The 230,686-nt window shown below is 33.4% G+C and carries 191 protein-coding genes, 1 pseudogene and 1 riboswitch (1 of these 193 cut by a window edge); of the genes and pseudogenes, 59 read left to right on the forward strand and 133 right to left on the reverse strand.

What is annotated here, in order from left to right; genetic code table 11:
• The 16 genes from EMN46_RS06050 to EMN46_RS06125 form a co-directional block, all read right to left on the reverse strand.
• Nucleotides 1-661 (reverse strand): SDR family NAD(P)-dependent oxidoreductase (locus tag EMN46_RS06050; RefSeq protein ID WP_154199796.1); only part of this gene is annotated, 661 nt, incomplete at its 3' end.
• A gap of 43 nt (nucleotides 662-704) precedes the next feature.
• On the reverse strand, nucleotides 705-2,168 hold the full coding sequence (locus EMN46_RS06055; RefSeq protein ID WP_154199798.1) for an MFS transporter: 1,464 nt from the start codon (nucleotides 2,166-2,168) through the stop codon (nucleotides 705-707).
• Between the two features lie 33 nt (nucleotides 2,169-2,201).
• Nucleotides 2,202-2,576: a cupin domain-containing protein gene (locus EMN46_RS06060; protein ID WP_154199799.1), complete on the reverse strand. Its 375-nt coding sequence runs from the start codon at nucleotides 2,574-2,576 to the stop codon at nucleotides 2,202-2,204.
• 93 nt (nucleotides 2,577-2,669) lie between these two features.
• Nucleotides 2,670-4,982, reverse strand: coding sequence for a chondroitinase-B domain-containing protein (locus EMN46_RS06065; RefSeq protein WP_195715195.1), 2,313 nt, complete (start codon nucleotides 4,980-4,982; stop codon nucleotides 2,670-2,672).
• A gap of 55 nt (nucleotides 4,983-5,037) precedes the next feature.
• The gene (locus tag EMN46_RS06070; protein WP_154199803.1) at nucleotides 5,038-7,290 is read right to left on the reverse strand and encodes an alginate lyase family protein; all 2,253 of its coding nucleotides are present in this window, start codon (nucleotides 7,288-7,290) and stop codon (nucleotides 5,038-5,040) included.
• A 21-nt stretch (nucleotides 7,291-7,311) separates the two neighbouring features.
• The gene (locus EMN46_RS06075) at nucleotides 7,312-9,585 is read right to left on the reverse strand and encodes a heparinase II/III family protein (RefSeq protein ID WP_154199805.1); all 2,274 of its coding nucleotides are present in this window, start codon (nucleotides 9,583-9,585) and stop codon (nucleotides 7,312-7,314) included.
• A gap of 196 nt (nucleotides 9,586-9,781) precedes the next feature.
• A complete protein-coding gene (locus EMN46_RS06080; RefSeq protein WP_154199807.1) occupies nucleotides 9,782-10,687 on the reverse strand; it encodes a polysaccharide lyase family 7 protein in 906 nt (301 codons plus the stop codon).
• Between the two features lie 6 nt (nucleotides 10,688-10,693).
• Entirely contained in the window at nucleotides 10,694-11,578 is an 885-nt protein-coding gene (locus EMN46_RS06085; RefSeq protein ID WP_154199809.1) for a PKD domain-containing protein, read from the reverse strand.
• Between the two features lie 29 nt (nucleotides 11,579-11,607).
• On the reverse strand, nucleotides 11,608-13,032 hold the full coding sequence (locus EMN46_RS06090) for a RagB/SusD family nutrient uptake outer membrane protein (protein WP_229130286.1): 1,425 nt from the start codon (nucleotides 13,030-13,032) through the stop codon (nucleotides 11,608-11,610).
• 22 nt (nucleotides 13,033-13,054) lie between these two features.
• Nucleotides 13,055-16,099, reverse strand: coding sequence for a TonB-dependent receptor (locus EMN46_RS06095; protein WP_154199813.1), 3,045 nt, complete (start codon nucleotides 16,097-16,099; stop codon nucleotides 13,055-13,057).
• Between the two features lie 185 nt (nucleotides 16,100-16,284).
• Nucleotides 16,285-16,998, reverse strand: coding sequence for a FadR/GntR family transcriptional regulator (locus EMN46_RS06100; protein WP_154199815.1), 714 nt, complete (start codon nucleotides 16,996-16,998; stop codon nucleotides 16,285-16,287).
• Between the two features lie 801 nt (nucleotides 16,999-17,799).
• A complete protein-coding gene (locus EMN46_RS06105) occupies nucleotides 17,800-19,146 on the reverse strand; it encodes an FAD-dependent oxidoreductase (RefSeq protein ID WP_154199817.1) in 1,347 nt (448 codons plus the stop codon).
• 25 nt (nucleotides 19,147-19,171) lie between these two features.
• Complete coding sequence (locus EMN46_RS06110) at nucleotides 19,172-19,534, reverse strand: CoA-binding protein (protein ID WP_154199819.1); 363 nt, start codon at nucleotides 19,532-19,534, stop codon at nucleotides 19,172-19,174.
• Nucleotides 19,535-19,546: 12 nt separating this feature from the next.
• Nucleotides 19,547-20,767, reverse strand: coding sequence for an MFS transporter (locus EMN46_RS06115; protein WP_154199821.1), 1,221 nt, complete (start codon nucleotides 20,765-20,767; stop codon nucleotides 19,547-19,549).
• A gap of 6 nt (nucleotides 20,768-20,773) precedes the next feature.
• A complete protein-coding gene (locus EMN46_RS06120) occupies nucleotides 20,774-21,217 on the reverse strand; it encodes a NifB/NifX family molybdenum-iron cluster-binding protein (RefSeq protein ID WP_195715196.1) in 444 nt (147 codons plus the stop codon).
• Nucleotides 21,210-21,560: a hypothetical protein gene (locus tag EMN46_RS06125; protein ID WP_154199825.1), complete on the reverse strand. Its 351-nt coding sequence runs from the start codon at nucleotides 21,558-21,560 to the stop codon at nucleotides 21,210-21,212. Before EMN46_RS06125 ends, EMN46_RS06120 begins: the two co-directional genes overlap by 8 nt.
• A gap of 232 nt (nucleotides 21,561-21,792) precedes the next feature.
• Here EMN46_RS06125 and EMN46_RS06130 point away from each other — a divergent pair, with 232 nt between their 5' ends.
• The 9 genes from EMN46_RS06130 (at nucleotide 21,793) to EMN46_RS06170 (ending at nucleotide 32,195) form a co-directional block, all read left to right on the forward strand.
• Nucleotides 21,793-22,467, forward strand: a complete 675-nt coding sequence (locus EMN46_RS06130; RefSeq protein WP_154199827.1) for a Crp/Fnr family transcriptional regulator — start codon at nucleotides 21,793-21,795, stop codon at nucleotides 22,465-22,467.
• A 677-nt stretch (nucleotides 22,468-23,144) separates the two neighbouring features.
• Nucleotides 23,145-23,702 carry a class I SAM-dependent methyltransferase gene (locus EMN46_RS06135; protein ID WP_154199829.1) on the forward strand — a complete coding sequence of 186 codons (558 nt, stop codon included), beginning with the start codon at nucleotides 23,145-23,147 and terminating at the stop codon, nucleotides 23,700-23,702.
• 84 nt (nucleotides 23,703-23,786) lie between these two features.
• Nucleotides 23,787-24,371 (forward strand): uracil-DNA glycosylase, encoded by a 585-nt coding sequence (locus EMN46_RS06140; protein WP_154199831.1) that lies wholly within the window; start codon nucleotides 23,787-23,789, stop codon nucleotides 24,369-24,371.
• A 54-nt stretch (nucleotides 24,372-24,425) separates the two neighbouring features.
• On the forward strand, nucleotides 24,426-25,517 hold the full coding sequence (locus EMN46_RS06145) for an ATP-NAD kinase family protein (protein WP_154199833.1): 1,092 nt from the start codon (nucleotides 24,426-24,428) through the stop codon (nucleotides 25,515-25,517).
• Entirely contained in the window at nucleotides 25,514-26,491 is a 978-nt protein-coding gene (locus EMN46_RS06150) for a histidinol-phosphate transaminase (protein ID WP_154199835.1), read from the forward strand. The genes EMN46_RS06145 and EMN46_RS06150 overlap by 4 nt, the downstream gene beginning before the upstream one ends.
• Nucleotides 26,492-27,730: 1,239 nt before the next feature.
• Complete coding sequence (locus EMN46_RS06155; RefSeq protein ID WP_154199837.1) at nucleotides 27,731-28,726, forward strand: aldo/keto reductase; 996 nt, start codon at nucleotides 27,731-27,733, stop codon at nucleotides 28,724-28,726.
• A 742-nt stretch (nucleotides 28,727-29,468) separates the two neighbouring features.
• Nucleotides 29,469-30,215, forward strand: coding sequence for a 2,3-diphosphoglycerate-dependent phosphoglycerate mutase (gpmA, locus tag EMN46_RS06160; RefSeq protein ID WP_154199839.1), 747 nt, complete (start codon nucleotides 29,469-29,471; stop codon nucleotides 30,213-30,215).
• A gap of 431 nt (nucleotides 30,216-30,646) precedes the next feature.
• The gene (locus EMN46_RS06165; protein ID WP_154199841.1) at nucleotides 30,647-31,240 is read left to right on the forward strand and encodes a uracil-DNA glycosylase; all 594 of its coding nucleotides are present in this window, start codon (nucleotides 30,647-30,649) and stop codon (nucleotides 31,238-31,240) included.
• 100 nt (nucleotides 31,241-31,340) lie between these two features.
• The gene (locus EMN46_RS06170) at nucleotides 31,341-32,195 is read left to right on the forward strand and encodes a DUF89 domain-containing protein (RefSeq protein WP_154199843.1); all 855 of its coding nucleotides are present in this window, start codon (nucleotides 31,341-31,343) and stop codon (nucleotides 32,193-32,195) included.
• Between the two features lie 196 nt (nucleotides 32,196-32,391).
• On the opposite strand, the gene EMN46_RS06175 is transcribed toward EMN46_RS06170, so the two are convergent.
• Nucleotides 32,392-33,285 carry a phosphatidylserine decarboxylase gene (locus tag EMN46_RS06175; protein ID WP_154199845.1) on the reverse strand — a complete coding sequence of 298 codons (894 nt, stop codon included), beginning with the start codon at nucleotides 33,283-33,285 and terminating at the stop codon, nucleotides 32,392-32,394.
• Between the two features lie 225 nt (nucleotides 33,286-33,510).
• On the opposite strand from EMN46_RS06175, the gene EMN46_RS06180 reads away from it, so the two are divergent.
• The 3 genes from EMN46_RS06180 (at nucleotide 33,511) to EMN46_RS06190 (ending at nucleotide 35,510) form a co-directional block, all read left to right on the forward strand.
• Nucleotides 33,511-33,735, forward strand: coding sequence for a YwbE family protein (locus EMN46_RS06180; protein WP_368667500.1), 225 nt, complete (start codon nucleotides 33,511-33,513; stop codon nucleotides 33,733-33,735).
• 130 nt (nucleotides 33,736-33,865) lie between these two features.
• Nucleotides 33,866-34,492, forward strand: a complete 627-nt coding sequence (locus EMN46_RS06185; protein WP_368667501.1) for a carbonic anhydrase — start codon at nucleotides 33,866-33,868, stop codon at nucleotides 34,490-34,492.
• Between the two features lie 37 nt (nucleotides 34,493-34,529).
• Nucleotides 34,530-35,510, forward strand: coding sequence for an isoaspartyl peptidase/L-asparaginase family protein (locus EMN46_RS06190; protein WP_154199847.1), 981 nt, complete (start codon nucleotides 34,530-34,532; stop codon nucleotides 35,508-35,510).
• 182 nt (nucleotides 35,511-35,692) lie between these two features.
• On the opposite strand, the gene EMN46_RS06195 is transcribed toward EMN46_RS06190, so the two are convergent.
• On the reverse strand, nucleotides 35,693-36,808 hold the full coding sequence (locus EMN46_RS06195; protein ID WP_154199849.1) for an NADH:flavin oxidoreductase: 1,116 nt from the start codon (nucleotides 36,806-36,808) through the stop codon (nucleotides 35,693-35,695).
• Nucleotides 36,809-37,169: 361 nt separating this feature from the next.
• Between EMN46_RS06195 and EMN46_RS06200 the strand changes: the two genes are divergently transcribed.
• From EMN46_RS06200 to EMN46_RS06235, 8 genes are all read left to right on the forward strand, one after another.
• Nucleotides 37,170-37,778, forward strand: coding sequence for a TetR/AcrR family transcriptional regulator (locus EMN46_RS06200; RefSeq protein ID WP_154199851.1), 609 nt, complete (start codon nucleotides 37,170-37,172; stop codon nucleotides 37,776-37,778).
• A 9-nt stretch (nucleotides 37,779-37,787) separates the two neighbouring features.
• Nucleotides 37,788-39,074: a TolC family protein gene (locus EMN46_RS06205; protein ID WP_154199853.1), complete on the forward strand. Its 1,287-nt coding sequence runs from the start codon at nucleotides 37,788-37,790 to the stop codon at nucleotides 39,072-39,074.
• A 21-nt stretch (nucleotides 39,075-39,095) separates the two neighbouring features.
• Nucleotides 39,096-39,983, forward strand: coding sequence for an HlyD family secretion protein (locus tag EMN46_RS06210; RefSeq protein WP_154199855.1), 888 nt, complete (start codon nucleotides 39,096-39,098; stop codon nucleotides 39,981-39,983).
• Nucleotides 39,984-39,989: 6 nt separating this feature from the next.
• On the forward strand, nucleotides 39,990-40,916 hold the full coding sequence (locus EMN46_RS06215) for an ABC transporter ATP-binding protein (protein WP_154199857.1): 927 nt from the start codon (nucleotides 39,990-39,992) through the stop codon (nucleotides 40,914-40,916).
• On the forward strand, nucleotides 40,909-41,655 hold the full coding sequence (locus EMN46_RS06220; protein ID WP_154199859.1) for an ABC transporter ATP-binding protein: 747 nt from the start codon (nucleotides 40,909-40,911) through the stop codon (nucleotides 41,653-41,655). Before EMN46_RS06215 ends, EMN46_RS06220 begins: the two co-directional genes overlap by 8 nt.
• A 17-nt stretch (nucleotides 41,656-41,672) precedes the next feature.
• Nucleotides 41,673-42,779 carry an ABC transporter permease gene (locus EMN46_RS06225; protein WP_154199861.1) on the forward strand — a complete coding sequence of 369 codons (1,107 nt, stop codon included), beginning with the start codon at nucleotides 41,673-41,675 and terminating at the stop codon, nucleotides 42,777-42,779.
• Nucleotides 42,780-42,796: 17 nt separating this feature from the next.
• Complete coding sequence (locus EMN46_RS06230; protein ID WP_154199863.1) at nucleotides 42,797-43,915, forward strand: ABC transporter permease; 1,119 nt, start codon at nucleotides 42,797-42,799, stop codon at nucleotides 43,913-43,915.
• A gap of 115 nt (nucleotides 43,916-44,030) precedes the next feature.
• Nucleotides 44,031-44,546: an NlpC/P60 family protein gene (locus tag EMN46_RS06235; RefSeq protein ID WP_154199865.1), complete on the forward strand. Its 516-nt coding sequence runs from the start codon at nucleotides 44,031-44,033 to the stop codon at nucleotides 44,544-44,546.
• 202 nt (nucleotides 44,547-44,748) lie between these two features.
• Here the strand turns inward: EMN46_RS06235 and EMN46_RS06240 are convergent, their stop codons facing one another.
• Both EMN46_RS06240 and EMN46_RS06245 read right to left on the reverse strand, forming a co-directional pair.
• Complete coding sequence (locus EMN46_RS06240) at nucleotides 44,749-46,767, reverse strand: cache domain-containing protein (protein ID WP_154199867.1); 2,019 nt, start codon at nucleotides 46,765-46,767, stop codon at nucleotides 44,749-44,751.
• 20 nt (nucleotides 46,768-46,787) lie between these two features.
• Nucleotides 46,788-47,348, reverse strand: a complete 561-nt coding sequence (locus EMN46_RS06245; protein WP_154199869.1) for a hypothetical protein — start codon at nucleotides 47,346-47,348, stop codon at nucleotides 46,788-46,790.
• A 197-nt stretch (nucleotides 47,349-47,545) separates the two neighbouring features.
• On the opposite strand from EMN46_RS06245, the gene EMN46_RS06250 reads away from it, so the two are divergent.
• Nucleotides 47,546-50,614 (forward strand): sensor histidine kinase, encoded by a 3,069-nt coding sequence (locus tag EMN46_RS06250; RefSeq protein WP_195715197.1) that lies wholly within the window; start codon nucleotides 47,546-47,548, stop codon nucleotides 50,612-50,614.
• On the opposite strand, the gene EMN46_RS06255 is transcribed toward EMN46_RS06250, so the two are convergent.
• The 9 genes from EMN46_RS06255 to EMN46_RS06295 form a co-directional block, all read right to left on the reverse strand.
• On the reverse strand, nucleotides 50,611-51,429 hold the full coding sequence (locus tag EMN46_RS06255; RefSeq protein ID WP_154199873.1) for an aminotransferase class IV: 819 nt from the start codon (nucleotides 51,427-51,429) through the stop codon (nucleotides 50,611-50,613). The two genes, EMN46_RS06250 and EMN46_RS06255, sit on opposite strands and share 4 nt — an antisense overlap.
• Before the next feature lie 259 nt (nucleotides 51,430-51,688).
• Entirely contained in the window at nucleotides 51,689-53,068 is a 1,380-nt protein-coding gene (locus tag EMN46_RS06260) for a TlpA disulfide reductase family protein (protein ID WP_195715198.1), read from the reverse strand.
• A 78-nt stretch (nucleotides 53,069-53,146) separates the two neighbouring features.
• Nucleotides 53,147-54,583, reverse strand: a complete 1,437-nt coding sequence (locus EMN46_RS06265) for a RagB/SusD family nutrient uptake outer membrane protein (protein WP_195715199.1) — start codon at nucleotides 54,581-54,583, stop codon at nucleotides 53,147-53,149.
• A 12-nt stretch (nucleotides 54,584-54,595) separates the two neighbouring features.
• Nucleotides 54,596-57,784 carry a SusC/RagA family TonB-linked outer membrane protein gene (locus tag EMN46_RS06270; protein WP_195715200.1) on the reverse strand — a complete coding sequence of 1,063 codons (3,189 nt, stop codon included), beginning with the start codon at nucleotides 57,782-57,784 and terminating at the stop codon, nucleotides 54,596-54,598.
• Entirely contained in the window at nucleotides 57,717-58,202 is a 486-nt protein-coding gene (locus EMN46_RS06275) for an STN domain-containing protein (protein ID WP_154199881.1), read from the reverse strand. Before EMN46_RS06275 ends, EMN46_RS06270 begins: the two co-directional genes overlap by 68 nt.
• Nucleotides 58,203-58,324: 122 nt before the next feature.
• Nucleotides 58,325-59,515: a FecR family protein gene (locus tag EMN46_RS06280; protein WP_154199883.1), complete on the reverse strand. Its 1,191-nt coding sequence runs from the start codon at nucleotides 59,513-59,515 to the stop codon at nucleotides 58,325-58,327.
• Nucleotides 59,516-59,941: 426 nt separating this feature from the next.
• Complete coding sequence (locus EMN46_RS06285) at nucleotides 59,942-60,493, reverse strand: RNA polymerase sigma factor (protein ID WP_154199885.1); 552 nt, start codon at nucleotides 60,491-60,493, stop codon at nucleotides 59,942-59,944.
• Nucleotides 60,494-60,721: 228 nt separating this feature from the next.
• Nucleotides 60,722-61,744, reverse strand: coding sequence for an L-threonine 3-dehydrogenase (gene tdh, locus EMN46_RS06290; RefSeq protein WP_154200085.1), 1,023 nt, complete (start codon nucleotides 61,742-61,744; stop codon nucleotides 60,722-60,724).
• Nucleotides 61,745-62,078: 334 nt separating this feature from the next.
• Nucleotides 62,079-62,537 carry a DUF523 domain-containing protein gene (locus tag EMN46_RS06295; protein WP_154199887.1) on the reverse strand — a complete coding sequence of 153 codons (459 nt, stop codon included), beginning with the start codon at nucleotides 62,535-62,537 and terminating at the stop codon, nucleotides 62,079-62,081.
• A 216-nt stretch (nucleotides 62,538-62,753) separates the two neighbouring features.
• Here EMN46_RS06295 and EMN46_RS06300 point away from each other — a divergent pair, with 216 nt between their 5' ends.
• On the forward strand, nucleotides 62,754-63,404 hold the full coding sequence (locus tag EMN46_RS06300; protein ID WP_154199889.1) for an HAD family hydrolase: 651 nt from the start codon (nucleotides 62,754-62,756) through the stop codon (nucleotides 63,402-63,404).
• A 46-nt stretch (nucleotides 63,405-63,450) separates the two neighbouring features.
• On the opposite strand, the gene EMN46_RS20285 is transcribed toward EMN46_RS06300, so the two are convergent.
• The 3 genes from EMN46_RS20285 to EMN46_RS06315 form a co-directional block, all read right to left on the reverse strand.
• Nucleotides 63,451-65,523, reverse strand: a complete 2,073-nt coding sequence (locus EMN46_RS20285) for a PKD domain-containing protein (RefSeq protein ID WP_154199891.1) — start codon at nucleotides 65,521-65,523, stop codon at nucleotides 63,451-63,453.
• A 117-nt stretch (nucleotides 65,524-65,640) separates the two neighbouring features.
• Complete coding sequence (locus EMN46_RS06310; RefSeq protein ID WP_154199893.1) at nucleotides 65,641-66,111, reverse strand: ferritin family protein; 471 nt, start codon at nucleotides 66,109-66,111, stop codon at nucleotides 65,641-65,643.
• Nucleotides 66,112-66,151: 40 nt separating this feature from the next.
• A complete protein-coding gene (locus tag EMN46_RS06315; RefSeq protein ID WP_154199895.1) occupies nucleotides 66,152-66,607 on the reverse strand; it encodes a ferritin family protein in 456 nt (151 codons plus the stop codon).
• A gap of 211 nt (nucleotides 66,608-66,818) precedes the next feature.
• On the opposite strand from EMN46_RS06315, the gene EMN46_RS06320 reads away from it, so the two are divergent.
• From EMN46_RS06320 to EMN46_RS06335, 4 genes are all read left to right on the forward strand, one after another.
• On the forward strand, nucleotides 66,819-67,721 hold the full coding sequence (locus tag EMN46_RS06320) for a 1,4-dihydroxy-2-naphthoate polyprenyltransferase (protein ID WP_154199897.1): 903 nt from the start codon (nucleotides 66,819-66,821) through the stop codon (nucleotides 67,719-67,721).
• Nucleotides 67,722-67,740: 19 nt separating this feature from the next.
• A complete protein-coding gene (locus EMN46_RS06325; protein WP_154199899.1) occupies nucleotides 67,741-68,799 on the forward strand; it encodes an o-succinylbenzoate synthase in 1,059 nt (352 codons plus the stop codon).
• Nucleotides 68,780-69,853 (forward strand): AMP-binding protein, encoded by a 1,074-nt coding sequence (locus tag EMN46_RS06330; protein WP_154199901.1) that lies wholly within the window; start codon nucleotides 68,780-68,782, stop codon nucleotides 69,851-69,853. Before EMN46_RS06325 ends, EMN46_RS06330 begins: the two co-directional genes overlap by 20 nt.
• A 240-nt stretch (nucleotides 69,854-70,093) precedes the next feature.
• Nucleotides 70,094-71,356: an OmpP1/FadL family transporter gene (locus tag EMN46_RS06335; RefSeq protein WP_154199903.1), complete on the forward strand. Its 1,263-nt coding sequence runs from the start codon at nucleotides 70,094-70,096 to the stop codon at nucleotides 71,354-71,356.
• A gap of 87 nt (nucleotides 71,357-71,443) precedes the next feature.
• On the opposite strand, the gene EMN46_RS06340 is transcribed toward EMN46_RS06335, so the two are convergent.
• On the reverse strand, nucleotides 71,444-72,037 hold the full coding sequence (locus EMN46_RS06340) for a YceI family protein (protein ID WP_154199905.1): 594 nt from the start codon (nucleotides 72,035-72,037) through the stop codon (nucleotides 71,444-71,446).
• A gap of 258 nt (nucleotides 72,038-72,295) precedes the next feature.
• Here EMN46_RS06340 and EMN46_RS06345 point away from each other — a divergent pair, with 258 nt between their 5' ends.
• Nucleotides 72,296-73,336 (forward strand): FAD-binding oxidoreductase, encoded by a 1,041-nt coding sequence (locus EMN46_RS06345; RefSeq protein ID WP_154199907.1) that lies wholly within the window; start codon nucleotides 72,296-72,298, stop codon nucleotides 73,334-73,336.
• A gap of 86 nt (nucleotides 73,337-73,422) precedes the next feature.
• Here EMN46_RS06345 and EMN46_RS06350 read toward each other — a convergent pair whose 3' ends face one another.
• From EMN46_RS06350 to EMN46_RS06375, 6 genes are all read right to left on the reverse strand, one after another.
• A complete protein-coding gene (locus EMN46_RS06350) occupies nucleotides 73,423-76,677 on the reverse strand; it encodes a S41 family peptidase (protein WP_229130288.1) in 3,255 nt (1,084 codons plus the stop codon).
• Nucleotides 76,678-77,181: 504 nt separating this feature from the next.
• On the reverse strand, nucleotides 77,182-78,141 hold the full coding sequence (locus EMN46_RS06355) for a GDP-mannose 4,6-dehydratase (RefSeq protein WP_154199909.1): 960 nt from the start codon (nucleotides 78,139-78,141) through the stop codon (nucleotides 77,182-77,184).
• A 57-nt stretch (nucleotides 78,142-78,198) separates the two neighbouring features.
• Nucleotides 78,199-79,836 carry a glycosyltransferase family 39 protein gene (locus EMN46_RS06360; protein ID WP_154199911.1) on the reverse strand — a complete coding sequence of 546 codons (1,638 nt, stop codon included), beginning with the start codon at nucleotides 79,834-79,836 and terminating at the stop codon, nucleotides 78,199-78,201.
• A 72-nt stretch (nucleotides 79,837-79,908) separates the two neighbouring features.
• Complete coding sequence (locus tag EMN46_RS06365; RefSeq protein ID WP_154199913.1) at nucleotides 79,909-80,559, reverse strand: lipid-A-disaccharide synthase N-terminal domain-containing protein; 651 nt, start codon at nucleotides 80,557-80,559, stop codon at nucleotides 79,909-79,911.
• Nucleotides 80,559-81,275 carry a glycosyltransferase gene (locus EMN46_RS06370; protein WP_154199915.1) on the reverse strand — a complete coding sequence of 239 codons (717 nt, stop codon included), beginning with the start codon at nucleotides 81,273-81,275 and terminating at the stop codon, nucleotides 80,559-80,561. The genes EMN46_RS06365 and EMN46_RS06370 overlap by 1 nt, the downstream gene beginning before the upstream one ends.
• A gap of 277 nt (nucleotides 81,276-81,552) precedes the next feature.
• The gene (locus tag EMN46_RS06375; protein ID WP_154199917.1) at nucleotides 81,553-82,116 is read right to left on the reverse strand and encodes an NAD(P)H-dependent oxidoreductase; all 564 of its coding nucleotides are present in this window, start codon (nucleotides 82,114-82,116) and stop codon (nucleotides 81,553-81,555) included.
• Between the two features lie 1,413 nt (nucleotides 82,117-83,529).
• Here EMN46_RS06375 and EMN46_RS06380 point away from each other — a divergent pair.
• Nucleotides 83,530-85,188, forward strand: a complete 1,659-nt coding sequence (locus EMN46_RS06380; RefSeq protein ID WP_229130289.1) for an AMP-binding protein — start codon at nucleotides 83,530-83,532, stop codon at nucleotides 85,186-85,188.
• 84 nt (nucleotides 85,189-85,272) lie between these two features.
• Here the strand turns inward: EMN46_RS06380 and EMN46_RS06385 are convergent, their stop codons facing one another.
• The 14 genes from EMN46_RS06385 to EMN46_RS06450 all read right to left on the reverse strand — a co-directional run bounded on the left by EMN46_RS06385 (nucleotide 85,273) and on the right by EMN46_RS06450 (nucleotide 102,318).
• On the reverse strand, nucleotides 85,273-87,102 hold the full coding sequence (locus EMN46_RS06385; protein ID WP_229130290.1) for a S9 family peptidase: 1,830 nt from the start codon (nucleotides 87,100-87,102) through the stop codon (nucleotides 85,273-85,275).
• A 236-nt stretch (nucleotides 87,103-87,338) separates the two neighbouring features.
• Nucleotides 87,339-87,791, reverse strand: coding sequence for a DsrE family protein (locus EMN46_RS06390; protein WP_229130291.1), 453 nt, complete (start codon nucleotides 87,789-87,791; stop codon nucleotides 87,339-87,341).
• Between the two features lie 36 nt (nucleotides 87,792-87,827).
• Nucleotides 87,828-89,270: an NAD(P)(+) transhydrogenase (Re/Si-specific) subunit beta gene (locus tag EMN46_RS06395; protein ID WP_154199921.1), complete on the reverse strand. Its 1,443-nt coding sequence runs from the start codon at nucleotides 89,268-89,270 to the stop codon at nucleotides 87,828-87,830.
• Nucleotides 89,271-89,276: 6 nt separating this feature from the next.
• Nucleotides 89,277-89,591, reverse strand: coding sequence for an NAD(P) transhydrogenase subunit alpha (locus EMN46_RS06400; protein ID WP_154199923.1), 315 nt, complete (start codon nucleotides 89,589-89,591; stop codon nucleotides 89,277-89,279).
• An 11-nt stretch (nucleotides 89,592-89,602) separates the two neighbouring features.
• Nucleotides 89,603-90,730, reverse strand: coding sequence for a Re/Si-specific NAD(P)(+) transhydrogenase subunit alpha (locus EMN46_RS06405; RefSeq protein ID WP_154199925.1), 1,128 nt, complete (start codon nucleotides 90,728-90,730; stop codon nucleotides 89,603-89,605).
• 402 nt (nucleotides 90,731-91,132) lie between these two features.
• Complete coding sequence (locus tag EMN46_RS06410; RefSeq protein ID WP_154199927.1) at nucleotides 91,133-92,770, reverse strand: dipeptidase; 1,638 nt, start codon at nucleotides 92,768-92,770, stop codon at nucleotides 91,133-91,135.
• Between the two features lie 254 nt (nucleotides 92,771-93,024).
• On the reverse strand, nucleotides 93,025-94,098 hold the full coding sequence (locus EMN46_RS06415; protein ID WP_154199929.1) for a hypothetical protein: 1,074 nt from the start codon (nucleotides 94,096-94,098) through the stop codon (nucleotides 93,025-93,027).
• An 11-nt stretch (nucleotides 94,099-94,109) separates the two neighbouring features.
• Nucleotides 94,110-96,095 (reverse strand): TonB-dependent receptor, encoded by a 1,986-nt coding sequence (locus EMN46_RS06420; RefSeq protein WP_195715201.1) that lies wholly within the window; start codon nucleotides 96,093-96,095, stop codon nucleotides 94,110-94,112.
• 91 nt (nucleotides 96,096-96,186) lie between these two features.
• Nucleotides 96,187-96,392, reverse strand: a riboswitch (cobalamin riboswitch).
• A gap of 197 nt (nucleotides 96,393-96,589) precedes the next feature.
• Nucleotides 96,590-97,204, reverse strand: a complete 615-nt coding sequence (locus EMN46_RS06425; protein ID WP_154199933.1) for a hypothetical protein — start codon at nucleotides 97,202-97,204, stop codon at nucleotides 96,590-96,592.
• Between the two features lie 42 nt (nucleotides 97,205-97,246).
• Nucleotides 97,247-97,462, reverse strand: a complete 216-nt coding sequence (locus EMN46_RS06430) for a hypothetical protein (protein ID WP_154199935.1) — start codon at nucleotides 97,460-97,462, stop codon at nucleotides 97,247-97,249.
• 180 nt (nucleotides 97,463-97,642) lie between these two features.
• Complete coding sequence (gene galE, locus EMN46_RS06435) at nucleotides 97,643-98,665, reverse strand: UDP-glucose 4-epimerase GalE (protein ID WP_154199937.1); 1,023 nt, start codon at nucleotides 98,663-98,665, stop codon at nucleotides 97,643-97,645.
• Nucleotides 98,666-98,830: 165 nt separating this feature from the next.
• On the reverse strand, nucleotides 98,831-100,405 hold the full coding sequence (locus EMN46_RS06440) for a beta-N-acetylhexosaminidase (protein ID WP_154199939.1): 1,575 nt from the start codon (nucleotides 100,403-100,405) through the stop codon (nucleotides 98,831-98,833).
• Between the two features lie 184 nt (nucleotides 100,406-100,589).
• Nucleotides 100,590-100,757, reverse strand: a complete 168-nt coding sequence (locus EMN46_RS06445) for a hypothetical protein (protein ID WP_154199941.1) — start codon at nucleotides 100,755-100,757, stop codon at nucleotides 100,590-100,592.
• A 97-nt stretch (nucleotides 100,758-100,854) separates the two neighbouring features.
• Nucleotides 100,855-102,318, reverse strand: coding sequence for a hypothetical protein (locus tag EMN46_RS06450; RefSeq protein ID WP_154199943.1), 1,464 nt, complete (start codon nucleotides 102,316-102,318; stop codon nucleotides 100,855-100,857).
• A 493-nt stretch (nucleotides 102,319-102,811) separates the two neighbouring features.
• Here EMN46_RS06450 and EMN46_RS06455 point away from each other — a divergent pair, with 493 nt between their 5' ends.
• Nucleotides 102,812-103,255, forward strand: coding sequence for an Hsp20/alpha crystallin family protein (locus tag EMN46_RS06455; RefSeq protein ID WP_154199944.1), 444 nt, complete (start codon nucleotides 102,812-102,814; stop codon nucleotides 103,253-103,255).
• Between the two features lie 840 nt (nucleotides 103,256-104,095).
• On the opposite strand, the gene EMN46_RS06460 is transcribed toward EMN46_RS06455, so the two are convergent.
• The 3 genes from EMN46_RS06460 to EMN46_RS06470 are packed head-to-tail and all read right to left on the reverse strand — an operon-like array spanning nucleotide 104,096 to nucleotide 105,610.
• Complete coding sequence (locus EMN46_RS06460; protein WP_154199946.1) at nucleotides 104,096-104,872, reverse strand: sulfite exporter TauE/SafE family protein; 777 nt, start codon at nucleotides 104,870-104,872, stop codon at nucleotides 104,096-104,098.
• Nucleotides 104,873-104,875: 3 nt separating this feature from the next.
• A complete protein-coding gene (locus EMN46_RS06465) occupies nucleotides 104,876-105,265 on the reverse strand; it encodes a rhodanese-like domain-containing protein (protein ID WP_154199949.1) in 390 nt (129 codons plus the stop codon).
• Between the two features lie 51 nt (nucleotides 105,266-105,316).
• Complete coding sequence (locus EMN46_RS06470; protein ID WP_154199951.1) at nucleotides 105,317-105,610, reverse strand: metalloregulator ArsR/SmtB family transcription factor; 294 nt, start codon at nucleotides 105,608-105,610, stop codon at nucleotides 105,317-105,319.
• Nucleotides 105,611-106,221: 611 nt separating this feature from the next.
• On the opposite strand from EMN46_RS06470, the gene EMN46_RS06475 reads away from it, so the two are divergent.
• On the forward strand, nucleotides 106,222-106,518 hold the full coding sequence (locus EMN46_RS06475) for a hypothetical protein (protein ID WP_154199953.1): 297 nt from the start codon (nucleotides 106,222-106,224) through the stop codon (nucleotides 106,516-106,518).
• A 194-nt stretch (nucleotides 106,519-106,712) separates the two neighbouring features.
• Nucleotides 106,713-108,050 (forward strand): sigma-54 dependent transcriptional regulator, encoded by a 1,338-nt coding sequence (locus EMN46_RS06480; RefSeq protein ID WP_154199955.1) that lies wholly within the window; start codon nucleotides 106,713-106,715, stop codon nucleotides 108,048-108,050.
• Nucleotides 108,051-108,333: 283 nt separating this feature from the next.
• Here the strand turns inward: EMN46_RS06480 and EMN46_RS06485 are convergent, their stop codons facing one another.
• The 8 genes from EMN46_RS06485 to EMN46_RS06520 form a co-directional block, all read right to left on the reverse strand.
• Nucleotides 108,334-108,633: a helix-turn-helix domain-containing protein gene (locus tag EMN46_RS06485; RefSeq protein ID WP_154199958.1), complete on the reverse strand. Its 300-nt coding sequence runs from the start codon at nucleotides 108,631-108,633 to the stop codon at nucleotides 108,334-108,336.
• A complete protein-coding gene (locus tag EMN46_RS06490) occupies nucleotides 108,620-108,970 on the reverse strand; it encodes a type II toxin-antitoxin system RelE/ParE family toxin (protein WP_154199959.1) in 351 nt (116 codons plus the stop codon). Before EMN46_RS06490 ends, EMN46_RS06485 begins: the two co-directional genes overlap by 14 nt.
• Before the next feature lie 148 nt (nucleotides 108,971-109,118).
• Nucleotides 109,119-109,802, reverse strand: coding sequence for a hypothetical protein (locus EMN46_RS06495; RefSeq protein WP_154199960.1), 684 nt, complete (start codon nucleotides 109,800-109,802; stop codon nucleotides 109,119-109,121).
• A gap of 188 nt (nucleotides 109,803-109,990) precedes the next feature.
• A complete protein-coding gene (locus EMN46_RS06500) occupies nucleotides 109,991-110,932 on the reverse strand; it encodes a PD-(D/E)XK nuclease family protein (protein ID WP_154199961.1) in 942 nt (313 codons plus the stop codon).
• Nucleotides 110,933-111,207: 275 nt separating this feature from the next.
• Nucleotides 111,208-112,986: an AAA family ATPase gene (locus tag EMN46_RS06505; RefSeq protein WP_154199962.1), complete on the reverse strand. Its 1,779-nt coding sequence runs from the start codon at nucleotides 112,984-112,986 to the stop codon at nucleotides 111,208-111,210.
• 230 nt (nucleotides 112,987-113,216) lie between these two features.
• Nucleotides 113,217-113,789, reverse strand: coding sequence for a hypothetical protein (locus EMN46_RS19620; protein ID WP_195715202.1), 573 nt, complete (start codon nucleotides 113,787-113,789; stop codon nucleotides 113,217-113,219).
• Between the two features lie 216 nt (nucleotides 113,790-114,005).
• Nucleotides 114,006-114,659, reverse strand: a complete 654-nt coding sequence (locus EMN46_RS06515; RefSeq protein ID WP_154199963.1) for a hypothetical protein — start codon at nucleotides 114,657-114,659, stop codon at nucleotides 114,006-114,008.
• Nucleotides 114,660-115,192: 533 nt separating this feature from the next.
• Nucleotides 115,193-117,193: a fructose-1,6-bisphosphatase gene (locus EMN46_RS06520; protein WP_154199964.1), complete on the reverse strand. Its 2,001-nt coding sequence runs from the start codon at nucleotides 117,191-117,193 to the stop codon at nucleotides 115,193-115,195.
• Nucleotides 117,194-117,510: 317 nt separating this feature from the next.
• Here EMN46_RS06520 and EMN46_RS06525 point away from each other — a divergent pair, with 317 nt between their 5' ends.
• The 4 genes from EMN46_RS06525 to EMN46_RS06540 all read left to right on the forward strand — a co-directional run bounded on the left by EMN46_RS06525 (nucleotide 117,511) and on the right by EMN46_RS06540 (nucleotide 120,831).
• Nucleotides 117,511-117,981, forward strand: a complete 471-nt coding sequence (locus tag EMN46_RS06525; RefSeq protein ID WP_154199965.1) for a PPC domain-containing DNA-binding protein — start codon at nucleotides 117,511-117,513, stop codon at nucleotides 117,979-117,981.
• Nucleotides 117,982-118,073: 92 nt separating this feature from the next.
• Complete coding sequence (locus EMN46_RS06530) at nucleotides 118,074-118,934, forward strand: AraC family transcriptional regulator (protein ID WP_154199967.1); 861 nt, start codon at nucleotides 118,074-118,076, stop codon at nucleotides 118,932-118,934.
• A 108-nt stretch (nucleotides 118,935-119,042) separates the two neighbouring features.
• Nucleotides 119,043-119,888 carry an SDR family oxidoreductase gene (locus EMN46_RS06535; protein ID WP_154199969.1) on the forward strand — a complete coding sequence of 282 codons (846 nt, stop codon included), beginning with the start codon at nucleotides 119,043-119,045 and terminating at the stop codon, nucleotides 119,886-119,888.
• A gap of 91 nt (nucleotides 119,889-119,979) precedes the next feature.
• Complete coding sequence (locus tag EMN46_RS06540; protein ID WP_154199971.1) at nucleotides 119,980-120,831, forward strand: MBL fold metallo-hydrolase; 852 nt, start codon at nucleotides 119,980-119,982, stop codon at nucleotides 120,829-120,831.
• 351 nt (nucleotides 120,832-121,182) lie between these two features.
• On the opposite strand, the gene ldhH is transcribed toward EMN46_RS06540, so the two are convergent.
• The 13 genes from ldhH to EMN46_RS06605 all read right to left on the reverse strand — a co-directional run bounded on the left by ldhH (nucleotide 121,183) and on the right by EMN46_RS06605 (nucleotide 136,815).
• Nucleotides 121,183-123,327 carry an L-lactate dehydrogenase (quinone) large subunit LdhH gene (gene ldhH, locus EMN46_RS06545; RefSeq protein WP_154199974.1) on the reverse strand — a complete coding sequence of 715 codons (2,145 nt, stop codon included), beginning with the start codon at nucleotides 123,325-123,327 and terminating at the stop codon, nucleotides 121,183-121,185.
• Nucleotides 123,328-123,336: 9 nt separating this feature from the next.
• On the reverse strand, nucleotides 123,337-123,810 hold the full coding sequence (locus tag EMN46_RS06550) for a lactate utilization protein (RefSeq protein ID WP_154199976.1): 474 nt from the start codon (nucleotides 123,808-123,810) through the stop codon (nucleotides 123,337-123,339).
• An 833-nt stretch (nucleotides 123,811-124,643) separates the two neighbouring features.
• Nucleotides 124,644-125,549 carry a transporter gene (locus tag EMN46_RS06555; RefSeq protein ID WP_154199978.1) on the reverse strand — a complete coding sequence of 302 codons (906 nt, stop codon included), beginning with the start codon at nucleotides 125,547-125,549 and terminating at the stop codon, nucleotides 124,644-124,646.
• Nucleotides 125,550-125,692: 143 nt separating this feature from the next.
• Nucleotides 125,693-126,877, reverse strand: a complete 1,185-nt coding sequence (locus EMN46_RS06560) for an FMN-binding protein (protein WP_154199980.1) — start codon at nucleotides 126,875-126,877, stop codon at nucleotides 125,693-125,695.
• Nucleotides 126,878-126,958: 81 nt separating this feature from the next.
• Entirely contained in the window at nucleotides 126,959-127,432 is a 474-nt protein-coding gene (locus tag EMN46_RS06565; protein WP_154199982.1) for a hypothetical protein, read from the reverse strand.
• Nucleotides 127,433-127,641: 209 nt separating this feature from the next.
• Nucleotides 127,642-128,331, reverse strand: coding sequence for an FAD-dependent oxidoreductase (locus EMN46_RS06570; protein ID WP_154199983.1), 690 nt, complete (start codon nucleotides 128,329-128,331; stop codon nucleotides 127,642-127,644).
• A 118-nt stretch (nucleotides 128,332-128,449) separates the two neighbouring features.
• Nucleotides 128,450-128,761: a hypothetical protein gene (locus EMN46_RS06575; protein ID WP_154199984.1), complete on the reverse strand. Its 312-nt coding sequence runs from the start codon at nucleotides 128,759-128,761 to the stop codon at nucleotides 128,450-128,452.
• Between the two features lie 17 nt (nucleotides 128,762-128,778).
• Nucleotides 128,779-130,218: a reductive dehalogenase gene (locus EMN46_RS06580; protein WP_154199985.1), complete on the reverse strand. Its 1,440-nt coding sequence runs from the start codon at nucleotides 130,216-130,218 to the stop codon at nucleotides 128,779-128,781.
• Between the two features lie 241 nt (nucleotides 130,219-130,459).
• Nucleotides 130,460-131,803 (reverse strand): FAD-dependent oxidoreductase, encoded by a 1,344-nt coding sequence (locus tag EMN46_RS06585; RefSeq protein ID WP_154199986.1) that lies wholly within the window; start codon nucleotides 131,801-131,803, stop codon nucleotides 130,460-130,462.
• A gap of 106 nt (nucleotides 131,804-131,909) precedes the next feature.
• Nucleotides 131,910-133,277: an OsmC family protein gene (locus tag EMN46_RS06590; protein WP_154199988.1), complete on the reverse strand. Its 1,368-nt coding sequence runs from the start codon at nucleotides 133,275-133,277 to the stop codon at nucleotides 131,910-131,912.
• Nucleotides 133,278-133,408: 131 nt separating this feature from the next.
• Complete coding sequence (locus EMN46_RS06595; RefSeq protein ID WP_154199989.1) at nucleotides 133,409-133,801, reverse strand: hypothetical protein; 393 nt, start codon at nucleotides 133,799-133,801, stop codon at nucleotides 133,409-133,411.
• A 219-nt stretch (nucleotides 133,802-134,020) separates the two neighbouring features.
• Nucleotides 134,021-135,289: an OsmC family protein gene (locus EMN46_RS06600; protein ID WP_154199991.1), complete on the reverse strand. Its 1,269-nt coding sequence runs from the start codon at nucleotides 135,287-135,289 to the stop codon at nucleotides 134,021-134,023.
• Nucleotides 135,290-135,546: 257 nt separating this feature from the next.
• Entirely contained in the window at nucleotides 135,547-136,815 is a 1,269-nt protein-coding gene (locus EMN46_RS06605) for an OsmC family protein (protein WP_154199994.1), read from the reverse strand.
• Nucleotides 136,816-137,214: 399 nt separating this feature from the next.
• On the opposite strand from EMN46_RS06605, the gene EMN46_RS06610 reads away from it, so the two are divergent.
• On the forward strand, nucleotides 137,215-137,664 hold the full coding sequence (locus EMN46_RS06610; RefSeq protein ID WP_154199996.1) for a transposase: 450 nt from the start codon (nucleotides 137,215-137,217) through the stop codon (nucleotides 137,662-137,664).
• 267 nt (nucleotides 137,665-137,931) lie between these two features.
• On the opposite strand, the gene EMN46_RS06615 is transcribed toward EMN46_RS06610, so the two are convergent.
• The 6 genes from EMN46_RS06615 to EMN46_RS06640 all read right to left on the reverse strand — a co-directional run bounded on the left by EMN46_RS06615 (nucleotide 137,932) and on the right by EMN46_RS06640 (nucleotide 144,543).
• Nucleotides 137,932-138,195, reverse strand: coding sequence for a DUF3861 domain-containing protein (locus EMN46_RS06615; protein WP_154199998.1), 264 nt, complete (start codon nucleotides 138,193-138,195; stop codon nucleotides 137,932-137,934).
• Between the two features lie 39 nt (nucleotides 138,196-138,234).
• Nucleotides 138,235-140,151, reverse strand: a complete 1,917-nt coding sequence (locus EMN46_RS06620) for an OsmC family protein (RefSeq protein ID WP_195715203.1) — start codon at nucleotides 140,149-140,151, stop codon at nucleotides 138,235-138,237.
• A gap of 130 nt (nucleotides 140,152-140,281) precedes the next feature.
• Nucleotides 140,282-140,920, reverse strand: a complete 639-nt coding sequence (locus EMN46_RS06625; protein ID WP_154200002.1) for an NAD(P)H-binding protein — start codon at nucleotides 140,918-140,920, stop codon at nucleotides 140,282-140,284.
• Between the two features lie 218 nt (nucleotides 140,921-141,138).
• Nucleotides 141,139-142,008 (reverse strand): helix-turn-helix transcriptional regulator, encoded by an 870-nt coding sequence (locus EMN46_RS06630; protein ID WP_154200004.1) that lies wholly within the window; start codon nucleotides 142,006-142,008, stop codon nucleotides 141,139-141,141.
• 26 nt (nucleotides 142,009-142,034) lie between these two features.
• On the reverse strand, nucleotides 142,035-142,970 hold the full coding sequence (locus tag EMN46_RS06635; RefSeq protein WP_154200006.1) for a helix-turn-helix domain-containing protein: 936 nt from the start codon (nucleotides 142,968-142,970) through the stop codon (nucleotides 142,035-142,037).
• 451 nt (nucleotides 142,971-143,421) lie between these two features.
• Nucleotides 143,422-144,543, reverse strand: a complete 1,122-nt coding sequence (locus tag EMN46_RS06640) for a hypothetical protein (RefSeq protein WP_154200008.1) — start codon at nucleotides 144,541-144,543, stop codon at nucleotides 143,422-143,424.
• 459 nt (nucleotides 144,544-145,002) lie between these two features.
• Here EMN46_RS06640 and EMN46_RS06645 point away from each other — a divergent pair, with 459 nt between their 5' ends.
• Nucleotides 145,003-145,365, forward strand: a complete 363-nt coding sequence (locus EMN46_RS06645) for a hypothetical protein (RefSeq protein WP_154200010.1) — start codon at nucleotides 145,003-145,005, stop codon at nucleotides 145,363-145,365.
• A 104-nt stretch (nucleotides 145,366-145,469) separates the two neighbouring features.
• Here the strand turns inward: EMN46_RS06645 and EMN46_RS06650 are convergent, their stop codons facing one another.
• The 3 genes from EMN46_RS06650 to EMN46_RS06660 all read right to left on the reverse strand — a co-directional run bounded on the left by EMN46_RS06650 (nucleotide 145,470) and on the right by EMN46_RS06660 (nucleotide 148,346).
• A complete protein-coding gene (locus EMN46_RS06650) occupies nucleotides 145,470-145,928 on the reverse strand; it encodes a ferritin family protein (protein WP_154200012.1) in 459 nt (152 codons plus the stop codon).
• A gap of 67 nt (nucleotides 145,929-145,995) precedes the next feature.
• Entirely contained in the window at nucleotides 145,996-147,486 is a 1,491-nt protein-coding gene (gene gltA / locus EMN46_RS06655) for an NADPH-dependent glutamate synthase (protein WP_154200014.1), read from the reverse strand.
• A gap of 41 nt (nucleotides 147,487-147,527) precedes the next feature.
• Nucleotides 147,528-148,346 carry a sulfide/dihydroorotate dehydrogenase-like FAD/NAD-binding protein gene (locus tag EMN46_RS06660; RefSeq protein WP_154200016.1) on the reverse strand — a complete coding sequence of 273 codons (819 nt, stop codon included), beginning with the start codon at nucleotides 148,344-148,346 and terminating at the stop codon, nucleotides 147,528-147,530.
• A 271-nt stretch (nucleotides 148,347-148,617) separates the two neighbouring features.
• Here EMN46_RS06660 and EMN46_RS06665 point away from each other — a divergent pair, with 271 nt between their 5' ends.
• From EMN46_RS06665 to EMN46_RS06675, 3 genes are all read left to right on the forward strand, one after another.
• Nucleotides 148,618-148,956: a TraR/DksA C4-type zinc finger protein gene (locus tag EMN46_RS06665; protein ID WP_229130292.1), complete on the forward strand. Its 339-nt coding sequence runs from the start codon at nucleotides 148,618-148,620 to the stop codon at nucleotides 148,954-148,956.
• Between the two features lie 40 nt (nucleotides 148,957-148,996).
• Nucleotides 148,997-149,335: a translation initiation factor gene (locus EMN46_RS06670; protein WP_154200018.1), complete on the forward strand. Its 339-nt coding sequence runs from the start codon at nucleotides 148,997-148,999 to the stop codon at nucleotides 149,333-149,335.
• Nucleotides 149,336-149,690: 355 nt separating this feature from the next.
• Nucleotides 149,691-150,704, forward strand: coding sequence for an MraY family glycosyltransferase (locus EMN46_RS06675; RefSeq protein WP_195715204.1), 1,014 nt, complete (start codon nucleotides 149,691-149,693; stop codon nucleotides 150,702-150,704).
• Nucleotides 150,705-150,897: 193 nt separating this feature from the next.
• Here EMN46_RS06675 and EMN46_RS06680 read toward each other — a convergent pair whose 3' ends face one another.
• The gene (locus EMN46_RS06680) at nucleotides 150,898-151,482 is read right to left on the reverse strand and encodes an indolepyruvate oxidoreductase subunit beta (protein ID WP_154200021.1); all 585 of its coding nucleotides are present in this window, start codon (nucleotides 151,480-151,482) and stop codon (nucleotides 150,898-150,900) included.
• A gap of 83 nt (nucleotides 151,483-151,565) precedes the next feature.
• The gene (locus EMN46_RS06685; RefSeq protein ID WP_154200022.1) at nucleotides 151,566-153,191 is read right to left on the reverse strand and encodes a thiamine pyrophosphate-dependent enzyme; all 1,626 of its coding nucleotides are present in this window, start codon (nucleotides 153,189-153,191) and stop codon (nucleotides 151,566-151,568) included.
• A 600-nt stretch (nucleotides 153,192-153,791) separates the two neighbouring features.
• Here EMN46_RS06685 and prmA point away from each other — a divergent pair.
• The 4 genes from prmA to EMN46_RS06705 all read left to right on the forward strand — a co-directional run bounded on the left by prmA (nucleotide 153,792) and on the right by EMN46_RS06705 (nucleotide 161,873).
• Entirely contained in the window at nucleotides 153,792-154,634 is an 843-nt protein-coding gene (prmA, locus tag EMN46_RS06690) for a 50S ribosomal protein L11 methyltransferase (protein WP_154200023.1), read from the forward strand.
• A 42-nt stretch (nucleotides 154,635-154,676) separates the two neighbouring features.
• Nucleotides 154,677-159,149, forward strand: coding sequence for a hypothetical protein (locus EMN46_RS06695; protein WP_154200024.1), 4,473 nt, complete (start codon nucleotides 154,677-154,679; stop codon nucleotides 159,147-159,149).
• A gap of 121 nt (nucleotides 159,150-159,270) precedes the next feature.
• Nucleotides 159,271-161,352 (forward strand): polyphosphate kinase 1, encoded by a 2,082-nt coding sequence (ppk1, locus tag EMN46_RS06700; RefSeq protein ID WP_154200025.1) that lies wholly within the window; start codon nucleotides 159,271-159,273, stop codon nucleotides 161,350-161,352.
• Between the two features lie 11 nt (nucleotides 161,353-161,363).
• Nucleotides 161,364-161,873 (forward strand): histidine phosphatase family protein, encoded by a 510-nt coding sequence (locus EMN46_RS06705; protein WP_154200026.1) that lies wholly within the window; start codon nucleotides 161,364-161,366, stop codon nucleotides 161,871-161,873.
• A gap of 32 nt (nucleotides 161,874-161,905) precedes the next feature.
• Here the strand turns inward: EMN46_RS06705 and EMN46_RS06710 are convergent, their stop codons facing one another.
• Both EMN46_RS06710 and EMN46_RS06715 read right to left on the reverse strand, forming a co-directional pair.
• Nucleotides 161,906-164,260 carry a type IA DNA topoisomerase gene (locus EMN46_RS06710; protein ID WP_154200027.1) on the reverse strand — a complete coding sequence of 785 codons (2,355 nt, stop codon included), beginning with the start codon at nucleotides 164,258-164,260 and terminating at the stop codon, nucleotides 161,906-161,908.
• A gap of 50 nt (nucleotides 164,261-164,310) precedes the next feature.
• Entirely contained in the window at nucleotides 164,311-164,745 is a 435-nt protein-coding gene (locus EMN46_RS06715) for a response regulator (RefSeq protein WP_154200028.1), read from the reverse strand.
• A 736-nt stretch (nucleotides 164,746-165,481) separates the two neighbouring features.
• On the opposite strand from EMN46_RS06715, the gene EMN46_RS06720 reads away from it, so the two are divergent.
• From EMN46_RS06720 to EMN46_RS06740, 5 genes are all read left to right on the forward strand, one after another.
• Complete coding sequence (locus EMN46_RS06720) at nucleotides 165,482-166,183, forward strand: 16S rRNA (uracil(1498)-N(3))-methyltransferase (RefSeq protein WP_154200029.1); 702 nt, start codon at nucleotides 165,482-165,484, stop codon at nucleotides 166,181-166,183.
• Nucleotides 166,184-166,215: 32 nt separating this feature from the next.
• The gene (locus tag EMN46_RS06725; RefSeq protein WP_154200030.1) at nucleotides 166,216-166,872 is read left to right on the forward strand and encodes a DUF4159 domain-containing protein; all 657 of its coding nucleotides are present in this window, start codon (nucleotides 166,216-166,218) and stop codon (nucleotides 166,870-166,872) included.
• A 109-nt stretch (nucleotides 166,873-166,981) separates the two neighbouring features.
• A complete protein-coding gene (locus EMN46_RS06730) occupies nucleotides 166,982-169,399 on the forward strand; it encodes a DUF5686 family protein (protein WP_154200031.1) in 2,418 nt (805 codons plus the stop codon).
• A gap of 89 nt (nucleotides 169,400-169,488) precedes the next feature.
• Nucleotides 169,489-170,691 carry a 6-phosphofructokinase gene (locus tag EMN46_RS06735; RefSeq protein ID WP_154200032.1) on the forward strand — a complete coding sequence of 401 codons (1,203 nt, stop codon included), beginning with the start codon at nucleotides 169,489-169,491 and terminating at the stop codon, nucleotides 170,689-170,691.
• Between the two features lie 236 nt (nucleotides 170,692-170,927).
• Entirely contained in the window at nucleotides 170,928-171,560 is a 633-nt protein-coding gene (locus EMN46_RS06740; protein ID WP_154200033.1) for a YgjV family protein, read from the forward strand.
• A 185-nt stretch (nucleotides 171,561-171,745) separates the two neighbouring features.
• Here EMN46_RS06740 and EMN46_RS06745 read toward each other — a convergent pair whose 3' ends face one another.
• The 28 genes and pseudogenes from EMN46_RS06745 to EMN46_RS06875 all read right to left on the reverse strand — a co-directional run bounded on the left by EMN46_RS06745 (nucleotide 171,746) and on the right by EMN46_RS06875 (nucleotide 199,289).
• A complete protein-coding gene (locus tag EMN46_RS06745; protein WP_154200034.1) occupies nucleotides 171,746-172,381 on the reverse strand; it encodes a flavodoxin family protein in 636 nt (211 codons plus the stop codon).
• Between the two features lie 167 nt (nucleotides 172,382-172,548).
• Nucleotides 172,549-172,944, reverse strand: a complete 396-nt coding sequence (locus tag EMN46_RS06750; protein WP_154200035.1) for a pyridoxamine 5'-phosphate oxidase family protein — start codon at nucleotides 172,942-172,944, stop codon at nucleotides 172,549-172,551.
• Between the two features lie 72 nt (nucleotides 172,945-173,016).
• Nucleotides 173,017-173,580 carry a TetR/AcrR family transcriptional regulator gene (locus tag EMN46_RS06755; protein WP_154200036.1) on the reverse strand — a complete coding sequence of 188 codons (564 nt, stop codon included), beginning with the start codon at nucleotides 173,578-173,580 and terminating at the stop codon, nucleotides 173,017-173,019.
• Nucleotides 173,581-173,726: 146 nt separating this feature from the next.
• Entirely contained in the window at nucleotides 173,727-176,651 is a 2,925-nt protein-coding gene (locus tag EMN46_RS06760) for a type I restriction endonuclease subunit R (protein ID WP_154200037.1), read from the reverse strand.
• Between the two features lie 3 nt (nucleotides 176,652-176,654).
• Entirely contained in the window at nucleotides 176,655-176,945 is a 291-nt protein-coding gene (locus EMN46_RS06765) for a GIY-YIG nuclease family protein (protein WP_154200038.1), read from the reverse strand.
• A 377-nt stretch (nucleotides 176,946-177,322) separates the two neighbouring features.
• Entirely contained in the window at nucleotides 177,323-178,855 is a 1,533-nt protein-coding gene (locus EMN46_RS06770; RefSeq protein WP_154200039.1) for a Fic family protein, read from the reverse strand.
• Between the two features lie 912 nt (nucleotides 178,856-179,767).
• Entirely contained in the window at nucleotides 179,768-181,108 is a 1,341-nt protein-coding gene (locus tag EMN46_RS06775) for a restriction endonuclease subunit S (RefSeq protein WP_154200040.1), read from the reverse strand.
• Between the two features lies 1 nt (nucleotide 181,109).
• Complete coding sequence (locus EMN46_RS06780; RefSeq protein ID WP_154200041.1) at nucleotides 181,110-182,699, reverse strand: type I restriction-modification system subunit M; 1,590 nt, start codon at nucleotides 182,697-182,699, stop codon at nucleotides 181,110-181,112.
• 394 nt (nucleotides 182,700-183,093) lie between these two features.
• Nucleotides 183,094-184,020, reverse strand: coding sequence for a ketopantoate reductase family protein (locus EMN46_RS06785; RefSeq protein ID WP_154200090.1), 927 nt, complete (start codon nucleotides 184,018-184,020; stop codon nucleotides 183,094-183,096).
• A 492-nt stretch (nucleotides 184,021-184,512) separates the two neighbouring features.
• Entirely contained in the window at nucleotides 184,513-184,947 is a 435-nt protein-coding gene (locus EMN46_RS06790; RefSeq protein ID WP_154200042.1) for a hypothetical protein, read from the reverse strand.
• A gap of 455 nt (nucleotides 184,948-185,402) precedes the next feature.
• Nucleotides 185,403-186,338 carry a mechanosensitive ion channel family protein gene (locus EMN46_RS06795; RefSeq protein ID WP_154200043.1) on the reverse strand — a complete coding sequence of 312 codons (936 nt, stop codon included), beginning with the start codon at nucleotides 186,336-186,338 and terminating at the stop codon, nucleotides 185,403-185,405.
• Between the two features lie 677 nt (nucleotides 186,339-187,015).
• A complete protein-coding gene (locus tag EMN46_RS06800) occupies nucleotides 187,016-187,351 on the reverse strand; it encodes a DsrE family protein (protein WP_154200044.1) in 336 nt (111 codons plus the stop codon).
• 81 nt (nucleotides 187,352-187,432) lie between these two features.
• On the reverse strand, nucleotides 187,433-187,648 hold the full coding sequence (nrtS, locus tag EMN46_RS06805) for a nitrate/nitrite transporter NrtS (protein ID WP_154200045.1): 216 nt from the start codon (nucleotides 187,646-187,648) through the stop codon (nucleotides 187,433-187,435).
• An 88-nt stretch (nucleotides 187,649-187,736) separates the two neighbouring features.
• Nucleotides 187,737-188,399 (reverse strand): peroxiredoxin-like family protein, encoded by a 663-nt coding sequence (locus EMN46_RS06810; RefSeq protein WP_154200046.1) that lies wholly within the window; start codon nucleotides 188,397-188,399, stop codon nucleotides 187,737-187,739.
• Nucleotides 188,400-188,610: 211 nt separating this feature from the next.
• Nucleotides 188,611-189,282, reverse strand: a complete 672-nt coding sequence (locus tag EMN46_RS06815) for a haloacid dehalogenase type II (protein ID WP_154200047.1) — start codon at nucleotides 189,280-189,282, stop codon at nucleotides 188,611-188,613.
• Between the two features lie 172 nt (nucleotides 189,283-189,454).
• Nucleotides 189,455-189,727: a DsrE family protein gene (locus EMN46_RS06820; protein ID WP_229130293.1), complete on the reverse strand. Its 273-nt coding sequence runs from the start codon at nucleotides 189,725-189,727 to the stop codon at nucleotides 189,455-189,457.
• A gap of 135 nt (nucleotides 189,728-189,862) precedes the next feature.
• Nucleotides 189,863-190,642, reverse strand: coding sequence for a peroxiredoxin-like family protein (locus EMN46_RS06825; protein ID WP_229130294.1), 780 nt, complete (start codon nucleotides 190,640-190,642; stop codon nucleotides 189,863-189,865).
• A 15-nt stretch (nucleotides 190,643-190,657) separates the two neighbouring features.
• Nucleotides 190,658-191,698, reverse strand: coding sequence for an SMP-30/gluconolactonase/LRE family protein (locus EMN46_RS06830; protein WP_154200049.1), 1,041 nt, complete (start codon nucleotides 191,696-191,698; stop codon nucleotides 190,658-190,660).
• A gap of 105 nt (nucleotides 191,699-191,803) precedes the next feature.
• On the reverse strand, nucleotides 191,804-192,217 hold the full coding sequence (locus EMN46_RS20395; protein ID WP_368667504.1) for an NAD(P)-dependent oxidoreductase: 414 nt from the start codon (nucleotides 192,215-192,217) through the stop codon (nucleotides 191,804-191,806).
• Nucleotides 192,209-192,676 (reverse strand): annotated as a pseudogene (locus tag EMN46_RS20400) (NAD(P)-dependent oxidoreductase); the annotation flags it as partial. The gene EMN46_RS20395 and the pseudogene EMN46_RS20400, both read right to left, overlap by 9 nt.
• A gap of 52 nt (nucleotides 192,677-192,728) precedes the next feature.
• Nucleotides 192,729-193,382, reverse strand: coding sequence for a DsbA family oxidoreductase (locus tag EMN46_RS06840; RefSeq protein ID WP_154200051.1), 654 nt, complete (start codon nucleotides 193,380-193,382; stop codon nucleotides 192,729-192,731).
• A gap of 65 nt (nucleotides 193,383-193,447) precedes the next feature.
• Complete coding sequence (locus EMN46_RS06845; protein WP_229130295.1) at nucleotides 193,448-194,386, reverse strand: haloacid dehalogenase type II; 939 nt, start codon at nucleotides 194,384-194,386, stop codon at nucleotides 193,448-193,450.
• 68 nt (nucleotides 194,387-194,454) lie between these two features.
• Nucleotides 194,455-195,006: a carboxymuconolactone decarboxylase family protein gene (locus tag EMN46_RS06850; RefSeq protein WP_154200052.1), complete on the reverse strand. Its 552-nt coding sequence runs from the start codon at nucleotides 195,004-195,006 to the stop codon at nucleotides 194,455-194,457.
• A gap of 148 nt (nucleotides 195,007-195,154) precedes the next feature.
• Complete coding sequence (locus EMN46_RS06855; protein ID WP_154200053.1) at nucleotides 195,155-195,718, reverse strand: TetR/AcrR family transcriptional regulator; 564 nt, start codon at nucleotides 195,716-195,718, stop codon at nucleotides 195,155-195,157.
• Between the two features lie 148 nt (nucleotides 195,719-195,866).
• Nucleotides 195,867-196,127: a cysteine-rich small domain-containing protein gene (locus EMN46_RS20405; RefSeq protein WP_154200054.1), complete on the reverse strand. Its 261-nt coding sequence runs from the start codon at nucleotides 196,125-196,127 to the stop codon at nucleotides 195,867-195,869.
• A gap of 193 nt (nucleotides 196,128-196,320) precedes the next feature.
• A complete protein-coding gene (locus EMN46_RS06865) occupies nucleotides 196,321-197,109 on the reverse strand; it encodes a hypothetical protein (protein WP_154200055.1) in 789 nt (262 codons plus the stop codon).
• A gap of 266 nt (nucleotides 197,110-197,375) precedes the next feature.
• Nucleotides 197,376-198,113: a hypothetical protein gene (locus EMN46_RS06870; RefSeq protein WP_154200056.1), complete on the reverse strand. Its 738-nt coding sequence runs from the start codon at nucleotides 198,111-198,113 to the stop codon at nucleotides 197,376-197,378.
• Between the two features lie 162 nt (nucleotides 198,114-198,275).
• Nucleotides 198,276-199,289, reverse strand: a complete 1,014-nt coding sequence (locus EMN46_RS06875) for a sugar phosphate isomerase (RefSeq protein WP_154200057.1) — start codon at nucleotides 199,287-199,289, stop codon at nucleotides 198,276-198,278.
• A gap of 227 nt (nucleotides 199,290-199,516) precedes the next feature.
• Here EMN46_RS06875 and EMN46_RS06880 point away from each other — a divergent pair, with 227 nt between their 5' ends.
• The 6 genes from EMN46_RS06880 (at nucleotide 199,517) to murB (ending at nucleotide 206,799) form a co-directional block, all read left to right on the forward strand.
• A complete protein-coding gene (locus tag EMN46_RS06880) occupies nucleotides 199,517-200,398 on the forward strand; it encodes a S1 RNA-binding domain-containing protein (protein ID WP_154200058.1) in 882 nt (293 codons plus the stop codon).
• Nucleotides 200,399-200,481: 83 nt separating this feature from the next.
• A complete protein-coding gene (locus EMN46_RS06885) occupies nucleotides 200,482-202,071 on the forward strand; it encodes a dipeptidase (RefSeq protein ID WP_154200059.1) in 1,590 nt (529 codons plus the stop codon).
• A 337-nt stretch (nucleotides 202,072-202,408) separates the two neighbouring features.
• On the forward strand, nucleotides 202,409-203,320 hold the full coding sequence (locus EMN46_RS06890; RefSeq protein WP_154200060.1) for an alpha/beta hydrolase: 912 nt from the start codon (nucleotides 202,409-202,411) through the stop codon (nucleotides 203,318-203,320).
• A gap of 482 nt (nucleotides 203,321-203,802) precedes the next feature.
• Nucleotides 203,803-204,549: a transporter gene (locus EMN46_RS06895; RefSeq protein WP_195715205.1), complete on the forward strand. Its 747-nt coding sequence runs from the start codon at nucleotides 203,803-203,805 to the stop codon at nucleotides 204,547-204,549.
• 173 nt (nucleotides 204,550-204,722) lie between these two features.
• Nucleotides 204,723-205,751: a low specificity L-threonine aldolase gene (locus tag EMN46_RS06900; RefSeq protein ID WP_154200062.1), complete on the forward strand. Its 1,029-nt coding sequence runs from the start codon at nucleotides 204,723-204,725 to the stop codon at nucleotides 205,749-205,751.
• A gap of 34 nt (nucleotides 205,752-205,785) precedes the next feature.
• Complete coding sequence (gene murB, locus EMN46_RS06905) at nucleotides 205,786-206,799, forward strand: UDP-N-acetylmuramate dehydrogenase (RefSeq protein WP_154200063.1); 1,014 nt, start codon at nucleotides 205,786-205,788, stop codon at nucleotides 206,797-206,799.
• A 243-nt stretch (nucleotides 206,800-207,042) separates the two neighbouring features.
• On the opposite strand, the gene mltG is transcribed toward murB, so the two are convergent.
• Nucleotides 207,043-208,113, reverse strand: a complete 1,071-nt coding sequence (gene mltG / locus EMN46_RS06910; RefSeq protein ID WP_154200064.1) for an endolytic transglycosylase MltG — start codon at nucleotides 208,111-208,113, stop codon at nucleotides 207,043-207,045.
• A 184-nt stretch (nucleotides 208,114-208,297) separates the two neighbouring features.
• On the opposite strand from mltG, the gene EMN46_RS06915 reads away from it, so the two are divergent.
• Nucleotides 208,298-209,425: a M14-type cytosolic carboxypeptidase gene (locus tag EMN46_RS06915; RefSeq protein ID WP_154200065.1), complete on the forward strand. Its 1,128-nt coding sequence runs from the start codon at nucleotides 208,298-208,300 to the stop codon at nucleotides 209,423-209,425.
• 244 nt (nucleotides 209,426-209,669) lie between these two features.
• Here EMN46_RS06915 and EMN46_RS06920 read toward each other — a convergent pair whose 3' ends face one another.
• Nucleotides 209,670-210,347 (reverse strand): hypothetical protein, encoded by a 678-nt coding sequence (locus EMN46_RS06920; protein WP_154200066.1) that lies wholly within the window; start codon nucleotides 210,345-210,347, stop codon nucleotides 209,670-209,672.
• A 290-nt stretch (nucleotides 210,348-210,637) separates the two neighbouring features.
• Between EMN46_RS06920 and EMN46_RS06925 the strand changes: the two genes are divergently transcribed.
• Nucleotides 210,638-211,720 carry a 3-oxoacyl-ACP synthase III family protein gene (locus EMN46_RS06925; RefSeq protein WP_154200067.1) on the forward strand — a complete coding sequence of 361 codons (1,083 nt, stop codon included), beginning with the start codon at nucleotides 210,638-210,640 and terminating at the stop codon, nucleotides 211,718-211,720.
• A 111-nt stretch (nucleotides 211,721-211,831) separates the two neighbouring features.
• Here EMN46_RS06925 and EMN46_RS06930 read toward each other — a convergent pair whose 3' ends face one another.
• The 4 genes from EMN46_RS06930 to EMN46_RS06945 form a co-directional block, all read right to left on the reverse strand.
• Nucleotides 211,832-212,878, reverse strand: a complete 1,047-nt coding sequence (locus EMN46_RS06930) for a nucleoid-associated protein (RefSeq protein ID WP_154200068.1) — start codon at nucleotides 212,876-212,878, stop codon at nucleotides 211,832-211,834.
• 132 nt (nucleotides 212,879-213,010) lie between these two features.
• Entirely contained in the window at nucleotides 213,011-213,805 is a 795-nt protein-coding gene (locus EMN46_RS06935; RefSeq protein WP_154200069.1) for a toxin-antitoxin system YwqK family antitoxin, read from the reverse strand.
• Nucleotides 213,806-213,820: 15 nt separating this feature from the next.
• Entirely contained in the window at nucleotides 213,821-217,090 is a 3,270-nt protein-coding gene (locus EMN46_RS06940) for an exodeoxyribonuclease V subunit beta (protein WP_154200070.1), read from the reverse strand.
• Between the two features lie 196 nt (nucleotides 217,091-217,286).
• Entirely contained in the window at nucleotides 217,287-218,168 is an 882-nt protein-coding gene (locus EMN46_RS06945; RefSeq protein ID WP_154200071.1) for a DUF3078 domain-containing protein, read from the reverse strand.
• A gap of 157 nt (nucleotides 218,169-218,325) precedes the next feature.
• Between EMN46_RS06945 and mnmA the strand changes: the two genes are divergently transcribed.
• Nucleotides 218,326-219,504 (forward strand): tRNA 2-thiouridine(34) synthase MnmA, encoded by a 1,179-nt coding sequence (gene mnmA / locus EMN46_RS06950; RefSeq protein ID WP_154200072.1) that lies wholly within the window; start codon nucleotides 218,326-218,328, stop codon nucleotides 219,502-219,504.
• A 79-nt stretch (nucleotides 219,505-219,583) separates the two neighbouring features.
• On the opposite strand, the gene EMN46_RS06955 is transcribed toward mnmA, so the two are convergent.
• The 9 genes from EMN46_RS06955 to rpsA all read right to left on the reverse strand — a co-directional run bounded on the left by EMN46_RS06955 (nucleotide 219,584) and on the right by rpsA (nucleotide 230,001).
• Nucleotides 219,584-219,967: a DUF1987 domain-containing protein gene (locus EMN46_RS06955; RefSeq protein WP_154200073.1), complete on the reverse strand. Its 384-nt coding sequence runs from the start codon at nucleotides 219,965-219,967 to the stop codon at nucleotides 219,584-219,586.
• A gap of 23 nt (nucleotides 219,968-219,990) precedes the next feature.
• Nucleotides 219,991-220,527, reverse strand: a complete 537-nt coding sequence (locus EMN46_RS06960) for a SiaB family protein kinase (RefSeq protein ID WP_154200074.1) — start codon at nucleotides 220,525-220,527, stop codon at nucleotides 219,991-219,993.
• A gap of 81 nt (nucleotides 220,528-220,608) precedes the next feature.
• Nucleotides 220,609-221,778: a class I SAM-dependent RNA methyltransferase gene (locus tag EMN46_RS06965; RefSeq protein ID WP_229130296.1), complete on the reverse strand. Its 1,170-nt coding sequence runs from the start codon at nucleotides 221,776-221,778 to the stop codon at nucleotides 220,609-220,611.
• Nucleotides 221,779-221,961: 183 nt separating this feature from the next.
• Complete coding sequence (locus EMN46_RS06970; RefSeq protein ID WP_229130297.1) at nucleotides 221,962-223,569, reverse strand: S41 family peptidase; 1,608 nt, start codon at nucleotides 223,567-223,569, stop codon at nucleotides 221,962-221,964.
• Between the two features lie 173 nt (nucleotides 223,570-223,742).
• A complete protein-coding gene (guaA, locus tag EMN46_RS06975) occupies nucleotides 223,743-225,275 on the reverse strand; it encodes a glutamine-hydrolyzing GMP synthase (protein ID WP_154200075.1) in 1,533 nt (510 codons plus the stop codon).
• Between the two features lie 192 nt (nucleotides 225,276-225,467).
• On the reverse strand, nucleotides 225,468-226,715 hold the full coding sequence (locus tag EMN46_RS06980) for a C1 family peptidase (RefSeq protein WP_154200076.1): 1,248 nt from the start codon (nucleotides 226,713-226,715) through the stop codon (nucleotides 225,468-225,470).
• Nucleotides 226,716-226,884: 169 nt separating this feature from the next.
• A complete protein-coding gene (locus EMN46_RS06985) occupies nucleotides 226,885-227,817 on the reverse strand; it encodes a ribonuclease Z (protein ID WP_368667502.1) in 933 nt (310 codons plus the stop codon).
• Between the two features lie 12 nt (nucleotides 227,818-227,829).
• Entirely contained in the window at nucleotides 227,830-228,183 is a 354-nt protein-coding gene (locus EMN46_RS06990; RefSeq protein WP_154200077.1) for an STAS domain-containing protein, read from the reverse strand.
• A 30-nt stretch (nucleotides 228,184-228,213) separates the two neighbouring features.
• Nucleotides 228,214-230,001 (reverse strand): 30S ribosomal protein S1, encoded by a 1,788-nt coding sequence (gene rpsA / locus EMN46_RS06995; RefSeq protein ID WP_154200078.1) that lies wholly within the window; start codon nucleotides 229,999-230,001, stop codon nucleotides 228,214-228,216.
• A gap of 372 nt (nucleotides 230,002-230,373) precedes the next feature.
• Here rpsA and EMN46_RS07000 point away from each other — a divergent pair, with 372 nt between their 5' ends.
• On the forward strand, nucleotides 230,374-230,686 hold the 5' end (the start) of the coding sequence (locus EMN46_RS07000; RefSeq protein ID WP_154200079.1) for a phospho-sugar mutase. Its footprint extends 1,430 nt past the window's final position; the window shows 313 of its 1,743 coding nt (coding positions 1-313); it begins with the start codon at nucleotides 230,374-230,376; its stop codon lies beyond the right edge, outside the window.

Here is a 230,686-nt window from a genome sequence, read left to right on the forward strand (position 1 = left end):
GAAGCAAATACCTCAGGTTTAGTTGCTTTAATTTGAGCGAAGCAAATACCTCAGGTTTAGTTGCTTTAATTTGAGCATGAAATGGTGTATCAATTGTACCAGGAGATACAGCATTTACTCTAATTCCATATTCAGCTAAATCTTTTGCTAATGATCTTGTAAGTGATTGAACGGCTCCCTTAGATGCGCCATAAACTCCRGCACCWGGTCCTCCGCCATTCCAAGCTGCATTAGAAGTRAAATTTATGATTGATGCATTTGTKCCTTTTTTAAGAAAAGGAATAGCTGCTCTTGATGTGAAAAATGCTGAATCAAGATTTAAAGCCATAACAAATCTGAAAAATTCAGTGGTCATTCCTTCAAATCTGGATCTTCCACCTAATCCACCTGCACAATTTACAAGAAGATCAATTTTACCTTCTTTTGCTCCAATTTTATTTATGGTAGAAGTTACACCATCTTCTTTTGTAAGGTCAACGCTAAAATATTCTGCTTTAATTCCTTCTGCAGCAAGCTCTTTTACTTTTTCAGCTCCCTTTGCGTCATCTGCGATATCCATTAAAAATACAGAATAACCATCTTGACCTAATTTTTTTGTCACTTGAAAACCAATTCCACCGCTTCCACCTGTAATGATGGCTACTTTTCCTTCTGCTTTCATAATATTTTGTTTAAATGTTATATTAATTTTATAATTAATAGCTTTATTTTATTTGTTCAATCTTACCTACAGTTAGGAAAATTGAAGCCAATGACAATGGAACTAATGCTCCAAGTAATCCGAATAATAACGGCCAACTTGTGATATAACCAGCAAATGTAATTGCTAATATAACTCCCAATACAGCAGAAGCACCACCTAAACCAGCTAATGAACCTACTGATTTACCACCATGTAAATCACTTGGTAAAGTTTGGATATTTGTCATCATAAATTGAAATCCACCTAGTACAAAGGCCATTAAAATAACAGCTAGTACTGCATTTGGAACCAAAACCGAAGCAATTACTGATGGGATAATAATTGCCCCACCTAAAACCATTGCCGTTTTTCTTGCTTTATCCACTGTTGCTCCTTTACGAATTAGGTATCCAGAATACCAACCACCAGCGATAGATCCAACCATTGCACCTACATAAGGTATCCAAGCTGAGAATGCTAATTCTTTAATGTTTAAGCCAAATTCTTCAACTAAATACATTGGTAAGAAAGTAACAAACATCCACCAAATAGGATCAAGGAAAAAACGACCTAAAATCACAGAGTAGTTTTTCTTATTAGACAATAACTGTCCCCAAGTTTTACCTACTTCATTTGTAACTTTCCCCTCTGGCTGACCACTCAAAATATATTCTTTTTCTTCGTCAGAAATCCATGGATGCTCTTTTGGCCCTTTTTTGTTAATAATTAACCAAGGAATTAACCAAAGTAAACCCAAACCGCCGACTACTACGAAAGTCATTTTCCAACCAATAGATATATAAAGCATTAGAATAATAATAGGAGCTAGAATAGAACCTATAGATGCTGCTGCACCGAAAAGTCCTTGTGCGAATGCTCTCTCCTTTTGCGGAAACCATTCGGCATTACTCTTGGTAGCTCCTGGCCAAGGTCCAGCTTCACCCAAACCAAGCATCATTCTAAACCCAGTTAAGGATACTTTACCTTGAGATAATGATGTAAGCGCATCGGCAATTCCCCATACGAACACAGAAGCTACAAAACCACGACGAGTTCCTATTCTATCATATAATTTGCCTGAAAACATTTGGCTAAGACCATAGGCTATCATAAAAAAGATAGTTATTATACCTAGTTGATTTTTAGCTTGTTTTGATGCCTCTTCAGGTGTTGCACCTTCTTCAACTATTCCTAGTTCATAAGCCATACCCTGACGGTTGACAACAATTTGCCCATCTTTTTTAAAACTAACATAGTCAGCTCTCTGAACAATTTTATCACCTCTTTTAGTTACCAAAAGATAAGTGTTATCTTGCTCATTAAATTGAGCTTGATTCTCTCTTAATTCACCATCAATTTGGTCAACAAGATCATATTCAATATTAGCAACCCACATATAATTTAAGGTTCCTCTATCTAAATAATTAATTATTGTGATAAGCATTATCAAACCGATAATCCACCATCTTAATCCTTTTACTTTCATAGGAAATTTATTTAATTTAGTTGAGATTCTAGTTTACTTTCCAAAATAAGCAACTGCACTTCCATCCAAAAAATCCTCGCGAACTGGACTAAACACATCAATTAAAATACCTTCTTCCAAACAAACCACTCCGTGTGGAACATTTGGTTTAAGATAAACACCATCTCCTGCTTCAACAATTTTCTTTTCATCACCAATAAGAAATTCAAATTTCCCTTTTGAACAATAGGTCGATTGTGTATGAAAATGATCATGAAGTGATCCAACAGCTCCTTTATCAAACTTTACCTTTACCATCATAATCTGATTGTCGTAACCTAAAAACTGGCGTTGAACTCCACCTCCAAGATCTTCCCATTTCATTTCTTTCGATGTAAAAAATTTCTGTCTTTCGTTTTGATTTCCCATGATTAGCTATTTTTTAGTAAATATTTTATTTTTCGAGAGGCTTTACCTCTCTCCCAATCTTATTTTTAAAACTATATTATTGTGACTCAAGTTTTAATACAATAGTTTTTGAGTCAAAAATTCATCTGTTACTATTTTAGATTTTCCTTTAATCGTATTTCCACTTTCTACATTGTTTTTCTCACCCCACAACCTAGCTATGAATCCTGATTTAATAGAACTAAAGTTGTTATTCAAAATCTCAACATTTACAATTCCTTGAGTTTTCAATAAAATTTCCTTAGAACCACTTTTACCAGCTGACTCAACCGAATTATTATTGAATACAAAGTTTCCTCCAATGGTAGATTCATCATAACCACCTCTATAGAAGTTAACAAATACATTTTCAACCTTACTAATCTGATTGTTTTCTAATATCAAGAACTCTGCGTTATAGTCTCCTTTATCATCATTTTCAGAATCTAAAATAAACCCATTAACCAAATTCTTCATTACTGAGTTAACCACTTTTAATGTATCAGAGAACGAACCTTTTTTAGATCGGTAAATTGAATGAAATCCACTTAAAGTACAGTCATCAACAAAAACATTTGATGCAATTGACATATCAGCCTGATTAGGTTCAAAACAATTTAATGTTTTTGAGCCTTCAATAATTAGGTGTTTTAAGTTAATATTTACACCTGATCCCAATTCGAAAGCAGGCACTTGATCTGCCGATGTAAATAGCAATCTTACTTCCTTATCAATATTACTAGAAGTAATAACTACGCTTTTATTTACCTTAATTGTTTTATTTAGCTTCAATATGTCAGAGTCAATAACAATTGTATCTCCTTCATTTAATTTTTCAAATGCAGTATAAAGTTCCTCAGTCGATTTGACAGTAACACGCTTTGCACTGGCATTACTTTTAGAAACCTCAAACCAAGATGGTCCATACTTATCTACATCAATAACCTTATAATTTACATCCTTAACGGCACAAATAGCACCTGGCTGATTTTCTTCACGACTGTTAGAGAACATATCGTTCTTTATTTTAGAAAAATCAAATCCATCAAACAGCTTGACATTACGATCGGCTAATTCAACAAAAGGAACAGTCGATTGATCATTAACGACAGTCATTTCTGAATTGCTGAAACCTTCAAAACCATCAACGCCTTCAACACCACTTACATAGTTACATTCAAAATCAATATCACCTGGCGTGTCATAATACTTTACAATATCATTACTTACCGTTTTGCTGTTATAAATAAGATTATTAGCAACTGTTGTTCTAATAGGAAGTGCCGATCTAATCTCAGACTTTGGTAAAACATCACTCTTATTTACATTAGAACCTACACTAAATTGCAGTGGACTAATACAATCAACCCAACTGTTATGAGCGATTACAACATCTGTAACCTGATTGTATCTATTTAATGGCGATTTTGGAATACCATTCATCACAGCAATAGCACTGCGAAATTCGTTTCCTTTTAAGTTATAAAAATAATTATTTGTGATCCAATGACCTGTATTAATTACTCTCACACCTCCTATGTTATCAGAATCATCATCTCCAATAAACCAGTTGGAATCAATAGTCGCATAATTACCATGTCTTAACACAAGTGATCCTTCGCACTTATAAAAAACATTATTGATAAATTTATTGTAATTAGATTTGCTAGAGATTACCTCTACCTCACCATTACATCGGTCTAAAAAATTATTTCGTACTTCAAAAAAAGCAGGAACCATTGATGTATAACTATCACCAAGTTGCATTGTTTCACCTCTTGGACCACCTCTTCGTGGACGTGGACCAAAATAATTATCCGCAATTATGTGGTGACCATTAGCATGTTGGTTTCCTTTTAATTGACCTCTAACCGTTGGTCCATCATTAGACTTACCAGCTATATAACAAGAAATCAGTTCGTTTCGTTGTCCCCAAAATTCAACCCAATGATCTTTTCTCTTTCTATCTAATTGAGTGAAATTTTCAATAACACAACTTACCACCTTACAATCGTAAGCAGCATTCTCTTTATCACTTTTAAACTGAATAACACTGTTGATAGGCGTATAACCATTTCGAAAATATAAATCATGAACTTCTAGAAAATGACCAGCAATTTTTAAAAATGATTGTCCTTCAATAAAAACTTTCCCAGGGGTTTCTGCTTTTAAAATAATAGGTTTATCAACTAAGCCATTGGCCTTAAAATCAATTCCAACATCAGTCCATATACCATTCGACATGACGATAACATCACCAGGTTGTGCATTTTTGACAGCCTCTTCTAACTCAGTCATATTATTCACCATACTTCTAGGCGTATCCTCACAAGACGTAAGCATAAAGACTGCTAATAGTAATACTGTAAGAGATTTAAACAATTTCATGTTTTGTTCTTTTTTTATATTTGAATTCTTCCTAACTATCAATTTAGATTTTATTCTATTGGGCTGAAATAAAATGATATGCACCAGTCCATTCATAATTTAACCCGTTAACTTTCAGCTGATGCTTATTTTCCTTCCTAGCATCTTTGTTCGCAAGAATCAACATCCATTTGTTCTCTTTTATATCCTGAAAAGAAACGGCTGTATATTCATCTGTATTAACTAAAAGATTCACTTTTGAAATACTACTGAAAGCATTATTTGCAAATTCAGTTACTCTATCATAATTTCCATGAGCTTCGACTACCGATACAAAAACCGCATTTTTTTGCTTGTTTTTTTGGATAACAAAAGCAGGTTCTCTACGCAAATTATAATTAGGATCGGTTGCACCAGAACGAACGAATAATAATTCATCTTCTGGATTCACATAAGTGGTAAGAGAATAAAATCGATCGTTCACAAACCATGATAATTTTGCGTTGTTACTTTTTGATTGTCCTTTCGCTTCCAATCGCAAATGCTGATAGCCATTTGACTCTCCCATTTTTGTTAGCGTTTCTAAAACATCATATTTATAATTAGTAGATAAAACTTGCCCAAGAAAATGATATGGTAATTCATATTGATTCTCAACTTCCGAATTCACCCTAAAAACATCCAAAACAAGTGGTTTCTCAAATCGTTTATCTGTAATCAATGCTAATGTTCTATGCATTTCAACTCCTGGGTACGCATTGTTCTCTTTAGCACTAATAATTTGAATATTTTCGTGACTTGCATCAAAAAAGTAAGGATCAGAATGAAATTCATTACCCGTATCAGTGCTTCCTCCAAAATGAGATATTCTATCAACTACAAGCGTATTGTGAGCTACTGTTTGCTTTGCCCAAGTATTATTTTCGTGAAGATATCCACCTCCAAATTTTTGTTCGATATTTACATATCGAGCACAACCATAATCTGGCAATACCTCACCCATATCGTCGTATAAAGAGAAAGATAATTTATCAAAATGACCATGTCCCATTCCTTGCGAAGTATTTTTCATCACCAAACAAACCTCTTTGTCTCCTTCACCAGCTCGAAGAATTCCTAAAGCACCTTCAGTTCCAGAAGCGCCATCTTTATAATTGGCCGATTTTTTTTGATAGGCCGTTTGTTTTCCTTCTTTAATTGCCATTGCTACCGACAAGCCCGTATCATCTAACATCACTTGTCCTTGCTTTTCAGCAACAGATAATAAACCTGAATCCTGACCACCAAAATGATAAATAATATCTACCGACGAAACCAATTCTCTAGACAAATATGACATCCCTTTTTGAGCATCGTTAATAGGAAAGAACAAACCATTTACATCGGTTAGATTCAACAAAGTTTTAACAGCTTTAATTAAAAGACCATCGCGATATTCAAAAATCTTTACTTCTGGCTTACAATTCTCAATTGCCTCAGCAAACATTACAAAAGGATACATCGCATAACGCTGATAATATGGTCCTTCGGTATAGTATCCATCAGGAGAAAACAAATGGTCTAATTGAGCAAAGAAACCAGCTTTACCGTCACCTTGCATCTTAATTAAACCACCATCATTATCCTTTTGGTCTGCTTTTATATTATCTGATTTTAACCCGTAAAATGCACGATCAATTAATTCTTGGTCATTCATCACGAAACCAATCATACCTACCGCAGCATTTCCCCAAGTGCTATGATTATGCACTCTATTATAGAATTGAGGAGAATCAACCGACAAATGATCAGCGAAAGGACGGAAAAGGTTTTTCTCTAATTTTTTTCTCTCTTTTGAAGACAACCAATCGTAAACACAATCATAAGCCTGACTTGTATAAACCAACCAGTTTGCATCGTTTAAATTCTGCCAAAATATTTTACCTGGCGCATATGATCTGTTCGCAGGATGTAAGCCTAATGTAGGATACATCTTAGCATATTCCATTAGCATATCACGGACATAAACTGCATATTTCTCTTCTTGTGTAATCTGAAACAAAACACCTGCCTTCTGCATCAGCAAATAGTTTTTCTTATGGCGATTATGAGTGTATCCACCTGCCATATCCTTAGGTACAGGCACATCAATTCCCTTTTCCATTTCGGCATCTACAAAATCGATTGATTTTTGAAGAGAACTTTGAAGCATTGGTAATTCACTTAAATGTGCTCTAATTTCTGTTACTCCCTTTTGTGTCAAAATCAACTTAGGATGCGATTGTGAAAAAACACAACTACTTGTTGCAAGCAATAATCCCAAAAGAATATATGTTTTTAATTTACTCATAATCTAGTCAAGTATATTTTGTTATAATTCTATATTAACAGATTTTCCCGGCTTCAAATCAACATAATGATTTGAAATAGTTAATCTAACTTCAGAAATTCCGCAATTGGTTATATACCAAGCTCCGTTTTCTCTTTTTAAAATCAAATCAGATTTTCTATCAAGACTAATCTCCTCTCCCGATTTAAATTCGATACTTTGTACATCAAAAAGAATATGAATCTTCTTTTTTGATAAAACAAGACTAGCATTCGACTCTATATCTGCATTATTAATAACTTCATTAGAATTTATAATCGTCCAATCATTCAGCTTTAACTTTTCATATTTCTCTGCCGACTGAATTCTCTCTTCGAAACCTTTAAAAGGATACAACAAAGTACTATAAGTTGCTTCTAGTGCACTTTTTGTTTCCAACACAACTCGTCCTTTTCCTCGTGCTGATCCTTTCTTTATTGAATTAGGAATTTCGCCCAATTGAATAATATCTAATCCTGCTCCGTTGGGAAATACTGATCGCACATGAGCTTTATTTTCCGCACTGTAATGTCCTTGCCAAACTTGTTGGTATTTGTGTTTTCCATTTTTAGATATAAAATGATCGCGAACCAACCAAAAGCCATCTTTCAAAAAGAAAACCTGACGGTACGTCTCAACCGATAAATCTTGATATCCATCATGTGTTCCGATAAAAAAGTCTACTTCTTTATCTTTGTTCCATGCAATAACCTTAGGAACTGGTAATTTTCCCCATTTTCCGAATCCACTACCACCTTTATTTCCGTTCCATTCTCTACCTTGAGGTATGGAATCAACCAAACCAACGTTTTTAGTCCATGAATTCTTAAACTCCTCTAAATCGGTTAGATAATATCTCACCTGATAATTAGGAAGAATCATATTACCATAAGCATAAGCTTGTAATCCTAACATGTCGCCGTGCTGATGATCTGGTTTTTCTTTCGTTAATCCAGCACTAATAATCATGAATAAATCATCACGATTCCAACCATCGCGCATAATGTAATACCCAGTTTCTTCTAATTCTGTACTAGAAACCTTAGGTTTAAGTTTTTTAATATTTTTAAACTCTTCAACTTGAGTCCCATTTAACAACCAGTAATATTTTGAAGGTAATTTTTTAGAAGCAAAATATTTACACTCTTTACTGGCAAAAAGAGCTACTCCTAAAGACATAATGTCATCAATTTCGTTGTATTCAGCCCAAGGAGAATCAGTATCATCCTGAAGAACTGGAGCATTTTTAGTAGGCATGGCTATTTTCACCAAAACATCAAACATCGCTTTCAAACGTTGATCCCAAATTGGATTTAACTTAACACCATTTAATTTAGCCAATTGATATGGATAGAAGTAATTATCTATGTCATCAATATGGTAATGAACAGATCTTTCGAATTGAAATCCATCGGCATACACTTCTTTCTCTAAATGCTCTTCCAATCGATCGGTAGCTCGGGTCCACCACGCATCTGCGCCTTTAATTTCTTTAAAAAGAATTGCCAACATTCCCAAAGCACTCATACCTCTAGTTTGATGGTTTCCCTCGTTATATTTTGGATTGTGATGATACAATTTTGCGCCAGTGTGCAAAAATGTTTTAATCATGACCAATTGCTCCTGCCAAGTATATTGATCTGAAGCCAATAAACATTGGTGAACAAATAACCAATTATACATTCTATTCCCTGCTCGATAAGCTTCATAGGCACCATTACCATCTTCTATGGTCTCAAATTCATTTTTATCGAAAGCCTCATTTAATGATTTTGCTTGCGATGGTATGTAATGCAAATAATCTGTATTACCTGTATAATAGAAAAGCAAAGCAATATCTCCTGCTTTGTGCTGTCTTGTTAAATGTCTATAAGGATAAGAACTCACCTCTTCACCTTTTAAATTGGTGAAAGGAATTTTCCAACTGGTATAAGCTGGATACAAATCAAGATGTTGCTCTGCTTTCTTTTGGTGATAAGCTAATCGTCCTGAATACATTTTATTGTACTCTTCGAAACGTTGGCTAAAATTTTTGCTACTGAAAAAATAACGATCCGACAATTTGTTTTTGAAATATTCAGTAAGCATTTTCAGTGCTTTATCTTCTTTCCCTGCGTGGTATGCAGTTTGTATCTTTTTCAAAGCTCCATCTGCATCAACATCTAATAATTCCACGAACTCACCATTCGTTAAAATATGATCGTAAGGAACAATTGGTTCTTGGGCAGAAAGTGTAAATGGAAATAATAAAATGAAAAAACAAAGTGACTTAAGCATCTAGTTTTTATTAGTATTAAACTTCTTATTCGATTATTACTTAGTTACTGTATTGGAGTCTACAACATAATTGTAGACTCCTTTTTTACAGCAAACTTAAACAAACAACTAACCTAACAATCTATTTTTTTAGATCAACAGAGCATGACTCACATTGATCTCTATATGATATTGGGATCGAAACAAAAAATATTATTTAATCATGATTCACCTCTAATTCAAAATATTTCACTTTTGAAAAAGCATCAGAATCTTTTGTAACTAAATAATTCCCTGCCTTAAAATAGTTTTCGAATACACCCCATTTTTCAATATTAATATCATCATATACAACTGACTCTTTCTCATTCAGGATTACCTCCATTCTTCCATCGGAAACCTTCACTTCTAAAGTGAATTTTTCAAAACCGACAGTTTCTGAAAAAGTATATCCGTTATCATCTCCCCATGCATCTGTTTCAAGTAACTCTTCATAAGTAGCATTTAGATCTTTTAGGACTTTTGTTTTTACTCTAACAGCTCCATCGGTCCAATATACTTTTAACATTGGAGGGGCATTATTATCATCTTCGCCTATTAAATCTCTCTGCTCATTAGTTAACCTACCATGAATTTGCATGATAATAGCTCTGTGATATTCACCTTCGTCATCCTTAGAGATATCTGACATAGCCAAAGTTCCTTTCATATATCCACCCTGAGCAAATGTCCAATTCGTTTCTCCCCCATCTTCAGGGTTCATTAACTCTCTTAATTCTGTTCTTGAATAAGACGTATTATTGGTCGTTGCACCAGGATATGTATAAAATACTAAAGCTCCTTCTATAGAGTCATTATACATAAAAGGTTTTAGCGTTTCATTTGTTGCATAATCTAAAATCTCTGGAGGTAATACTTCCGATGGGTTTCCAATCGGAAGAGTTACTTTCCAGTTGCTTAAATCAATATCTGGTAACTTATAATCATCCTGTTCTTTAGGAACAATTACTTCAGGAATAATTACATCAGAATCATCATCAGATGACCCCTTACAACTAACAATTGTTATTGCTAAACACAAAGCAAGTGTTAATAAAATTGTACTTTTTACTGATTTAAGCATATCTCATTAATTTTCTGGTGCTACCTCAATTTCAAATGTATCTACTCTACATTCAACATCTTCATTAGTAACCATAATAGCAACAGTTTCGTTAACTCCAGTATTAAAAGGAATTGAAACTTTTACATATGTACTTGAATCAGAAATATCAGTACCAACGTACTCACCTAATTTAGCTGCATCAGCTTCAGACAAATCAGTTATGGTTCCGCCTAAAACCTTTACGGTTAAACTACCAGGAGTACCCTCCTTCATTGTGTAGTAATAGGTAAGAATATAATCGGTATTTGGAGTAACAGCAATTCCATCTTGATAAGCTACTCTATCACCAGCAGAAGGAAATTTTGCTGCTTGTGATCCATCTTGAACAGGATCGTTTGTAATTTGAATTACGCCTCCAAAATCATTTCTCCAGGAATCTCTACCATCACCATTACCATCAGGTAAACTCAAATCTTCAAAACTTGCTTCTAAAATAACAGGTACAATAGCTAGAGGTTCTTCTGGCTCAATAATTTCTATCGTTTCAGAATAAGAACTCGTTACGCCAAGTTTATCAGAAGAGGTTAAGGTTACCGTAAAGCTTCCTTCACCCGCATAGGTATTTTTACCATCTTTCTCTGTTGATGTATTACCATCTCCAAAATCCCATACATAATCAGTAGCACTATTGGATAAATTTGAGAATGTATAATCTTTCCATTCTTCAGCACTACCTTGACCTTGAGCATATGTAAACAAAGCACTTGGAGGTGTTCCATCTGCCTTTGAATCTGCATCAGGTAAATCGTATTCAAAATCACAAGCTGTAAAGGAAACGGCTAATACTAAAATTAACATCTTCCAAACAGAACTTTGATTTAGTTTTAAATTTAATATGTTATTTTTCATTTTAAATCAAATTAATTGTTAAACAAATCTTAGTATCCAGGATTTTGTGTCAGCAAACCATTACTTAAGTTAATTTCTCTCTGAGGTATTGGCAACAATAAATCAGTTGATGAAAAACTTCCACCTGTTTCTGTTGAAAATGCTGAAAGCACTTCTTCTGCCATTCCTAAACGAACTAAATCAAAGAATCTCTGATTTTCGAATGCGAATTCTACTCTACGCTCATTTAATAGATCAACCTTTGTAATCGTAGTCACATTATCTGTGATTCCAGCTCTATCTCTTACTTCCATAAAAGAACTAATAGCTGCAGAATTTGATGTTTCACTAGCTCCAGCCATAATAGCTTCAACATGCATCAACAAAACATCTGCATAACGTAATACGATCCAATCGTTCCCAGCTTTTGTAGGATCACTAGAAGTAGGTAAAATGCCTAAACTCTCATCTCCATTTGGAAGATACTTAACAACTTGATATTGTTCAGTCTGTGTTGCATCTTGACGATAAGAATACATCGTTCTATTCCCTCCCATTGCGTCTAATGCTTCACGAACATCAGCAGTAACATAGTTAACACCACTAGTTCTACCAACAGAATTTAACCATTCAGATGAGAAATTCTGACTATCATCTACTACATCTCCAATGTACTCAATCGCAAAAATAATTTCGTTATTTAGCTCATTATAGAATATATCTTTGAAATTACCTTCCAATGAATAGCCGCTACTCATCACATCTTCACATAAACCCTGCGCTAATACATAATTTTCACCTTGAGTTAAGTAAACTTTAGCTAATAATGCCTGAGCTGCAGCTTTTGAAGCTCTACCCTTATAACTATTATCAAGATTAGCAATTGCAGTTTGTAAATCTGATTCAATTAAGTCATAAATTGTTGCAGTAGCCACACGTGTATATGATATTTCTCCATCTGATACGCTAATTTCTTTGTCTACCAAAGGAACATCACCAAACAATCTTACCAAATTGAAATACGTATAAGCTCTTACAAACTTTGCTTCACCTTCAAACGCTCCTCTAGCACCTTCACTAGCTGCATCTAATTTATCTAGAACTAAATTTGCTCTATAAATGACGTTATAACAACTAGCATAATAATCAGCTAGCCTACCATTTGTAGCTTCAACAGTAAAAGTATCAAACTGCGCGTCTTCACCTTCACTACCTTTAGTACGAGTGTTGTCGCTTCTCATTTCAGTTACATAAAATTCATACATTACGCCATGATTATCGTCTGTATCTGTAGAATTTATTCCCTGAATACCATCATACATATTTATTAATCCTGCTTCTAATTCTGAATCATCAGAAAAGAAGCTTTCAGAAGTTATCGCTCCCGTAGGATCTGGACTCAAAAAGGAGTCTTCACAAGCAGTGAATACTACTAAGATTAGAAGCACTGCTATTTTGCTTATATATTTGATCATGTCTATCATATTTTTTTTTAGATTAAAAATCTAAGTTAACACCTACACTTATTGTTCTATAAATCGGAGATCCCGCTCTCTGATAACCGTAAGTAGTTGGAGAAGTAGAATCTACAGACTCAGGATTATAACCTGTATAATTATCCGCTGTAAAATACAGTAAGTTTTGTGCAGACACATAAACTCTTGCTTTTTCAATAAAAGTTCTTCCCAATAATTCGTTTCCAAATGAGTATCCAATATTCACATTTCTTAATGCTATATATGATGCATCCTGAACAATATCATCTGTAAATATTTTTTGCTTAATAAATTCTTGATTTGGTGTAATTGTTGGATCAAAATCTTGTGAACTATTAAATTGATTAAACATATATTGATCTCCCATATTTCTTACCTCAGCTCCATGTGATCCTTGGAACATAAAACTAAAGTCAAAGTTTTTATATTTGAAATCACTAGAAAAACTCCAAATTAATTCTGGATAAGGGTTACCTAGAATTGCTTTATCTTCATCATCAATGATACCATCACCATTTAAATCTTTTACATAAACATCTTGAGCTTCTGCTCCAACTGGATGGTAAGGATTATTTATATATTCTAAGGGAATATCTTTATCAACTACCCAACCGTAGAATGATGAAATTGGCTTACCTTCCTGATTAATCCATTCAGCAGCTCTTTTTGAGTCAACACTTTGAATTTGACCATTAGATTCAGCAAAATCTGTTAACTTGTTTTTATTCTTAGAAGCTATGAAAGTACCAGTCCAAGTTAAATCATTAGTTATTTTAACTCTAGACCTCAATTCAAGCTCAATACCACTATTTTCTACCTCACCTCTATTGATTAGAGCAGCATCAAAACCAGTAGTCCATGAAACAGGATTTGATAAAATTAGGTCTTCACTCGTTCTCTTATAATAATCTACCGAACCTGAAAGTAAACCTCCAAGAAGGGTGAAATCAAGACCAGGATTAAATTCTACAGATTTTTCCCATCCTAAATCTGGATTTGAAATATTAATTGCATTAAAACCAGTAGCAGCTGAACCATTTACAATCGCTGAAGAAGTTTCTAACAATGCTAAATAAGGATAATTTTCTTCGTAAACTGAGGATGCATCAATTGCATTATTACCCGTTACACCATAACTAAATCGAAGTTTTAAATTATCTATAACATCATTATCTACTAAGAAATCTTCTTGTGTAAGTCTCCAACCCACTGAAAATGCAGTAAAGTCACCATATTTAGTATCCGCTCCAAAACGTGAACTACCATCACGTCTGTAACTAACTGATGCCAAATACTTATCTTTGAACGCATAGTTAACCCTACCTGTGAACGATAATAAACGATCTTCGTATTCACCAGATTCAGCTGAACTGATTGTACCTGCTGCGCTCATATTTTTAATGTAATCAAATGCATAATCTGTTCCATTAGCCGAAGAGAACTCAGTTTCCCAAGTTTCTACTGACACACCTAAAATAGCACTAATGTCGTGATCACCCATTCTTTTACTGTAGCTAAAGAAGTTATCATTCACCAAGTGAATACTATTTGTATTTGATTCAAACAACTGAGTATTACTAGCACCGTTTCTGTGTGCTAAAGGTCCTTGCCATCTTCTAACATCCGTATTCTGGAAAGAACCACCAATTGTAGTCTTAAAGTTTAATCCCTTCATTATTTTATACTTTGCATAAACGCTACCATACAATTTGAGTTTCTTGTAAGTATAATCTCTTTCCTTAATTTTAGCATATGGATTTACATTTGAAGTATTACTAATATCTACTTCTTCACCATTCAACATATAATTATCAAAATGACGCTGTTTTGCATAATCACCGACTTTTACATCAGGATAAGTAGATTTATCAACATATTGAATATTATCATCAGTAATATATGTTGGTAACCAAACCGTTTGACGTAAGATATCATGTGTTGAACCATCAAATCTTCTTCTATCAGAATATGTAGGTGATAAATTGACTCCCAATGAGAATTTATCAGAAATCTTCGTATCTAATTTTAATTTTAGACCATACTTTTTATAATCATCAGTTAATAATACGCCTTCATCATGTAAATAATTTAAAGCAGTACTAAATTTTGTGTTCTCGTTTCCACCTCTTGCACTAATTGAATGATTTTGAATAGTACCACCATCAAAAATAACATCCGTCCAAGGTCTATCAACACCTATCATCTGCTTATATTGTGTTTTAGCTGAAAGTACACCATTAGCAGCTAATTCAGCAGCAGCAGTTTCAGCAAGTGAAAAATCGTAAGCATCACTTATACGAGCTTCTTTAAACCCGATATAAGAATTGTAGTTAAACTTAGTTTTTCCTGCTTTACCTTCCTTTGATGTAATCATGATTACACCATTTGCACCTCTTGAACCATAAATTGCAGCCGAAGCAGCATCTTTTAAAACTTCAAATGAAGCGACATCATTCATATCTAAGTTACCAAGGTAATCAGCATCAACAACGATACCATCAACAACAATTAATGGACTAGAACTACCACTTATAGATCCTGTTCCTCTAATTCTAATCGTTGGCGCTGTACCTGCTCCTCCATCGGTAGCTTGTATATTAACACCTGATATTCTACCAACCAAGGCGTCATCAACACGAGCTACAGCTACCTGCTCCATATTCTCATTAACAACTTTTGAAATAGCTCCAGTAAGATGTGATTTCTTTTGAGTACCATAACCAACAACAACAACTTCCTCAAGATTTTCGGTATCGGATTTCATAACAACATTAAGACTAGTTAATGTTCCAACTAGTTTCTCAATGCTTACGTACCCAATAAACGAGAAGACAATCGTGCTTTCTTCCCCAGAAACACTTAATGAGTAATTTCCATCAAAGTCTGTAACTGTACCATTCGTAGTACCTTTTTCATATACACTCACTCCTATTATAGGTGAGTTATCCGCCTTATCAACAACATTCCCCGTAATCGTTTGCTGAGCAAACAAAAAGGAAGAAAATCCAGTTAATAAAACCACTAGCATTAGGATTTTTCTTTTCATTTCACTTGTTTTAGTAAAATTGGTTAGATTAAAAATTTACACGTCATACTTATCTGATGTTAAATAAGGTCTGGGGCCCATCTTGACAGTCCTTAACACAAAAAGTATACGCAATTATTAAAACTGCTTTTTATTATTCCACTTGCTTCATACTGAAACTTATAAATAATCAGTAAGATTCAAATTTAGAGATTACGTTTTTTTCTACTGAATTCTAAAACATCGCTTAAATGTTCCTTCATATATTTAGCTGCTAAATTGGGATCACCTTCTTTAATAGCATTAAATATATTTCTATGCTCGACAAAAGATTTCTTAACTCCAACGTTTGCACATACATGTTCACGTCTATAAATTTCAAGAATATCAGGAAGCACAATTAACAATAAAGTTTTACTAACTGAATTGTGACTTGCTTCTGCTATTTTTAAATGGAATAAAAAATCTTCATTCTCAGGAGGTAGATTTTGGTGGACCTTATCTTCATAAGCCTTACAAGCTTCTTCCAAACTCTTCAAATCTTCATCGTTTCTTCTTAAGGCTGCATTTTCAACTGAAGAAATCTCTAGAAAACATCTTGTCTCAACTAAAGAGTAAAAATCTGGATCTTCTATCTTCATAACATTAGTAATTAAACCTTTCATGGCTGCTATATCAGCACCTTTAACAAATACCCCACTTTGTGGATTCGTTGTTACAATGCCATAAAATTCTAATTTTCTAATTGCATTTCTGATATGCGTTCTACCAACACTAAACTTTTCTGAAAGCTTTCTCTCCGATGGTAATTTATCTCCAGGATTTAAATACCCAGCAATAATCAAATCTCTAATCTGACGGATAATCTTATCCACTGGACTTTCAACCTCTATTGCTTTAAAATTATCTAATATCTCCATAATCTTATTTTGCCTACTAGCATCTGCTAGCCCTGTAACTGGTACACCAAAGTTACAAAACTTTTTTATCTATCAAAATATATTCTATAGCCTTCAATCTATAACGCACAAATAAAATCGCCACAAACCCCCATACTAAAGGTATGCAAAGGTTTGTTTTTTTTTCAATTTTTTAGATTAACAATGTTAAAAGTTGTAATTATTATCAAATATTCACTAAATATCCGCCCAATACAATTGGTCGACCAATTGTATTTGATGATAAATATCAAATAAAAGAGAAGACTATTCAAAAAAAATAAGTAAGATACATATCTGCACATATATGTCTATTTTAGCTAGTAGATAAGATTAAAGCACCTATATTATAGCATTTAAAATTAGACCAGAAAATGATTATAAGTAATCAATACACGCAAGTGTGAGGTGGATTTGAGAGGGGATTTTTCATTCAACATGGGCAAAAGTGAATCGCAATTAGTTAGACACAACTTATAGCGTTCCTTTGCTCTTCAGATCAAAGAACTTTTCATTAAAGCCTGTTATAGATTGAAAATTAGATTTAATCAGCGTCTAACATTAGCTTGGGTCTTCTTTTTGGATAAATTAAACGTCGCTCATTGTATATTATTTCTTAGGCGCAAAAAAAGCAGTAAGGTCATGCCTCACTGCTTCTTCATATTTTTTTTATAATTCTGTCTTTATATTAAGACCTTACTAGCAAATCTATAAAAGACGTAATAGATCAGCATAAAACTAGTATTCATTATATTGATTATTACGAATACCAATTAGTTTATTTTATTTATTCATTTTTTGCATAGCACTCATTGCAGCCATTACAATAGGGTAATTACCTGGACCTGCTGTAAGTGTAGGTTGTGTCCCGTATTGCATAATTGCCAACTCAGAAGCTGTCATATTCTTCTGAATAGCTAAACCTAGTATATTTATCATTTCGCCCGTTGAATGTCCTCCAATAATTTGAGCACCTAGAATAATACCACTTCCTTTTGAGAAAATTAATTTAACGATCTGTTTCGATGTGTTTGGTAATAGAGCTGGATGATGATTGACTCCCACATTTTGACCTATAATAATATGAAAACTTTCAGCATTAGCTTGCATTTCGGTTAATCCTGCTGCTCCCATCGATATATCACCTAATGAAGTTGAAAAAATAGCGATACTACCTTTTGTTTGTCTAATGACATTAAGATTATATAAATTCATTCCGGCAATGCGCGCTTCCGAAGCTCCTGTTGAAGCAAGCATTAACCTCGATTGTTTTTGAGTAAAGAAATCTTTATGCTCAACACAATCCCCCACTGCAGATATATCTTTTATGCTAGTTCTTAGGTATTCATCAGTAACAATTCCTCCATAAATCCCAATATTCAAACCACAATCTTTAGCCAAAGCTATATTGGGTCTATAACCAATAGCAAGAATCACCCTATCGGCTTTAATGACTTCGCCACTTTTTAATTTCACACCTGAGACATTACCATTTTCACCTAATATTTTATCGACCATTGTGTTGGTGTGAATATCAACGCCATGATTTGTCAACACTTCAGAAACAGGAGTAATCATATCTTTATCAAAAGCCAAAGGTAAAATTGAATCCATTGCTTCGATTAATGTTACTTTCCCATCCAGTTTTGATAGTTCATCACCCATCTCAACACCAATAAAACCAGCTCCGATAATAACAATATCTTTCCCTTTTTCTAATATTGGCTGAATTGATTTAATGTATTCCAATTCTTTTCGAATTGTTACTACACCATCTAAGTCAGCACCTTCAATAGTTGGAACAAATGGCGTAGAACCAGTAGCTACAATCAACTTTTCATAGTAAACCTCACTACTGTTTTTTAAAGTCAAACATTTTTTATCACTATCAATCTTGGTTACCTCGTCGATAAGAAAATCGACTCCCATTTTCTTAGCAGGTTCTATGCTTTTAATATTATCCTCAACACGTTTAAGCGTCCCAAAAGTATAAGGTATACCACAAGGAATAAGAGACTCTGGCTCTTTTCTTATAACTAATACTGATTTATCCTTATTGAGCATTTTGGCCGACAAAGCAGCAGTTCCACCAGCAGGATTACCTCCAATAATAACAATATCGTAATTCATTTTTATTGTGTATTTAAGTTTACTATTAATATGCGTTTGTAGATAATAATACCAGCGTACATGCTTCTTCTGTAGCTATTCCATTTTTTTCTAATCGTTTTGCAAAGTCAGCATTTTCTGTACCTGGGTTAAAAAGTACTCTTCGAGGTTTTAAGGATATGATATAATCGCAATACCCTGTTTGATTTTTTGCTGATACATACATCGTTACCGTATCAACATCAGTATAAGCCTTTTGTTCTTTAGTAATCTCACGATCGAACAAAACTCCAGGTCTATTACCAATCATGTAAATTTCATGTTTGTGTGCCAATAACTTTTCAGCAGCTTTATAAGAATAGCGTTCAGGATTTATGCTTGCCCCAATTATTAATGTTTTTTTACTCATCGTTTTATAATTTTAATTTTTACAGCGAAGTTTATGTATAAAGAAGAAAGAAGTGGATACAATTAGAATAAACAAAATATAGAAAAATGGATAACCTAATTTACTGATTACACTACCAGATATTAATGGAAAAATGGTTGGGATGATATTCCCTGCTCCAACTAATCCTGTATATAGGGCACGATTTTCGTTCCCCGATATTTCAAGTAACACACCATTTAATGTTATCATATAAAGTGAAACAGCGAAACCGCCTAAAATGAACACCCATTTTAACCAAGCAGCATTCGGAATAAAAAGAATCATCACAGCAAGTGTAATTGAAATGATAGCATTGATATATAATAGCGAATTATACTTGAGTTTTTTGCTATAAACCAATACAATAAGACTCATTGATACGACGCCTATAACTTTAAAAAGCAAAAACAATCCAGTGTCTGAAGCTTGTGTGTGAAATGTTTCTTTAGCATAAAGCATTACAAAAGGAATAAATGAAATAATAATGCCTTGAGTATTAATAAATCCGAGAAAATAAATTAATTTTTTATTGCTCTTTAGTTCATGTATCATGTTGTGAACAAAATTCTTTAATCCTGAGATTTTTGTCCCCGATGGTTCTGTTTCTTTAATGTTCCAAAATCCAAATGAAGCAAACAACAATGCAGCACCTCCAATTAAAAACATAATGGAATAGTTCTGTGGAAAAGAAGAGCTAGACAAAACTTGTTTTGCAAGGAATGCTGTCGATAATATAATAACTCCCCCAACAATTTGCCGAGTAGAAAAGAATGATTTCCGTTTAACTTTTGATATCGATTTACCTAATATATCGATATAACTAATATTGGTAAAAGCACCACTAAATGAGAATATTGAAATTAATAGAAACAGAATCCAGAGTATAGAAACATTACTATTAGTGGCAAATAGGTATAATATAAGTGCTAAAGCAAATAGTGAAATAATTCGTAAATTAATTCCTGCTAATAAATACCTTTTTTTGAATGGAACATTGCTTAATACAGGAGCAAAAAATAATTGTGTAAAACTAGAACCTCCCATCATTATAGCAGCCATAATACCCACATGAAATGAATTACCTCCGGCTTCAATAACCATAGCGGGAATTACTGTATCAACGTCCATGAAATTTTGGGCAAAAGCCAAAAAAACAGCATGCCATAAAAAGGATTTGAAATTGTGTTTTGATATGTTTTCGGCTATTGGCATTCTCTATTATTTCTTCTTAGTAATTATGGTTTTTAATATCCCTTTTCTGATTGAAAATAATTTAAAATCATTTAGGTTATTTTGCAGCTCATCTTCAATCCAAACAATATGATTACTCAGAATCTTAAGCACTTCGTCGCTTGTTTCTTTGTCGATAACTACGAGTATAAAAAATTGATTAACCATTTTTATATTAAGCCCAAACTGCTTTGATACGAGTACTTGTATGTTGTTTTTTTGTAATAATTCAATGATTGACTTTCCTTTCTTTTGGGAACCGTGTTCTTGTGCTTCGTCAAAGGATTTGAAGATGTTAATTAATTCATCTTGTAATAACATCTCACTTCCATTCCATTCAAAAACTAAAAATTTATCGGCATCACCAAAATGACGCGATTCAAATGTATTTGAATGATTTACTGCAAATGCAAATTTTATATTCTTATTCATTGTCATCTATTATTTCTGAAATAATTGTATCATCAGAGTAAAGCTTTCCATCAATATAATCGTTAATAATATTATTTGGATAATCGATTCTAACTCCTATAAATAGATTCATCTTATGTGTTTGAAACATTTTAAGAATTAACTTATCTATTTTATACATTATAACATCAGTTACACCTTCACTTGCTAACCAATTGGGCAATTCTGTTTTTAACTTAAAAGGGACCTCAAGTCTGTTTTTTTCAGTAAACCTTTCATCGATTTCAAAAATTTCGAAATGATTACAGTTTCCAAAATATTCACTAAGTTTGCCTCTCTCAATTGGTATTGCAATTCGTTTCATTTTATGAATTTGTTTATCGACACAAAGTTATTTTGAAACCTGTGTATAGACAAAACAATGCCATTGGACTAATACTTGATTTAGGTTATCTTTTTATAGTAAAAATCTTATAAAATAATAATTTTACTTTAATTGGATGTAGTTGAAAGAAGAGCACACAACTTTATTTTTCAATTCAACACAAACATTACAAGCACTTTACATCACACTTTAAAAATGTATTTCAGAACGCATGGAATCAAATAATATTGAAAACATTTCTGGTTGTTTTAGTCATTTACCTCAAGAAGATATTGATTTTTTAAACGAGAATAAAATACAAGTTTCATATCTAAAGGGCGAAACGATCTTTAAACAGGGTGCATTTGCACCTCATGTGCTATTTGTAAACAAAGGTTTAGCCTTAGTGTACTTGCAAGTTGGAAAATCGAAACAGATAAACATCAACATTGCTCGCCAAGGCGACTACATGGCATTTTCATCAGTATTCAATAAAAAAACCTATCAATATTCTGCAGTTGCACTTAGCGATTCAACTTTTTGTATGATAGAAAAAGAGGCATTGAAAAAAGTCACTATGAGAAATGCAGATTTTGCAATGAAGATGACTGCTAAAAATAATTTGAATGAAAGCAGATATATCGATATTATAAAGAATTTATCGTACAAACAGATGAGAGGTAAATTGGCCTCTGCCATTTTATATTTATCCTCTGAAGAATTTCAAAATGAGAATATTTTTCAGTTTTTATCTCGACAAAACATTGCCGATTTTGCTTCTATAACGGTTGAAAGTACAGTGAAGTTTTTAAAAGAATTTGAAAATGATGAATTAATAAGTCTGGCAGGTAAAGAAATAATTATTAAGAATCAGCAGGGTTTAAAAGATTTAGATTTACGAGGGTAATACAACTGTAGAATACAACATACAATTAATTAAGCTTCCACTATATTATACTCAGCTAAGAGCCCACTCACACTATAAAAATTCGTAAAATCAGCAGAATCAACCTGTCGTAATTAACAATACTTCTTACCCTAAAAAGGATAGATTTTATTTAAACCTGTTCTACATCATCTTCAGCTTAACGCAAGCCATAAACAACATAATCCTTTCCGTTCTCTTAGCTATGCAGGTAATTTCCAAATAAAGAGCATCGCATCCCTTAAGCGACTTCGTGTCTATATAAAACAAGATTCACGATTTCACAAGTCCTAGACTACTTGTTATTTAAAACTGTTGCCATTTGCCTAATCCCCTATTTTATCATAGTCTCCACTTCATTCCGACATAATACATAAAGCTCTTAGTCCTAAATACTTTTCATCTACAAAACTTAACATTATAAAAGAACTTTATTAAATTTACCATTCAAAGAACATACAAGCTGCCATAAAAACATTGGGATTCGTAGTTATTAAAAATTGTTATGTTAAGATACAAAATTACACTCCCCAACGATTTCAGACAACTAGCACTAAGGGTAAACATATCCAATTATGGTAGATATCCAAAAATGGAATAAATAAACCTTTTGAACGTAATTTTTTTATAAGCATTAATAGGGAAACAGGAGATATATAATGGAAATATCAACGCATGAAACATTGTGGTTACAAAGTGAAGAAGCAAAAATGCTCAAAGATTTAGGCGTGAAAAATAGTGATTATGTAATTGATTTTGGTTGTGGAGAAGGTCGATATACAATACCCTTATCTAAGATTGTTGGAAAAGATGGTCATGTTTATGCAGTTGAACAAGATGAAAATACAATGGCTATTCTTCAAAAACGACTTCCCTTATTTTCGAATACAAATACTGTTAGTTTTCTAAATATAAACAACTTAGAAACAAGCAATACAATACCTGATAAAAGCATTGATTCTATTTTTGTTTTTGATGTCTTACAATATATAAAAGATTGGGATTTACTTTTCTCATATTTCTTTCGTGTATTAAAACCAGAAGGAATCATATGTATTTATCCGGCTGCAATTCCCCATCCTGGTGGTGTTGACATAAAACTTGCCTTCTCAAAACTGGACGAAATTGGGTTTCAATTTATAAAATCAACTAAGTTTCGAATGATGCATAATGTAGATATGGTTGAAGATACTGTTTATAGTTTTTGTTTAAAATAAAGAATAAGACAAATTTGTTACATTAATAAAACCTACCACAATATAAGATTGGGAAGTGTACCAAAACAAGTTAAATTATTTATAATGAATGATTTTGAAACATTAAAACAAGAAGTATTAGTCTGTGAAAAATGTCCATTAAGCCAAACAAGAAACAATGTTGTATTTGGTAATGGCAACCCTAATGCTGAAATAATGCTAATAGCAGAAGGACCCGGATATTATGAAGATAAAAGCGGAATCGTATTTCAAGGAAAATCTGGTGAACTATTAGATAAAATACTGACTGCAAGTGGTTTCAGCCGAGATGAGCATATTTTCATTAGTAATATTGTGAAATGTAGACCTCCCGATAACAGACAACCCAATGACACTGAAAAAGCAGCATGTCTCCCCTATTTATATCAACAAATTGAACTCGTAAACCCCAAAATTATTATCCTTTTAGGTGCAACAGCCTTAAAAGAACTAATTGACCCAAACGCCAGAATTACTCAAATAAGAGGACAATGGATTGATTGGAAAGACAGATTAGTCATGCCTACCTATCACCCTTCAGCTTTACTTCGGAATCCAACCCTTAAACGCCCTGTTTGGGAAGATTTTAAGAATGTCGTTGCAAAATATCGTGAGTTGGTTAATCCTGAGCATTATTCAGCTCACTGCTAATTCAGTACACTATAAACATCTAAGCATAAACAAATTGGCATTAAAATTATCAATATGAAATCTATCGGTTTAATAGTAAATCCCATAGCAGGAATGGGAGGCAGTGTTGGTTTAAAAGGCACTGATGGTAAAACATATAAAAAGGCGATTGAACTAGGCGCACAACCAACAACTCCTGAAAGAATCAAAAAAACACTTGCCTTAGTTAATAGAAAAGATCTCTATTTCATTACTGCACCTGGCAAAATGGGTGAGGATTACATTAAAAAGTTCGATTTTAAATATGAAGTTATATCTAAAATTGAAGCAGAAACAAATGCTGATGATACGAAAAGAATTATTCGGGAAATGCTTGTAAAAGGTATAGACCTTTTAATTTTCGTTGGTGGTGATGGAACTGCAAGAGATGTTTACGATGTTTTGGGATTAACAATTCCTGTTGTGGGAATCCCTTCGGGAGTCAAAATGTTTAGTCCGGTATTTGCGCTTTCAACATTTGCTGCTGCAGAAATTATCAATAATAAAACAGACGAACTAATCGAAAAAGAAGTTCTTGATATTGACGAAGAAGCCTTTAGAAATGGAAAATTGGCAGCTAAATTGTATGGATACCTCAAAGTGCCGAAAAACCCAAGTCTCTTACAAGGTAAAAAAGAACCTTCTAATATAACTAAACCCGAAAAAATCAGCAAAGAAGAAATATCACAATATATATTTGAAAATATTGAGACAGATACGCTGTATATTCTAGGTCCTGGAACAACTTTAAAAACAATTGCTGATAAAATAGGTGTGGAAAAAAGTTTGTTGGGTATAGATGCCGTTTTTAACAAAAAATTAATTGGAAAAGACTTGAATGAAAAAGGCTTACTTGAATTAATTAAAAAATACAAAAAGAATAAAATCATCCTGACACCAATTGGAGGAAATGGCTTTATTTTAGGTAGAGCAAGCAAGCAATTTACCCCAGAGGTTATAAAACTAATTGGGAAAGAAAATTTAATTGTTGTTGCAACAGAAGATAAAATAAGCAGATTAGAATGTCTTAGAGTTGATACTGGAGACGTTAAAGTAGATGAAGGTTTAAAAGGACATTGCAAAGTAATTACCGGATATAAATCAGAAACATTAATTGATGTAAAATGACAATCAATCTACAAAAAAATGAAAATCCTTATCCTCTATCCGAAAATATTAAAGAGGCTGCAATAAAGGGATTAGAAAAGGCAAATAGATATTCTGAGCCGAAAGATATCATGGAATTAAAAGAACTCTTGGGGCAATACAATAATGTCCCCACTGAGCGAATTGTCCTAAGTCATGGTTCAAATTTGTTGTTACGAGAAATCATTAATATTTTCTCAAAAGACAGGAAAATAATCAGAATAAACCCCTCATTTTTTCCCGTAACTCAATACGCCTTAAAACAAGCAACTAGAATAACAAAGATTCAAATCTCTCCGCCAAATTTTGATTTAGATCCTGAACTTTTATTAAACGAATTGAGTGAACCTTCACTGATAATTATTGATAATCCCAATAATCCTACTGGTAAAATTCTGATTAACGAGGACACTGCCGAAAAGGTCCTTAAAAATAAAGATGTTCTATTAGTCGTAGACGAAGCATATTACGAATTTTCAGGGCAAACCTTCGCAAGTATGCTTGAAAAATATCCTAGGCTTGCAATAGCAAGAACCATGGACAAAGCTTTTTCTTTGGCTGGACTCAGAATGGGGTATTTGCTAATGGGTGATTATTTTAAAGAACATTTCTCCGACTTCCCAGTTAATCTTTCTACTCCAACACTGTTTGCTGCTATTGAATCATTAAACACCCCTGAATACATGACAGCAAATGTGGCTAAAATACTGGCTGAAAAAATAAGAATAGAAAAGGAACTCTTAAAAATAGGAATTCAGGTATTCCCTGGAAAAGCTAATTTTATTTTGATAAAAACGAACACCCCCGGATTTGGCAAAAAACTAAAAGATGAAGGGCTTAATATCTGCAATCTGGCAGATGATTGGATAAATGGATATTATCGAATTTCGATTGGTATTCAAGAAGAAAATAATAAGCTATTATCAATAATTAAAACAATAGGTAAGGATGTCTAAGACAGCATTAAATTAGACAGCTAATTTTTTTACACTTACATCAAAAAATTAGCTAACATACTTTTACAGCATTTAATCATTATTAGTTTTGTAATTATCATCGAGTAACATACAGAATATATAAAGGTTAAAGCAAAAGAGCCGTGACAAAGGGAAACGCAATAAAACAAATAACATCTTAATTCAAATACCCGAATTCTAGAAATAACTCTAGCTTCTTTAATTTACTTACATAATTGACGTATTCTCAACCAATAATATTTTTCACTTTCTCAATACTTGCACTTAAACCTTGTTAAAGTTGTAAAAAACAATAATGGGTTAGACAGTTTCTTCGACTAAAATTATTTGTAATAAATTCTACAATTATCATCACACTTTATTATATGTCCTAAAAATAGAATCAAGAACTGCCGACTAATTATATTTTTAAAATTTACCCATCAATTATTGGGGAAACATATTTATTTTTTAAGATACAATTTGAAATTTCGAAACGAAATAAACTGGTCGACCAATATCTAGAGATTAAAATCTTTAATCTACTTAGATAGTAAAGTGAAATTTAAATTATTAGAAGTCAAACTCACCAACTCGCACAAACATCTATAATACTGGATTTTAAACGCAAGATGCAACAAATTTATAGGTGATTTAATTTTGGATTAAAAATATTTTAACAGAAAAAATCTTGTTCTTTCATGAAATAGATTTACTTTTGGAGTACCAATAGCCAATTAATCAGATATTGAAATGGCAAAAAGTAATATATGCACAATAAACGATCTCTATTTAAATCTATAGAAATAGAGAAGCTAGTTCGTATTATTATCATGCGAATTTGTGACTATAAATTCTTCTGGACAATTGAAAACTGGTATAAATTACCATCTAATCGAAGACTGTCACAACGCATAGTATTAGAACGAACACATGTTCGTAAGATCATAAAAAACATATATTTTTCGACATTTTGAAGAAACATCTCATAATAGAGCCGTGTTTCAGGCATTGGTATTACAGTGATTGAGGGTTCAATATTAAACATCCTTAAAATTAAAAAACGGACTTTGATAATTATGTAGTCGCACGAATAATGGCGTAAAAGAAACAAAAAAACACCCCCTATTCGTAGAACAAATGAAGACCTAATATGGTAGAAAAAACACTTAATGTATATCATTAAATAAAATGCTAATAATACAAATTAGATATTAAAATTTATAAATATTTACACATATGAAATACAGAAAATTAGGAAACACAGATCTTAACCTTTCAGCCGTTACATTTGGTTCATTTGCCATTGGTGGTTGGTTTTGGGGAGGCACAGAACAAAAATCTGCTGTAGAAGCGATAAAAGCCGCTTATGACTTAGGCGTAACCTCTATTGATACTGCCCCAATATATGGACAAGGCGTAAGTGAAAAAATTGTTGGAGAAGCAATTAAAGATATTCCTCGCGATAAAATACAAATTCTCAACAAATTCGGAATGCGTTGGGATTTAGCAAAAGGCACTTTGGTTTTTCAAAGCCAAGATAACAATGGAAAAGCTATCGATATTTACAAATATGCTGGTAGAGAAAGTATCATAGCAGAGTGTGAAGCTAGTTTGAAACGTTTGGGAACCGATTATATTGATCTTTACCAACTACACTGGCCAGATGTTACCACTCCTATTGAAGAAACAATGGATGCGGTTAACCAACTGATCAAAGAAGGAAAAATTCGTTATGCAGGTGTTTGCAATTTTAATGAAGAACAGTTTGCTGAGGCCGAGAAATACATGAGTCTAGCATCTAACCAGGTTTCCTACAGCATGGCATCACGCGGTATCGAAGAAAAAGTAGTACCATATTGTCTTGAAAACGGAAAAGGAATTCTAGCTTACAGTCCACTTGAAAAAGGTTTATTAACCGGGAAAATGAAACCAGGTCATAAATTTGCTGAAGGCGATCAACGTGCTATAAGACCATTTTTTACAGACGAAAACCTTCGACGCACCAATGTATTTATGGAAAAGATTAAACCTATTGCCGATGCAAAAGGATTAACCCTAGCACAACTGGTTATTTTATGGACAATAGAACAACCTGGTATTACCATTGCTTTAGTTGGAGCAAGAAATGCAGAACAAGCCATTCAAAATGCTAAAGCCTTGGACGCAAGTTTGACAACAGAAGAAATTGGAATAATCAATAATCATTTGAACCAATTGTCTTTAGTACAATAATCACCTAACTGACAATACCTTAATCGGACGAATAGTTAAACCTATTCATCCGATTAAAGTTTTGTCCAATTTTGGGAATACTATATCTCAAATTTTATAAAAAAAACAAATTTTTAAATAGAGTGTCGCATATATGGCGTTTTCATTTAAAACTCATGAAAATGATCCATAAAACATTTTTGTACCCCATCGTGATTAGCATTTATTAAGAGGCATTAATATCTTATTACAAATATTATAATGATAACTACAGATTGCCTTGAAGTATTTACAATAAATGCCATGTTTCCTCACAAGACAACACCACCTAAACAATTGACTAATAAGTGAATTACTACATATTAAAATCTTGATATTAGTTTATTCTCTATGTTTCTTACAAACATCATTATAAAAAGTTTATGTAGATACTTGTAACCATACGAGCAATAATCTTTTAAGAATCCTATTGAAATTTAAGTATCCTTATCCCCTAATCTCTTTGTTTTATTACATGTTGCTATCTTAATTAGCCACATTCCAAAATCAAAACATATCTTATTTTTGTTAGTTTTTTTGCACAAGAAAGCATTCCTTTTAGTAACTTAATGTCAAGTTCAAAATCAAAAAATGGATAGAGATAATTTCTTTGCTTTCAGAATCAAAAAGAACTTATTTATCCGAAAATTTAAGAACACGATTTATGGACTTATTATGAAAATATGAATCTTACTATTAGATTTTAACTTTAAAAGATATAAAGATGAAATTAGTTTTATTAAGACACGGAGAAAGTCAATGGAATAAAGAAAATCGGTTTACTGGATGGACGGATGTTGATTTAACAAAAAATGGAATTCAAGAAGCAAAAAATGCAGGTCAATTACTAAAAAAAGAGGGATATACCTTTGATGTAGCTTATACTTCAGTATTAAAAAGAGCAATTCACACCCTATGGAATGTGTTAGATGAGATGGATTTAGCATGGATCCCAGTATATCGCTCCTGGAAGTTAAATGAAAAAAGTTACGGAAGCTTACAAGGTTTAAACAAAGCAGAAACAGTCGAAAAATATGGCGAAGAACAAGTTTTAAGATGGCGTAGAAGTTACGATGTAAGACCTCCTGAATTGGACATTGAAGACAACAGGCATCCAGCCAATGAAACTAAATACAACGAAATTAAGAAGGAATTATTACCAGCAACAGAATGCTTAAAAGACACAATAGAACGTTTTTTACCCTATTGGACAAACACTATAGAACCAGATATTCATAAGAACAAAAAAGTATTAATTGTTGCACATGGAAATAGTTTGAGAGCTTTAGTTAAATATTTAGATAATTTATCAAACGACGAGATATTAAAAGTAAATATTCCTACGGGTATTCCTTTAGTTTATGATCTAAATGATGATTTTAAAGTTGTCGCCAAATATTATCTTGGCAATGAAGATGAGATTAATAAAGCGATGAACTCAGTAGCAAATCAGGGGAAAGCTCCTAAATAAAATAATTAAACTAAATCGTTTTTCTTATGAATCTGTAAAGTCATTCTCTGACGACTTTTAACAGGTAAACACATAAGTAAATCGCTTAAAAATACGCTACACAAATCACTTTTTTGCTGTGCTGGATATAACGAAATACACACTGTTATATCCGACACAGCATAAGTTAGTGAGCATAATATCTCAACAAAACAGTATAACTACCCCATGGATGACTGAAAAAAAAACACAGCTATTTTTACAATTACCCACCAAGTTTTTAATCCTACTATGTTCACAATAATCAACAAAATCACCTAAAATAGATTATTTTTGCATCACAAATCAACTTGAATGGGTTCAGATGGGAAAAAGACTATGCAACAAATAAGTACATAAATATTTATAAAATTTTCCTAGAATTACAGAACATTTCAATTACCCCTTAAATTATGGGACAAATTAATTTATCAGAAAAACAGATTTTATTAAACACTATTAATTCTCAAATCAAAACTTGTGAAAACTGCAAATTATCACTTACAAGGCAACATGCACTTACTGGCGAAGGAAATATAAATGCACGCATCATGTTTATTGCTCTTTCTCCAGGAACTAAAGAAGATACTGCGAATAAAATGTTTATTGGTCCTTCGGGTAAGGTTTTTAATAGACTACTACAAGCAGCCCAAATTGAGAGAGAGTCCGTTTTTATGACTAATTTGATAAAATGTACATTACCTAAGAACCGTAAGCCAAAACAAAAGGAAATTGAATCGTGTAGTTATATTTTAGATGAAGAAATTAAAATTATTAAACCTGAAATAATAGTTCCATTGGGCTATTATGCAAGTCGATCAATATTAACTAAATATAAGGCTAACGCTTCAGAATTAGGAATGAGTTTTAAAGATATAAACGGACAACTATTATTTTTAAATGGAATGAAAATATTCCCAATTACACATCCTTCTGCATTATTATACAACCCGTCTTTTGAACCCCAAACCATAGAGTATTATGTTAAACTAAAATCGTTATTATAAAACATATCAAGTGATAAGAATTAAACACTTTGATAAGCCTTATATCCTATTTACAAAGGATAAAGAGTGAAATGTATTGAATTTAAAAACCAAAAGACCAATGAAAATTTATCTTGATTGTATTCCTTGTTTTATGCAACAGGCTTTGCGTGCAGGGCGAATGGCTACTTCTGATGAAAAAAAATTAAAGCAGATTCTAGATGAAACTGGAGATATGATAAAAAATATATCACCTCAAGCCACTCCTGCTGAAACAGGAATGATAGTCTATAAAATTGTAAAAGATATTACCGGTAATAATGATCCTTACAAGGATATCAAAAAACAACACCTTAAAGAAACAAAATCTATTTATCCTGAATTAGAAAAAATAGTTGCAGAATCTGATGATAAACTTCTCACTGCTATAAAAATAGCTATTGCAGGCAATATTATTGATTTAGGTGTCAACAAATCTTTTAACATTGTAGAAGATGTAAAGCACATTCTAAAACAAGATTTTGCAATTTTTGACTACAATGCTTTTAAAAAGCAACTTGAAAAAACAACAAACATACTTTATATTGGTGATAATGTTGGAGAATCGATATTTGATAAAATACTTATTAAAGAATTAAAAAAGCCCGTAAAATATGCAGTGCGTTCAATTCCCATAATAAATGATGTAACTATAGAAGATGCTATTGCTTCAGGATTAGATGAAGTTGCAGAATTAATTGACTCGGGTTGCAAATCTCCAGGTGTTATTCTTAACCAAAGCTCGGCCGAATTTCTTAAGCTTTTCAATAAATCAGAGTTTATAATAAGTAAAGGACAAGGAAATTTCGAAGGCCTATCAGATTGCAACAAACAAGTTTTTTTCTTGTTAAAAGCAAAATGCCCAGTTATCTCAAATCATCTTGAAGTAAAAGAAGGTTCTATCATTCTTAAAGAACATTTACCAAATATAGATTAACCTTCGTGAAAAAGATAAAGATATTGATAACTATCTAGATAATAGATGACAACAAAATCAAATGTAATGGGGAGTTCAGTGGATGATTTAACTGTAACTCTTCGTTACAAAACCATCAGATATACAATTTGGTTAAAAATAGTACCCCATCGCAATTAAGAAACAGTTATAAGAGTTTCACAATTAAACTACCAAATTAATCACTCAATTTACTAGCAATATTTTCTCCTACAAATACAGACGTTTCGTAACCTTTACGCGTATTCTTAAGAAGATCGGCAGCCATTTGAATTTTCCCTTTTTCGAAAAACAAAACTAAAGTAGAACCTCCAAAAGCAAAATAACCTTTCTCCTCTCCTTTCTCGACTTCAGAATTAACCTTATAAGTTTGAATAATACTTCCCACCATTGTTGCACCAATCTCTGACATAAGAATATCTCCATATTCTTTAGTCTCTAACGTACTATAGGCTCTATAATTCTGACAAAAAATCTCCACACTCTTTTTTATTGCTATAGGAGAGATCGAAAAATAACGTCCCTTTATATCTTTCGATTTAGAAATACGACCAGTTGCTGGAAAATGAAAACGATGATAATCGGTAGGTGCCAAACGAATAATAAGTACGGATCCATCAGCGTATTTATCCACAAGAGCATCATTCTTCAAAAAAGATTTCACGGTAAATTCTGAACCTTTTACATAAAAAGAGGAAACATCAGCAAGGGACTGAAAAGCAAGCGCCTTACCATCAGCAGGCGAGACAATTCCATTAGCCATGGGTCTTTTTTCTGCTTGTATTTTTCTAAAGAAAAAATCGTTAAAATTACGAAATGCCTTACTATCAGTTATCTTGCAATCAGATATATCAACTTGATATTGAGCAATAAACTTATCAATCTTCTTTTTAGAAAGACGACTGCTCATATACCAACCACCAAGCATACTCAACATTTTCCTTTTAACAAGGATATGCAGTGTAGCTTTACCCAAAGGAGAATTATAGAGCCATCTTAACATTCCTTCACTGGGAACAAGCTCGTTAATTAAACTACCACTCTTTCTTTCTATATATTGTATGGATCCCATAAATCTTATTTAATTACAAAAATAAGAAATTTCAAAAAACATCAAGGCTTCTTTTCCTTTTTCTAACAATCTTATACTGATATTCCCTATATTAGTTACAATTCTTGTCAAAAAAACAAAATACAGGATCAAAATTCTCTTAATCGTAAAATACGTTTGAAGAAATAGAGAGAAGCCCTATCTTGTCAATGAGAGTAAAAAACTTTAATTTTAAAATTAGCAAATATGATTATGGATAATACACAACTAAGTGGCAAAAATAGAAAAGATATAAAAATAGGCTTAGAAGTTGAAATTGTTCAGAAGCAAGATCAGAGAAGTGGGGATTTAACCGAAGGCATCGTTAAACGCATTTTAACAAAATCGCCCAAACACCCACATGGTATAAAAGTTCAATTAGAAACAGGAGAGGTGGGGCGTGTTCAAAATATTATCGACGATGAATATTAAAATTTACACGAAAGAACTTTAGTGTTTTTTAATTTCATTAGTGTATAAACCGCCCGTTTGTTCCTCTTATAACATTGGAATCAAAGCTTCTCACTCTTTTTAATTTATAAATTAACCAAAACACACTAAAGTGGATATTGAAAGTATTTTCGAAAACAACAAAAAATGGATAGCTAACAAGCTCAATGATAATCCTGATTATTTCAAGACGCTTGCTAAAGATCAAAGTCCTGAAATTCTTTTCATTGGCTGTTCTGATAGTAGAGTAACAACAGGCGATTTAATGGGTATAGAGCCTGGAGATATGTTTGTGCACCGAAACATTGCCAATATGGTTTCAAATACTGACTTAAGTGTTATGTCGGTTATAAATTACGCCGTTAACCAATTAAAAGTAAAGCATGTAATAATTTGCGGTCATTACAATTGTGGTGGTGTAAAAGCGGCAATGCAAGCCAAGGATATGGGAATTTTAAATCCATGGCTGCGAAATATTCGCGATGTTTACCGATTGCATAAAGAAGAGCTTAATTCAATTAAAGATGAAGAACAAAAATACAATCGACTTGTAGAACTTAACGTTCAAGAACAATGTGTTAATTTAATTAAGACAGCTGAAGTTCAAAAAGCATTAATCGATAGACACATTACCATTCATGGGTGGGTTTTCGACATCCATACGGGACATATTATCGATATGAAGATTGATTTTAATAAAATACTTAAAGACATTATGGAGATTTACCGATTGGTTTAAATCAATTCAGATGCAAATAACAAACCTCTAATCACCTATGAAACAACTAGCTTTAATTCTACTTCTATTCTTTGCTATTGTCAACTCACAAGCTCAATCAACTGGTAATTACACTATCGTTATTCACGGCGGAGCAGGTACAATTCTAAAAAAGAATATAAGCCCCGAAAAAGAAGCTGCCTATAGAGCAAAACTTACCGAAGCTCTTTATGTTGGTGATTCTATTCTGAAAAATGGTGGTATTTGCCTAGATGCAGTAGAGCAGGTCATTCATGTGATGGAAGATTCTCCCCTTTTCAATGCAGGTAAAGGTGCCGTTTTCACTCATGATGGTCACAACGAACTTGATGCTTCAATCATGAATGGTTCCGATTTAAATGCTGGTGCCGTAGCAGGTGTTCGTGATATTCGTAATCCAATTAGTGCTGCACGAATGGTTATGGAAAAGTCTGAACATGTGATGCTTTCGGGTACTGGTGCTTCAAGTTTTGCTAAAGAAAAGGGGCTTGAAATTGTCGATCCATCTTATTTCTACACTCAAAAAAGATGGGAATCATTAAAGAAACTACAAAATAAAAAGCGTAAACCGACACAAAATGACAAGCATGGAACCGTAGGATGTGTTGTATTAGATAGCTACGGCAACTTAGCAGCTGGTACTTCAACTGGCGGAATGACTGATAAAAAATATGGCCGAATTGGTGACTCTCCTATAATTGGTGCTGGAACTTACGCCAACAATAAAACATGTGCCGTTTCTTGCACTGGGCATGGTGAATATTATATCCGCTTGGCTTTTGCACGAGACATTTCTGCACAAATGGAATACCTTAACAAAACTGTGACAGAAGCCTGCGAATCTGAAATTAAAAAATTGACGGATTTAGGAGGAACAGGTGGTGTTATTGCTGTAGATAAAAAAGGAAATGTCTCCATGGAATTCAATACCAGAGGCATGTACAGAGGCTATATTAAATCGAATGGAGATTCTTATATAAGAATATATGACGGTAATTAGAACCAATAACATACTAAAAACTCACCAAGACCTGGTGAGTTTTTTTCTATTATACTGAGGTGAATTTTGGAACTTAAATCTCACTACACTTCATAAGTAGGAGAAGTGACTTGTAAAAATATCAATAGAGCGTAAAAAAAAAGATGAAACACCTCTTTTACTTATTCATTATCACGATTTTTTCACTTGTGAACAACACTTTTCTTACGATCTAAAATGCAAATATTACCTTCAGGAGACCAGCATTTAGAACAAGAGGTACATCTTGGATCATAATCAGGGTTTTCCATCCATTTATTGGGCAAATCTGGTTCAGAAAATAGAGTACGCGACAAAGAGACATAAGAGATGTTGCTGTCATTCAGAATATGTTCCATGAATTCAAAATTACGATGTCCACCTACGGATATGACAGGAACCGTTAGCTCAGCAGCAATCTGCTTAGTTGCTTCGAAGAAGTAAGCTTGCTTTTCCCTTTTCAAAATTTTAGCTCTTATCGGTTTTTTTAGAGGGTATTTAAAATCACGATTACCACCACTAAACTCAATAGCCGTAATTCCACGTTTTTCCAATTCTTTTGCCACCCAAAGGCTCTCAATCGGGGTCAATCCGTTTGCATCCCAATCATCAGTGCTATGCATTTTTATTAATACGGGATAATCAGGTCCGACCTCCTGACGAACAGCTTCGAGAGTTTCAAAAATAATCCTAGCTCGGTTTTCAATTGAGCCACCATAGGCATCTGTTCGACGATTAAAATAGGGAGAAAGAAATTGGCTGTACAAATAAGCATGAGCAGCATGTATTTGTACCCCATCAAAACCGGCTTCTTTTACACGTCTAGCACTTTGAGCATAAGCATCAATTACCGTCTTAATATCCGCAATTTTCATTCTAGTAGGCGTAACACGATAACCTGGATTTTGAACTGCAGATGGTCCCCATATTAACCGTCCTTTAGTTTGAAATTTGGTTGATGATCCTCCGTAACAAACCTGCATAATAAGCTTGGCGCCCAATTCATGAATTCGCTTAACAAAAGGTCGATATTCTTCGATAAAATCATCGGAGTAAATACCTAACATGCCCGCATTTGGCTGCTCTTGCTCCAAGACATGAGCATAACCAGTAATGATAGAACCTACTCCGCCCTTTGCCAATTCCTCATAACGAGTAATCAGTTCCGAAGTCAAATGTCCCTTCTCATCAGCCTGGTTCAACCATGTAGCCGAACGCCACAAGCGATTCTTTAGTTCTAAATTACCAATACGAGTCGCTTCAAATATCTTCTTTTGCATATAATTTCAATTGAAAATCTAAGGCTTAAAACTAAAAATATTTTTTCAAATAAACGTACTTCATGGTTTATTATCAAAACCAATTCTATCAAGACTAAAAAAAGAAAATTTGTTCAATTTGAAACAACATCGGGTAAATATCAAAAATCCAATTGTTCCCTTTCCTAATATGTATTTATTCGACAGATTAAAACAAAGGTATCCTTCTTATAGAACAAACTCCATTTTAACCATATGGTTAAAAAAAACAAGTTCTAATTTGCTAATAAAAAATAAAACTCTACATTTGCATTAACCAGATGGTTAAACCGTTTGGTTTATTTTTGGATTTAATTTAACCAAACGGTTAAAAACAACATTTATGGAAAAAAAATCAGTAGAAACCCAGGAGAATATTCTAATTGCCGCAAGAGCCATTTTTGCACAAAAAGGATTAGCTGGAGCTAGAATGCAAGAAATTGCCGATACTGCTGGGATAAATAAAGCACTATTACATTACTATTATAAAAATAAGGGTAAGCTATTTGAGCAAGTTTTTGATGAGGCATTAAAAAAACTATTTCGTCCAATGGCGGTATTTATGGCTGATGATTCTGAGTTATTTCAAAAAATCAGAAATATTTGTAAGCACTATAACGAAGTATTAATAGACTATCCATTCATTCCTAATTTCGTTATTAATGAAATAAATTCAGATCCAACAAGGATACTTAAATTATTGGATTTTGAAGGCGTTTTGGAGGGAAAGAAAAAAACAGAGTTCCAAATTAATGAAGCTGTTAAAGCAGGTCTAATAAGATCGATTGATCCAAGAGAATTAATTCTTAATGTGATCAGTATGTCTATATTTCCATTTGCGGCCCGCCCCATCATTAAAGAACTATTATATGAAAATGAAGACCTCAATAAGGTACTGCAAGCACGAGCAGATCAAGTTGCTGATTTCATAATTCAATCAATAAAATTATAAGTTTTAGATATGAAAGCTTTTAGAAAAAGTAAATACATTTTGTTACTGATAATCTTTTTAAAGATTCAAGTAGCATGGGCTCAAGATGAAGTCCTAAATTTGGAAAAATGCCAAACTGAAGTACAAAATAACTTTCCTCTAATGAAGGGAAAAGCTCTTTTAAATCAATCTTCTCTATTAAACATAGAGAATCTAAAAATCGCCAATTTACCACGATTATATGCTAATGGACAAATTAGCTATCAATCGGATGTAACAGGAATTTCATTTCCAGGAATGGACACACCACAAGCTCCAAAAGATCGATATGCTCTTAATCTTGACGTAGAGCAATTAATTTATGATGGCGGCAAAACAAAGCATCGAGTTAATGTTGAAAAGAAATCTTCTGAAGTTGAAATTCAAAACTTGGAGATTCAAATGTATCAACTTCGTGAAAAAGTAAACATAGCCTATTTTGGCATTCAATTGGTCAGAAAAAACAAGGAAGTCCTTTTAGACAAGCAAAAGACAATTTCAAAACGCATCCAACAGGTTAAATCTTCTGTTGAGAATGGAGCCGTGTTACCTGCCAACTTAAAGATCTTGCAATCGGAGCTTCTGTTGATTCAACAACAGTTCATGGAGCTGAATGCACATGAGATGAGTTCTTTCAATGTGCTTTCACAACTTATGGGACGTCAATTAAATGTTAACACAAAGCTTAAAAAATTCACAAGCGAAGAAAAATTAACTCCTCAAATTCGAATAGATTCTAAAATCAGACCTGAATATAAATGGTATGCGAGTCAGCAATCTTTACTTGACTCACAAAATGAACTTTTGAAAAAAGACAGATCTCCAATTATCACTGGCTTTGGGCAAGTGGGTTATGGTAATCCTGGCTACAATCAGTTGCAAGACGAATTTGATACCTACTATATGTTGGGTGCTAAAATATCTTGGAATATATTCGACTGGAAAGCCAACCGCCGAAAACAAAAGGCTATTACGATAAAAAAAGAACTTGTTACGAGTAAGGAATTAAGCTTCACTCAAAATCAACTTATCGATCTTGGAAATAAATCGAATGAGATTAATAAATTCAAAATACTATTGGAACAAGATGCTGCGATAATAGGCTTGCTAGAAGAGATTAGTAAAAGTTCAGCCTCTCAATTGGACAATGGTGTTATTACATCGAGTGATTATTTAGATGACTTAAACAAGGAAATTCAAGCCAAACTAAATAAAGAATATCATAATATACAATTACAACAATCTCTTGCAGAATACAAAAGAATTCAAGGTATCTAAAAAGCATTAAATATTATAATGATGAAAAAAACGACAATAATTGGAATCGGCTTGGCTTTAGTATTCCTAACAAATGCATGTAAACAGGATGGTAATGAATCGGATGCTTACGGAAATTTCGAAACAACCGAATATATGATATCAGCTGAGAATTCTGGTAAAATCTTAAATCTAGAAATTGAAGAAGGCGATGTTTTTACCCAGGCTCAGCAAGTTGGAATAATTGATACGACTCAACTATATCTACAAAAAGAACAGCTTAAAGCTCAAAAAAGCTCTATAGCTTCAGGAATTAAAAACATACTATCGCGAATTGCTGTTTATCAAGAACAAATCTCTATCCTAAAAAAGGATAAAGAAAGAATCGATCAAATGTTTGCTGATGAAGCAGCCACTATCAAACAGGTTGATGACGTTAATGGAGGTATACAAATTGCACAAAAACAAATTCAGTCGGTTAAAACTGAAAATGCAAAAGTGCTTGCAGAATTGGAAAGCGTAAATAAAAAGATTGATGCTTTAAATGACTTGATTCAAAAAAGTAAAATCATTGTTCCACAAGCCGCTACTGTTTTAGAAAAATATAAGGAACCATTCGAAATGGTAAATATAGGCACTCCCCTATTTAAATTAGCCGATTTAAGAACACTAGATTTGAGAGTTTATATCAGTGGTGATCAACTCCCATCAGTTAAAATTGGCCAAGAAGTAAAAGTTATTATTGATAAAAACGAAAAGGAAAATCACAGTCTTAAAGGTAAAGTAAGTTGGATTTCTTCTCAATCGGAGTTTACGCCTAAAATTATTCAAACAAAAAAGGAACGGGTAAAATTGGTGTATGCCGTAAAGATAAAAGTTGCTAACGATGGCCTTCTAAAAATTGGAATGCCAGGTGAAATTAGATTCTAAGAGACTATGGATGCAAGCATACATATAGATAAAATATCTAAAAGCTACGGGAATGTTCAAGCGCTCAAAAATATCAATTTAGATATTGATTCGGGAGAATTGTTTGGCTTAATTGGTCCAGACGGTGCAGGTAAAACAACGCTTTTCAGATTATTGGCAACTCTATTATTACCTGATGAAGGTTCTGCTAAACTATGCGAAATAGACAGCGTTTCAGAATACAAGAAAATTAGAACCTTTCTTGGTTATATGCCAGGTAGATTTTCACTTTATCAAGATTTAAGTGTGATTGAAAATCTAAACTTTTTTGCGACTGTTTTCAATACCCGTATCGAAGATAATATGGATATGATTCGTGACATTTGGCTACAAATAGAACCTTTTAAAGATCGTTTGGCAGGGAAACTATCTGGTGGAATGAAACAGAAATTAGCTCTTTGTTGTGCGCTTATTCATCAACCTAAAATTTTATTACTCGATGAGCCAACGACAGGGGTTGACTCGGTGTCGAGAGCAGAATTTTGGCAAATGCTAAAAGGTTTAAAGAAAAGAGGAATCACTATCGTCGTTGCAACGCCATATATGGACGAAGCCAATTTGTGTGACCGTGTTGCCTTAATTCAGGATGGTGAAATTTTACAGGTTAATACGCCTAATGAAATTGTAGAGCAATTCGGAAAAGAATTATATTCCATAAGAAGTAACGACAATTATCAAACATTACTCGACCTAAGAGAATTTAATTCAACACATTCGGTTTTCCTTTTCGGACAAAGTTTACATTATACCGATATTCATAATGAAGCTCCAATAGATGAGCTAAAAACTTATCTCGAAAGCAAAGGAAGAGCAGAGATTAAAATCGAAAAAATAAAACCCAGTATCGAAGATTGTTTTATGGAATTAAGCACAAAATCAATAGAACATGAATAGCAAACAAAAGGTGATACGTGTTAAAAACATGTACAAAAAATTCGGAGAGTTTACTGCCAACGACGATTTATCATTCGAAGTTGAAGCTGGTGAAATCTTTGGTTTTCTAGGTGCAAATGGTGCCGGTAAAACAACGGCTATTAAAATACTCTGCGGTTTATCATACCCAACTTCTGGCGAGATAAGTGTAGCCGGCTTTGATGTTTATAATGAACGTGAATCTGTCAAAAGGAATATTGGATATATGAGTCAGAAATTCTCTCTTTATGAGGATTTAACTGTCTTTGAGAATATCCGTTTCTATGGAGGCATTTATGGATTATCTAAATCCGAAATCAACTCAAAAGCTGACAATCTGCTCAAAAAACTTGATTTGGAACACGCACGAGATAAAAGAATTAGCGCGCTGCCTTTGGGATGGAAACAAAAGCTAGCCTTCTCGGTTGCTATTTTTCACGATCCAAAAATAGTATTTCTCGACGAACCAACAGGTGGTGTCGATCCTGTAACCCGAAGACAATTTTGGGATTTAATTTACGATGCTGCACGATCAGGAATCACCGTTTTTGTAACAACCCACTATATGGACGAAGCAGAATATTGCGATCGCGTATCCATAATGGTAGACGGAAAGATTGAGGCTCTAGACACACCTGAAAAATTGAAAAAGCAATTTAATGCTGCCGACATGGATCAAGTTTTTCTAAGCTTGGCAAGAAAAGCGACTAATATAGAATAAGATTAATAACTATACAGATGAATCGATTTATCGGATTTTTAAAAAAAGAGTTCTATCATATCTTTCGAGATAAGAGATCAATGCTTATTCTGTTTGGAATGCCAATTGTTCAGATATTGCTTTTTGGCTATGTGATATCAACAGATCTTAAAGATGTCAAAATGGCTGTATTAGACCATTCTAAGGATGAATATTCAGCTGAAATCATAAATAAAATAACCTCATCAGGGTACTTTAATCTGACAGATAACCTTAAATCATTAGAAGAAGCAGATGCTATTTTCAGAAAAGGTGATGTGAAACTAATCTTAGTGTTTGAACCTGATTTTGGTAAAAATCTAATTAAAAACACAACAGCAAATATTCAAATCTTAACCGATGCCACCGATCCAAACATGGCAAATTTAGAGGTTAATTATTTACAAGGTATTCTTCAGAATTACAATGTCGAAATAAATAGAGGCAAGAAAGTACCTTTTGCAATTCAACCTAAAACACGCATGTACTTTAATTCCAATTTGGAAAGTGTTTTCATGTTTATTCCAGGTATAATGGCAACCATACTTATGCTAGTATCAGCTATGATGACTTCAATCTCAATCGCTCGCGAAAAAGAAATGGGCACGATGGAGATTCTACTGGTATCACCACTAAATCCATTACAAATTATTTTAGGGAAAGTAACACCCTATTTAGCTTTATCATTTATAAATGCATTGGTCATTGTTGGCATGGGCTATTTCATATTTGGTGTTCCTATTTTAGGCAGCTTCACCCTGTTAATGGCCGAAACTATACTTTTTATTTTTCTGGCTTTATCCCTCGGAATTTTCATATCTACCATATCTAAAAATCAAGAAGTTGCCATGATGCTCTCCATGTTTGCCTTAATGCTACCAACAATTATACTTTCTGGGTTTATTTTTCCTATTCGAAATATGCCTCTACCCTTGCAAATCTTTAGTCATATAATACCACCTAAATGGTTCATTATTATTTTAAAAAACATTATGCTTAAAGGTGTCGGTATTGAATATGTTTGGAAAGAAACCTTGATTTTAATTGTCATGACAATAGGTTTTATAGGGCTTAGTTTAAAGAAGTTTAAAACAAGGTTAGAATAACATCAAAAGGAAGAGTTATGCGAATATTAAAATATTTATTACAAAAAGAGTTCTTACAAATCTTCCGTAACAAAAGCATGTTACCTATCATATTTGTAATGCCAATACTACAACTTTGTATTCTGTCTTTTGCAGCTACATACGACATGAAAAACACAAACATATATGTTGTAGATAAAGATCTTTCTAATCAATCTAGGGAGTTAATTTCGAAGTTTAATGGATCTCCATTTTTCACAGTCAAAGAAATCGGTTTTTCAGAAGAGGCAGCAGAAAAAGAGTTGTTTAAAGATCATATCGATGCTATTCTTGTCTTTAATGAAGATTTTGGAAAATCTGTCGATCTAAATACTCAAGCATCTGTTCAGATTCTAGTAAATGCCATTAATGCAAGCTCGGCAGGTCTATACAATGCTTATATCACTTCTGTTATCAAAGATTATAATCTAAGTATTACACCAAACTTTGCTGAACTAAGCCAAGGCAATCAACATAATATTGTAAATTCGACCTATTCTCATCAGTTTAATCCTGAAATGAAGTATATACCTTATATGTTACCAGGACTTCTTGTTTTATTGGTTACAGTAATCAGTTTGTTCTTATCTGCCATGAATGTGGTACGAGAAAAAGAGATTGGAACCATTGAACAAATAAATGTCACACCTATAAGAAAATCACAATTCCTACTAGCCAAACTAATCCCCTTTTTGATAATTGGGTTTTTCGAATTAGGCATTGGCCTTTTGGTTGCAACATTTGGATTTCAGATTCCATTTTTGGGTTCCGTCTGGTTAATTTACCTTGTCGCATTTGTGTATTTAATCGCCATTTTAGGCCTTGGTTTATTCATCTCAACACAAACTGACACACAACAGCAAGCTATGTTTATTGCTTGGTTTTTCATGGTAATTTTCTTACTCATGAGTGGTCTATTTACACCTATTGAAAGTATGCCAGAATGGGGTCAAAAATTAAACATACTAAACCCCATTGCGTATTTTATCAAAATTATCAGAATGATCATGCTAAAAGGATCTGGATTTTTTGATATCCTTAAGGAACTAGGTATATTAAGTATTTTTGCCATATCTTCAATTACAATTGCTGTTAGAATGCACAAAAAGATAGCCTAAACTCATTTATAAACAATAAAGAGACAATAAGTAAACTATTTTTGTGTTATTGCACTAGAGAAATAGAAAGGTCAATTCTTTCTATTTCTTTTAAACATTCATCGTAAAATAATTTATGCTTAAACGACTTCTTTACATTATTATCATAGGGATAACAATTGCTTCATGTTCTACCAAAAGACAAATAAGTAAGCATAATACAAAAAAACACAAGCCCAAAGTAAGAACAGAAAAAATTGAAGTTGAAAAGCTACAAAAGAAAACCAGTAGAAAATACAAACTAGAAACACAATACCGCAAATACAAGGGAGTTCCCTATAAATATGGAGGAACAAGCATAAAGGGTTTCGACTGTTCAGGCTTTGTTCAATTTACATATAAGAATCTTTTTAAGATCGAATTGCCTCGAACAACTGGACTTATGCTAAAAGAGGGAATTCCAATTTCTAAAAGAAAACTTCGAATTGGAGATTTAGTATTATTTAGAACTTCAAAACGATATCGTCACGTTGGCATATTTATGGGAGACAACCTATTTATGCATGTTTCAACTAAAAAAGGGCTTATGAAATCTAACTTAAATAATCCCTATTGGTCAAAACACTACCTGACTTCCCGAAGAATATTATAATACAAAAATGAAAGATTTTAGAAGCTTCTTAAGAAATGCTGTGTTCTTGATATTAATTTCTTCCTATTCCGTTTAAATCAAATATTTATTTAAGCAGAACGAGTCTGTAATTAGATTCCACTTTTACAAGTGAATCGGAATCTATCAGTATATATATAAAAATCCTCCTCTAATTATAGAGAAGGAAGTATATCAAATTATTTTAATTGTTAGAATTTTTCTGATCTAAAGAAAATTTAAAATAGAAAACAGAACCAACTCCTTCTTCCGATTTAAGCCAAATATCACCTTTAAAATGTTCGATAATTTGCTTTGCAATACTAAGCCCAATTCCCGTACCACCAAATCGTCTTGTCTGACTTTCTTCACCTTGTCTAAATCGATTAAATATATATCCTTGTTTTTCAAGAGGTATTCCAATACCCGTATCTTTCACCCAAAATAAAATGGAATCTTTCTCATATTTATAATCAACTTCAATTTTTCCTTCCTTCGTGAATTTTAAAGCATTATCAATTAAATAACTTAATATTTGTTTTAATCTAACTGCATCAAAATGAAGAATCGTGTTATTTAATCTTTCCGAATCAGGGAAAATAAGATCTATATCAGATTTACCACTCACTTTCTTAAGCTGATCAAACTTATCATTCAATTCAACCAATAAATTTTTCAAATTAAAATTTGACCAAGTAACACTAATAACACCCGATTCCAGAGTTGAAAAATCAATAATATCATTTATTAAGGTTAGCAAAGAATTACTATTATTAACGATATAACCAACAAATTCATCTTTAAGTTCTGTGGTTAATCCTTCCTGTTGTAATAGTTGAGAAAAGCCAACAATAGCATTCATTGGCGTTCTAATTTCGTGTGTTATATTAGAAAGGAATGCCGTTTTAAGTTTATCCGATTTTTCAGCAAGTTCTCGTGCTTCTATAAGTTCATTCTCTTTATTGACTCTTATATCTACCATATCATTAACGATAGACGCCATTTCTTTAAAATCGGAGAAGTGAAGTTTTTCAACATCAATTTTCACCGATTCCGTTGAAGCTTTCTTAAAAAATTCGTTAAATGAATTAATACTCCTATTCATTCTGGAAGACAACATCTTTGCAGCAAAATATAGCAGCATAAATGTCAGCAATATTAATAAAATAACATTTGTACTGTAACTAATTAAACGATCATAAAGTTCTTCTCGTTTTTTCGCAATTTTCTTTTCTATCTTATCAGTATGGAAACCGGAACCTATAATCCAATTCCACTCGTCAATATCATATAAATATGTAATTTTCTCACCCTCGGATAAACTATAAGTAATAAACCGATCTTTATCTCCTGTTGAAAGTAAAATCTTACGAGAGACATCAACATCTTCCTTATCAAAACCGCTATAACTGTGCCCTATGTATTCTGGTCTTTTATGCAAAAGACAAGTCCCATTTCTAGAGTAAATAAAGAAATAGTTTTCCTCATTAACCTTCATATCCTTTATTCTCTCTATACAATCTGCTTGAATCGACTCTAAAAAATCATCGATGTAAGCAAAACTCCCCATATACCAGTTAAACGGTTTAAATTTCTTGATATAAGCGATTTTTGTGTAGGCATTATATTTATTGGGGCTGTTATTTTTTGACTTGTACTTTATAAAAGATTCATCATCATATTTAAGATGATTAAGTTCATTTACAACCAATAGGTTTTGATTGATATCCTTATATTTAAGAAGGGATTTCCCTTCCCACTCTGGATTTTTAGGATATAGAACCCCTACACCATCCATCGTATTCATAAAAATATACCCTTTATCAGAGTTAAATTTAAAAGAAGAAACAGCTTCTTTAATTCTTTCTTTTATTTCATTTTGAGATAAAACATTCTTGTTTTTATTATAAATATGCAGAGCTATAGCATATGATTGATCAACATAAGTCTTCAGTGTCTTTTTTAAAACATCTTCGGACTGATTTTTTCGATAATCAATATAGTCAATACATTTTTTTGTATTATTAATCAAAATTGCCTTATTCTCATTGGTATACTTATCTCTAAGAGAATTTGACTCTACGTCAAACTTAGTATACTCATTATATATCCAGATTGCACCTATAATGATAAGTACAAGACTAGATAACGATGAAAAAAGAAACAGGTAGGCTTTACCAATACTAATATTCTGAAAATGTCTGAAAAGGTTCAATTGCTTCAAAGCACTAATTTTTAGATCTATTACTGATGAAAGTTTTCAATAATTAACTTAAATATAGGATTAAATAATTCAAAATTATTGCGAATTTCTCCTAATACTAATTCGTCAATTGGTAAATCTGAGTTTTGTTTTGAATCATAATAGTGGTTCAAAACAGGTACTTGATACTTCTTGACCTTCAAATTTAGTATAAAATGAGGTATTTTCCGATACTCTGCACGTATTATAAATTGCTTTTCTTTTATGTATGAATTCTTAATTAGAAAACCGTATATATTAATGAAATGAATAGACGAATGCCCTAGAAAACTTCTTAATTCAAACTTTTGAACCAAGGGTATTTCGTAAAAAAGAGATAATTCAGTGTTAACAGAAGGGAGATATTTAATAATTACTCTATTTTGATTCACATTCACATAATTAAATTCAAAAGACCATTCTAGATCATTATAAGATTTAAGCTCTTTTTTAATAGCATGCAGCAATTTAATACGAGGAAGAACTGTAAATTTAAAATTAGAGTCTGATAAAAACATTTCTTCAGCTTTATCAATATTGGCTTGGTTTAATTCTGCTTTCATAATTATTCAATTTCTTAAGGACTTTCAAAATTAAACAATCTCGATCTAAACAACGCTTTTTATACACATCTATTTTTGCTTTAAATCAGGTTTCCTTACAAAGAAGAAGATCTTAAATCTTGAATAAACTTAGATCAATGAAAAACTTGGCAAACTTGACAATAAAATATTTGAAACATATTCACTATCATTGTAAAATGAATCAAAAAATCCTCTTAAAATATACTATAACTCTATTACTAATACTGGTTTTTAACTGTCTTTCACAGGCATCAAACCAATATCAATCTTCTTATACATTAAAAAATGGTTTACCTAGCAATAATGTACATCAAATTTTCTCCGATTCAAGAGATATTGTATGGATTACAACAGATGCAGGATTATTTGAATTTGATAATGGGAATATAATCATCCGTAAAGAACTTGAAAGCCTTTATGGCGAGAAAATACTTTCGATATGCGAAGACAACAAGCATAATCTTTGGTTAGCAGTCTTAAATGTTGGTTTATGTCGATTTGATAGGAATGATATTCTAATTTACAATAACAAAGAACTAGGGTTAGAAGGTAGCATAAAATCTGTCTATTTCGATAAAATTCACAATCAACTTTTATTAGGTACAAACAAAGGCGTAAATAAAGTATCAATAGATAATAATAAAATAAGCCTAACACCTCTTAAAACGAATGGGACTATTGACATTACTAGTTTCATTAAAAATGACGATAAGTTATTAGCTATTTCAAGTACACCTAAAAAGACATTTGATTGCAACCTAAATTCAAATAAACTTAACCTACTAGAAAAGGATAACTCTCCTATTATTGAATTTAATAAATTTAATACAGCACATCTTTTAAATAAGCACAGCCTCAGTAACAGAACTTATAAAATTAGATTTAAAAATCAAGAGGACTTAGATTGCGAAATAATTCAAGTTATATCGTATAACGATGAAACGTTTTACTTATTAAGATACTTTATAGCTGATACTGAATATCGAAAAATTATTAAAGTATCAGGACAAGAGGTTAACGATTTTTCAATTTCTAATAATATTGATAAAGTATTTGTACAATCTATTTTTATTGACCCCAATGAAGGCAATATATGGTTAGGCACACGAGATAAAGGTATTTTACATTTTAGAAATTCAATATTTCAATATTTTAATGCCTCATACTTTAATCTTGATAAACTAAACATAGCTGACATAGAATCTGATTCTAATGGCTGTATTTACATAGCCACTAAAGATGAAATAATTTACTTCTTAAAAAACAAGATTAAAAAACGCATTTCAACCAAAGAATTAGACGCTATAAAATATGGAAGTTCATCAACCAACAGTGAACATAAAATTCAGATTTTCGACATTCTAAATAATCAGAAGTCAGAATTATGGATAGCAACCAATGTGGGTTTTTACACTCTAAATTTAAAAACCAATGCAATTAAATATATTGGTATCAGCCCTGCAACTAAATTTACTTTTACAAAAAACAATGAAATTTGTTTATTTTGGAACAATGAATTCGGAGTCTATTCAGGCAATAATTTTCAGGAAAAGAAATTCAGCTATAAAATTTCTAAATCGGATAAAATTAGTGTTAGTAAAATGATATCTAAGGATTCAGTAATCTGGTTCGCGACAAAACAAATTGGGATTTTCAGATATAAAGATGGAAACATTGAACATTTCAATAACTTCAATTCGAACATTCACAACGTCATTAACGACCTACTGCTGATTCCTGATGGTAATATAATTGCAGGTGGTAACAACGGCTGCATTTACAAATTAAAATATAAAAACAAAAAACTTAATATTCTCGGCATAATCAACAATGATTTAGGATTAACTGGAACATCAATACACGGTTTTCAATACCTAAAGGACAAGACTCTTTGGTGTGGAACAAACGAAGGTATATATCGTTTCGATTACCGGTCATGGGGAAAACATTTTCCAATAAACTATCATTTTTGGAATGACAAAAAAGGTTATTTCGATCAAAATGGTAAAAATTCTATTGTCGATAAAGATCAAAACATATGGATATGTACTAATAAGCGATTATTGAAAATATCAAAATCAGAGGTTGATAAACTTAAAAAAGATCAGTCTTCACTGAACCTCACAAAAGTCCAAGTGTATAATAAATATTGGCAACCTGACACTTCAAAGTTTAACACTTCCACAAGAAATATTAATGGACCAATAAATTTGACCCACAAACAAAACTGTTTAATATTTTCGTTCAATTTTCAAAACAGTTTAAATCCTAAGAAAAGTCTTTTTAGATACAAACTTAAAGAATTTGACAACGGCTGGACAAACTGGAGTTCAAATAATTATGCTATTTACTCAAATTTACCAAGTGGAGAGTATACCTTAAACATACAAGGGAAACATTTAAATAAAACAGACATTATACCTTTATCAATTAAGATTTCAATAAGCTATCCTTGGTGGAAAAAAAGTTGGTTTTATGCCATCATTTTTGCCTCTTTTGTCCTGTTTTTAATTACTTCAATACGCATTTACACCCGAAAAATACGTAAAGAAGAAGAAGCTAAAAATAAAACAAACACAAGTATTTTAGGACTTAAAATGAAAACGCTTAAAAACCAGCTTGATCCTCATTTTATTTTCAATGCTCTGAACTCAATTCAAGCTTATATTCTCGAACAGGAAACTGAAAATGCACTTGACTATCTATCTGATTTTTCAACTGTACTTCGAATGAATATTAAAAATGCAGATAAAAACTTTATCAGTCTTGCAGATGAAATTGCTTACTTAAAACACTATATTAAACTTGAACAAATGCGTTTTATGAATCAATTTAGGTTTGAGATTATTATCAGTAATAATATTAATCCATACAACTTCCTCATTCCTCCTATGATGATACAACCCTTTATTGAAAATGCAATTAGGTTTGGCTTATCAGATTGCAAACAAGAAGGCTTAATTCAAATTAGTTTTGATTTAGATAGCAATCAGTATATTAGTTGTTTAATAGAAGATAGTAGTATAAGTCGTTCGAATCCGAAAGAATATGATCCTACAAACCGTAAATTATCTTATAAAAAAGCCATGCAGAATATTCAAGAAAGAATTAATCTTCTAGCCAAAATTAGTAATAACAATATACTTAAATATGACTATAAAATCTTCTATCAATATGACGAAAATCAAACCCCAGTTGGAACCAAAGTTAATATAGGACTGCCATTCTGTAAAACAAGCGATTAAAACTCTGTTAAATAGTTTGCGAGCTCTTTTCTATAGGATTCTAAGAGTCGTTTTAATAAGTGGTGATTAACATTAAAAGATATCATATCGATACTTTTAATAGGTAATACTTGTGGTGAAGTACCAGTTATAAAAGCAGCATCGAATTTGGATAAGCTGTTGTAAGCAATTTCCTCTTTCAAAACAGGAATTCCAATTCGTTTACAAATTTCTATAATTTTTTTTCTCACAACACCATTGAGAACTTCATCATCTGGCGCTGTTACTAATGTGTTTCCCTCAATAAAAAATAAATTAGAACGACTTCCTTCTCTAATATTATCATGGCCATCCATTAAAATAACCTCGTAAACATCAGGGTTTTCAAGAAGACTATTTGTATAACTGCGCAATTTATCATCATAAACTTTAGCATTAGGATTACTTCGTTCAGCTTTATATATGATCGTATGAACACCTTCAGCATACTCTTCTTTTTTGGGGTATTTATGTTGAACGAAATAACAATAAAAATTACGGCTATTCTCCTGAATATTGAATACAATTTTGATGTTTCCTTCAACAACACAGTTCGTGCTAATTACAAGCTTAATTTTTTCGACTAATTCAGAATAATCTAACCAAATAAACTGCTCTACTTTTTTAGCCGATTTTTGCAATCGCATAAGATGATCTTCTAAAAATATAGGCTTTGATTCTACCACACGCATTACCTCATAAAGAGACAAGCCTTTTTTGAAAAAATCATCTTTGAACTCATTTGAATTCTTTACATCACTATTGTGTAAGTATTTATATTCGGAACATTCACTCATCGTCTTAATTATTCATTTTCTAATACAAATTAAGCCTTTTTAGAATTAAATTCTTCTCTCAAAACACATTTATTTTAATAGTCAAATTGTTTATAGAATCAATTCAATTGTATCACATTCTGGTTTAATTGAATCCTTTTAATGCAAAACACCCCTCTCAGTATGGATTAGCTAAGAGGGGTGTTATTTGTTTAGAAAAAATGCTACAACAAGCTAGATAGTTTACATTTCTTATCCGCTAAACACTAAACATAGAATTTTATTTCTCTAATGTTTTATTAATCAAAACTTCAAGATCACCTGAAGATGGTAGTGGTGCATATACATCAACTATTTTGAAGTTTTTATCAATGACAAAAAATCTTGGAATTGCAGCAACCTTATAATTACTAAGCTGACTTCTATTGATCTGTAACTGATTACCAGCCAGGTCATGTTTCTTAAAATAACTTTTCCATTTCTCCTCTGTATCAATGGATAGTGAGATCATTTCAACATCTTCATTAGCATGATATTTCTTTTCAAGAGCTTCAAAATACGGTTTTTCGTTCATGCAAGGTCCACACCAAGTAGCCCACAAATCCAAAACAATTACTTTTCCTTTATAATCGCTTAACTTAATAGTACTACCATCTAGTTTTGTGAATGTAAGATCAGACGCGGTATTTCCTTTTGTAATACTTTGGTATTCCTTTTGCAGATCTTTCAACACGGCCGAATAAGTTGGGTCTTTTATTTTTTGTGCTTCTTTATTTAATTTTTCACCAACTTGATTTGAGTAACCATTATATTTTAATTCGTTTACCAAATTACTCGTTAGAAAATACTCTTGTAATTTTTCACTAAGCATTGGTAAGTCAAGATCTTTTCTGTACTCATCTTTGTTTAATGAATATAACAGGCTTTGAAAAACCTCTAGTTGTAAATATTTAGTATCATTAAAATTGTCTAAAAAAGGCTTCTTGTATGGAGTAAGATATTTATTAGCTTCTTCGATCTTAAGCTCCATTTCTTCCTGTGTCATTTTACCTTCTCTAAATTTAGGATAATACAAGTAAAATAAATTTTCTAAACTATTCACATAATCGAACTTGACACGTGCAGTTTCCAACTCTTTAAACGCTTCTGAAACCTGAGTTAAATTATTTAGCTTAGCCAATCGTGCGTCAGCAACTTTCTGAAAACCTACTGGAACATCTTGATAAGTTTTAAATTTTGACGAAAATTCTCTTTCCCCCCAAAATGAACCTCCTTTTGGATAAGGAGTTTTGGTTAAATAGTTATTTGCCTCGGCACCTTTACCTGTAAAGGATCCAAAAGAACGATCTCTTGTGTCAAGTTTGGCAACTAAACTATCGCCTGGAGATAGATATAAAAAGGTTCTACCTATGTTAAAATAAGTAGGCTTTTCTAAGTCAAACCTATAATCAAAATTTGTTTTACCAGTCAGTTCAATTGCTTGTATCTCTTCCTGAAAAACCATAAGTTCAGAAGACACATTATTCATATACAATGTATCCTGATCGTAATTAACGATAGATCCTTTTAAGATTACCGTTTTATTTTCCTTTTCGGGAGTTTCAGAACAGCTACTAAGTAGCATTACTATCCCCAATAGAGCAAAAATATTTTTCTTCATTTTTTTCATTCTGTAAAAAAAACAGCCCCACTTCGGGGGCTATATTTATTAATCATTTATTAATCAAAATACAATCGATTAGTATGTGTTTTGTACCACTGATCCTCTTGTAAGTGAAATAACTTCTTTTGGAATTGGACGAGCGTATTTTCTAGAATTTGGCTCTAATGTATAAACCTTAGGAGTGCCAAAATCAATAGCCGTTTCACCAACCTCAAAATAATCTTTTGATAAAATAATTGGATCAACTAAACCTTCTGCATTCAAACGCTTTACATCGTACCATCTTAATGAAGTAAAAGGAAATTCTCTCCACCTTTCATTAGCAATAAGCTCAACAGCATCTTTTTCTGATGAAGGTACAGGTAAACTGGTATAATCTGCAGCTGCAAACCTATTCACTCTAACCAATTCTACATTTTGCATGCAAGTCGTAAAATCATTATTACGAGCTGCACATTCTGCAAGAATCAAATACATTTCAGCAACATCAGTTCCCGTCATTAGAGTACCATTTCTTGTATATAACATATTATTCTCTGTAAGCCCATAATATGTACTAAAGAGCGCATCAGAATAAAAATATTGCAATCTCAAATCAGTTGGTTCATAGGCTGCTAATAAATTAGCACTAGGAGTCATATAATAACCAGTTTCACCATCGTAATAAATTTTATACTGACTCTCCCAACTCGAATAAAATTCCTTAGAGTAGGCAAGAATACCTGATGTACTTGCAGTATAAGTACCATCATAAGTTCGGCTTAATTCAATATTCTCCACATTTATCATGGTAGAATGAAGAGATACTGCTTTTTCTGCATATTGTTTTGCTTTATCAAAATCATGCATATATAAGTAAATCCTTGCGGCTAATGCAGCTGCTGAAGCATCACTCTCTCTCCAAGAATCTGTTCTTGGTTTATCAATCTTAAGTCCTTCGATAAGATCAGCTTCAATTTGTTCAAATGTTTCTCCAAGAGAAGCTCTAACTGTAGTTAGACCAAATTCAGTTTCATTCTTTAAAGGAATTCCCATTTCTTCAGCATTAGCACTTGATGGATACAAACAATGCTTTAGAGCTAAATTGAATTGTTTATATGCCTTTATTAAATGTACTTCTGCTATTAAATTTGCTTTTTCATCCGCATCGCCTTCTAAACTACCTATGCTATTAATAACGAAATTAGTAAACCAAATGGCCTCATAAGCATTAGTCCAAGAACTATTATTAACACTTGACATATCATCTTTCCAAACACTTTCTTGTATATCTGGAAAATATAACCAACGACCAACGAAATTATATACGCCTTGATAATAAGTTTGATCTCCACCAGTATTCGAGAAATTGATATCAGATATAAAACCTCCATAAGTTTGATCTAAGAGTAAATTTATATCAGAGACGTATTCGATTTCTTGTTTATTTCTATCTGGTTTTTCATCTAAGTACTCATCACAAGACGTAAAAAGAAGAGTAGCAATAAATAATATATAAATTAATTTTTTCATAACAATCATCATTTAAAATTTAAGATTTAATCCTAAAGTGTACGTTCTCTCTGGCTTAAAGAAATTTCCATTTTTTGGATAATCAGGATCGATACCCTCATCATTAGCCGTCCATAATAAACCTACATTACTAACATGAGCATAAAGCTTAAGTCCTGAACAACCAATTTTTGAAATAACCGATTGTGGCATTTGATACGACAACATCACTTCTTTAAATCGAATGAAAGATGCATCTTCTATTCTAGACTGTAGCCAATAAGATGATTCTGAATAAGTTCCATAATTAGCAACTTGTGCTTCGGGAAGAGAATATTCACCTACTTTATCATTATTCCCAAGAAGCATTTCCTCCAAGTTTTCATGATAATTCTGGGTATCTCCTCTAGTTCCATAACTAAAACCATCAGTTCTCATTTTGTGTCCAAACTTACCCGTTATAGTGGTTAACAGACTAAAACCTTTGTATGAGAATTCATTGGTTAAAGAAGCAACTGTAGGCGCAACACGAGTTCCTGCATTCCATAATAGATCTGGAGCATAAACACCAGTACTACTTATGTTCGAATTGGCATCGTAAATCAATCCATTTTTTCCAAGTACAGTAGGAATACCAGCTTCATTTACACCATTCGATTTATAGTACCATAATGGAAATTTGGCATAACCTTCTACAAATTGTTTGTCACTCATCTGATAAAGCAAAATATTAATCTCATTAACCTGAGTTACCTTATTTTTATTATATGCGAAATTTAATATCGGTCTCCACTTTACATTACCTATTTTTAAGTTTCCGTTAAGATTTAACTCAAATCCCTTGTTTTCCATAGCAGCACCATTAAAAAACTGACGATCCGTACCATCTGTTGATGGCAATGATATTCTTGCCAACAAATCTTCACTTCGTTTATTGTATAACTCTAAACTACCAAACAGCTTATTCCCTAATACAGAGAAATCAATAGCAAGATTTAATTGTTTTACTTTTTCCCAGGACAGTGTTGGATTTCCCAATTCAACTAAAGATGCATTATCAACACCAGCACCTGAATAAGGGGTATTACCAGGATTAAATGACATAACTGGTACTCTTGCAGATAGCTTTGGTGAATTACCATTCACACCATAAGTTGCTCTCAATATTAATCGATCCAACCACTCAGAATCTTTAATAAAATCTTCTTTTGTCAACTGCCAACTACCTCCAACAGACCAGAAAGGAGAATATCTAAACTTAGGATCATCAACAATAAGATTTGATGCATCTGTTCTCACACTACCACTCAAAGTATATTTATCCTTATAAGTATAGGCCATATTTGAGTACAAGGAGAAATTCTTCTGTGTTAGATAAGTCATTTCCCCACCTCTATCAAGATTATAAGTAGAATAAGATGGACTAAAAGCTCCTGATAAACCACTGTATTTATCGGGTACACTATTCTGATAATTTCTTGCGTTGTATCCATACAACCAATCATCCTTAGTTTCTTGCTTATTCCAACTAATCTCTGTTCCTGCAATAAAATTTAAACTATGATCACCATAGGTTTTATCGAAACTAAATTGATTTCTAAAAAGTAGAGAACTCGTCTGCGTATTTTTAATATAAGCAATTTCGCCTTTTGCAACCTGATACTTAGTAATGGTATAAGGATTACCTAAAACCAATTCATCATAGTCGGTAATTGCATATCCATTTATTAACTTTCTGGTAAAATATGAATCTTCTCCATAAATATTTTTGGTAGCTATAGTTCCACGCTCATATTGCACACTTGATTTTACATTTATCCCATCAGAAATCTTAACATTCAAACCTCCATTAATTCTATGATTTAAAGTTTTCGTTTTGAAACTTTGGGATCTCATATTCTGCAATGGATTATTAACAAAGTTATCATATGGAAAACCATCAACGTTTGTTAATAATTGATTCAGAACATTCGTATTATAAGTACTAGGAGATCCTTCCGTCTCATTCGAATTAACATGTGCATAATCACCATTTTCGTCCAATAGTGTTTCGTATGCAGACATTTGTTTAATACTAGATAGACCTACACCACCACTTTTCTCATTTTTAATCTGAGTCATAACAGCCAAATCGAAAGTTAACCACTCTTTTACTTTCATGATATTTCTGAAGTTGATCAAAACATTGTCATTATCATCTGCTTTCATCACTTCATTGCTCTTATTGTACATTACAGATAGTGAATACCTATTTCTCTCACCTTGTCCTCTTAAAGAGATATTATAGTTTTGAGATGAAGCTTTACGTAACATTAAATCCTTAACCTGCTTCTTATAAGATTCTTTCATTAAGCTTTGTAACTCGGGAGTATCCAAAGTAAAATTGGCCAATCCAGTACCACCATTATTAATATATTCTGCCTGTTGCAATTCAAATTGATCGTGTCCCAAAGTCTTATTTAGACCTAAAGAGTATATTCCATTTGAAACTTGCCCATAGCCTTGGTTCCATAACATTTGCTCATACTTCAATTGAGATTCCGAATTTGCAATAGGATTGGCATAATCTAGATCGACATCTTCACTGAACTTAGTGTATGCCTCAACCTCAACCTGTATTCCCTCTTTACGAGTTCCTTTTTTAGTCGTGATTACAATAACCCCATTAGCTGCTTTTGCTCCCCAAATAGAGGCTGCTGCAGCATCTTTCAAAATGGTCATTTTTTCAACATCATTCCTATTTATGGTTTCAAAACCACCTTCAATAGCAAATCCATCAACTACAATTAGAGGATTAGGTGAATCTTGAGTTAAAGAGGATTCTCCACGAATGGCAATTCTTGTATTTCCATCCTCATCAACTCGTGTCTGAATACCAGCAACCAATGACTCTAAATTATCACCGATTTCAGCATTCGGGCTGTTGCTAACATTTTCACTATTCAATGTTACAAAAGCACCTGTAGCTCTTTCCTTCGAAATAGTTTGGTAACCAGTCACGACAACTTCATCCATAACTTCCGAATCCAACTTCAAGGAGATATTTAGTAAGTCTTGTCCTGTGTAAGCAATTTCCTGTGGAATCATTCCCACAAAGGAGTATACTAATACAATATTTTCTCCGTCAAAGCTGATTACATAATTACCATCAATATCAGTAGCAGCACCATTTGTTGTACCTTTTACTACTACGGATACCTGGTAGTGTGTTACCATCTTCATCTGTAACAGTACCATTAAGTTCCTTTTTCTCTTGCTTAACTTCTTTTTTTAATTTTGTAGGTGCTTTTTTAGTAAACACCACAAAATCTTCAATAATCTCGTAAGTAAAAGGAGCTTGTTTGCATATTTCCTCAAGCGTTTCTTCTAAACTTGCATCTTTCATATCCAAGTCTACAAGAATAGACGAATCCATATCTTGTTCATTGTACATGAAATAGGTACCAGTTTGCTCTTTCAAATCTTCCAAAACAGATTTAAGAGATGCTTCTCCGGTACGAATGCTTACCTGCTGTCCTAAAAGCACAGATGCAGACAGTTGCAGGCTAAATGCAAAAAATAAAATTAAACTTAGCTTCATAATGAGCAATGTTTTTCTGATGGTTGGTGATAACAACCGCCATTTTAGTTTTTTTTTCATAACTTTAGGGTCTAGATTTATACTTCCATTGATTTATTCAATGGTTTGTTATTAAAACTCAACAGGGAATGTGTCCGCATTTCCTGTTTTTTTTATTTGCTAGTGTCCGCTAACAAATTATTTTAATCAGAAGGTCTTCCTACTATTATTTTATCATCCTTAATTGCAAACTTTACATTTGCCATTTTCTCAATCATATCTAATGCAAAACCAACAGGTTTCTCACGTTTTGCTGCTCCTGTAAACCTCAAATTTTGATATTGCTTCTCAGTAAAAAAGAACTCCACATTATACCAACGGCTCAATTGGTGACATATCTCTTCAAGAGAATTATTCTTAAATTCAAACACGCCATTCACCCACGATGTATACAACCTTGTATTGACTTCCTGTACATGAAACTTACCTCCTGCTCGATTCACTACAGCCTGATAACCTGGCTTCAATAACTCATTACGTCCCAAGTTACTAACCTGTACACTTCCTTCAACAAGGGTTGTAGCGATATACTCTTCATCAGTATAGGAAGAAATATTAAATTTTGTTCCTAACACCTTAACTTCTGTATCACCAGCTTTTACAAAAAACGGTTTGTTAGCATTATGAGCCACTTCAAAATAAGCTTCACCTGTTAATTCAACACGGCGTGTATTTCCTACAAATTGAACTGGATATTTAAAGGTCGATTGCGAGTTCAACCAAACTTTTGTGCCATCAGCCAGAATCAAAGAATATTCTCCTCCTCGGGGAATATCAATGCGATTATAAATTAACAGACTACCCTTATTTATATTAGTCGCATATTTAAGGGTGTTCGAAGAATCTTTTTCAATCCTTGTTCCATCCTTTTCGGAAAACATGTCAGTCAAACTTTCTTCTAATATCAACGTTTGACCTCCATCTAATGTAAGAATGGCTTTTTTCGAACCAACACTTGAAACTTCAGCGAAATTATAGTTTTGATTAAAATCGTAATCGCTCGTAACTTGATACAGCATAAAATAACTCACTACAAATACAATTACGACAGCCGCAGCATATGGCAACCACATTTGTATCTTTCTTGATTTGTTTTTCTTAGCAGGTTTACTTAGAGAAGAATAAATCTTGCTCCAAGCCTGATTTTCATCGACCTTATTTATCTGGCTAATAGCTTGGCTTTCTTTCAACAAAGCCAAATAGTTCGCAAATTCTTCAGAATTATCAGGATTCATATCCATCCATTCTCTTAAATTTTGAACTCCCTCATCAGAAATTGTATTCTGATGATATGCAGCAATTAGATTTATAATTTGTTCTTTTGAAAATTTCATTTTTTAGCCTTCGTTTAATCTTAGAAGTGAAAAAAATGAAAATGGGTGACAAGTTTTTGCATGTTTTTGCAAATTATCTTTTAAGGCAATGATTATTAAGGTTGTTGAAAACTCTATTTGAGAATTATAAGTGTGAGGAAATAATGATTTGGGCTAATTGGTGTTTTGCTGTCAAATATCGGTTGGTGCTTATTGTTGTCGGTTATCAGTTATCGGTTATCTGATGGGAGAATCAGTATCTTTACTTTTAGACTCTTTTACTTTCCCCACGAGTCTTAGGAGTTTCAAACATTTCTCCATTTCGACTCCGCTCAATGAGCAAAATATGCTCAAACCGTAATTCGTAATTAAAAAAAAAGAAATTCGTTAAAGTAGAAGGTTTACTTATGCAACCAATGTCTTACTCTTTGACTTTCCATACCTTCTTTAAGGCAACATGATCATGATAAGGACATCCATAGAAGAGCGGAGTTGTTTAAGTGCACGCGAATAATGCGTTTTTACGGTATTAATTGAAACATCAAGCTCAGCTGCTACATCAGCATATTTCATTTTCTCAAAAACAATAGCCTCAAATACTTTTTTAGACTGAGCGGGTAATTGACCAATCTCGTGATACAGCATTCTCTTGCGTTCTTCTAGATCTTCAGATTCAAATTTATCTTCAATAATAGTATAAGCTTGACTATCGACATCTTCAAATCGGAACCTTTTGTCTTGCTTTATTTTATTAATCGAATTATTCCGAACAATACTAAAAAGGTAAGCTTTAACAGAACCTTTAAATTCAATCATTCTATTTTTTTCCCACAAAGTGATAAAAGCCTCCTGAACAATATCTTCAGCGTTATCGTAAGAATCGAAATATTTGTAGGCAAATAAGCAAAGAGGTGAATAATATAAATCGAACAAGAGGCGGAGACCAGATTCGTCCCCACGTTTAAATTTTCTTATGATATCTTGTTCTTGTACATCCATATTAAGTTTATAAAAGTAAGAAAGCTATATGAATATGCAAGTAATCTAATAAGCACCTGAGTGAACAAACTCCATTATTTTTTACTAAACTTTAATTTACAGAAACTTATGATGATTAAAAATTTATATATATTTCGTTATCCATAAGATATTTGAAACTCATTAAAGGGTATATGCATAAAAAAAGCTCAGCAAAATGCTGAGCTTTAAACTATATTTAGTTTGAGATTATTCCCAATTCAAAATTACTTTACCACAGTTACCTGCTTCCATAATATCAAAACCTTTTTGGAAATCAACAGCATCAAATCGATGTGTAATCATTGGAGAAAGATCCAACCCACTCATCAACATTTGCTCCATTTGATACCATGTTTCGAACATTTCACGACCATAAATTCCTTTCAACTGAAGACCTTTAAATATGATTTTACTCCAATCTACTTGAGTATGTGATGGTAATATGCCTAATAATGAAATTTTACCTGAATTATACATATGAGACAACATATCGTTGAAAGCTGCAGGCGAACCTGAACATTCCAATCCTATATCGAAACCAATCATTCCTAACTCTTTAATCACATCATCAAGACTTTCTTCCATTGGATTTACAACACGAGTTGCACCCATTTTCTTAGCTAGCTCAATTCTGTATGGATTTGTTTCTGTAGCCACAACGTAACGAGCACCAGCAAATTTCGCAATAGCTACAGCCATAGAACCAATAAGTCCTGCACCAGTAACAAGTACATCTTCGCCAATTACAGAAAAAGAAAGAGCTGTGTGAGTCGCATTTCCAAATGGATCCATAATCGCTAACAATTCATCTTCAATCTGATCACTCATTTTCATCAAATTCGATGATGGAATAGCAGCATACTCAGCAAAAATACCATCGATATTAACACCAATACCTACTGTGTTTTCGCAAACGTGCTTACGACCTCTACGACAGTTTCTACAGTGTCCACATGCAATATGACCTTCACCTGTTACACGATCACCAATTTTAAAACCAGTTACACCAGCTCCTATTTCAGCAACTTCACCAACATACTCATGACCAATAATCATTCCTGTTTTAATGGTATTCTGAGCCCATTCATCCCACTTATAAATATGCAAATCGGTACCGCAAATAGCAGTTTTTCTAATTTTTACAAGAACATCGTTAACGCCTATTTTAGGAACATCAACTTCTTCCATCCATAAGCCTTTTTCTGCTTTGGATTTTACTAAAGCTTTCATTTTAGTCATTGTCGTATTTTGTATAAATCTGTTAGTTATAATATATAGTTTGTTATTATATAATGTTCGTTTTTAACGGATCCGAATTCAACTTATAAATCAAATGCCTTCCTCAAATATTTTCCGAAAATAATAAAAAACAAAAGATTTTTTTCAAGTTATCTATTATAATTTTGAATCTCTATGTAAATGTACAAAATCAATCAGGCTAACACCTAAATAACCCGTTAAATTAATGATTAATTATCTCAATTATTTAAATATTTTCAACCTGAACATGCAAGTTACAAGAGATTTATTTTTTAAATAAAAGAAGAAAACATAAACATCATAATTAAATAAATTCACCGCTTTTCCAATTCACCTCATTATAAACCTGAATATCATTTTCAATAAGTAATTTTGAAGTAACTCCATATCCTTCAATCAGTTTTCCGGTAAATGTTCCATCGTAAATATAACCACTTCCACATGAAGGACTATTGGCCTTTAAAATCACTTTTTTAACATGACAAATCTTAGCCATTTCTAGAACCTTTTGAGCTCCTTCTCTAAATTCAGTGGTGCAATCGAGTCCTCTTTGGCTCATAATTTTTAAAGAACAATTAGTTTGCTTAATAATTTCACATGGTTCACGAGGCGTATCTAGACCACCTAATACCTCAGGACAAACAGGTATTAAACGTCCTGAATCAAGAAGATTTTTAAACTCATCAGTTCGACTACTAGCACCATTATATCTACAATTAACTCCCAGTAAACAAGCACTTATTAAATAAATTTCCTTGGACATTAGTCAGCTCTTTTTTCATATATAATAATTCTGCAATTTATAAAATTCTTTACAGTGATAATGCTTGATTAAGCTCAATTCGACATCCGGAAATAGAAATTAATTATTTTAATTAATCCAATCTAAATTTCGTGAAAAATCCTTTTGTAAATAAAACCAACATAACGATATTTGTTCCGTTTTAGAAACCCCTGAAATAAACACCAAATAGATAAAATGAATATAAAAGGAATCGTATTCGATTTAGACGGTACTCTTGCCGATTCTGCTATTGATATGGCAGAATCTATGAATCAAGTTCTAAAAGAGCAAAATCTACCTGTTCACGACATAGATACATACAAACAATTCGCAGGAAACGGCATACACAAACTTATTGAAAGAGCCTTACCTGAAAATTTAAGAACAGGCGATGCTTTTACCAAAAATGCAAATAGAATGCTCGCTATTTACGGCGAAAATTGTATTAATAAAACCAAACTTTATCCTGGAATAGCAGATCTACTTGATCTTCTTCAAGAAAGGGACATTAAGATTGCTGTCTTATCAAACAAGCTTGATGAATTAACTCAAAAAGTTATAAAAGTTCTTCTAGCCAATTGGAATGTCACTTTTGCTACTGGAACGAGTTCTACCGTTAATAGAAAACCGAATCCTCAAGGCGCATTATTAGCAGCTGAAAAAATGGGATTTACGCCTAAAGATATGATGCTTGTAGGTGATTCAGAAGCAGATATGGAAACTGCAAAAAATGCAGGTATGTTAGGAGTTGGAGTACTATGGGGATTCCGTAGTGCCGATGAATTAAAAGCCAGTGGTGCACAATTGATTATCAGCAAAGCTACTGATCTAATAAACCATTTATAGAATATAAAAAGGCAGATATTTCCTAAATGAATATCTGCCTAAATTTTTATTTAAGTATCGTAATTTTTCGCGTTACAATTGAACCATCAATATCCATTTTAAGAATATACAAACCAGATGGAAATGGTCTTAAATCTAGATCGATAAATGAGTTGTATTGAGAAACGAAACCATTTAATCGCTGTGCTCCTCTCGTATCATACAACCACCAATCAATTCGATTAAATAACACCGCATTTAAATCTACACGAGTTTTCACATTCTTGCTTGGATTAGGATAAATCTCTAATTCAGAATCATAACTTGTATTTACTGTTTGTATTAGATTTTCATCACCACATACATTACTTGTTGTTAAACTCACCTGATATTTCCCTGATTTTTTGTACACATGACTTGGATTCATCAATTCTGATGATTCACCATCACCAAAATTCCATAAATATGACTCTGCATTTTCAGATGCATCTCTAAAATCAAAACTCTTATCCTTAAATAAATAGCTAAAATTAGGTTTTGTATCACTAACAACAATCAAACTAGAATATTCATTATTGCTCTCGCCATCCTTGGTATAGGTTAAACTAATAGTTTTCACTCCTGGTGAAGAATATTGAACGGTATGTGGTCCTTTAGTCGTAGCTGTAGATGGATTTGCATCAACTCCAAAATTCCAAGAGTAAGTATCATAATCCATGTCAATATTAAAAAATACTTCAACATCTGCGTCCACACATGTAATGCTTTTATCAATCTGAATAGACTGATTATAACCACCCAAAACGAGAACACCCGTATTCTCGGGATCTAACCAATATTTAAGCTGATTTTCCTTTGCAGGATAGGTATCCCAACTTGAAGAAAACTTAGCAAAATAATCATTGACTGAATTAGAACAATTGGCATCACCACCAGTAAGATTTCCCACTATTCTATGATTTGTATCAAACAAGGGAGAACCTGACGAACCTCCTTCAGTCGTTCCCAATTCCCAGTCTAAAATATGCCAATGCGTATTTTCATCAAAAGTGTAATCTGAATCGGCATAAGAACCTGTTACAGGCGCATCATAATCCATAGATATTTTCTTAACATCGCCATTGGGATGATGAATACAAACCGTTTGACTAGGCACTTCGCCAGATCTGTCCCAGCCGACATAGTATACTTGATATATTGCTGGAGGTATAGAACTCATCTCCAAAAGAGAAAAATCGAGATGATTTGTCGTTGCGATTACACTCGACCCTGAAATAGATTGATCCATTGTTCCACTTGTACCTTCACATGTTTCTGATTCGTAATTAAAATAAAAGATGGCTTCTTCGGCTATCGTCTCGTCGTGTATAACGTGATATGAAGTAAGAATATATGGTTTCCCGTCTTTCTTAGTATTATTTATTAAGGTACCCGATGCAATATAACCACCGTAAGTAATGTGACACACTGCCCTCTTCTCAACTTGCCAATTCAAACCTTCAGGACAATTTATATTCACATTACAAGAACCTGATGAGCTTTTTGTAAGAGAGCTTTTCTCTTTTAGAATTCGAAATACATTCTTAAAATCATGATACACTTTTCCCAATTGAAGTTCAGCTTCAAACTCAGGATTTAAGGGTTCTATATATTCAATAATAAGATCTTCTCCTGCTAAAGGCTGTACTGCAAAGCATCCTGAATCTTTATTATTTTTTTCGGTATATGCACCTAGAACTCTATCGGAAGTGTAGTTATACACAAATAACTGTCCTCCTTTTGGCAAACGAAACTTGTCAAAAACCAAACTAAGAGAATAAGCTCCTGGCGAAGTAATTGCCAAATTCCAGATGCGTTGTCCACTAGGAATTAACGTCCACTTACCTGCATTATCAATAGATTTATTTACCGTAAAACCATAAGCAAACTTTGCATTTTTCAATCTGGATTTCCCTTCATCAAAACTTTTCATTTTAATATTGCGCATATCATTAATAGGCATCAAAAATGTCTCAAACTTCATTTGATTAGCTCTCGATTTAAAATAAGGAGAACCTCCATGAGAAATTTGAGTAAATGCAGGAAAATTAGGAAATAAGACAATTAAAAAAATAAAGATGCTTATAAATTTTAAGCGCATATATATTGATGTTTGTAAAGTACAATGTCAAAACTAATCATTTTATGTTGAAGAGAAAATCATTAACAAAAAAAGCCTCACATTGAGTGAGGCTATCTTAAATTTCATGCCGTGTTTTTAATCATCTTCAAGCTGCTCCCGTTCTTCTTTATCGAATTGAATTTCCATTATAATCTTCTGCTTAGCTTCGTGCAAAGCAAGCATATAGAATAGATCTTGTAGGTCAGCCGATGTTACCCGATCAGCCAAATCCCAATAAAACATAAAAGTTGCTTTCTCTTTCTCCATTGCCATGATTAATGCATCATGATAATTGGGATCTTCATTTGAATAATCCACATCGGCAATGTAATGGTCTGTTTTCAATTCTTTAATCTGATCGTAGGAGTGATGGTCAAAATTTCCACTTATGCGTATAGCCTCCAACTTTAAAATATGATTCTGCTTTTCAATAGCAATATCCCTAAACAGATCTTCCACTTCGGGAATACTCATTTTATCAGCCAATTCGTTATAAAAATCCACTTCACCCTGTTCTTGCTCAATAGCAAAATTTAGAACCTCATCTATACTATTATATTTTTCCATAACAATTCTAATTAATGGATACTAAACATACGTAGATCTTCTAATTGGCACACATAACAAACTCATCATACTTTATTTCCAACTTTAGTTTTTGACAAGCTTCCTGATTTGCCAAATTTAATAAGGTTTGTTTACACTCCATGCTAGTCATATAATCGGCTAATTCCTGATAAAGAATAAACTTTTCTTTTTCCTTATTCATAGCCATCAAAAGAGTCTCCTTGTAAGATAAATTAATTCTAGTAAAATCAATATCAGAAAAAGTTTCTGCAATTTTTAAATCTGGCATACTCTCAATATCTAATAGGACACCAATCTTCTTCATATTTTCTAACTGAATAATTTTAGCTACTTTTTCTAGACTTATATTACGGAACAAATGCCTCAAATTTTCATTTTCCATTGTTAAGGAGAACTTCGAATAAAATTGAATTTCATCCATTTCTCTCTCAATTGCGAAATCTATTATCTCTTCAAAATCTCTGAAAATTTTCATTGTTACTGTTATTTTAAAATATGAAATTAACCTACTAAAGCAGAAGAATTATAATCTAAATACCTTCTACAAAATAAAAGTTACGAAATAAAAAATACCTAAGCAAAACCTTTTACATGAGACACTTAAACCTTTTGTTGAAATTTGACACGAATATCCTAAAGCATTATTTTAAATTGGTTAAATTTGTGTCTCAAAAAATAGTTTAATTATGAGTAAAACCAAAGCATGGATTCATGCCTTTAGATTAAGAACTTTACCATTATCCCTCTCTAGTATTATTCTAGGAAGTTTGGTTGCTGCATCAGATAATAAATTCAGTTCTGATATATTTATCCTAGCCATATTAACCACCCTATTTTTACAGATTCTTTCCAATTTGGCAAACGATTTAGGAGATTCTATTTCAGGTGCTGATAATAATGAGCGTATCGGTCCTGAAAGAGCTATTCAAAGTGGTATTATCAGCAAAAAGGAAATGAAAAACATGCTTTATGTTTTCATTATGCTTTCTTTAGTTAGTGGTTCATTTTTAATATACAAAGCTGCTCAAGTTATAACTCTACAACAAGCCCTTATTATTTTCGCCATTGGTATTCTTGCCATACTTGCAGCTATTAATTACACCATCGGAAAAAATCCATACGGTTACATGGGCTTTGGCGATCTTTTTGTATTTATCTTTTTTGGCTTGGTAGGTACTTTAGGTTCCTATTTTCTTCATACAGGCTATTTACAATGGGATATTCTATTGCCAGCAGCATCAATTGGTCTATTAAGCACTGGTGTGCTCAATTTAAATAACTTACGAGACATAGAAAATGATTCTCAAACAGGAAAAAAGACACTTGTTGTAAAAATTGGATCAAAGGCGGCAAAAAATTATCATCTTATTATTTTAGCTTTAGCAATGCTATTTGCTATCCTTTATAGTCTACTCAATTACGCTTCAATTTATCAGTTTATCTACTTGTTAACTTTTCCACTGATTTTGCGTAATATCAAAATAGTATTAACCAATAAAAATCCTCGCGATTTAGATCCCGAATTAAAAATCCTAGCACTCTCATGTTTCTTTTTCAGTCTTAGTTTTGGTTTGGGAACTCTTTTATAAAACTTATATTTTTCGATTTATGCTTGTAGCTGATTTTCATTATTATCCTTTAAATTTTAAACGACCAAGTGGTACTTCTCGTGGAATTCTCAACATAAAAGAATCTTGGTTTGTACGAGTATGGGACAATCAGAATCCTGAAATTAAAGGATTGGGAGAATGTTCAATTATTAGAGGATTAAGCCCTGATGACCGAGAAAACTACGAAGAAAAGATTGCTGAGGTTTGTGAAAATATAAATCAAATTAAAACTTATTTTAAGAATGATTTAATTGAGTGGCCATCCATCTATTTTGGATTCGAGATGGCATTAAAAGATTTACTTAAAGGTGGTAAACGTCTTCTTTTTGACTCAGACTTTACGAATACTGAATCGAGAATTCCAATCAATGGTTTAGTCTGGATGGGTAATAAAACCTATATGCAAGAGCAAGTACAAGAAAAAATTGATACGGGTTATGATTGTATAAAACTAAAGATTGGAGCAATTGACTTCGACGAAGAAATTGAAATTATAAAGTCAATACGGGAAAAGTTCACCTCAGAACAAATAGAAATTAGAGTTGATGCAAATGGAGCCTTTCACCCTGATGAAGCAATGTATAAATTAGAGACACTTGCCAAATTCAACATTCACTCAATAGAACAACCTATAAAGGCAGGGAACTGGGAAAATATGGCTCAACTTTGTAGAGAAACCCCACTACCTATTGCTCTTGACGAAGAACTAATTGGGATTTATAAATTTGCTGATAAAGTTAAACTAATCAAAACAATTCAACCTCAATACATCATTTTAAAACCAAGCTTAGTCGGCGGATTTAAAGGAAGTCAAGAATGGATAGATATTGCAAATGATTCAAAAACACCATGGTGGGCAACATCGGCACTTGAGTCTAATATTGGCTTAAATGCTATTGCCCAATGGGTATCTACATTAAATAACCCAATGCCACAAGGTTTAGGTACAGGGCTACTCTACACCAATAATATAGAGTCTCCACTTGAAGTTTCTAATGGTTTTCTAGTTTACAATCAATCTAAAAAATGGGATCTCAATGAAAAGCTTAAAGCTTAATTTTTCTCAAGTCAATAAAAGTAAACTCATCGTATTTTGCCAAGATGGAATAAAAACATCGACTGAACAATGGCAATTGGATATTTATACCTTCATTTTAGAATGGGTAAATGAGGATAAGCTAGTGAAAGCAAAAACATCGGGTTCTACAGGCTCTCCTAAAATTATTCTGCTTGAGAAGGCAAAAATGATCGAGTCGGCAAAGATGACAGGTGAATTCTTCAAATTTAAAAAAGAAGATAATGCTCTACTATGTCTCTCTCCTCAGTTTATAGCAGGTAAAATGATGATTGTTCGAGCAATTGTTTGGCAAATGAACTTGGTTTGTGTTAAGCCATATGGACATCCCATAGAAACGCTTGATACTGAAATTGACTTTGCTGCAATGATTCCTCTCCAAGTTTCAAATAGTATACAGTACAAAGAGCAATTAGCGAAAGTAAAAACAATACTTATTGGCGGAGGAGTTGTTGATAAGAACTTAGAATTCACATTGGATCAACTGAAGTCTAAATTCTTCTCTAGTTTCGGAATGACAGAAACACTTTCTCATATTGCTCTTAGGACTTTGAATGGACCTAACAAGTCAAATACCTACAAAGCTTTAAATGGAGTTACTCTTTCTACCGACGATAGAGATTGTTTAAAAATTAAGGCTCAAAAACTACTCAATAAAGAAATCATTACTAATGATATTGTTAATCTAATATCCTCTTCGGAGTTTGAATGGTTGGGGCGATATGATCATGTCATTAACTCTGCAGGTATAAAATTATTTCCAGAAACAATAGAAGAAAAACTAAGTCCATACATTAACAAGCCTTATTTCTTTATTGGTATTCCTGATGAACATTTGGGTGAAAAAATGATTTTACTAATTGAGTCTCAAACTAATTCAGAAGAGCTAAAAAAGAAGATTTCAGATAAAATAAGACCTCATCTGGAAAAATTTCAGTTTCCTCGCGAAATTATTTTCCTTTCTAATTTCAAAAGAACGCTTACTGGAAAAATTCAGCGAAAAGCAACTTTAGAGAGTTTCACAGAAAAAAAATAACTCGATAATACAAACAAAGCACCTTCCTTCAAAAAAATTGTTTATATTTATACCAAATAAAAATAAGCTATTTCCACAAAAGAAAAACAAGACTCATACACCTCACTGTCAGAACACTCCAACACACAAATAATAATATTCACATCCTCATATTTGTTTTAAAAACATTTAAATAAGTTTCTAAATGCTTTTGTTATAGTAATTGATAAGAATAAATTAAATTTTAAGATAGTTACACTTATGAAAATAAAATACAAATTATTAATTTCAGTATCCCTTATTACGGTTGGAATTATTTCGTCACAAACAGCAAGTGCAACCGATGGTTACTATAGCCTTGCGTATGGTACTCAAAACAAAGGTATGGCTGGTGCAGGTATTGCATGGTACAAAAATTCGCTTATTAATGGAAATCCTGCTTCTTTAGTGAAACTGGGTGGACAATACCAATTTGGGGTTAATATGTTTAGCCCTAGCCGTGAGTATACAGTAACTGGTAATCCTTCTGGTATGCCAAACACCTTTGGTCTAGCCCCTGGAACAGTAGAAAGTGATAGTAAAATGTTTTTTATGCCTACTTTTGGAGCTAACTGGATGCTTAACGAAAAAAGTAGTTTTTCTGTTGCCATGTATGGTAATGGGGGAATGAATACGGATTATGCTCCTAAAAATGGTTATGGAACTTTTGGCATGCCAGATGCTGATACAGGAGTTGATTTGGGCCAATTATTCTTAAATTTTAGTTATGCATACCAAGTAAGTGAAAAACACAGCTTTGGGATAACTGCTATTGCCGCTTACCAATATTTTGAAGCTAAAGGCATCTCCACTTTTGCGGGGATGTCTAGTGATGCTACAAAATTATCAGACAATGGTCATGATAGTTCTTTTGGTATGGGTTTCAAATTAGGTTACTTAGGTCAACTAACAGATAAATTAAGTGTTGGTGCTAGTTACCAAACTAAGGTTTATATGAGTGAATTTGACGATTATGCTGGTCTTTTTGCTGAGCAAGGAGATTTCGATATTCCATCAACGTGGACAGTAGGTTTGGCTTATGAGGCTAATGAAAATTGGGTATTTGCTGCCGACTTCAAGCGTATTAACTATACTGACGTTGCTGCTGTATCTAATAACATGAATTTCACATCCCAATTAGGTAATGATAACGGATCTGGTTTTGGTTGGGAAGATATCAATGTTTACAAGATAGGTGCAGAATATGCTGGAATTGATACTTGGACTTTAAGAGCGGGTTACTCACATTGTGATCAGCCCATTCAAGAATCAGAAGTGTTGTTTAATATTCTAGCCCCTGGTGTTATGCAAGATCACATAACTCTAGGTTGTTCTAAAGTATTAAGTGATAAAGGGAACGCTGTACATTTTGCATTTGTTTATGCTCCTGCAAATTCAGTTAAAGGATATAATCAAATGGATCCATCACAAATAATTAAACTTGAAATGAGTCAAATTGAATTAGAAATTGCATATTCTTTCTAGTCGATATTTTTTGAGAATAAAATTCTCAAGCAACAAAAAACGCCACATGTAAATGTGGCGTTTTCTTTGTACTATCAAATCTGATATTTAAAACATCAAGTCAAATTTAAGTTCAAAATTATCACTAATTGTTCTATCTCCTAAATTATCAAAAAATGATCCTGAACCATACTTAATATCATACTTGGTACGATCAATAACCATCATTCCACTCATGTGATAAGATTCACCATGTTTATGCATATCAATTCCAAATTTCAATGGATTTGTAATGCCTTTAATAGTAAGTACACCATTAACCAAAAGCATTCCATCTTTTCCTATTTCACTTCCTGTAACAACAAACTTTGCTTCAGGGAACTTTACGACACTAAAAAAATCTGGTGATTTTAAGTGCTTAACAAGATCTCCACGATACTTCTCATTTGTAATATCTTTATTTGTAATACTACTCATATCCATCACAAATTCGCCACCAATAATATTATTGGCTTCCATTATAAGTACGCCTGACTTCAATAACACAGAACCAGTGTGTTCTCCAGTCACTTTTTTACCTGTCCATTCAACTTTACTTTCGTCAGTTTTTAGTTTCATGCTTTTTTGAGCGAAAGCTGTGGTGTTCATTAATAATACGCCCATCACAAATGCAAAACCTAATAATATTTTCTTTATTTTCATTGTATCTTAATTTATTGATATTTTATTATTTAAATTGAATTTAAATATACTTGTATTCTTATATAAGTAAAAGTAATAATTGTTAAACACCTGTTAATCTTCATCTCAGCAACATTTAAGATCTTAAATAAGGAAATAATTTCTCCGCGTAAATCTCATAAAACAGATTAGTTCTACATTCTAAATAAGCCTATAACAAGCTTTTGAGTGGAATTCAAAAATAAGATTCTTTATATTTGAGTAAATCAAGTTTAAAATATGATCAAATATATCATTGTAGGTCAAGGCCTAGCTGGTACGCTCCTTGCCTACCAAATGCACAAGAATAATATTCCTTTCAAAATCATTGTCGATCCAAGTTTAAAGTCAGCTTCAGAGATTGCAGCAGGACTGATTAATCCTCTCGTTTTTAAACGCCTCACAAAAAGTTGGATGGCTGATACCCTTTTCCCAATAATGTATGAGACATACACTGAAATGGAAAACATGCTTTCTATAAAATTCATCGAACAAAAAAAGATGATTAAACCTTTAGCTGAGCAAGATATTCCCATGTGGCAAAAACGAATAAAACAAGGGAAAATGAATCATTATATTGATAGACTCGATGATAATTTAAAGCTAGAAGGATATAAACCTATTGAGCATTATGGAGCACTTGTTCAAACGGGTTCCTGTAATTTAAGCATGATGATTCACGCCATGCGCAACTTCTTTAAACAGCATAATTACCTTATCGAGGATCATCTTAAAATTGAGGATGTCACATTTAAAGACAAGTCTGTTTATTGGAAAAACCTGTCTGCAGAGAAAATTATTTTCTGTAAAGGCTATAAGGATGCACAAAACCCACTCTTCCCTTCTGGGAGTTTTTATCTAACTAAAGGTGAACTGATAGAAATTGAATCCAATGCATTGAGTGAAGATTTCATCCTAAATAAAAATCTCTTCGTACTACCTCTTGGACAAAAACGCTTTAAGGTTGGTGCAACTTATCAATGGGATACTATAAATGAGGACACAAGTGAAGAAGGTAAATCAGAACTCCTTACAAAGCTGGATAAACTAATTGATACAGACTATACGGTTGTAAATCATTGGGCTGGTGTTAGACCTACCGTAAAAGATAGACGTCCCATTCTCGGAGTTCATCCTCAAAATGATAGCTTGGCTATATTTAATGGACTTGGGACTAAAGGCGTCATGCTAGCGCCTTATTTTTCAGAACAAATGCTCCAATTATTAGAAAATCCACTCGCTGAAATTAACGAAGAAGTTAAACTTGACCGTTTTTTCTAAATCATGATAATAAAAAAGGCTATTTCAGAGAAAACCCAAATAGATTCTCTTCGAAACAGCCTTAATTTATATCGTATCAAAAATGATTACTTCACATCTGCTTCAATCCATTTAGATTTATTTGGCTCTTTAGGAGCTTTTATATTCTTCTTTGGATTCTCTTTCAATTCTTTTAAAAGCATTTCAACAGCTTTCTCAATTGAAGGATCAATTCCTTTTGCAACCTTATCTGGTTCATCATAAACTTCAACATCTGGATAAACGCCAATACCTTCGATAATCCATTTCTCATTTTCATCGAAAATACCAAAACGAGGAACGGCAATATAGCCTCCGTCAACTAATCCAGCATTACCCGACATACCAACAAGTCCGCCCCAAGTCCGCGTACCAATAAGCTTTCCAAGTCCTTTCTTTCTAAAATAGTATGGAAAAGCATCTCCTCCTGATGAAGAATAATGGTTAATCAACATCGCTTTTGGTCCGTCATGAGCAATACCTGGAGTCTGCGTTGGTTCTAAACCTCTACGATGCCAATACGAAAGCACATTACGATCCAATAAATCAGCCATCTGATCGGGAATAAACCCTCCACCATTATAACGATCATCGATAATTAAAGCCTCTTTATCGTGATAAGCATACATACCTCGGTGTAATTCACGATTACCTTCTACAGCCGTATTAGGAACGTGGATATAACCAATTTTACCATCAGATAACTTGTCTACCATCTCACGACGTTCATTCACCCAATTCAAATACATAAGCTCAATTTCTGAACCAATCGGTTTTATGGTATAAGTTCTTGCACCTTCTATACTAGGCTTAGAATTAACCGTAATTTCAACCGTCTTACCCAGCGTATTCTCCAAATACATGTAAGGATTCTCATCTAGATTCAACTCATGACCATTTATACTCAAAAGATAATCTCCTTGGTTCACATCTACACCTTGTTCTGTTAGTGGAGATCTACGATTAGGCGTCCAATTTTCGCCTTCAAAAATCTTAGAAATAATATATTTTCCTGATTTAGTATCTGCTTTTATTTTAGCTCCTAACAAACCTGTTTCTATTGGCTTCACTTTCTCAAAATCGCCATAATTCACATAAGCATGTCCGGTATTCGTTTCCGAGATAATTTCACCAAGAATATAGTCTAAATCTGCACGATGACTAACGTAAGGCATCAATTGGTTGTAGTTGGCTCTAATTTGAGCCCAATCTACACCTTGCATATTAGCAACATAATAGTAATCACGAAAAATTCGCCATCCATCTACATAAATCTGATTCCACTCTTTCTTCGGATCAATCTTCATTTCTAAACCATCCAAAGCAAGTTCACCATCTCCTACTTTTTGCCCTGCACTCATGTTAATAATACCATAAATAGAACCTGCTCGGTAAATAATTGTTTCACCATTACCCGATAAGGAATAATCAGAAACACGATTTAGAATAACCTCATCTTTTTCCTTAGCAATATCATAATGGTGCAACTCACTTTTAGTAGCATAAAGAATACCACCATCAACTGCAGTTAAATTGCTATAATTACCAGATGACAATGGAAATACTGAAATACGATTTGATATATTTTTAAAATCAATATCTATTTTCAATTGAGCCTTATTTTCTTTTTCCTTAGCCTTCTCCTTGGTATCACTTTTTACCTCTTCAACATCATTTTTTAGAGCAAAAAGTTTAGGTCCATTATTTTTTAATGAAATCGCATAAATACGAGTCGCATTATTGTATAAATAGTTGAATTCGAAGCTTGAGAAATCCAAATTAAAATCGCGATTAGATAAAAAGAAAATGAAATTTCCATCTTGAGAAAAAACAGGTTCCGAATCGCTAAAAGTATCATTTGTCAACTTAGAATTCTTTCCATTCTTTAGGTTATAAACCCAAATGGCAGATTGACTATTGTTGCTTTCTTTTGAATAGGTAACCCACTCCGAATCTGTAGAGAAATTATATTCTTTAATTTCATTACGATTAGCTGTATCAATAACTTTCACTTTTCCACTCTCAACATCAAGATAATTAAGTTTTAAAGTACGGTCAAAATACAGAAGGTACTTACTATTAGCAGACCATTTAGCATTGTACATCCAAGCCGATGAACCAGAAGTAATTTGTTTAGCTTTAGCCCCTTTTTTATTTTCAAGCAAATAGATCTCATACTCACCTGTTGCATCAGAATAATAAGAAATGTATTTACCATTAGGCGACCAAGTTGGAGCTGTTTCACGTACACCTTGAGTCTGAGTTAAATTTAGAGTCGGTCCATTTTTAGCTGGCACCGAAAAAATATCGCCACGAGCATCGAATAAAGCTCGTTTACCTGAAGGAGATACGGCAACGCCTCCAATAAAATCTTTTACATTCTTATAATATGGTAAAATGTTCGGATTATCGAAGTGAATATTAACGATAACACGCTCTTCTTTACCAGTTTCTAGATTCAACTTAAATAATTGCCCTCCATTTTCATATACAATTTGTCCATTCTCTCCTGAAGGCCACATCACGTCAAAAGTCTTGTGATAGGTCATTTGAGTGATCTTCTTAGTTGGAATGTCATACTTATAAATATTCAACTTCAAATCACGATCGGAAGCAAAGTAAATCGCATCCTTATACCAAGATGGTATTTGATCTGTTCCTACAAATTTTGTAATACGCTCCGATTGATCTTTCTCTAAATCGTAAATCCAAAGGTCAGCAGCACGTCCACCCTTATAGCGTTTCCAAGTTCGAAATTCTCTACTAATTGGAGCAAAACACATTTTCTTAGCATCAGGCGAAAATACGCCCATTCCACCTTCGGTAATCTGTAATGGTTGTTCAAGACCACCTTTTAAGCTCACCTTATAATATGTTCCATTTCTTTCACCGAAAGGTGTCCGATTCATACGAACCAATATCGATTGACTATCTGGAGTCCAATCTAAAACCACGTTATCGAATCCACCACGAGGTGGCATTAAACCAACTGAGTTATAATAAGTCAACTGACGAGGTGTTCCTCCTTCGGCAGGCATAACATATACTTGACGAGATCCAGAATATTCCCCCGAAAAAGCAATCCATTTTCCATCGGGAGAAATTTTAGGAAACAATTCCATTCCCTTATGCGACGTTAATCGAGTTGCGTCTCCACCTTTTGAATCTACCGACCAAATATCGCCAGCATAGACAAAAGCAATTAGGTTTTTATTCACATCAGGATATCGCATCAAACGCGCATCTTTCTGTGCACTCACATGACCAATCATTCCCATTAAGATGAGAAGAAAGGCAGCAAATTTAAGATTCTTTTCTTGCATTATTTTCTGTGTGTTTGTGTTAGAATATGATTAAATTATACATTTACAGTACAAACTCTAAAGTTACAAAACCATTTATTTTACGAAGAAAGAACTTAATTAAATAATTAGGATCAGTTTAAATAATTCTAAATATTAATGACGAATAGTCACATAAATTCTAATAATTAATCTGATTTGCAGTTTATATTTTTTTAATAAGGCTTACGAATTTCTCTAAGGTATAAACGAACTTAAGCGTTAAGTAGCACCAATTATTCTAGTATAAAGATCCTTTAAAATAAACTTCTATTAGCTCACCTTAATTTATTTTTAAAAATAAAACCTGTAGCATTCATTATACAATAATATGATATCACTACTAATGATATAGAATGAATAAATCCAAAGCAAGCCCCGAGGAATTATATTTATAAATGTCAATGTCAGAAAAACCGTTTTGAATAAAAATCACAGCAGATGAGAGGCATACAAATGCTCAGGATCAACAAAAACATAAATGAATTAGCTGTGAACGCGATCAAACCATTCAACAAACTTTTTTATGCCTTGATCAAATTTAACCTGTGGCTTATAACCAATTAATTTTTCTGCTTTACTAATATCGGCATAGGTTTGTTTTACATCTCCCGCTTGCATTGGCAGTCTTTCTATGATAGGCTCTACTTTTGCCTCTTTGCTTATAACATCAATAAGTTCGCTCAAAAGTACGGGGAAACAATTGCCTAAATTAATCGTATCAAAAACATTATCATGTAATTTTAAATAGTCACAAGTTTGAATAATACCCTTTACAGTATCGTTAACATAGGTGTAATCTCTTGCAGTTGTTCCATCACCAAATACAGGAATGGATTCTCCTTTACGCAAAAGACGTAAGAATTTATGGATAGCCAAATCTGGTCGTTGTCGTGGTCCATAAACAGTGAAAAATCTCATGTTTACAATATCCAAATTATACAAGTAATGGTAAGTGTGATTTAGGAGTTCACAGCTCTTTTTTGTAAAGGCATAGGGCGAAATGGGCTCATCTAGTTTTGCACTTTCACGGAATGGAACTTCTTCTGCATTACCATAAATCGACGAAGAAGATGCGAAAGCCAGTTTCTTAATCTGCTTTTTACGCATATAATCCAACACATTTTTTGTTCCCGTAATATTACTATCGATATAGCTTTGTGGATCATCAATAGAAGGTCGTACACCTGCTTTACCAGCTAAGTGAATCACAATATCAATTTTCTCTCCTATTTGATCAAGGGATGTTTCTTCTCTCAGGTCTAATTCATAAAAATAGAAGTTTGGATTATTTTTTAAGCCTTCTATATTTTGTTCCTTTATACTTTTTGGATAGAAAGTGTCAAAATTATCTATCCCTACAACACTGTAGCCTTCCTTAATAAGTTTTTCACTGACATGTGATCCAATAAATCCGGCACATCCAGTTACCATTATAGTATCCATTATTCTCGATATTTGTAAATAATTTTCTTTATAAAAAAGACATTTCCATCTTATATATTAATGTTTTGGCTTGATTATAGATACGTATTTTGTAAATCTTACTTTACTCTTTTTAGACCGATTGTAATCAAAATAATCTAAAACCTCAATATCAACTTGATTTTTAATTTCTTGTGGGAGAATTTCCTCGGGCTTATAAGTGGAGAAAACGACAAATGCTTTGTCCTCCGGTAAATTTGCATCTTTTTCAAAATTCCACTGTTTAACGTCTTGTCCTACTTCCCAAACCAATTCTATTCGAAAACCTTCTTTTCCTATGCTATAAAAATTTAATCCCTGAACAGAATCCAAAGTACGCACTTCACGAATATTTTTAAACTTTGGATTCTGATTAGCTAATTTTCCAACAGATGGCAGCACAAAAGCCTGGGTTGCTCCCATTAAAAGCCCAATTCCTAACAAGAGAGTAGAAATATGTCTTTTTTTCCATCCCCATAGTAATATAGCACATACAAACTCTATAAGTAAACTTATTAGAACAAGACTAAACATAGACATATATCCTGGCCTATATAGAAACTGATATAAGCCAAAGGGAAGGACGAAAGCGACAAAAGCAATCAACCCAATATTAATTCCAAACAAGAGTTTATCCCATTTATCGGCTTTATTCTCTTTAAAAACAAGAGATAAATGATTCAGATAATAAGCCACCATAAAAGCAGAAGGAAGTAATACGGGCAGAAGATACCGATCTTTTTTCTCAGGAAGTAATGAGAGTAACACAACTGAGCCTATAGTCCAAAACAAGGCTAGCTTATAACCTTTATTTTCTTTAAACCGCTTTAATCCATAAGGGAAAAGAAGAGCAGTAGTAATAAATAAGGTCCATATACCTGACTGAATTGGAAAATTCCAATAGTACCAAAATGGTCTAACATGTCTATTTATCCAAGATCCCGTTTCAAGTTTAGAAATGGCTGCTAACTCAACTGGGTGCATAATATAAATGTAAATTGGCCACCAAAAGCTAATAATCAGAAAAAGGAAAATGCCAAGAAGTAAAGCTTTCCATTTAATTGCAACTTGTTTACTACCATATAAGGTGATATACACAATTAAAAAAGGAAGGAATACACTATAAAAAGATACTGGTCCCTTACTTAAAAAAGATAAGCCAAGCATAGAGCTCGCTCCGAGAAAGATAAGCCAATTTTGACCCTCTTTTTGCCAGCCTTTAACCAAAAGCCAAATGGCTCCTAGCATAAAACTATGACAATAAATGTCCCAAGTACCTGTACGTCCCGTATAAAACACATAAAAACTTGTTGCCAAAACAAATGCTGTCGTAAAGGCTAAGTCTTTTTTCTTATGCAACTCAAAACTTAATAGATAAGCAAAAAACACCATCAGTGTTCCCATAATACCTGCTGGGAAACGAAGCATGCCAATATTTTCTTTTCCAAACCAGAGACCAAATAAACCTGTTATCCAAGTAGGGAAAGGTGGTTTCGCCAAACGTAATTCACCGTTCATAGTGGGAACCAACCAATTGCCTTTCTCAATCATATCTCGAGCAGTCACAAAATTTCGGGCCTCCATAATATTTACATAGAATGATTCTGGCATAATAAAGAAAGCAAAAAAGCTAACTACAAGCAGAAGAGACAGGTAAATGGCGTGTTTATTTTGCATTATAAAGTAAGTGTTATAATCGTGGTTTAAAAAATTCGACAACTATTCTAGAACTTAACAAGCCGATGTATATCACGGTGTATTCTTCTTCAAATCTTTTGGTAAAGACTTTTTCCTAAAAAAAGACAAATTCCTTGCATAAATAATCACCCCAAAAGCCTGACCAAAAAACAATACAGGATCTTTTCGATAAATTGCATAAGAAAGAATCATGGCAGAACCAATAAGACTAATAAGCCAAAAACCCAAAGGAAGAACCGATTCGCCTTCTTTTTCGGAATACAACCATTGGTAAACAAACCGAAATGTAAAAGTGATTTGCCCAGCACTTCCCCAAATTAATAAGCCAAGTGGAATTTGTGAATTGAAAAAAAGAAGGTCAAGGTGACTCTGCAAATTATTAGCCATGTAGGCAAACGCGAATATGGGAGTAGCTATGCATAGAATTCTGCTGAACAAGGGTAATTTCTTCCAATCCCCTTTTAGCTGCAGATTCCTGATATAAATAAAATAAGAAATAACTTGTCCCAAAAGGATAGCAAAATCGTTTCTTAATAAGCCATACAAAAACAGCATCCAGGAGGCTAGAATGCTTAGTTGCCAAAAAAGTGTAGGAGATAGTGATTTACCAGCTTTCTCAGATTTAATCCATTGAACAATCAAACGGGCAGAAAACAAACCCTGAGCCAGAAAACCTATTCCATAGATATAAGCATTACTCATTAACCTTGTTTTGAAATGTCATAATTTATATATCTTTTCTTCATCCACCGATAAGCAAAACAATCCATAAAAGGACCACTTAATCGATTAAATAAATGGTACTTGGCTTCACCTGCAATACGAGGGAAATGTCTCACAGTAATCTGTTTAACTTCTAGGTTCTGCAATTGAATAAGCGCAGGAAGAAAACGATGCATACCATTAAAAAAAGGTATTTTTTTAGCCGCATTAGTTTCAATTACTTTTAACGGGCAACCTGTATCCTCCATTCCATCCTTGGTCATAAAACGGCGAAAACCGTTGGCAATCTTTGAACTCATCTTCTTAACAAAGGTGTCTTTTCTATTTTTCCGTACGCCAGTAACTAATGCAAAGTCCTTTCTATATTTTAATAACAAATTAAAATCTTCGGGTGTCGTTTGCAAATCAGAATCAATATAGCCCACATAAGCTGTGTTACAATAATCAATCCCGGCCTTAAGGGCAGCACTAAGTCCACTATTTTTTGAGAGTGAAATGTATGAAAATAATTTATTTTGTTGACAAATTTTCTCAATCATCACCTGTCCACTATCTGTAGATCCATCATTAACCAAAAGAACTTTGGAGGGAACTATTGCTGATTGGAGAAATTGGGTGAGTTCTTTTTCCAATCTAATCAAATTATCTTCTTCATTAAATAAAGGTACTATAATGGTAAACTCGATCTTGGACATAAACTTAGTTAGTAGAATTTAATTTGATGCTTATCAAGCATATAAAATTGATCAGCAATGTAAGCAAAAACAATCTTATGAGAAACTAAAACATACATAAAAAGATCAAAAATTAGGAGAGGAAATGTTTATACAAGTGCTAATAAACCTAGCTTTAAAGGAGCTATTTTGATTTATCAGAAATTAAAACTCACAATGATTGAGATGATTATCAATAAAAAAGAGCAAGAAACATCTTAATGTAACTTGCTCACTCTTATCGTTTATAAACGCGATTTTAAGGAACTAAACTTGCAACTTGTTCCAAATACCCTTTACGTAATTCGTCTGTTCCCATAGCTACATCACCAAAAAATGTGATCTTAGTTTCGATACCACAAAAGCCAAACAAACCGGCATCATTAACTCTAACCTGAGCATCGTGCATTCCTGACTGAGTATAGTAAGCGTCAGGTGATCCTGTGCAAATAATAACTCTAGCAGTTCGTCCTTTTAATAAGCCTTCAGGGCCTTTTTCACCATATTTAAAAGCCACGCCATTAGAAAACACACGATCGATAAAACCTTTCAAAATCGCTGGCATTTGTCCCCACCATAAAGGATAAACTACCGTATAATGATCGGCCCATTTAATTAGTTTCTGATAAGCTAAAATATCCTTAGGTGTCTCAATGTCAGGTGACATATCAGAAGCCTTCAAAACAGGATCAAAATTTTCTGCATAAAGATCTATTATCTTAATCTCGTGACCTTTACTCGTGGCTTCATTAACCAACTTATTTGTTATAGCTTTGGTAAAACTATTTGAATTAAAATGGGTGTAAATAATTAAATGTTTCATGTAATAAATTTAAAAAGTTAATCTGATTATCTGAAAGTCAATAAAGCATACAAAAAAAATGAAGCTATATCTTTTTCAGAATGTTTTCTAAAATTACATTGAATTTTAGAAAATAAATAAATCAGAACTGTTAATAAAATCATAAAAAGTAAATGCTCTTAAAAATATCTTGAACGAAACCAACGGATGAATTTAAATTCTATGAGTATTCATCTATCAAAACTTTTTATGACAAAGACTCCTCCTACTCTTCTCGAACAACAACAACTCTCCAATTTCTTTTATGTGGAATATGTAGTTGTTAACAGATTTTGTATAAATCTGCTCCGATTAAATGTGTTCATAGATTTTGTAGCCGACTTTATTGATCTAAAATCTGTAATTGTTTTTAACGGTTCAAGGGTCTTGTGGGTAATCGTTTTTCCCCACTTTTTATTAGAATCTACAATTTGTTCAACACACCATGTAATTAAAAAAAATGTACTACTACGAATTTAGTGGGTAAAGGGTGTAAAATTGTTTTATGAGATATAATTATAAGGTTTAAACCGTTATATACAAAACCGTTTAAAGGTTTTACTCAGTTTCGAAATTATATTCTTCTTTTAGTTTTTCCTTTTGTCTTGATACAAAAAAAACAACCCCGAAGGGCTCATGAGCACCTTTAAAAATTTAGTCTGCAAATAAAAAATCAAGACTCCATTTAAAATATAACTTAATCTTCCTGTATTTTAAGTAAAATCGGGTGATCTCGAGACAAGCTCGAGCTTCCAGACTGCACTAAAAAAACACAGTTCGATTTTCATCATATTTAAAATGATGTCATTCGACCTTAACATACTAGTATCATACCACTGTTCATTACTTAGATCTTCCACGAAGAAGGTAGTAAACCTAAAAAAACGAATAAACTAAACGTTAACCTATAATTATATATACTAAATAGTATTTAACTTTAATGGCGGATAAAATACCATTAGTTTTGAGATGCAAGCTTAAACAAAAAATTGCTATCTAAATCCGCCAAACTAAAAATACATAGATAACAACATGCTGATTACAAAAGCTTTGCAGAACCATAAATTACAATTTCATATTACTAAGTTTAAGGTTTTAGACAAAACCAGCAATTTTAGAGTATTTCTGCAAAATTTACTATCATAAAAAAGGACTCAAAAGATAAATCAAGACTATTTATAGATTTATTTCCACAATTAGATCCAATCTTCACATTATCACCCAAAACAACACAAAAGACCTAATTAACAACCAATTACCAATAAGACAAACATAAATTTCAATCTATATCTTCACAATTGTAAACCAATTCAGACATGAAATTGCTAAAATATAGTAGATTTTGATTAAATTGCACACTGTATTTGTGAATTTCACTGCTTAAAATCAGCATAAATGCAATCTAAATTTATAATGATGACACCTAATAAAAACTTAACATTTCCTGCTATTTTTGCAGAAACTGTAAAAAAATTCGGATCTTCTAAAGCAATGGCTCTAGTTGGTCAAACACCTATTACTTATAATGAACTTGACACCAAAATTAAAGCATTAATAGCATTCTATGAAAAACTAGATATTCATGCTGGTGATAAAGTTGCTATTTTAAGTACCAACATGCCTAATTGGGGCGTTGTATATTATGCAACTACATTTATTGGAGCTGTTATTGTGCCTATTCTACCCGATTTCACTCAATTTGAAATTGAAAATATCTTAAACCATTCAGAAGCTAAAGCAGTTTTTGTATCAAAAGGTTTAGCTTCAAAAATAGATAAAATTAATTCCGAGAGTCTTGAATTTACTATTGCTATTGAAGACTTTGAAATCAAAAATGAGACTTCTGTAAAATTTAGTTTATCAGCACAAGTAAAAAACTCATATCATGTCAATGAAGATGATATGGCCGCTATTATATATACTTCTGGAACTACAGGCAGCTCAAAAGGCGTGATGCTTTCGCATAAAAACATTTGTTCTAATGCAACAAGTGCTAAACATATACATCCTATTGATGAAACAGACCGTTTCCTTTCAATCTTACCGCTTTCACACACTTACGAAAACACTTTAGGTTTTGTAATTCCTATGATTGCGGGGTCATGTATCTATTATCTTGGTAAAACACCTGTTCCTTCATTGCTAATATCAGCTTTAAAGGAAGTGAAACCAACGATCATGTTCTCGGTTCCATTGATTATTGAAAAGATATACAAGAGCAAGATTCTTCCTACTATTAATGGAAAATCTATCACTAAAAATCTATATAAGATTCCTTTTTTCCGTAAAAGACTAAACGCTATTGCTGGGAAAAAATTAATGGAAACCTTTGGAGGTGAATTAACCTTTTTCGGTATTGGTGGCGCCAAATTAAACGATCAAGTTGAATTATTTTTGAAAGAAGCTAAATTTCCGTATGCCATTGGTTATGGATTAACAGAAACCGCTCCTCTTATAGCTGGAGCTGGAGTAAACCAAACTAAACATCGTTCAACAGGACCTGCTTTAGATGGCGTTACATTAAAAATTCACAATCCTGATCCTAAAACTCAAATTGGAGAAGTTTGGGCTAAAGGAGATAATGTAATGATGGGTTATTATAAAGATCCCGAAAAAACAAAAGAAGTTCTTTCTGACGACGGTTGGTTAAAAACAGGTGATTTAGCGAGAATGGACAAAAACAATTTCTTATACGTAGAAAGTCGTCTTAAGAATATGATTGTTGGTTCAAGTGGCGAAAATATATACCCAGAAGCTATTGAATCTCTAATCAATAACTTTAAACACGTAGTTGAATCTGTTGTTGTTGAGAAAAAAGGCAAGCTGGTAGCCATGGTTTATTTCAATTACGAAGAATTAGAACAACAATACAAATATTTAAAACGTGAAGTAAGTGGTTACGTTGATCAACAAGTGGATGAACTGTTAGAAGAATTACAAGTTTACGTTAATTCTAGAGTCAACAAATTTTCACAGCTTCAACTTGTCGTTGCTCAGGTTGATCCCTTCCAAAAGACAGCAACTCATAAGATCAAACGCTTTCTTTATTGTTAGAAACAAAAGCTATTCATTAAAATTGTATGATATAAAAATGCCCAAACTATTAAGTTTGGGCATTTCTATTTTATATGACTTATCTTATTCTTTAAGCATCATGTTAGCATCTAAGAATTTCTCCATAGATCTATAAAAATCATAACGGTTTTCTATATTTCTAAATCCATGACCTTCATTATCCTTTACCATATACTCCACATTAATTCCGCGAGCTTTCATGGCTGCAACCATTTGATCTGATTCTGCCAAATTAACTCTAGGATCGTTGGCTCCCTGTGCAACAAACAATGGAACCTTAATTTTATCAGCATGAAGAGCAGGTGATACTTTAGCAAGCATTACACTGTCCTTAACTGGATCACCAGCCATTTCGTAAAGCATTTGGCGATAAGGTTCCCAATATGGAGGCAGACTATTCATAAAAGTAAACATATTACTCACTCCTACATAATCGACACCACATTTATACAAGTCAGGTGTAAAAGCCAAACCAGCTAAAGTGGCATAACCACCATAACTTCCACCATAAATAGCAATACGATCTTTATCTGCAATGCCTTGATCAATTGCCCACTGTACGGCATCGGTAATATCATCCTGCATCTCTAATCCCCATTTCTTAAATGAACATTCCCAGAAATCACGACCATAACCTGTAGATCCTCTAAAATTCATTTGAAGTACGGCATAACCTCGATTTGCCAAAAATTGAATTTCTGGATTAAATCCCCAATTATCTCGAGCCCATGGACCTCCATGAGGATTAACAACCATAGGAAGATTTTTAGCATCAACACCTACGGGTAAAGTCAAATAACCATGAATGGTTTTTCCGTCTCTACTAGTATATTTAATAGGCTTCATTGCTGCCATATGTGACTCATCCAGCCATGGACTAACTTCTGATATCAATTTTAATTCATCTGTATTTTTATCATAGATATAGTAAGCTCCTAAGGATCTATCACTGTACGTACGAACTAAAAATTTATCTTCATTTCTATTGGAACTGGTAAAATAACAGTCATAAGCAGGCAATTCCTTTTTCACACGATTATACATATCTTCACTTTCCTTATCGAAAAATTTAAACTTAACCATGTCTGTTGTGTAGATAGCCTTTGTTAGCACTTTTCGCTTTCTTGAATAAGACAAGCCTTCTACATCAACCATATCATTTGCAAATAGAGTTTCTGTTTCTTTTCCTGTGGCAGGATCAAAAATAACAATCTCCGCTTTGTCTCTGCCTAGATTAGAGCTGGCATACAATTTTTTATTATCGAAGGTGAAAAACTGAGGAGACATAGTCTCTTTAAAACTAGTCGTGATAATAGGTTTAAACTCATCTTTTTCGGTTTCACGATAAAGTACTGTCGCATTAACCATATCAGTAACAGCAGTAGCAATACGTAATTTGCCATCATGATCTGTCATCCAACCTGTAATATTTCCTGGATTTTTATAAAGCATAGTTAGCTCTCCAGTTACAATATTCAAGCGATAAGGGTCAAAAGCTTTTGGATCTCTTTTATTCATTGAAATAATAATCTCATCAGGAATAGCATCCAAACGATCAATAATATTTGTAGTCACCTTATCAAAATCGGTAAAACAAACCTGATTTTTTCCGTCTATATCAACACCATATAATTTGAAATTTTCGTCACCTCCACTATCCTTCAAATACAAAATACGATTATCGTTAGCCCAAAAATAACCTGAAATATCTCTATCCTTTTCAAAGGTTATCTGAACGGCTTCCTCACTACCAATTTCCTGAATAAAAATATTCATACGATCTTCGAAAGGCGCTCGATACGAAAATTTTGTTCCTTCTGGTGAAATTTGATAAGAAGTCTTTAATGGATTTTTAAAAAAATCTTCGAGAGCAATTTTAGGGGGTTTTACCATTTTAGTTTCTTTAGCAGTGCAGGCAAACATAAAAAGAGCCAATACTGGAATACATAAATACGTTTTACTGATTTTAATTTTCTAATTTATTGATGAATAAATAGTTGACTCTTCAAATTACAACAATAATATTTATTAATCAATAAAAATTTTATCTGGCAAGGCACGATCAATTCACCAAAACCAAAAAAGTTCCTGAAAAATTATTTTCAGGAACTTTTCTATTTATTCAAAATCTAGAAAGTAACGACCTTTCGATCTTTTATAAATCGAGTTAAATCCTGTCCAGAATGCTTAACGGTTACTCCAATTTCTGTTAACTTATCGGCTACATCGTATTCGTCAGCACAGGCTTTACAAGCCATTACATGAACACCAGATTTAATCATTTTTTTCACATAGTCTTGTAACTCTTTATCCTGCGAAAGAAGCTTTGAAGATGGACCCCAAACCAGAAGCGTAACATCATCCCACCAAGCTTGCTTTTTAGCATTATACGTGTACATGAATACCATTTTCATGGCTACTTCCTTATCTGCACTTGTCCAAACAACAACCAACTTATCCTCTTCGTTAATTTCAGATTTATTTTTCACCTCATCATTCCCGACTCTCACCTCTGCAGCCCTTAATCCAGATATTGATAAAAATAAACCCATCATTAATGCCAACAAAAATTTCTGTTTCATCTTCTATATTTTAGCTTAAAAATCAATTATCTTCTATTACAAACTCTTAATTTCATTAACTAAATTCTGCAAACTGTCCTTAGCATTTCCAAAGAGCATACGTGTTTTTTCACCAAAGAATAATTCATTCTCGATTCCCGCATAACCTTTCCCTCGTCCACGTTTCATTACAATGACATTTTTAGCCAAATGTGCATTAATAATTGGCATACCTGCGATGGGACTTCCTTGATCATTAATCGCAGCAGGGTTTACGACATCATTAGCTCCTATAACCAGCACAACATCAGTATTTGGCATGTCTGGATTAATATTCTCCATTTCAACCAACTGATTATATGGGACATCCGCTTCAGCCAATAAAACATTCATATGTCCTGGCATACGACCAGCTACAGGATGTATTGCAAATCGAACATTCACTCCTTTAGTACTTAATATTTCTTCTAGCTCATGACAAACGTGTTGTGCTTGAGCTACAGCTAAACCATAACCAGGGACAATCACCACAGACTTTGAATAAGACAATAAGATTGAGGCATCACTCAAGCTAATCTCTTTCATAATGCCACCTTCTGCACCAGGACCTGAAGCTGAGTTAGCTCCAAATGAACCAATAATCACATTTAGTAAAGAACGATTCATTGCCTTACACATAATTAAGGTTAGAATTGTGCCGGCAGCACCTACCAAGATACCACCCAAAATCATTGCTTGGTTGCCGTAGATGAAACCTGCCATTGCAGCTGCAATACCTGTAAAACTGTTCAGTAAAGAAATAACGACTGGCATATCGGCTCCTCCAATTGGCATGACGAACATGATACCGTAGAGAAGAGAAACTCCCAATAATAAATAGATTGCCCAATTCAATTGCTCTGGCGTTTGGCCAGAAATCATGATAAATACCGAAATAGCAATAGCAGCTACTAAAAGTAGTAGGTTTACATATTTCATGACACCTGAAAAGAGATCTTTCACTTTACCATCTAGCTTGCCGTAAGCAATCATAGATCCACTAAAAGCAACCGCTCCAATGAATAAACCAAGAACAGTAACCAAAACTGATCCTAAATTATTCATATCAGCGTTTGGAAATTCTAGCAAAGCCACCAAAGCTGAAGCTGCACCACCAGTTGCATTAAATAAGGATACCAACTGTGGCATAGCTGTCATTTTAATACGACGAGCCACAATCCATCCAATAACTGATCCTATTGTGAGTGCCGATAGAATAATCCAAACATTAGTCATTTGAATACTATTTCCTCCAGCATCTTTATGAAGAATAAGAGTAGTGAACATAGCTAATACCATACCACCACCTGCAAAGAAGTTACCACGTCGAGCCGACTCTGGATGACTTAGCAATTTCAATCCTACAACAAAAAAGAGGGCTGCAATTAAATAACTTAGTTCGAGGATTGTATCACCTAAGGTGAAATCAATCCCATTTATATTTCCGATTATTTGTTCCATATCTTCTTATTTTTTCTTCTTTTTAAACATCTCTAACATGCGATCTGTCACCACAAAACCACCCACAACATTAAGTGTTCCGAATATGACAGCGAAAAAACCAAGTATTAGCTCTAAGGAAAGTGTTGTTGTATCGGCATGACCAACTAAAATGATTCCTCCGATAATAATAACACCACTAATGGCATTGGCTCCCGACATGAGAGGTGTGTGAAGAACTGAAGGCACATTAGATATAACTTCAATACCCAAAAATATGGATAAGGCGATTACAAAAATAGCCTCTTTATATGTAAAAAAATAGACAAGTATTTGTTCCATTTGAATAGGGTTTAGGATTCAACAACTGATTTAACACGTTCGTTATAGATTTCGCCAGCATGAGTAATACACGTGCCTTTTACAATATCGTCTTCGAAATTTAGATTTAACGAACCATCTTCGGCTATCATTAATTGAAGAAAATTAAACACATTCTTACCAAACATTTTACTGGCATCAATTGGCATTAAAGATGGGTATTCCGACTGTCCAATAATTTTAACTTCATTGTAAACAAGCGTCTCATTATTTTTAGTCAATTCGCAATTTCCTCCACTCGATGCAGCCAAGTCGATAATAACCGAACCTGGCCTCATACGTTCAACAGCTACTGTTGGAATTAAAAGAGGTGCTTTTCTACCTGGAATTTGAGCAGTACAAATTATCACATCTGCTTTAGCCGCATGGTCGTTAATTACTTCTTGCTGTTTCTTTTTAAACTCTTCCGTTTGCTCAACGGCATAGCCTCCAGCAGCGGAATCATCAATGGCACCTTCCACCTCAACAAATTTAGCTCCAAGGCTGTTCACTTCTTCCTTTACTGCTGCTCTCACATCGAAAGCTTCAACTTGTGCGCCTAACTTACGCGCAATTGCAATAGACTGCAAACCAGCCACACCAGCACCCAATATCAAAACAGTAGCCGGACGAATAGTACCTGCAGCTGTCATAAACATGGGGAAAAAGTTCGGTAATTCATTGGCAGCTTGAAGAACTGCTTTATAGCCTGAAACGGTAGCCATAGACGACAAAACATCCATAGCCTGTGCTCTTGTAGTACGTGGAATTGAATCCATGCTGAAACTGGTTATGCCGCTGGCTAAAAAAGTTTTCACCAAATCAGTATTCCAAAGTGGGTTATACTGACTCAACCAAACCTGATTAGCATTTAAGCTTTCAATTAACTCCTTACTCGGTTCACCAATCTGAACTAAAAGATCTGCCTTCTTTAAAAGCTCCTCTCGCTTAATTATTTTTGCGCCAGCATTGCTATATGCCTCATCGTTTTGGAAAGCTTTTGTTCCTGCACCCGTTTCGACGCATACCTCCACCTTTGCTTGAACCAGCTTGGAGACAATTTCTGGTAAAAGAGCCACTCGCTGCTCAGCGCCTTGCTCCTTCAATAATCCTAAAATCATAGGCTTTATATAATTAATTTCGATTGATACTACACTATAGAATAACTTCATTTATAAAGCATTGCCTTATAAATATAGTTCATAATAGGCACATTAAAAATTACTATTCTGAACTTTTCATCAAACAACTTGTCAAAAAAAGCATCTTTAATCTTTCATGAAAACAGAAAGCACTTTACTATTTAGACTTATTCTACACTAAAACTAATTATAAAACTTGAATTCAGAGATAAATTCTCAGCTTTTCCCTCATCACTTTTAAAAATCACTACATATAGGTACTCTATAAACCATTATTAAAAAGCTAGAGTAGTAAATTTAAACGCAAAAAAAAGAGAACTCCCAATAATGGAAGTTCTCTGATACAATGCTTACTTAATTGGTTCTTCAGAAAATCAACGATTAATAATGAGTTGGTTCTACTGCTTTCTCTTTTTCCCAAACATTTAATAAATGATTTGGCCTATCTTGAACTACTTTATTAATCCATTCTTGAGAGTAACCAACTGTTTGTGGTCTTCCATTTTCATCTTTTATATAGCCATCGTTATATTTCGTAATCAGATGTTCAGCTAATTCGAGCCATTTATCTGCAACCAAATCAAGTTGATCATTAGAAAAATCTGAAAGAAAACCAGCTGCCAATTCTGGATCGACTTTATATAGTTCTTCTGCAGCTTTATCGATGGCAGGGATATACGCATAAAATTTATCTTCCAATTCTCTTTGTACTTTCTGTATATCCTTAATCATATCCGAATACCTTAAATCAGAATAATTAGATACAAAATTAAATCTCCACCAAGCTGAATCCCAAGAAAATTTCTCAAGTGTTCCTTGTCCCCAAATCTTCGATATTTTATTAGTACAACAGTATAGAGGCGTATAACATGTGTAATAGGTGTCGTCAAAACCATACCAAAGTACGCCTCCAATTTCGTTAGGCAACCACGATCGTGATTGAGCAATAAAAGAAAAACCTGTATTTCTTGTGGAGATAGGTCTCTCCCAAACAGCTGTTTTTCCATCCACATCAAGAACCAAAGGACGACAACGGTTGGGACTTCCAAATGGGCCAGCTTCTATTCCTTTTGTCATATCAAATTCAGTACCTTCGTAATGATCTCTTATTAAAGATGAAACCGCTTTTACATCCAATTTAGAATCTGGTTTTATCCATAATGGATATCGCTCTGCACCAAGTACGCCACGATGATAATCTGTTGCCAATTTCAAGGATGGTGCACATCGGTTAAATAGGCTCCACACACGTGATTCACAATATCTCAAATTAGCAGGATTAGATGGATCATAGGCTTCATTAAATCGAAATGGTTCTCCTGATTCAGGATTATAATAACCTTTCTCAATGGCCAATGAAATCACATTCTCAGAATATAAACAATTTTCAGGATCATCTAGAGGAAATTCTCCAATTCTAGATTTATTGGCATGTGCAGAAATGTATCCATCAGGCACTTTTCTTGCAACCCAAACAGCACCTTTTCCATTCTTACCTGTACCTGCCATTTCTAGAATCCAAGCCTCATTGGCATCGGCAATAGAAAAGGATTCTCCTTCGCAATTAAAACCATATTCTTCAGCTAAACTTGTCATTACTTTTACGGCTTCTAATGCTGTTTTAGAACGCTTAAGAGCAAGCTTCATCAAATTCCAATAATGAATAAGGTTTGATGAATTAACCAACTCAGGTCTTCCTCCAAAGGTTGTTTCCCCGATAGATACCTGATGTTCATTCATATGAGGGCCTACAATGGCATAAGTATGCAATACTTGCTTAATCTCCCCTAAAACGTTGCCACTCCAATCCTTTATTTCAAGCATCTCACCAGGTTTATAATCTGCTGCTGCTATAACTCTCAAAAGAGGATGAAATTCACCATCGCAAGTATAAACAACCATAACTGACCCATCTTTCGAGGCACCTTTGGTAACAATAAAATTCGTACAAGCAGAAAGATCAAAGACGGTACTGGCTTGAATAAATACAATTAATAAAAACAAATAAATTTTATTCATAGGTTTATGATTGAGGTTAGTTTTTCTAGAAAAAAGCTTAGTTCTATTGATATTCAGCAACTAAACCTTCCGAAATTATTAAAAGGACTCAAAAAAACAAAGTACTAAAGAAGATAAAGCAGAAAATCTGTGCTAAATAGAAACTTTCTTCTTTATTCTATTCAAAAAAGCGACAAGCTATTAGGGGATATAAAAAAAGAGCAGACATAAGTCTGCTCTTTTCAAAAACTGTTATATATATCAGTTGGAACTAATTATTTAACCTCTAAAAGCATTAAAGGAGAAATACCAGTTTCATATTCTTTGATCAAAGTACCATCAGTAGAATAAGTCACAAGTTTACCATTAGCAGTCGTACTTGGTGAAACAAAAGAAAATACTTTATCATCATTAAAACCAACTCCGTTTAAACCTGAAACGCCATTGACTAAATTCTCAGCCTCAAAACTTTTAGTAGCTGTATCAAAAACTGCAATAGCACCTGAAATTGACCAATCTGCATTATAAGCTGAAGTCATTACATATAGTTTTGAAAAATCATCATCAGCCGAAATAATATTCACATAACTATTACTGATACCATCAAGTTTATACAATTCGTACTCATCAGTATCTGTATTAATATAAGCTAAACCAGTTTCTGTAGAAAAAGAAGAATAAGTACTAATTTGAGAAGCATAAAGATTATCCTTATTGTCCTTAATAAAATAACTTGATACTGCTTGAGTTTCAATATAACTAAACACTTCTGTATCTAAATCCATTACAGCAATACTATTCTTATAGTTTAGAGCAGCGTATAATTTGCCATCAACAATAGCTAAACCTTCAGGTCCTCCTTCTAGTGCGATTTTCTTTTCTACTTTTTTAGTGTCAAGATTTATTTTTGCAATATAAGAAAGAGTAATATCAGCCCAAATATCACCACCCCAACATGATACGTAAAGATAATCTCCATCAGCTACACAATAGCGTGGTTTAATAATATCATCAGTAATACCATTTTCAGTTTGTTTAAATGTTTGGTCATCAACCCAGAATACTTGATCGGTATTATTTCCCATCATATATATATTTCCGTCGTAGTTATAGGCATATTGCACATTAGAGATCATAGAAACAGTGTTTACTGTTTCGAAATGATTATTGGTTAAAAGATCATTAACATCATCGTAAACCGAAATACTTGATTTATCTGATGAATAACCTCCATAATTTACCACATAACTTGTACCTGCTCCATGATCTTTATCATTATTATCATCAGAATCACATGATGCGAATAAAAAAGCCGCAATGGCTAAGATCGATAAAAATTTAATTTTCATTTTCTTTTATTTTAATTGATATTGTATGTTAAACTTAATCTATAATTGATACCAGGCATGGCATATCCAAATGTCGACTGATAATCTGTGTCGAGGATATTATTAAGCATACCTTTTATTTTAAATTTATTTTTATTGTTTAGTTTAAATTGGTGCCCTACAGAAAAATTGAGAAGGAAATAAGATGAAAGAATATTATTGTCTTCCTCATTGGTATATTGCTTGTCAGTGTATTTAAAATCAACTGAAAAATCGGTATTATTATAATTAATAGTTGAATAAAAATTACCACTATGTAGGGGAACATATTCCAATTGTCTGCCTACTGCATCGGATATAGTACGTGATTTTTTACGTTCGGTTGAGGTATATGAATAATTAAATCCTGATTCTGTTTTTAGACCAAAAAATAAGTAATTCCATGCGGTCATTAATTCAAGACCTTTACTTTCTACTTTTTGAACATTTTGAGGTTCCCAACCATTATTATTCACCCATAATATCCACTCATCAACATTCAAAAAATAAGTATTTAACTGTATGTGCCCAAAAGTCTCATTATTCGAATAATTCCACTTAAAGCCTAATTCATAGTTCATACCCTTTTCAGGATTTAAATCTGGATTGCCTTGGTCACCCCAAAAACGATCATTAAAAGTAGGCACACGATAACTTTTAGCTACATTTCCATTTATGTTTAGAGCTTGATTTTCTTTTGAGAATACAAGGTATTTAAAACCAAAAGTTGGTGTGAAAGGAACGCTAAAATCCGTGACCAAACCTTGACGTAAATTGATTGTAGCCGTTAGTTTACGATTAATTTTGTGAAAATATGAGGCATAAAAATCGAGTCTGTCTTCATATTCTAAATCATCAGAATAAGTATAGACTGTGGGGGAAATTCGGCTAGCTTTTACACCAATTTTATAACTTATTTTTTTATTAAGCTCATGTTCTACACTTGCTTCTCCAATTATACGTTGAGTCTGAATAGTATCATCTGTGTTTCCATTATCAATACCTATATCGTATACATAACCACCACTAAGTTCATATTTAAAGAGCTTTTTATTGTTTTTATATGATGTCCACAATCTAATATGTTTATCTTCATAGGGCTCCTTCTGTTCAGGTTTATAGTAATTCTGTTGCATATTTTGCTGAATCTGATGCCAATCTTTCTCTAACCAAAGATTAAATATGAGAGTCTCTTCCTCCGAAAATTTATAATTTAATTCTTGAATTAAACCCTTGTTTTCGACAGATGCATTTCGCTGTTTATCTTCAATCTGAAAAATACTTTTTTCAAAATCATGCACAGCTGTGTTCGTAAATTTAAAATTATTGTCTTTCTTGTAGAAATAAGCTCTTGTTACAGATTCAAACTTACCGTTGCCTAAATAAATTTTTGTTCCATATAACTCTTCACCAAAAGAGCCATGGGAAATTCTTGCCTCTGCTTTAACTCCTTTAGTCCAATTGTTTCTGAGACCAAGATGTATGGCTCCACCAATACTCCCCGAACCATTTACAGTACTAGCACTACCAAATTGAACTCCGACTTCATCGAATAGGTACATAGGCACATTACTCATGTTCGACTGTCCTAATGTTAGTGAATTAAGGTTGATTCCTCCAAAGTTAACACTTGTATGGTTAGGTGAAGTACCTCGTAAGCGTATGGTGGATAAAGTTCCTGCAGTTGATTTTAGAACAATAGGAAGCGTTCGTGATAATAACTGTTCTAAACTTCCATCTCGATAAGCATCGAACTTGCGATCTGGAATCATTTCAATTTTTGCCCCTGATTGATATTTTTTAAGCTTGCCATAACTCACCACCTCATTTAGTTGAATGGTATCGAATACAGTTAAAATATTCGTCTTTTGCGCATTTATAGAAATGCTATCACTAGCCGTATAAAAAGCACAAGAAATATTTGAATAAGCTGGGCTTAAAGCAAAAAACAATAGAATACAAATAAGTATCTTCTTCATTATCATTTTGATAGCAAAGGAAATATAAGGAATGGGTCTATTTACCTGGATTATATAAGACACAGTTCCAAACATTTTCTCCGAATGTTTTGAAAATTAAGTTTGCATTGGCAGGTCTTCTGACTTACTCAACTTTTTCGGCCTTCCCATCCGCCTAAGGCGAACAGTGGCATTGCAGTAAAAAAGCGTTTTATGAGCTTACAGCTACGGGAACAGCTCCGGATTTACACCGGATTCCCTTTTCATCTCTATCTGACAAAAGTCAGATTCACGAGAACCAATTACGCTGCAAATGTATAAAAAAAAACAAAATCAGACAGACCTATCTCTTATTTATAATCAATTATTAAACATACTGTTATTGAACCCATAAGGATATAAACAAAAAAGAGCTGCTCCCTTAATGGAACAGCCCTATTCAATAAAAAAAGATGTCATTTAACAATCACATCTTCTTATTTAGATTTCAATATAATTGCGTTTTAAAAATATATTTAATGATCAATTTGAATCTTCTTTTTTAATTTACCAACCAGAACGTACAACTTCTTAATTAGTTGCTCATCGAGCAACCATTGTTCTGTAATATAAATACCTAATGTTGATTTATTCTTCAAATCAGGAACAATTCCAGTATCGATATGATTCACACAAAGCTTAAGTCTTGGATCTAGCTTAAAAATTTCAAGGATTAAGCTTTGAAGAGTCTGACTATAAAAAAGTTTCCCTGAAAAGCGCTCATCATTTTCCTCAATAATGACTTTGGAATCAAATTTCCTCGACTGCGTTTTAAACCTTAACTTCTTAGAAAAGAGTTTCATCTTATCTAGGATATTTTTCTGACGAACCTTAATAAGAGTCGAAGAAGGAAATTCGATGGGAAAAAAGAAACCACTATACATGGCACTATCACCAACAGCAGCCATATCACAATAACTCACAAAATAAGCTTCATTATCAGCCAAATTAGATATAATGACATGTTGCTTAACCAAATGACGCGGATTTATACCACTCGCAACATATGTTTTCTCATCACAATCAATATCCCGTTTTGTTTTCTTTGCAAATTCTTTCAGTTCTTGAATCGCTGTTTTTTCTTCTTCCATTCTTCTTTCTAATTAAAGTTTCAGCTTTTTATTTTTTTTGTTTTAAGAAAATCTTCTTTTTCCTTTCATGAACGACCTATTTCTCTCAGGTTTAGATCCTTTCGTCTGAGTTAACAGATAAATAATTGGTCCAATAACAGGAGGAACAAAAGCTAATATTAAACGAAATACACCATTCCGTTGACTCACCTTACTAAAGGCATCTATTATTACAAAAAGGTGCAGGGCTAATATTAGAATTGTGATAAATATTTCCATTCAACTTGATTTATGTTTTCTATTTTAATTTACATAAAACTAGTCAATATATTCAAATAATATACTATGTATGAAAACTAAAATCATAACCCAAGTTGAATCTAATGTCTGATTTATTAGCACAAAAAAACGCCTATCAAATTAATAATAGGCGTTGGAATTATCTTTTTAAGATCGATATTATTCTCCAATATGTTTTTGCCATTTCCAAGCAGAAAGAAGTGTTTCGTCCAGTGTACTTTCAGCTTTCCAGCCAAGTTCTTCATTAGCAAAGGTTGTATCTGCATAAATTTGCTCAATATCACCTGCACGACGGGCTACAATCTTATGAGGAACTTTTTCTCCCGTTGCTCTTTCGAATGATTCAATAATCTCTAATACAGAAACACCATTTCCTGTTCCTACATTAAAGTATTCGCAGTTTGTTTTATTCTTATCGTTCAATAAACGTTCGATGGCTACAACGTGTGCTTTAGCTAAATCTACAACGTGAATATAATCGCGAATAGCTGATCCGTCAGGGGTGTTGTAGTCGTCTCCAAATACACTTAACTCAGGACGAATACCAGCAACAGTTTGTGTTAAGAATGGAATTAAATTATTAGGCACTCCAAGTGGTAATTCACCAATCTTAGCTGTTTCGTGTGCTCCAATAGGGTTAAAATATCTCAATGCAATACCCTTCAATTCAGGATAAGCTTTTATTGTATCACGAATAATATCCTCGCAAATACTCTTTGTATTTCCATATGGAGATTCAGCTTCTTTACGAGGTGTTTCCTCGGTTACAGGTAATTTATCTGGTTGACCATAAACGGTACATGATGATGAAAACACCAAATTTGGCACCTTATACTCAATCATGCTCGACATAATATTCATTAATGAATTTAGATTGTTGTTGTAATACATTAATGGTTTATCAACCGACTCACCAACTGCCTTGGATGCAGCAAAATGAATAACAGCTTCAAGATTTGAATACTTCTTAAAGAAAGCATCAACCTTTAACTTATCAGTCAAATCAAACTCCTCAAATTTTGGAAGTATGCCTGTAATCTCTTTAATTTTGTCTAAAACCTCAACTTTCGAATTCGAAAGATTATCCACAATAACCACATCGTAGCCATTATTCTGTAATTCAACAACTGTATGCGAACCTATAAAACCAGTACCTCCTGTAACAAGAATTTGTTTACTCATATCTATATTTTAAAAACGTATCATAATTATATTTTGCTCATATTCAGTTAACGAATAACAGACTCACAAAATTCAGAACAAAGAAACAGTTTTCATCTAAATTTTTCTTCCTAAATTATTTTTTTTCTAACATAAATTTAGACAAAACTAGATTTTCAGCTCATATTATTCCACCTTCTGCATGACAACTTCTTCCTCCCAAGGAACCAAAGGCGATGAATAATAGTTGATTCCCATGTACTCAAATCTAGTTTTTTGCATGCCTAAACGCACTTTATACTCATCCCACGATTTATCAGCTTGACTTGACCAACCAAGCTCTGCATAACCAAGCAATCGTGGAAAAACGAGATATTCAATATCATCGATAGTTTCAACCGTCTCGGTCCATAGTGGAGCTTCAATACCTACAATATTCTCTTTGCTTATGCCATCAACAAATGTTTCAAGAGACCAATCGTAGGCCTTATCAAGCTCGATATAACCGGCCCAATGCAAACCAAGCGGACATATTGAATCGTACTGCATATCCATATAAGCTCTAGGTGCTGGAGACATAATAATTTTCACATTTTGCTTAACAGCATCCAAAGCTGTTTTACTTTTAAGATGCCAAAATTGAGCTAAGGTATTCTCTTTCAGTTTTGCAGCTGAAATATCGGCCCATCCAATCATCTTTTTTCCATGAGCGTGCACAATTTTTTGTACTCTATTTATAAATTTGATATAATCTTTTTTCTTGGTTGCATGAGATTCGTCACCACCAATATGAATGTATTCACCAGGCGTAATAGCTGCTAGTTCACGAATAACATCATCGATAAATTTATAGGTAATCTCTTTATCGGTAGCCAATGTGCTAAAGCCAACTCGAGTTCCGGTATAAAGACTTGGCGACTTGCCGTTGGCATTTAATTCGGCATAAGATGCCAAAGCTGCATTCGTATGGCCTGGCATATCAATTTCAGGAATTACAGTGATAAAACACTCTTGTGCATACTTCACAATATCAATATACTGAGCCTGTGTAAAAAATCCACCTTTTCCACCTCCTACTTGAGTACTTCCACCATATTTGGTTAGGTTTGGCCACGATTTAATTTCAATTCGCCATCCCTGATCATCTGCCAAGTGCAAATGCAAAATATTCATTTTGTAAGCAGCCAATAAATCAATGTATCGCTTCACATCGGACACATCGAAAAAATGACGAGCTACATCCAGCATAGCGCCTCTGTATTCATAATTTGGAGTATCCTCAATGGTTCCGCTAGCCAATTCCCAAGGTCCATTTTGCAATTCTTTCGATTCTATTCGAGCAGGCAATAACTGTCGTATGGTTTGTATACCTCTAAATAAGCCAGCCAATTGGTAAGCTTCCAAAACAACACGCTTTTCAGTAATATTTAAATGATACCCCTCATCGCCCCATGCTGTTGAATCTTTATTCAAAAAAAGAGCAATCCCCCTTTTCGAAACCGGTTTATTTGTAGTTCTTACCTCAGTTTGAAATCCTGTTGCTGGAGCAACAAAATCGGCCAAGTAGTCTGCAATAGCTTTAACTCCTTCTTGTTCTGCAGACAAGTAGATTTTTGTTCTAGCTGTCCAATCGAATGAACTGCCTGTCGCAACAAGTTTTGTTGGTTTCGGTATCAAGTTCTCCTTTAAAAGATCTTTGGGTGTTGGCGTTTTACACGAGACAAGCGCGATTGTAAGTAAAAGCACTTGGCTAAAATTCATAAGTCGATTCATTATTGTTAGCAATTTACAAGTCTAAATAGAGGAATAATTACATTTGAAGCTAAAGATAATCATTATAATTTTTTTTTTAAAATCATGCTTTGATTCATTGCATATATTGAAAAAGGTGTAATCGCTTGATCACACCCTTTACTTCTTAAATTATATTTTAACCAAATATTTATCACAACTGTTTTTTCTTCATCGAGAAACTTAGAATATTAATTACAATTCCAATAGGAGTACAAGCTCCAGCAATTACATACATTCTTCCCGAATCAGGATATTGAACAATTAAAAATACCGAGATAATTAAGAATAATAAACTAATAATGTACAATGCGTTTTTCATATTGTTGTCTATTAATAGATTTTTAGTTCCTCTAATTTATAGAAAACATAATAATTTTACAAAATTATTTTAATATACTTTCATTAAAATCAGACAACTATACTTTCTCAACCTTCTTAATACCTCGACGGTTAAAAATAATACGATAACGACGATAACTCGTTTCATCGTCAAGCTTAAAACGAAGAACCATATTCACAAAATAGACCTTCTCCCCAGATAGTTTTTCAAATTCATCACCATCCAAATAGTAAAGTGGTTTTTCAGGATTATCCATTTTCTGAATAAAGCGCGACACATTAAATCGAATAATATCGGCTACGCCTGTAATATTGTAATTTCCATATGAATTATGCAGAGCTTTCTGATCCAATCGAAGCAGCTTACGATAGAAGATAATCTTCTCGCCTACGCCACGACTCTCAATATCGATAATACGAGAGCGATCACGATGCTTTCTTACTCGCAGAGGCACAGAGTCTTCCGACACAAAATCGAAACTCTCCTTACACCAACCTATCTTCTCATTACCCTTTACACGAATAACGGTTTTATGATCGAAAAATCGTTTGTTAATTTTTCCAACCAGATAATGACGACTTAAATCCTTTATTCTATCCTTAAGCATATAGATAATAACCAAGGCGACATACAACGGAATAGTAAAAGTCCCAAGGCTCTTTTGGAAAATAAACGTTAGTGTAGCACCAATTATCATTGCCAAACCAGCAGCTACACTATAAAGCACTTGTAACATGAAAGTACCCTCTTTCTTTGTTCGAGAGCTGAGCAGAAGTTGTCCTTCAAAATATTTATTAAACACGCCTCTACGGTGAACCAACCAACGGTTTTTATCGGTCGAATCCTTATCCACTATCAAATAACCTTGACTACGTTTATAGGCAACCTCATCTCTTATCAAATTAAGAATATCTTCCTTAGAATTTTCGAAATCGGAAGGATACATTTTTTTTAAACCTCGGTGCAAATAATAACTATGTTGCTCAAACTGATTACTCATAAACTCGTCGCCGAACAAGTAGTAATCGTACATTTCCTTTCGCATGGTAGGCACATTCACTATACAGCGAAGATCGCGATAATGACTAGCAATAGCTTTTACATTATCGATATACTCACCAATCAGGAATCGTCTATCGTCAGCCATTTCATTTCTTAGAATATACTGAATCTCACGTCGAAGTGCCGATTTCAATATGGAATGGAACATACGAATATGATACTCGTAATTAGCCTCATTCTTTGGCGAAGCATAATTAGCTACTTTATTAAAAGCATCTTCCAAAAAAGAAAAGACAGAATGCTCACCCTGAGCAATTTCTCTTAAAGCATATGGCGGTGTAATTAAACGAATATTAGAGTTAAAATCATTGTAAAAGTCCTCTTTCTTATAGGTCGTCGAGTTAATGTCCAGTTTACTTGGAATAAACAACCAAGTTTTTACCGAAAACTCATTCACCTTACGATCTTGACGAGCCTCATAGCCCATTTTGATCTCAACTGAAAATTTATCGTGAACTGTTACAATTTCTTTTATCATTCGCTAAATATTTAATGTATCTAAAATGTGAATTACCAATTAAGTTTAAAGATACTCAAATCCTCTTAATCGACATCATTGTAGACACACTGATTTTAAAGGGCTATAAGCGAAAACCTTTGCATTTTTATTTTTTCAGAAAATACCTAAAATCAAATCAGTTAATCTGTTTAATCTCTCATAATTCGTAAAATAATATATCCTTACAAAACTGAAAACTAAAATGATATGCCATTTTTACTGTTAAACATGACTTTATGACTCAGAACATCTAAAAAGCTCAAATTTAGATGACAATTTTACACATAACACTTTATCATGCAAACCCAACAAAAATAAACTAAACAACTATATAATAACGACTTAATGGATATTCATATGAATATCTCGTTTACTGGCATTCAATTTGATCGAAGAGAAAACGGATCGCGATTCCAATATTTTTAATTAAAATTATTTAATAAACACAAAATTTAATTAAGGAGGATTTATCATGACATTAGTAAAAAGAAATTCAGAAAATTTATTTCCATCCTTATTTGACAATTTCACTTCTAGAGATTGGATGGATTGGAATAGTTCAAACTTTTCGGATACAAACACAACATTACCTGCTGTAAATGTACACGAAAACGATCAGGAATTTACCATTGAAGTAGCGGCTCCTGGTATGAAAAAGGATGATTTCAAAATTAATTTGGACAATAACCAATTAAGTGTTTCATCTGAAACAAAAAGTGAAACCCAAAGTAAAGACGAGAATTATTCCCGCAAGGAATTTTCATATCAATCGTTCCACAGATCTTTTAGACTGCCAATAGATGTAATTGATGGCGATAAAATTTCAGCCAAATACAATGAAGGTATTCTTTATGTTCACTTACCAAAAAAAGAGGAAGCAAAACCTAAACCATCAAGAGTAATTTCTATCAAATAGAAATTCAGGGCAAACTAAAAATCTGCCCTACTTATATATATATCAATACACCTAGGCATTAACTTAAACTTAAAACACAAGTTTTATTTAATGTTAAGGTGTATATACAACAAAAGGTACAACGGAGATGTTGTACCTTTTATCTTTTAATCATTGGCAAACCTATTATATAAATCGGTAAATCTTTAATGCTTGCTCTGTATCATATTCTCCAATTAGAATCGTAACGAGGTCATAAATACCATTAGTTATAAGGTTCTACTACCAATTTAGTGGATGATAATATTATAGTGAATATTAGTTCGAGATTTAAGTAAATTATTTAAAGTCTGCAATACTTAGCGAATTTCACTCTTCTATAATATCTCGTAAAACTAATTTATATCTTATTTTATTTTTCTTTTGGCTTAATCCAAAAGAAACAAAAGATCAAGTCTCCATAAGACTCAGGGTAAATACTTCAGATATCATAAGTGCAACTGGGTGATCTCCTCGTTCCTCCGAGCTTCCCTGTTTTACTAATGATTCCTTTGTATTCTTACCCATCGCCTTCTGAGGCCATTTACTGGTTTCTGCCTAACAAAACACGCTCAAAATGTTTCGATAAGATATGATTAAGATTGTGGTATTTTTCTTTGGTTATCGGAATCAGGATGACGGGTATGAGCTATTTCATCAAATTCATACCGTAATTGACGTATTTCCACTAAAAAAGTAGTAGAACCATTATTTTAATCATCCTCACACCTATACTATCCATGGTAAATATTTAATGCTTACTCAACATCAAATTCCACAATTTTAATTGAAATATTCAAAGTTCACATCTGTTTTTAATCATCATAAAACATCAATAATCATTATTACAGAAGCAACAAGTTGTGTTCCCGAAAACAGATACTTCAGGTTTTTAGGTTTCGATTTTAATGCCATTTTTGCACCAGCAAAACCTCCTATTATACCTCCCAAAGCTAAAGGTAATGCTAAACTTATATCAAAAATACCTGCACTAAGATGTCCAAAAAAGCCTGCTGCTGCCGAAATGGTTACTAAGGAAGTTGATGTACCAACAGCTATATGCATTGGAATACCCATGGTTAAAAGCATTAAAGGCACCAAAAAGGAACCACCCGAAACGCCAACCATACCCGAAATAAATCCGGTAAACAATACAATAGGAATAGTCACCAAAAGGTTAACATGGTATTCTTCACCATTCGATTTCAATAAAATAACCCATTTACGATCACTTTTAAGTTGCTGTTTTGGCTTTCGTAACATAAGTAAAGCTGCAAAAAACATAACGACAGCAAAAATGCCTTTAAGCAATCTTTCGTTAAAATACTGTCCTAAAAAACCACCACTTAATGCCGATACAAAAATCAATATTCCCAGCAGAATAATCAATTTCCAATTATTCATTTTTTGCTTACTAAAAAGAATTGTAGCAGTAAGGGATGAACACATTAAAATAAATTGTCCTGTTGAAGCCGAAATATTCATACTAATACCGGCTAATACAAGCGTAAGAACATAAAAATTTCCGCCTCCTCGACCTGTCATAGTCATTAGAAAAGCAATAAGCATTATGATAACTGCTAATATCCAAACGTTCATCACTTATTTATTGAGTTTTTTATACAATTTACCCGGCATTACAGCTGCCATTAATGGAGGATAACCACCAAGAATTATTTTCACATCCTTGTAACCTTTACTTTTTAGATACACAAAAATGATGGTTGCTCGCACACCTGCGGAACAAAATACACCGATCGTTTTGTCTTTGGGAATTTCATTTATTCTCTTTGGAATTTCATTGGTTGGTATCTCTATAACTGGGCAATGATGAGACAAACTAAGTTTTACGGTCTCCTGCTCTTCTTTCGCTCTAACATCTAAAAAAACAATGTTTTCTGCTGCAAAAAATTGTTCTATTTCTACCTTATGTTCTCCATTTCCAAAATATCGGAAATCCATGTCACTAATGACTTGCTCTAACTCATTCATGTATCTAAATTTTGCTTTTGGCAAAAACGCCAAATATCTTTTTAAAAATTCTCACTTCTTATTGATAACTTTCATTGCACAACTCATAAAATCGAGCACACAAGGAATAGCCAAACGATAATAAATAAAGTTTTTATGCTTTTCTCCTTTAATAATTTTATGCTTTTTAAGAATATCAAGATGCTTAGACATGGTAGATATATCAATTCCAACCAACTGAGTAAGTTCCTTTACCGATAGTTTTTTATCTTTTACAGTATGAATAATAAATAAGCGTGTTGGATGTGCAAGGGCTTTAAATATCTCAGCCGATTCCAAATACTCCTTTTCAATGGCCTTGTTCATAGTAATTATTTTTAATTGCTGACGATTTTATATTCTGACGGAACCATTTTTTTTGCATATCAGGAAACAACAAATTACCAAAACACACAATTTAACATTACATCTATTTTTCTATTTGGCTAAATTACAAAATAGAATTCAACTTTCAATTTATATTCAATAACTTTATATACATAACTTTTTGACATACTGCAAACGAATGTCTCTAAATTTGGATGGATATGACGGACTACTTTGCTATTCTTTTCCACTGTGATTAATGCAAAAAAAACACACAAACCTTTTAAATCCCAATTGGAGTCGGCCTATATCGAAATAAATCCCTTCGAAATAACTTTTAGATATAACAATCAAAGAATCGACTTAACCAGTTCCGTATCTTTATTTATTTACCTAATTAAAAACACAAACTGTAGATATTTTCCTCAACTTTATGGGTAATCCACAGACTGTTTTCACAAAAAAAAAGAACTACATAATAAAACAACAAGCGCAATCAACTAGTAATATGAAACTTAGATACAGACAGAAAATATTCCTATTTTCTTGGCATAATTATCTCATATAAGTAGACAATATCAATTATTAAAAACATATTTAATTATTAAGTTATGAGAAAATCATTATTAGTATCAGCAGTAATTGTTTTAGTAGGAATGTCAATGCCAAATGCAACTTTTGCAAAAGATGCAGTTAACAAAACAATTGTAATGCAAGATGAAGTTACTTACAAAGAAATCAAAGTTGAAGAATTACCTACCGAAGTCGTTGCATCACTTCAAAAGGCTTTTAAAGATGCTACAATTGCAAATGCTTTTGTAGGCGACGATGGCTCGTACAAAGTTATTGTAAAAATAGGTGAAGAGACCAAAACTGTCTTTGTAAAAGCCGATGGTGAAATTATGTAGTAAAGTAACTAAGCCTTAACAAAAAACTAGTTAATCTTTAATTTAAAACCTTTATCATAACAAATAAAACTTGTTATGATAAAGGTTGTACTAGTATTATCTTAAGTCTACTTGTACAAAATCAGCTCAAAACAAATAGATACAATTAAATATTTTTTTGATATCCATAGATTAAAAAATCAAGATTCCTTACAATGATAAAGATACTCATTATTGATGATGACATCACTTTTTGCATCATGTTACAAGCTTTCTTAGAGAAAAATAACTACGTTGTATCCAGTATATCTTCTTCAGTAAAAGCCAAACATATTATTGAAAACAATTATTTCGATATCATATTAACTGACCTTCGTATGCCAGTTATTAATGGCATGGACTTAATACCTTTAGCAAAAAAGAGAAATTCTAAAACTCAAATTATAGTACTCACTAGTTATGCAAATATAACGAGCGCCATTAAGTCCATAAAACGAGGTGCTTTTAACTATATACCTAAACCAGTTACGCCTGACGAAATTCTCAATGTAATTAAAGAAGCCTTAGCTTCCGTTTCTATAAATTCCCCACAAAAAGAACATCCCAATGTAGAATTACCAAACCATTTAGAAGGAAAATGCATTCTCGCCAATCAATTAAAAAATCATATTGAATTAGTTGCTCCCACAACTATTTCAGTTTTACTTGTTGGTGAAAGTGGAACAGGAAAAGAAAATATAGCTCGATTAATTCATCAAAAAAGCAAGCGAGCCAATTATCCTTTTATTGCCATTGATTGCGGCGCAATACCAGATAAACTAGCAGCAAGTAGTTTATTTGGACACATTAAGGGCGCTTTTACTGGAGCAACTGTAGATAGAATTGGTTGTTTTGAAGCAGCAAACAAGGGGACACTTTTTTTAGATGAAGTGGGCAACTTATCTTACAACACTCAAATCCAACTATTACGGGCTATACAAGAACGATCGATAAAACCTGTAGGTAGTAATAAAGAGGTTTCAGTTGATATACGAATTATTGCAGCTACAAATGAAAATTTAAATCAAGCACAAGAAAATAAACTTTTCAGAGAAGATTTATTTCATCGGTTAAATGAGTTCCAAATAAATGTGCCTCCACTTAGAAAACGACAAACAGATATCATGTTGTTTGCGCACTTTTTTCTCGATCAGGCTAATGCCAATTTAAAAACATCCGTTGAGAGTTTTGAAAAAAGTGTTGAGATAATTTTCAATAATTACAAGTGGCCTGGAAATTTACGCGAAATGAAAAACATTATTAAACGTGCCACATTACTTGCTCGAGGCAAACAAATTACATTAAAGGAAATTCCTTCCGAATTGAATTTTGAAGCAAGTTTGAACAACACATTTACCTTATCGAATACAGAAGATGAATCTAAAGCTATAATTGAAACCTTAGAAGCTACTAATTATAATAAAAGCAAAGCTGCTCGTATACTAAACATCGATCGTAAAACGCTATACAACAAACTAAAGCGATACGAAATAGAAATTCCTGAAAAAGTATGAAATTTTAATCATTCTAACTCATTATGCAACCTATAAAACCATAGACTCAACGACCAAATAGTTAGCTTAAGCCGTAGAGTTATTGTCGTTGCACAGAAGCCTATTTGACATATGCCTGACATTTAAAATCGTCGATAAGTGCAGCATGCAACAAATTCAGAAAGAAATAAATGCAAGAGTAAAATGGCATCTAATTAAACACCAGTGCTGAATTTGCAAAATATCACCTCATCGATAGGTCTAGCAAACCGCAATGAGGTCAATTTATAAGCAAAAGTAGATTCTATAAATGGATTGAGAGATCAAGTTGCCCTCCCAAACCGATTTTAACGATTTTCTGTAATGTTGAAAGACGAACTTCTTTAATATTGTTTTCAATTTTAGAAATATAGGATTTCGTTGTTCCTACTTTCTCTGCTAATTCAGCTTGAGTCATTCCTTTCTTAAGTCTTGCCTCATGAAGCAAAGATCCTAGTTTAAAGTTCTCATATCCATTATCAAGATCATCTCTTTCCTTTGTTCCTTCAACTCCGTAATGCTTATCTTTAAATTCATCAAGAGTCATTTTGTTATTTGCTTTCATTTTTATACTCCTCCATAATTTTAAGTGCTCTATTAATTTCCTTTTTAGGTGTCTTTTGGGTTTTCTTTTGAAATCCATTAGTCAATATGATCAACTTTCCTTGTTCAAAAAAACAAAAGATTCTAAAAATATCTCTACCCAATTTGATCCTAATCTCATATAGCCCCTTAACAGACTCAATATGCTTTAAATATGTTTCTGGCACTTTCTCAAATTCCTCAATAAGCTCAATAGTCCAAATAATTTTCGCTTTAACCTTTGTAGATTGTTTAATGAAAAATTTTTCAAAATAATCTTTAAAGAAAATTACAGTTCTATGCTTCTCTTTCGGATTCATATTACAAAGATAAGTTAAGTTTCACTAAAGTGCAACATCGAGTAAGTATTCTCGATAAAGTAGTAATTCTGTCATCGGTTACGTCAACCTACCGTTCATATTGGGTAGTTCCTGCCACACGAACGCTTAGTTGTTAGCACAAATACTTTTATAGTTTCAATGACAAATTAAGTTTTGTTTTATCGAATTGGTAAACTTTAATCGTTTGTGTATCCCAATAGGTTTTCTTTATAAATTTATTTAATGATTCAAATGTATCAGATTCAAACCCTCCATTTTTAGTATAAAATATTTCATCACGGTAATATACAGCGTGAATAGTTAAACCTATATCATTAACAAAAGCAAGTATAACATCATTCGGAATATTTTTTTTTAGATTTCTTCTGGGTTTTGTTGTAAATTCAGCAATTTTTATAAAAGAATTATTCAAAATTTTTTCTATTGATACTCTATCAATGGTTGTTGTTTCTCTAAAAATATTTTGTCTATATGTTTCGCTGTTTTCAAAATATTTCTCAAGAGCGTACGAAAAACAATTTTGCATTGTTGACCTCTCTGTAAGAATAAAGCCTCTGGAAGCAAAATAGCCTTTGCGATTGTTTTTTTTTAATGAAGAAGTGTCAGTCCTTTCGTTTGAAACACTCAATCTTATAGTGTCACTTAACCACAGAACATTAATTATCATATTTTTATCAGTCATTTTAATCGTGTCCAAGGTCGTAGATTTGATATTAACTGGAAAAATAGTTGATAAATCCGTCTGGCAATAAACTTCAAGAAAAATAAAGTTAAGAAGTAATGTGATTATTAAATTTTTTAAAAATGTCATTTTAATCTGTATTTGTGCTACGACTGATGTGTGGTTTTGTAGCGGACTTAAAAATGATAATGTTCAAAATACGCAATGAGCCAAATTTGCTACCTTAAAAATAATAAATCGGCAGATTTGGCGGTACCCAACAAGAGTTACGATGCTTAAATTAATCGCTATAAACTATACATTTTGTTGTGGTGTCTTTATTTATTCATTCTTGTAACAAATTCTTGAAAAGAAACACATCTATTTTTAGGTATTTTCTTAGCAATCCAGTTCTTACCAACTCCTTTATGATTTCCGGCTTCTTTTATTAATAATTCTTTCAATTGCACAGGGTCGTCTAAAAAATAATAAGTTAAAGGATTATCAATTGTTTCTGATTTAAGTTTAACTCCATTAATCCAACTTTTAACAATATTATCATCGTTTTTAAATCTTCTTAAATCTAGCTCAAAATTTTCAATCTGATTAGGAATCAGTGTCAATACACCTAGGATCTTTGATAAATACGCTATGCCTTCACCTTCTGGTTGATTTGCATCTCTCGTAAAATATGGGGCAAAATACAAAGGAGTTCCAAACGTTGGATCTCTACGATATATATTATGAGTTTTATATCTATCAAGTTCAACTGTATCTGACAGATCTTGAATTAGTATTTCTTTCAGTTCATTCATTTTATAATTCTTTGAGACAAATCTTAAAAATTCAACAATCAATTCATTTTCAGTAAACTCTTTCTTATCATAAAGTTCTATTACATTTAACCAACTTGTATTTATAATTTCAATATTTTCTGCTACTTGTTTGTTAGAATCTCTTTCCTGTGTAATAAAACATAGTACTTTTTGGTTTACACTATTATCAAAACAATTCAAATACTGAGTTCTTTGCTGTAGAACTCTGTTTTTTTTAACTTTTGCTTCAATAATAATATGATATTCGTTATTTAGCTGAATTTCAATATCTGTTCGTCCTTCTTCTCTCGAATATTCTATTTCAATTGATGTTTCTTTATAATTCTCCTCAGTGTCACGAATGTTAATATTTAGAAACTTCAAGAATTCATTTAAAGCCTTTCTTTCAGTACCTAGAATATATGCAAAAGCTTTTGATAGAGCTAATTCATTATTGCCTAACAAATCAAATAGCGATAAAATAGATTTTGAAGTTCCTGTTTTTTTATCTGCACAGTTTCTTGTTTTTAATGCACCACAACGGTGAACTGGATGGATTGTAGGGCTTAGAAACGGATAATCTTTCTAAACGTCACAGAGCCAAATCATAGATTTTACTGTGTAACTTTCAAATTCAAACACTGTCAAATCTATGATTTGGCGTGCTGCTAGAAACCATTAAAGTAGTGAAAAACAGCCGAAACGCCCTATTATCTATGCCAGATTGTTGTGTGCCGTTATTACTCCTTTATTTTGTTTATTATCTCTTGTAAATCCGTTGTGTTACTTATCGTTACTGCTGAAGATATCCATTCTTCTTTTGTCATTTCGTTAAAGATGCTCAAGTTATTCTTAGCTTTAAAGTTCATTCCTGTTGGAGTAAGAATATGTGTTTTTATCTCTTCTTTTATATCAGAGAAATCGTCTATTTGAAACTCGTCAGGCAGCTGAAAAGCATCACCTAAAACTCTTTGAATTGCATCTCTTGAGTAGTAATTTTCTATTTCTCGTTTACGTAGAATCATAACTTTACCACCTAAGCCCTCTACTTTTCCAATAAGTTGTGATTTATTCGCTAGTTTGCTATCATAATCTACAGCTCCTTTGTCTGAATCTAACACAACAATAAATCTCCTATTTATTTTTTGGCAAAGATGAGCATTAACGAAAAAATCTACTTGGTCACCACCGCAAGGAACAAAAAGAATATCTTCAGGTATTCCTCCAGTTATTTTGGACAAAACAATTTCCCAAAATTTAACATCTCCACTTCCCTCAACGAAAATTGCTTTTCGGTAATTATCATTTAGCAAGTTATAGTTAGGTTTTATTCCAAGTTCTTGGATAACGACGTCTAGAATTTCTTGATCATTCTCATAATTGTAATACTTAGAAACTTCCTCTTCCTTTTTTACTACGACAATATTCGAATCTTTTGTCGAGCCAGCAAATACTGGAGAATGAGTTGTGAGAAAAAACTGACTATTATCAGCTAATTCTACGATAGAGGATAATAAGTCTTGCTGCAATTCAGGATGTAGAAATGTTTCGGGTTCTTCAATTCCGAATATATGATGTTGTTTTGTGTTTTTTTGAGCCAGATATTCAAAGTAAGCAACCATTAAAAGTCTTTTAAATCCTGTGCCTTTATTTGAAATTGGTATATCATAATTGTCAGTCTTAAACTTTAAAGACAAATCAAACTTTACAAGGTTATTCCAGTTACAAACCGGAGATGTTTTTATTTTTTCTAATTCAGGAACATTTTTCTGCATTAAAGTTGTTATGGCAGAAAATTCTGATTCTAGGTCAGCTTGAACATTTGTTTCTATTTGCTCAGTTAAAGCAGAATTGTTTTTTAAGGATTCTGTAGCAATTGGTTTGAATTGACTTTGAAACGACGTTGCACTTATATTTAAATCTTGTTCTGCATCAAATAATGAAAATACTGGTAGTTCAACAAATGTGTACTGTTTCTTTATGTTCTTTAAAAATTCAGTTGCATCATATTCTTTCTCAGTTCTTCCTAGTCCTAAAGTGTTTTCATTGATAAGGTCAATCTTAGAGAGATTAGTCACACCTCTTCCTGATCGTGAAAATTCAACGCCAAGAGAATTGCAAAAATCATTTATACTCGATTCTTTAATTCCCCAACAATTTGAGTATTCGGAACTATCGATATCATTGCATATATAGGTTAATGATTTTACTACTTTTCCTGCACTTGAGAATTCAAAAGTCTTTTTAAGGTGTACTTTTGATTCTGAATCTAATGCTAAAGGATTAACTTCTGATTTAGGAATAAATCTAATTGTGATTTCAGTTTTTTGACCTTCTTGTATTCCTTTATATACATCATTGCTGTCAAATTTTTCATTGAAGAATGTATTTAAGGCTTTTAAAATATTAGATTTCCCAGAATCATTCTTTCCGACAAAAGAATTGATATCACCAACTTTTAAGTTTTGCAAATCAACTATGCCTCTAAAGTTTTTTATTGATATGTCGTATATTTTCATTGATGAACGGTTTTTTTTTAATGACACACAACGTTCGTGTATATGAAAAGTAGCGCTGAAAATAAACGCTATCTATTCGGATTAAACACAAGCCGAATTTTTAAATTTTACTATTTAAATTATTTTAAGAAAATCGTCAAATTTAAAAATTTGGCGACTTACTAAAATGCCCGAACCTTTCTGTTAGTGATGACTCGCGCTATTTTTTATATACGTTGTTGGCAACAGTTTTATTTTATTTTTATTTCCTTAACTAATGAAGAAATAGGTATTGCATAAACGTTTTCATTATTAAGTAAGAAAATCACATCTTTCGTTTTTCCGATTAATTTACCTGATTTAATTTCATTGTCTGATAATTTTATTAAAATATCATTCTGTTTACTTATTCTATCCTTTGTGTATTTTCCATAATAATCAGCTGACAGATATAAATAAAGGAAGAAACTTATTACAAAAAGAACGATTCTGTATGTTTTATACCAAGATTTTTTGTCACGCCCATAGTTTGCTTTCGAATAAGATTTCGGCCATTTATTTTTCCATAAAGTGTCCAATTTAATTAATACATAAACAAATAAAATTGATGCTGTAGCAAATAATAGTATATAAAAATCAGAAAAAGGAGCAATCAGAAAGTCAAACACATCTGAATAATTAAATATGTTTATATCAAATTCCGAATATTTTTGGTAATTAAAAAGCATACCTATTCCTACAGCAATAATGTAAAAAGTAGTTATAACTGTCTGTATTTCCTTTATGATTAATTCGTAAGTATCTTTTATTAAACCTTCTTTCATTTATGTTTTTTAATCAAAGTAAATCAATCAGTTACGATGTTCGTTAAATTGTTACCAACGGTTTGAATATGGTGAGTTTGGCTTTTCAACGCTCCAAATTTTCAATTTATTACTAGTTTTATTCCTTGCTATAATCTTCATGTTTAGTACTAACTGCCCAATACACTATATTTTTTTGTTGTGCGTTTGTTTTTATTCTTATGTCAATTTAAACTATCAAACTTTTGTGTGAAATTCATTATTTTTAACTTTATCAATTCGATTTTGAATTTTCCCTGCTGACCAAAATATAAAGTCAATTTTTTTCATTTCAGAAAGATTATTATCCTTAAATTTTCTATCAAATAATTCTATAGTTCCAGTCAAAAGTCTTTCTTTTTTAATTTCACTATATCCTTTTGATATTATATCAAATTGGTGTAAATATTTCTCCAATTTTTTTTCAAATTCAGGATTGTAAGGTCTTGAAAAACCAAACATTTTGGCTACTTCACTATCATAAATAGGCATAACATTATCAATCATATTAAACATTTTGGATGTAAATGAAAATTGCAATGTGTTTTGTCCTTTTCTATTTGGAAAATCAAATAATCGTTTCACATTTTTCTCAAAATCAAATTGTTTTTTATTTCTATTTTTTTCTAAAAGTTCAAAATATTCAGTTTTAAATTCTGGTGTTAACCCTGCATTGTCAAGTCTAAAAAAACTTCTGTACACAAATTGAAATAAGAAATTCTTAGTTATATCAGACTTTAAATATTCAGTTTTCAGAAAATTAAAAACATCTATACTTTCTTGGTCAATATTCCCAATTATTTCATTTGAGAATTCATTAATCCAATCTGCTATTTCATTAATTTCTTTCATGTTATTTTTTCGATTATTTCTCGTTTTTGCTGGTGCTCTGAAATGATGCACAACTTGTTTATGTATTCACAAAACCTGTTATATATTTCCATATAAGGTATATGTTGTACAGATTTGTGTTAGTATATATCTAAATCGTTCAAGTGGGTTTCGAATGTTTTTAAAACTCTACATGCTCACCTGCGTGTCTATCTCTATTGTCTTTAACGACTTACATCCGAGTAATTTTCGAATAAATTTTAAGTCAGTTCCATTTCCCAATAAGTGAGTAGCATAGGTATATACTTTAACAATGTTATGTGAATTTACTACTAATTTTACTTTTTAGCGAAGTTCTGTTAAATATTTATTTGAAAGTGTTTTCAATTAACTCTATTACTTTTTCTAATCAATTTAAGAATTTCGTTTTCTTTACTCTTTGCAAGATTTGCTCCTTAGTCTATTCGAAAAATGCCACCCGAATAATCAAGTGGCATTTAAAAATAACTCTCATTATAGTTATCTAACAAGTATTCCCAAAATCTCTTCTTTTGTTATAATATTTTAGTTTTCACAAGACCTTTTCGGAATGCTTCCAAAAGTCTGTTCAAATCTTTAATTTGTTGACGTATATTATTGCCTATGTAGGTATCGCCAACGCGAATTCGTGTTGTAGCGTGCTCAATCAGACTTCGTGTCGACACAATATCAACTTCATCGAGCAGAGCTCTTCTTTTTGACTCAAAAGAAGTATGTACAGCAAGAATTAGACTATATGAGTCATAAATCAAGGTATATCCAGCAATACCAGTTACTTTCTGATAGGGTTTAGACATACCTCCATCAATCACAAAGAGTTTTCCTTCTGCTTTTATAGGACTTTCACCCTCAGCTACTTTTACTGGAATATGTCCATTAATGATGTGAGAAACTTCAGGGTCGAGTCCAAATTCTTCTAAAATACGACAACAAGCATCCTTATCATCACGCAATTTATAGTACATATTACTTTCTTCATGATGTACTTTCTTATCATCAATAAAATAACGCTCGAAAGTGGTCATTTTATCTTTACCAAAAAGAGGAGAATAAGCACCACTCCAAAGATACCACATGTAATCTCGATCTTTACTCGTTATTTCGGGGTGTTCACGATTAAAATATGCACGACGGCAAATCAGATCGAATTGATCGCAAAGTGCCTTTCCTTTATAGGTTTTACCTTGTAAAACAAGCTCTTTTAACTCTCCATTATCGTCGAGAGGAATACAACCATGAAAAAGTAGATTTGAGTTATAGGAAAGATATGTCCCCCCCTTTGAAAACAAGGTTTTAATATGATTCTGAAGCTTATCACAATACAAAAAGGAATAACGTAATTTCTCTGTTAACTCCTTCTCCTCCTTGGTCAATTTATACGGATTTTTAGGATCAATCGTAGGAAAAGCTTTGTCGTTCAATTCATATTCTTTACCCTCAATGGTAATTGTTCCTTTCTCGTAATTGATAAAATCGAGTAGTAATCGGTCTTCCATTTCCAATTCTGGATTTCGACGTATAATTTCTCCTGCTAATTTCATCTCAATCACCATAATGGCTTTATGCATCTTACTCGTTAATTGAATCTGCGTAGAACCATAATTTTCTTTAGGTGTATTTTGGGGAATAAAAGATTTGCAAGAATCACCCTCATAGGCATTCATTGCAAAAGTCGCCAATGGCATTAGGTTAATTCCGTAAGCATCTTCCAAGGTATCCAAGTTGTTGTATCGGGCACTTAAACGAATTACAGCTGCAATACTAGAACGAATTCCTGTTGCTGCAGCCATCCACACAATGTCGTGGTTTCCCCATTGAATATCGACCGAATAATGATCGTGAATCAAATCCATCACCTTATCTGCAAAGGGTCCTCTATCGTAGATATCTCCAATAATATGCAATCGATCAATCAATAGTCGTTGTATAAATTTACTTATGGCCACAATAAATTGATTGGCCCTATCAACATCGATAATGGATTGAATAATACAATCGAAATATTTTTCTTTTTTGGCATTAGGCTCATTCAGCAACTCATCAATAACATAGGCAAAATCGTGAGGCATTGCTTTTCTCACTTTCGATTGTGTATATTTATCGGCCGATACACGAGCTACCGCTATCAAACGACGAAGCGTAATTCCAAACCACTGGTTTAAGTCCTCCTGCTCGTTTGTAATCAATTTAAGCTTTTCCTCCGGATAGTAAATTAATATGGCCAAGCGGGTTTTCTCTTTCTCGCTAAGGATATGACCAAACACAACATCAATTTTCTTTCGTACCATACCCGAAGCATTTCGCAACACATGACTAAAAGTTTCGTATTCGCCATGAATATCAGTCAAAAAGTGCTCCGTTCCTTTGGGCAAGTTAAGTATAGATTCGAGATTGATAATTTCGGTACAAGCCGCCTGAACATTAGGGAATTTTTCGGCGAGCAAATTTAAAAACCTCAATTCGTCTTCACTGTAATTGTTCTTTAACAATTGGTCTTTCTCGTAGTTAGGAATCATTTATCTTAGTTTCTGTTTGTTGTAAAAACTCATTTTGTTGTTTAAGTATTACAAATATAGCACAACTATTAATCACCTTTAGCTTTATTATGCAAGGAAAAACTCACGGCTTTAATTCAGTAAAGCAATATTTTGGTAATAGAATCCTCAAGTTAAAAAGACAATAGCTCTCGTCCAAAAAAAATGTCATCTAGGCTCAATTTTCAAATAGAACAGTTACCAATGAACTGATGTGAATTCTCCCATAAAACTTTATATCCGCTGTTAAGTCTAAAAGTTATATATTTTATAACTTTACGGGTCTAAAAAATTCACCTATGATAAAATTGAATACCTATCTCATTCTCGCCATCTTTATCAGTTTGGTATCTTGCCAACAAAATAATGTTGAAAGCTATGGCTTACGTTTAAAACCAGGAATGGATTTAAAACAAGAAATCGCAAAATTCGTTAAAACGAAACAGTTACAATCTGCATCAATATCTACCTGTGTGGGAAGTTTAAGAGAACTGACTATTCGTCCTGCAAATCAGCAAACACTTTTACATTTAAAAGGTCATTACGAAATTGTTTCACTTACAGGAACTTTTGCAGACAAGGGCGAAAACAATCATATACATATCTCCGTATCGGATAGCACTGGCTACACCATTGGCGGTCATTTGGTAGATGGGAATATTATTTACACAACTGCCGAAATTGTGCTTCTTAATAATAAAAGCATCAATTTTACTCGAGTGATAGATCCTGAAACAACTTATTATGAGTTGAAGGTGGAAGAAAATTAAATTATAACCGTTCCTACAGAAAAGAATCAGACCAAGATTGAGAAGTAGAATTTAAAATCATATTTAACCAAATTAAAAAACCGTAACAAATTATGGCTGAGTCAATTATTTCTAAATATGATTTTAACAACAAACAATCCAATTTAGGTTTAGAGATTATCCCATTAACAAGGATTCTTAATTTTTCCAATGAAAAAGGATTTGAAACACATCGCCTAAATTTTTATCAAATTATTGTCGTTACCGAAGGACGTGGCATACATGAGGTTGATTTCGAAAGAATTGCCTATTCTGAAAACACGGTTATTCCTGTCGCATTAGGACAAGTTCAACGTTATTATTCCAATCCTCAACTTAAGGGATATGCAATACTATTTACGGCTGATTTTCTGGTTAAAGATGAATTCGACTATCATTACTTATACGATTATACCATTTTTAATCATACCATTAATCCGCAAAGCCATATTGCAAACAAAGAAGTATATACCCTTTTACAAGAAATGATTACCGAGCAGCAAAAAGGAACGGCTTTTGACTCGGCCGAATATCAGCGCAATTTGCTTAAAAACTTCCTAATTCAAATTGAAAGGAATAAACGAAAAAGAACAGATATTGTATGCAACGAATCGTTAACGCTTTACCTGAAGTTTAGAAAAATATTGGAGGAGAACGTCAACTACAAATTACGAGTTACAGATATTTGCAAAACGCTTAATGTTACGCCAAAACAAATAAACTTAGCATTAAAAAACTGTACAAATACAACCGCAAAGCAATATATTGAAAACAGAGTCATCTTGGAAATTAAACGTCTATTGGTTCACTCAACACTTACGGTAAAAGAGATTGCTTATGAAATTGGTTTCGACGACCCTACAAATTTCACTAAATATTTTAAATCTCACCTGAATATACTTCCCTCCGACTACCAAAAACAGAATAAAATTTAAATTTACCATCTAAGGGCCTTTTTTTACCTTTTATGCCTTTGCTCCCTACCATACTTTTGTAGTGTTAGATTTTAATAAAGATAGTCAACATTAAAAAAAAGTATAATTATGAAAATAGCAATTACAGGAGCAACAGGACAATTAGGACATATCGTTGTAGAACAACTTAAAAAAAGAGTTTCGGCAGAAAGCATAGTAGCTTTAGCTCGTAATACTGAAAAAGCCAAATCATTAGGCGTTGAGGTACGCGAATTTGACTACAGTAAACCAGAAATTCTGAATGGAGCACTTCAAGGTATCGACCGTCTGTTACTTATTTCGGGAAGCGAACTTGGTAAGCGTGCCGAGCAACATGCCAATGTTATTAATGCAGCTAAAGAGGCCGGAGTTAAATGGATTGTCTACACTAGCCTTTTGCACTTAGAAACATCAAGTCTAAATCTTGCCGAAGAACATAAAAGCACTGAACAAGCACTAAAAGAATCAGGAATAGATTATACCCTTTTACGCAACGGTTGGTATTCTGAAAATTATACAGCATCGGTTCCTGGTGCAATTGGCGGCGGTGCATTTTTAGGAAGTGCAGACCAAGGTAAAATTGCATCGGCTCCACGTGCTGACTATGCGGAGGCAGCTGCTATCGTAATTGCCGATGAAACCAACAAAGGTAAAACATACGAATTAGCTGGAGACCAATCTTATACATTGACCGATTTGGCTGCTGAAATCTCAAAACAAACTGGGAAAACTATTCCTTATAACAACATTCCTGAAAAAGAATATGCCAACATACTTAAAAACATCGGTTTACCCGAAGGTTTAGCCATGGGTTTGGCAAGTTGGGATGTTAGTGCATCTAAAGATGATTTATTTGATGATGGCAAACAGCTTTCCGAACTATTAGGAAGACCAACGACTTCAATTGCCGAATCAGTAAAAATTGTTTTAAGCTAAGAAGTCTTCAAAAAAAACTTCACTACAAAATAAATACCAACGAGTTAGATAACTAAACAACTAGCTCGTTGGTTTTAAAAGTAATAAAAAGATGAAAAATTTAGTCTTATCATTATTCGTATTTGCTATTTCACTATCAGCTTATGCGCAACCCAAAGCAAACTTTACAACAAATAAGTTTGAAAACTTCACCCTACATACCTACGCCTCTTTTGATGCCATGGCAGATGTTTCATTTATTGTAGAGGGCGAAAATAGTCTTGTGGTAATCGAACCTCAAGCATTCGAAGGCAAAGTGGAAGAATTTGTTGCTTATACCGAAAAGTTGGGTAAACCTATAGAAAAAGTATTGGTTTCCTTTCACCCAGCAGGCTTAAAGGTTTATAAAAATGAACACAAGGTTATCACAAAACCAATGGCTGAATTTTTAAAGTCGGATGCAGCAAAGGGTATGTTACGATTCTTCGATAAGGCTTTTAAAGGTGCTATGGATACGGAGATTGTAGCCTTCGACGAAGAGATTGTTGCAGCTACAATTTTTACCGTTGACGATGTAAAATATACGCTTAAACCAACTTCTTTACCTGGTATGCCTGGTGTAAATATAGCTATTGGTAACAATGTCTATTATCAACATTTTGCGCCAGCGAAAGGCTACCATGCATCAAAAAATCAGATTAAAAACAAAGCCTCAATTGATGGCGCTCTTGCTGATGCTCTAAAAGCAAAAAGAGGTGGATATACATTCTTGCTAGGATCACATGGATATGGAAAAGCTGGTGTTGAAGATTTAAAATTTCAAATAAAGTATTTAAAGAATATGAAGAAAATCGCTTCAAAAGCAGTTTCTTCTGACGAATTTATCAGTAAAATGGATGAAAAATATCCTAACTGTAAAGGCAAAGAGGATTTAAAAGGAATAGCAGCTAATCTTTACAAATAGAAGGAAATTGATTGTAGTAAAAAATAAAGAGGGTGTACATAAATAAAAGTATCCGTCATTCTGAACTTGTTTCAGAATCTCTACCATAGATAACGAGATCCTGAAATAAATTCAGGATGACGCTCAGTGCTAACTTATATATTTATGGACCCCCTCTTTCTTGTATTAAACAGTTATCTCATGTGCCATTTCAAATAATGAATAGATACATGATAAATATATCAATTCACAGAAATGATTAACAAAAGTAAATCAAAAATGGATAACAACGGCATTATATGTATTTGCTTCTAATTAAAGAATAAGCATATATAAACAAATAATTATGACCGTTATTACTACAATTTACTTTTAAATTTGTTCCACATATTTATCAATAAACTCGGACAAATGAAGCACTTTTACAGGCACTTTTTTATGCATTAAGCCACCATTAATTTGCATCACACATCCCGGACAATCAGTAACCAATATCTCGGCCTTACTTGCCACAATATTTTCTATTTTTTTATCTAGAATACCATTCGATATCGTTGAAAAGTCGAGAGAATATGTTCCTCCAAAACCACAACAAACATTCGTATCAGTAAGGTGAGTAAATTGTTTACCAAGTACTGATGAAAGGAATGCTTCCGCAGAATAATTCAATGATCTTTCATCATGACAAGGTGTATGATAGGTGACCGTTTTATTTCCTTTTACTTTGAAATGAATTTTATTATCCTCTAAAAACTTTCCAAATGGTGTCACCATATCTCCCAATAGAACAGCCTTTTTGTAACGATCGGGATCATTACTCGTAAAATCTAAGAACTCATGTTTAATAGCTCCCCCACATGTTGGACAAAGAACTAACAAGGATTCATACTGCTCTACGTCGTTTAATCTATCAAGGGTATTAAATATCATTGTTCTTGCATTATCGGGATTACCCGAAGCAATTGCAGGAATACCACAACAAGCTGCCGACTTAGGAATATCAACTTGAATACCACTCTTATTAAGCAATTTAACCATAGCTAATCCCATTTCAGGATAAAAGTATTCTATGGCACAACCTGGATAGAAAAACACCTTTCGCTTAGAAGTAAATTTATCATAGCCATCCTTATGGAAAAGCTTAGTAAATGTTTTAGAAGACAAAGCTGGGAATTTTCTAAAATCCATTTCTTTAGGCAACAACGGAACCTTTGAAATTATTTTTTCTCCATTTGATTTATTAGTTTTCGTTAAAGGAAATTGGAAAGAAGCTCCTAAACTTAAAAGAGATTTCATCTTCTCTGGTTTTGCAACCACATTTTTAAAGACTTTTTCCTTTATAGGATTGATGCCATATTTTTTTCCAACAACTAATTTCAATTCCGAAATTAAAGATTGTAAATCAATGCCAGCAGGACAATTAAAACTACAAGCACGACAACCAATACACATTTTTAAAATATCTTTAGCAGCAGCATCACCCTGGTAAAGAGCAGTTAATATCAATCCTATAGAACCAATATAACGATCACCATAAACATGACCACCTACCATTTCGTAAGCTGGACAAATATTGGCACAACTACCACAACGAATACACTTTAATGCTTCTTTAAACTTGGGATGTTCTAAAAATGCTAAACGACCATTATCCAAAAACACATAATGAGTCTCCTTTACACCATCTTCATTTTTATGAGAAGGCACTCTACCCTTAATCCAAGTCGTATATGACGTAATGATTTGTCCAGTAGCACTTTTTGGTAACACTCGAACAATATCTAAAGCTTGATTAAAATCATCACATAATTTCTCGTATCCAACCAAAACAATATGCACTGGTGGAACTGTTGACGATAAACGAGCATTTCCTTCATTGGTAACCAAACCTATTGAACCTGTCTTTGCTACAGCAAAATTAGCACCTGTCATTCCAACACCTGCTTTAAAATAAGCTTCCCTAAGAAATCGACGAGCTATTAAAACCATTCCCGTAATATCTTCAGGATCTACCTCTTCTCCTGTATAATCAGCAAAAATCTTCGCAACCTGTTGTCTGGTTTTATGAATAGCTGGCATAACCATATGTGATGGATGTTCATTAGCCAACTGAAGAATCCACTCTCCCAAATCTGTTTCGATTGGATGCAAACCTTCTTTCTCTAGATAATGGTTAAGTAAAATCTCTTCCGATGTCATCGATTTACTCTTCACCATATACTTGGTGTTGTGCTTTTTCATTACATCAGCGATGTATTTACAAGCATCCTCACCAGTATTTGCCTGAAAAACCTTACAACCAACCTTTTCAACATTCGCTTTAAACAAGTTGAATTGTTCCATTACCTTGCTTAAGTCCCTGTCTTTTATATCATGAACTCTTGTTCTTAGAGCTTCAAAGTCTAGTCCTTTATAGGCATTTATTTTAGATGCCTTATATGATGTTGCAAAACCTTTCAGGTTATTATGCAAAATCTCATCGTTTACTTTTTCCTGTATTTTATCTTGAATTCCCATAGTTTCTTCTTATAAATCGTTCAAAATAATAACTGTCATCTCCTTTGGCCCGTGAACTCCAACAGTTAAAACACGCTCAATATCTGCTGTTCTACTAGCACCGGTAATAAAAGCAACATAGCCGCCCATATCAGAAGTTCTCTCCTCGATAAAATCGGCCACATCATTTAAACGGGAAACCAATTTACTTTTTGGCATCACGACAAATAACTTTTCTGCCAAACAAGTTGCCAAGCGTTTATTTTCATTAAGACTATCAATCACAACTGTTCCTGTCTCCGCAATGGCATAATCAAGTTCTACAAGGGCATTTTTAATACCTGCTTCTCCAGCTTGTACATCTTTCAATTGATTAAAACTTGGCACATTTACATATTCAAAATCCTCCTTTTCTAAAAAGGTTAAGAATTCAGTGGAGGACAAAATTTGATTGTCATTGCCAACCAGTTTCGATTTATCCAGAAAAAAATCTAGTTCACTCATATCTTCTTATATTTTATGTTTAGGCACAATGTTTAGCTGATTTTCATAAATTCCTTATTCAATAGGAATGCCAAAAATCAGCACACTTTCCTATTTATAATAATTCTAACGAAATAAACCCTGCATACCAATACTTTACGCCTCGCAAAGGTTTCCGTAAAATGTATTTAAAACGTTTTCGTAGGTGTTCATTTCTGATCTATTAGTTGAATCTAGCGTGCACTTTTGAACAATTATGCCATATGGCGCAATAGTTACCACCTTTTTAATAAGCAGAAATCACATTTGTTTTTAAATAAAAAAACTTAATGAAAATTTATCTTTTATCGTTTTGAAGGAGAAAAACATTGACCGTAACCTGTTCATTATTTTCCCTTCCTATAGCTTTTTTGAGTCCAAACATAACTTGAATTAAAAATAGAGTAGATGGCATTTGTAGTCAGAAAAAACCAACTACTAGCATAACACAATAATAACAGAAATATTAGTCAAAAGAATTGTATCGAAAGAATGTTTGACAACAATAGAAATTAGGAAAATGTTTCTCTGATAAAACTTATGATAATGCCCAAACATATGCACTAAACTAACAACAAGGGTTATAAAATAGATAAGAATAATAAGACAAAGAGCCTTTTAACATGTTTAATTAAATTGATTAAAACAGATAAATAAGAATACATTTGAGATAACTGCTAAGCAAAAACGATTTAATTTTTACAATGATTAAAAAGGGAAACTATTTTACGTATTTATTAATGAGGAGTAGCTTTAACAAAAAACACATCCATACAATAATGTATGAATGTGTTAATGTGAATTATAACAACTTATTAGAAATTTTTAAACAGAGATAAACACATTTTTCTTCCTTGTGGTCTATCAACTGCTCCAAATTCAAACTGACCTCTAAATTCAAGATTCAATTTTGCTTTTGGCATATAACAGGTTACTTCTGGACCAACTGCAAATATTCTATCTTTTACACTTGCATCATAAAGCACATCGCTTCCTTTGTCCTCCGATAATTGCCAGTGCGCATATCCTGAAACTCCAACACCCCAAATTTGTTTAGAAACTATTGTTTTACCAATTCCCCATTCAAAAGTTAAATCATCTCCAGGAGTTACATCAAAATCTTTTTTCTCACCGTGTATTTCATATCTATTCAAAATAGATGCGTGCCAAGCTTTATGAGAATCAAAATAATAGGTACCACCAAACGTTAGCATTCCCGTCCAAAAACTTTTCCCTGGCGAAGCTGCTTCGGTAATATCATAACTTCCTACTGGTGCTATGCCTGCTAAAGCAACAATTGCATCAAATTTTTGTTTATTCCAAGCCAGCATTATCGGTTCAATTACAATGTCTCCAATACCATATTTACTATCATTAACACCATATGCACCTATGCTAATATCAGTAAAAGTTGTAGGCACAAGCAGATGTACACCATAATTTGCACCCCAAAGTACATCTTCCCAAACATATAGAAAACGGTGAACGTTTGCAAATACAGTTAAGTCAAAATCAATATCAGCTTTATCTCCATTTCCATCATAATAATCATCTGCTGAGTAATATACATTATGCATAATATAATAAAATCCAGGAGGCGGAAGTGAGGCTACTTTAAGCCCTTGTACTCCTGGTGAATAATGTGCAGTTTCTTGACTATAGGTTCTCACTGTAGTCAGTATAAGCAATAATAGGCTAAGGATAGGTAATTTTCGTTTCATAATAGGTTTTTATTTAATTGGTTAGTTATTATATTGAATCATTACTTAAAAAAGTACATTCAACTCATTTTGAATAGTTGTTTCTAGTTGAAAAATAACTAGACAGAAACAGACGATTACTACAGCTATTACAATAAATTCTGTTACGCGTTTACTTTTTTGCTTTTCCATTTATTTGTTATCAGTTTTCTTATGAAAGTAAAATGATCGACTACTGGCCCCATTGGACATAAGTAAGTACACCACGGTCTTTTAATAAACATGGATGATACCAAAACGATGCCTAATATGGCAAATTGCAAACCACTTCCTGTTAGCTTAAATAAAGTACCAAACACTTCGTAACTTGTCACGCCCGGATTCCGCAATAGTAAAGCAGTAAGAATCGCAAATAAAATTATTATTCTTAAGCTCCATTTAAATATATTTTTAAATTTCCCTGTTGATCTGGGTTTAGCACCCCCAACCATCCCCATACACTCTTGTGCGGCACCAAATGGGCAAAACCACAAGCAGTACGGATTTTTATTTTCAACAGTTAATGCGAGAAAAATTCCACCCAACAGCAAATACCAATATAATTGAGAATATAAGGGTGGAAAATAGCCCAAAAGCAATTGGTTTATCATGGAAAGAGTAAAAGGTTTATTGTAAAAAAATCCGAGTACAAATAAACCTATAAGCATAGTTCCCCACCGAGCAATTTTTGTATACTTAAATGAACTTTTATGAGCGAAATATCCCATTGCAAAAAGTAGTAGCAAAATAATTTCGGGAGTACCAAATTTTAAGGATGAACTTGCTGCTTTTGGAACATCAAAACCAAGAATTTTAGCCGCAACAAATCGATTTCCTTTTTTTGAGGCTTCTACTATGGCACGTGAAGAATAAGTCGCACTTGAGACACCATCTATTCCTTTACCAAGTGAATAATCCTCTTGATATGATTTACCTATCAATCTATGAAGGAATTTAGCATCCAAAACTTTTTTTAAATACGAAGGCGTTTCTTTGGAGTTAATAACGGCAACATCAAATATTTTTCCATCCTCATCAACAGCAACAGCCATTTTCAACGGGCCACCATAGCCCATATATGATTCTACAGTTAAATAGCCTAAGCTTTCTTCGTTTGAGTCAGAAATCTTGTAAGTTGATTCTTCAACCTCTTCTAGTTTGGCAATTTTAGGCATTTTTGCCTTAATCGATGAAAGAACATCTGCATTCTCCAATTGTCCTCCAACAAACCAAGCGACAATTATCAGTAACATGGCAATAATAGCTAACCATGTTTCTACTTTCTTTTTATTTGATTTTTTATTACACATTGTAATTACATTATAATTTAGGCTATCAACAATTATACAAAACACATAATTTCTTCAATTGCCCACTATTCTTCTTTTGTGTCAGTTCAATTTCTTCACTTGGGAGACTATCACTTTCCTATAATTCCATAAATGGATAGCAAACATTACAATTAGTAAGAGTCCTAATTTATTGTGTATTCCCCTTAAAAATTCTGCCATATCATCACCATCAAAAATTAACCAAGAGCTAAGTGCAGATAGGGAGCAAAAAAGAAATACAATGAATAAGATTATATTCGATGTTTTAAACCCGCCTTTCAGCTTGAATAGGAATAAGTTTTTTACCCAATCGGTTTTCACAAAAAGATGGAGCAATATTAAAAAAGTAGATATTACCGCTGTTAGCTTATGAAATGGAAACCAAAAATGCGCATTACATCCCATAACAGATGATTCTAAAGGTGATCCAGTATGATATTTTAGCAAAACAACTCCCGTTCCCAATAGAAGAATAAGAGGAATCAAAGCGATTGCGTATATCGTAAAGCGTATTTTGTTCGCAGATTTATTCATAATAATTAGTCTTATTTTATCACTTTAAGTATGGCATAACGATGACAAGTATCAATACAATTTCTACAAGCATCACTTGGTAATTCGTCAACAAGAACGACTCCTTACTTTATGCTTAATTCCTCATCTAATTTTTCAGCTATAATTCGCCGTTTAAAATTTGCCTTATTTTTAATCCATCTTTAAAACAAAAGTTGAATGTGATAGTATTACTTATCTAAAAAAACAGCTTTCTTAGAAACTTTATTTTTAAGTAAAAAATTCCTTGTTGTTTCATTAAACTCCTTCGAACCTACAACATAATACGTATTAGCTTCATCATCAAGACATTGATTTATTTCATTGTACAAATCACTTCTATTTGTTACAAATACGTTTTTTAATTTATCCTTAGATAAATTTTCAAGCTCTTGCTGGTACACAAAATCACCAGTACGGTCGATATTAATATTTGTAATAGATGAGCCTTTAGATGATTTCATATGCTCGTGGATAATAGGCCTAAAGGTTGCTATACCAACTCCCATACTTATAAAAACAATTGGCTTATCCGTTTCTATATTTTTTAAATGATTCCCAATTTTAAATATCCGTATTTCATCACCAAGCTTAAGGTTCAACATGGTACTTTTAAACTCTGAAGAATTCTCACGAATTCGAGTTGTAAACCCAATGAAATTCTCATCGGGATGACTCATAATTGACAGCTCTCTTAGAAGATCTTTTTTAAATTTCTTTCCATTTTGCAAGTCTGAACATACAAAATGAGCATAAGAACCCAAAGTCCACTTAATATTTGGGGGAACTAAAAATTTAAAAGTATAAGTATCCTTAGCTTCCTTTTCTAACTTAATAAGTTTTATTTGTGTTGAAAGACGTTTAATTATTGTTGTTATCATATTAATTTCTTTAGTGAAAACACCCTATCTCTTTTCTATAATTAAAAGAATTCCACGAGGCTTGTCTATTCGGCTTGCCTCGTGGATAAAAAATTATATAAAACTGCGGTATTGCATATTAAACAATTCCTTTATTTTTGAGATATCGCTTGTTTAAGGATCTAAATACGACTACAGCCATTAGTAATATTGGTATTCCCATAAAAACAAGTGAAAGCCATGCTGCTTGTGGTTCATATTCCTGAAAAGATGCAATAAAGGTTTGACTCATAAACATGAATGTAATAAAACACAGAATCAACAAAATCCACTCAAACCATACTGGTTTTAATTTAAAATTCTTTAGGATGTGCCATATCATTACAGCTCCGCCACCCATTAAAAAACCTACCAAAACATACCAGAACCAATTCCAACTAATTAATTTCATATTGTTTCTACTTTAATTTATGAACGTGATTTATCTAAACCGTAAAGAGGAATATCCATTGGGTCAAGATCCCAAGGTGTTTCATTTAGATCTGGCTCTTTTCCATATCCGAATATATCGTCCATGTTTCTAATTGCTGAATTTAATGCAGGCGCAGATCCGATTGATAATTTGATTAGATCATGTATTACCGCATCATCAAATTTTGTAAAAGGACAAACGGTTTGACAGCGACTACAATCTGGTTCACCTCCTAGCATATAGGTATAACACTTTTTGGCATCCATATACCACCCTCTAATTCCTTTTGCTTGATAGGCTGCACCACCTCCCCAGAATGGTTTGTCTTCCATACTAATGGCACCAGATGGACACATTTCTCCGCATTTTTTACAAGTTTCACAAAATTTAGTGATACCGGCATCTATCGGTTTTGTAACAGCCAAAGGCAAGTCAGTAATGGTAACCATTACAGTTCTTATGTCAGTTCCATATTTTGGACTAACCAATATACCTGCTCTACCATATTCTCCCAATCCTGCCATTACGCCAAAACCTACTAATCGTCCAACAGACTCGGTATCTCCGCCATAGGCTTGATATCCTAAACCTCTTAAAAACACACTCAATCTATTACCGTAAATATTAGCTCTAGAATAACTCATGGTATTACTAGATGCCCAACTCATTCTCTCTGAGTATTGCTGCATCCATAACGATTGCGGTACTAATGAGCATACTGCCCATAAATCTTTATTTGGTAAAACATATTTGTTTTTTTCTGGTTCTGCATATCCTTTCTCAACGTCTTCGAAAGTGATTTTGCCCCAGAGTAATTTTTTCGTTCTTTCGTCTAGTTTTACAAATCCCATATCAGCAGCCCCCATAATTCTTCCGGCTGTTCTCAACATTTTAGAATTCTCCTCAGGTGTAGCTTCATGCTTAGGCACGCCATAATCTTCAGGCGTATAAAACATAGTAGGATGTTCCCATTGTGCATTTGCCTTTACGTCTGAACCTGTCCAAGGTGGAGCTAAATCAGCACCTGAACGGCCTCCCCAACCCCAACAGTTGGCATCAGCCAAAGCTCTATCTTTTAACGAAAGACCAGGAACATTATCTTGAACATTTTTCTTTGTTGATGCAATATTTCTATCGTATATTTCCTTATAATCGTTAGGATTCTCCCAAGAAGCGGGATTAAATAATGTATTTTCAGGACCATGAAATATTTCCATGTTTTCCCAATCAATTTCCACAGTAGGCTCATCTACTTCCTTAACCCAGAACGGTAAATTTCGTTCCGCTATAGGAGACTCCATCAATTTATCAAGATTTTTAAATCCAGAAGCATAAGCAGCGGCTCCAAAACCAACAGCACCAACTCCTAAACCTAACTTTTTCATAAAATCTCTTCGACCTCCCGATAAGGGATCTTTTGCATTCGATTTTGCCATTTTAACCTCCGTTTTTAATTGTCACCTTATTAATGTGCTTTAAGAAATACTTACCCTACAAAAATAAGAGTCTGAAAGAGTGATAGTAAGGTGCTAAATGAGGAATTTATGGTACTTTTCAACGGAGGATATTCTTTTATTTTATAATAAAAAAAAATCCTGAAACGTTTTTGCTTTCAGGATTTTTAAATCAATAATATTCTTGTCGTTTTATTTAATGCTAGCTAGCACAAAATTACTTTTAATACATTTTGTCAACAGCTTTCATAGCAGCTACAGCAATAGGATAAGCTGTAGGACCAGCCGTAAGTTTAGGCTGTGTTCCATATTGCATTAATGCTAATTCTGATGCTGTCATATTTTTCTGAATAGCTAGCCCTAGCATATTTATCATTTCACCGGTTGAATCGCCACCAATAATCTGAGCCCCTAAAATTACGCCGCTTCCTTCTGAGAAAATAAGTTTAACAATTTGGCTCGAAGTATTGGGCAAGCTTGTTGGGTGATGATCAACCCCATTATTCTGACCAATAATTATTTTAAACCCTTCGGCCTTTGCTTGTTTTTCGGTAAGCCCTGCAGCTCCCATTGATACTTCATCAAGCGAGGTTGAAAAAATGGCGATACTGCCTTTGGTTTGTCGAATAATACGTAAACCAAACAAATTCATTCCCGCAACGCGTGCTTCAGAAGCAGCAGTTGAGGCCAACATCAATTTCGATTCTTTATTGGTAAAAAAATCGCGGTGCTCTATACAGTCACCTACAGCAAAAATATCTTTGATATTTGTACGCATGTAGTTATCGGTGATAATACCACCGTAAATACCAATATTTATACCACATTCTTTTGCCAACGCAACATTCGATCTATAACCAATCGCTAGTATGACATGGTCTGCCTTAATTTCTTCACCACTTTTAAGTTTTACTGCACGTACCTTTCCATTTTCGCCTACAATTTTATCGACCATGGTATTTGTGCGAATGTTTACACCATGATTTTGCAGAACACTTACAGCTGGTTCAGCTATTTCGTTATCGAAAGCTAGTGGTAAAATAGAATCCATCGATTCAATAAGCGTCACATTTTTGCAGACTTTACTAAGCTCGTCGCTCATTTCAACACCAATAAAACCAGCACCTACTACAACAACATTTTCAGCTTGCTTTAATTTCGGCTGAATTGTTTTAATGTATTCTAGCTCTTTACGAATAGTAACCACACCTTCTAAATCGGCTCCTAGAATTGGTGGCACAAAAGGTTCAGAACCTGTAGCTACAATCAATTTATCATATGAAACAGGTTCACTGCCTTTTAAATTTATCTGTTTATTATCAATGTCAATTGCTGTTACTTCATCGATAAGAAGATCCATCCCTCCTTTTTTAATACGTTCAGGATCAATTACATTATCGTCTATATTTTTAAGCGTTCCAAAAGTGTAAGGAATACCGCATGGAACAAGCGATTTTGGTTCTTTTTTAATAATTAGTACTGATTTATCTTTGTGCAACATTTTTGCAGACATTGCTGTTGCTCCTCCCGCAGGATTACCACCAATTATTACTACGTCGTATTTCATTTTGTAAATATTTTGTCTTCTATTTTAGCAAGAAACACCTAATGTGATTCTAAATTTCTTTACTCTTTTTATTTCAAATTCAATTTTAAACTGAACCTTTATAACATTAGTCTATCTCTTTTCCATTTAAGTAACAGTGAGTGTACATATCTGTAGCTCCCTTAAAAGCTTCACCTGCGAAACACATCGACAGAGATTGTTGGAAGAAACGGTTCAATCTTTCATCCGATTCATCCGATTCAATCATAATACTTGAATGAGCCACATCAGCAAAGCCAGCCATTTCAATAGAATTTACATTTTCCTCTCTATAATCAATTTGTTGCTCAACGCGAAAATCAGTAAAGTCCAAATCCAACATAGCACACACCAGTGTCATTTGTGATGTAAGGCATAATGCAGTTCCCGCTGTTACATATTCCAAAGATGTTGGAGCCATAGGAATTCCATCAGTTCCATTTATTTCGTCGGAATATACCTCCCAAGTTTCTGAGCCTGCACTATTAAAAGATACCGTAACTTTTTTTAGATAAGGTCTATCAGGATTTTCTGCCGATTCGGAGATGGCTAATATTTCAAACACCAAATTTGAGATATCATCCATTGACTGATCACCAATACCTTTAGCAACCTGTTCTATGTAGTTCGATTTTATTGCCCCATCAGTAATGTGACTTATTTTCAGTCCATCTACATAAGCTTCATCGGTAAGTGTTGTGCCAGGAGTCGCACGATAATTGTCCCAGTTTTTTCCATTCACAATTAAAGAGGGTTTAATTGTTGTGGCATTTCTCAAACCTTCTCCTGCAGTCCACGAGTTTAAAGCAATTTCTTTCAAGTTTTGGATTGCTTCTTCCGATTCACTGCTTTCGATAATGATGTTTGTATGAGTCTCATCTAAAAATCCTGCTCCCTTAGCCGACATCATATCATCCCAGTGAAATTTGTTCAAAACTTCCACTTTTACATTGTCTAGCTTAATATTTAGAACTTTAGCTGCTCGAATAATCTGTGTATGCAAATTAGCAGCAATTCCACTTGTTAGATAACTAAGAGGTGAAGGACCAAAACTATTCACACCTTCCTCGAAACCCTCATCAGCAATCAATTGCCAACCTAAGTAGCCATTGGTACCATTGGGCTGCACCATGGCTTTTTTAAGCATTTTTGATTTTCCATTACGTACCATTTCTGTGATTACAGTAACATTACTGTTGTAATCATCATCTGTTGTTTTGGCAACAACTGGCTTAAAAGAGGTCGTTTGTGGCGCTATTTTATTTCTACCAATAGTCTGATATTCTTGATAATTATCATAGTTCGCTCCGCTCTTCATCATAAACGACACCATGTTTCTTTGCTCACTTGGCATTCTAAACCAAATAATAGCGGCTATTGAGGCTATTACAAGTAAAATGGCTAATATGGATACTGTAATCTTAGATTTACGACTCCGGTTTTTCTTTGTATTCATTTTTATATTTTTTAAGATTTTTCTTGTTGAGTTCAATAATTTATTTCGAAACAAAACTATCGATTAAGCTTGTAGTTAGTAGGTAACTAATTCATGATAATCTGGTACTTTTCAACGAAATTGAGTGCTATTTATGAAATTTCTTTTTGTTGACTATTTTTATTTTGTTGGCTCCTTATTTTCAAAACAACACGCACAAGAATAAACACAGCTACAATGCTTAGTACAATTGTTCTTTCGGAGATGGAATAACCAGCTGTTTCGCCCACAAAACCAGAAGTCCATGCAGCTAATTCGTTAATAACAAATTTAAGGATATAGCGAACTGCAAAAATCAAGGCAATAAGCACAGGAATTAAACTGTACTTTAATACAGGATATTTATCTATTATAGGAAACCTATCTTTTAGTAAACTGAAAGGAGCTGTAAATTTATTTGTGAAATTCTTATAAATCCACAATAACAAAGCTTTTCCTCTATCCAATAGTGTTGTATAATTCATCTCTTGTATAATTTGGTTCATCTTTTAAACTCTTGAAATATTACATTACAAAGATGTGATGAAAACTAAGCTAAGTAAAGGTTAATAAAAGAGTAGGAATGGTAAATGTGTAACCCAATGTTAATTTGTACATAAAGAGAGCTTTTTTGTTTAAACTCAGTAAGCTTCTTTAAATAAAAAAACCTACCTGAGACGATAATCTCAAATAGGTCATTTTAATGATAAATATTTGTTGGAATACTATTTTACAAGCTTTCCATTCAAATAAATACTTGTTTCCATCTCAGTTTCTTGCACAATTCCCTCTCCAGCAAAACAACAACGAAGAGCTTGAACTGCAAACTGATTTGCTAATTCTTTATCTGCATCACTTTTAACCAAAATTCGAGTTACTACATCAGTCATTTCGCCTGTCATTGTAGGTGTCATAAAATTACTTTCTCTGTAATTAAACTGGTGCTCAACAGCGAAATCATCAATTTTAATCCCCTTTTTTGCGAAATACATCATGTTCGGAGTCAATTGACTCATCAAACAAAACGATGTTCCTAAGGTAAAATATTCTCTTGATGTAGGTGCTGCATTAATGCCTTCGTATCCACGACTATCGTCAGAATAAAGTTCCCAAGTTTCGTAGTGTGCGGTTAAAGATTTTGCTCTTAATTTGTGTAAATATGGACGCTTAGCATCGTGAGCCGATTCTGCAATACCCACTTCAGAGAATCTCATTTCTTTTGGAAAGTTGTTCATATCCATATCTAGGTCGGGCTTAACCTCAATTGTTTGTAATTTTAAAGCTGGAGTCGTATTGGTAATAGTACGACCATTATCAGTAGAAACTGGCGAAGGAATTTGTCCTGCTTGGGCTGCTTTTCCATCCCAATGTTCACCATTAATTATATTTGCTGCATCAATTCCAGTTTTGTTAGCCAAAGATTCGCCAATAGACCAAGCTCTAACTGCCATTTTCTTTAATTCTTTAATTTTTTCGGCTGGTTCATTACTTTTTACAACGATATTAGTAACCACTTTATCGGTATAACCCGACCAGTTATCGGTCATAATATCATCCCATCTAAAAAAGAATTCTGTTTCAACTTTTACATTTTCAACATTCAATCCCATTATTTGTATACTTCTTTCCACTTGGGTTAGTAAGTCTGAAGCAGCTCCTGCAGTAAAATAAGTTAACGGGTTTGGTGCACTTTGTGGATGACCAGCTTCGTCACTTGTCATTTGCCACGCACTTAAATTAACTTCTCCTACAGTTTTTACTACACCTTTTTTTAGAAAAGGTTTTTCTTGGTTCAAAATTCTTTTAGCAGAAGTCACAACATTTTCGTTAATAGCACCATTTACAGGTGTTGCTTTTGTAGGATAAAATGTTGTAGGTTGGTTAAAATTATCAACTCTTTTAACTACAGAATACTTCTCTTGAGCACTTACTCCTGTACTAATAAATAATGACATGAATAATGCTACAATACTTACATTTCTCTTTGTTTTCATCTTTGAGTATTTTAAATTAATATATTATTTTTATTCGTCTTAATAACTGTTGAAATATTACACTACAAAGATGTGGCAAAAACAAGGTTGTTAAAAGGTTAATAAAAGAGACTAAATGGTAAATGTGTAACCCAATGTTGATTTGTACATAAAGAGAGCAATTTTATTTAAACTCAGTAAGCTTCTTTAAATAAAAAAACCTACCTGAGACGATAATCTCAAATAGGTCTTTTTAATGATAAATATTTGTTGGAATACTATTTTATAAGCTTTCCATTCAAATAAATACTTGTCTCCATAGGAGTTTCGTTCACAATACCATCACCTGCAAAACAGCAACGTAACGACTGAACTGCAAACTGATTTGCCAATTCTTTAGCCGCAGCACTTTTAACAATAATTCGGGTTACCACATCTGTCATTTCACCTGTCATTGCTGGTGTCATAAAATTATTTTCGCGATAATTAAACTGGTGCTCAACTCCGAAATCATCAATTTTAACGCCTTTTTTAGCAAAATACTTGAAGTTAGCAGCAAGTTGACTCATTAGGCAAAAGGAAGTTCCTAAGGTAAAATATTCTCTTGATGTAGGTGCTGCATTTATGCCTTCATAACCACGACTATCATCAGAGTAAAGTTCCCAAGTTTCGTAGTGTGTGGTTAAAGATTTTGCTCTTAATTTATGCAAATATGGACGTTTAGCATCATGAGCCGATTCTGCAATTCCTACTTCTGAGAAAATCAAGTCATTTGAAAGATCATTCATATTTAAATTAGCGTCTTCTTTTACAACTATTGTCTCTAATTTTAAAGGAGCAGTTGTATTTGTAATTGTGCGACCATTATCGGTAGAAACCGGAGAAGAAATTTGTCCTGCCTGAGGAGCTTTTCCATCCCAATCATCACCATTAATTATATTCGCCTTGTCAATTGGAGTTTTGTTTTCTAAAGATTCACCAATTGCCCAAGCTCTAACAGCCATTTTCTTTAATTCTTTAATCTTTTCGACTGATTCATTACTTTTAATAACAATATTGGTAACCACTTTATCGGTATAACCCGACCAATCATCGGTCATAATATCACTCCATCTGTAGAAAAATTCTGTTTCTACTTTTACATCTTTAACGTCTAAACCCATTATTTGTATACTTCTTTCTACCTGAGTTAATAGGTCTGAAGCTGCTCCTGCCGTAAAATAAGTTAGAGGATTTGGTGCACTCTGAGGGTTACCCCCTTCGTCACTTGTCATTTGCCACGCGCTAAGCTTATCTTCGCCTACAGTTTTTACCACACCTTTTTTTAGGAAAGGCTTTTCATTATTCAAAATTATTTTTGCAGAAGTCACAACATTTTCATTAATAGCACCATTTACGGGTGTTGCTTTTGTAGGATAAAATGTTGTAGGTTGGTTAAAATTATCAACTCTTTTAACTACAGAATACTTCTCTTGAGCACTTACTCCTGTACTAATAAATAATGACATAAATAGTGCCACTAGGCTTACATTTCTCTTTGTTTTCATCTTTGAGTATTTTAAATTAATATGTTATTTTATTCGTCTTAATAACTGTTGAAATATTACATTACAAAGATGCGGTGAAAACACACCTAAGGAAAGGTTAATAAAAGAGAAGGAATGGTAAATGTGTAACCTAAGGTGATTTTTCGTATTGTATCCTGCTTAAAATGAGTATTGGCTAGGTGTATTTTTATGATGTTGAAGAAAGAGGGAAAGGTTTAAGATAAAAAAATGAATTAATCAAGGAAATGTCCTGAAAGGACTAAATATGAGTAACCGTGTGTGAAGCACATGGTATTACGATTGGTTTAATTTCAGCCCTGAAAGGGTTGAACAAAAACCAATGAAATCTGAAAAATTTAAATTAATTTAGAAAGCCTTAAACAAATAAAGATTAATTACATGTCAAGCTATCGCCAAATAATCTATCAAATTATTTTTCGTACCAAGCACAGTCAAAAAACATTAAGTTTAAAGGAAAATGAAAGACTTTTTAAATATATATGGGGTGGAATAAAAAACAAGAATTGCCATTTATACAGAATTAATGGAATGGAAGAGCATATTCATATTTTGACTGACCTACACCCGAGTATTGCTTTAGCAGATTTTGTTAGAGATATTAAAACCGCTTCATCTATTTGGCTTAAAGAGTCTGATTATTTCCCACATTTTATTGGCTGGGCAGATGGATATGCTGCACTAACTTATTCTTATTGGGACAAGAACAAACTAATTAGCTACGTTAAAAATCAGCAAGAACATCACAAAAAAGAAACGTTTGAAGAGGAATATCGAAGACTTTTAGAAGAACACAGTATTATAATTGATGAACGGTACTTCCTGAAATAGAAAGACCATGTTCAACCCCTTTCGGGGCTGTTTAGTCTCTGTTTTACCACCACTGGTTTTACCCGTGGTTATTCATGTTTAGTCCTTTCAGGACTTCTTTGGTGTTAGTTTTAAAATATTTAGCCAACTCTCATTTTTTTGATACAATCTATTTATAAAATAATCGATTAAAAGCCACAAACAAAACTTCACTGTGCATTATTCATCAGCTTAGTTTCACTTGTGGCTTTATTCCATTCAATAAGAGGAGAACCCAATTAAATGTAATTACCTCCCCTTTCCAGCTCCTTTTAATCCTTTCATAAAATCTTTAAAATGAGGCATCAAATTTTTGAATAAAGGATTCGATTTTTGCTTCATCATAACACTTGTAAATAGTTTTAATCCAAGGCCAAAGGCTTCCGCATCGTTCCCGAAATCGGGATGTGTTTTTAGTTTTTCAACAATCTCAAGAATATCTTCGTGACTTTCGGCTTCAAAAGCAAGTGTATTTTCCCCTGTAAGTTCTTCTACTGTTATTTTATATTTCATCGGCTAAAATTTAGATAAGAGACACCCAATAGCTTACTATTACTCAATAAGTTTTCCATTTTTATAGATACCAACTTCCGTTGGAGTTTCCATTGAAACAGCATCTCCAGCGAAACAAGTACCAAGTGCATGAATAGCATAATCGCTCATAACTTTCTCGCTGGCATTACTCTTTATCAGTATTCTTGTGATAACATTATCTACATGACCTGTCGCTGATGGAGTCATATAATTATCTACCTGATAGTTGAATTGGTGTTCTGCACGATAGTCATTGATTTCAATACCTTGATGTTTTAATACCTCTGACCAGCCAGTTAATTGACTCATCAGGCACAAACTAGTACCTGCAGTAAAATAATCGCCTGAAGTTGGAGCTTTATCTAGACCTTCATATCCACGACTATCATCGGCATAAATATCCCAAGCTGCATAATTTTCCTGGATAGCTTTGATTTTGATTTTATGCAAATAAGGTCTTTGAACATCATTGGCCGACTCAGAAATACTTACAACTTCGAAAATAAAAGGATTCGTAAATTTCTCCATGCTAACATCTGTTCCAAGCTTAAAACTTTCTGGTTTTGGATTGTTTCCCTTTGAGGTAATCATCAAATCGTTATCATACGATTCATCCCCTATAACTTTACCTAAGCTTGCAGATTCAGTTTCCCAAATTTTAGTATTGTATTCAAATTGCGCATCTACAGGAGTTGGATTTGATATACATTCACCAACAGCCCAAGCCTGAACCGCCATTTTTTTAAGCTCTGCAATTTTTTCTGCAGGTTCGTCACTTTCAATAAGAATATTGGCAACAAGTTTATCGGTATACCCAAGCCACTTAGGTGTGAAAGGGTCATCATATCTAAAAAACACTTTTGCTTCAACTTTTGCACTGGCAACATCTAAATCCATAACTTTTATAGCCTGTTCCACGCTTGTTAACAAACTGGAAGAGATACCAGCTACCATATAACTCAATGGGTTTGGTGCTGATTGCTCATAAGTATGGCCACCTTCGTCACATAAAAACTCCCATGGACTAAAGCCTTTTTCGCCTAAAGCTTGAACGCTAACTTTTTTTAGCATGATTGTTTCATCATTTAAAACTCTAGATGAAGCAGTCGTTACACTTTGAATATAAGCACCATTTACAGGTGTTGCTTTTGTTGGCTGAAACCCCGCTGGTCTTGGGCTCATATCTAATCTCGACATGACGCTATAATCAGCTGAATCTTCATTGTTCTGCGCATAAGATGTTCCTGTACCAAGCAAGAGTGCAAGTAACAAAGTCATCACACTCGCAGTATTTTTCGTTTTCATTTTTGTTTGTTTTTTAGTAAACATATTTTTATTGCTAAATAATTTTTCAAACCAAACCTGAACAATTGCAGCAGGAAACAGAACAAGAATTCCTAAGGCAATACCAAGCTCATTGCTAAATTTGCTGTCTTTCATTTTTTCACCTTTAAACCTACTAAGCATAGCATCTAATGAAATACCGTGAATATTGGCAGCCATAATAATTCTAATCATAGCCATAATATCAACTGCTTTATGCTCTCCATAATGATTTACAAAATTTTCATAGGTTTCCTTGTCAGGATTTCCGTCGGTATCCGCATAATGTTGAGCAAACAGCAGAGCTACAGATTCGTCCTTACCTCCTTCACCTAATTCTCCATTGAGCATCATATTTATTTCATCTTCGGAAGCTCCTGCGTCAATTGCATTCTTGGTATGTACATAATTGCAATATCTACAGCCATTTACTTGTGTTACGGCAAGCATAATTTTCTCGCTGAAAGCTTTACTAACATTGCCGTTTTTTCTTGCTTTTCGTAAATCCGAAAAGCTTGCAATTGCTATTTTTAAATGCTTATAGAAAGCTGATGGTGTAAATATTCTAGCTTTTAATTGGCTTTGTCGAGCTAAAGGTTCTTTTGTTTTCATAGCACATATAGTTTTATAAAAATTCGCAATAAGCATTTAATGCTTACTACTAAAGTTGGATATTTTTAAAAATTTGAGCGATAAGGTTCAAAACTTGTAAAACGAATAAATTGGATTTTAAGGATAGGTTCTATTTAGTACCTACCACTGGGGCCTTTTTAATCCACTTTTTACTGGTAATTTCGGCAAGCATAAAATCGCTTAACTGATTTACATCAACAGTATTTCCTATGAATTTATTTTCATTTGCAACAAATTCTCCGTCTACATTTTCTTTAATAAAGGGAGGACGTATATTTGTCCAATCCAGATTGCTTTGGTCAAGTAAATGAAGTTCTCTCTCTTTAATATTGATGGTTGATTTAGAGTCAATCATTAGCTTTACGCGCAAAATTTTGCGAGCCAAAGGTAAGTTCTCGTGTTCCTTTTTTACTCCTGCACTTGAGATGCTTATCCAACGGGTTTGTTTATTAGCTTGCATCTGTTTAATAATGAAAGCTAGAGAGTTTATGTAGTTATCCTCAGATGATAATTTTCGATTCTTTAGTGGTCCAATGGCTGAAAGGATTACTTCTGAACCTTCCAAGGCTTTTTGTAGTTTTTCTTTATCGAAATAGTTTCCTTCAATCACTTCTATTGCATGTGCAAAGTCATGCAACTCCTCAACATCTAAGGCTAAGACCTTAATCTTGAAATTTTTATCGATAGCTTTTTGCAAAATATTTTTGCCCACAAAGCCAGTTGCACCTAAAATTGTTATTTGTTTCATCTTTGAAATATTACAATACAAAGATGCAGGGAAAACAAACCGAGGGAAAGGTTAATAGTAGCAAATGGATGGTAAATGTGAAACCTATGAAAATTTAGGCGTGCTAATTCAATTTCGTATGCTAAATTAATTTTAGCATATCGAAGTAATACAACAGGTTTTAATCTGCCAGCCGACAGACAGAACGACGAAGCCAAAGCTTACAATTTAACTTTTTTCTAAGCTAAAGCATTACGAAATTCAACAGGTGTTAAGCTAGTGTGTTTCTTAAAATATTTAAGGAAGTTGGTTGGTTCATCGAAACCTAAGGTAAAGGCAATTTCTTTTACCGAAAGCGAAGTAGAAACCAACATTCTTTTGGCTTCAAGAACTACATAATTATCTATAAATGTTTTGGCTGTAGTTTGTACTATTTTTTTGCACACCTCGTTTAAATGTTTGTACGAAATTGCTATATCAGAAGCGTACGATTTTGCATCTCGTGTTTTTGAATAGTTTTGCTCAACCAGAAGTTTAAATTGCTGAAAATAGTCCATATATTTATTATCAACGGAAGTTGTTGCTAAACGAATGTTCTCATCGTTTAGTTTAAGAAGATACACGGTCAGCAAAGAAGCAACTATATTTGGAAGCGATGACGAATCACTTTTCAACTCCCTTTTTAACGTATTAAACAGGGTTTGATTATAATCTGGATTATTGATTTTTTCTTGTTTAAGAAAATAGTTATACAAATGGTTGATACGTGCAATGGTTGCTTGAGCTATATATTTCTGCATAAAAGATTCAGAAAACACCACCAAATATCCCTTGTAATCAACACCTTCTTCAAAAGCATGTATCTGTCCTTTCGAAATAACCATCACATCGCCCTTTCGGAGTGTATGAACCTTAAAATCAATAATATGATTTACTTCTCCATCTGTAATAATCAGTATGGCATAAAAATTTAAACGGTGTGGCAAATAAGGACTATGGTCTGAAGGATTCAAATCAACAGTTATTAACTTTTCCAGTGTATAAAATTGAAATCCCTTAATTTGTAATTCTTTGTATTTCCAAAAGCTTATTTCCGGAATGTGTTTCATAGTGCTTAATCTATTCTGGTAATATTTTATATGGTCTTTATTTTATATTTTTCTCTGATTGTCTTCCGATAGCTCAATGGACTTATTTCGGTTTCACGTTTGAAAAATCGACTAAAATAGGATGTGTCTTCAAAACTAAGAGCGTAACCAATTTCTGCTGTCGTTAAATCTGTATTGGCCAATCGCCTCTTTGCCTCAAAAATTATTTCTTGCCGAATCAATTGTCCAGGAGAATAACCAGTAATCGCCTTAACAGTATCTCTAAGATGAGTGGAACTTATTCCTATGAGATCAGCATATTCCTGTACATTGCGGACCTTAAGATAATTTTCAGAAACTAATTGTCTGAATTTACGAACCATTGTATTAGAGGGATCTAAAATATTTATTGGTTGCTCTTTAGCATAAATACGAAACAACTTTACCAATAAAATGTGCATATAAGCTCTAAGTACAGAAAGACTACTCTCTGATCTGTCAGAAAATTCTTGATTTATATTGGCTAATAATTCTTGGATTTTCGGTAACGTATTTTCATCAATACAAACTTGTGAAGCCTTACTTAAACCATTAAATACGACCAAATCATCTTCATGACTTAAATTTGTAGCCGGAGGAATAAGAAATTCTCGTGGAAACAGAATAATCTTACCCTTTAACGATTTTTCTAACCTCCAAAAATGGATCTGCCCCTTAGAAAGAAAATAAAAAGCAGGTGTCTTTATTTCGTATGATTCATAGTCAACAATATGTTTTCCTGAACCTTCTTCAACAAATAGAATTTCATAATAATCATGCCGATGTGGAATTTCAGTTTGAGACTCATCATCCATGATACCAAATCGAGTCATCGCAAATGGAAAGTGCGGATCAAGTGAAAGAACGGGACAACCATTCATCATATTTACTTTTTTGTAGGTATCCGTATAATGGTGAAATGGTAACTCTCCTTTATTATTCATAGTTAGTTATTTTCTTTCCAATCAATCAAATCTAATATAAAAAACTCAACTTTTAAAATTCATCAAAATTTGAAGTATAAGTTCTTTTATCACTCACTTTCTCTATACAAACAGAAAAAGTAGAGATTATGTATGGATTCAAGATTGATAGTTTAGATACAAACAGCCTACATATTGGGAAAGTTATCAACCAACGAATTTAAAATCGGAATTGAATTACATGCTGAAGGAAGTTGAATTTGATGTTTTTACAGATTTACTAGCAAACTTATAGAATATACTATTAACTCATAATTAGTTAATTAACATCGTTTCCCATTTTAAACAATGCATAGGAATTAGAATCCACTCACGAAAGTTTTTGGGATCGAAATCTACAGATTAGCAAAAACAAGAAATCATTAAAAAACCAATATTTAAGACCTATATACAAGAATAGTATTTGGAGAAACTAAAACATTTTTCGATAACAGCGTTTACGTTTGTGCTGAATGTGGTCGAATGACTTCCAAAGCTGAATGGCAACATGGTTATTTTCCAACATGCCTGTTGTTTCAGCAAATCTCAAGCCATCACTATTCGATGTTTCCAACAATTCACTCATCAATATAGATACATAACCTAGCTTTTGACATTCGTAATCGACACCAGTAAGCATTAAATCCATTTCAGTAGGATGTTTCAATGCTTTTCTTAAATACCACCATCCAAAAGGGAATAGTTTACCCTTAGCTTTCTGTAAAGCTTTCGATAATGAAGGCAAAGCAATTATAAATCCAACCAACTGATTCTCTTTATCCAAAACAATTTTAACATATCTAGGGTTAAGAATCGGGAAGTATTTACCAATATAAAATCTGATGAGATTTTCTGGTAGCTTAAATGTCCCAAACAAATCGGCAAAAGCATCATTAAATACCTTAAATATTTTCTCTTTATAAGGCTCAAGTTCTTTTTTTGTGGTAAAACTTACAGACTGTAAACCATATTTACGCTTAATTAATTGAGCAACTCGCTTTGCCTTTTCAGGAGGTGTTTCAGGCAAGCTAATTCTAAACTCCAACCAATCCATCTCCTTTTCATAAGCTAATCTTGTGAAATGTTTTTGATAGTAGGCAAAATGATAGTCAGAAGCCATTGAAGGAAGCCATTCTTGTCCTTCGATTAATACACCAGAATGATCCAAATTTGAAAAACCCAAAGGTCCACTAACCCCAATCATACCTTCAGTTTTCAACCACTTTTCGGCCACAGAAAAAAGCATTTCAGACACTTCGAATTGATCTACAAATTCCACACGAGTAATTCGTCCAATTTTTTCACCTTGTTTTTCAATAGCCAATGTGTTCACGATGGCACCAATACGACCTACGACTTTGCTATCCTGATATGCTATCCAAAATTTTGCTTTACAAAAGTCAAAGGCTGGATTTTTATCCTCCATCAACAATTCAAGTTCTCCTGATTTTAAAGGGGGAACCCAAAACTCGTTTCCTTTATACAATTTATACGGAAAGTCGACAAAAATTTTGCGATGGCTCTGATTCAGAACTTCTACAATTTGAATGGCCATAGTTGATCTTAAAAAATTTAATTAAAAATAGGGTTTTCTATACTAAAGAATCAAATAGAAGCACAAAATACGGAATTCATATCAATAAAACCCATCTATTTATAGAACTCTCCAAATTAAAATCACTTAAAACAGGCCCTAGTAAATATTTTTTTGGAATATACTGACTGATAATTATTCTAGTAAAAAGATAAAGTTTTTAAAAGCAGAATAAGTATTTTCATTGTTTTAAACACAAATCTCATTTCCACAAACCCAAGATCATTATTACGGGTTGGAAAATACTTCTTCATCTTAAAACTGTTTAATTAAACAAACAACCTAACACACTCATATTAAAGCTTATTAAACGCATCTAAGTCACATAAAAACAGTTCCATTAATACCATTACATAAACGTCAATTTTCAAAAACAGTTTATTTTGAGTATATTAGGGTCTTAAACTATTAAAATCATTTATGAAGGAAGACAACAAGAAGGAAATTACACAAAAATTAAGAATGAAAATTGGTTCTACCGCACTCTCAGATAACAAAGCCATAACATCGGTTACCAATATACAAAAAGGGAAAGATACAGAACGATCAATATTTTTGAACAAGTATGAAAATTGGGTAAACCAATACATCGATGTCGTTGAAAAAGAAAAATCGGATAAAAACAGTATGGCCAACAAACATCGTATTATGGATCTTTCGCATAAAGCCAAAGGTTGGCAAGAGAAGATTGCAATCTATTTAAATAACGATATTTTTAAGAAGCGTTACATTCAATTATCTATGCGTTTATCAGATAGTATGGGCAGTAAACTTAAAGCGTAAACATTTTAAGCTCAACAAGACAAAATTCTTTAAAATATAAAGATCATTAATTGATAAAAAAAAGCCCCGAAAGAATCGGGGCTTTTATTATGCAGAACAGAATTTTAATTTTCTGTCAGAATATTATCATCATACTCTACTTCGAATCTTAACTTATGCTTAGCCTCTTCTTGCGCTAAGTTTAAAAATAACTTCTTCTCAACTTCACCAGTCATTGCTGCAGCCAAATCGCTATATAATCTAAAAGCAGATTTTTCTTTCTTCATAGCAATGATTAAAGCTTCCTGATAAGTCATGTTTTCCTTGTCTTCGTCAACCTCGATTAAGTAATCCGCAATTTTCATATCGGCAACTTTTGCATCAGAAAAGTTATCTCGTTTACCATTCTTGATAGCTTCAAGTTTAGCTCGGTGTCCCATTTCTTCAAGAGCGTATTGCTCAAAAGTTTCTTTAATATGCTTGTGCTTCATTTTAGCTGCAAGAGCTGTATAAAATTCAGCTGCCAAAATTTCTTCATTAATGGCAAAATCAAGAATATCGTTTATTGATTTGAACTCTTTCATATTAAGAATTTTTTAAATCAGTATTATAATATAAGTGTGTGTATTAAAATTACACTTTTTATTTCAATTAGTTAACTAGATATTTTTCGGTCAAATAGATATTCATATTCTTAGCTGCTTTTTTACCATCACCCATTGCAAGAATAACAGTTGCACCACCACGAACGATATCACCACCAGCAAACATTTCTGGAATAGACGACTGCATCTTATCTTTTACAACCTCAATAGTTCCCCACTTAGAAACATCAAGACCTTCAACTGAGTTAGGAATTAATGGATTTGGTGATACACCTACAGCCACAACCACAACTTCACAATCTAGAATATACTCCGATCCTTCAATAGGAATTGGTCTTCTACGTCCTGAAGCATCAGGCTCTCCTAATTCCATTTTCTGAACCTTCATTTGAGATACACGACCGTTTTCGTCAGCCATATACTCAATTGGGTTAGTCAAAGTCAAAAATTCAATACCTTCTTGCTTAGCATGATGAACTTCTTCAGCACGAGCAGGCATCTCTTCTTCCGAACGACGATATACAATCGTAGCATGTTCAGCACCTAAACGCTTAGCTGTACGAACAGAATCCATAGCGGTATTACCACCACCAACAACGACAACATGCTTACCTCTTAATACTGGCGTATCAGAATCTTCGCTATCAGCACCCATCAAGTTTACACGAGTTAAATACTCGTTTGATGATAAAATACCATTGGAATTCTCACCAGGAATATTCATAAAACGAGGTAAACCAGCACCCGATCCTACGTAAAATGCTTTATAACCGTCAGCTTTCAAATCATCAAGACTTGCTGTTTGACCTACAATATAATTCGTAATAAATTTCACACCCATACGGCGTAAACTTTCAATTTCAACATCAACAACAGCATTTGGTAAACGGAATTCAGGAATACCATACTTTAATACACCACCAATTTCGTGAAGCGCTTCAAATACGGTGACGTCATAACCTAACTTAGCCATATCGCCAGCAAACGATAAACCTGAAGGACCTGAACCAATTACAGCAACTTTAATACCGTTAGCAGCAAGCATTTTCGGTGTAGAAATATTTCCTGATTCTCTTTCGTAATCAGCAACAAAACGTTCTAAATAACCAATTGCAATTGCTGGTTGATGTAATTTTTCAACATAAAAACATCTCTTTTCACATTGTAACTCTTGTGGACAAACACGACCACAAACAGCTGGCAAAGCAGATGATTCTTTCAATACAGAAGCAGCTTCAAGAAATTCACCACGTTCAATATTTTTGATAAATTTAGGAATATTAATGCTAACTGGGCAACCTTCCATACATGTTGGGTTTACACAATCCATGCATCGGCTAGCCTCAACTAAAGCTTGTTCCTTAGTTAAACCAGTATTTACCTCGATACGTTGCGATGTGATACGAACTTCTGGCGGTGTTTCAGCCATAATTGCTCGCTCAATCGACATACGATCTTTAGCTTTTGTCTTTTTCTGAAGAGCTACTCTCCAGTCTTGTTTTCTTTCGTTCTTTATATATTCTTCAGACCTTTCCATTGTCCAGGTATTTTTGTGGTGCTATTCTTAGATTAAATTCTCTATTTCTGAAACTTCTCAAACATGTCATGTTCTTCCTGCTTATAACCACCAAGTCTCGACATCATTTCATCAAAATCGATTTGATGTGCATCAAACTCAGGACCATCAACACAAGTAAATTTGGTTTTTCCACCAACAGTAACACGACAAGCGCCACACATTCCAGTACCATCAACCATAATACTATTTAAACTAGCAACTGTAGGTATTTCGTATTTCTTCGTTAATAGAGAACAAAATTTCATCATAATAGCAGGACCAATAGTCACGCATTCATTAACCGTCTCTCTCTTAATAACTTCTTCCATTCCTTGAGTTATCAAACCTTTTTTGCCATAAGAACCATCATCAGTCATAATGATTAACTCGTCAGAATGCTTACGCATTTCATCTTCGAGAATAATTAAATCCTTATTACGAGCTGCCAAAATAGTAATTACTTTATTACCAGCTTTTTTATAAGCCTCAACAATTGGTAATAAAGGCGCATTTCCAACACCTCCACCACAGCATAATATTGTACCTAATTTATGAATCACAGTTGGCTTACCAAGCGGTCCTACCAAGTCAGTAATATAATCACCAACCTCAAGATCACATAATTTAGTAGAGGAAACACCCATCTTTTGTACCACAAGGTCGATTGTTCCTTTTTCTACATTCGCTCCTGCAATAGTCAAAGGAATACGCTCTCCTTTTTCACCTACACGCAGAATAATAAAGTTTCCCGGTTTACGGGATTTTGCTATCAAAGGCGCTTCAACAACAATTTTTACGATTTTCTCTGAAAAATATTCTTTTTCGACTATCTTGTTCATCACTTTCTATGATAAAATAAATAAATTTTCAATCTAAAATCACACCAAAAGTATTGATAGTCAGAATACTCACACCAATTCTATTAGCAATAATTTGATTTTCAGATGTAAAAATAAAACTAATTCAGACTTCATCATATTGAATCTTTCTTTATTTCTAAAATATTTTAATTCTAAATTAAATTTACATCTGAATAGAACATTTTTCAAAAGTTCACTAGACTATATCAAGCATAATTTATAGACACAATAAAATACAAAATTCAATAATATGATGAATACACTCAACAAAAAAGATATTACACTTAAAATTGAAGAAAAAATTATAGCATTAAAAGATGATATTCTTAAGTTGATTGATTTAACTAAACCTATTTCACCTGATTGTGCCATTGGTAGAATCAGCCGAATGGATGCCATTAACAACAAAAGCGTTAATGAAGCATCTCTACGACAAAGAAAAACGCAACTTAAAGCACTTGAATATGCAATTAATCACGTTAATGATAAAGACTTTGGAAAATGCATAACATGCGGACAACAAATTCCATTAGGTAGAATCATGTTAATGCCAGAAAGTAAAAAATGTGTCGCATGTGCGAGCCGATAAAATTAGTGTTTATATTTGCAGATATAAAAATAGATAAGTCATGGCAAAAAAGGATAAAAAAAACATTGTGTATTCTACCAATCCTAATTACGAATACGAATTTGATGAAGATGAAGCAGAAGAAACCCTTCCTCCACAAAAACAAATGTTAAAAGTAATGATAGATAAAAAACAACGAAAGGGTAAATCGGTTACATTGGTTACTGGTTTCGTTGGAAGTAATGATGATTTAAAAGATCTAGGTAAACTTCTTAAATCAAAATGTGGCGTTGGAGGTTCTGTAAAAGATCGTGAAATTCTTATTCAAGGAGATCATAGAGACAAAATTATGGAGATTTTAAACAAGGAGAATTATAAAACAAAAAGAGTTGGAGGTTAGACTTCAACCATTTTATAATGAACAACACACCTCATATCAACATAACAAAAGGATTATAGTATAGATATAAAATAATACACCCATCAAGAATCTATGATTAATCAACTCATAAACAAATTGAATTAGGTAATTTCTGTGACAAAAAGCAACAAATGCTAAAGGTTAAAATTTGAACTTAATGCTTAGATACAAGAAGTCTTTAAATAAACTTGACAAACTTGACAAGGTGAATTTCAATATATAATTCATACATTTGTGATAAAATTACAAAATCGAATTTTACTATATGTATCTATTCACACACCACTTCTACATTATTGCTAGCTTTCTTTTCTCTTTACTAGTATGTTACAAGATGATACCATCTGTTATTACACTAGCCAAAGAGAAAAAATTATATGACGAACCAAACAATAGATCGTCTCATACCAAAGTTGTACCCTCATTAGGTGGAGTTGCCATTTTTATTGGTTTTACATTGGCGGCACTAATATTTAGTAATGGTTACCTTATTCATGAATTAAAATATATTATTGCAGCAACACTTATCGTTTTTGGTCTAGGTGTTAAGGATGATATACTAGCTATTTCACCAAAGAAGAAATTAATAGGTCAAATTCTTGCTGCGCTTATTGTAATTATCCTTGGAGACATACGTATCAGTAATTTTCATGGCATTTTAGGCATTAACGAACTAAACTATGTTGTAAGTATTCTATTTACAATTTTTCTTATTATTGTAATAACTAACGGCTTCAACTTAATTGATGGTATTGATGGCTTGGCTTCTGGGATAAGTGGTATATGTACTATGGCCTTAGGTATTTGGTTTTATATTACAGGAAACTACGAATTCGTTATTATTGCTAGTAGTCTTTTAGGTGCATTAATAGCCTTCTTTCGATACAACGTTTTTAGTCAAAAAAATAAAATATTTATGGGTGATACGGGGTCACTTGTTATAGGTTTATTAATCTCTATTTTAGTGATTCATTTCAATGAATTAAATATTTACCCAGATTTTAAATATGCTATCAAATCAGCACCTGCAGTTTCTATTGGAATCCTAGCAGTACCTTTATTTGATACACTAAGAGTGATGTTTATTCGTATCAAAAATAAAAAATCACCTTTCCAACCAGATAAAAATCATGTACACCACCGTATGTTAAGCCTTGGATTTAAACATGTACAAGCTTCATGTATAATAATGACTGTAAACCTCTTTTTTATTGCAGTCGTTTTTGCACTAAAAGATTTAGGAAACCCACTTTTGCTAATTATAGTTGCTTTAATGGGAATTTTCTTTTCATGGTTTCCATCTTATTTACTTCACAGAAAAAAAGCTAGAGAAATACAAGCTGCTTAATTTCAAATTAAAATATCTACAACGCCTCAACCGAGGCGTTTTTTTGGCATGGATGTCTGCACAATTTGATCGTTTTATATAAATTGCTTTACAATTAGAACTAAAGTTAGTTCTATGACTCATTATACAAACAAAACAGCCCCAGCGTATTAACACTGGGGCTGCTTTTTGAAATTAAAATATCTAGAAGATCTTATTTATTATCTTGAGAGAACTTACGTCCAGCATGTAGAGCATCAATGTTCATTTTTACAACATCTTCGCCTTTTCTACCAAAAATCTCACGTATACCTTCTTCTAAATACTTAAAAGGCACATCAATAAATGGTGAAGCTGCTCCTAACATTACAAAATTAAAAGCTCTAGTAGAACCAGTTACCTCTTTAGCAATTTTATCAGCATCAATCAAAATATAATTTGGTAATGCTTCAATTGTTTTTACTAATTCATCCTCATCCGGATAATCAGAAATATTAATAAAAGGAGACGAATTAGCAACGACATAACCACCTTTCTTAAGATAAGGAAGGTAACGTAAAGCTTCCATAGGCTCCACTGATAAAATAATATCTGCACCAGCTTTTGGAATCAAATCTGAATAAATTGGTTTATCAGAGATTCTCATAAATGACTGAACATCACCACCACGCTGACTCATACCATGAGTTTCAGCTTGTTTCATGTATAAATTATTGTCTAAAGCAGCAGATCCTAATGCAGCAGCAATGGAAAGAATTCCTTGTCCGCCTACACCTGCAATAACCATATCTGTTTTCATATGTATGCTATTTTATTCTCGGAAAGCAATCGAAATCACTTTCCGATATATTGAATTAATAATTAATTTGGGCAAAAAATAAATTAAGCCTTTGCAGCTGCTTTAGCTTTCAAAGCTTTTTTAATCTTTTGATCACGGATATTCTTCTGAACACAAACACGACGAGGAATAATTACTGATACGCCCTGATAATCACATTCTTTACGAATAATATCCTTCATTAACTCATGATTCTTAGGTAGAGGCGTAAAAACGTGAAGATGATCAGGATGAACACCCAAACCAGCACAAATATTTTCTATTTTACCTTTAGCAGAAGATTTCTGACCACCTGTCATAGAGATAGACTCGTTATCGGAAATAATAACTGTAATTGGAGCATTCTCGTTAACTGCATCCAATAAGCCCGTCATACCTGAGTGAGTAAACGTTGAATCACCAATCATGGCTACAGATGGAATAAGACCTGCATCAGCAGCCCCCTTAGCCATTGTAATAGAAGCACCCATATCAACACATGCATTAATTGCACGGTATGGAGGCAAAGCACCTAATGTATAACATCCAATATCAGAGAATACACGACCTTCGCCATACTCAGCAATAACTTCATTTAAAGCTTTATAAACATCATGATGACTACAACCTACACACAATGCTGGTGGACGAGCTGCAACAAGATCAGGAATAGCCATACCTTCTTCAATTTCAAAACCAAGAGCTTTAGCAACCATGTCTGGATTTAATTCACCATCGCGAGATAAAGTTCCGTCTAAACGACCAATTACTGCTTCTTTAGAAAGGTAACCTTTCAACATTTCTTCAACTACTGGATACCCTTCTTCAAGAACCAATACCTTATCACATTCGCTAGTAATTTTTTCAATCATCTTACGAGGAAGTGGATATTGACTCACTTTCAATACAGGAAAAGGACAATCACCATCAGAGTAATTTTCCATTAAATAATTGTAAGCTAAACCACAAGCAACAACTCCTAATGATTTATCAGTACCTTCGGTATATTGATTAAATGGAGATTCGGCCGAAGCAGCTTCAAATTTCTCTTGATTACTTAACAAAAGCTTGTAACGCTTACGTGCAATACCTGGTAAAAGAATAAACTGCTGCTTATCTTTAGGTAAAGACATCTCGTTTTCAGCAACAATATCAGTAGCTGTTGTTATACCAGCACGAGAGTGAGCCAAACGAGTTGTAATACGCATCATTACAGGTGTTCCAAATGCCTCTGACAATTCAAAGCCAAAACGAACCATATCATAAGCTTCTTGCTGATTTGATGGCTCAAGAATTGGAATCATTGCAAACTTAGCATACACTCTAGAATCTTGTTCATTCTGAGAAGAGTGCATAGATGGATCATCAGCAATCGTAACGATCATCCCACCATTCGATCCTGTAATAGCTGCATTCATAAAACAGTCAGCTGCAACATTCAAACCAACGTGCTTCATACAAACCATAGTTCTTTTCCCAGCATATGACATACCAAGAGCCGTTTCCATAGCTGTTTTCTCATTAGCAGACCACTCACTGTGAATTTTACGCTCGTTGGCAAGCTTAGAATGCTGAACATATTCAGCAATTTCTGTAGAAGGTGTTCCTGGATAAGCGTAAACACCTGACATTCCAGCGTCAATTGCTCCTTGAGCAATAGCTTCGACACCTAATAAAAGTGACTTTTGCATATAATTTTATTTAACGATTTTGATTAACCCATAGAATATGACACCTTAAAAAAGAACAGGTGCCTTGTTATATGATTAATTAGTGTAGAAATACACCAATTATAAATATTCAATAAATAGATAGAATAGGTCTAGAAAAGAAGATTCTAGAATAGATCGCAAGGATCAAGTATAGGACGTGGATTAAAGGCCTCCGAAGACTTCAAGATAGCATACAAGATAAGCTACCACATAAAATTTAATTGAAAGAAAATCCATTTGTTTTACTTCTAAAGTGTAATTAAAAACAAGCGTTACTTCTATTAATTGTTAGCAATATTACCAATATTTGACTTAAAGTTAACCAAATTAAAAATAAAAAAAGAAGTTTAGAATTGTTTCAAATAACGAAAACGGTTGCGTAAGTCATATGTAACTATAGATCAATCAAATAAACAAAATAAAAACGGAACAATCGTCCTCTTTTATTCAAAACAAAAAAAATGATTCAGCTTTATTCTTGAATTAATGAAGTCTTTTAAATCAAGAACATTATTTTTGTAGATTACAATATAAATAATTTGAAAAACTCACAACTAAATAAGATCAAATAATACGATTATGAATTACATTGAATTAAAATGTGAAATTACACCTTACAACGAAGATATAGCTCAAATTATAATTTCGGAATTAGGCGAAATTGGCTACGACAGCTTTACCGAAAATGAAGACTCTATTGATGCATATATTACAGAAGATCTTTTCGATATGGATCAGGTAAAAGCAATAAACTTAGATTATTTACCAAAATCAGACTTTAAACTGAACTACACACACAAAGTCGTAATCTCCCAAGATTGGAATGCTTTATGGGAATCCAATTTTCAACCCGTAATTATTTCTGATCAAGTTGTAATTCGAGCTTCCTTTCATACTGACACTCCAAAAGTACCTTATGATATTGTTATTGATCCTAAAATGTCGTTTGGAACAGGACACCATTCAACAACATCATTAATGGTTCAAAGTATACTAGAAACAGAAATTAAAGACAAAGATGTTCTTGACATGGGTTGTGGAACAAGTCTACTTGCCATTCTAGCTTCTATGCGTGATGCCAAAAAAGTTGATGCCATTGACATTGATGAATGGCCTTATAAAAATTCATTGGAAAATATAAAAAACAATAAGGCTGATAATGTCTCAGTATTCTTAGGTGATGCTCGTCTTTTAGAAGGTAAAAAATACGATGTTATTTTAGCAAATATAAATCGTAATATCCTTTTAAATGATATGAAATCGTACATAGCATGTTTGTCACAAAATAGTCAATTAATTATGAGTGGATTCTATACCGAAGACTTAAAATACATTCAAGAAGAGGCTGAAAAGAACAACATGAAATACTTAGGCCACAAGGTCGATAAAAACTGGGTTGCTGTTCGTTTTGAAAAGAAATAAAATAATCTTTTTGATCATCTTTTAATCAAAAAAAACAATAACATGTCGAAGTACCTATACTCACTTATTTTTTTAGTTTTTTTCTTTACTAGCTTTTCTGCAAAAGCTAATATTTTCGATCAAGATTCAACCTATACAATAAGTGAGATAGGTGTGTTATTGGACCATCCATCTTTAGATAAGAAAGAAAAGAAAGCCTTTAAAGAAAAATTCGATAGTTTTTGGGCTAACACACAATTATCTAGTTCGAAAAGAGATTCTATTCTTTCAATTTGCCAAATATTCAGAAAAAAACGAGCACGAATTGTCCCTGATTTCTACGACTATTTTAATACTCTAATTTTATTTGAAGAAAAAGGCTTGAGCGAGTCTGATTATTCGAATTGGCAAAATGGACTTCTTCACGAACTAAGAAAACCCAAATCGAGACTTAAAAAGATTAATGATTTTATAAAACAAACTATAGACTTACTTAAAGAGCAGCTTCTCTATAAATCCTTCTCTACAAAATGGAAAACGAGATCGAATAATTTTCATTATTTTAACGATAGTACGCTTAAGATTGTTTTCGATAACACAGAGCTAGTCTGTTATTCTCAAAAAGATAGTTGTGTTATATATAAAACTAGCGGAACCTATTACCCTTTTGAGAAAAAATGGAAAGGTGAAAAAGGAGAAATAGCATGGACTAGGGCTGGTAAATCACCAACTGACGAATATGCTATTTTTAAAAGTTACTTACTGGATATTACAAAAGCCAAAATACAAATTGATTCAGCTCAATATAAAAATGCCGGACTATTTAACGACTTTATTTCAGGATCACTTATAGAAAAAGTAAACATTGTTAAACGTCCATCATCAGCCACTTATCCTCGATTTAAATCCTTCCAGAATAACATATCAATAGATAATTTATTCGAAAATATCAGCTACAAAGGTGGTATTGAAATAAAAGGAGCAAAACTGATAGGAAAGGGAAATAGTGAACAACCTGCAAAAATTGAATTAAGAAGAAATGATAGTTTGTTTCTAGATGCTTCATCGGAATATTTCAGTCTTTCAAACAACAAAATTATTGGTCAAAACACAGAAATCACAATACATCTTGATACGTTTAAAATATACCACCCTAACCTTCACCTCAAAATTTTAACAAAGGAAAAAGAACTCATATTAACGCGCGATGGAACAGGTATGTCACAAAGTCCATATTTCAATAACTACCATAATCTACAAATGGATTTTGGAATTCTCTATTGGAAAATGAACGATAGTATCATCCATTTCAGGAAAATGAAAGGTGCTTCACATCGACTAGCCAAATTTGAATCTACAAATTACTTTACAAAAAACCATTATCAAAAGTTACAAGGCTATGATGACAAAAACCCGCTAGTACTTCTAAACGGCTTTGCACAACACATGTACTCCAATACATTTACTACTGAAGAATATGCAAATTTCATTAGAAAACCCCTTAGCCAAACTCGACAGCAAGTTATAGGGCTTTCGTTTCAAGGTTTTGTAAACTATGATGCATCAAACGATGAGATTACAATTGAAGATCGCAGCTCTAACTATATTGCTTCTGCTATGGGAAAACAAGATTACGATGTGATCCGTTTTACCTCCAAAACAGAAAAATTAGAAGATGATGCTACTCTTAATCTCAACAACTTTGATCTTCAAATAAATGGTGTAGGACAAGTATCAGTGAGTAATTCGCAGAACATTACATTCGTTCCTAAAGGAGGAGAATTATTGGTTAAACAAAACCGAGATCTTGAATTTAGTGGCCTAATTAAAGCTGGACCATTAAATTTATACGGAAAAGATTATAACTTTTCTTACGATAATTTTGAAGTAAACATGGGGATGATTGATTCCTTAAAAGCATTTATACCTATTGATGATAAAGGAGAATTTGCTAAAAGAAATGCAATATTCCTTGAAAATATAGTAAAAAACACAAGCGCAAACCTTCAAATTGATGATCCGTCAAACAAATCAGGAAATAAATCCTTAGAGCAATATCCCATATTTAATTCATACGACTCTTCTTACGTTTATTATGAAAAACCATATATCCAAAATGGCGTTTATAAAAGAGACAGCTTTTATATAAAAGTGGATCCTTTTACTATCGATAATATCAATAAAATCTCAGATCAAGACATTCAATTCCTAGGCGAATTTGAATCTGGCGACATTACTCATAATTTTAGAGAAACGTTAATTGTAAATAAGGATAATTCAATTGGATTTGCGCATGCCATAGAAGACGGTGGTGTTTTAGTTTATAATAAAGCAACATTTACCGATTCTCTTTTCTTAGATAATGATGGTCTATGGGGAAAAGGGACATTTACTGAAAAAAACACCAAAATTGTATCTGATCATTTTATTCTATTACCCGAAAGAGCCAAAGGTGAAGCTGAATCTTATACGCTAATGGGGCAGAAAATCCCCTATTCTCATCCAGACATAAGTGGTAAAAACATTTGGGTTGAATGGGAAAGTAGTAAAGACCAATTTAGAATACAAAGTAGAGGAAAAAATGATCCTTTAAGTATGTATAAAGGACATGCGTCATTAGCGGGCATTATTAATATTACAAATGATAAAATGACTGGAGCTGGTGAAATGACTTATGCAAATGGCTCATTTATATCTAAGTATTTTAATTATTCTGGCAATAAAATAACAGCAGACACAACTGACTTTAAACTACTTAGCCACAATAAAATAGGCTACACTTTTAAAGCAGAAATGTGTAATGCAATTATCGATTTAGAAAACCAACGCTCGAACTTTATAAGTACAATATCTGGTAACTATAGTAGCTTACCTTCGAACAATTACATATGCCAACTAAATAGTTTTAAGTGGAATATGGCAAATGATCAAATTGAATTCGGAAGTGAAGAATTAGATAAACTAAATTTACTTTGGGAATCAGGAGAAATAAACGCTTTACCTAAAACATCTTACAACACTTTTATTTCCACTAAGTCTGATCAAGATTCTTTAAGTTTCGTTACGCCATATGCTATTTACGATACCACCAACTATACAATCTCAGCAAAATTTGTAGAGAAACTAAAAATTGCTGATGCAGATATTTTACCTCTTCATGGTAATTTAACCATTAATAATGATGGCTATTTAGAGCCTTTGAGTAACTGTGAAATACTAGCTGACACACTTAATAAATTTCACAAAATCACAGATGCTTTAGTCGATGTTAATGGTAGGAGAGATTATACAGGTTCGGGATTTTACACCTATAAAGATGACCTTGATGAAGAACAAGAAATCTATTTTAAAGAGATAAGTGTCGATTCAACAGGTCAAACCATTGCGCAAGGCCCCTTAACTGATGCAATGGAATTCTCGCTGAGTCCTGATTTCGATTTTAGAGGAGAAGTACAATTATCTGCAAAAGAACAATACTTACGTTTTAATGGTGAAACTCAAATTCATAATAAATGTCATAATATTGAAAGCAGATGGCTAAGCTTTAATGCTACAATCGATCCGAAAGATATTTTAATTCCTATTGATACTATTGGACGAGACAAGGAAAATGTCAAAATTTTCAATTCGCTATATCTAACTAACGACTCTATTCATATCTACCCTGCATTCCTTTCAACAAGGGAGTTCTATACAGATAATCCAATACTGACAGTTGACGGTTTTCTTAGCTACAACAAAAGTGAAAACCTCTATCAGATTGCTAGCAAAGAAAAAATAAAGAATCCTGAACAACCAGGAAACCTGTTATCTTATAATATGAATAATTGTAATTTAACCGGAGAAGGTTTACTAAACTTAGGTGTTAAACTAGGACATGTAACCACAACAACTGCCGGAACTTTTGAATATGATTCTGATAAAAAAGAAGTGTTTATAAAAACTTGTTTAGGTTTTAATTTCTATTTTTCTGAACAATTATTGAAGATGATTAATAAACATTATTCAAACTCAGTACAGCAAGCAAGTAACTTAAACAATGACCAATTTCTTAGAACATTTCCTCTTATCCTTCCAAAAGAGGAAGCCAATAAAATAGTTACAGAAATTAAAACAACGAATACTTACAAAACGTTACCAGATACAATAAAACAAACACTATTCTTCAATCAGGTAAATTTAGAATGGAATAAAGAAGAAAAGGCTTATTATTCATACGGTGAACTAGAACTTGGAAGTATTTTTAATACAACATACAATAGTGTTGTAAAAGGTAAAATTGAGATTAGAAAAAGAAGAAAAGGTAATAGAATGTATCTTTACATGGAACTTGAAGATGGAGATTGGTTCTATTTCGAATATCAAAATCAGGTCATGTTTATGAGATCATCCATTAGTGAAATTAACCTCGCAATGGAAGAGGTAAAAGAAGACGAAAGACGATTTAGACACCCAGAAACAAATCTAAACTACTTATACCTTTTAGCTCCAATATCGAAAGTTACACGATTTAAAAAACGACATGAACTGGAATAAATAACTTGGAAAGGGTTCTCAAAATAAATACAAATCTTCTAATTTATTTGATTCTATAATCAGAAAAATCAAACTGTTTTTTTCTAAATTTGTTAATACACATTTTGAATATATCAGTTACATGTCGACATATCAGTTTTTCAATCGCGATTTAAGTTGGTTATCATTCAATAATCGAGTTCTAGAAGAAGCTCGTAATAAGAATTTACCTCTCTATGAAAGAATTAAATTCTTAGCCATTTATTCTTCAAACCTAGATGAATTCTATCGAGTAAGAGTTGCATCTTATCAAAGATTTATTGAATTACCTATTGAAGACAAACGACAACTAAGGCGTAATCCAGACCTTAATTTAGTGAAGATTAAGAAACAAATTAATAAACAACAAATCGAATTTGGTGAAATTTTCACGACAGAAATCGTTCCTGAATTACTAGAAAACAATATTGTTTTAATACAAGGTGAAGAACTAAGTAATTCGCATTACGAATTTACCAAAGATTTTTTTTCAAACAATCTGCTTCAACACATGCAGCCTATGCTGCTACAAAAAAAACAAATCCCCTATTTTCCTAAAAACAATGCTATTTACTTTGCCGTAAAACTCTATAAAGAAAGAAGTAAAAAAAATAATCCAGACAAACCTAAACGTGCGAAATATGCTCTAATCAGAATTCCCAACAATAAATTTGATCGATTTATTGAATTACCATCGACCAACAATAAGCATCATATCGTGTTCCTAGATGATATTGTAAAGTTGCATATGGAAGTTGTATTTCCAGGCTTTAAAATTGACTCTACATATAGTTTTAAAATGAGCCGAGCTGCCGATATCTTAATCGAAGATGAATATTCTGGGGATATTATGAGCATGATAGAAAATAATTTAAAAAAGAGAGAAACGAGTGATCCTTCACGATTCTTATACGATAGAAATATTCCTCGTGACTTTTTAAATCGACTTAAGCTTGCCTTTAACCTTACCAATAACCAACTTGTTAAAGGAGCTAGATATCACAACTTCCAAGATTTCTTCAACTTTCCAAACCCTGCAGGTCAAGAATTAGAAGACTCCCCTTTTCATGCTCTTAAAGTGAAAGATTTGGGTGAAAGCAAGTCGATATTTAAAGTCATTCGAGAAGAAGACATACTTCTTCATTATCCATACCAATCGTACGAATATGTTATACGCTTTTTTAACGAAGCGGCAATTGATCCAAAGGTTCAAGAAATTAAAGCAACCCAATATCGTGTAGCTGAAAATTCAGCTATAGTAAATGCTTTGATTAATGCTGCTTTAAACGGCAAAAAAGTGACTGTTCTTGTTGAACTAAAAGCTAGATTTGACGAGGAAGCGAATATGAACTCGGCCAGAGCGATGACCAAGGCTGGCGTTAAGATCATATATAGTTTACCAGGCTTAAAAGTACATGCAAAAATTGCTCTAGTGATTAGAAAGGACGATAAAGACGATTATGCCTACCTAAGCACAGGAAATTTCAATGAGCAAACAGCGCGAATTTATGCTGATCATGGTTTTTTCACTTCTGATAAAACAACAATTTGCGAATTAAAACTTCTTTTTGATTATCTTGAAAATCAGGAAACAAAATGTGAGTTTAATAAATTACTCATAGGCCAGTTTAATATGAGAAATAGCTTTCTTGAAAAAATAGATAGGGAGATTAAACATGTAGAAAATGGTAAAAAAGGATATTTGATATTAAAAATGAATGGCTTACAAGAAAGAGAAATGATTAAAAAGCTTTACGAAGCAAGTAGTAAAGGTGTTAAAATAGATCTTATAATTCGTGGTATTTGTTGTTTGATTCCCAATAAGTCCTATTCTAAAAACATACGAATTATTCGTATTGTCGATAAATTCTTAGAACATGCTAGAATATTCTACTTTCATAATAATGGGAAAAGTGAGGTTTTTCTATCATCAGCCGATTGGATGGCGCGTAACTTACATAGACGTATTGAATGTGCATTCCCTATTGAAAAGCCAAAACTAAAACAAGAACTCATAGACATCTTAAACATCCAGCTAAAGGATAATACTAATGCTCGAATAATTAATGAACATTTGGAAAATATTAAGCCTCCAAAAAACATCAACGATCAAGTAAATAGAGCTCAAATAGATATTTTTAAATATCTTGAAAATATAGAACTAGCAAAAAACAAAATATCTTAAATTCATAAAATATGAAACAACTGATACTATCACGCCATGCCAAAACCGAAGAGAGTCGTTACGATATAAAGGATTTTGAACGAAACTTGACTAATAGAGGCATAAGTGACTCTACTTTAGTTTCAAAGTATTTGTTTGAAAAAGGAATTGAGACCGACCTTATTTTATCAAGTCCCGCGAACAGAGCAATTGCTACAGCTAGACTTTATGCCAATCAGTTTCATATTCAACTCGATAAAATTATTCAAATTGATCAGCTTTACGATGGTTTTAGCACTCAAGAATTTTTAGAAATGCTGCAATCTAAAGCTGGTAAGAATGATAAAGTATGGGTATTTGGTCATAATCCTGACATTGCTTCTTGGGCATCAAACCTTTTAGATGAAGGCTATCTTCATGTTCCTCCAGGAACAGCAATTGGAATTGAATTCGATGTTGAAAATTGGTCTGATATTGATGCTCGATCTGGCAAATTAATTCTTTACACAACACCCAAAATGTTAACAGAAAAGCTCAGTTAAAACTGAGCTTTATTATATCTATCAAGCTTATGTTATTGCTTACCAAATACTATTTTCCCCATATTATCGACGATTAATTTACCATCAACTTTTTCTTTTGTTTCTGGATTTACAAACCCTTTAATCAATTTTGTTTTTCGATCAACAACCAATGACTTTATTTGAGCTTCGGTTAAAGTCTTTCCCAAAAATTCGAAAGGTATAATAAAATGACAGCCTTTCTTATAATTAGAGCAACCATAAGCCGAATTTCCTTTCATCATTATACCATCCTTACATAAAGGACAATGCCACACTTCAGCTTCTTCAGCCACAAAACTATATTCGAAAGAAGGATTTAGAACAACTACACCATTCTGTTTTTTTCCATCAACGAGGAATCCTTTTATTTTTGGAGTCTTCTTTTTTAAAATTAAAGCCTCAATCTGTTTATCTGTTAATTTCTTTCCTTGAAATTCGAATGGTAATCTGATATCACAACCATTTTTCCAATTACTACATCCCCAAGAACTTTTACCCTTTAAAATTTTACCTTCCTTACACTTAGGACAAGTAAGTTCTTTTGCTTTTACAGGAGCTTTTTTCTTCGATTTTGATTTTTCTTTCTCCTCTACTACCGCAGCAATCTTCTTAATATTTGTTCTCGATTTAACATCTTTCACAATATTATAAACCATCTGCTTTAGCTCAATCATAAATTGATCGACCTCATAATTTCCTTGTTCAATATCTCTCAACTTTTTCTCCCACATACCTGTAAGCTCAGCAGATTTCAGAAGTTCATTTTCAATCGTATCAATCAACTGTATTCCTGCTACAGAAGCCACAAGACGCTTCTTCTCTTTCTTAATATATTTACGTCTAAAAAGCGTTTCGATAATATTCGCTCGAGTAGATGGACGACCAATTCCATTCTCTTTCATCAACTCTCGCAACTCATCATCATCAACCTGTTTACCAGCCGTTTCCATAGCACGCAACAATGTTGCCTCCGAATAATATTTAGGAGGCTGTGTTTGTTTCTCAGCTAAATCTGGAATGTGTTCGCCACTTTCCCCTTTTTCAAAAACGGGAAGTATTGTTCCTTCGCCAGCATTACTATCTTTAGAAAAAAGCACTCGCCATCCTGGCTCAAGAATTTGTTTTCCTGTTGCCTTAAAATCAATATTCGTCACCTGTCCCAAAACAGTGGTATGACTAACCTCACAATCAGGATAAAAAGCGGCAATAAAACGGCGTGTAACTAAATCGTAAACCTGTTTCTCTTCATATCGTATACTACCAGGCAGCACGCCTGTAGGAATAATGGCATGGTGATCGGTCACCTTTTTATTATCGAATACTTTTTTAGATTTTCTAATTTTAGATCCCAATAAAACTTCAGTAAAATTCTTGTAAGGAGTTAATTTCTTAAGTATTTCTGGAATTTTCTTATAAATATCTTCCGTAAGGTAAGTTGTATCAACCCTAGGGTAAGTGGTTAATTTCTTTTCGTATAAGCTTTGAATAATTCTCAGAGTTTCTTCAGCTGAAAGATTTAGCTTTCTATTACAATCGACCTGCAAAGAGGTTAAATCGTATAACTGAGGAGGTAATTCTTTGCCTGCTTTTCGTTCAAAAGAAAGCACTTCAAAAGGATCCGCCTTAATTTTATCGAGGAATTGAACACCTTCTTCTTTTGTATCAAAACGACCTCGCGTTGCCGAAAATGTAACTTCGCGGTAAACCGTTTTCAATTCCCAATAGGTTTGAGAAACGAAATTATCTATTTCTTTTTGACGATTAACAATTAATGCTAATGTTGGAGTTTGAACTCGACCAACAGAAAGAACATTTTTACCACTACCATATTTTAGCGTAAACAAACGTGTTGCATTCATTCCCAATAGCCAGTCACCAATGGATCGCGATGAACCAGCGGCATATAAGCGATCAAAATCTTTACCATCTCGCAAATTTTCAAAACCTTCACGAATAGCTTCTTCGGTTAGCGATGAGATCCACAAACGCTTAATTGGCACATTACATTTAGCTTTATGAAGTACCCAACGTTGTATGACTTCTCCTTCTTGACCAGCATCACCGCAATTTATGACCTCATCGGCACCTTGAATCAATTTCTCAAGAATATCAAATTGCTTTTGAACACCAGTATCATCAATTACTTTAATTGCAAAACGTCCGGGAATCATTGGCAAGTCATTTAGATGCCAATATTTCCAATTAATATTGTATTCACCTGGTTCTTTAAGAGTGCATAGGTGCCCAAAAGTCCAAGAAACCTGATAGCCATTTCCTTCATAATATCCATTTTTTTGGCTCTTAGCTCCCAAAATTATTGCAATTTCTCTAGCAACACTCGGTTTCTCAGCAATACAAACTTTCATCCGCAATTATTTAATTTTCAATATGTTTCAAAATTCTCACTCAAACACAATTACTTGAGCTCTATATATTTCTTTACCATCTCATAAAGTACCCTTTTCGAAACTGGCTTTGCTATATAATCATTCATTCCTGCTTCCGTCGCTTTATCTTTTTCATCACAAAAAGCATTAGCAGTCATACATATAATTGGAATCTGAATTTCATTTTCTCTCAAATTCATACTCACTTCATAACCATTAAAAATAGGCATCTGAATATCCATTAAAACCAGATCATACTCTGTTGAACGAGGAATCAAAATATCTAAAGCCTCCTTACCATTCTTTACCCATTCGACATTATAAGACACCTTTTCAAGCAATGTTTTCACAATTTTTCCATTTATGAAATCATCCTCAACTAAAAGGATTCTATAATCTGACATATCTTTATGTATCATATTTTCTCTATAATTAGATTCGTCAAAATCAATAAAAAATGACATTTAAACGCCTTGAAAGTCAAATATAATTAATATTTAGTCCTAAATATTTCCTTATTCAAAAATCCTTTTCAATGATTCAAACAATCACCAGTCTATATAAATCTAAAACAAACCTATTATCAACCATTTACAAGTTATATTATTAAGAAAAATAACTTGAATTATATTTTTTTATTATTATCAATATCTAATCTCTGCTAAGTTACACTTGTTACTTAAATATAAGCTTTAAAGCATTAGATTTTGATAAAATTACTCATGAAAAGTACAATATGTGAAGATAAATGAAATATTAATTTTAAACTCGAATTGTTTAATTTATTCATAAAATAAGGTTGCTTCACGAAGAAACTAAATCAACTTGAGATTATCATTTTTATGCGTTTTTCTAAAACGAAAAAATATAGAATAAAAGTCTATTTTGATCTTAAAACAAGCTCTACACATTAGAATTAATAATTTGACTTACAGTAAATAAACAACATGCATAAAAACATATAAATCTTATTGGTTATATTATAGACAATATGAAAATTGCATTTAAAACCATTATTCAAATTGATAAAAGATCAATACGAATTAGAGATTGTTGCAAGAAAAAATACAATTTGCTTTAAAAATCACGTACTATTTTCATGTTTGTCTTAATTATATCGGAACTTAGTTTTATTTTTACAATCATTTATAAACCTATCTTCTTATAAATTTAAGAAGTACGAAAATCATAAATCAAAGAATGAACTTGTTTTACACCCCAGATATAGAAAATAAATTTTATCAATTAAACGAAGTAGAATCGAAGCATTGTGTTCGTGTTTTGAGATTAAAAGAAGATGACCAAATTCATCTAGTTGACGGAAAAGGCAATCTTTTTACAGCCAAAATAATTGATGCACATCCCAAAAGATGTACCGTAGAATGCATTGAAACACAAGCTGAATTCGAAAAGTTAGATTATAAATTACATATTGCGGCTGCGCCTACAAAAAATATTGAGCGTACCGAGTGGTATATGGAAAAGTGTACTGAAATTGGTATTGATGAATTTACACCTTTATTGTGTCAATTCTCTGAACGCAAAGTGGTGAAAATAGAACGCTTGTTTAAGGTGATTACATCTGCTGTTAAGCAATCGTTAAAAGCTTACCATCCTAAATTAAACGAACTAACAAAATTTAAAGATTTAGTAAGTGCTCCTTTTGATGGAGAAAAATATATTGCTCACTGTTACAAAGGAGAAAAAACACATTTAAAAAATCTTTATGTAGCCAAACAAAATGCGTTAATACTTATCGGTCCTGAAGGTGATTTTAGTCCACAAGAAGTCGAAATGGCACGCGCAAATGGGTTCAAAGAAATTAGCTTGGGTACAAGTCGACTACGAGCAGAAACAGCTGGAATTGTAGCTTGCAATATTGTAAACCTAGCCAACCAATAAATCATCTCATCAAGATTTAAACTGAATTTTTAATGTCAAGATTAGTATTCATTATTGTATTTTTCGCTTTGAGTTTAAACTTAAGTGCTCAGCAAAGCGGTGTACGCATAGCTCTGCTCAAATACAATGGTGGCGGTGATTGGTATGCAAATCCTACCTCATTACCTAATCTCATTAAGTTCTGTAATACCAACGGGATTGCCAATATTCAATCAGAACCTGCAACTGTTGAAGTGGGAAGTAATGAACTATTCTCATACCCATTTGTACACTTGACAGGACATGGAAACATTGTTTTTAATAATCAGGAAGTAGTGAATTTACGACGTTATCTTGAGGCAGGTGGTTTTTTACATGTTGATGATAACTACGGCTTGAATGCCTATTTTCGAAGAGAAATCAAAAAAATATTTCCAAAGGAAGAGCTCGTCGAACTCCCTTACACGTATCCAATTTACCATCAGGTATATGATTTTAAAACAGGACTTCCAAAAATACACGAACATGATGGTAAACCAGCACAAGGCTTTGGAATATTCCATAAAGGACGTTTAGTCTGCTTTTACTCCTATGAATGTGATTTAGGTGATGGTTGGGAAGACCCATCAGTTCATAATGACACAGAAGAAAATCATACAAAAGCACTTAAGATGGGTGCTAACATTATATCCTACGTTTTTTCTCATTAGAAAAATGGAAAATCAATTTAAACTTATTTAACAAAACATTAATTCTTCGGATTAATAATTTTGATACTTTTAGACTGAAAAGTTCAATTTATTAGACAAATCCGACTAGATGCAAGTAATAAAGGGCATATTAATTTTTCTCCTCTCCACATTTTATATTAACCTATCATACAGCCAATCTTATATTAAAGGCAAAGTGATAGATCACAAAACACAAAAGGCTTTAGCTTTTGTAAATATCATATTTAACGATAACCCTTACTGTGGCACAACAAGCGATATTGACGGTAAATTCAGTTTCAAATCTGCGGTAAAAACTAATAAATTAACCTGCAGCTATGTTGGTTACGAGAAACAAGATCTCGATTTAACAAGCATAGATACTCAAAATGAACTGATAATAAAACTCCATTCTTCGCCGAAAATATTACAGGAAGTGATTGTAAAAGCAGGTGAGAATCCTGCCAACAGAATCATCCGAAAAGTCATTAAAAACAAAGACTTAAATAATCCTGAAAAAATAACATCGTTTAAATACACATCATATAATAAAGATATTTACGATATTATTCCTCATGATACGATAGCTGACGATAGCCTAAATATTAGACTCAAAACATTTTTAAAAGGTGGCCATGCATTCTTTTCAGAATCGGTAACTGAAAGAAAATTCATGAAACCAGATATAAACGAAGAAGTTGTGATTGCAACAAAGGTGTCGGGATTTAAAAAGCCCTCATTTGCATCGATTGGCACTGATATGCAACCCTTTTCCTTTTATAATAACATGATTACAATACTTGACATTAATTACCTAAACCCCATTGCAAAAGGGAGTCTTAAAAAATATACTTTCAGAATTAAGGATACACTGTTTCATAAGAATGACAGCACCTATATTATCTCGTTTAAACCCAAAATGAATAAAAATATAGACGGCTTAACAGGACTACTCTATATTAATACAAATAAATATGCCATAGAAAATGTAATTGCAGAACCCTTCGAAAAAGGCTTAATTGATATTAAAATTCAACAGAAATATAGCTTAATTGATAACAAACAATGGTTCCCATCACAATTAAACTTCGAATTAATACTTCGAAACGATCCATCAAAAAGATTTGTAACAACTGTTAATGGAAAAACATACATCGAAAAAGTAGAACTATTCCCCGAATTAAAACGTTCCGATTTTAGTATCGATGCTGTAAGCATACACAAACTTGCCAATAATAGAGACAGCTCATTTTGGGTACAACACAGAACTGAATCTTTAAACACATCAGAAAAAACAACCTACAGAGTAATCGACAGTATTGGTAAACGGTACAAATTCGATGCAGCATTATTGGTCGTAGAAAAACTAGCCGATAATAAAATCACTTTTAAGTTTATGGATATCGATATCACAAAATCACTTATTTACAATCAATTTGAAGGAATGCGCCTTGGTTTAGGTGCCTACACTAATGATAAAGTACTTAAGAACTTATCCGTAGGCGGTTTTTTTGGCTATGGATTAGGTGACCATCAATGGAAATACGGAGGAGAATTCGCACTCAAACTTAATCGCGACAAGGAGATTGAGATAAAAGGAAAACATCAGCATAACTTGAAAGAACCTGGAGGATTAACACTGAATTCCATAAATACGGTAAATGTATTTGATACCAAAATTTATTTTGCTTCGCAAATGGACAAAATAAAACAAAACAGTATTTCCATTGGTTTTAGAACACTTAAATATGCCAAATTTAATTTTGAATTAAATCACACAAAAGTTAGTCCCCAATACGATTATCAGTTTCAGCCTAATGAGCTGCAAACAATCACAAACTACACAAACTGTGACATTCGCATAAAGCTAAAATTTGCTTACAAGGAAAAATTTGTCAATTCTTTAAAGAAAAGAATGAGTGTGGGCACAAAATATCCCGTATTATTACTGAGTTACACCAAAGGAATTAAAGGACTTTATAACAGTGAATTTAATTTCAACAAAATAGAGGCAAGAATAGAACAATCATTTTTATCGAAAAATATTGGCAAAACCACATTCCGAATTGATGGTGGCTTTATTGATAAAGCCCTACCCTATGGTTTACTATTTACAGGTGAGGGAAGTTACGATAAGAACTTGCCCTTATTCCTTGCAAATTATTTTCAAACAGTACGCCCTTACGAGTTCTTGTCAGACAGATTTGTAAACATACATTTTTCTCACAACTTTGGATCTTTACTATATAAACACGGCAAATTTCAACCTCACATAAGTATCCACAACAACATAGGCTGGGGAAAGCTTTCGCATTCTGAATATCATAAAAACATTGAATTTAAAACAAAAGAAAAAGGACTATTCGAAACGGGAGTTCAAATTGACAATATTATCAAAGCCAATTACTTAAATCTTTTATATTTAGGATTTGGTGCAGGAGCCTATTACCGATACGGACCTTACGCACACACAAATACAAACGACAATATGACCATAAAATTTTCAATGACAATTTCTACTAAGTAACATCAAAATTATTATTTCTCATAAAATGCCATCCTTTTACAGCAAAAAAATCATTACCTTAAGGATTATTAATGATAAAACTAAGCACTATGGAAATACCAAAGAATACAAAAGGAGTCATTGGAATTTTAACCGGAGGTGGTGATGTACCAGGTCTAAACCCTGCTATTCGTGCAGTAACCATCAGGGCTTTACGAGAAGGTTATACCGTTATTGGTATCCGAAAAGGATGGAACGGACTTGTTGATATTATCCGTGATAAAAAAGTAGATAACAGTGAAAATTACTCTCTTCTTACTGAAGAATTAGTCAATAGAGTTGGTCGAACTGGTGGAACCTTTTTGCACAGCTCACGTATGAACCCTTCAAAAACATCAAAAGCTCATGTCCCAATACACTTGCAAGACAAATATAAGGATGAGATTAATGATCTTACTGAAGAAGTTCTAGCTAATCTAGCTTTTCTCAATATCGATTACTTGATTCCGATTGGTGGAGACGACACATTAAGTTATGCTGTACGTTTGTATAAAGAAGGCTTTAAAGTGATTGCCATTCCAAAAACCATGGATAATGATGTTCCCGGAACAGATTATTGCATCGGTTTCAGTACCTGTATTACCCGAACCATTTCATTAACCCATAGTTTAAGAACTTCGGCAGGATCGCATGAGCGTTTTTTGGTACTTGAAGTATTTGGTCGTTATGCCGGTTTCACGTCAATATTACCAACATTGGCAGGAGCAGCTAACCGTTGTGTTATTCCCGAACATAAATTCGATATTAACCGACTCACCGAACTTATGATAGAGGATCGATTTAAAAACCCCAGTAAATATTCAGTCGTTCTAGTTTCTGAAGGAGCTGCATTTAGTGGTGAAGATATGATTTTTAAAGGTAGCGTTATGGACGACTATGGACATAAAAAGCTGGGCGGTATTGGTGAAAGAGTTTCCGACCAAATGAAACACTTATCTCCACAATACAACAAAGGTGTACCTGTGGATGTAATTAATCAGAAACTCGGATATTTAGTTCGATGTGGTGACCCTGATGCCATAGATTCTATTGTACCCATGGCCTTTGGTAATCTAGCTCTCGATTTAATTATAAAAGGTGTACACGGACGTTTAATAACGCTTAGAAATGGACGTTACGACAATGCTCCCATCGATATTGTAACTAGCTCAAAAAAAATAGTCGATATCGATCGTTATTATAACACTGATCGTTTACGTCCAAAATACAACAGTTTTGAGCTACAACCTTTATTCCTTATGACGAGCATCTAATAATTAAGACTCTCAAAAGGAATTCGAAAGATAATAAACAAGCCTTTATGACTAGAGTTTTATGGTCATAAAGGCTTAATTATTTGGTAACATAATCAAACTATCTTAGCTCATTACATCTCTTTTCAATTAATTTGATTATTTTTATACTGTCCTTCACGGGCGTCCTACTATTTCAACCATCCCATTTTTATTAACTCAGCTGAATTTCATTCAGCAAAACAAACTTATTTTGTATGTTAGAATTTTTAGGTATCTCCATTTTGGAATGGTTAGGTTATGCAGCGTCGATAATCGTATTTGTGTCACTGTCTATGACTTCAATTGTCAAACTCAGATGGTATAATATGTTAGGTGCTGCCCTATTTTCACTCTATGGCTTTTTAATTGGATCGTACCCAGTAGCCTTTATGAACTTTCTAATTGTTTGCACCAATATTTATTACTTGGTAAAAATGAATAAGCACAAAGAAAGCTTCAAAGTCATTGAACTTAATGGCAATGATGGAATTTTAAACTATTATCTCGATTCATATAAAAAGGATATAGCTAAATTCTTCCCTAACTTTAAAAGTGCTGAAGGCAAACTTAGCATATTTGTACTACGCGATATGGCGGTTGCAGGTATTTTTATTGGCGAAGTTAAAGGTGATACATTCCAAATAGATATTGATTATGCTCTACCTCAATACCGCGATTTTAAGGTAGCCAATTACCTTTATAACAAATTAAGCGAAGTTCTTTCAGAACATCAGGTTAAGTCTGTAGTTTGTGATTCTGAGATTGAAGACAACCTGAAATATATTAAGAGAATGGGATTCAAAGCATCTAATCAGGATGGTAAAAAAGTGATGAGCAAAACACTATAATGACCACAAACTTAAAGTATGATATTAGAAATCCTCAGAGTATGTCGCTTTGAGGATTTTTGTATTCACACCTCTTCGTAATATTCCAAAACAAAAATATCATATCAACTAACAAAGTCTGTTTTAGTCTCTAAAATTAATAGCTACACGGGAACTATTCTAGAAATAACTTTTGTTCTAGATGTTTATGGCTTGAGAATATCATTGAGCAAATAAACTGCTTTTTCGCATTTAGCCATCGAATCTATTTGCTTGTTGAATTTTGGTGGTAACATAGCGGGTGTAATTTGAGAAACGATACCATTATTTTTCACCACATTTCCATCTTCGCAAGTACGACCGTATTTGCAGGTATAGCATTGAGAAAAAGCACCAACTAAAAATTTAGAGATCACTTTCATTTTATTCATCACCAAAAAATGGTCTACAATTTTAAGGACCTGACTATTTTCCTCATCGGTAGCGTAACCCGTAGAAAAAATAACAGCAGGTTTATCTTTTAAAAGGAAAGCGCCTTGGTGGCGAAAGCAAAAGCACCTTTCCAGTAAACTATGCGATAAAGCATTGGGAACATCGTAATAGTTGGGTATTCCCAGTACAATGGCATCGGCTTTTACCATCAATTCGGCTATTTCCAAAAAATCATCCTCAACAACGCAATGATTGTCTTTGGTGCATCCCAAACAACTAATGCAACCACTAATGTGCTTACCAGCCAGTGAAATAAATTTTGTTTCGCCTTCGCATTTCGAAAGCATATATTTTACCGCATTGGCAGTAATACCATTGGGTCTTGGGCTACCTGAAATTCCTAATATCATAAACTTATATGCCTTTTGAGATGTGTTTATTCTATAAGCTATGAATTTATAGCTGTTTTATATCGACAAAAAATGCGATTAACAAAAAGTGGAACACCTTGCTCTGGTTCTCAATCTAAAACAATCGATACCTTAGAAACAAGGTGCTCGTAACTTTTGTATTTTCCTTATGCGATTTTCTTACCTGCATTGGCTCCAGCACCTTGATCGAATGCTTCAAGAGGTTCGAATAACCATAAACCTCGGCATGGCAAACCTAATTTTTCCAATTCAGCTTTTGCAGCTTCAAAAAGTGGGCCTTCTGTTTGGCGTTCCTTAACTTTTGCCACCACTTGATACGATTCCATGCCTTTTACAGCTAAAACACTAACTGTTTTGTTCACTTGTAAATTTTTTGAAGTGCTTTGCATTAAAACTTCAGCAGCGCAAATTAAATCGGCTTCGGGAGCCATTGTACTTCCAACAACAACAGAGTGTGGAATGCCTTCGGCAGATACTGTAGTTAATACTTTGGTTGCTTCTTTGTCATTTAAAAGGTTGACTACCTGTTCTGGCATTTTCATAATATGTCTTTTTTTATTATTAATAGAGTTCCTTTTGATACTAACCGATCGGTTAGTTTAATGGAAAATTTTTTAAATATTTTCAAACGTTGTTTCAATAAAGGCTTCCAAATCTTTATGATCAAAAATTTTAGATGCATTGGATAAACCCTGTTTGGCAATCAATAAGTAAGTGGCTTCTTTATTGATTCGTTCTTGACTTTTATGCGTATCACTTGCTAACTTTTCAGCGAAAAGAGCTTTAAGTATTTCTGTAAAATCAAAAATTTTCATTCTGATTAGAGCATCGCCCTTCGCTCCTAATTCTCCTGACGTATTCGTTAATAAGCATCCTTTTCCAATGTCATTTTCCTTTGAAAAAATTAGAAAATCGTAAAAGAACTGTTTGATGGCCTCTTTCCCCTTACTTGATTCTTTAAGCGTAGTAAGTAAAGGCTGTAGTTTATTTTTATAGCATTTAAGGCTTTCTAAAAAAACACCTTGTTTGCTTCCAAAACTCGAGTAGATTGAAAATTTATTGATGCCCATGGCTTTCTCCAACGAACTCATAGAAGTTGATTCATAACCATTTCGCCAAAAAAGCTCGGTTGCTTTTTCAATCACTTCATTTTCCTTATATGCTTTTTGTCTAGCCATGCTGATGTATTAGACTTCAAAACTAACTGATCGGTTAGAAATAAACAAGAATTTAAGTTTTTTTAAGAATGAAATTCAAAATAAAATTAGTTTTGGCTATTTATACTGATTGATATCAGGTCAGTTGAAATTCTGCAAAAACCCTTTTAACCCACCATACCATGAACAAATACCTCCACAAATTCCTTCATTCGGTTAAGTATTCGAACGCCTATTTCTCTTGCTTTAAGTATGCTTGGTCTATGGTCTAAACATTTAAAAACATCATCGCGAATGGGTTCCTGTCCGCTATAGATATAGGAGTCGATTAAGGATTTAAACTGGGCTTTATCCAAACTTTCTTCTTCGCATAGTTTACCCAAGGCCAATACTTTTTGGTCTTGCCAATATTGATCAAACTCTTCCTCTATCTTATCGGCATCGAGAATAGTCGGTAAATTCTCTTCAATAAATTTTTCGATGAGTTCTCGTTTGCTACGCAGCATTACATCGCCACCTAGTAAGTCGATAATGGCTTTTTTCTGAGCTGCAGCACTTGTCGTATCTGTGATTTTTAACTTAGCCAATAGTTTAATGATATAAGCCACATTCACACGATCTCGGTGAATCAATTCCAATTCAAAATCGATATCATCTAAAATCGATACCTTCTCTTTTTGCTTCTCACGTTTTACCTTCTCGTATAAATCGAGATACTTACCTTTGTAGTCTTCATACTCTTGTTCATCTAGTGGCAAATCTTCCCAATTGAAGTCGGTATACGATTGTAAAACATTGAGGTTACGCATCAGTTTTCTAAAGGCTTGTACAAAGGCAGCCTCATCTTCCTCTGACTCTAAATCGTTTACTGTTTGATAGGTTGGTGCTATCTCCTTAAGATTTTTAAGAGCTTCATCAAACTTCTTAGCTATATCCTTATATTCAGGCATAACAACCACTTCAATGGCCTCTTTATTCGAGAACAAGGTGATGGCATCGTCGGTAGCTTGTTTCAGATTTCGGAAACACAATATATTGCCTTGCGACTTTTGCTCGCCTAAAATACGATTGGTACGAGAGAAGGCTTGTATTAATCCATGTTGCTTTAAGTTCTTATCTACATACAAGGTGTTTACCTTTTTCGCATCAAAACCAGTTAACATCATGCCAACTACAATAACGATGTCTAACCGATCTTTTTCATCGTTAAATGTGGTTTTTTCTCTATCCTTAAAACGCTTGCTGATGTCTTTAAAATAGCCTTCGAAAAGCTTACTGTCCTTAGTGGTATAATTGGTATTATACATTTTGTTGTAATCACCAACAAAGCCTTCTAACTTATCTCTTGTGTGGCTCGATTGATATGCCACTTGTGCTTCGGCAGCCTGATCTAGTTCAAAATCAGGCAAAAAATCCTGAGCATTTTCATCATCCTCGTTGGCTCCATAGGTAAAAATGGTGGCAATGCGTAAATCGTGCTCTCCTGCCAATTTCTTTTGTTGGAATAGCTCATAATAGGCAATAGCTGCACCTATATCGCTTACTGCAAAAATGGCCGAGTAATCTTTATTAAAAGTTTTTCTGTTGTGATTGGCAATAATGTAATCGACAACACTTTCCAGATATTTTGGATCTTCAAAAACTTCTTTTTTATTGATATCTTCAACCATTTGGTCGAATTTAGGCTTGTTTTTATGCTTAAAAACGCTGTAATACTCTATACCAAACTTCAATACGTTTTCGTCACGTATGGCATCGGTAATCACATATTTGTGCAAGCACTTGCCAAACAAATCTTTGGTGGTTCGCTTTCCCAAATCATTTTTAGAGGCATTCTCGGCAAAAATGGGTGTGCCTGTAAAACCAAACAATTGACTTTGAGCAAAGAACTTGGTAATTCTCTCGTGGGTTTCTCCAAACTGAGAACGGTGACATTCGTCGAATATGAAAACAAAACGCTCATTTTTCAGCTGCTCCAATTGTTTAGCGTAACGATCTGAAATGGCATTGTTTAGTTTCTGTATGGTGGTAATAATTAAATCTGATTCTTTACGTACGCCCTTTTTATCTTTAAACTTACCTAAAAACTGATTCACCAAGCTGCTGGTGTTATCAGTAGAATCAACACTTCCATCCTTAAAAGAATTGAACTCTTGCATGGTTTGATAATCCAAATCTTTACGATCTACCACAAACACAACTTTATAAACCTCGGGCAAATCCATTAAAATTTGACTGGTTTTAAAAGAAGTTAAGGTTTTACCCGAACCTGTGGTATGCCAGATGTAGGCATTGTCTGTATTGGTTTTTACTTGTTTAATGAGCGCCTCGGTAGCAAAGTATTGGTATGGACGAAGCACCATTAAAATTTTAAGCGTTTCGTTAATTACAATGTAGTTGGCAATCATTTTACCCAAATGATCGGGATTGAGAAATGCAGCAGCAAACTCATCTAATTCTGTAATATTTTTGTTGGTAGCATCAGCCCAAAAGAAGGTTTGCTTAACAGATTGCAATTTGTTGTTGGCTAAATATTTGGTATCGCCACCATTACTAATTACAAATAACTGCACATATTGAAACAAACCATGATTGCTCCAAAATGAATGCTTTTGGTAACGATTAATCTGATTAAAAGCTTCTTTAATTTCTAAACCTCTACGCTTGAGTTCTATTTGAACCAGTGGCAAACCATTCACCAATAAAGTTACATCGTAACGGTTTTTAAAGGAGCCTTCTTGCGATACTTGATTTGTGACTTGAAATAAGTTGTTGTTCCAATTTTCTGAATCGAAAAATCGAACATAGGCTACCTCGGTTGGTGCGTTTGGTGAGCTTGCCGAACCATCTTGGGTGAAGCTAAATCGATCTCTAAGCGTTTTGGCTTTTTCGAACACATTGCCTTTGGCTAAATGGTTGAGAATGCCATCGAACTCTTTATCGGTATAAGTAGCTTTATTAAAAGCCTCTAATTGTGTCTTTAAATTGGAAACCAAAGCATCACCATCCATTACTTTAACAGATTGGTAGCCCAAACCTACTAATTGCTTTATTAAGTTATTTTCTAGTTTTGCTTCTGACTGGTGCATCATTTTCTACATTATGTTTTCATATAAATCCTGCCAATTGGGATTTATACTTTCAATACATTCTATTTTTTTTGCCCTACTGCCTGCCTTTAATTGTTTTTCTCTACTTATAGCATCGCCTATCGTTTGAAATATTTCGTAATACACTAGCTTACTCAAATTATACCTTGCTGTAAACGATTTTTTGTCGAGTTTTTCTTTATGCTGTGCTATGCGCTCTTGCAAATTAGAAGTTACCCCAACATAAAGCGTGGTGTTATTTTTATTAGTTAGTATGTAAACGAATCCTTGTTTCATCTCATTTCGTGTTTTCCTACTCTCCGTCATTGCGAGGCACGAAGCAATCTGTTTCCTTTTGTGCACGGGTGCGAACAGATTGCCGCAGTCGTGCCTCCTTCGCAATGACGGGTTAATGGTACCTTCTTCCCCGTCATTGCGAACGCAGTGAAGCAATCTCATTCCTTTTGCTAACGGATTGCCACGTTCGTTCCTCTCTCGCAATGACGGGTTAATGGTACCTCCTTCGCAATGACTGTGTTTCCCCTACCCGTCATTGCGAGGTACGAAGCAATCTCTTCACTTATGAGCAAAAGCAAAACTTTTAGTTTTCACGATACTCTCACTCATAACTCATCATTTATAATTCAAATCTCATAATTCATAACTCATAATTCCTAACTAAAAACCAACACATACTTTCGTTCTATCTCTTCCACTTCTGTATCGCTAAGCGATGCAAATTCTTTTTCCATAGCTCTTTGTGAAAGCTTACCTGCATTTTGCTCAAGGAAACGAACCAGTAAGGCTACTAATTTATCTGGCATTTCAAATTCATCATCTAAATATCTTTTGAACTCATCATAATTAGTCAGGTAAGTTACTTCATCAGGAATAATATTCTCAATCGTATCGTGCACACAGTCGTAAAGAAATTCTGCTTGCTTTGTCGCATCAAAATATCTATAATAATCGAGAGTATCATTCAAAACGTTCACATTATGATCTGTCGTTTCTTCCCAATCGATAAAATCTAATAAGGGATGTGAAAAATTTTCCAATACCTTACTATAATCATCTAAATGATCAAGTATTGATGAAGAAACAGGGAAAATCATCCCTTGTTGTGAGAATTTCTTTTTAGCGAGAACGTGATGAATTAAGTAACGGTGAATTCTTCCGTTTCCATCTTCAAATGGGTGTATAAATATAAAGCCAAAAGCAATAATTGTTGCCATTAACACAGCATCGAGATCAGAGTTCAATAGCTTATCATTCGTATTTAATAAACCAGTAAGCAATTTGTCCAAGTCATCCCATTTTGCCGAAATATGCTCTGGTAGTGGCTCCCCCGACGATCGATCGTGTTCGCCAACAAAGCCTCCCTTTTCACGAAATCCCATGTTAATGAATCGATCATTTTCGATAACTATTTGTTGCAAGCGTATGAGCTCTTCTTTGCTTAAATCTTTTGTTCCTGCTTGACCTATGGCCTGTCCCCATCGTGCTGCACGTTTACTTTTAGGACTTTCGCCCTCGATGGCAAAGGATGCTTTAGAATCTTTTAATAGTAAGAAAGACGATGCCCGTTGTAAAACATCTTTATGGATACTGCTTAGGAATGCATTTTTTTTACCAGATACATTGGCATTAATATGTGCTTCTAGTTTTTCAGTTTTAAATAATAAGGGGCAAAAATCTATGGTTCCTGGAAGATTATTAATAATGCGATGCCTCGAAGAACGCGTTCCCTCAATAGCATATTGCATTTTATCATCTATTAAGGGCACAAAGTTTTTAATGCTTAAATCCTTAATATCAAGTTGCTTTTGCAAAAGCCATTCGTATAGAAACCAAATTTTACGGCTATACTGGCCTGTGGGTTCTAATTGCAATAAGGACATCATTTCTTTTTCGGATAGCTTATCGAATAGTTTTTTAAAAAACAGCAGATTGACCCCTTCGTTTTTCAATGCAAATACCAAATGCTTGTACAAGCTATCATCAAAAGCAGTTCTTGAAGAAAACACCTTCCAGTTTGTCTCACTATAGCTTCGCCTTTTGTCGCTTATAAGTGCTAACTGTTCAGGAAAAGGCATTGTCAATTGCAAAGCTTCAATAATAGCACCATAACCAACCAGCGTTGCTTCTTCGGGTGCCTGCCTTCCGTGAAAAACACTTACTTTAAGTGAAAAACAATTATTATTCATACGCTTTGGTGAAAAATGAATATTTCTATGATGCAAAAAAACTTCTACCAAATATAATGGAAAAATAGGTAGTATTATGGAAAAGAAGGTATTATTACATTCACTATTGGCAAAATAGGTTTTAATTGTTTTTGTAGAAATGGGTTTTTAAATGGCATTTTAGGTAATTAAAACCTAAAAGTTGGAAAAACAGGTTGATAAAAACGTGCGCTACCTAAAAAAAACGTGCGCATATCATCTATTCTCAAAAAATATGCGCGCAATATATTTACACAAACATTGGCTTCGACTTCACTGTCATTGCGAGGGTTTCTTTTCACTCTCTGTCATTACTAGCAGATTGCCACAGTCGTTCCTCCTTCGCAATGACTGTTACTTCTTCTTTCCTGTCATTGCGAGGTACGAAGCAATCTGTCCCGTTTACGTGAGATTGCCACAGTCGTGCCTCCTTCGCAATGACTGTTACTTCTTCCTTCCCGTCATTGCGAACGAAGTGAAGCAATCTGTTCCTTCTTCTTTCCTGTCATTGCGAGGTACGAAGCAATCTGTCCCGTTTACGTGAGATTGCCACAGTCGTGCCTCCTTCGCAATGACTGTTACTTCTTCCTTCCCGTCATTGTGAACGAAGTGAAGCAATCTGTTCCTTCTTCTTTCCTGTCATTGCGAGGTACGAAGCAATCTGTTCCTTCTTCTGTCCTGTCTTCGCAAGGCTCGAAGCAATCTCATTCCTTTTGCCAACAGATTGCCACAGTCGTTCCTCCTTCGCAATGACGGGTTATTGATGCCTCCTTCGCAATGACGGAGAAATGGCGACTCTCTCGCTGTCATTGCGAGGTACGAAGCAACCTGTCCCGTTTACCTGAGATTGCCGCGGTCGTTCCTCACTCGCAATGACGGGAATAGGGGTGCTTGCTACACAAACATTTGCTGCAACAGCCCTTTTTTAAAGCTTTGCGTTTGGCTTATTTGATTATTGACATTTTCTATTTTGCTATCGATACTCGATAAGTAAGTAGCGATTTTTTGTTGTTCTGGTAGAGATGGGAACGGCAATTTAATTTCTGAGAAGTATTTATAACTAATCATTTTTCCATCTCTAATACCTTCTAGGTTCTTCTGTAATTGTTTTATATAGAATGGTGTTTTCAAATAAAATTTATAAAATTCTCTATCCACGTCATCTGAACTTGGTCTAAGAATAATATAAGCTGGGCTACAAATACCATGATAATCTGAAAACTCTATTCCTCCTTGGAAAGTTCTTAAACTGATTACAAAATCGCCTACTTGTACAACTTTATAACTCGCAACACTTTTCTCAGTAACAGTCATTTGATAGTTAATGAGATCTCTTGGAATTGCTCCTTGATCCTGAGTTATTGCAAGAATTGGCAAGTCTGAATTGTGTTTTTTATCTGAAATGTTATCAAACAATTTATTACCCCCAACCCATTCCCAATCAGGATAATCCTTTCCATTCTCATCTTTAAACCTAAGTTTGCCAGAGAAGAGTTGTTGCATCACCCCTTTTTTGTAGTCCTCCAACAAGGCCTTCTTTTTGCTGAGCTGCTGTATTTTTTCATCTAGCGCAGATAAAAAGGAAGCTATTTTTTGTTGTTCGGGGAGGGATGGGAGATTAAGTTTTAATTTCGAAACTCTTCCAGTAGATAAACTCAGCACCTTTGTCCCTTGCGCTATTGTCATTATTTGCTTCCTCAATTTCCAAGATTTAAGCAGACAACTCATATAGCCCACAGCTGTATTTTCTGATGATGGTCTTGCTAAGAATGTGTGCAATCCAGCTAATAATTTTTCATTATTAATATCAATAAGCTCAATAGACTTTCCAATATCTGCGTAATCTTCGGATGCATCTGCAATAACTAAATCACCAACTTTACAATAAGAGTCTTCTTTAATTTTTGCTAAATCTACATCCTCATTAATGAAAGGGACATATTCGTTAGTTAAATGAAAGTGAGTTTGAAATTTTGTATGTATATCTCCGTAATGAATATTTCTAACTTCCCCTTCATCGTAATTTAATTTATCTCTGGAGAGTGAATTTGTAGTATGAAACGAATAATGATTGCCAAACAAAGTTTCTTCAATATCCCCATCAAACTCCTTGAATCGTAATTTGGGTACCAATTGTTGAGATTGCTTCGTTCCTCGCAATGACGAATTGTGGTTTTCGTTTGCTGTTTGCAATGACGAGTTGCTTTTTTCGATATGTGTAGCTATTTCTGTCATCTTAAAAGGGGCTTTCAATTTCCAATTGTTTGCAGTAATCGGCTATAGTTGCATCTGTAGTGGCCATGTCTGCATCTATGGCTTTAAGCTCTTTAGAAACGGCTGCTAAATCTACAGGATCTTCCTCTTCGAAGGTATCAACATAGCGGGGTATGTTTAGGTTGTAGTCGTTTTCGGCTACTTCGCTAAGGGGTGATATATAGCTGTATTTGTCTTCTAACACTCCCCTTAATCCCCTCTCAAGAGGGGAAACAAAGACTTTGTAGGTATCAATTATTTTATTGATGTCTTCTTCTCGCAAGTAGTTTTGGGTTTTTACTTTTTCGAAGTGTTGGCTGGAATCAATAAATAAGATATTATCCTTATTGGTTCTTTCCTTTTTAAGCACCAAAATACAGGTCGGAATACTGGTTCCGTAAAAGATATTGGCTGGTAAACCTATTACGGCATCTAGATAATTGCGGTCTTCTATCAGGTATTTACGAATGTGTCCTTCGGCTGAACCTCTAAACAAAACACCATGTGGTAACACGACGGCCATAGTCCCATTATCAGCCAACTGATGCACCATGTGTTGTACAAAGGCAAAATCGGCCTTAGAGCTTGGCGCTAGCTTTCCGTAAGGTGAAAAACGATCGTCACTCATAAACAAGGGGCTAGCACTCCATTTTGCCGAAAATGGAGGATTGGCTACAATGGCTTCAAAACGTTGATCTATATGTTGTGGTCGCTCAAGGGTATCTTCATTTTTAATGTCAAAATGTTTGTAATGCACATCATGCATAATCATGTTCATGCGACACAAGTTATAAGTGGTTGGGTTCATTTCTTGCCCATAAAATCCACTTACTGCCTTTACTTGTTTGGCTACACGCAACAACAAAGAACCTGAACCACAAGTAGGATCGTAAACCGATTTCAGCTGGTCTTTACCCACCGTTACCAGTTGTGCTAGCACTTTTGATACTTGTTGTGGGGTATAAAACTCACCTGCCTTTTTCCCTGCTCCGCTAGCAAATTTACCAATTAGGTATTCGTAGGCATCACCCAACACATCACTATCGGTATTTTCTATATCGAAATCAATCTCGTCTAAATGCGAAAGCACTTTTACAATCAATTCGTTTTTATCGTTTTCCGATTTACCCAATTTAGAACTCGTCAAATCTAAATCTTCGAACAGGTTACCAAAATCGTCTTCACTTTCTGATCCCATGGTACTTTGCTCAATGTGCGCTAACACTTTGGCCAAGTCGCCCAAAATAAATTGGTTTTTCCCGCCCGAGTTGCCTCTTTTGGCCAATTCGCTAAATAACTCTGATGGCAATAGGAAGTAACCCAATTTATCTAATGCTGCATCTCTCAATGCTGCTATCAGCTCTGCTTCTTGAGCATGGCCTTCTACTTCTGCAAAAGTAATTCCATCGGGTTCTAGAATTTCATTGGTATAAAGTTCCATCTTCGTACTTAGGTACTTGTAAAAAATGAAACCTAATATATAATCTCTAAAATCATCGGCATCCATCTTGCCCCTTAGGGTGTTGGCAATGTTCCAGAGTTGTTGTTCTAAGTGTGCTTTTTGTTCGGTCATCTATTATTTTTTATTGCTCTGCGAATTTAATCAAATCCTATATCTTAAGCTGTTTAGAATGCCTTTTTAATAGCATGTACAAGTGTGTTTGTTGCTATGCGACTTATATCATTCATCTGCAGCAATTTGGAAGATATAGTTGTAGTTGGGTCTAAACAGCTGTAATGAGCTTTTTAGAGCTTGCAAAAACAGTCAGAATTTTCCTCTAAATTTAAAGTCTTTCAAATTTATCAAAACAAACTCATAAACAAAATATAATCTTTTGGTAAAATATCTTAGACGATAAAAAAAAGAGTCAACAAACTAGAATAGCTTGCTGACTCTTTCCCTTATGTCTGTTATTAATGTAGAAGCTTCTCAATTCACTATTTCATAAAATTCCCATGTCAAGGATTTAGGCTTTACAATTCTTTTGTTCCAATAACTTGACCATGCCCAAAACAAATTTGTTGGCAGGTGTGGCAATGCCTAATTCTAGTCCAAAGCGAACTACTGTTCCGTTTTGGTAATCGATCTCGGAGCTTTTACCGCTGAGTACATCTCTTGCCAATGAAGACATGGAATCGGCAGGATAGGAATCGACAATTGCCATAGATTTTTCTACGATATCCTTAGGCAAATTGATGCTTTTTGCTTTGGCAATTTGACTCACTTCTGTCAATACATCTACCAATAAACTTCTCGATTCGGGTGTTTCACGAATCAGACCATAACCTTCATTGGCAATGGCTCCAAGTCCACTTAGGCAAATCAGGATGAATTTTTGCCAAAGAGAGGCATGAATATCTTCGCTTTGTTTACAGCGAATGTCTGCTTTCTCGAACAAATGCAAAACTGTTTTACATCTTTCACTTTTTGTTTGGTCCAGTTCTCCAAAAATAATCATGGGTTCGTTCAAACCAACATGGCTAATAACGCCTGGCGATTCTATAAAGCTAAAAATCATACATAAGCCGCCTAAAATTTGTTTTCGGTCGAAGAACTCGGCCAACTCGTCTGCAGCAAGAACGCCATTTTGCAGGGGAAGAATCCAAGCTTCCTTTTTTAATGTTTTGGACAGTTGGACAGCAGTCTCGCGAACTTGCTTGGCTTTGCAAGCAAAAATAACGAGATCGCAATCACTGAGATCTGAAATTTTATCGCTTGCATTAGCAGGCTGAATATGAACATCTTTTTTAATGCTTTTTACCTGTAAACCTTTACTTTGAATGGCCTTTAAATGTTCTCCTCGTGCCAAAAACTGAACATCGTTTCCTGCCGCTGCAAGTTTGGCTCCAAAATAGCCTCCAACGCCTCCTGTTCCTATAATTCCTATTTTCATTTGTTCTTTAAATTTCTGAAGATTGTTGTATTTCCTGTTTACTGCAACCTGAGCTGAAGCTCGGGACAATGCGATATTGTTGATCCTACTTTTTAACTTTACCAACCCGAGCTAAAGCACGGGACAAAACGATATTGTTAATCCTACTTTTTAACTTTACCATCCCGAGCTAAAGCACGGGACAAAACGATATTGTTGATCCTGCTTTTTAACTTTACCAACCCGAGCTGAAGCACGGGACAATGCGATATTGTTGATCCTACTTTTTAACTTTACCAACCCGAGCTGAAGCTCAGGACAATGCGATATTATTGATCCTACTTTTTAACTTTACCATCCCGAGCTAAAGCTCAGGACAAAACGTTATTGTTAATCTTGGCTTTACCCTTTTAACTTTTACACTTTAGCCTTTACTTCTTTAACCTTTATTCCTGTTTACACCATTTAATATTTCGGATCATTTCAAAAAACTAATTAAGTATTAAGTACCTGTCACACATTATTACTCTTCTTAACGTCTGAAATCTTTTTTAATTGATACAGATTAATAATATCGTCGATTTTGAAATATAAGATTGAGTTTAATAGAAGATAGATCATCATAAACAAAAACCCAAAGTGTATATTGATCCAAAAAGAACCAGCCGAACTATGAGCAATAAAAATGAATAATAGAAAAACTCTCGATATTTTTTTAGGCAGATAATACCCTAATATTGCAATCAAAATCAACCATAAAACTGAGATTACAAATAGTCCAGAAACATGATATTTCATAACAAAAGCCCCAAATGGATTAGCTTCATTTGCAAGATCCAAATTTCCATTCCAATATTCTGCTGGCTGATAAATAGTCGTTATCACAATATCAAATAGACTTGCCCAAATGGCAGGAATTATGGCTAATAATTTTACTCTCTTTTCCATGAGGTGTTTTTTTAATTCATTTATTAAAGTAAGCCCGAGCTAAAGCACGGAACAAAACGATATTGTTGATCCGGCTTTTTAACTTTACCATCCCGAGCTGAAGCACGGGACATAGCAATGTTGTTGATCCGGCTTTTTAACTTTACCAACCCGAGCTGAAGCACGGGACAATGCGATATTGTTGATCCGGCTTTTTAACTTTACCATCCCGAGCAGAAGCATAGGACAAAACGATATTGTTGATCCTACTTTTTAACTTTACCATCCCGAGCTAAAGCACAGGACAAAACGATATTCTTGATCCTACTTTTTAACTTTAACATCCCGAGCTGAAGCATAGGACTAAACGATATTGTTGATCTTGGTTTTACCCTTTTATTTTTTTTACTTTTATACTTTTTCCTTTTTAACTTTTCTACTTTCTACTTTCTACTTTCTACTTTAACCTTTAGCTTTTAGCCTTTAACTTTTCCTTCTTTAAACTTATCTTCAAGCACAACTCTAGTTCGAGGCAAACTTTCAGGATAGTTCTTTTGAATGAATTCAATCATTTTTTCGCGAATAAAAACTCTTAGATCCCAAGCTGTGGGCGAATTTTTAGCACTTACCAAAATACGGATTTCTAAGCTGCTTTCCTTCGAATCGGTTACCTGAAGAACATTCACATCGCCATCCCACAAGTCGGTCGATTCCAGCAGTCGAGTAAGTTCTTTTCTAAGGGCATCGAAAGAAATGCGGTAATCGGTGTAAATAAAAACACTACCAATAATGTCGGCCGTGGTTCTTGTCCAGTTCTGAAAGGGTTTCTCAAGAAAATAGGTCGTGGGTAGCACCAAACGCCGCTTATCCCAAATGCGTACCACAATGTAAGTTAGATTAATTTCCTCTATCCATCCCCACTCATTTTCAACCACTACGGCATCGTCTACCCTAAAAGGCTGAGTAATGGCAATTTGAATTCCCGCCAAAAGTGCCCCCACAATTTTTTGTGCCGACAAACCAATAATAATTCCCACAACTCCTGCCGAGGCGAAAATTCCAACGCCTATTTTTCTGATGCTTTCGATGGAAAGAAGAATGAGCCCAATGGCTGTGAGAATAATAATGAAGACGATGACTTTTTGGAGGAGATTAATCTGAGTATGCAGTTTCCTCGATTTTAGGTTGTCTTCGCTCGAGATATCGTATCGTTTCAGCAAACGTATTTTGAAAAGACGAAGTGTTTCAATGATAATCCAGGAAACACTGGCAATAAAGAGAGCATGTTTGATGATACCCAAAGTAGAATCGTCGCGAAAGTACGATTCATCTATAAAGCTAAAAACAGACTTGCTGACGAGTAAGAATATCAGAATGAGAAGACTAATCAATAATCGGCTGTATTTTTTCATAGAACAAAATTTTAGACTTGTTTGTTGCCTCACAGGTAGAACCAATATGCCTTACCGTGTGGCGAATAAAGTTCGTTTGCCGATTATCTTGCAAAATGCGTGGTCGGTAAATTAATTTTGAAATATGAATGTAAGCATCTTTTGGTTCATCACAAACAATCATAAAAAAAAAGGGTACTACTACCATTTGAGTGGAAATACGTCAATTACGGTATAAATTTGATGAAATAGCTCATACCCGTCAGCCTGATTCCGATAAGCAAAGAAAAATTCCACAATCTTAATCATATCTTATCAAAACATTTTGAGCGTGTTTTGTTAGGCAGAAACCAGTAAATGGCCTCAGAAGGCGATGGGTAAGAATACAAAGGAATCATTAGTAAAACTGGGAAGCTCGGAGGAACGAGGAGATCACCCTGTTGCACTTATGATACCTGAAGTATTTACCCTGAGTCTTATGGAGACTTGATCTTTTGTTTCTTTTGGATTAAGCCAAAAGAAAAATATAAAAAAAAATATTGGGTATAAAAGCAAAACCCCAATACCATATGGTATTGAGGTTTGCTTATGTTTAAGCACAATTTTCATTTTATGATATAGCCAATTACCTGATTTAAAACAGAAAGAAATTGAAAAAAATCAAGCTTAAATTAAATTAAATTGCAAGGACAAACTGCTTACAAACTCAACATTTTTTCATCACTCTTAATGTAAGCTGTCAAGGGTTCTCCCATATACTTCACATCAAGCTCAAGTTTCTCTAAAATACTGCTTACACCATATCTATCGGCACAAGCTCGGCAAGCTTCAATAGTAACACCAGCGGTTAGCATTTTTTGTACTTCCAATTGAATTTGATCATCTTCGGCAATGAGTTTTGCCGATTCACCCCACACAATAATGTTGATTTTTTCCCACCAGCCATTACTCAATGCATTGGTTGAATACATGGAAATCATATTGATTACAGTGTCTTTATTGGTAGTAGTCCAAAGGATATTTAGTTTATTCATGTTTAAATTTTATTGATTTGATAAATATGAAAATTAATAATTTTTAAATTTAATAGTTAACTCAAATGAACAAAATGGAAATTACCTTTTTAATTGCATAATTGATTTCACGGAAGAATACGTTGATACGGAATAGGGAACTAAATAAGTTATCAGCATTTGTATTATCTGTCCTGTTGATAGGGTATTTGCAATAATGTCGGGACCATGGTTAATAAATCCCAATAAGGTTCCTACAAACAAGGAAAGCTTAATTGCAGTATCAACAACTTGTTTCGAAAAAACTATTTTCCACATTTCTAATCTTGATTTATTGTAACTATCAAATGATATCAGCACAAACTATGATTATATAATTTATACCGAGTGGTGATATTCTAATGATTTATTTTTTTAGAGACTGAAGTTCTTTTAAAATTTCGGTAGGTTCTGCACGTTTTGTATAGTCTGCATCTATAAACGAGTAGATGATTGTACCATCAACATTTATAATAAAAGTTGTAGCAAGTGGTATCTCAAATTGTCCTTCTCCGTTATGTTTTTCAAGATCAATACCAAACTCTTTATAAACTTCAAGAATTTCCCCTTCTACTGTATATACAATACCAAGCTCTTTTGCGTAATTAGAGTTCGCATCCGTAAGTACTTCAAATTCTAAATTGTGTCTTTCTGAAGTTGTTAATGACTCATCAGGAAGTTCAGGAGTGATTGCAACAAGCGTTGCTCCTGCGGCTTTAATTTCTGGTAAAATATCTTGGTAAGCACGTAGCTCAATATTACAATATGGACACCAACCTCCACGGTAAAAAGTGATAACAACAGGTCCATTTTCAAGTAAAGAAGACAATTTGCTTTCTTCTCCCAAATGGTTCGGCAATGTAAAATCTATAATTTTATCTCCAACCTTTGGTGCTGCTTCAACAAGACCTGAAGTGCTCAATTTTTCAAAATCATCAACCATTATTTTTCTTATGTCTTCAGGTAATTGAGAAAAATTACTTTCTTTTAATTCAGTAAGTCTTTCCTGAATTGTTGCTATATTTTCCATATCTATTGTTGTATTTATTTGTTCTTTTATTTGGTGGGGGAAATTGATCAGCACAAACATTGCAGCTTGTGCTGATTCAAGTCTAGATTATTTTTTAGACCAAGCAAATTTTTGGAATCCCTTATCAAAATGCGTTGCAGCCTCACGATTCACTTAGTTACGGATCACTTTTTGTGATAAACCTAAAATTACTTCAAGTGTTTCGAACAACTTAATTATTTAGCTCAGAAGATAGTTCATCTAAGCCTTTAATTATTGTTGTTGGTTCAATACCCCAAGGGTCAAAAATAGAATCTTCTGAACGCTGAACCCAAGCTGAACGCATACCGTACGAAACGGCACCAATTACATCAAATGGGTTGCTCGAAATTAACCAGGAATCTGTTTTTGTTGAATTTGTTTCTTTATTAAAATGCTTGTATACCAACGGACTTGGTTTAAATACTTGAATATCTTCAACACTTACAATTCCATCGAATAATTCGTATAAATCGGCGTTTATTAAAAGATTGGTAATTGCATCTGAACTTCCATTAGAGAAAGCATATAATTTATGCCCCGACTTTTTAAGTCCTTGTAAGCCGCCTTTCACATCAGGGAATGAGGGCAATACAGTATAAGTTACTAGTAAAGCATCTTTTTGAGCTGCACTAAAATCACTTTTAAAAACCTTGCAACAATACGCTAAAGCATCGCTTGTGCAAACAGAAAAATAAGCATATTTATTCATTAAGCCTCTCCTAAATGAATATTCTAACTGCTTACTTCTCCAAGTATCCATAAAAGCTTTTGCATCTTTACCAACTAAATCTTTCAGCGTATCATAGACTCCTGTTGTGTCTATTAATGTCCCGTAGACATCAAATGCTAAAGTGTATTTCATTTCTTATTTTTCAGTGTTTTTTTTAATGTTTCTGATTTCTCTTTTAAACTTGGAAGCCAAATATTGTGGTACTTATCCAAATTTTCTTCCCTCTTTTTATTTGTTGTATTATTTGAATGCTTACTAATACTTAAAAAAGATGTCAAACTAACTATCTCATTTTCAACTCAACCTAAAGTGTTATTAAGTTTTCACCTTTCTTGATAATTTCAGTTAAAGGTTCTTCCATATACTTCACATCAAGCTCAAGTTTCTCTAAAATACGGCTTACGCCATATCTATCGGCACAAGCTCGGCAAGCTTCAATAGTAACACCAGCGGTTAGCATTTTTTGTACTTCCAATTGAATTTGATCATCTTCGGCAATGAGTTTTGCCGATTCACCCCAAACAATAATGTTGACTTTTTCCCACCATCCTTTACTCAATGCATTGGTTGAATACATGGAAATCATATTGATTACAGTGTCTTTATTGGTGGTTGTCCAAAGGATATTTAGTTTATCCTTTTTGATTTTTACTTGAATATGTATTAATCCTGCCTCCTCAATACGAAGAGGCAGAATCTATAAAATTAGTTTCTATTTTGAAGCATTTATTTTTTCAAGAGCAGCGATGATATCATCTGGTTCAGCACGATTTCTATAATCAGCATCTAAAAAGGCATATTGAATCATTCCTTTTTGATCGATTACGTAAGTGGCAGCCAAAGGCAATTCGTTGCTTTCGTCACCATTGTAGCCATGAAGATCGAATCCTTCCTGATAGATAGCAGCTACTTCGGGTGTTAATTCAAATACCACGCCGTATTCTTTTCCTACTTTATTAGCCACATCACTCAATACAAGAAAATCAAGACTGTTTTTTTCTGTCGTATTCATCGATTTATCTGGCAATTCAGGAGTTAAAGCAATTAAAGAACCTCCCGCTTTTATCATATCAGGCAATCTTTCTTGTAAATAGTGCAAGGTAATATTGCAATAAGGACACCATCCGCCACGATACCAAATAAGAACAACAGGTCCTTTTTCCAACTCACTATATAAGTTAACAGGCTTATTCATTTGGTTCTTCAGCGTAAAATCAGGAACCTTATCGCCTACATTTAGGGCTTTATCAAGTATGCCCGAGTTTTTCACGGCCTCTGTACCTTCCCCGTAAATTTTCTTCTTTTCATCCGAAGCTGCTTTTCCAAATTCAACTCGTCGTTTGTCGAGCAGAGCGTCTAAGGGTTTCACCTTCTGCATACTTGTTTCCATAGTATTCTGTTGTTTTGTTTTATCTTCTTTATTTGTTTTCGTTTGACAACCTACAGTCATCAGCAATACGGCAAAAGCCGCCACTATTCCTTTTGTATACATAGTTTTTATTTTAGATTAGTTAGAATTAAATTGAATTAGCTCGTAAGCCTGACGCTTATTTTCAGGTAAATAAATTTGAGAGGTCGTGAAATAAATATTCCCTTTATTGTCTTTGGCAAAGGAATCAGCCCATCGTATGGATTTATCCTGAATGAATTGAAGCAATTCTCCTTTTGTATTTATTTTGTTGATTGAATTATCTTCTAGTCCGCCTAGCCACAAATTACCTGCCTTATCAAACAACATACCATCTGTTGCAGGAATAGTCATCACCTTTTCAACATTTTTAGCAACTTCTTCCTTCGAGAGATTTAAATCGTTTAGCACAGAAGTTGGAATTCGATATAAAGTATGACCTGTTAGGGCAGCATAATATAAATACTTCAAATCAGGGCTTAGAGCAATACCATCGGATTGAACTGAATTTTTCCAAGTTAGTCCATCGCAAATCAGAGAATCTAATTCACTTTTTGTGGACGAATGCTTATCGAGCAATCGGCGCGAAACACCCGTTTTTAGATTTAAAACGATAAGAGCACCAGCTCCAGAATCACTTATGTAAGCTATTTCACTTTTAGTATCGATGCGAACATCATTAAAATAGGAATCACCAACATAAATTTCTTTGGGAAAAGTATAGGCTTTTTCTTTGGTATTGCTTTTAAGATTAAACTGATATAAAATGGGTCCTCCCTCTACAATACCTTTAAAAAACGGGTTTCTAGTGTCTAAAATCCAAAGTCGATCTTTTTTATCGATAAAGACTGACTGCACAGCTAAAAACGATTTTGTATTTCCATCCTTGTTCCAATCTTTATTCGGATAAGCCTGAGCTTTTCCATCAATAATTTCGCCCACGCTAATGGGTACATCATTCGACCATCTAGGGTAATTAACAAACACTCTATTATCAGAGCTTACTGCAACTCCAGTCCACTGTTTGGCTGATGATGCAACAAGTTGTAGTTGAGTGTCCGTTTTCTTTTGTTTATTTTGACAAGCAAATGTTGCAACAACCAAAAAAATAAGAACTAGGTGAAGGAATTTTGGTTTCATAGGTATCGAAATTTTAAATCAAGCCTGAATTATAAAGTTAAATCTTTTAGTACTATTTTCCTCTTCTATCTGAATCAGAAGGGAATGTGACCTTAGGTCATTAAATTATTTTTTCTGCTCTAGGTATTTATAAATAGCAGACACATCTAATCTTCCCATTCCAGCTTTAGCGGCTTCGGCATATAATTCTTTTGCCAGATTAGCCAAATAAAGTGGTTGCTCATTTTCTTCAGCAGTAATACTTGCCAAATTCAAATCTTTAAGCATCAATTCCAAAGGAAAATGTGCTTCGTAATCGTCATTTTTAATGCCTTGTGCCTTCATTTTAGAAACCGGTGAACCCACTACCGAGTTGGGAATGGTATCCAGAAGAAATTCTTTAGAGATCCCCATTTTCTCGCCCAAAAGAACAGTTTCTGCAAAAATGACTATCGTTTGAGCAAGCATCATGTTAATGAGCATTTTATAAGAAGTACCTTTACTTATTTCTCCTATTCGTAAAGTCTTTTTGCTCATCATATCAATATAAGGCGCAACTTCATTTAGCGTATTAGCATCTCCACCCACAAGAAAAACGAGTTCTGCATTCTGAGCAGCCATTTTTGAGCCTGAAACGGGTGTGTCTAAAAATCGAACCTTATTAAGCTTGGCTTCATCTGCTTCTCTAATGCTAAAGGAAGGATTAACCGTTGAACAATCTGCCCAAATTGCATCTTCCTTCATTGCTTGTAAAACGCCTTCTTTGCCAAAAAACACAGATTCGACAACCTCAGGCGCAGACAACATACTAAATACAATATCAGCATCTTTTACAGCTGACAGAGCCGAATTAGCAATTTTTACATTTTTATTTCCAGAAGTTTCAATTTTCTTTGGCGTTCGGTTATATACGGTAAGATCAACATTATTTTTCGCCAGATTCGCAGCCATTCGGCTACCCATAATACCTAAACCTATAAAAGCAATTTTCATTTTTCGTCTTCTTTTATCAGTGAATTTGAGTGTCTTTCAATGATTCTTTGCAGAGGGATTACTTTACGTTTTGATTTAACAAATCTGTTAAAATTTGTTTGTAAACATCTACCGTTTGTGATCCCACAAGAGAACTAGATTGGTTGATAACAATTGTAGGTACCGATGAGATGCCTTTATTTCGCCAAAAAGCCTCCTTATCAATAATCTGTTTTCGGCAATCCTCATTTTCGAGTATCTCTTTGGCAGCATCAGCATCTAAGCCAATATGTTTTATTTCCTCAAGCAGAATTTCGCGATCAGAAACATTTTTTCCTTGACTAAAATAGGCTTCGAACAAACGCATTTTTAGTTCTGTTTGCTTGCCCGATTCCTTTGCATAAGCAAGTAAAACATGAGCGTCTCTAGTGTTTACAATTCTTTTACCTTCAACAAATTCAAAGGTAAAATCGACTTCTTTTCCCAGTTGCTGCATGTTGGCTTGTGAATTTCGCCATTGTTCAGGCGTACTGCCATATTTTCGATTAACATGCTCAAGAATGTCTTCACCTTCCATAGGCATATTAGGGTTCAACTCAAAAGCTTGCCATGAAATCTCTACTTTATCTTGTATGCCCATTTCGGTAATGGCTTCTTCCAATCGCTTGTAACCTATCACACACCAAGGACAAACAACATCGGATATAATATCAAGTTTAATTTTATTATTCATATTAGATAGTTGTTTATGTTACGAAAGAACTCGGCGCAAGCCACAAGACTTACTTCGAGTCATTTTTACTTATTCATATCTTCAGCGTATTTTTTCTGAAGAATTGATACGAGTTCCGTTATATTCTTAACTACATAATCGGGTTCATCCACATTGGGATAAAGTACTTTTCCTGGTCGAGCAACGAAAGCGGTTTGAAAACCGACATTTTTAGCACCTGCTAAATCCCAAGCATGCACAGCCACCATCAATACTTCTTCTGGTTTTACCTGAAGATCGTCAAGCACCATTTGATAGGTGTCTGGATGTGGTTTATATTTTTTTATACTTCCAATAGTGTAACGTTTTTCAAAATAATCAGTCAAACCAGCATTTTTAAACTGAGTTTCAACTCCTATTGCCGATGAATTTGTTAAACTTACAATATGATAAGTGCCTTTATTAAATGCCTTTAGTCCAGGAACAACATCGGGATAAGCTTGTAAAGAACGAAGAGGCGTTACAATTGATGATTTGGCATCCTCATATTTCATATCGATACCTTGCGTTTTGGCAACCATCATAAGTGCTGCCGTTCCAATTTCGCCAAATGGGTGATAATTATCGCTTAGTGTTTCTACCAAAGAGTAGTGCAACATGGTAGAAAACCACAAAGGCAAAAGGTCTTCTCTCCCATTAAGTGCTTCTCCTACCGATTTTTTCAATGGTGAAAGATCCAATAGGGTTTCATTCACATCAAATACGATTACTTTTGGCTTCAATAAGGTGTTTATTTCAGCAATTTGATTCATTTTGGAATTAGCATGTTTGCTTTCTTGTGCTTGCACAGATGTTTTTATTCCGAACAAAATGATTGCAAGAATCATGATTTTTGAACCTGAATTTTTGATGGATTGAAATGCTTTTTTCATACCTGTCGTTACGCCCAAACCCATATTGGAATCGCTAATTTCATATTTTGTATATGCTCTCAAAAGGGCTATATTTTTTGTTGATGGATTCATAAGTTAATGATTGTTTTAAACTATAAAAAGTATCGCCTCCACTTACAAAAGTATGAGGCGATAGAATATTATTTTTTTTCCCAAGCATATTTTTGGAATCCCTTATCAACAGGCGTTGCAGCCACACGATTCACATAGTTACTGATCACTTTTTGTGATAAACCTAAAATAACTTCAAGTACATGACGTTGTTCGTATCCAGCAGCAAAAAATGCTTCTAACTCTTCCTCAGTAACAGCACCCCTTTTGCGAACAACAGAAAGTGTAAAGACGTGCAATGCCTGAAGTTTCTCATTTGGAACTGGAGTTCCATTTCTTAAGGCATCCGTAATGGCATCATCTACCTGCATCATTTTTGCAATAGCAGTATGTGCTGGCACACAGTAATGACACTCATGTTCTACGTTAATCGTTTGCCATACAACAGTTAATTCATCATTGTTAAACGAAGTATTAACGAATAGTTCGTGTAATTCTTGGTAAGCTTTCAGCAAACCAGGAGATTCCGCCAATACAGCATGTAAACCAGGAATCATGCCATAAGCTTTTAATGAATCTTCTAATAAGGCTTTGCTTTTTTCTGGTGCTGATTCTACGGTGTGTATTCTAAATTTAGTCATAATATTCTAATTTTTAATTGATTATTAATTCATCTAATGTTTTCTAAGCCATCGCTTAGTTATATTGTAAAAAAAATGTACGCCTTTATTTATTACTTACTACCAACTACTCATATATAAGCAAATGCTTAGTTTTATTACAAAAAAACTAAAAATCTCTAAAGGTCATTTCTATATAATCACTAAGCTCCTTTTCACTAGCTACTTTGGCTGCAACAGATAAACCTTGTTTTGCTATAAGTAGGTAATTGGATTGTTTAATGAGTAATTCTTCATCTTCTTCTCCACCTTCTCTCAACTTCTCAATAAATAATTCTTTAATAGCAGTTGTAAATAAAATGACTTGCTCTTTTATTAATTTGTCTTCACTATTAGCAAACTCATTTAAAGTATTTGTAACAAGGCAACCCTTTGGAGTACTACAATCACTAGGCGTATTTATCGAATCGTAAAAAAAAGTCTTGATGCCTTCAACACCATTCGTTGAATTTCTTAGCTTTTCGATCATTCCTTGTAGATATCCTTCGTAACAATGAATACTTTTAAGGAAAAGCCCCTGCTTACTTCCAAAACTTGAATATATAGAGAACTGATTGATGCCCATAGCCTTTTCAAGCATACGAACAGATGTTGCTTCGTACCCATTACGCCAAAAAAGCACCATTGCTTTTTCAATAACTTCTTCTTCGATATATTCTTTTTTTCTAGCCATTACTTAATTATTACACTACAAAACTAATCACTTGCTTAGAAACAAACAAATGCTTCTTCTTAAAAATTTGTTAAATATCATTAACTCAAAAACGACAACACTTAGAATCAACTGATTACAAGTATTGTCATCTACAATTTCAAAAGATTTATTCTCGTTCACCAGCAATTTTAGTCACCATTTTCATTTTGCTCATAATATAGGCATGAGAATCTCTTTGATGAGGTATGATGCATTCACTACAATCTTTAAATCCATGAGTGTATTTAAAATTTCCACCGCATTTATCCTTCAACATGTACAATGGACAAAAACAAAATAAGCAATTAAAATCTTCTTCTTTAATTCCTTTATGACATGGAAAATATTCACATTTCCTATTTTGGTTAAACTTATAATTTTCTGACATAATACTATTAATTCAAATTTGTGTTCATATTAGGCTGACAAAACTATTCAATTGCTTAGAAATATGAAAGCAATTTTGATATGTCCTATAAACTAAAAATAAAAAAATCCACATAAATATAAACTTATGTGGATAGTTCAACAATTCTGTTAGTATATATTATTTATGGCTTAAATATTAGCAACGAACCAAACTATATGGTTTCAGCAGATAACTTATTCACTTCTTGTTCTTTATTCAGATGCCAGTAAGTATATATTAAAAGACCACTTGAGATTGGACTAATAATAACACCTAAAACTGTTGATAACAATAGTCTTGTATCAATAACATTAAAAATACGATCTTCTCCTAATAGCAAAGAAGGTATGTAAGTTGATAATACAGAAATACCTATAACAAATAAGAAAAGTAGAAAAACCATCATCCTGTTAGTTTCAAACAGAGCTTTACTCTTATCAAAATAGCTAGTTTCTTCTGGTTGAAGAATACTAACATTTATTGACAAACCATAGTTTAAAACTATGTACAAAATTGAGATAACTGCCATGACTATAAAGACAGCTTTCAACAAAACATTTATATTTAAGTTTATTGCAACAATAAATAGTACCACAGGTATAATAATTAGCATTATTAACTTTACCATATTACCTAAATAATTCCAAAATAAAGACTTAGACTCTTCAAACACCTTAGATGTTGATGTATCACGAGAATTTATTTTATCATCGATAAGCAAAAATAATGAAATAGAAACTCGTGAACCATAATAAACCAAACCAAATATAAAGAACAGAATACTTAATAAAATAAGTACAATTTGATAAGTCGTATCATCCTGATTAGTTGTATAATATTGAAATGCTTCATAAAAAAAACTGAGTGCGCCACTAATCACCGAAAGTGATATGAATAGGTTATAGTTCTTCTTAAACAATTCTATTGATTTTTCTAAAAATTTAATAATTGTTGTCAACATATTTCTATTAGATTATTTTTTGTTTTTGATAGCAAATCAACTTTTACATGGAGTTTATATTCTATGTGAATTGTAAAAAGCGACACTAAATTATACAATATAAATAGATATTCATACTATTTACTTATCAATAATATGATAATAAAAAATCCTCATAGGTACGACTTATAAGAATTTCAATATATGCAGTATATTTAACTAGTATGCCCATTTATTAATTTCTGAATTCAAATAAACGTCACATTCTGTTATACCAGAAGAATAAGCTAATCCACATTTTTATTCTCTCGAGATAAATAATATTGATACACTTTGGTAAAAGCATGCTCATACCTTGCCTCACAATCAGTAATACTTTTCTCAAACTTCAAGCTTTTAGGAACACCTAGCCAGAAAATACCTTTGCCTTTAGCCATACGTTCCAATCGACGAATCGCTACTGGTGACAATTGATTATAAATGGGTTCCAAAATTTCACACTGTTCAATCTTACCATTCCTAATATCCCAATCAATAGCTTCTTGACCTTTTAATATTCTATCCGAGAAATAGATTTCATTAAGTAAAGGGAAAGCAAAGGCAAAAACGCTCTTTGCACCCTCGTTCCCGAACCAAACAACTTCACGATTTCTAACAATAAAGGCTCGAATAAAAAAATTGTCGAATTTAGAAAGTTGTCCTGCTACAATTGCAGCTACTCCAACAGCATTTATTTCTTGACCTAACTTTTTTCTTTCAACATCGAACCACAAATAAAAATCCCTTACCTGACTAATTGTTTTATATTTTAAATACCCTTTTTCAACAGTGAGATTAAATTGATTCGCCAACTTCCAGTTCTCAGTATTTCTTCTTCTATCTTTTTTCAACCAACAACCATCTTCTAAAAAATCATGATGTGTCTCATTTTGATATTTTTTTAAATTTTTCCATTCTTGGGAAAATACAGGCTCTGTATTCAAAAAAAGAAATAAGCTTGCTACCAAGAAGAATGCTATCCTCATAATTAATGTGATTTTCGTTTTGTTTACTTTATGATTTAGACTGCTAGCTAAATTCAATATATATAATGGGAATATATCCCCAAAAGAGGGAAATCGTGTTTGAGAGCTGAAGACTATTTGCATCCAAACCTGTACTCTATTTGTCATTAAGTCTTAATGAATCTAAACCAGGGCTCCCATTTGTTGTTTCAAATACGCGTCATACTTCACCATTGTAGGCGTAATAAATTCGTGTACAATGGTATGTGGTTGAACAAAATCGACAATTTCCTTTACCCGCTCTGTTTGGAAAGGAAGATGCTGATCAATTTTTAAGACGTGATTTTTTGCTGAATTATATTTTTCGGTGTGATTCAAATTTTCCCAATCGGCAGGTAAGCCTTTTCGCATTTGCTTTAATTGATACTCACCAGACAAACTCAAATTTAAGTGTATAGACTGAATTCGTTTCCTGATATCAGAAGAAAGTTGATTCAGCTTTTCTAATACAAAATCCACAGCCTCATCTTCGCAACGGAGTTTCGGATTGGTATTCATCAAATGTCCTGTATCTAATACAAAATTCCATTTGTCGAAGTTTAAAAAACCTGCAAAATCATCAGTCAATGCCGAATCTAAAAAATTTAAACCTGGCCACCATAGGTTTTCAATACCTATTACACATGGTGGTTCTCCATCAGAAAACTCATGAGCCGTTCTATTTAAAAGTTCCGAAAAACTCTGCAGAACCTCCGTATCAGTATAAGTAAATTTACGTGTAAAGACGTGTTCCAATTCAACATGAGCCGCATGCATTACCGCCTGTTTCGGATTATAAACTGCTGCAAGTTCCCACACCATTTTCTGCGTGGCAATCATCTCTAGTTGATTAGAACCGCCACAACAAGACTGAATATGATCGGCAGGCATAGGCGGAAAATAGGCTTTCAATCCCTTCTCTCCTTTTCGCCATACGTCAAGCCAAGTTATCCAGAAAGGTAAATGAATACTCTTTACGAGCTCTTTGGGAATTTCATCGGATGCAGGTTCATAGCCTATCAACAATTCAAGTCCATCAGCATCTGACTGTTCTATATATTTCTTTAAACCTTTCCAAGCACCTTCTACACGTTCCAAATCTGAAGCGTAAACCGAAAAATCCACCAAATTATCATACCTCATATTCCTTTCTTTCATCGGCTCAAAAATAGGATATATTTTAAGAGCAAATCCTTATCAAGTTCAAAAACTTATATCAATTTCATATCTATAAACTCTCTAAAGCTTATAGCTGATACTAAATAAAAATTAGACAAAAAATTCTCATAAAAGATGCGTACTTTTGTAATCTAATTCCTATTTGTAAATAGGATTAAAATAAAGATAAGAAATACTAAGCCTAGTCGCTTTAAAAACTAGCTTAGATGCACCAAATACTAAAACAAAAAAACGTGAGTTTAATTGGAAAATATGCCGAACTAAAAGTTGCCAAATTGGTTGACTTTGGCGTTTACCTACTAGGTGAAGACGAGAGTGAAATTTTATTACCAATAAGATATGTACCAGAAGATACTCAGATAGATGACACCATCAAGGTTTTTATCTACCGCGATTCGGAAGATAGAGTGATTGCTACTACTGAGAAACCTTATGCTGTTGTTGGCGAATTTGCTTGGCTAAGAGCTAAGGAAGTAACCAAAGTTGGAGCATTCCTAGATTGGGGTTTGATGAAAGATTTGCTTTGCCCATTCCGTGAGCAAAAAATGGACATGGAAGAAGGTCGTAGTTATTTAGTTTACGTTTATGTAGATGAAAAAACAGGACGTATTGCTGCTACTGCTAAGCTTGAACAAATTCTTAGAGATTTAGATGGCGAATTTACCGAAGGGCAAGAAGTTAGCATCATGATCGGTCATCATTCTGATTTGGGTTACACTGCTATTATCGATAATAAAGGCATCGGCATACTTTATAATAACGAGATTTTTGGCGCAATTCGCGAAGGTGATGTTTATAAAGCTTGGGTTAAAAAAGTTCGTGAAGACGGAAAAATTGACCTTAGCCTTCAACAACAAGGCTACCACCTTGAAGTACCAAGAGTAGGTGAAGAGCTCTTCGAAATCCTTAAAAAAGAGAATGGTTTTCTTCCTTTAAACGATAAAAGTTCCCCAGAAGAAATTTACGAGAACTTACAAATGAGTAAGAAAAACTTTAAGAAAGTTATTGGCTTACTATACAAGCAGCGAATAATCACCATCGAAAAAGATGGTATACACCTTGTGACAGAACAAAAAGAACAGAAATAAAAAAATACGAAGAGAGACAATAACAAGATTCAAAATCTTTTATTGTCTCTTTTTTTTATACGATCAACTAACCTAACAAAATTATGATTCTACGAAAATTAAAATCATTTCTATTCATCGCTTTAGCTTTTGCCACAACCACTATGGCTCAAGATAAATCGGATTGGCAGAATGGCGTACCAGAAGGTTGTACCAGTATTACAGTTGGGAAAAAAGCAACTTTCGATGGTTCTGTTATCACATCACATACTGACGATAGTCACCGTACACGTGCTTGGATGTCGGTAGAACCAGCTAAATCTCACGATAAAAATAGCACGTTCGAATTATTCGAACGTTCGGCATACGATAGTTTGCGCATGCCAACCTACCAGCATAAAAAAATTGGTGAAATCGATCAGGTTTCTAAAACCTACCAATTTCTAAATACGGCTTATCCATGTATCAACGAAAAGCAATTAGCCATTGGTGAATCGACCTTTGGTGGTCACGAAGAATTATATTCTGAAGCCTGTTTAATCGATTGTCAAAGATTACAACAATTAATGCTAGAGCGTTGTTCGACTGCTCGTGGAGCAATTAACATGGCTGACGATTTATTGAAAAAATATGGCTGGAGAGACTTTGGGGAATGTTTGACAATTGCCGATAAACAAGAAGTGTGGCATTTTGAAGTTGTTGGTCCTGGTAAGGGAAAAGTTGGTGCCGTTTGGGTTGCTCAACGTGTTCCCGATGATCACCTTTCAATAAATGCTAATGCATCAACAATTAAGGAAATCGATTTGAAAAATAGCGATTACTTTATGGCTTCAGCAAATATTTTCGACGTAGCTGAGGAAAATGGATGGTATAATCCTAAAAAAGAAACTTTCCGTTGGAATTATGCTTATGCTCCTAAGAGTCGTCGTTCTATGGCATCTCGTCGTAGAGAATGGCGCGTGCTTTCTATGGCTGCTCCATCATTAGATCTTGACCCTACAGCTAAGGACTACCCTTTCTCAGTAAAACCTGATGCAAAAATCACAATGGATAAACTAGTAGAAATCTTTAAGGATTACTACGAAGGGACCCCATTTAACTTTGTGAAAAATATAAAGCAAGCAGATAAGGATGGCAAAGAAGCTATTTCTCCATTTGCAAACCCATTTATGCCTTACGGAATGAATAATCTTTTTGGTGTAAATGGTGGATGGGGTGAACTTGGCGAGCGAACTATCGCACGTTGGTACACTATGTACGCAACCATTATTCAGTGTCGTAGCTGGTTACCCGATGATATTGGAGGAATTGTATGGTTAGCTCAAGATAATGTGGCTACATCAGTTTACATTCCCGTTTATGCAGGAACTACAGACCTAGCACCTTCGTATAAGGTAAAAGCTCGTCGTTTAGGCTATACTCGCACATCGGCTTGGTGGGCATTTAACCGTTTAAGTACACTTACTGCACAGCGCTGGGGCGATATGCGTCACGATGTAGATAAAGTATTTGTACCATTGCAAAAGCAATATTTCGAAGAGCAAGCTAAAATAGATGAAGACTATTTATCACTTAGTAAGCGTAAACGTCGTGCATTCCTAACCAATAGAAGTATAGAACTTGGAAACGAAGCAGTTGAAAAGGCTTGGGAAGTTGGTGATGGACTTTGGACAAACTATGACGAGAAGTTTTAAACTTCTTCCCTTATGAAAATTTTAAAGCAGCTCTTGGGCTGCTTTTTTTATATGCTCTCCGCTCCTGCAGATTTACAATCTTCAGGTAACGAGCTTAGAATCTGCGATCTTTTTTCTTACTCAGACTAGTTAATTCCTAATAAGTGAAATATTTATGACTACTTTTAATTCTATTAACATAAATAACACAAATATTAAGTTTGTACAAAACATTAATATCTTTGAAGTCGTTTAGCCTAAAAGAACATCCTTTTACAGCAATCGATATTATTTTATCATTTAAGTCAATTATTTAAATGTATAAACAAAACATATTAATACTTATATATACACGTTTATGAAATTACTTATCGTCACAATACTCTTTATTAGTTCATTCACAGCTAATGCTTTAAAACCTGAAAAAAAATATGTCACAACTCCTGAAAAATATGGTTTAGCTTATAAGGAATTATTTGCTACTACCAAGGATAATATTAATATAAAAGTATGGTTTATCCCAGCTCAAGATATATTACCAATTCCTGAGATCCTTAAACTCAGGAAGAATAATGAGAAAAGGGAGTATCGTACTGAGAATTTTAGACCTAAACCTACGTTAATATTATGCAATGGAGATTCTGGTAATATGAGTTATTCATTAGATCTAGCTTTTAAATATGTAAAAAATGGATTTAATGTTGTCTTGTTTGATTGGAGAGGTTTTGGTGAAAGTGATTTTTTTCCAATAAATAATAATCGATTGTTTTACAGTGAATTTCTTTGGGATTATGAAGCGGTAATAAATACTGTTTACTTAATGGATGAAGTGAAAAAAGACAGTATTGGTCTTTTCGGATTTTCAACTGGAGCATACCTTTCATTCGCAACAGCATACAAAAATAGCAAAATTAAATGTATTGTAGTTAGAGGGTTGATGACTTCTTTTAATGATGTCACGAAGCAGTTTTATGAAATGAAACATCCTGGATACGATCGATTTATTATCCCTAATAAATATCCTATTGAGCTTTGTCCAATAAATATAGCTTCTTCATTCACTAAACCATCACTATTAATAGTTGGTAAAGACGATGACAGAACACCTGTCAAAATGAGCGAAAAAATAAATGAACTATTACCCTCAGAGAAAGATCTTTGGATTGTAGAAGGAGCAGGACATGGTGGTGCGATGGCGCCTGAAGTCAGAAAGAGAGATGAGTTTGTAGAAAGAACGGTTAAATTCTATAAGCATCATCTAGGTAGTTAAATTATAGAGAATACCTGTTAGCCGAAAAAGAATACAAATGGCAAAAATCATAATAAGTAAAGGCTATGTCACTATTAATGGTTGAATTTTGTATTCTCAAGAAATTTTAGTCCTTAATAATATTATTTCTGGAGTTAATTTGTCTTTTAATTCACCTAACTCTCAACATCAGCAAACACAACTCACTCTCTACTAATGATTTGCAAACCACAGAGTAAGAACTAGGGATTTATAATCCCTTCCTAAATAAATATAGAATTACGTATGAAACGATTAGAAATCGGCACACGAACACTTTCGTGATCAATAATCCCAAATAACATATCTGATATAGTTATACAGATCCCAAAACACATTATTTAGAATCCATCTAAATAAAAGACTTAAAACTCTTTTAATTCCTATTTATTATAATTATATCCGTAGTAATGAATAACTTATTGAAGTTATTCCGTTAAATTAATATGAATTTAAAAAAGAATATGAAAAAAATATATACCCTAGTCTTAATAATACTTGCCTTAAATTTAGGTATCAAGGCTCAAACCATTGTAACCGATAGACCAGATCAAACTGAATCATCAGTAACTGTTCCTCTTAAAAGTCTGCAAATTGAATCGGGAATTTTAGTTGGAAATGAAGGTAATGGAGATATCAAACAGCTTTTAATTCCATCTACTCTTTTGAGATATGGATTAAGTAAAAATATTGAACTTCGATTTGTTCAGCAATTCGAAAATCTAAAAAATGAGTTAACATCTGAAGATAACTTTGGAATTAGCGATTTAGAAATTGGTGCTAAAATTCAGCTTTTCCAAAAGGAAGATGTCAACACAGAAATTGCTTTTCTAACTCATGTTATTCTACCAACAGGATCAAATAACTTAAGTGGTGATAAATTTGGAACCATCAATAAACTTGCAATCTCTCATGTGATTAATGACAATTTAGGTTTAGGCTATAATGTAGGATACGATAATATGGGAGAAGGCGAAGGTGACTTAACTTACTCAACGGCTCTAGGTATAGGCTTAGGTGGGAAATTTGGAACTTACGTTGAACTTTATGGCGAATATGCCGAATTCTCAAGTTGGGGAACAAACTTCGATTCAGGTTTAACTTACCTCGTTAAAGACAACTTACAATTAGATGCTTCATTCGGTTTAGGTTTAAACCATGACATGTACTACTTCTCATTAGGCTTCAGTTGGAATATTAGTAATATCTAAATTTCAATTTTAAAACCTCATCAATAATACATCGCTCTTATTTATGCTATCACATTAGTTTAAATAAGAGCTTTTTCTATTCTTGTGAAAAATTTTCTCTCTCTCACTCTTGTTTGCAGAATAAAAGTTAATTTTAGCTTTTCTTAAAAGCTAATCAGTAAAAACCAAATAAGATGAATAAGCGAGGATTTGCTAGTGATAATTTTTCAGGCGTTCTACCTGAGGTAATGGAAACCATTCAAAAAGTTAATCAAGGTCATTCAATGGCTTATGGAGGAGATCAATATACGGCCTCTGCCATCGATAAATTCAAACAATTATTTGGTGAGAATATCGATGTATATTTTGTCTTTAATGGCACTGGTGCTAATGTGGTTAGCTTATCAACGATAACAGAGTCTTGGAATTCGATAATTTGTCCTTCAACTGCCCACATACACGTAGATGAATGTGGAGCTCCAGATAAATTCACAGGTTGTAAAGTCATTCCCATTGAAGTTGCTGATGGTAAATTAACACCTGAATTAATTACTAATGAACTTCACGGATTCGGTTTTGAGCATCACTCACAACCAAAGGTTATTTCAATTACACAGTGTACCGAATTGGGAACAGTTTACACGCCAGAGGAGATTAAAGCGATTTGTGATTTAGCTCACAAACACGATATGTACGTGCATATGGATGGTGCTAGACTAGCGAATGCCGTTGCAAGCTTAGATGTTGATGTTAGAGAAATCACAAATAAAGCAGGTGTTGATGTATTGAGTTTTGGTGGAACAAAAAATGGAATGATGTTGGGTGAAGCTGTTATTTTCTTTAATCCTGAGCTTTCTAAAAATGCAAAATATGTTCGCAAACAAAGCATGCAACTTTGTTCAAAAATGAAATATATTGCTTGTCAGTTCGAAGCTTTATTAACGGATGATCTTTGGTTAAAAACAGCTCGCCATGCCAATAAAATGGCTAAAATGCTAGAAAATAAAGTTAAGAATATCCCAGCTGTAAAAATCACTCAAAAAGTTCAAACCAATGGAATTTGGGCTATCATTCCTAAGGATAAAATTGAACAACTTCAAAATGAATACTTCTTTTGGGTTTGGGACGAACATACTGGAGAAGTAAGATGGTTATGCTCTTTCGACACTACTGAAGACGATATTAAAGGCTTTGTTTCCTTATTGAAAGAACAATTAGACTAATCACATTTATAAATTGCAAATCACAAATTGAGAAATGGCAATTCTACACGAAAATTACGCTTTAAAACCATATAATACCTTTGGAATTGAAGCCAAAGCCAATTATTTTTTCCAATTCGATACGGTAAGTGAAATTCAATCTTTCCTGGATGACAACACATTAGACAATGTTGACTACCTTATTCTTGGTGGCGGTTCTAATATACTATTTACAGATGACTATGAAGGATTAATTCTACACCCTAACATTAAAGGGATGGAAATAATTGAAGAGAATGAAGATACTGTTTTAGTAAAAGCAGGAGCCAATGAAAATTGGGATGAATTTGTGGAATGGGCTGTTACAAAAGGCTATGGAGGTATAGAGAATTTATCCAACATACCTGGTGTGGTTGGAGCTACACCTGTTCAAAATATAGGTGCTTATGGTGTAGAGGCCTGTCAAACTATTGAAAAACTAGATGCCATATCAATCGAAAGCAAAAGACAAGTTGAATTCCAAAATTTCCATTGTGATTTCGAATACCGCAACTCCGTTTTTAAGAACGAATATAAAAATCTATTCATCATCACTCATGTTTATTTCCGACTAAATAAAAACCCAGAATTTAATTTGGAGTACGGTGCGATACAAAACGAACTTAAGAACTATAGCGATGTTAATCTTAAAAATATCCGCGAAGTAATTATCAAAATTAGAGAATCGAAGCTGCCAGATCCTGAAGTAATTGGTAACGCGGGTTCATTTTTCAAAAATCCCATCGTTGAAACTCGCTTTGCAGAAAAACTTCTTAAAAAATTCCCTGATTGTCCGAACTACGAGCTAGATAATACAAATACCAAACTAGCTGCTGGCTGGTTAATTGAACAATGTGATTGGAAAGGCAAACATGTTGGACAAGCTGGTGTACATAAAGATCAAGCTCTTGTTCTAGTGAATTTAGGCAATGCAAAAGGTTTTGAAGTACTTAAGTTAGCCAACGATATTAGAAAATCTGTTATATTGAAATTTGGTGTCAAATTAGAAATGGAAGTCAACGCAATTTAAGCAGACTAATAGGTATACAAGAGGGTGTCTATAAATAAAAGTATCCGTCATTCTGAACTTGTTTCAGAATCTATACACATTGACGACAAGATCCTGATCCCGATAAGTATCAGGACAGGATGACGCTCAGTGCTAGCTTACATATTTATGGACACTCTCTTTACTTCTACAAACCTTTTAGACTTTTCATACCTTTTAACTTTTCACCTTTTTACTCTTATACTTTTTTTGCCCTTTTCCTCCTTATTTAAAGATTCGTTGCAAATTTAAAGCCCTCTGATATCTACTTGCATTCTTATTGTGTTCCCTTAAAGTGCGAGCAAATACATGGTAACCATTAAACTTAGGACTAGCACAAAAATAAATAAACTTGTGTTTCTCACAATTTAAAACAGCATCAAGTCCTGAGACAGAGGCTTGTCTTATTGGACCAGGAGGTAAGCCCGCATACCTGTAAGTATTATATGGTGATTTTATCTTCTTATGGATATTGAGAACTCGACGCATCGTAAAATCTCCCCAAGCAAATTTTAAGGTTGGATCAGCATCCAACTTAATACCTCTTTTTAATCGATTCACATAAACACCTGCAACACGAGCCTTCTCATCGTTCTTGATCGTTTCCTCATCAACAATTGAAGCCAATATACTCACCTCTATTGGTGTTAGATTCAATTCGCTTGCCTTTTTCATTCGGTCTACATTCCAGAAATTGACGTATTCGGTATACATCCTATCGGTAAAAGACTTAGGAGTCATATTCCAATAAACCTGATATGAATTGGGAATGAATAAGCCAATTATAGTTTCGCAATTGAAACCATAAGGCTTCAGATTATCGGCATCTTTCAAGAAATTCAAAATGCTTAAAGAATCCGCTTCAATTTGGTTTCCAATTTTGCCAGCAAACTCTTCCAAAGTGCGCGTATTATTAAAGGTCAACTTAATCGGTTCCTGACTACCCGATCTTAGAACATTAACCAAATCATTGTTACAAGTTCCTGATTCAAGGCGATATCGGCCAGATTTGATTGATTTCCCATAATTCTTCTTATTCATCACCCATTCTAATGATGACATATTGATAACAGAATGACTCTCTTCAAAAAGATGAAGAACTGACTGCATATCAGATCCTGTCGGAATTTGTATGAAAAGTTCTTTTTTCTCACCCAAATCAATATTAGACGAAAAGATATCACGGTAGTATTTCAATAAAACTGTTCCAACAACAACGAACAAAATAAAAATAGCAATTAGTGCATATCTTAATTTCTTCGATTGAAGTTTCTCAAGTCTAAATAGATTAATCATATTTCTTTATTTACGAGTCGTATGCTTAATCGCAAATTTATACAAATAATTAAGTTTATCAATAGCAAGCTCTTTTCTCAGCTTTAGATTTTAAACAGAAATAAAGACAAAATATAGGTCTAAGATTCCAAAAAAATTATCTTTGGTAAACTGTAAAAAACGACAACTAAAAAAACACTCGAGTATGAAAATCAATTCAAATTTTGACAGTGGTAATATCAAGGTCATAGATTGCTCTACTGCTTCAAATATTCAACTAGAAATAAATAAGGATACTAATTCTGATTTCTATCAATGGTTTCACTTCCGTTTACAAGGCGCACAAGAACAGTCTTGTAAAATGCATATTATGAATGCTTCTGGAGCATCTTATCCTGAAGGATACGAAAATTATCACACAGCTGCATCATACGACAGAGAAACATGGTTTAGAGTTCCTAGCACCTACAATGGAAAAGAATTGGTTATAGAACACACACCCGAATTTAACTCTGTATTTTACGCTTATTTTGCTCCATATAGTTACGAACAACATCTTAATTTAGTAAGCGATGCTCAACTTTCTCCTGAGTGTGAATTGGTATCTATAGGAGAAACTGTTCAAGGGCGAGATATTGATATGCTTATCGTTGGTGAAGAATCTCCCGAAAAGAAAAAGATTTGGGTTATTGCGCGTCAACATCCAGGTGAATCAATGGCAGAATGGTTTATGGAAGGTTTTATTGGCAAACTCCTCGACGAAGACGATGCTGTATCGAGAACTCTATTGAGCAAAGCCGTATTTTATATTGTTCCTAATATGAATATCGACGGTAGTATCCTTGGTAATTTGAGATCGAATGCTGCAGGTGCTAACCTAAATCGAGAATGGGCTGAGCCTAAACTAGATTATAGCCCAGAAGTTTATCATGTTCGCAATATGATGGATAAAAAAGGCTGTGATTTGAATATCGATATTCATGGTGATGAAGCTTTACCTTACAACTTTATTTCAAGTATAGAAGGTATCCCTTCGTATGATGAAAGATTAAAAAATCTTTTGGAGAAATTCACTTCAACATGGATGGCTTCATGTCCTGATTTTCAAGATGTTCATAGCTACCCAAAGAACGAACCTGGCCAAGCGAACTTGGCTATCTGTTCAAAACATGTTGGAGAACGGTTTAAATGTCTATCTTTGACCGTTGAAATGCCTTTTAAGGATAATAATGATCTACCAGATCCTGAATTTGGATGGTCTCCAGAACGAAGTGTTTTGTTTGGAGAATCGATATTACACCCCATTTTACAGGTGGTTGATCAATTAAGATAATATATACACTCTGTATATTACTCAGAAAATGCCACATCTACGCTTCCTTGATGTGGCATTTTCGCCTTTTAGTTCTGTGTACAAATTCTCCCGCAAGTTTGCAACTTGTGGTTTCGAAACTAACAAAAAACAAAAAGACCCAAACCTCAACAGCTTGAATATTCTTTATACCTTCTCTTTTAATTATTATCACAAGTCACAGACTTGCGATAGGGAGAAGATCTTTGTGTTTCATACCGAATCTCTAAACAGGAGCAATATTCTTAATAAAGATATGATTCACATCACCCTGTTCTGTATCCAGAAACTCCATATTTAAGTCGTCTAATTCGTCAAAGTCTTCTTCTTCAATATCGTTGTCAGCTTCGTCACGTATTTTCTTATAGCCACATTTGGAATAAAATGAGTTGAGTCTCTTCTGTGCTTTATCGTAATTCACATCATCAGTAATTCCTTCGAACCCCAAAGGAAAGCTATTAATAGCCACATAAGCACAGGTAGATTTAAAATAGATATCTAAACTATTTAAAACATATTTACCGTAGCCTTGTCCTCGGTATTTCTCTTTAATCTCCAATCGACTAACAAGCAAAACATTCGTATTAAAACTGTCTCCCACTAAGTCTACTATCTTATCATCTATCTTTTCAAAGCTATCGTTTAATATAGCTTTACCCACCGCAAGAGATGATTCTGATTTATCGAAGGCTTCCCTTAAAGTGCAAAAACCTGCTTCAAAGTTCAAATCATACATCTCTAAACAGATCATACCAACCTCTATTTCAGCTGAATCATAATTATCAAATTCATCTCCTGACTTAATTAATATTCTACCAGAATATGTAAGCATATTAGGATGTGAAGCATAATCTACATCTAACAAATGTGAAAAACGGTATTCAATTCTAACATTTTCATTCATATCTTCAATTCAATATTTTCGATTCGGTTACAAAGTAAGTTAAAAACACTCAGAATGTTCTAAATTTTAACGATTCATAAACGGCACAAACACAGTATTTACGCCTTCTTTACATCTCTATTTAAAAAACAAGCTTGAAAACATTAAGACAAAATATAGCCCAAATAAGGACTGATTTTCAAATAAATTTCACTAATATTAGGGTATTAAAATCGACTTGAAAAGCTTGAAGTATACGACATACTTCTTTCATAGTAAAATCGCTTATTACATAAACAATTTAGATGCACATGAGTAGTAAGATCTACAGTATTATTAAGGGAACAGGAAAATTTATCCCATCAAAAATAGTTAAAAATGAGGATTTCCTCACAACTGAATTTTATGACTCTTATGACAAAAAAAGTCCAAAAACGAATCAGGAAATAACTGCGAAATTTGAAGAAATAACCACTATATCTGAGAGACGACATGTTTCTAACGATTTAGTCACATCTGACATCGCATTTTTTGCTGCAGAAGATGCCATAAATAGTTCTAAAATAAATAAAGAAGAACTAGATTATATCATCGTAGCTCACAACTTTGGTGACGTTAAACATGATAACAGAAGATCGGATATTGTACCTAGTTTAGCCGCTAGAGTTAAGTATAAACTGAAAATTAAAAATCCAAACTGCGTTGCTTACGATTTACCATTCGGATGTCCGGGTTGGTTACAAGCTACCATTCAAGCTGATTATTACATTAAATCGGGCGATGCGAAACGTGTTTTAGTTATAGGTGCCGATGTTTTATCTCGAATTTCCGATCCAAACGATAGAGATAGTATGCTTTATGCCGATGGTGCTGGTGCTGTTATTTGGGAAGCTAAAGAAAGTGAAACGCCTATAGGTATATTATCACATGCAACCCGATCGGATACCTATGAATATTCAAAAATGCTATATATGGATAAATCTTTCAATCCTAATAGCGAGCACAAAGATGCTTTATTTTTGAAGATGAACGGTCGTCGATTATATCAATATGCACTAACAACTGTACCTCAAGCCATAGAAACTTGTCTTAAAAAATTCAATACTCCTCTTAGTGAGATTAAAAAAGTATTAATACATCAAGCCAATGGAAAAATGGATGATGCTATTTTAAAAAGACTATACGCCTTATATAATATAACTGAGTTGCCAAAAGATATTATGCCAATGACCATTTCTAAGCTTGGAAATTCGTCTGTTGCAACTTTGCCTACTCTACTCGATCTTATTTTAAAGGATGAACTAAAACCTCACGAAATAAATAAAGGTGACAGTATTGTTTTTGCATCTGTTGGAGCAGGAATGAATATCAATGCAATGCTTTATAAAATGTAATTTCTAGATATTCTTAAAAATATAATGGCGACTTATTCCCTTAATCAGGTTATAAGTCGCCATTCTTTATTTTAGTCAAACAAGCTATAATGCTTATTTCAATTTTATTATCTAATTTTCTTCTTTAAAGAATAATTTATAAAAGCTCATATCTCTAGCTGCATCGTAGCCTTTTTCAACAAACTTGCGTTGTCCGTGAATATAAACGTGAAAGTTTTTATCAAGCTTTAAGACTTGTTTAAAAAAACGTTGCTCACCTTTAACAGCATCTTTATTAATCTTAAAATCTTCATTAATATCGCTATTATGCTCTCCCTTATAGTAATTTTTATACTCATCAAAGGCATTTACCACTTCAGGTTGCTCAATCACTTCTTCTTTAAATAACTCTTCACTAAACTCTTTTTTATCCTTAAAAAAGTTAATTGATTTATTCATCAAATCAATCTGATCTGCTTTGGCAACTTCGTTCTCATCGTTGTAAACCTCACCAATAAACCCTTTACACATCTCTAAATAATTCTGAGTGTGATAAAAGTCATCTTCACGAAGTTTTAGGTTTAGAAAATCTTCCTTCCAATATAAGGCTTCGTTATTTTTATTGGTTTTATCCACAATACAAACCTTATAACCATTCTCTTTCTCAGTATTAAAAATAAGACAGCCTTTATCTAGTTTCTTAATATTAATACCACTTTCGCAACCAAGTTCAAAGTTGTCTTGATTTTGGTAAACCTTTAAAAAGGTATCCTTATTCTCAGACTTAAAAATACCTAAAGCATCACAAACCTCTCCATCAAGAATACAGCCTGAAAATGAGACTAAATAGAACTCTCCCCCTTTAATATTAGGATGATTTGATTTATCGTAAAGATGCATCGCAATACTTACCGATTGATCGTAGAAGCTGACGTTCTCTTCAAAAAATTCCGAAGCGTAACAATAAACTTCATTCATGCTTAAGCCTGCTTCGTGCTGAAAATTATAAAACTCTTCCTTATTAAAAGCCGACAGAAAATACTTCAATAAAATATCTCTAACATCATCGTCATCCAACTGAATTTCTTTCTTTGAAAGTTTCAAAGGTTCCTCAAGATGCTTATTACCTACATTATGAACAACTATTCTGTCCAGATTTATATCATCGAAATTAAACATGCTTACTTTTTTATTGATTCTTATTTTATTTACTTCCTCAGTATTTAGATATACAATCAGAAATAGAGCGTAAATATACTCACATTAATGCAATGAAAGATACACTCCAGATCTAGATAAAGACAAAAATATTTAATTTGGATTCCGAACACTTACATTTACTACTGTATTCAAAACATAATAGTTCTGATACGATGTTTTAGCAACTGCAACAATTGGAATTTCACGACTAAGTCGGCTCCCACTTGGAACATTTATTACAAATGTTGCTTTCCCTTTTTTAGTCTCAAGCCCACTTAAATACGAACTCGCTTTCACAGGTAAGCATTTATCATCTAATAATTTACCTATATAAAACTCAACACTTCTATATTTTTTATCTAGACTCAACTCAAGACGATATTCATTAGATTTATTAAGAAGATTCACATGATTAACGATTATTTTGGGTTCTGCTTTAACTTTACCTGTCTTTGTTATTTCTTCCAAACCAGTACACATCATGTTGCTTTCAAAAAGCATTTTTGATTTAATTTTACCACTTTCCCAATATTTTTTTTGCAAACCATGCTTTAAACCCTTCTTATAACTAGTAGATCGATACAACTTTCCACTCTTATAAAACCACTTTACAAGGCCATCTTTCTTTCCATTCACATAAGGAATTTCATACTGTTTTTCACCAGACTCATAGTAGACATGGCTAATACCAACCTTTATATTATCCTTGTAGTTTACTATAGATTTCAATTTACCACTAGGAAACTTATATCTCACTTTTCCATTAAGCAAATTCTTGTCAGAAGAGCTTAAATCTACTATTTCAGACTTATCGTCAACTTTCTCTTTCGATGAGAATTTATCACGAATAAAATCACATGAGGATAAAACAAAAACAGATATTAGGATTAAAATAAATTTCATCATGAGGTATATTTAGGTTTAAACTTCTACTATTTCATCTAACTTTCCGTAAAGAATAAAAGCACTTACTTTTTTATAATTCATCTTCTCGAGTAATCTTTTATAAGCTGCGACTTGCGTAATATGAGCTTTTTCCTTTTTCTTACCAAACTTATAATCAATCACTATCGCTTCACCATCTTTTGCAATAACTCTATCGGGGCGCAAGGTACATCCTTCTCCAAGTAGAATATCACGCTCATTTATCACACGCCAATCCTTCGTAAACCATGATGCTATTTGAGGTTTATCAAATAACTCCTCAACCATAACCTTAACTTCAGTAGCCTGAATATCATCCAGTTTCCCTTCAAATTTAAGTTGAGATATAGCAGCATCAACATCCTCTACATATTTAATATTTTGAAATAAACCGTGTAGAATATTACCTCTATTCACAGGGGCAAAACTATCGATAGAGGCCGCTTCTGAAAAGTCAAAATAGTCGGCAGCATGAGAGCGCAACTTCAATCTATCATCAAGCATAGAAGCAGGATACTCTGTCATTAATTGAATCTTATCATCTTCAAGATCTATTCTCTCCTTTTGTGCTAATTCACCCAATTCAAAACACCTATTCTCAGCATTCCAGTTGGAATTAAGATTAATAATTTCCTTACCACCAAAATCTGACGAATACTTTGCTGCATTTTCAAAAACGTAGAATAAAAGATGACTAAGCTTAGAAAACTTATCATTGGTTGGCAAAGGTGAATAGGTAACCAAAATTTCTTCGGCACGAGTCGTTGCGACATAAAGTAAATTTAGATTATCGATATAAGCTTGAAGCTTTTCAGCAAAATACTCTTTATAATAAATCGTTTTCTTTAAATCAGATCCATAACGAATAGGTAAAACATCAATTTTATTAAAACCTTCCAATTCTGGTTGGCACCATAGAATTTTTGTGTGTTTCACATCATCCAAATCCCAATCGCAAAAAGGTAATAAAACCGCTTTAAACTCTAAACCTTTCGATTTATGAATAGTCAATATCCTTATGGCATCTTGATGATCAGAAACAGAAATAACTTCTTTATCCTTTCGCTCTTCCCAATAATCTACAAATGAATTGAGGTCTGGGGAATCGCTACGAGAAAAACCGAGAACCAAATCTTGAAAAGCTTCCAAATACGGGAAATCAGTTACACGCTTATTTAATTCAAATATCTCTATCAACTTTTCAACCAAATCGAAAAGTGCTTGACGTTTTAACAATGAAAAATTCTCGGTAAACTCAACAGGAAATAAGCCTTTAAATAAATCATCTGAATCCTCACTCTGTGCAAATATATCATCCAAATTATCAGGACAACCCTCTTTTAAATACAAGCTATACTCTTGCAATAAATAACCTAAATTAATTTTATCTTCAGGGTAAATAAAATACCTTAAAAGATGCGTTAAGAAACTAATAACAGACGAATTTTTAAGATATAGAGAATCATTGGAAATCACATTGTAATTTACACCATCTAAAGCCAATTCTGAATTTCTATAGGTCATCAATTTATTGGCAATCATAGCGCCCTCTCGCCCATTTCGAACAAGAATAGCCATATCTCCAGCTCTATAACCTTTGGCTTGAATTTCTTCTATTTGACTTGGCAATAAATCTAAAACACATTCAATCCACTTATCTCCCTTTTCAGCCTTAATCATATTGGCTTTCACATAACCTGGACACTTATCCTTACTTTCAGGATAATCTTGATAAACATCGGAATAAGCATTTAAAATTCGAGCCTGTTCAACACGCAACTGCTCTTGTAAACCCTGTGGAATATCGTTATTATAATCGTTTTGCAAAGCTTGAGAAGCTATGGCATATAATGCATTATTAAAGTTGATAACGTTCTTAGAGCTTCTCCAATTCTTATCTAAAGTTAGACCATTAACACCTTGATTCTTAAAATCGACATCTAACTGTTCGGCTAATAATTTCCAATCACCATTACGCCAACGATAAATCGATTGTTTCACATCACCCACAACCAAAGATCGATTCCCCTCAGCCAAAGAGTTACTGACTAATGGACGAAAATTATCCCATTGCATGGATGATGTATCTTGAAATTCATCAATCATGAAATGCTTATAGACGTTCCCTATTTTTTCATATACAAAAGGTGTATCATTGGTTCCAATAATACTTCGAAGCAATCGTGAAGCATCTGATAACAGAAATAAATTTTCATCTTCGGTAAAGGCCTTTATCTTTTTAGATATATCGGTTAAAATACCCAGTGTATAAATATATTTTAGTGTTTTATCGGTAGATAAATACAAATGAGATTCATTATTATAATACTCAACCGCATTCTTTAATAAATCATTAAGTCCTGATGAATAAACCGTAGATGCAGCGGCTTTTATATCAGGACTTGCTTTTGCTGTTGTCCATTTATCTGGATTATCAATAGCAGCCAAAACTCGAGTTCCTGGCTCTACCATTTCACCAGCTTGTAGTTTGTAAAAATAATTTGCGAATCCTGACTTCCCATATGAAAAGTCAGTCACATTTAAAGCTTGATTCTCGATCAAACTTATAGCTTTTGAACCTATTCCCTTAAGGGTATTCTCAAAATCATCTTTTATTTGTTTTAAAGCTTTTCTGTAGGTATTTAAGAAATTCTTATCCGATAGTTTTTCAATCAAAACCTGATCGAAATTCATATAGTCCTCTTTAAAAACTTCAGTTCCCACTTCAAGAATATCGGCCTTAAAATTCCAATTTTTGCCATCTCTAATTTTCGATTCCGAAAAATCGGACAACCAAGAACGAAGCTGTGCATCATCATCAATATCTAAAAACAAAAGATCAACAACCTCATTTAAAACCTTTCGCTGATCGAGTTCAATATTAAACCCCATTTGCAAACCAATCTCTCTAGTAAAAGATCGAACAACCTTCTGGAAGAAACTATCAATAGTCGTTACTGAGAATCGGCTATAATCATGTAATAATCGATTTAATATCTCTTTTGCTTTTACTTGTAAAGCGTTTGCATCAAGCTGATTAATTTCCATCAACTCATTAGCATAAGGAGACTTATCCCCCTTCGAAAGAATGTATATTTCCTTCAATATACGAGACTTCATTTCGTCGGTAGCTTTATTGGTAAAAGTTACAGCTAAAATGCTACGATAATTTAAAGCCTCTTCGAAAACAAGTTTCAAATACTCTCTAGTTAATGTATATGTTTTTCCTGATCCAGCTGAAGCTCGATATATATTTAATGATGACATAGTAAATCTAATTTATCTCGAAAATACAATTTTAAGCTAGCTTAACAGTAAGATTCCTGATGTTTTTTAATTTTAGATTTTTGAAAAAGAATCAATTCCATATCATAAAATTAATACAATTGTAGCATCATGATCACACAAAAATGCCTCTCAAGTATAAACTTAAGAGGCATTCATTTATATTTAGAAGTTCATTTTAGAACTTATAAGCTAATCCAATTCCTAAAACTTCTTTAAATTGAATTTTTGCTCCTTCGTTTACGCCATCTTCATTCGTATATTCAACATCATCGTCAAATACTAAAGTTGTATTAATTGATGCAGTTAAAAACTCATTCACTTTCATATTAATCATCAAATCCCAGTTTACATCAACATTTCCAAATGAGTCGTAAGCTGTAAATAGATCTAAAGTACTTTTTAGATCAACATTCTTGGCAACCGTTTTCTTCAAAGTTAATTTAGAAAGAGCACCAAACTCATTTCTAATTTTATCACCTTCATCAACTCCAAAATATCCTTTATCAGACAAATAATCATCATTTACAATTGTTGTTTTACCTGTAATTGGAGAAATATAAGCCGAAAAAGTTTCGTTTGGCTTATAATCCATACCAAGCGAAAGCAAAATGTATGCAGGGGCTAAAAAATTAGACACTTTTTGATCTTCAACACCATCAGTGCTAGAATATTCATAACCTTTTGCAAATTGTGTTTTAAAATCTAATAAAGCTGTATAATACCATTTAGCACTAGCTTTATGACCATACTTGGTTACAAAATCGATTTTATCAATACTTTTACGCGTACCATCATCACCTTGTTTCAATAAACCATACTCTAACTTCAAAGTATTGTCCCAAGCACTTTTATCTCTAGCATAATTAGCAAATAAATCCAATTGTAGATTTGTTGAAAGCGCATTGTCTCCACCACCAGACCATTTACTTAGAGAAGTTTGTGAGAAAGACAAAGATGCCATTCCACCTTTTTTCCAATAACTAGTATCCTGTGTTTCTTGTGCACTAAGATTAAAACATGTAAGTGCCAGAAAAATGAAAAATACATTTCTTATCATTTTATTTAATATTTAATTAATATTCTATTCTATTCTATAATTTACAAAATTAATTTATTTTGTTTAAAAATAAGCATACTCTTCATTGAAAAAATCGATATTGCTCTTAAGAATTTTAATAAGTACATTTGTGGATTCAAATTGAAGGAGAGAAAAAATGACAAAAAAAGTTGTAATAGGACTATCTGGAGGAGTTGATTCTAGCGTAGCAGCCTATTTACTTAAAGAGCAAGGTTACGAAGTTGAAGCATTGTTTATGCAAAACTGGAATGATACAGTTGGACTTAAATCAGAAGAATGTCCATTTGACGAGGATATTCTTTTCGCAAAAATGGTCGCAAAGAAATTAGATATCCCATTTCATTTTGTTGACTTAAGTAAAGAATATAAAACTCAAGTAATTGATTACATGTTTGCTGAATACGAACGTGGACGTACACCAAATCCGGATGTACTATGTAATCGTGAAATTAAATTCGATGTTTTCTTAAAAAAAGCAGTTGAGCTAGGAGCAGATTTTGTAGCTACGGGTCACTACTGCCGTAAGGAAACCAAGATAATAGATGGTAAAGAGGTTTATAGTCTTTTAGCAGGTACTGATAATAATAAGGATCAGAGTTATTTCCTATGTCAATTATCTCAAGAACAACTTTCTAAAGCCATGTTTCCTATTGGAGATATCATAAAACCAGAAGTAAGAGATATTGCCCGAAGAGAAAGACTAGCTTCTGCAGAGAAAAAGGATTCACAAGGCATATGCTTTGTTGGGAAAGTAGACTTACCTATTTTTCTTCAACAAAAACTAAAAGCTAAACCAGGTATTATTGTAGAAATTTTAGCTGAAAATGCAGATAGAGTTATACCAAAATCTCAAGATCTAGAAACTCTAGCTAAACCATACGTCTTTAAAAGACATCATGGTAAAAAAGTGGGAGAACACAATGGTGCTCATTTCTTTACTGTTGGACAAAGAAAAGGATTAAATGTTGGTGGCAAAGCAGAACCTTTATTTGTAATTGGAACTGACGTAAAAGAAAATATCATTTATACAGGAATGGGACATTCTCATCCTCTCTTAATGCGTAGAGCTCTATTTATTTCAAAAAAAGAGACACATTGGATTCGTGAAGATTTAAAACCAACTGAAGAATGTGAAAGACGATATGATATTAGAATTCGTTACCGTCAGCCGCTTCAAAAAGGGACAATATATTTTAAGAAAGAAGGTTTATATATCCTTTTCGACGAACCTCAACGTGCTGTTGTAGCAGGTCAATTTGCTGCTTGGTACGATGGCGATGAACTAATTGGTTCTGGTCCAATAGATGGAGAATAAAATACGTGTTCAAAATATTATAATGAAAATGGGCTGATTCATATGAATCAGCCCATTTTATATATTAGCAGTTAATTAATTAAACTTCTTTTTGTTCAATCAATACAAAAGGCAAACCTACAATTGCATTATAATCTTCACCAGCTTCCATCATATCCTCATCATCCTTTTCAAAATACCAATTTACAGAGATCTTATTTCCTCTATTAGAAATAGTCTCAAGTTTTCTAAAAAGATCCAAAAGGCACTTCGATGAACTCGTATTAAAATATTCTAATTTCATCTGTAATGTAACTTCGGTTTTTATTACATGAGAATAATCTTCCAACCATTCCATAAGTGGAATATAAAATCCCAATGAATTTTCTGGTATTGAACGACCTTCTAGTAATAATTCACCAATTTCTGCATCGAAGACTACTTTCGGTGTTTTTGCACTGGGTTCTATAATTAAAGCATCCATAAAAGAAATCGTTATTGTATTGACTAAATTTTTACTGTTATAACTATAAATAAACCTTTTTCTTTAGTTAATTGAGAAAAATACTCCAGTTTATTTCCACTTTTCCTAATCATATTAATGATTCCTAAACCACCACCGCCTCTATCAGAAAATTTATTATTGGATAAAACTTTTCGGTATAAAATATTAAGTTCGTCACTTCCTAAAGAATTTGTATGATCAATATAATCTGTAAAAACTTTAAGCTTTTCTATTGTAATAAAATTGGCTGATAAAATTTCGGCTCGACCATCTTTCCAATTGAAAATGATACCTCCATAACTATTAGTACCCTTATCATCATCAAATTTCTTACCATGATGATATAAGTTCTGAACCAATTCAATAAGAATATTAAGAATTTTCTTCCTCTCTTTAAGAGGAATTTCTTTTTCTTCAATAATTTCTTCAACCTTAACCAAAATATCAGTTACCGCCTCGCACCCGATACTCCCCTTATAATTAAAAAGAGTATCTTCGGTCACATTATCGGTAAACCATTGATTAAAATTAAAACCCATTAAATATCTTATATTAAATTATATGTTCGTAGCAAATATAATAAAATAGCTAAAAAACAAAGGCCCTATTACCTATATTTATTACTCTTTTCTGTTTTTATATGTATCTTTCTTACTACCTGCAAACATAGAGTATTTCTGGAATTTACACTCCAAAGGACCATTAAAAAGTGTTATTTTTCTTGATGGACGTAATCCAATACTATCAAAACATTCTTTTCCATAGCTTAAAATCCATGCATCATATCCCATAAACTGATGCTTCAATCTTTCACCAATCATTGAGTAAAGACCTTCTAAATCCTTAACTTTCAAACGCTCACCATATGGAGGGTTAGTAATTAAAATACCTTTTTCTGTTGGTGGTATAAATTGTTGGAAAGGCATAACTGTTAGTTTAATCTTTCTTCTTAAACCAGCGTTACGAATATTTTCCTCAGCAATTTCCATTGCTTTATCAGATATATCACAACCTATAATATTAGCATCAAAATCAATTTCAGTCTCTTCGTTGTAAATTTCATCCCAAAGATCTTGATCAAAATCACTCCATTTTTGGAAACCTAGTTCTTTTCTATATAAGCCCACAGGAATATTGTATGCTATTAAAGCTGCTTCGATCAACAAAGTTCCCGAACCACACATTGGGTCAATAAAGTTACTTTTCTTATCCCAATCTGACAAAAGAATCATACCAGCAGCCATTACTTCATTAAGGGGAGCAGCTGTTTCAGCAACTCTATATCCTCTTTTGTGCAACGATTCTCCTGAACTATCTAAAGAAACAGTACATGTGTTTTTATCGATATGAATATTGATTCTCAAAGTAGGATTTACAACGCGTACAGATGGTCGCTCTCCTGTTTTATCGTAAAATTGATCAACGATAGCATCCTTAACTCGGTAAGTCACAAACTTTGAATGTTTAAAATCTTCAGAGCTTATAGTACTATCAATTGAAATAGTATCTTTTAAAGATATATATTCACTCCAGTCTATCTCTTGAATACCTTTATAAACTTCATCAGTATCGATAGCATTAAACTTGTGAATTGGCTTAATAACACGAGTCGCTGTTCTTAAGTGAAAATTCGTTTTGTACATTAATGCTTTATCTCCGACAAAGCTTACGGCACGCTTTAATACTTTTATCTCCTCAGCTCCTAAATTTTCCAATTCATGAACTAATACCTCCTCTAAACCTTGAAAGGTTTTTGCTATCATTCTAAACTTACCCGATTCTGTCTTCAAAACTATTGTTATTAATTATACGCCTTTGAATAGCTCGCTCGTCTATTAGTTTAATAAACTAAAGACCCTCGCTAATTTACGACTACAAAAATAGTCTTTAGCTTATAAAATCAGCTATCTAAATGTAATTTTAAACAAAAAAAGCTGGAAAAAAATCCAGCTCTTATCATTTAAAGGAATTATTTACTTCAAATATTTTTCATATTCCTTAGGTTTATCAAGTATTTCGAGAGCTTTTTCAAGTATCTCATTTTTTTGATTTGAAACTTGATAAAATTCCGATCCATCCCAAAGATCTCGTGCTATAGTCGCCTTAATATTAACTTTAAGGTTCTCTTTTACAGCTAAATATTCTTTTTCGGTATGCTCTACACCTGCTTTATCTCCTTCGGCAAGCAACTCTTTTAGCATTTCCTCTGTAACATGGAAATTTTTATTGAAAGATTTAAAATCAGGATATTTCGCTTTTAGCTTTTCTCTATGACTATCCATATATGTTAAAACAAAAGGATAAAGAACATTTTTACGAGCTAAAAGATTAAAGTATTTGTAATTAGCAGTTGTATCTATTGGTACAAATACATCGGGCATAATTCCACCTCCACCATATACAATACGCTGTTTTAGTAAGGTTTTATATTTCAATGAATCAGGAAAATGAATACTATCAGGACTCACCATTTCTCCAGATTTGTATCGATTTATAATATCCATATGATAATCCAATAAGCCATTATCGTAAGGTTTTTGAATAAAACGACCCGTTGGTGTATGATAATGAGCCGTAGTTAATCGAATCATCGATCCATCAGACAATGGAAATTGACGTTGAACAAGACCCTTCCCGAAAGAACGACGGCCAACAATCAAACCTCTATCCCAATCCTGAATAGCGCCAGATACGATTTCTGATGCAGAAGCAGATCCTTCATCTATTAGCACAACTAATCGTCCTTCTTTAAAAATACCTCTATCTGTTGAAACATTCTCGTGACGCATTGACTTTAATCCTTCAGTAAAGACAATTAATTGATCTTTATTGAATAACTGATCAACAATTTTTATGGCAGCAGTCATATAACCACCTCCATTACCTCTAAGGTCCAAAATCAAATCTTGCATATTTTGCCCCTTAAGCTTAATAAGAGCTTCTATAAACTCATCAGCCGTTTTTGCAGCAAACCTATTTAGTTTTATATAACCTACGCTCTTATTAATCATGTAAGAAGCATCAAGACTATAAATTGGAATATCATCTCTAACAATTAGAAAATCAAGCAACTCACTTTCACCTTTTCTCTGTATCTCTAGATTAACCTTTGTGCCCTTATCGCCACGAAGTTTCTTAAACACATCAGGGTTTTTCATACCAACTCCAGCACAACTCTCGCCATCAATTTTAATAATTCTATCACTTGCTCTTAAACCAGCTTTCTCTGACGGTCCACCAGGTATGGTAGCTACAACCATCAACGTATCTCTTAAGATATTGAATTGAATACCAACACCACTAAAACTCCCTTGTAAGGGTTCGTTCATGGCTTTCACTTCGTCCTTACTTATATAAACTGAATGTGGATCTAGCTCGGCAAGTACCTTAATAATAGCATCCTCAGTCAGTTTTTCAATACTCACACTATCCACATAAAAAGCATCAACAAGAGCAATTAGATTCTGATATTTTATGGTTTGATCTCGAAGCTCTTGTGCATGAATTTGTGAAAACCCAATAAAGGTAAAAAGCAAAAAAGTAAGCACTGATTTACTCATAGTAGAATTCAATAATCTCATATGATATTTGATTTGTTTAGACTTTATTAAATAGTAAAACGAAAGATACAATATTTTAATAAACATCACTTACGCTAGCTACTGAAATATAAGGCGTTTTAGATAAAAATAACATTTCTTAATATTTACATATCAAAAAAAAGAGCCATCCTAAAAGGATGACTCTTGAAATATTATTCCCACTCAATAGTTGCTGGTGGTTTTGAACTGATGTCGTACACCACTCGATTAACCCCCTTAACACCATTGATAATTTTATTTGAAATCTTAGCAAGGAATTCATAAGGTAAGTGAGACCAATCAGCCGTCATACCATCGGTAGAGCTAACTGCACGAAGAGCAACAACTCTTTCGTAAGTTCTTTCGTCTCCCATAACGCCTACAGACTGCACAGGCAATAACATGGCACCTGCTTGCCAAACTTCGTCATATAAACCGTCTTCAATCAAACCTGAGATATAAATATGGTCAACTTCTTGAAGAATACGTACTTTTTCATGCGTAATATCACCCAAGATTCGAATACCTAATCCTGGTCCTGGGAAAGGATGACGAGCAATAAACTTCTCTTCTAGTCCCATGCTACGTCCTACTCGACGAACTTCATCTTTAAATAGCAACTTCAATGGTTCAACCACTTTCAGTTTCATATAATCTGGCAATCCGCCAACATTATGATGAGATTTAATAGTTTGTGAAGGACCTCCAGTTACTGATACAGATTCAATAACATCTGGATAAATAGTTCCTTGACCTAACCATTTTGCATTTTCTATTTTTTGTGATTCTTCATCAAAAACTTCAACAAATGCATTACCGATAATCTTACGTTTTCCTTCAGGATCAGTCACACCAGCCATAGCTGAAATAAACTTCTCTCCTGCATCAACTCCAATTACATTTAAACCTAATGTTTCGTATCTCTTCAATACATCAGTAAACTCATTTTTACGTAACAAACCGTTATCTACAAAAATACAATATAGATTTTTTCCAATTGCTTTATGCAATAACATGGCAGCTACAGTAGAATCAACTCCACCTGATAAGCCAAGAATGACTCTATCATCGCCAATCTTTTCTTTCAATTCGGCTACAGTTGTATCAACAAATGCATCGGGAGTCCAACTTTGTTCGCAAGCACAAATGCCTACAATAAAGTTCTTCAACAAAATTGATCCTTCAGTACTATGATATACTTCTGGGTGAAATTGTATCCCGTAAGATTTTTCGCCTTCAATTGCAAAAGCAGCATTCTCAACATCAGATGTGCTAGCTATTACTTTATAATTTTCTGGCATGCGCTCAATGGTATCACCATGCGACATCCATACTTGAGAATTCATGCTAATACCTTCCAACAATGCATTAGTAGCATCAACAGAAGTTAAGTTGGCACGACCATACTCTCTTTTATTTGATGCCATAACTTCCCCACCAAAACAGTGAGCCAAATGCTGAGCACCGTAACAAACACCTAAAAGAGGTAATTTGCCTTTAATTTCTGATAAGTCTGGAATTGGAGCATTTTCTTCTCGAACTGAGAATGGACTTCCCGAAAGGATCACACCTTTAATACTATCGTCCAACTTTGGAGGATGATTATAAGGGTGAATTTCGCAATAAACATTTAATTCGCGAACACGTCGAGCAATAAGCTGTGTGTACTGCGAGCCAAAGTCAAGAATCAAAATCTTTTCTTGCATAATCTTAAAAATATATGAGGTTGTTTAGCTTCTCTATTTGGCGTACAAAGATATACAATTCATTAGCATTAAATAATTATTGTTTCCGATTGTTATAACAATTTTTCATTTAATTCGAATTCAACAAATTATACAAATAGAAAACCCGTTTACAAAATATGTAAACGGGCTCCAAATTCTATATATTATTGATTATTTAAATTTCTTCAATAATTTTTTGACAGCATCTTTATGAATAGTAATACCCATCATCTTAAGCTTAACGTAATCTTCTTGAAAGAAATAGTATCCAAATTCTGGAGATTTTTCGTCAATATTACGAGATCCAGAACTAGAATCTTTAATTAAGTACCAATCTTTACCAGACTTATCAACATAGTAACCAATTAAATGCATACCATGATCGTCTGTCGTAGATCCATTAGAAAAGCGGAACTGACGTGCATCTTCGGTAATATACTCAGATGGAATATCGAATGAAGGAACCATTGCACAGTTTGTTGTACGTAAGAAACCTGCTTCAGAAACATCACCACCAATACTCATCGTATAACCTTCGCGAACTGCTGATTTAATAGCATCCATGTAAACATCAAGAGGTACATTATAGTACTCTTTAGAATGCCACCAGTTATCAGGCACTTTATATTCAACTTGTTCCCAATAAGGTTCTTGCTTATATGACAATAATTCAATATAATCATCAGGATTTAACTGCAAATAATCTTTCAAATAAGTTTGAGGTGTATACTCTTTTCCTTCAACAGTAAACTTAGTTGGAGGTACCCCAATATAATGATTCATGATAGACTCAATAGTTGCAATAGCCTCTTTCTCGTTCCAAGCATTGCTTTTCTTTAAGAATTTCAAATAAGTCAACATTTCATTATACATTTTTGCATGTGTATGAAACTTACGACCATCTTTTAATCCTGTATATTCCGATTGAGGAACAACACCATATTTTTTCCACATACGAGCAACTGAATTTCCTTCAGAACCTTCGCTAAACTCAGAATCGCCTCTTTCTTTTATAAAACGACGAGCTTTTTCAACATATTCCCAATATACAGTGTAGATCTCAGAAATATCAACTTTCTTTTTATGAAGACGATAAACTTCTGACTCATAAAATGATGTTGTTGAAAAACACCAACAAGTTCCCCCATTACCTTGTGATACTGTTGGTAAAGCCCATTGTGTATTATCTTTGTAAAGGCTAATATCATTAGGAAGATCATATGAAGATTGATCCATAAAGAAACGCTTATCAACGTCCTTTTTTTCCAATTTTGCATCAACATTTCTAATATCCTTAAGAATAGAGTTTTGGTAGTAACCTGGCTCATACTCCTTAAAAGTTGATTTGTCTTTTTTTTGCTGAGCAAAAGCCGAGACACAAACTGTTACTGCAACGGCTGATAATAAAATTCTTTTCATATTGTCCTTAAATCTGTGAATCCACATCCTAAACATAAACATTTCTGCTTAGTATTAGAATACAAACTCAATTATTAAAAAGTTAACTTTAGATTTTATCAAGAACCTAAAGGTAACAAAAAAGCAATAGGACATAGGTGTTAAGCAAGTGCTTTTAAACAAACACGCTTTATTTATTAGATTTGAGAGGAATTTCGAAAACAGAACCATCTTCAGCCAATGCAGAATTAGAAAAGACTTCTTTTGCTTCCTTTAGATGATCTGTTAAATCATGGAATCGAGCAGAAAAATGACCAATAAGTAACTTTCCAACCTTCGCTTCACAGGCAATTTTTGCAGCTTGCTCTGTTGTAGAATGATAAGTTGACTTAGCTCTTTGTTTATCATTTTTCAAGAAAGTTGCTTCATGATAAAGCAAATCTACCTTATTAATAATAGGAACAATTCGTGGAAGATAGACGGTATCGGTGCAAAAAGCATAAGACCGCGGACGAGATGCTTCATTGGTTAATTTAGAATTAGAAATGAGTTCTCCCTCATCAGTCAAATAATCGGCTCCCATTTTAATACCATGCCTAAGTTTAATTGGTATCTTATAAAAATCCAACATATCCTTTTTAAGATGTCTTGGGCGTTCCTTCTCTTTAAACAAAAACCCAGCACAAGGAATCGCACCATGTCTTAACGGAAATGATTGTACAGTAAGCGCATCATCTTCAAAAAGAGTTTGAATTTCTTTTCCATATATATAATGAAAAATCAACTTATAACGCAATTGCGATTCTAATATTTCCAGTTGGAATCGAATGATTTTTTCAAGCTTAGAATGTGCATATATGTGCAAATCATTCGTTCTTCCTTGCAATGAAAAACTTGAAATGAGACCTATTAGACCAAAGAAATGATCGCCATGCAAATGGGATATAAAGATATGATTAATTCGAGCCATAGGTACTCGAAACTTCTTTAACTGAATTTGTGTTCCTTCACCACAATCAATTAAAAAAAACCGCTCAAGTACATTGAGCACTTGAGCGGTTGGGAATCTTTTTGAGGTTGGTAATGCAGAATTACTACCTAGGATTGTTAATTCAAATTTCACTTACGATCAATATTAATTCTCAATCCCATTTTTCACTATGGATTCAGCTACGCTAAAATCGTCAGAAACGTTAAGCACTGTATCCAATTGCGAAATAATAATCAGTTTTTCAACTGAAGGTTGTAAACCATAAAGAACAAATGTTCCATCGGCATTCTTACATAACCTGTTGGCTACAAGAATGGCACTTAAGCCAGATGAATCACAATAAGTACAAGTATCTAAATTTAAAAGAATATTCTTCTCTCCTTCTGAGAAAATCAAAATTAATTTTGATTTAAGCTCAGGAGCAATATGAGTATCCAGTCTATCGTTTAGTACCTGAATTAAAGTGTACCCGTCTTTTTTGTCAATCTTAAAGTCCATATCTAAACCTCTTTAAGGATTATTTAAAGCTTACTTTTCTCCTTTTTCAAGTTGAGATTTTAAAGCAGCCAATGCAGAAATATCACCTAAGGTAGTTTTTTCTAATGAATCTTTCACCTTCTTAACTCCTTTTTTCATGTTAGTAGATGCAGATTTTTTCTTTTCAGAAACTTCAGCACGCTTAACATCTTCAAAAGTTCTTGAGTGAGAAAGGATAATTCGCTTAGCAGCTTTAGAGAATTCAATTACTTTGAAAGTAAGTTTCTCATCAACTTTAGCTTGTGATCCATCTTCTTTAACTAAGTGACGTGGAGTAGCAAATCCTTCAACACCGTAAGGAAGAGCAACAACAGCACCTTTTTCGAATACATCTACGATAGTACCTTCGTGAGTTGAGTCAGTAGCAAAGATTGTTTCGAATACATCCCATGGATTCTCTTCCAATTGCTTATGACCTAAGCTCAATCTTCTGTTGTCTTTGTCTATTTCTAGAACAACAACTTCGATTTCAGCACCAATAGTAGTGAATTCAGCTGGATGTTTCACTTTCTTAGTCCAAGAAAGATCAGAAATGTGAATCAAACCATCTACACCTTCTTCAATCTCAACAAATACACCGAAGTTTGTGAAGTTACGAACCTTAGCAGCATGTTTAGAATTTACAGCATACTTAGCTTCAACACCTTCCCAAGGATCTGGCTTCAATTGTTTAAGACCAAGAGACATTTTTCTTTCTTCACGATCTAAAGTAATAATCTGAGCTTCTACTTCATCTCCAACTTTCATGAAATCTTGTGCAGATCTCAAGTGTTGTGACCAAGACATTTCAGAAACGTGGATAAGACCTTCTACACCTGCAGCGATTTCAACGAAAGCACCGTAATCAGCCATAACTACAACTTTACCCATTACTCTATCGCCAACTTTCATTTCAGCGTCAAGAGCATCCCATGGATGAGGAGTAAGTTGTTTAAGACCTAAAGCAATACGTTTTTTATCATCATCGAAATCAAGAATTACAACATTTAATTTTTGATCTAATTCAACGATTTCACTTGGATGAGAAACTCTACCCCATGAAAGGTCAGTGATATGGATCAAACCATCAACACCACCTAAGTCGATAAATACACCATAAGAAGTGATGTTTTTAACTGTTCCTTCAAGAACTTGACCTTTTTCAAGTTTAGCAATAATTTCTTTTTTCTGTTGTTCCAATTCAGCTTCAATAAGAGCTTTGTGTGATACAACAACATTTTTAAATTCGTGATTGATTTTAACAACCTTGAATTCCATAGTTTTTCCTACGTAAATATCGTAGTCACGGATAGGTTTAACATCAATTTGAGAACCTGGTAAGAAAGCTTCAATACCAAATACGTCAACGATCATACCACCTTTGGTACGACACTTGATATAACCTTTAATAATTTCGTTGTTTTCAAGTGCAGCATTAACACGATCCCAAGAACGTAAAGCACGTGCTTTTTTGTGTGAAAGAACTAATTGTCCTTTTTTATCTTCCTGACTTTCAACATAAACTTCAACTGTATCACCTACAGTTAATTCTTGATTGTAACGGAATTCATTCAAACTCACGATACCATCAGATTTGTAACCAATATTGATTACAACTTCTCTTTTATTCATAGAGATAACGAGACCATCGATAACCTCTTTTTCAGCAACTGTAGATAATGTTTTATCGTACTGTGCTTCTAATTCTGCTCTATTTACAGCAACACTTGCATCTTCATTCTCAAATGCATCCCAATCAAATTCTGCCTCAACAGCAGCATTCTTGTTTTCTTCAACCATACTAAATTAATTGTTTTACTAATAAATTAGACATTATATTATTTAAATCGCTGCAAAAGTACTCATTATATTTCAAACTACAAGTCTAAAGATCAATGATTATTCATCAATTTCATGCAATAATTAGCTCAATAAAGATTTTTTTAAACTAAATTTGAATTCAAGCTTATTTATTCTCAATTATAGTATAAACGAGAATAAAATATCATTCAGGATTGACTCTTAGGTGAAATTACAGCTATATCTAAAAAATAACGCCACTAATCATGTAAACTCTTTGATTAATCCAAAAAAATGAGATATTTTTGAGCTTTAGTTTTTAAAAAATTAGATCCGATCCTACAAATAAAGGATTTTATTAAAAATAATAACATGAATCAGTCAGATATACAAGACATCGTAAATTCAAGAGCAAACGAATGGCTTAACGGCAATTACGATGAAGACACAAAAAAATCAATTTCTGAATTAATGAATAAAGAAGATCAGTCTGAATTGATTGATTCCTTTTATAAAGACTTAGAATTTGGTACTGGTGGACTTAGAGGAAAAATGGGACCTGGTACCAATCGAATGAACATATATACAGTTGGTACAGCAACACAAGGTTTAGCTAATTATTTAAATGAAGTCTTTGCTGGCGAAGACATTTCTATATGTATAGGGTATGACTGTAGAAATAACA

The sequence above is a fragment of the Ancylomarina sp. 16SWW S1-10-2 genome (assembly GCF_009669305.1).
GTDB lineage: Bacteria > Bacteroidota > Bacteroidia > Bacteroidales > Marinifilaceae > Ancylomarina.

Bases quoted from the DNA above. Each gene is read 5' to 3' on its own strand.
- EMN46_RS06055 (WP_154199798.1), bottom strand. From the start codon at position 2,168: ATGAAAGTAAAAGGATTAAGATGGTGGATTATCGGTTTGATAATGCTT.
- EMN46_RS06060 (WP_154199799.1), bottom strand. From the start codon at position 2,576: ATGGGAAATCAAAACGAAAGACAGAAATTTTTTACATCGAAAGAAATG.
- EMN46_RS06065 (WP_195715195.1), bottom strand. From the start codon at position 4,982: ATGAAATTGTTTAAATCTCTTACAGTATTACTATTAGCAGTCTTTATG.
- EMN46_RS06070 (WP_154199803.1), bottom strand. From the start codon at position 7,290: ATGAGTAAATTAAAAACATATATTCTTTTGGGATTATTGCTTGCAACA.
- EMN46_RS06075 (WP_154199805.1), bottom strand. From the start codon at position 9,585: ATGCTTAAGTCACTTTGTTTTTTCATTTTATTATTTCCATTTACACTT.
- EMN46_RS06080 (WP_154199807.1), bottom strand. From the start codon at position 10,687: ATGCTTAAATCAGTAAAAAGTACAATTTTATTAACACTTGCTTTGTGT.
- EMN46_RS06085 (WP_154199809.1), bottom strand. From the start codon at position 11,578: ATGAAAAATAACATATTAAATTTAAAACTAAATCAAAGTTCTGTTTGG.
- EMN46_RS06090 (WP_229130286.1), bottom strand. From the start codon at position 13,032: ATGATCAAATATATAAGCAAAATAGCAGTGCTTCTAATCTTAGTAGTA.
- EMN46_RS06095 (WP_154199813.1), bottom strand. From the start codon at position 16,099: ATGAAAAGAAAAATCCTAATGCTAGTGGTTTTATTAACTGGATTTTCT.
- EMN46_RS06100 (WP_154199815.1), bottom strand. From the start codon at position 16,998: ATGGAGATATTAGATAATTTTAAAGCAATAGAGGTTGAAAGTCCAGTG.
- EMN46_RS06105 (WP_154199817.1), bottom strand. From the start codon at position 19,146: ATGAATTACGATATTGTTATTATTGGAGGTAATCCTGCTGGTGGAACT.
- EMN46_RS06110 (WP_154199819.1), bottom strand. From the start codon at position 19,534: ATGAGTAAAAAAACATTAATAATTGGGGCAAGCATAAATCCTGAACGC.
- EMN46_RS06115 (WP_154199821.1), bottom strand. From the start codon at position 20,767: ATGCCAATAGCCGAAAACATATCAAAACACAATTTCAAATCCTTTTTA.
- EMN46_RS06120 (WP_195715196.1), bottom strand. From the start codon at position 21,217: ATGAATAAGAATATAAAATTTGCATTTGCAGTAAATCATTCAAATACA.
- EMN46_RS06125 (WP_154199825.1), bottom strand. From the start codon at position 21,560: ATGAAACGAATTGCAATACCAATTGAGAGAGGCAAACTTAGTGAATAT.
- EMN46_RS06130 (WP_154199827.1), top strand. From the start codon at position 21,793: ATGGAATCAAATAATATTGAAAACATTTCTGGTTGTTTTAGTCATTTA.
- EMN46_RS06135 (WP_154199829.1), top strand. From the start codon at position 23,145: ATGGAAATATCAACGCATGAAACATTGTGGTTACAAAGTGAAGAAGCA.
- EMN46_RS06140 (WP_154199831.1), top strand. From the start codon at position 23,787: ATGAATGATTTTGAAACATTAAAACAAGAAGTATTAGTCTGTGAAAAA.
- EMN46_RS06145 (WP_154199833.1), top strand. From the start codon at position 24,426: ATGAAATCTATCGGTTTAATAGTAAATCCCATAGCAGGAATGGGAGGC.
- EMN46_RS06150 (WP_154199835.1), top strand. From the start codon at position 25,514: ATGACAATCAATCTACAAAAAAATGAAAATCCTTATCCTCTATCCGAA.
- EMN46_RS06155 (WP_154199837.1), top strand. From the start codon at position 27,731: ATGAAATACAGAAAATTAGGAAACACAGATCTTAACCTTTCAGCCGTT.
- gpmA (WP_154199839.1), top strand. From the start codon at position 29,469: ATGAAATTAGTTTTATTAAGACACGGAGAAAGTCAATGGAATAAAGAA.
- EMN46_RS06165 (WP_154199841.1), top strand. From the start codon at position 30,647: ATGGGACAAATTAATTTATCAGAAAAACAGATTTTATTAAACACTATT.
- EMN46_RS06170 (WP_154199843.1), top strand. From the start codon at position 31,341: ATGAAAATTTATCTTGATTGTATTCCTTGTTTTATGCAACAGGCTTTG.
- EMN46_RS06175 (WP_154199845.1), bottom strand. From the start codon at position 33,285: ATGGGATCCATACAATATATAGAAAGAAAGAGTGGTAGTTTAATTAAC.
- EMN46_RS06180 (WP_368667500.1), top strand. From the start codon at position 33,511: ATGATTATGGATAATACACAACTAAGTGGCAAAAATAGAAAAGATATA.
- EMN46_RS06190 (WP_154199847.1), top strand. From the start codon at position 34,530: ATGAAACAACTAGCTTTAATTCTACTTCTATTCTTTGCTATTGTCAAC.
- EMN46_RS06195 (WP_154199849.1), bottom strand. From the start codon at position 36,808: ATGCAAAAGAAGATATTTGAAGCGACTCGTATTGGTAATTTAGAACTA.
- EMN46_RS06200 (WP_154199851.1), top strand. From the start codon at position 37,170: ATGGAAAAAAAATCAGTAGAAACCCAGGAGAATATTCTAATTGCCGCA.
- EMN46_RS06205 (WP_154199853.1), top strand. From the start codon at position 37,788: ATGAAAGCTTTTAGAAAAAGTAAATACATTTTGTTACTGATAATCTTT.
- EMN46_RS06210 (WP_154199855.1), top strand. From the start codon at position 39,096: ATGAAAAAAACGACAATAATTGGAATCGGCTTGGCTTTAGTATTCCTA.
- EMN46_RS06215 (WP_154199857.1), top strand. From the start codon at position 39,990: ATGGATGCAAGCATACATATAGATAAAATATCTAAAAGCTACGGGAAT.
- EMN46_RS06220 (WP_154199859.1), top strand. From the start codon at position 40,909: ATGAATAGCAAACAAAAGGTGATACGTGTTAAAAACATGTACAAAAAA.
- EMN46_RS06225 (WP_154199861.1), top strand. From the start codon at position 41,673: ATGAATCGATTTATCGGATTTTTAAAAAAAGAGTTCTATCATATCTTT.
- EMN46_RS06230 (WP_154199863.1), top strand. From the start codon at position 42,797: ATGCGAATATTAAAATATTTATTACAAAAAGAGTTCTTACAAATCTTC.
- EMN46_RS06235 (WP_154199865.1), top strand. From the start codon at position 44,031: ATGCTTAAACGACTTCTTTACATTATTATCATAGGGATAACAATTGCT.
- EMN46_RS06245 (WP_154199869.1), bottom strand. From the start codon at position 47,348: ATGAAAGCAGAATTAAACCAAGCCAATATTGATAAAGCTGAAGAAATG.
- EMN46_RS06250 (WP_195715197.1), top strand. From the start codon at position 47,546: ATGAATCAAAAAATCCTCTTAAAATATACTATAACTCTATTACTAATA.
- EMN46_RS06255 (WP_154199873.1), bottom strand. From the start codon at position 51,429: ATGAGTGAATGTTCCGAATATAAATACTTACACAATAGTGATGTAAAG.
- EMN46_RS06260 (WP_195715198.1), bottom strand. From the start codon at position 53,068: ATGAAGAAAAATATTTTTGCTCTATTGGGGATAGTAATGCTACTTAGT.
- EMN46_RS06265 (WP_195715199.1), bottom strand. From the start codon at position 54,583: ATGAAAAAATTAATTTATATATTATTTATTGCTACTCTTCTTTTTACG.
- EMN46_RS06270 (WP_195715200.1), bottom strand. From the start codon at position 57,784: ATGAAGATGGTAACACACTACCAGGTATCCGTAGTAGTAAAAGGTACA.
- EMN46_RS06275 (WP_154199881.1), bottom strand. From the start codon at position 58,202: ATGAAAAAAAAACTAAAATGGCGGTTGTTATCACCAACCATCAGAAAA.
- EMN46_RS06280 (WP_154199883.1), bottom strand. From the start codon at position 59,515: ATGAAATTTTCAAAAGAACAAATTATAAATCTAATTGCTGCATATCAT.
- EMN46_RS06285 (WP_154199885.1), bottom strand. From the start codon at position 60,493: ATGGATGTACAAGAACAAGATATCATAAGAAAATTTAAACGTGGGGAC.
- tdh (WP_154200085.1), bottom strand. From the start codon at position 61,744: ATGAAAGCTTTAGTAAAATCCAAAGCAGAAAAAGGCTTATGGATGGAA.
- EMN46_RS06295 (WP_154199887.1), bottom strand. From the start codon at position 62,537: ATGTCCAAGGAAATTTATTTAATAAGTGCTTGTTTACTGGGAGTTAAT.
- EMN46_RS06300 (WP_154199889.1), top strand. From the start codon at position 62,754: ATGAATATAAAAGGAATCGTATTCGATTTAGACGGTACTCTTGCCGAT.
- EMN46_RS20285 (WP_154199891.1), bottom strand. From the start codon at position 65,523: ATGCGCTTAAAATTTATAAGCATCTTTATTTTTTTAATTGTCTTATTT.
- EMN46_RS06310 (WP_154199893.1), bottom strand. From the start codon at position 66,111: ATGGAAAAATATAATAGTATAGATGAGGTTCTAAATTTTGCTATTGAG.
- EMN46_RS06315 (WP_154199895.1), bottom strand. From the start codon at position 66,607: ATGAAAATTTTCAGAGATTTTGAAGAGATAATAGATTTCGCAATTGAG.
- EMN46_RS06320 (WP_154199897.1), top strand. From the start codon at position 66,819: ATGAGTAAAACCAAAGCATGGATTCATGCCTTTAGATTAAGAACTTTA.
- EMN46_RS06325 (WP_154199899.1), top strand. From the start codon at position 67,741: ATGCTTGTAGCTGATTTTCATTATTATCCTTTAAATTTTAAACGACCA.
- EMN46_RS06330 (WP_154199901.1), top strand. From the start codon at position 68,780: ATGAAAAGCTTAAAGCTTAATTTTTCTCAAGTCAATAAAAGTAAACTC.
- EMN46_RS06335 (WP_154199903.1), top strand. From the start codon at position 70,094: ATGAAAATAAAATACAAATTATTAATTTCAGTATCCCTTATTACGGTT.
- EMN46_RS06340 (WP_154199905.1), bottom strand. From the start codon at position 72,037: ATGAAAATAAAGAAAATATTATTAGGTTTTGCATTTGTGATGGGCGTA.
- EMN46_RS06345 (WP_154199907.1), top strand. From the start codon at position 72,296: ATGATCAAATATATCATTGTAGGTCAAGGCCTAGCTGGTACGCTCCTT.
- EMN46_RS06350 (WP_229130288.1), bottom strand. From the start codon at position 76,677: ATGCAAGAAAAGAATCTTAAATTTGCTGCCTTTCTTCTCATCTTAATG.
- EMN46_RS06355 (WP_154199909.1), bottom strand. From the start codon at position 78,141: ATGGATACTATAATGGTAACTGGATGTGCCGGATTTATTGGATCACAT.
- EMN46_RS06360 (WP_154199911.1), bottom strand. From the start codon at position 79,836: ATGCAAAATAAACACGCCATTTACCTGTCTCTTCTGCTTGTAGTTAGC.
- EMN46_RS06365 (WP_154199913.1), bottom strand. From the start codon at position 80,559: ATGAGTAATGCTTATATCTATGGAATAGGTTTTCTGGCTCAGGGTTTG.
- EMN46_RS06370 (WP_154199915.1), bottom strand. From the start codon at position 81,275: ATGTCCAAGATCGAGTTTACCATTATAGTACCTTTATTTAATGAAGAA.
- EMN46_RS06375 (WP_154199917.1), bottom strand. From the start codon at position 82,116: ATGAAACATTTAATTATTTACACCCATTTTAATTCAAATAGTTTTACC.
- EMN46_RS06380 (WP_229130289.1), top strand. From the start codon at position 83,530: ATGCAATCTAAATTTATAATGATGACACCTAATAAAAACTTAACATTT.
- EMN46_RS06385 (WP_229130290.1), bottom strand. From the start codon at position 87,102: ATGGTAAAACCCCCTAAAATTGCTCTCGAAGATTTTTTTAAAAATCCA.
- EMN46_RS06390 (WP_229130291.1), bottom strand. From the start codon at position 87,791: ATGAAACAGAAATTTTTGTTGGCATTAATGATGGGTTTATTTTTATCA.
- EMN46_RS06395 (WP_154199921.1), bottom strand. From the start codon at position 89,270: ATGGAACAAATAATCGGAAATATAAATGGGATTGATTTCACCTTAGGT.
- EMN46_RS06400 (WP_154199923.1), bottom strand. From the start codon at position 89,591: ATGGAACAAATACTTGTCTATTTTTTTACATATAAAGAGGCTATTTTT.
- EMN46_RS06405 (WP_154199925.1), bottom strand. From the start codon at position 90,730: ATGATTTTAGGATTATTGAAGGAGCAAGGCGCTGAGCAGCGAGTGGCT.
- EMN46_RS06410 (WP_154199927.1), bottom strand. From the start codon at position 92,770: ATGAATAAAATTTATTTGTTTTTATTAATTGTATTTATTCAAGCCAGT.
- EMN46_RS06415 (WP_154199929.1), bottom strand. From the start codon at position 94,098: ATGAAAATTAAATTTTTATCGATCTTAGCCATTGCGGCTTTTTTATTC.
- EMN46_RS06420 (WP_195715201.1), bottom strand. From the start codon at position 96,095: ATGAAGAAGATACTTATTTGTATTCTATTGTTTTTTGCTTTAAGCCCA.
- EMN46_RS06425 (WP_154199933.1), bottom strand. From the start codon at position 97,204: ATGGAAGAAGAAAAAACAGCGATTCAAGAACTGAAAGAATTTGCAAAG.
- EMN46_RS06430 (WP_154199935.1), bottom strand. From the start codon at position 97,462: ATGGAAATATTTATCACAATTCTAATATTAGCCCTGCACCTTTTTGTA.
- galE (WP_154199937.1), bottom strand. From the start codon at position 98,665: ATGAGTAAACAAATTCTTGTTACAGGAGGTACTGGTTTTATAGGTTCG.
- EMN46_RS06440 (WP_154199939.1), bottom strand. From the start codon at position 100,405: ATGAATTTTAGCCAAGTGCTTTTACTTACAATCGCGCTTGTCTCGTGT.
- EMN46_RS06445 (WP_154199941.1), bottom strand. From the start codon at position 100,757: ATGAAAAACGCATTGTACATTATTAGTTTATTATTCTTAATTATCTCG.
- EMN46_RS06450 (WP_154199943.1), bottom strand. From the start codon at position 102,318: ATGATAAAAGAAATTGTAACAGTTCACGATAAATTTTCAGTTGAGATC.
- EMN46_RS06455 (WP_154199944.1), top strand. From the start codon at position 102,812: ATGACATTAGTAAAAAGAAATTCAGAAAATTTATTTCCATCCTTATTT.
- EMN46_RS06460 (WP_154199946.1), bottom strand. From the start codon at position 104,872: ATGAACGTTTGGATATTAGCAGTTATCATAATGCTTATTGCTTTTCTA.
- EMN46_RS06465 (WP_154199949.1), bottom strand. From the start codon at position 105,265: ATGAATGAGTTAGAGCAAGTCATTAGTGACATGGATTTCCGATATTTT.
- EMN46_RS06470 (WP_154199951.1), bottom strand. From the start codon at position 105,610: ATGAACAAGGCCATTGAAAAGGAGTATTTGGAATCGGCTGAGATATTT.
- EMN46_RS06475 (WP_154199953.1), top strand. From the start codon at position 106,222: ATGAGAAAATCATTATTAGTATCAGCAGTAATTGTTTTAGTAGGAATG.
- EMN46_RS06480 (WP_154199955.1), top strand. From the start codon at position 106,713: ATGATAAAGATACTCATTATTGATGATGACATCACTTTTTGCATCATG.
- EMN46_RS06485 (WP_154199958.1), bottom strand. From the start codon at position 108,633: ATGAAAGCAAATAACAAAATGACTCTTGATGAATTTAAAGATAAGCAT.
- EMN46_RS06490 (WP_154199959.1), bottom strand. From the start codon at position 108,970: ATGAATCCGAAAGAGAAGCATAGAACTGTAATTTTCTTTAAAGATTAT.
- EMN46_RS06495 (WP_154199960.1), bottom strand. From the start codon at position 109,802: ATGACATTTTTAAAAAATTTAATAATCACATTACTTCTTAACTTTATT.
- EMN46_RS06505 (WP_154199962.1), bottom strand. From the start codon at position 112,986: ATGAAAATATACGACATATCAATAAAAAACTTTAGAGGCATAGTTGAT.
- EMN46_RS19620 (WP_195715202.1), bottom strand. From the start codon at position 113,789: ATGAAAGAAGGTTTAATAAAAGATACTTACGAATTAATCATAAAGGAA.
- EMN46_RS06515 (WP_154199963.1), bottom strand. From the start codon at position 114,659: ATGAAAGAAATTAATGAAATAGCAGATTGGATTAATGAATTCTCAAAT.
- EMN46_RS06520 (WP_154199964.1), bottom strand. From the start codon at position 117,193: ATGATTCCTAACTACGAGAAAGACCAATTGTTAAAGAACAATTACAGT.
- EMN46_RS06525 (WP_154199965.1), top strand. From the start codon at position 117,511: ATGATAAAATTGAATACCTATCTCATTCTCGCCATCTTTATCAGTTTG.
- EMN46_RS06530 (WP_154199967.1), top strand. From the start codon at position 118,074: ATGGCTGAGTCAATTATTTCTAAATATGATTTTAACAACAAACAATCC.
- EMN46_RS06535 (WP_154199969.1), top strand. From the start codon at position 119,043: ATGAAAATAGCAATTACAGGAGCAACAGGACAATTAGGACATATCGTT.
- EMN46_RS06540 (WP_154199971.1), top strand. From the start codon at position 119,980: ATGAAAAATTTAGTCTTATCATTATTCGTATTTGCTATTTCACTATCA.
- ldhH (WP_154199974.1), bottom strand. From the start codon at position 123,327: ATGGGAATTCAAGATAAAATACAGGAAAAAGTAAACGATGAGATTTTG.
- EMN46_RS06550 (WP_154199976.1), bottom strand. From the start codon at position 123,810: ATGAGTGAACTAGATTTTTTTCTGGATAAATCGAAACTGGTTGGCAAT.
- EMN46_RS06555 (WP_154199978.1), bottom strand. From the start codon at position 125,549: ATGAAACGAAAATTACCTATCCTTAGCCTATTATTGCTTATACTGACT.
- EMN46_RS06560 (WP_154199980.1), bottom strand. From the start codon at position 126,877: ATGTGTAATAAAAAATCAAATAAAAAGAAAGTAGAAACATGGTTAGCT.
- EMN46_RS06565 (WP_154199982.1), bottom strand. From the start codon at position 127,432: ATGAATAAATCTGCGAACAAAATACGCTTTACGATATACGCAATCGCT.
- EMN46_RS06570 (WP_154199983.1), bottom strand. From the start codon at position 128,331: ATGATAACAACAATAATTAAACGTCTTTCAACACAAATAAAACTTATT.
- EMN46_RS06575 (WP_154199984.1), bottom strand. From the start codon at position 128,761: ATGAAATTAATTAGTTGGAATTGGTTCTGGTATGTTTTGGTAGGTTTT.
- EMN46_RS06580 (WP_154199985.1), bottom strand. From the start codon at position 130,218: ATGGCAAAATCGAATGCAAAAGATCCCTTATCGGGAGGTCGAAGAGAT.
- EMN46_RS06585 (WP_154199986.1), bottom strand. From the start codon at position 131,803: ATGAAATACGACGTAGTAATAATTGGTGGTAATCCTGCGGGAGGAGCA.
- EMN46_RS06590 (WP_154199988.1), bottom strand. From the start codon at position 133,277: ATGAATACAAAGAAAAACCGGAGTCGTAAATCTAAGATTACAGTATCC.
- EMN46_RS06595 (WP_154199989.1), bottom strand. From the start codon at position 133,801: ATGAACCAAATTATACAAGAGATGAATTATACAACACTATTGGATAGA.
- EMN46_RS06600 (WP_154199991.1), bottom strand. From the start codon at position 135,289: ATGAAAACAAAGAGAAATGTAAGTATTGTAGCATTATTCATGTCATTA.
- EMN46_RS06605 (WP_154199994.1), bottom strand. From the start codon at position 136,815: ATGAAAACAAAGAGAAATGTAAGCCTAGTGGCACTATTTATGTCATTA.
- EMN46_RS06610 (WP_154199996.1), top strand. From the start codon at position 137,215: ATGTCAAGCTATCGCCAAATAATCTATCAAATTATTTTTCGTACCAAG.
- EMN46_RS06615 (WP_154199998.1), bottom strand. From the start codon at position 138,195: ATGAAATATAAAATAACAGTAGAAGAACTTACAGGGGAAAATACACTT.
- EMN46_RS06620 (WP_195715203.1), bottom strand. From the start codon at position 140,151: ATGAAAACAAAAGAACCTTTAGCTCGACAAAGCCAATTAAAAGCTAGA.
- EMN46_RS06625 (WP_154200002.1), bottom strand. From the start codon at position 140,920: ATGAAACAAATAACAATTTTAGGTGCAACTGGCTTTGTGGGCAAAAAT.
- EMN46_RS06630 (WP_154200004.1), bottom strand. From the start codon at position 142,008: ATGAAACACATTCCGGAAATAAGCTTTTGGAAATACAAAGAATTACAA.
- EMN46_RS06635 (WP_154200006.1), bottom strand. From the start codon at position 142,970: ATGAATAATAAAGGAGAGTTACCATTTCACCATTATACGGATACCTAC.
- EMN46_RS06640 (WP_154200008.1), bottom strand. From the start codon at position 144,543: ATGGCCATTCAAATTGTAGAAGTTCTGAATCAGAGCCATCGCAAAATT.
- EMN46_RS06645 (WP_154200010.1), top strand. From the start codon at position 145,003: ATGAAGGAAGACAACAAGAAGGAAATTACACAAAAATTAAGAATGAAA.
- EMN46_RS06650 (WP_154200012.1), bottom strand. From the start codon at position 145,928: ATGAAAGAGTTCAAATCAATAAACGATATTCTTGATTTTGCCATTAAT.
- gltA (WP_154200014.1), bottom strand. From the start codon at position 147,486: ATGGAAAGGTCTGAAGAATATATAAAGAACGAAAGAAAACAAGACTGG.
- EMN46_RS06660 (WP_154200016.1), bottom strand. From the start codon at position 148,346: ATGAACAAGATAGTCGAAAAAGAATATTTTTCAGAGAAAATCGTAAAA.
- EMN46_RS06665 (WP_229130292.1), top strand. From the start codon at position 148,618: ATGATGAATACACTCAACAAAAAAGATATTACACTTAAAATTGAAGAA.
- EMN46_RS06670 (WP_154200018.1), top strand. From the start codon at position 148,997: ATGGCAAAAAAGGATAAAAAAAACATTGTGTATTCTACCAATCCTAAT.
- EMN46_RS06675 (WP_195715204.1), top strand. From the start codon at position 149,691: ATGATACCATCTGTTATTACACTAGCCAAAGAGAAAAAATTATATGAC.
- EMN46_RS06680 (WP_154200021.1), bottom strand. From the start codon at position 151,482: ATGAAAACAGATATGGTTATTGCAGGTGTAGGCGGACAAGGAATTCTT.
- EMN46_RS06685 (WP_154200022.1), bottom strand. From the start codon at position 153,191: ATGCAAAAGTCACTTTTATTAGGTGTCGAAGCTATTGCTCAAGGAGCA.
- prmA (WP_154200023.1), top strand. From the start codon at position 153,792: ATGAATTACATTGAATTAAAATGTGAAATTACACCTTACAACGAAGAT.
- EMN46_RS06695 (WP_154200024.1), top strand. From the start codon at position 154,677: ATGTCGAAGTACCTATACTCACTTATTTTTTTAGTTTTTTTCTTTACT.
- ppk1 (WP_154200025.1), top strand. From the start codon at position 159,271: ATGTCGACATATCAGTTTTTCAATCGCGATTTAAGTTGGTTATCATTC.
- EMN46_RS06705 (WP_154200026.1), top strand. From the start codon at position 161,364: ATGAAACAACTGATACTATCACGCCATGCCAAAACCGAAGAGAGTCGT.
- EMN46_RS06710 (WP_154200027.1), bottom strand. From the start codon at position 164,260: ATGAAAGTTTGTATTGCTGAGAAACCGAGTGTTGCTAGAGAAATTGCA.
- EMN46_RS06715 (WP_154200028.1), bottom strand. From the start codon at position 164,745: ATGTCATTTTTTATTGATTTTGACGAATCTAATTATAGAGAAAATATG.
- EMN46_RS06720 (WP_154200029.1), top strand. From the start codon at position 165,482: ATGAACTTGTTTTACACCCCAGATATAGAAAATAAATTTTATCAATTA.
- EMN46_RS06725 (WP_154200030.1), top strand. From the start codon at position 166,216: ATGTCAAGATTAGTATTCATTATTGTATTTTTCGCTTTGAGTTTAAAC.
- EMN46_RS06730 (WP_154200031.1), top strand. From the start codon at position 166,982: ATGCAAGTAATAAAGGGCATATTAATTTTTCTCCTCTCCACATTTTAT.
- EMN46_RS06735 (WP_154200032.1), top strand. From the start codon at position 169,489: ATGGAAATACCAAAGAATACAAAAGGAGTCATTGGAATTTTAACCGGA.
- EMN46_RS06740 (WP_154200033.1), top strand. From the start codon at position 170,928: ATGTTAGAATTTTTAGGTATCTCCATTTTGGAATGGTTAGGTTATGCA.
- EMN46_RS06745 (WP_154200034.1), bottom strand. From the start codon at position 172,381: ATGATATTAGGAATTTCAGGTAGCCCAAGACCCAATGGTATTACTGCC.
- EMN46_RS06750 (WP_154200035.1), bottom strand. From the start codon at position 172,944: ATGAAAATGCCAGAACAGGTAGTCAACCTTTTAAATGACAAAGAAGCA.
- EMN46_RS06755 (WP_154200036.1), bottom strand. From the start codon at position 173,580: ATGGCTAGACAAAAAGCATATAAGGAAAATGAAGTGATTGAAAAAGCA.
- EMN46_RS06760 (WP_154200037.1), bottom strand. From the start codon at position 176,651: ATGATGCACCAGTCAGAAGCAAAACTAGAAAATAACTTAATAAAGCAA.
- EMN46_RS06765 (WP_154200038.1), bottom strand. From the start codon at position 176,945: ATGAAACAAGGATTCGTTTACATACTAACTAATAAAAATAACACCACG.
- EMN46_RS06770 (WP_154200039.1), bottom strand. From the start codon at position 178,855: ATGAATAATAATTGTTTTTCACTTAAAGTAAGTGTTTTTCACGGAAGG.
- EMN46_RS06775 (WP_154200040.1), bottom strand. From the start codon at position 181,108: ATGACAGAAATAGCTACACATATCGAAAAAAGCAACTCGTCATTGCAA.
- EMN46_RS06780 (WP_154200041.1), bottom strand. From the start codon at position 182,699: ATGACCGAACAAAAAGCACACTTAGAACAACAACTCTGGAACATTGCC.
- EMN46_RS06785 (WP_154200090.1), bottom strand. From the start codon at position 184,020: ATGAAAATAGGAATTATAGGAACAGGAGGCGTTGGAGGCTATTTTGGA.
- EMN46_RS06790 (WP_154200042.1), bottom strand. From the start codon at position 184,947: ATGGAAAAGAGAGTAAAATTATTAGCCATAATTCCTGCCATTTGGGCA.
- EMN46_RS06795 (WP_154200043.1), bottom strand. From the start codon at position 186,338: ATGAAAAAATACAGCCGATTATTGATTAGTCTTCTCATTCTGATATTC.
- EMN46_RS06800 (WP_154200044.1), bottom strand. From the start codon at position 187,351: ATGAATAAACTAAATATCCTTTGGACTACTACCAATAAAGACACTGTA.
- nrtS (WP_154200045.1), bottom strand. From the start codon at position 187,648: ATGTGGAAAATAGTTTTTTCGAAACAAGTTGTTGATACTGCAATTAAG.
- EMN46_RS06810 (WP_154200046.1), bottom strand. From the start codon at position 188,399: ATGGAAAATATAGCAACAATTCAGGAAAGACTTACTGAATTAAAAGAA.
- EMN46_RS06815 (WP_154200047.1), bottom strand. From the start codon at position 189,282: ATGAAATACACTTTAGCATTTGATGTCTACGGGACATTAATAGACACA.
- EMN46_RS06820 (WP_229130293.1), bottom strand. From the start codon at position 189,727: ATGTATTCAACCAATGCATTGAGTAAAGGATGGTGGGAAAAAGTCAAC.
- EMN46_RS06825 (WP_229130294.1), bottom strand. From the start codon at position 190,642: ATGTATACAAAAGGAATAGTGGCGGCTTTTGCCGTATTGCTGATGACT.
- EMN46_RS06830 (WP_154200049.1), bottom strand. From the start codon at position 191,698: ATGAAACCAAAATTCCTTCACCTAGTTCTTATTTTTTTGGTTGTTGCA.
- EMN46_RS20395 (WP_368667504.1), bottom strand. From the start codon at position 192,217: ATGATGAGCAAAAAGACTTTACGAATAGGAGAAATAAGTAAAGGTACT.
- EMN46_RS06840 (WP_154200051.1), bottom strand. From the start codon at position 193,382: ATGAATAATAAAATTAAACTTGATATTATATCCGATGTTGTTTGTCCT.
- EMN46_RS06845 (WP_229130295.1), bottom strand. From the start codon at position 194,386: ATGAATCCATCAACAAAAAATATAGCCCTTTTGAGAGCATATACAAAA.
- EMN46_RS06850 (WP_154200052.1), bottom strand. From the start codon at position 195,006: ATGACTAAATTTAGAATACACACCGTAGAATCAGCACCAGAAAAAAGC.
- EMN46_RS06855 (WP_154200053.1), bottom strand. From the start codon at position 195,718: ATGGCTAGAAAAAAAGAATATATCGAAGAAGAAGTTATTGAAAAAGCA.
- EMN46_RS20405 (WP_154200054.1), bottom strand. From the start codon at position 196,127: ATGTCAGAAAATTATAAGTTTAACCAAAATAGGAAATGTGAATATTTT.
- EMN46_RS06865 (WP_154200055.1), bottom strand. From the start codon at position 197,109: ATGTTGACAACAATTATTAAATTTTTAGAAAAATCAATAGAATTGTTT.
- EMN46_RS06870 (WP_154200056.1), bottom strand. From the start codon at position 198,113: ATGAGGATAGCATTCTTCTTGGTAGCAAGCTTATTTCTTTTTTTGAAT.
- EMN46_RS06875 (WP_154200057.1), bottom strand. From the start codon at position 199,289: ATGAAAGAAAGGAATATGAGGTATGATAATTTGGTGGATTTTTCGGTT.
- EMN46_RS06880 (WP_154200058.1), top strand. From the start codon at position 199,517: ATGCACCAAATACTAAAACAAAAAAACGTGAGTTTAATTGGAAAATAT.
- EMN46_RS06885 (WP_154200059.1), top strand. From the start codon at position 200,482: ATGATTCTACGAAAATTAAAATCATTTCTATTCATCGCTTTAGCTTTT.
- EMN46_RS06890 (WP_154200060.1), top strand. From the start codon at position 202,409: ATGAAATTACTTATCGTCACAATACTCTTTATTAGTTCATTCACAGCT.
- EMN46_RS06895 (WP_195715205.1), top strand. From the start codon at position 203,803: ATGAAAAAAATATATACCCTAGTCTTAATAATACTTGCCTTAAATTTA.
- EMN46_RS06900 (WP_154200062.1), top strand. From the start codon at position 204,723: ATGAATAAGCGAGGATTTGCTAGTGATAATTTTTCAGGCGTTCTACCT.
- murB (WP_154200063.1), top strand. From the start codon at position 205,786: ATGGCAATTCTACACGAAAATTACGCTTTAAAACCATATAATACCTTT.
- mltG (WP_154200064.1), bottom strand. From the start codon at position 208,113: ATGATTAATCTATTTAGACTTGAGAAACTTCAATCGAAGAAATTAAGA.
- EMN46_RS06915 (WP_154200065.1), top strand. From the start codon at position 208,298: ATGAAAATCAATTCAAATTTTGACAGTGGTAATATCAAGGTCATAGAT.
- EMN46_RS06920 (WP_154200066.1), bottom strand. From the start codon at position 210,347: ATGAATGAAAATGTTAGAATTGAATACCGTTTTTCACATTTGTTAGAT.
- EMN46_RS06925 (WP_154200067.1), top strand. From the start codon at position 210,638: ATGAGTAGTAAGATCTACAGTATTATTAAGGGAACAGGAAAATTTATC.
- EMN46_RS06930 (WP_154200068.1), bottom strand. From the start codon at position 212,878: ATGTTTAATTTCGATGATATAAATCTGGACAGAATAGTTGTTCATAAT.
- EMN46_RS06935 (WP_154200069.1), bottom strand. From the start codon at position 213,805: ATGATGAAATTTATTTTAATCCTAATATCTGTTTTTGTTTTATCCTCA.
- EMN46_RS06940 (WP_154200070.1), bottom strand. From the start codon at position 217,090: ATGTCATCATTAAATATATATCGAGCTTCAGCTGGATCAGGAAAAACA.
- EMN46_RS06945 (WP_154200071.1), bottom strand. From the start codon at position 218,168: ATGATAAGAAATGTATTTTTCATTTTTCTGGCACTTACATGTTTTAAT.
- mnmA (WP_154200072.1), top strand. From the start codon at position 218,326: ATGACAAAAAAAGTTGTAATAGGACTATCTGGAGGAGTTGATTCTAGC.
- EMN46_RS06955 (WP_154200073.1), bottom strand. From the start codon at position 219,967: ATGGATGCTTTAATTATAGAACCCAGTGCAAAAACACCGAAAGTAGTC.
- EMN46_RS06960 (WP_154200074.1), bottom strand. From the start codon at position 220,527: ATGGGTTTTAATTTTAATCAATGGTTTACCGATAATGTGACCGAAGAT.
- EMN46_RS06970 (WP_229130297.1), bottom strand. From the start codon at position 223,569: ATGAGATTATTGAATTCTACTATGAGTAAATCAGTGCTTACTTTTTTG.
- guaA (WP_154200075.1), bottom strand. From the start codon at position 225,275: ATGCAAGAAAAGATTTTGATTCTTGACTTTGGCTCGCAGTACACACAG.
- EMN46_RS06980 (WP_154200076.1), bottom strand. From the start codon at position 226,715: ATGAAAAGAATTTTATTATCAGCCGTTGCAGTAACAGTTTGTGTCTCG.
- EMN46_RS06990 (WP_154200077.1), bottom strand. From the start codon at position 228,183: ATGGACTTTAAGATTGACAAAAAAGACGGGTACACTTTAATTCAGGTA.
- rpsA (WP_154200078.1), bottom strand. From the start codon at position 230,001: ATGGTTGAAGAAAACAAGAATGCTGCTGTTGAGGCAGAATTTGATTGG.